This is a genomic window from Actinomadura violacea (assembly GCF_017573465.1).
Taxonomy (GTDB): Bacteria; Actinomycetota; Actinomycetes; order Streptosporangiales; family Streptosporangiaceae; genus Spirillospora; species Spirillospora violacea.
Map to the genome: position 1 here is coordinate 1 of NZ_JAGEPF010000014.1, position 225386 is coordinate 225386.

General features: G+C 72.3%; 219 protein-coding genes, 1 tRNA gene and 1 riboswitch. Of the genes, 144 read left to right on the plus strand and 76 right to left on the minus strand.

Features of this window, described 5'->3' with window-relative positions; all coding sequences use genetic code 11:
• Positions 1 to 322: 322 nt before the first annotated feature.
• Positions 323 to 2779: a VIT domain-containing protein gene (locus J4709_RS22510; protein ID WP_208243773.1), complete on the minus strand. Its 2457-nt coding sequence runs from the start codon at positions 2777 to 2779 to the stop codon at positions 323 to 325.
• Positions 2776 to 3567, minus strand: a complete 792-nt coding sequence (locus tag J4709_RS53495) for a helix-turn-helix domain-containing protein (RefSeq protein WP_232383913.1) — start codon at positions 3565 to 3567, stop codon at positions 2776 to 2778. Before J4709_RS53495 ends, J4709_RS22510 begins: the two co-directional genes overlap by 4 nt.
• Before the next feature lie 234 nt (positions 3568 to 3801).
• Here J4709_RS53495 and J4709_RS22520 point away from each other — a divergent pair, with 234 nt between their 5' ends.
• Together J4709_RS22520 and J4709_RS22525 are read left to right on the plus strand one after the other, a co-directional pair.
• The gene (locus J4709_RS22520; protein ID WP_208243774.1) at positions 3802 to 5607 is read left to right on the plus strand and encodes an RNA polymerase sigma factor; all 1806 of its coding nucleotides are present in this window, start codon (positions 3802 to 3804) and stop codon (positions 5605 to 5607) included.
• Between the two features lie 189 nt (positions 5608 to 5796).
• Entirely contained in the window at positions 5797 to 6978 is a 1182-nt protein-coding gene (locus J4709_RS22525) for a C40 family peptidase (protein ID WP_232383914.1), read from the plus strand.
• A 229-nt stretch (positions 6979 to 7207) separates the two neighbouring features.
• Here J4709_RS22525 and J4709_RS22530 read toward each other — a convergent pair whose 3' ends face one another.
• Entirely contained in the window at positions 7208 to 7699 is a 492-nt protein-coding gene (locus J4709_RS22530) for an inorganic diphosphatase (protein WP_208243776.1), read from the minus strand.
• Positions 7700 to 7837: 138 nt separating this feature from the next.
• Here J4709_RS22530 and dacB point away from each other — a divergent pair, with 138 nt between their 5' ends.
• The 11 genes from dacB to J4709_RS22585 all read left to right on the plus strand — a co-directional run bounded on the left by dacB (position 7838) and on the right by J4709_RS22585 (position 18145).
• Positions 7838 to 9226, plus strand: coding sequence for a D-alanyl-D-alanine carboxypeptidase/D-alanyl-D-alanine endopeptidase (gene dacB, locus J4709_RS22535; protein WP_307801439.1), 1389 nt, complete (start codon positions 7838 to 7840; stop codon positions 9224 to 9226).
• A 139-nt stretch (positions 9227 to 9365) separates the two neighbouring features.
• Positions 9366 to 10478 carry an Rv3626c family coenzyme F420 biosynthesis-associated protein gene (locus J4709_RS22540; protein ID WP_208244022.1) on the plus strand — a complete coding sequence of 371 codons (1113 nt, stop codon included), beginning with the start codon at positions 9366 to 9368 and terminating at the stop codon, positions 10476 to 10478.
• Positions 10479 to 10570: 92 nt separating this feature from the next.
• Positions 10571 to 11596: a tRNA lysidine(34) synthetase TilS gene (tilS, locus tag J4709_RS22545; RefSeq protein ID WP_208243777.1), complete on the plus strand. Its 1026-nt coding sequence runs from the start codon at positions 10571 to 10573 to the stop codon at positions 11594 to 11596.
• A 94-nt stretch (positions 11597 to 11690) separates the two neighbouring features.
• Positions 11691 to 12254, plus strand: coding sequence for a hypoxanthine phosphoribosyltransferase (hpt, locus tag J4709_RS22550; RefSeq protein ID WP_208243778.1), 564 nt, complete (start codon positions 11691 to 11693; stop codon positions 12252 to 12254).
• Positions 12255 to 12566: 312 nt separating this feature from the next.
• A complete protein-coding gene (gene ftsH, locus J4709_RS22555; protein ID WP_208243779.1) occupies positions 12567 to 14573 on the plus strand; it encodes an ATP-dependent zinc metalloprotease FtsH in 2007 nt (668 codons plus the stop codon).
• A 5-nt stretch (positions 14574 to 14578) separates the two neighbouring features.
• Positions 14579 to 15193 (plus strand): GTP cyclohydrolase I FolE, encoded by a 615-nt coding sequence (folE, locus tag J4709_RS22560; protein ID WP_151539301.1) that lies wholly within the window; start codon positions 14579 to 14581, stop codon positions 15191 to 15193.
• A gap of 220 nt (positions 15194 to 15413) precedes the next feature.
• The gene (gene folP / locus J4709_RS22565) at positions 15414 to 16295 is read left to right on the plus strand and encodes a dihydropteroate synthase (RefSeq protein ID WP_232383915.1); all 882 of its coding nucleotides are present in this window, start codon (positions 15414 to 15416) and stop codon (positions 16293 to 16295) included.
• Positions 16292 to 16729, plus strand: coding sequence for a nuclear transport factor 2 family protein (locus J4709_RS22570; protein ID WP_208243780.1), 438 nt, complete (start codon positions 16292 to 16294; stop codon positions 16727 to 16729). Before folP ends, J4709_RS22570 begins: the two co-directional genes overlap by 4 nt.
• On the plus strand, positions 16726 to 17091 hold the full coding sequence (gene folB, locus J4709_RS22575; RefSeq protein WP_232383916.1) for a dihydroneopterin aldolase: 366 nt from the start codon (positions 16726 to 16728) through the stop codon (positions 17089 to 17091). The genes J4709_RS22570 and folB overlap by 4 nt, the downstream gene beginning before the upstream one ends.
• Entirely contained in the window at positions 17088 to 17675 is a 588-nt protein-coding gene (folK, locus tag J4709_RS22580; protein WP_208243781.1) for a 2-amino-4-hydroxy-6-hydroxymethyldihydropteridine diphosphokinase, read from the plus strand. Before folB ends, folK begins: the two co-directional genes overlap by 4 nt.
• A complete protein-coding gene (locus J4709_RS22585; protein WP_208243782.1) occupies positions 17672 to 18145 on the plus strand; it encodes a DUF3180 domain-containing protein in 474 nt (157 codons plus the stop codon). Before folK ends, J4709_RS22585 begins: the two co-directional genes overlap by 4 nt.
• Before the next feature lie 30 nt (positions 18146 to 18175).
• Here J4709_RS22585 and J4709_RS22590 read toward each other — a convergent pair whose 3' ends face one another.
• Positions 18176 to 19324 (minus strand): NADH-quinone oxidoreductase subunit D, encoded by a 1149-nt coding sequence (locus tag J4709_RS22590; RefSeq protein ID WP_208243783.1) that lies wholly within the window; start codon positions 19322 to 19324, stop codon positions 18176 to 18178.
• Between the two features lie 79 nt (positions 19325 to 19403).
• Between J4709_RS22590 and J4709_RS22595 the strand changes: the two genes are divergently transcribed.
• Entirely contained in the window at positions 19404 to 20126 is a 723-nt protein-coding gene (locus tag J4709_RS22595) for a PH domain-containing protein (protein WP_232383917.1), read from the plus strand.
• The gene (locus tag J4709_RS22600) at positions 20123 to 21670 is read left to right on the plus strand and encodes a PH domain-containing protein (protein ID WP_208243784.1); all 1548 of its coding nucleotides are present in this window, start codon (positions 20123 to 20125) and stop codon (positions 21668 to 21670) included. Before J4709_RS22595 ends, J4709_RS22600 begins: the two co-directional genes overlap by 4 nt.
• Before the next feature lie 125 nt (positions 21671 to 21795).
• Here the strand turns inward: J4709_RS22600 and J4709_RS22605 are convergent, their stop codons facing one another.
• Positions 21796 to 22635 (minus strand): alpha/beta fold hydrolase, encoded by an 840-nt coding sequence (locus J4709_RS22605; RefSeq protein ID WP_208243785.1) that lies wholly within the window; start codon positions 22633 to 22635, stop codon positions 21796 to 21798.
• A 99-nt stretch (positions 22636 to 22734) separates the two neighbouring features.
• On the opposite strand from J4709_RS22605, the gene J4709_RS22610 reads away from it, so the two are divergent.
• Positions 22735 to 23181, plus strand: a complete 447-nt coding sequence (locus J4709_RS22610) for a MarR family transcriptional regulator (RefSeq protein WP_208243786.1) — start codon at positions 22735 to 22737, stop codon at positions 23179 to 23181.
• Between the two features lie 106 nt (positions 23182 to 23287).
• Complete coding sequence (locus J4709_RS22615) at positions 23288 to 24496, plus strand: cytochrome P450 (protein ID WP_208243787.1); 1209 nt, start codon at positions 23288 to 23290, stop codon at positions 24494 to 24496.
• A 10-nt stretch (positions 24497 to 24506) separates the two neighbouring features.
• On the opposite strand, the gene J4709_RS22620 is transcribed toward J4709_RS22615, so the two are convergent.
• The 3 genes from J4709_RS22620 to J4709_RS22630 are packed head-to-tail and all read right to left on the minus strand — an operon-like array spanning position 24507 to position 26762.
• Complete coding sequence (locus tag J4709_RS22620) at positions 24507 to 25343, minus strand: hypothetical protein (RefSeq protein WP_208243788.1); 837 nt, start codon at positions 25341 to 25343, stop codon at positions 24507 to 24509.
• On the minus strand, positions 25340 to 25684 hold the full coding sequence (locus J4709_RS22625; protein WP_232383918.1) for a PadR family transcriptional regulator: 345 nt from the start codon (positions 25682 to 25684) through the stop codon (positions 25340 to 25342). The genes J4709_RS22620 and J4709_RS22625 overlap by 4 nt, the downstream gene beginning before the upstream one ends.
• A 52-nt stretch (positions 25685 to 25736) precedes the next feature.
• Positions 25737 to 26762, minus strand: coding sequence for an SAM-dependent methyltransferase (locus tag J4709_RS22630; protein ID WP_307801440.1), 1026 nt, complete (start codon positions 26760 to 26762; stop codon positions 25737 to 25739).
• A 125-nt stretch (positions 26763 to 26887) separates the two neighbouring features.
• On the opposite strand from J4709_RS22630, the gene J4709_RS22635 reads away from it, so the two are divergent.
• From J4709_RS22635 to J4709_RS22660, 6 genes are all read left to right on the plus strand, one after another.
• Positions 26888 to 28051, plus strand: coding sequence for a sensor histidine kinase (locus tag J4709_RS22635; protein ID WP_208243790.1), 1164 nt, complete (start codon positions 26888 to 26890; stop codon positions 28049 to 28051).
• Positions 28052 to 28256: 205 nt separating this feature from the next.
• Complete coding sequence (locus tag J4709_RS22640; protein ID WP_232383919.1) at positions 28257 to 28997, plus strand: response regulator transcription factor; 741 nt, start codon at positions 28257 to 28259, stop codon at positions 28995 to 28997.
• Positions 28998 to 29152: 155 nt separating this feature from the next.
• On the plus strand, positions 29153 to 29449 hold the full coding sequence (locus J4709_RS22645) for a chaplin family protein (RefSeq protein WP_307801441.1): 297 nt from the start codon (positions 29153 to 29155) through the stop codon (positions 29447 to 29449).
• A 366-nt stretch (positions 29450 to 29815) separates the two neighbouring features.
• On the plus strand, positions 29816 to 30106 hold the full coding sequence (locus J4709_RS22650) for a chaplin family protein (RefSeq protein WP_208243791.1): 291 nt from the start codon (positions 29816 to 29818) through the stop codon (positions 30104 to 30106).
• A 330-nt stretch (positions 30107 to 30436) separates the two neighbouring features.
• Entirely contained in the window at positions 30437 to 31210 is a 774-nt protein-coding gene (locus J4709_RS22655) for an ABC transporter ATP-binding protein (RefSeq protein ID WP_208243792.1), read from the plus strand.
• 4 nt (positions 31211 to 31214) lie between these two features.
• Positions 31215 to 33746 (plus strand): ABC transporter permease, encoded by a 2532-nt coding sequence (locus J4709_RS22660; RefSeq protein WP_208243793.1) that lies wholly within the window; start codon positions 31215 to 31217, stop codon positions 33744 to 33746.
• Positions 33747 to 33952: 206 nt separating this feature from the next.
• On the opposite strand, the gene J4709_RS22665 is transcribed toward J4709_RS22660, so the two are convergent.
• Entirely contained in the window at positions 33953 to 34216 is a 264-nt protein-coding gene (locus J4709_RS22665; protein WP_173096885.1) for a hypothetical protein, read from the minus strand.
• 327 nt (positions 34217 to 34543) lie between these two features.
• Between J4709_RS22665 and J4709_RS22670 the strand changes: the two genes are divergently transcribed.
• From J4709_RS22670 to J4709_RS22695, 6 genes are all read left to right on the plus strand, one after another.
• The gene (locus J4709_RS22670) at positions 34544 to 35482 is read left to right on the plus strand and encodes a Rossmann-like and DUF2520 domain-containing protein (RefSeq protein WP_208243794.1); all 939 of its coding nucleotides are present in this window, start codon (positions 34544 to 34546) and stop codon (positions 35480 to 35482) included.
• Between the two features lie 101 nt (positions 35483 to 35583).
• On the plus strand, positions 35584 to 36450 hold the full coding sequence (panC, locus tag J4709_RS22675; protein WP_208243795.1) for a pantoate--beta-alanine ligase: 867 nt from the start codon (positions 35584 to 35586) through the stop codon (positions 36448 to 36450).
• Positions 36450 to 36866: an aspartate 1-decarboxylase gene (gene panD / locus J4709_RS22680; protein WP_208243796.1), complete on the plus strand. Its 417-nt coding sequence runs from the start codon at positions 36450 to 36452 to the stop codon at positions 36864 to 36866. The genes panC and panD overlap by 1 nt, the downstream gene beginning before the upstream one ends.
• Before the next feature lie 156 nt (positions 36867 to 37022).
• Positions 37023 to 38681, plus strand: coding sequence for an L-aspartate oxidase (locus J4709_RS22685; protein ID WP_208243797.1), 1659 nt, complete (start codon positions 37023 to 37025; stop codon positions 38679 to 38681).
• The gene (gene nadC / locus J4709_RS56160; protein ID WP_208243798.1) at positions 38678 to 39535 is read left to right on the plus strand and encodes a carboxylating nicotinate-nucleotide diphosphorylase; all 858 of its coding nucleotides are present in this window, start codon (positions 38678 to 38680) and stop codon (positions 39533 to 39535) included. Before J4709_RS22685 ends, nadC begins: the two co-directional genes overlap by 4 nt.
• A 14-nt stretch (positions 39536 to 39549) precedes the next feature.
• Positions 39550 to 40332, plus strand: coding sequence for a type III pantothenate kinase (locus J4709_RS22695; protein WP_208243799.1), 783 nt, complete (start codon positions 39550 to 39552; stop codon positions 40330 to 40332).
• On the opposite strand, the gene J4709_RS22700 is transcribed toward J4709_RS22695, so the two are convergent.
• Complete coding sequence (locus tag J4709_RS22700; RefSeq protein ID WP_208243800.1) at positions 40307 to 41557, minus strand: MFS transporter; 1251 nt, start codon at positions 41555 to 41557, stop codon at positions 40307 to 40309. The two genes, J4709_RS22695 and J4709_RS22700, sit on opposite strands and share 26 nt — an antisense overlap.
• Before the next feature lie 164 nt (positions 41558 to 41721).
• Between J4709_RS22700 and J4709_RS22705 the strand changes: the two genes are divergently transcribed.
• Positions 41722 to 42699 carry a LysR family transcriptional regulator gene (locus J4709_RS22705; protein WP_208243801.1) on the plus strand — a complete coding sequence of 326 codons (978 nt, stop codon included), beginning with the start codon at positions 41722 to 41724 and terminating at the stop codon, positions 42697 to 42699.
• Between the two features lie 32 nt (positions 42700 to 42731).
• The gene (gene lysX / locus J4709_RS22710) at positions 42732 to 44186 is read left to right on the plus strand and encodes a bifunctional lysylphosphatidylglycerol synthetase/lysine--tRNA ligase LysX (RefSeq protein WP_208244029.1); all 1455 of its coding nucleotides are present in this window, start codon (positions 42732 to 42734) and stop codon (positions 44184 to 44186) included.
• Here lysX and J4709_RS22715 read toward each other — a convergent pair.
• Positions 44173 to 45399 (minus strand): cytochrome P450, encoded by a 1227-nt coding sequence (locus tag J4709_RS22715; RefSeq protein WP_208243802.1) that lies wholly within the window; start codon positions 45397 to 45399, stop codon positions 44173 to 44175. The genes lysX and J4709_RS22715 overlap by 14 nt on opposite strands.
• A gap of 62 nt (positions 45400 to 45461) precedes the next feature.
• Complete coding sequence (locus J4709_RS22720) at positions 45462 to 46484, minus strand: LacI family DNA-binding transcriptional regulator (protein WP_232383920.1); 1023 nt, start codon at positions 46482 to 46484, stop codon at positions 45462 to 45464.
• A gap of 435 nt (positions 46485 to 46919) precedes the next feature.
• On the opposite strand from J4709_RS22720, the gene J4709_RS22725 reads away from it, so the two are divergent.
• Positions 46920 to 47192, plus strand: coding sequence for a LuxR C-terminal-related transcriptional regulator (locus J4709_RS22725; RefSeq protein ID WP_372442141.1), 273 nt, complete (start codon positions 46920 to 46922; stop codon positions 47190 to 47192).
• Positions 47193 to 47392: 200 nt separating this feature from the next.
• On the opposite strand, the gene J4709_RS55675 is transcribed toward J4709_RS22725, so the two are convergent.
• Positions 47393 to 48370, minus strand: a complete 978-nt coding sequence (locus J4709_RS55675; RefSeq protein WP_208243803.1) for an NlpC/P60 family protein — start codon at positions 48368 to 48370, stop codon at positions 47393 to 47395.
• A 3-nt stretch (positions 48371 to 48373) separates the two neighbouring features.
• Positions 48374 to 48562, minus strand: a riboswitch (cyclic di-AMP (ydaO/yuaA leader).
• Positions 48563 to 48788: 226 nt separating this feature from the next.
• On the opposite strand from J4709_RS55675, the gene J4709_RS22735 reads away from it, so the two are divergent.
• From J4709_RS22735 to J4709_RS22765, 7 genes are all read left to right on the plus strand, one after another.
• Positions 48789 to 49319 carry an amino-acid N-acetyltransferase gene (locus J4709_RS22735; RefSeq protein WP_372442131.1) on the plus strand — a complete coding sequence of 177 codons (531 nt, stop codon included), beginning with the start codon at positions 48789 to 48791 and terminating at the stop codon, positions 49317 to 49319.
• 5 nt (positions 49320 to 49324) lie between these two features.
• Positions 49325 to 50182, plus strand: coding sequence for an RDD family protein (locus J4709_RS22740; RefSeq protein WP_208243804.1), 858 nt, complete (start codon positions 49325 to 49327; stop codon positions 50180 to 50182).
• 175 nt (positions 50183 to 50357) lie between these two features.
• Entirely contained in the window at positions 50358 to 50867 is a 510-nt protein-coding gene (locus J4709_RS22745) for an RDD family protein (RefSeq protein ID WP_307801443.1), read from the plus strand.
• 962 nt (positions 50868 to 51829) lie between these two features.
• Complete coding sequence (locus J4709_RS22750) at positions 51830 to 52153, plus strand: histone-like nucleoid-structuring protein Lsr2 (protein WP_173096873.1); 324 nt, start codon at positions 51830 to 51832, stop codon at positions 52151 to 52153.
• Between the two features lie 352 nt (positions 52154 to 52505).
• A complete protein-coding gene (locus tag J4709_RS22755; protein ID WP_208243806.1) occupies positions 52506 to 55040 on the plus strand; it encodes an ATP-dependent Clp protease ATP-binding subunit in 2535 nt (844 codons plus the stop codon).
• Positions 55041 to 55158: 118 nt separating this feature from the next.
• Positions 55159 to 55560 carry a VOC family protein gene (locus tag J4709_RS22760; protein WP_307801444.1) on the plus strand — a complete coding sequence of 134 codons (402 nt, stop codon included), beginning with the start codon at positions 55159 to 55161 and terminating at the stop codon, positions 55558 to 55560.
• A gap of 40 nt (positions 55561 to 55600) precedes the next feature.
• The gene (locus J4709_RS22765) at positions 55601 to 56257 is read left to right on the plus strand and encodes a hypothetical protein (protein WP_208243807.1); all 657 of its coding nucleotides are present in this window, start codon (positions 55601 to 55603) and stop codon (positions 56255 to 56257) included.
• 22 nt (positions 56258 to 56279) lie between these two features.
• Here J4709_RS22765 and J4709_RS22770 read toward each other — a convergent pair whose 3' ends face one another.
• Together J4709_RS22770 and J4709_RS22775 are read right to left on the minus strand one after the other, a co-directional pair.
• Positions 56280 to 57212 carry a pyridoxamine 5'-phosphate oxidase family protein gene (locus J4709_RS22770; RefSeq protein ID WP_208243808.1) on the minus strand — a complete coding sequence of 311 codons (933 nt, stop codon included), beginning with the start codon at positions 57210 to 57212 and terminating at the stop codon, positions 56280 to 56282.
• Positions 57213 to 57264: 52 nt separating this feature from the next.
• Positions 57265 to 57882: a LysE family translocator gene (locus tag J4709_RS22775; RefSeq protein ID WP_208243809.1), complete on the minus strand. Its 618-nt coding sequence runs from the start codon at positions 57880 to 57882 to the stop codon at positions 57265 to 57267.
• Between the two features lie 110 nt (positions 57883 to 57992).
• Here J4709_RS22775 and J4709_RS22780 point away from each other — a divergent pair, with 110 nt between their 5' ends.
• Positions 57993 to 58445: an Lrp/AsnC family transcriptional regulator gene (locus J4709_RS22780; protein ID WP_208243810.1), complete on the plus strand. Its 453-nt coding sequence runs from the start codon at positions 57993 to 57995 to the stop codon at positions 58443 to 58445.
• Positions 58446 to 58447: 2 nt separating this feature from the next.
• Here J4709_RS22780 and add read toward each other — a convergent pair whose 3' ends face one another.
• A complete protein-coding gene (add, locus tag J4709_RS22785; protein ID WP_208243811.1) occupies positions 58448 to 59422 on the minus strand; it encodes an adenosine deaminase in 975 nt (324 codons plus the stop codon).
• 124 nt (positions 59423 to 59546) lie between these two features.
• Between add and J4709_RS22790 the strand changes: the two genes are divergently transcribed.
• Positions 59547 to 60683, plus strand: coding sequence for an NADAR family protein (locus J4709_RS22790; protein WP_208243812.1), 1137 nt, complete (start codon positions 59547 to 59549; stop codon positions 60681 to 60683).
• Here the strand turns inward: J4709_RS22790 and J4709_RS22795 are convergent.
• A complete protein-coding gene (locus J4709_RS22795; RefSeq protein ID WP_208243813.1) occupies positions 60665 to 61537 on the minus strand; it encodes an HhH-GPD family protein in 873 nt (290 codons plus the stop codon). The two genes, J4709_RS22790 and J4709_RS22795, sit on opposite strands and share 19 nt — an antisense overlap.
• Positions 61538 to 61606: 69 nt before the next feature.
• Here J4709_RS22795 and J4709_RS22800 point away from each other — a divergent pair, with 69 nt between their 5' ends.
• The gene (locus tag J4709_RS22800) at positions 61607 to 62215 is read left to right on the plus strand and encodes a hypothetical protein (RefSeq protein WP_232383921.1); all 609 of its coding nucleotides are present in this window, start codon (positions 61607 to 61609) and stop codon (positions 62213 to 62215) included.
• Between the two features lie 64 nt (positions 62216 to 62279).
• Here J4709_RS22800 and disA read toward each other — a convergent pair whose 3' ends face one another.
• The 5 genes from disA to J4709_RS22825 form a co-directional block, all read right to left on the minus strand.
• Complete coding sequence (gene disA, locus J4709_RS22805; RefSeq protein WP_208243814.1) at positions 62280 to 63362, minus strand: DNA integrity scanning diadenylate cyclase DisA; 1083 nt, start codon at positions 63360 to 63362, stop codon at positions 62280 to 62282.
• A 113-nt stretch (positions 63363 to 63475) separates the two neighbouring features.
• Positions 63476 to 64909, minus strand: coding sequence for a DNA repair protein RadA (gene radA, locus J4709_RS22810; RefSeq protein WP_208243815.1), 1434 nt, complete (start codon positions 64907 to 64909; stop codon positions 63476 to 63478).
• 33 nt (positions 64910 to 64942) lie between these two features.
• Positions 64943 to 66001, minus strand: a complete 1059-nt coding sequence (locus J4709_RS22815; RefSeq protein WP_208243816.1) for an alpha/beta fold hydrolase — start codon at positions 65999 to 66001, stop codon at positions 64943 to 64945.
• Between the two features lie 157 nt (positions 66002 to 66158).
• Complete coding sequence (locus J4709_RS22820) at positions 66159 to 66857, minus strand: class I SAM-dependent methyltransferase (protein ID WP_208243817.1); 699 nt, start codon at positions 66855 to 66857, stop codon at positions 66159 to 66161.
• A 62-nt stretch (positions 66858 to 66919) separates the two neighbouring features.
• Positions 66920 to 67474 carry a hypothetical protein gene (locus tag J4709_RS22825; RefSeq protein ID WP_208243818.1) on the minus strand — a complete coding sequence of 185 codons (555 nt, stop codon included), beginning with the start codon at positions 67472 to 67474 and terminating at the stop codon, positions 66920 to 66922.
• Positions 67475 to 67709: 235 nt separating this feature from the next.
• Here J4709_RS22825 and J4709_RS22830 point away from each other — a divergent pair, with 235 nt between their 5' ends.
• The 9 genes from J4709_RS22830 to J4709_RS54830 all read left to right on the plus strand — a co-directional run bounded on the left by J4709_RS22830 (position 67710) and on the right by J4709_RS54830 (position 74849).
• Positions 67710 to 68594 carry a sugar phosphate isomerase/epimerase family protein gene (locus J4709_RS22830; protein ID WP_208243819.1) on the plus strand — a complete coding sequence of 295 codons (885 nt, stop codon included), beginning with the start codon at positions 67710 to 67712 and terminating at the stop codon, positions 68592 to 68594.
• The gene (locus J4709_RS22835) at positions 68591 to 69187 is read left to right on the plus strand and encodes a TetR/AcrR family transcriptional regulator (protein WP_307801445.1); all 597 of its coding nucleotides are present in this window, start codon (positions 68591 to 68593) and stop codon (positions 69185 to 69187) included. The genes J4709_RS22830 and J4709_RS22835 overlap by 4 nt, the downstream gene beginning before the upstream one ends.
• 52 nt (positions 69188 to 69239) lie before the next feature.
• A complete protein-coding gene (locus J4709_RS22840; RefSeq protein WP_208243820.1) occupies positions 69240 to 69971 on the plus strand; it encodes an ABC transporter ATP-binding protein in 732 nt (243 codons plus the stop codon).
• Positions 69968 to 70702 carry an ABC transporter permease gene (locus J4709_RS22845; RefSeq protein ID WP_208243821.1) on the plus strand — a complete coding sequence of 245 codons (735 nt, stop codon included), beginning with the start codon at positions 69968 to 69970 and terminating at the stop codon, positions 70700 to 70702. The genes J4709_RS22840 and J4709_RS22845 overlap by 4 nt, the downstream gene beginning before the upstream one ends.
• Before the next feature lie 111 nt (positions 70703 to 70813).
• Positions 70814 to 72163, plus strand: coding sequence for an LCP family protein (locus J4709_RS22850; RefSeq protein WP_208243822.1), 1350 nt, complete (start codon positions 70814 to 70816; stop codon positions 72161 to 72163).
• A 116-nt stretch (positions 72164 to 72279) separates the two neighbouring features.
• Complete coding sequence (locus J4709_RS22855) at positions 72280 to 73200, plus strand: proline dehydrogenase family protein (protein WP_208243823.1); 921 nt, start codon at positions 72280 to 72282, stop codon at positions 73198 to 73200.
• Positions 73201 to 73264: 64 nt separating this feature from the next.
• A complete protein-coding gene (gene proC, locus J4709_RS22860; RefSeq protein ID WP_208243824.1) occupies positions 73265 to 74059 on the plus strand; it encodes a pyrroline-5-carboxylate reductase in 795 nt (264 codons plus the stop codon).
• A gap of 95 nt (positions 74060 to 74154) precedes the next feature.
• Complete coding sequence (locus J4709_RS22865; protein WP_208243825.1) at positions 74155 to 74592, plus strand: hypothetical protein; 438 nt, start codon at positions 74155 to 74157, stop codon at positions 74590 to 74592.
• Between the two features lie 128 nt (positions 74593 to 74720).
• Positions 74721 to 74849, plus strand: coding sequence for a hypothetical protein (locus J4709_RS54830; RefSeq protein WP_269757374.1), 129 nt, complete (start codon positions 74721 to 74723; stop codon positions 74847 to 74849).
• 28 nt (positions 74850 to 74877) lie between these two features.
• Here J4709_RS54830 and J4709_RS22870 read toward each other — a convergent pair whose 3' ends face one another.
• Entirely contained in the window at positions 74878 to 75891 is a 1014-nt protein-coding gene (locus tag J4709_RS22870) for an alpha/beta hydrolase (RefSeq protein ID WP_208243826.1), read from the minus strand.
• A gap of 143 nt (positions 75892 to 76034) precedes the next feature.
• Here J4709_RS22870 and J4709_RS22875 point away from each other — a divergent pair, with 143 nt between their 5' ends.
• The 11 genes from J4709_RS22875 (at position 76035) to J4709_RS22925 (ending at position 85954) form a co-directional block, all read left to right on the plus strand.
• Complete coding sequence (locus J4709_RS22875; RefSeq protein ID WP_208243827.1) at positions 76035 to 77249, plus strand: acetoin utilization protein AcuC; 1215 nt, start codon at positions 76035 to 76037, stop codon at positions 77247 to 77249.
• 13 nt (positions 77250 to 77262) lie between these two features.
• Positions 77263 to 78189, plus strand: coding sequence for a phosphatase (locus tag J4709_RS22880; protein WP_208243828.1), 927 nt, complete (start codon positions 77263 to 77265; stop codon positions 78187 to 78189).
• 340 nt (positions 78190 to 78529) lie between these two features.
• Positions 78530 to 78733 (plus strand): helix-turn-helix domain-containing protein, encoded by a 204-nt coding sequence (locus J4709_RS22885; RefSeq protein WP_067466901.1) that lies wholly within the window; start codon positions 78530 to 78532, stop codon positions 78731 to 78733.
• A gap of 444 nt (positions 78734 to 79177) precedes the next feature.
• Positions 79178 to 79276 (plus strand): 30S ribosomal protein bS22, encoded by a 99-nt coding sequence (locus tag J4709_RS22890; protein ID WP_018654693.1) that lies wholly within the window; start codon positions 79178 to 79180, stop codon positions 79274 to 79276.
• Between the two features lie 38 nt (positions 79277 to 79314).
• Positions 79315 to 80331, plus strand: a complete 1017-nt coding sequence (locus J4709_RS22895; RefSeq protein WP_307801448.1) for an NAD-dependent epimerase/dehydratase family protein — start codon at positions 79315 to 79317, stop codon at positions 80329 to 80331.
• 99 nt (positions 80332 to 80430) lie between these two features.
• A complete protein-coding gene (locus J4709_RS22900) occupies positions 80431 to 81402 on the plus strand; it encodes a lysophospholipid acyltransferase family protein (protein WP_208243830.1) in 972 nt (323 codons plus the stop codon).
• A gap of 32 nt (positions 81403 to 81434) precedes the next feature.
• Positions 81435 to 82610 carry a low temperature requirement protein A gene (locus tag J4709_RS22905; RefSeq protein ID WP_208243831.1) on the plus strand — a complete coding sequence of 392 codons (1176 nt, stop codon included), beginning with the start codon at positions 81435 to 81437 and terminating at the stop codon, positions 82608 to 82610.
• A 93-nt stretch (positions 82611 to 82703) separates the two neighbouring features.
• A complete protein-coding gene (locus J4709_RS22910; protein ID WP_208243832.1) occupies positions 82704 to 83168 on the plus strand; it encodes a peptidase inhibitor family I36 protein in 465 nt (154 codons plus the stop codon).
• A gap of 75 nt (positions 83169 to 83243) precedes the next feature.
• Positions 83244 to 84005: a dienelactone hydrolase family protein gene (locus tag J4709_RS22915; RefSeq protein WP_208243833.1), complete on the plus strand. Its 762-nt coding sequence runs from the start codon at positions 83244 to 83246 to the stop codon at positions 84003 to 84005.
• A 93-nt stretch (positions 84006 to 84098) separates the two neighbouring features.
• Positions 84099 to 84638, plus strand: coding sequence for an ArsR/SmtB family transcription factor (locus J4709_RS22920; RefSeq protein ID WP_208243834.1), 540 nt, complete (start codon positions 84099 to 84101; stop codon positions 84636 to 84638).
• Complete coding sequence (locus J4709_RS22925) at positions 84635 to 85954, plus strand: MFS transporter (protein WP_208243835.1); 1320 nt, start codon at positions 84635 to 84637, stop codon at positions 85952 to 85954. Before J4709_RS22920 ends, J4709_RS22925 begins: the two co-directional genes overlap by 4 nt.
• A 547-nt stretch (positions 85955 to 86501) precedes the next feature.
• Here the strand turns inward: J4709_RS22925 and J4709_RS22930 are convergent.
• The gene (locus tag J4709_RS22930; protein WP_208243836.1) at positions 86502 to 87752 is read right to left on the minus strand and encodes an HNH endonuclease signature motif containing protein; all 1251 of its coding nucleotides are present in this window, start codon (positions 87750 to 87752) and stop codon (positions 86502 to 86504) included.
• 171 nt (positions 87753 to 87923) lie between these two features.
• On the opposite strand from J4709_RS22930, the gene J4709_RS22935 reads away from it, so the two are divergent.
• From J4709_RS22935 to J4709_RS22945, 3 genes are read left to right on the plus strand one after another with little or no spacing between them, the layout of a single operon-like run.
• Positions 87924 to 88586, plus strand: coding sequence for an NUDIX hydrolase (locus tag J4709_RS22935; RefSeq protein WP_208243837.1), 663 nt, complete (start codon positions 87924 to 87926; stop codon positions 88584 to 88586).
• Between the two features lie 48 nt (positions 88587 to 88634).
• The gene (locus J4709_RS22940; RefSeq protein ID WP_208243838.1) at positions 88635 to 89603 is read left to right on the plus strand and encodes an ATP-binding cassette domain-containing protein; all 969 of its coding nucleotides are present in this window, start codon (positions 88635 to 88637) and stop codon (positions 89601 to 89603) included.
• Entirely contained in the window at positions 89600 to 90376 is a 777-nt protein-coding gene (locus J4709_RS22945) for an ABC transporter permease (protein ID WP_208243839.1), read from the plus strand. The genes J4709_RS22940 and J4709_RS22945 overlap by 4 nt, the downstream gene beginning before the upstream one ends.
• Here J4709_RS22945 and J4709_RS22950 read toward each other — a convergent pair.
• Complete coding sequence (locus tag J4709_RS22950) at positions 90354 to 93590, minus strand: ATP-binding protein (RefSeq protein WP_307801449.1); 3237 nt, start codon at positions 93588 to 93590, stop codon at positions 90354 to 90356. The two genes, J4709_RS22945 and J4709_RS22950, sit on opposite strands and share 23 nt — an antisense overlap.
• 72 nt (positions 93591 to 93662) lie before the next feature.
• The gene (locus J4709_RS22955; RefSeq protein ID WP_208243840.1) at positions 93663 to 94232 is read right to left on the minus strand and encodes a TetR/AcrR family transcriptional regulator; all 570 of its coding nucleotides are present in this window, start codon (positions 94230 to 94232) and stop codon (positions 93663 to 93665) included.
• Between the two features lie 87 nt (positions 94233 to 94319).
• Here J4709_RS22955 and J4709_RS22960 point away from each other — a divergent pair, with 87 nt between their 5' ends.
• Complete coding sequence (locus tag J4709_RS22960) at positions 94320 to 94940, plus strand: dihydrofolate reductase family protein (RefSeq protein WP_208243841.1); 621 nt, start codon at positions 94320 to 94322, stop codon at positions 94938 to 94940.
• A 52-nt stretch (positions 94941 to 94992) separates the two neighbouring features.
• Here J4709_RS22960 and J4709_RS22965 read toward each other — a convergent pair whose 3' ends face one another.
• The 3 genes from J4709_RS22965 to J4709_RS22975 form a co-directional block, all read right to left on the minus strand.
• Positions 94993 to 95868 (minus strand): HAD family hydrolase, encoded by an 876-nt coding sequence (locus tag J4709_RS22965; RefSeq protein WP_208243842.1) that lies wholly within the window; start codon positions 95866 to 95868, stop codon positions 94993 to 94995.
• Positions 95869 to 95878: 10 nt separating this feature from the next.
• The gene (locus J4709_RS22970) at positions 95879 to 96103 is read right to left on the minus strand and encodes a hypothetical protein (RefSeq protein ID WP_208243843.1); all 225 of its coding nucleotides are present in this window, start codon (positions 96101 to 96103) and stop codon (positions 95879 to 95881) included.
• Between the two features lie 88 nt (positions 96104 to 96191).
• A complete protein-coding gene (locus tag J4709_RS22975; RefSeq protein WP_208243844.1) occupies positions 96192 to 96818 on the minus strand; it encodes a sigma-70 family RNA polymerase sigma factor in 627 nt (208 codons plus the stop codon).
• 188 nt (positions 96819 to 97006) lie between these two features.
• Between J4709_RS22975 and J4709_RS22980 the strand changes: the two genes are divergently transcribed.
• From J4709_RS22980 to J4709_RS23015, 8 genes are all read left to right on the plus strand, one after another.
• A complete protein-coding gene (locus tag J4709_RS22980; protein WP_208243845.1) occupies positions 97007 to 98377 on the plus strand; it encodes a putative quinol monooxygenase in 1371 nt (456 codons plus the stop codon).
• A 2-nt stretch (positions 98378 to 98379) separates the two neighbouring features.
• Complete coding sequence (locus tag J4709_RS22985; RefSeq protein WP_208243846.1) at positions 98380 to 98646, plus strand: glutaredoxin family protein; 267 nt, start codon at positions 98380 to 98382, stop codon at positions 98644 to 98646.
• Between the two features lie 322 nt (positions 98647 to 98968).
• Positions 98969 to 99712, plus strand: a complete 744-nt coding sequence (locus J4709_RS22990; protein WP_151545943.1) for a redox-sensing transcriptional repressor Rex — start codon at positions 98969 to 98971, stop codon at positions 99710 to 99712.
• 13 nt (positions 99713 to 99725) lie between these two features.
• The gene (locus J4709_RS22995; RefSeq protein WP_208243847.1) at positions 99726 to 101342 is read left to right on the plus strand and encodes a glutamyl-tRNA reductase; all 1617 of its coding nucleotides are present in this window, start codon (positions 99726 to 99728) and stop codon (positions 101340 to 101342) included.
• Positions 101343 to 101460: 118 nt separating this feature from the next.
• Entirely contained in the window at positions 101461 to 102330 is an 870-nt protein-coding gene (hemC, locus tag J4709_RS23000; RefSeq protein WP_232383949.1) for a hydroxymethylbilane synthase, read from the plus strand.
• Positions 102327 to 103967, plus strand: coding sequence for a bifunctional uroporphyrinogen-III C-methyltransferase/uroporphyrinogen-III synthase (locus tag J4709_RS23005; protein WP_269757376.1), 1641 nt, complete (start codon positions 102327 to 102329; stop codon positions 103965 to 103967). The genes hemC and J4709_RS23005 overlap by 4 nt, the downstream gene beginning before the upstream one ends.
• Before the next feature lie 50 nt (positions 103968 to 104017).
• Entirely contained in the window at positions 104018 to 105001 is a 984-nt protein-coding gene (hemB, locus tag J4709_RS23010; RefSeq protein WP_208243849.1) for a porphobilinogen synthase, read from the plus strand.
• 142 nt (positions 105002 to 105143) lie between these two features.
• Positions 105144 to 105782, plus strand: a complete 639-nt coding sequence (locus J4709_RS23015; RefSeq protein ID WP_208243850.1) for a bifunctional DNA primase/polymerase — start codon at positions 105144 to 105146, stop codon at positions 105780 to 105782.
• A 16-nt stretch (positions 105783 to 105798) separates the two neighbouring features.
• Here J4709_RS23015 and J4709_RS23020 read toward each other — a convergent pair whose 3' ends face one another.
• The gene (locus tag J4709_RS23020; RefSeq protein ID WP_208243851.1) at positions 105799 to 107496 is read right to left on the minus strand and encodes a serine/threonine-protein kinase; all 1698 of its coding nucleotides are present in this window, start codon (positions 107494 to 107496) and stop codon (positions 105799 to 105801) included.
• Between the two features lie 136 nt (positions 107497 to 107632).
• Here J4709_RS23020 and hemL point away from each other — a divergent pair, with 136 nt between their 5' ends.
• Positions 107633 to 108925: a glutamate-1-semialdehyde 2,1-aminomutase gene (gene hemL / locus J4709_RS23025; protein WP_208243852.1), complete on the plus strand. Its 1293-nt coding sequence runs from the start codon at positions 107633 to 107635 to the stop codon at positions 108923 to 108925.
• Positions 108926 to 108997: 72 nt separating this feature from the next.
• On the opposite strand, the gene J4709_RS23030 is transcribed toward hemL, so the two are convergent.
• A complete protein-coding gene (locus J4709_RS23030; RefSeq protein WP_208243853.1) occupies positions 108998 to 109876 on the minus strand; it encodes a dihydrodipicolinate synthase family protein in 879 nt (292 codons plus the stop codon).
• Between the two features lie 20 nt (positions 109877 to 109896).
• Positions 109897 to 110826 carry an EamA family transporter gene (locus J4709_RS23035; RefSeq protein WP_208243854.1) on the minus strand — a complete coding sequence of 310 codons (930 nt, stop codon included), beginning with the start codon at positions 110824 to 110826 and terminating at the stop codon, positions 109897 to 109899.
• 73 nt (positions 110827 to 110899) lie between these two features.
• Between J4709_RS23035 and J4709_RS23040 the strand changes: the two genes are divergently transcribed.
• The 9 genes from J4709_RS23040 to J4709_RS23080 all read left to right on the plus strand — a co-directional run bounded on the left by J4709_RS23040 (position 110900) and on the right by J4709_RS23080 (position 120142).
• Positions 110900 to 111814: a LysR family transcriptional regulator gene (locus J4709_RS23040; RefSeq protein ID WP_208243855.1), complete on the plus strand. Its 915-nt coding sequence runs from the start codon at positions 110900 to 110902 to the stop codon at positions 111812 to 111814.
• Between the two features lie 88 nt (positions 111815 to 111902).
• On the plus strand, positions 111903 to 113714 hold the full coding sequence (locus tag J4709_RS23045; protein ID WP_208243856.1) for a serine/threonine-protein kinase: 1812 nt from the start codon (positions 111903 to 111905) through the stop codon (positions 113712 to 113714).
• 48 nt (positions 113715 to 113762) lie between these two features.
• Positions 113763 to 114401: a histidine phosphatase family protein gene (locus tag J4709_RS23050; protein ID WP_208243857.1), complete on the plus strand. Its 639-nt coding sequence runs from the start codon at positions 113763 to 113765 to the stop codon at positions 114399 to 114401.
• Positions 114402 to 114449: 48 nt separating this feature from the next.
• Entirely contained in the window at positions 114450 to 115040 is a 591-nt protein-coding gene (locus tag J4709_RS23055; protein ID WP_208243858.1) for a TlpA family protein disulfide reductase, read from the plus strand.
• A 10-nt stretch (positions 115041 to 115050) separates the two neighbouring features.
• Positions 115051 to 115791: a cytochrome c biogenesis CcdA family protein gene (locus J4709_RS23060; protein ID WP_208243859.1), complete on the plus strand. Its 741-nt coding sequence runs from the start codon at positions 115051 to 115053 to the stop codon at positions 115789 to 115791.
• Between the two features lie 27 nt (positions 115792 to 115818).
• Complete coding sequence (resB, locus tag J4709_RS23065; protein WP_208243860.1) at positions 115819 to 117636, plus strand: cytochrome c biogenesis protein ResB; 1818 nt, start codon at positions 115819 to 115821, stop codon at positions 117634 to 117636.
• Positions 117637 to 117640: 4 nt separating this feature from the next.
• Positions 117641 to 118627, plus strand: a complete 987-nt coding sequence (gene ccsB, locus J4709_RS23070; RefSeq protein WP_208243861.1) for a c-type cytochrome biogenesis protein CcsB — start codon at positions 117641 to 117643, stop codon at positions 118625 to 118627.
• A gap of 190 nt (positions 118628 to 118817) precedes the next feature.
• On the plus strand, positions 118818 to 119810 hold the full coding sequence (locus J4709_RS23075) for a hypothetical protein (protein ID WP_208243862.1): 993 nt from the start codon (positions 118818 to 118820) through the stop codon (positions 119808 to 119810).
• 47 nt (positions 119811 to 119857) lie between these two features.
• Positions 119858 to 120142 (plus strand): hypothetical protein, encoded by a 285-nt coding sequence (locus tag J4709_RS23080; RefSeq protein ID WP_208243863.1) that lies wholly within the window; start codon positions 119858 to 119860, stop codon positions 120140 to 120142.
• Between the two features lie 174 nt (positions 120143 to 120316).
• Here J4709_RS23080 and J4709_RS23085 read toward each other — a convergent pair whose 3' ends face one another.
• Positions 120317 to 120520 (minus strand): BldC family transcriptional regulator, encoded by a 204-nt coding sequence (locus tag J4709_RS23085; protein ID WP_151543245.1) that lies wholly within the window; start codon positions 120518 to 120520, stop codon positions 120317 to 120319.
• 291 nt (positions 120521 to 120811) lie between these two features.
• Here J4709_RS23085 and J4709_RS23090 point away from each other — a divergent pair, with 291 nt between their 5' ends.
• The 19 genes from J4709_RS23090 to J4709_RS23180 all read left to right on the plus strand — a co-directional run bounded on the left by J4709_RS23090 (position 120812) and on the right by J4709_RS23180 (position 141363).
• A complete protein-coding gene (locus J4709_RS23090; RefSeq protein ID WP_208243864.1) occupies positions 120812 to 121777 on the plus strand; it encodes a threonine ammonia-lyase in 966 nt (321 codons plus the stop codon).
• Between the two features lie 45 nt (positions 121778 to 121822).
• Positions 121823 to 122062: a DUF4229 domain-containing protein gene (locus J4709_RS23095; protein ID WP_208243865.1), complete on the plus strand. Its 240-nt coding sequence runs from the start codon at positions 121823 to 121825 to the stop codon at positions 122060 to 122062.
• 56 nt (positions 122063 to 122118) lie between these two features.
• The gene (locus J4709_RS23100) at positions 122119 to 122820 is read left to right on the plus strand and encodes a demethylmenaquinone methyltransferase (protein ID WP_208243866.1); all 702 of its coding nucleotides are present in this window, start codon (positions 122119 to 122121) and stop codon (positions 122818 to 122820) included.
• A 136-nt stretch (positions 122821 to 122956) separates the two neighbouring features.
• The gene (locus tag J4709_RS23105; RefSeq protein WP_173096815.1) at positions 122957 to 124213 is read left to right on the plus strand and encodes a geranylgeranyl reductase family protein; all 1257 of its coding nucleotides are present in this window, start codon (positions 122957 to 122959) and stop codon (positions 124211 to 124213) included.
• A 241-nt stretch (positions 124214 to 124454) separates the two neighbouring features.
• Positions 124455 to 124814, plus strand: coding sequence for an NADH-quinone oxidoreductase subunit A (locus J4709_RS23110; RefSeq protein WP_173096814.1), 360 nt, complete (start codon positions 124455 to 124457; stop codon positions 124812 to 124814).
• Position 124815: 1 nt separating this feature from the next.
• Positions 124816 to 125364, plus strand: coding sequence for a NuoB/complex I 20 kDa subunit family protein (locus J4709_RS23115; RefSeq protein ID WP_208243867.1), 549 nt, complete (start codon positions 124816 to 124818; stop codon positions 125362 to 125364).
• Entirely contained in the window at positions 125365 to 126111 is a 747-nt protein-coding gene (locus tag J4709_RS23120) for an NADH-quinone oxidoreductase subunit C (RefSeq protein WP_208243868.1), read from the plus strand.
• Positions 126108 to 127469: an NADH-quinone oxidoreductase subunit D gene (locus J4709_RS23125; RefSeq protein WP_208243869.1), complete on the plus strand. Its 1362-nt coding sequence runs from the start codon at positions 126108 to 126110 to the stop codon at positions 127467 to 127469. The genes J4709_RS23120 and J4709_RS23125 overlap by 4 nt, the downstream gene beginning before the upstream one ends.
• Entirely contained in the window at positions 127466 to 128248 is a 783-nt protein-coding gene (gene nuoE, locus J4709_RS23130; RefSeq protein ID WP_208243870.1) for an NADH-quinone oxidoreductase subunit NuoE, read from the plus strand. The genes J4709_RS23125 and nuoE overlap by 4 nt, the downstream gene beginning before the upstream one ends.
• Positions 128245 to 129543, plus strand: a complete 1299-nt coding sequence (gene nuoF / locus J4709_RS23135; protein WP_208243871.1) for an NADH-quinone oxidoreductase subunit NuoF — start codon at positions 128245 to 128247, stop codon at positions 129541 to 129543. The genes nuoE and nuoF overlap by 4 nt, the downstream gene beginning before the upstream one ends.
• Entirely contained in the window at positions 129540 to 132005 is a 2466-nt protein-coding gene (locus J4709_RS23140; protein WP_208243872.1) for an NADH-quinone oxidoreductase subunit G, read from the plus strand. The genes nuoF and J4709_RS23140 overlap by 4 nt, the downstream gene beginning before the upstream one ends.
• Entirely contained in the window at positions 132002 to 133339 is a 1338-nt protein-coding gene (gene nuoH, locus J4709_RS23145) for an NADH-quinone oxidoreductase subunit NuoH (RefSeq protein WP_208243873.1), read from the plus strand. The genes J4709_RS23140 and nuoH overlap by 4 nt, the downstream gene beginning before the upstream one ends.
• Positions 133326 to 133937 (plus strand): NADH-quinone oxidoreductase subunit NuoI, encoded by a 612-nt coding sequence (nuoI, locus tag J4709_RS23150; RefSeq protein ID WP_208243874.1) that lies wholly within the window; start codon positions 133326 to 133328, stop codon positions 133935 to 133937. The genes nuoH and nuoI overlap by 14 nt, the downstream gene beginning before the upstream one ends.
• A complete protein-coding gene (locus J4709_RS23155; protein WP_372442134.1) occupies positions 133934 to 134893 on the plus strand; it encodes an NADH-quinone oxidoreductase subunit J in 960 nt (319 codons plus the stop codon). The genes nuoI and J4709_RS23155 overlap by 4 nt, the downstream gene beginning before the upstream one ends.
• A complete protein-coding gene (gene nuoK, locus J4709_RS23160) occupies positions 134890 to 135189 on the plus strand; it encodes an NADH-quinone oxidoreductase subunit NuoK (protein WP_151543260.1) in 300 nt (99 codons plus the stop codon). The genes J4709_RS23155 and nuoK (J4709_RS23160) overlap by 4 nt, the downstream gene beginning before the upstream one ends.
• Positions 135190 to 135199: 10 nt before the next feature.
• Positions 135200 to 137116 carry an NADH-quinone oxidoreductase subunit L gene (gene nuoL, locus J4709_RS23165; RefSeq protein ID WP_208243875.1) on the plus strand — a complete coding sequence of 639 codons (1917 nt, stop codon included), beginning with the start codon at positions 135200 to 135202 and terminating at the stop codon, positions 137114 to 137116.
• Positions 137113 to 138702: an NADH-quinone oxidoreductase subunit M gene (locus J4709_RS23170; protein ID WP_208243876.1), complete on the plus strand. Its 1590-nt coding sequence runs from the start codon at positions 137113 to 137115 to the stop codon at positions 138700 to 138702. The genes nuoL and J4709_RS23170 overlap by 4 nt, the downstream gene beginning before the upstream one ends.
• A 26-nt stretch (positions 138703 to 138728) precedes the next feature.
• Entirely contained in the window at positions 138729 to 140312 is a 1584-nt protein-coding gene (gene nuoN, locus J4709_RS23175; RefSeq protein ID WP_208244038.1) for an NADH-quinone oxidoreductase subunit NuoN, read from the plus strand.
• A 10-nt stretch (positions 140313 to 140322) separates the two neighbouring features.
• Entirely contained in the window at positions 140323 to 141363 is a 1041-nt protein-coding gene (locus tag J4709_RS23180; RefSeq protein WP_372442135.1) for a polyprenyl synthetase family protein, read from the plus strand.
• Between the two features lie 110 nt (positions 141364 to 141473).
• On the opposite strand, the gene J4709_RS23185 is transcribed toward J4709_RS23180, so the two are convergent.
• From J4709_RS23185 to J4709_RS23220, 8 genes are all read right to left on the minus strand, one after another.
• On the minus strand, positions 141474 to 142100 hold the full coding sequence (locus J4709_RS23185; protein WP_208243877.1) for a GTP-binding protein: 627 nt from the start codon (positions 142098 to 142100) through the stop codon (positions 141474 to 141476).
• On the minus strand, positions 142081 to 142509 hold the full coding sequence (locus J4709_RS23190; protein WP_208243878.1) for a DUF742 domain-containing protein: 429 nt from the start codon (positions 142507 to 142509) through the stop codon (positions 142081 to 142083). Before J4709_RS23190 ends, J4709_RS23185 begins: the two co-directional genes overlap by 20 nt.
• Positions 142506 to 142931 carry a roadblock/LC7 domain-containing protein gene (locus tag J4709_RS23195; RefSeq protein WP_208243879.1) on the minus strand — a complete coding sequence of 142 codons (426 nt, stop codon included), beginning with the start codon at positions 142929 to 142931 and terminating at the stop codon, positions 142506 to 142508. Before J4709_RS23195 ends, J4709_RS23190 begins: the two co-directional genes overlap by 4 nt.
• Complete coding sequence (locus J4709_RS23200) at positions 142928 to 145417, minus strand: sensor histidine kinase (RefSeq protein ID WP_208243880.1); 2490 nt, start codon at positions 145415 to 145417, stop codon at positions 142928 to 142930. The genes J4709_RS23195 and J4709_RS23200 overlap by 4 nt, the downstream gene beginning before the upstream one ends.
• Before the next feature lie 209 nt (positions 145418 to 145626).
• Positions 145627 to 147387: a prenyltransferase/squalene oxidase repeat-containing protein gene (locus J4709_RS55680; RefSeq protein WP_208243881.1), complete on the minus strand. Its 1761-nt coding sequence runs from the start codon at positions 147385 to 147387 to the stop codon at positions 145627 to 145629.
• Positions 147384 to 148304 carry a terpene synthase family protein gene (locus J4709_RS23210; RefSeq protein ID WP_307801456.1) on the minus strand — a complete coding sequence of 307 codons (921 nt, stop codon included), beginning with the start codon at positions 148302 to 148304 and terminating at the stop codon, positions 147384 to 147386. The genes J4709_RS55680 and J4709_RS23210 overlap by 4 nt, the downstream gene beginning before the upstream one ends.
• Positions 148301 to 149674 (minus strand): cytochrome P450, encoded by a 1374-nt coding sequence (locus J4709_RS23215; RefSeq protein ID WP_208243882.1) that lies wholly within the window; start codon positions 149672 to 149674, stop codon positions 148301 to 148303. Before J4709_RS23215 ends, J4709_RS23210 begins: the two co-directional genes overlap by 4 nt.
• 334 nt (positions 149675 to 150008) lie before the next feature.
• Positions 150009 to 150383: a hypothetical protein gene (locus tag J4709_RS23220; protein WP_208243883.1), complete on the minus strand. Its 375-nt coding sequence runs from the start codon at positions 150381 to 150383 to the stop codon at positions 150009 to 150011.
• A gap of 135 nt (positions 150384 to 150518) precedes the next feature.
• On the opposite strand from J4709_RS23220, the gene msrA reads away from it, so the two are divergent.
• The 3 genes from msrA (at position 150519) to J4709_RS23235 (ending at position 152323) form a co-directional block, all read left to right on the plus strand.
• Entirely contained in the window at positions 150519 to 151172 is a 654-nt protein-coding gene (msrA, locus tag J4709_RS23225; RefSeq protein WP_208243884.1) for a peptide-methionine (S)-S-oxide reductase MsrA, read from the plus strand.
• On the plus strand, positions 151165 to 151476 hold the full coding sequence (locus tag J4709_RS23230) for a DUF6980 family protein (RefSeq protein ID WP_208243885.1): 312 nt from the start codon (positions 151165 to 151167) through the stop codon (positions 151474 to 151476). Before msrA ends, J4709_RS23230 begins: the two co-directional genes overlap by 8 nt.
• A 109-nt stretch (positions 151477 to 151585) precedes the next feature.
• Positions 151586 to 152323, plus strand: coding sequence for a phosphotransferase family protein (locus tag J4709_RS23235; protein ID WP_208243886.1), 738 nt, complete (start codon positions 151586 to 151588; stop codon positions 152321 to 152323).
• 81 nt (positions 152324 to 152404) lie between these two features.
• On the opposite strand, the gene J4709_RS23240 is transcribed toward J4709_RS23235, so the two are convergent.
• A complete protein-coding gene (locus tag J4709_RS23240; RefSeq protein ID WP_208243887.1) occupies positions 152405 to 152953 on the minus strand; it encodes a YciI family protein in 549 nt (182 codons plus the stop codon).
• A 56-nt stretch (positions 152954 to 153009) separates the two neighbouring features.
• On the minus strand, positions 153010 to 153558 hold the full coding sequence (locus J4709_RS23245; protein ID WP_208243888.1) for a TetR/AcrR family transcriptional regulator: 549 nt from the start codon (positions 153556 to 153558) through the stop codon (positions 153010 to 153012).
• Between the two features lie 101 nt (positions 153559 to 153659).
• Between J4709_RS23245 and J4709_RS23250 the strand changes: the two genes are divergently transcribed.
• Positions 153660 to 154154 (plus strand): GNAT family N-acetyltransferase, encoded by a 495-nt coding sequence (locus J4709_RS23250; protein ID WP_208243889.1) that lies wholly within the window; start codon positions 153660 to 153662, stop codon positions 154152 to 154154.
• Here the strand turns inward: J4709_RS23250 and J4709_RS23255 are convergent.
• Positions 154151 to 154816 (minus strand): LuxR C-terminal-related transcriptional regulator, encoded by a 666-nt coding sequence (locus J4709_RS23255; RefSeq protein ID WP_208243890.1) that lies wholly within the window; start codon positions 154814 to 154816, stop codon positions 154151 to 154153. The genes J4709_RS23250 and J4709_RS23255 overlap by 4 nt on opposite strands.
• Positions 154795 to 156117 (minus strand): sensor histidine kinase, encoded by a 1323-nt coding sequence (locus J4709_RS23260; protein WP_208243891.1) that lies wholly within the window; start codon positions 156115 to 156117, stop codon positions 154795 to 154797. Before J4709_RS23260 ends, J4709_RS23255 begins: the two co-directional genes overlap by 22 nt.
• A 110-nt stretch (positions 156118 to 156227) precedes the next feature.
• Between J4709_RS23260 and J4709_RS23265 the strand changes: the two genes are divergently transcribed.
• Entirely contained in the window at positions 156228 to 157013 is a 786-nt protein-coding gene (locus tag J4709_RS23265; RefSeq protein WP_208243892.1) for an ABC transporter ATP-binding protein, read from the plus strand.
• Positions 157007 to 158950, plus strand: coding sequence for an FtsX-like permease family protein (locus tag J4709_RS23270; protein ID WP_208243893.1), 1944 nt, complete (start codon positions 157007 to 157009; stop codon positions 158948 to 158950). The genes J4709_RS23265 and J4709_RS23270 overlap by 7 nt, the downstream gene beginning before the upstream one ends.
• 685 nt (positions 158951 to 159635) lie before the next feature.
• Here J4709_RS23270 and J4709_RS23275 read toward each other — a convergent pair.
• From J4709_RS23275 to J4709_RS23285, 3 genes are all read right to left on the minus strand, one after another.
• Positions 159636 to 160586: an ABC transporter permease gene (locus J4709_RS23275; RefSeq protein WP_208243894.1), complete on the minus strand. Its 951-nt coding sequence runs from the start codon at positions 160584 to 160586 to the stop codon at positions 159636 to 159638.
• A 124-nt stretch (positions 160587 to 160710) separates the two neighbouring features.
• The gene (locus J4709_RS23280; RefSeq protein ID WP_208243895.1) at positions 160711 to 163221 is read right to left on the minus strand and encodes an alpha/beta fold hydrolase; all 2511 of its coding nucleotides are present in this window, start codon (positions 163219 to 163221) and stop codon (positions 160711 to 160713) included.
• A gap of 479 nt (positions 163222 to 163700) precedes the next feature.
• Positions 163701 to 164297, minus strand: coding sequence for a TetR/AcrR family transcriptional regulator (locus J4709_RS23285; RefSeq protein ID WP_232383922.1), 597 nt, complete (start codon positions 164295 to 164297; stop codon positions 163701 to 163703).
• Between the two features lie 119 nt (positions 164298 to 164416).
• Between J4709_RS23285 and J4709_RS55685 the strand changes: the two genes are divergently transcribed.
• Entirely contained in the window at positions 164417 to 167059 is a 2643-nt protein-coding gene (locus J4709_RS55685) for an MFS transporter (RefSeq protein ID WP_208243896.1), read from the plus strand.
• A gap of 81 nt (positions 167060 to 167140) precedes the next feature.
• Positions 167141 to 167968, plus strand: a complete 828-nt coding sequence (locus J4709_RS23295; RefSeq protein ID WP_208243897.1) for a YceI family protein — start codon at positions 167141 to 167143, stop codon at positions 167966 to 167968.
• Positions 167969 to 167978: 10 nt separating this feature from the next.
• Here the strand turns inward: J4709_RS23295 and J4709_RS23300 are convergent, their stop codons facing one another.
• The 7 genes from J4709_RS23300 to J4709_RS23325 form a co-directional block, all read right to left on the minus strand.
• Positions 167979 to 168938 carry a LysR family transcriptional regulator gene (locus J4709_RS23300; RefSeq protein ID WP_208243898.1) on the minus strand — a complete coding sequence of 320 codons (960 nt, stop codon included), beginning with the start codon at positions 168936 to 168938 and terminating at the stop codon, positions 167979 to 167981.
• A gap of 52 nt (positions 168939 to 168990) precedes the next feature.
• Entirely contained in the window at positions 168991 to 169872 is an 882-nt protein-coding gene (locus tag J4709_RS23305) for a SecDF P1 head subdomain-containing protein (protein WP_208243899.1), read from the minus strand.
• 623 nt (positions 169873 to 170495) lie between these two features.
• Positions 170496 to 171599: a 2-oxoacid:ferredoxin oxidoreductase subunit beta gene (locus tag J4709_RS23310; RefSeq protein WP_372442139.1), complete on the minus strand. Its 1104-nt coding sequence runs from the start codon at positions 171597 to 171599 to the stop codon at positions 170496 to 170498.
• Positions 171592 to 173433, minus strand: a complete 1842-nt coding sequence (locus tag J4709_RS23315) for a 2-oxoacid:acceptor oxidoreductase subunit alpha (RefSeq protein ID WP_208243900.1) — start codon at positions 173431 to 173433, stop codon at positions 171592 to 171594. Before J4709_RS23315 ends, J4709_RS23310 begins: the two co-directional genes overlap by 8 nt.
• 333 nt (positions 173434 to 173766) lie before the next feature.
• Complete coding sequence (locus J4709_RS56165) at positions 173767 to 173913, minus strand: putative leader peptide (RefSeq protein ID WP_360740877.1); 147 nt, start codon at positions 173911 to 173913, stop codon at positions 173767 to 173769.
• 66 nt (positions 173914 to 173979) lie between these two features.
• The gene (locus tag J4709_RS23320; RefSeq protein ID WP_208244054.1) at positions 173980 to 175506 is read right to left on the minus strand and encodes a hypothetical protein; all 1527 of its coding nucleotides are present in this window, start codon (positions 175504 to 175506) and stop codon (positions 173980 to 173982) included.
• A 117-nt stretch (positions 175507 to 175623) separates the two neighbouring features.
• On the minus strand, positions 175624 to 176949 hold the full coding sequence (locus J4709_RS23325; RefSeq protein ID WP_208243901.1) for a hypothetical protein: 1326 nt from the start codon (positions 176947 to 176949) through the stop codon (positions 175624 to 175626).
• Positions 176950 to 177101: 152 nt separating this feature from the next.
• Between J4709_RS23325 and J4709_RS23330 the strand changes: the two genes are divergently transcribed.
• Genes J4709_RS23330 through J4709_RS23345 form a run of 4 tightly spaced genes read left to right on the plus strand, consistent with a single transcriptional unit; the run spans position 177102 to position 180089 of the window.
• Positions 177102 to 177473, plus strand: coding sequence for an NADH-quinone oxidoreductase subunit A (locus tag J4709_RS23330; RefSeq protein WP_208243902.1), 372 nt, complete (start codon positions 177102 to 177104; stop codon positions 177471 to 177473).
• Positions 177474 to 177512: 39 nt separating this feature from the next.
• A complete protein-coding gene (locus J4709_RS56370; protein WP_208243903.1) occupies positions 177513 to 178523 on the plus strand; it encodes an NADH-quinone oxidoreductase subunit B in 1011 nt (336 codons plus the stop codon).
• Positions 178520 to 179140: an NADH-quinone oxidoreductase subunit C gene (locus tag J4709_RS23340; protein WP_208243904.1), complete on the plus strand. Its 621-nt coding sequence runs from the start codon at positions 178520 to 178522 to the stop codon at positions 179138 to 179140. The genes J4709_RS56370 and J4709_RS23340 overlap by 4 nt, the downstream gene beginning before the upstream one ends.
• A complete protein-coding gene (locus J4709_RS23345) occupies positions 179133 to 180089 on the plus strand; it encodes a complex I subunit 1/NuoH family protein (RefSeq protein WP_208243905.1) in 957 nt (318 codons plus the stop codon). The genes J4709_RS23340 and J4709_RS23345 overlap by 8 nt, the downstream gene beginning before the upstream one ends.
• Positions 180090 to 180107: 18 nt before the next feature.
• Here the strand turns inward: J4709_RS23345 and J4709_RS55695 are convergent, their stop codons facing one another.
• Entirely contained in the window at positions 180108 to 181169 is a 1062-nt protein-coding gene (locus J4709_RS55695) for a ComEA family DNA-binding protein (RefSeq protein WP_208243906.1), read from the minus strand.
• Between the two features lie 117 nt (positions 181170 to 181286).
• On the opposite strand from J4709_RS55695, the gene J4709_RS23355 reads away from it, so the two are divergent.
• The 7 genes from J4709_RS23355 (at position 181287) to htpX (ending at position 188657) form a co-directional block, all read left to right on the plus strand.
• Positions 181287 to 181838 carry a NuoI/complex I 23 kDa subunit family protein gene (locus tag J4709_RS23355; RefSeq protein WP_307801457.1) on the plus strand — a complete coding sequence of 184 codons (552 nt, stop codon included), beginning with the start codon at positions 181287 to 181289 and terminating at the stop codon, positions 181836 to 181838.
• Complete coding sequence (locus tag J4709_RS23360; protein ID WP_208243907.1) at positions 181835 to 182371, plus strand: NADH-quinone oxidoreductase subunit J family protein; 537 nt, start codon at positions 181835 to 181837, stop codon at positions 182369 to 182371. The genes J4709_RS23355 and J4709_RS23360 overlap by 4 nt, the downstream gene beginning before the upstream one ends.
• Positions 182371 to 182739: an NADH-quinone oxidoreductase subunit NuoK gene (gene nuoK, locus J4709_RS23365; RefSeq protein WP_208243908.1), complete on the plus strand. Its 369-nt coding sequence runs from the start codon at positions 182371 to 182373 to the stop codon at positions 182737 to 182739. The genes J4709_RS23360 and nuoK (J4709_RS23365) overlap by 1 nt, the downstream gene beginning before the upstream one ends.
• Positions 182736 to 184709, plus strand: a complete 1974-nt coding sequence (locus J4709_RS23370; protein ID WP_208243909.1) for an NADH-quinone oxidoreductase subunit 5 family protein — start codon at positions 182736 to 182738, stop codon at positions 184707 to 184709. Before nuoK (J4709_RS23365) ends, J4709_RS23370 begins: the two co-directional genes overlap by 4 nt.
• A complete protein-coding gene (locus J4709_RS23375; protein ID WP_307801458.1) occupies positions 184706 to 186208 on the plus strand; it encodes a complex I subunit 4 family protein in 1503 nt (500 codons plus the stop codon). Before J4709_RS23370 ends, J4709_RS23375 begins: the two co-directional genes overlap by 4 nt.
• Positions 186208 to 187698 carry an NADH-quinone oxidoreductase subunit N gene (locus J4709_RS23380; RefSeq protein ID WP_208243910.1) on the plus strand — a complete coding sequence of 497 codons (1491 nt, stop codon included), beginning with the start codon at positions 186208 to 186210 and terminating at the stop codon, positions 187696 to 187698. The genes J4709_RS23375 and J4709_RS23380 overlap by 1 nt, the downstream gene beginning before the upstream one ends.
• A 101-nt stretch (positions 187699 to 187799) precedes the next feature.
• Complete coding sequence (gene htpX / locus J4709_RS23385) at positions 187800 to 188657, plus strand: zinc metalloprotease HtpX (protein WP_208243911.1); 858 nt, start codon at positions 187800 to 187802, stop codon at positions 188655 to 188657.
• Here htpX and map read toward each other — a convergent pair.
• Positions 188654 to 189421, minus strand: a complete 768-nt coding sequence (gene map / locus J4709_RS23390) for a type I methionyl aminopeptidase (RefSeq protein WP_208243912.1) — start codon at positions 189419 to 189421, stop codon at positions 188654 to 188656. The two genes, htpX and map, sit on opposite strands and share 4 nt — an antisense overlap.
• A 35-nt stretch (positions 189422 to 189456) precedes the next feature.
• On the opposite strand from map, the gene J4709_RS23395 reads away from it, so the two are divergent.
• Entirely contained in the window at positions 189457 to 189741 is a 285-nt protein-coding gene (locus J4709_RS23395) for a helix-turn-helix domain-containing protein (protein WP_208243913.1), read from the plus strand.
• Between the two features lie 60 nt (positions 189742 to 189801).
• On the opposite strand, the gene J4709_RS23400 is transcribed toward J4709_RS23395, so the two are convergent.
• Positions 189802 to 190290: a YajQ family cyclic di-GMP-binding protein gene (locus J4709_RS23400; RefSeq protein ID WP_208243914.1), complete on the minus strand. Its 489-nt coding sequence runs from the start codon at positions 190288 to 190290 to the stop codon at positions 189802 to 189804.
• Between the two features lie 85 nt (positions 190291 to 190375).
• Positions 190376 to 191065, minus strand: coding sequence for a hypothetical protein (locus J4709_RS23405; protein ID WP_208243915.1), 690 nt, complete (start codon positions 191063 to 191065; stop codon positions 190376 to 190378).
• A gap of 118 nt (positions 191066 to 191183) precedes the next feature.
• Between J4709_RS23405 and J4709_RS23410 the strand changes: the two genes are divergently transcribed.
• Positions 191184 to 191265 (plus strand) — tRNA-Tyr (locus tag J4709_RS23410).
• Positions 191266 to 191955: 690 nt separating this feature from the next.
• On the opposite strand, the gene J4709_RS23415 is transcribed toward J4709_RS23410, so the two are convergent.
• Positions 191956 to 192387, minus strand: coding sequence for a hypothetical protein (locus J4709_RS23415; protein WP_208243916.1), 432 nt, complete (start codon positions 192385 to 192387; stop codon positions 191956 to 191958).
• Positions 192388 to 193524: 1137 nt separating this feature from the next.
• On the opposite strand from J4709_RS23415, the gene J4709_RS23420 reads away from it, so the two are divergent.
• Positions 193525 to 193692 carry a hypothetical protein gene (locus tag J4709_RS23420; protein WP_208243917.1) on the plus strand — a complete coding sequence of 56 codons (168 nt, stop codon included), beginning with the start codon at positions 193525 to 193527 and terminating at the stop codon, positions 193690 to 193692.
• A gap of 180 nt (positions 193693 to 193872) precedes the next feature.
• Here J4709_RS23420 and J4709_RS23425 read toward each other — a convergent pair whose 3' ends face one another.
• Entirely contained in the window at positions 193873 to 194394 is a 522-nt protein-coding gene (locus tag J4709_RS23425) for a hypothetical protein (RefSeq protein WP_208243918.1), read from the minus strand.
• 518 nt (positions 194395 to 194912) lie between these two features.
• Positions 194913 to 195329, minus strand: coding sequence for a nuclear transport factor 2 family protein (locus J4709_RS23430; RefSeq protein ID WP_208243919.1), 417 nt, complete (start codon positions 195327 to 195329; stop codon positions 194913 to 194915).
• A gap of 179 nt (positions 195330 to 195508) precedes the next feature.
• Here J4709_RS23430 and J4709_RS23435 point away from each other — a divergent pair, with 179 nt between their 5' ends.
• The 4 genes from J4709_RS23435 (at position 195509) to J4709_RS56175 (ending at position 198205) form a co-directional block, all read left to right on the plus strand.
• Positions 195509 to 196192 (plus strand): helix-turn-helix transcriptional regulator, encoded by a 684-nt coding sequence (locus J4709_RS23435; protein WP_208243920.1) that lies wholly within the window; start codon positions 195509 to 195511, stop codon positions 196190 to 196192.
• A 431-nt stretch (positions 196193 to 196623) separates the two neighbouring features.
• The gene (locus tag J4709_RS23440; protein WP_208243921.1) at positions 196624 to 197232 is read left to right on the plus strand and encodes a hypothetical protein; all 609 of its coding nucleotides are present in this window, start codon (positions 196624 to 196626) and stop codon (positions 197230 to 197232) included.
• Positions 197233 to 197483: 251 nt separating this feature from the next.
• A complete protein-coding gene (locus J4709_RS23445; RefSeq protein WP_208243922.1) occupies positions 197484 to 197870 on the plus strand; it encodes a hypothetical protein in 387 nt (128 codons plus the stop codon).
• A 56-nt stretch (positions 197871 to 197926) separates the two neighbouring features.
• Positions 197927 to 198205, plus strand: coding sequence for a CPCC family cysteine-rich protein (locus J4709_RS56175; protein WP_372442142.1), 279 nt, complete (start codon positions 197927 to 197929; stop codon positions 198203 to 198205).
• Between the two features lie 204 nt (positions 198206 to 198409).
• Here J4709_RS56175 and J4709_RS23455 read toward each other — a convergent pair whose 3' ends face one another.
• Positions 198410 to 199495 (minus strand): amidohydrolase family protein, encoded by a 1086-nt coding sequence (locus tag J4709_RS23455; RefSeq protein WP_208243924.1) that lies wholly within the window; start codon positions 199493 to 199495, stop codon positions 198410 to 198412.
• A gap of 187 nt (positions 199496 to 199682) precedes the next feature.
• Here J4709_RS23455 and J4709_RS23460 point away from each other — a divergent pair, with 187 nt between their 5' ends.
• The 6 genes from J4709_RS23460 (at position 199683) to J4709_RS23485 (ending at position 204396) form a co-directional block, all read left to right on the plus strand.
• Positions 199683 to 200126, plus strand: coding sequence for a hypothetical protein (locus J4709_RS23460; protein ID WP_208243925.1), 444 nt, complete (start codon positions 199683 to 199685; stop codon positions 200124 to 200126).
• A 132-nt stretch (positions 200127 to 200258) separates the two neighbouring features.
• Positions 200259 to 201566: a flavin-dependent oxidoreductase gene (locus J4709_RS23465; protein WP_208243926.1), complete on the plus strand. Its 1308-nt coding sequence runs from the start codon at positions 200259 to 200261 to the stop codon at positions 201564 to 201566.
• Entirely contained in the window at positions 201563 to 202678 is a 1116-nt protein-coding gene (locus tag J4709_RS23470; protein WP_208243927.1) for a WD40/YVTN/BNR-like repeat-containing protein, read from the plus strand. Before J4709_RS23465 ends, J4709_RS23470 begins: the two co-directional genes overlap by 4 nt.
• The gene (locus tag J4709_RS23475) at positions 202675 to 202962 is read left to right on the plus strand and encodes a ubiquitin family protein (RefSeq protein ID WP_208243928.1); all 288 of its coding nucleotides are present in this window, start codon (positions 202675 to 202677) and stop codon (positions 202960 to 202962) included. The genes J4709_RS23470 and J4709_RS23475 overlap by 4 nt, the downstream gene beginning before the upstream one ends.
• A gap of 148 nt (positions 202963 to 203110) precedes the next feature.
• Positions 203111 to 203491 carry a BlaI/MecI/CopY family transcriptional regulator gene (locus tag J4709_RS23480; protein WP_173096743.1) on the plus strand — a complete coding sequence of 127 codons (381 nt, stop codon included), beginning with the start codon at positions 203111 to 203113 and terminating at the stop codon, positions 203489 to 203491.
• Positions 203488 to 204396 (plus strand): M56 family metallopeptidase, encoded by a 909-nt coding sequence (locus tag J4709_RS23485; RefSeq protein WP_208243929.1) that lies wholly within the window; start codon positions 203488 to 203490, stop codon positions 204394 to 204396. The genes J4709_RS23480 and J4709_RS23485 overlap by 4 nt, the downstream gene beginning before the upstream one ends.
• Before the next feature lie 22 nt (positions 204397 to 204418).
• Here the strand turns inward: J4709_RS23485 and J4709_RS23490 are convergent, their stop codons facing one another.
• The 3 genes from J4709_RS23490 to J4709_RS23500 form a co-directional block, all read right to left on the minus strand.
• Complete coding sequence (locus tag J4709_RS23490) at positions 204419 to 204883, minus strand: TIGR03618 family F420-dependent PPOX class oxidoreductase (protein ID WP_208243930.1); 465 nt, start codon at positions 204881 to 204883, stop codon at positions 204419 to 204421.
• Positions 204884 to 204894: 11 nt separating this feature from the next.
• Entirely contained in the window at positions 204895 to 206340 is a 1446-nt protein-coding gene (locus J4709_RS23495) for an MFS transporter (RefSeq protein WP_208243931.1), read from the minus strand.
• A gap of 74 nt (positions 206341 to 206414) precedes the next feature.
• The gene (locus J4709_RS23500; RefSeq protein WP_208243932.1) at positions 206415 to 206903 is read right to left on the minus strand and encodes a MarR family winged helix-turn-helix transcriptional regulator; all 489 of its coding nucleotides are present in this window, start codon (positions 206901 to 206903) and stop codon (positions 206415 to 206417) included.
• 220 nt (positions 206904 to 207123) lie between these two features.
• Between J4709_RS23500 and trpS the strand changes: the two genes are divergently transcribed.
• Positions 207124 to 208182 (plus strand): tryptophan--tRNA ligase, encoded by a 1059-nt coding sequence (trpS, locus tag J4709_RS23505; protein ID WP_208243933.1) that lies wholly within the window; start codon positions 207124 to 207126, stop codon positions 208180 to 208182.
• An 8-nt stretch (positions 208183 to 208190) separates the two neighbouring features.
• Here the strand turns inward: trpS and J4709_RS23510 are convergent, their stop codons facing one another.
• From J4709_RS23510 to J4709_RS23525, 4 genes are all read right to left on the minus strand, one after another.
• A complete protein-coding gene (locus J4709_RS23510; protein WP_208243934.1) occupies positions 208191 to 208808 on the minus strand; it encodes a TetR/AcrR family transcriptional regulator in 618 nt (205 codons plus the stop codon).
• The gene (locus J4709_RS23515; RefSeq protein ID WP_208243935.1) at positions 208808 to 209722 is read right to left on the minus strand and encodes a saccharopine dehydrogenase NADP-binding domain-containing protein; all 915 of its coding nucleotides are present in this window, start codon (positions 209720 to 209722) and stop codon (positions 208808 to 208810) included. The genes J4709_RS23510 and J4709_RS23515 overlap by 1 nt, the downstream gene beginning before the upstream one ends.
• Positions 209719 to 210528 carry a class I SAM-dependent methyltransferase gene (locus J4709_RS23520; RefSeq protein WP_208243936.1) on the minus strand — a complete coding sequence of 270 codons (810 nt, stop codon included), beginning with the start codon at positions 210526 to 210528 and terminating at the stop codon, positions 209719 to 209721. Before J4709_RS23520 ends, J4709_RS23515 begins: the two co-directional genes overlap by 4 nt.
• Before the next feature lie 88 nt (positions 210529 to 210616).
• Entirely contained in the window at positions 210617 to 211492 is an 876-nt protein-coding gene (locus tag J4709_RS23525) for a LysR family transcriptional regulator (protein WP_208243937.1), read from the minus strand.
• A 75-nt stretch (positions 211493 to 211567) separates the two neighbouring features.
• Between J4709_RS23525 and J4709_RS23530 the strand changes: the two genes are divergently transcribed.
• Positions 211568 to 212275 (plus strand): CTP synthase C-terminal region-related (seleno)protein, encoded by a 708-nt coding sequence (locus J4709_RS23530; protein ID WP_208243938.1) that lies wholly within the window; start codon positions 211568 to 211570, stop codon positions 212273 to 212275.
• A 26-nt stretch (positions 212276 to 212301) separates the two neighbouring features.
• Here J4709_RS23530 and J4709_RS23535 read toward each other — a convergent pair whose 3' ends face one another.
• Positions 212302 to 213756, minus strand: coding sequence for an MFS transporter (locus tag J4709_RS23535; protein ID WP_208243939.1), 1455 nt, complete (start codon positions 213754 to 213756; stop codon positions 212302 to 212304).
• Between the two features lie 103 nt (positions 213757 to 213859).
• On the opposite strand from J4709_RS23535, the gene J4709_RS55700 reads away from it, so the two are divergent.
• Together J4709_RS55700 and J4709_RS23545 are read left to right on the plus strand one after the other, a co-directional pair.
• On the plus strand, positions 213860 to 216781 hold the full coding sequence (locus tag J4709_RS55700; RefSeq protein ID WP_208243940.1) for an ATP-binding protein: 2922 nt from the start codon (positions 213860 to 213862) through the stop codon (positions 216779 to 216781).
• A gap of 90 nt (positions 216782 to 216871) precedes the next feature.
• The gene (locus tag J4709_RS23545) at positions 216872 to 217330 is read left to right on the plus strand and encodes a hypothetical protein (protein ID WP_208243941.1); all 459 of its coding nucleotides are present in this window, start codon (positions 216872 to 216874) and stop codon (positions 217328 to 217330) included.
• Here J4709_RS23545 and J4709_RS23550 read toward each other — a convergent pair.
• A complete protein-coding gene (locus tag J4709_RS23550) occupies positions 217327 to 218529 on the minus strand; it encodes an FAD-dependent monooxygenase (protein ID WP_208243942.1) in 1203 nt (400 codons plus the stop codon). The two genes, J4709_RS23545 and J4709_RS23550, sit on opposite strands and share 4 nt — an antisense overlap.
• A gap of 84 nt (positions 218530 to 218613) precedes the next feature.
• Between J4709_RS23550 and J4709_RS23555 the strand changes: the two genes are divergently transcribed.
• Genes J4709_RS23555 through J4709_RS23565 form a run of 3 tightly spaced genes read left to right on the plus strand, consistent with a single transcriptional unit; the run spans position 218614 to position 220951 of the window.
• Entirely contained in the window at positions 218614 to 219189 is a 576-nt protein-coding gene (locus tag J4709_RS23555) for a TetR/AcrR family transcriptional regulator (RefSeq protein ID WP_208243943.1), read from the plus strand.
• A 33-nt stretch (positions 219190 to 219222) separates the two neighbouring features.
• Positions 219223 to 219861 carry a TetR/AcrR family transcriptional regulator gene (locus J4709_RS23560; RefSeq protein WP_232383925.1) on the plus strand — a complete coding sequence of 213 codons (639 nt, stop codon included), beginning with the start codon at positions 219223 to 219225 and terminating at the stop codon, positions 219859 to 219861.
• 1 nt (position 219862) lies between these two features.
• A complete protein-coding gene (locus J4709_RS23565; protein ID WP_307801464.1) occupies positions 219863 to 220951 on the plus strand; it encodes a winged helix DNA-binding domain-containing protein in 1089 nt (362 codons plus the stop codon).
• A gap of 66 nt (positions 220952 to 221017) precedes the next feature.
• Here the strand turns inward: J4709_RS23565 and J4709_RS23570 are convergent, their stop codons facing one another.
• Positions 221018 to 221506: a MarR family winged helix-turn-helix transcriptional regulator gene (locus J4709_RS23570; RefSeq protein WP_208243945.1), complete on the minus strand. Its 489-nt coding sequence runs from the start codon at positions 221504 to 221506 to the stop codon at positions 221018 to 221020.
• 98 nt (positions 221507 to 221604) lie between these two features.
• On the opposite strand from J4709_RS23570, the gene J4709_RS23575 reads away from it, so the two are divergent.
• A complete protein-coding gene (locus tag J4709_RS23575; protein ID WP_307801465.1) occupies positions 221605 to 222366 on the plus strand; it encodes a dioxygenase family protein in 762 nt (253 codons plus the stop codon).
• 84 nt (positions 222367 to 222450) lie between these two features.
• Here the strand turns inward: J4709_RS23575 and J4709_RS23580 are convergent, their stop codons facing one another.
• On the minus strand, positions 222451 to 223287 hold the full coding sequence (locus J4709_RS23580; RefSeq protein ID WP_208243946.1) for an NAD-dependent epimerase/dehydratase family protein: 837 nt from the start codon (positions 223285 to 223287) through the stop codon (positions 222451 to 222453).
• A gap of 223 nt (positions 223288 to 223510) precedes the next feature.
• Between J4709_RS23580 and J4709_RS23585 the strand changes: the two genes are divergently transcribed.
• On the plus strand, positions 223511 to 224023 hold the full coding sequence (locus J4709_RS23585; RefSeq protein ID WP_208243947.1) for an O-acetyl-ADP-ribose deacetylase: 513 nt from the start codon (positions 223511 to 223513) through the stop codon (positions 224021 to 224023).
• On the opposite strand, the gene J4709_RS23590 is transcribed toward J4709_RS23585, so the two are convergent.
• Together J4709_RS23590 and J4709_RS23595 are read right to left on the minus strand one after the other, a co-directional pair.
• A complete protein-coding gene (locus tag J4709_RS23590) occupies positions 224020 to 224487 on the minus strand; it encodes a universal stress protein (protein WP_208243948.1) in 468 nt (155 codons plus the stop codon). The genes J4709_RS23585 and J4709_RS23590 overlap by 4 nt on opposite strands.
• A gap of 79 nt (positions 224488 to 224566) precedes the next feature.
• The gene (locus J4709_RS23595) at positions 224567 to 225355 is read right to left on the minus strand and encodes a TIGR03084 family metal-binding protein (protein WP_208243949.1); all 789 of its coding nucleotides are present in this window, start codon (positions 225353 to 225355) and stop codon (positions 224567 to 224569) included.
• Between the last annotated feature and the right edge of the window lie 31 nt (positions 225356 to 225386).

Below are 225386 nucleotides of genomic sequence, written 5' to 3' on the forward strand. Positions count from 1 at the left end.
CTGCGTCGGCCGTCCACTGCGTCGGCCGTCCACTGCGTCGGCCGTCCACTGCGTCGGCCGTCCACTGCGTCGGCCGTCCACTGCGTCGGCCGTCCACTGCGTCGGCCGTCCACTGCGTCGGCCGTCCGCTTCGGTCGTCCACCGCCTTCGCCGTTCAGCCCCTTCGCGGTCCAGCCTCTTCGCTCACCACCCGGCATCCCATCGCCGCGCCAGGCGGCCTGCTCTGACCAGCCGTGCTTTGAAGCCGGAGCTACCGGTCTGCGCCTTGCGTGATCACCTGGTTGCGCGTGCGGTGTGGTGAGCGGCCGTGCCGGAAGCGGGATTACTGGCTGCGCTTCCAGAACGGACGGCGGGCCGGGGACTTGGCGGCTTCGCCGGTGAAGTCGCCGAGGACTCGCAGTGTGCGAGACCAGAGTCCGCCGACCTGTTGCGCCTCGGTGCCGGGCGAGAGGCGGATCAGATCATCGCGGAGCGCCTCCAGTGCGCGGAGCGGTTCGGCGCCGGGAGCGAAGAGCGGCCGCATGCGTTCGATGACCGACATCAGGACCGGGAGGACGTCCTGCCGCAGGCAGATGACGCGGCGGGCGTGGTCGTCCGGGGTGCTCCGCATCGACTCGAGCCGCTCCGCCAGTTCCCGCTTGAGGACGCTGAGGTCGGGAGGGGGAGGCGGCGCGCCCGTTCCCAGGAAGTCGGGGACGTCGAGGTCGTCCTCCGGAGCCATGTAGCCCCCAAGCCGGCTCCTTGCCGGGGATCCGCCTGCGGGTGCCGGCGGTTGCGTGGGCAGGGCCTGCGGAGGCGGCGGGCCGGAAGGCGCGCTCGGAGTAGGCGGGGCGAAGGTCGAGGGGGGCGGACCGCTTGCGGGCTGGGCGGGAGGCGGTGCCATCAGCGGACTCGCCGCTCCGTACGACGCTGCGGGGGCGGCCCAGCCGCTCGGCACCTCCACGGGTTGGACGACCTGGTGCGGCGCCGCCGAGTCGGTGACGACCCGGCTGTCCACGGCGACGAAGGCGGTGAAGCGGCACAGGACCCCGAACCGCAGTGAGGTCTCGACGATGTGTTGTTCGAGGTCCGGGGGCCCGCCAACGGTGTAGCGGTCCTCAAGGTCGCGCAGGTGCGCGCGCGCCCAGATCGCCGTGGCGGCGGGGTTATGGGCGATCGTGCCGGACGCATGCTGCCGCCAGGCGGCGCCGTCGGCCGCGGTGCCGTGGACGGTCACCGACCCGGTGGGCTCGCCGCGGAAACGGCCCGCGATCACAAGGGGCACACCTGGGAAGAGGGCGCCCAGGCGGGCGGGGGCCACGGAGCCGGGGACGACCTCCAAGCCCTCGGCCTGCAAAGAGAGGTCGGTGGCGACGGGCGCACCGATGCGGTGGTGGATCTGGTCCATGGCCGCGTCGAGGCGGTCCTCGGACTCCACCAGCTCGCAGCGGCCCTGGCCGATCGCGGCCAGGCGGTTCAGGAAGCCGGCGTTCACGGCGCGGTCGATGCCGACGGTGTGGACGCGGACGCCCCGCAGGCGCGGAGCCAGCTGAGCGAGGATCTGGTCCTCGTTGCCGACCTGCCCGTCGGTGATGAGGACCACCACGCGGTCGCGTTCGGAGCCGGCGAACAGGCGGCACGCCTCGTTGAGCGGGGTGAGCATCTCGGTGCCGCCGCGGGCGTCGAGTGCGGCCAGGTGCTCGACGGCGCGGAACCGGTTGCGGTCCGTGCCCGGGACCAGGCCGGAGCCGAGGTCGCGGGGGCGCTCGACGACGGTGTCGAACGACAGGACGGCGAACCGGTCCTCGTCGCGGAGCGTGTCGACGATCCGCGCGGCGGCCCGCCGCGCGGCGACCATCTTCCAGCCGTGCATGCTGCCCGAGCGGTCGAGGATCAGCACCACGTCGCGTGGGCGCGGCCGGGCGTCCCCGGAGGGCAGGACGGTGAGGCTGAAGGTGCCCTCGTCGCCGCTCTCGTCCGGAACCAGGGACAGCGCCGCGCTCTCCTGAGGGGCGAAGCCCAGCCGCAGGACGAAATCGCGGTCGAGGCGCTCGCCGGGACGGAGCCGGACCGTGGTGCGGCCCGCGTCGCTCTCCTCGGTCACCACGTGCAAGGCCGACCGGATCTCGGTGAGCGGCAGGCCGGACGGGTCGATGTCGGCACTGATCGCCAGGCGCACCGGGTTGGGGAACCCCGGCAGCAGCACGGGCGGGCTGATCCGGGACGCGTCCGGCACCGCGTCGGTGTCCTCGGCCGCTCCGCCGCCCGCGGCCTCATCGTCCAGCGGCGTTCCCGGGATGTAGCGGGGCGCCACGACCAGCGGGAAGCGGAACGTCGCCGTGGAGGACGACTCGTGCGGCAGCGGCTGGGTGAGCGCGAGGCTGATCGTCACGCGTTCCCCGGGAAGGATGTTGCCCACCTGCATGGTGAACACGTCCGGCCGGTCCTCTTCGGCGAGGGCGGCGCGCTGCCCGGCCGCTATGGCGGCGCTGTAGTCCTGGCGGGCCTGGCCTCGTTCCTTCAGCGTTCCTTCGACGACCCGGTCGTCCGCCTCCATCCGCATCGCGGTCACGGCGGCGCGGTCGGGCAGCGGGAAGATGTAGGTCGCCTCCAGCGGTACGTCGAACGGGTTGCGGAAACCCTGGACGACCTCGACCCCGGCGGCCAGTCCGGTGATCGATGCGCGCACGTCGACGGAGTCGAGCGGGAGGTTGCCCCGGTCGGTGGCCAGTGCGCCGAGCCCGCCCTCGGGGGCCGCGGGCTCGTCGGTCTCGGGCAGGGGCAGTATGCGGACGGTCATTGCGGCCTCCGGGGAGGGTCGGCGGGCGTGCGAACGGAGTCTGCGGGGGAGGCGATGAGCCCGCGTGCGGCCAGTTCGTCGAGCAGCGGCCGCGCGGCGGTCTCGATGGCCTGGAGGTCATCGGCGCTGAGGGAGCCGGTCTCCAGAAGGAGGGTGAGGTCGGGGGCTAGACGGACGCCCTGTACGACGGGGAGCACGGGGCGGGGACGGTTCTCCACTACGGCGGCGCGGCCGTAGGACACGTCGGGACGAGCGCTCCAGAAACGCTCTCTAGGTCGCGTTCCGTGGTCCTCGGGCTCTGTGCCGTCGGTGAGCGGCGCGGTTCCCGCTGACTTCGCGGGAGCGGCGGCGCCGTCCTGAGAGGCGGCCTCGGGGTTCCTCGGAGGCGCTTCTCCTGCCGGAGTACCCGAGGGCGGCAGGGCGGGTGCGGTCGTGGCCGGGTCCTGCATTGCGGCGTCCGGATCCGCCGCGCCCGGCGGGAGGGCCGCGATCCCTTCGAGGGTGGCGTCGGTCGCCGCTGCGAGTTCGAGCTGGATCTCGGCGATCGAGCGGCCGGCCGCCTGGCGGCGCTTGATCGCGACGAGCTGGAGGAGGTGGCGCGGGCCGTAGAGCGCGGTGCGGCCGCGCCGACCGGCGGGCGGGTCGACCAGCCCGATCGTGGTGTACCAGCGGATCAGCCGCTCATTGGGCAGGTCGCGCACCCGGCCGTTGACCTGCGCGGATTCGCCGACGGCGAGAACCGCCGCAGCGCGCTCCGCCAGCTCGCCGATCGTCCAGGTGACGTCCATGGCTCGATGATGACACTGTCACGATGACAGTGTCAAATCCGCAAGATGACAGCGGTGGTCGGCTTCGCCCGCCGGTCGGACGGGAGGGCAGGAGGTCGGACGAACCCCGCCAAAACCTCTAAATGCAACACTAAGGAAAAGCGGCCAAAAATGCGGAAGAATTGAGTTCGACTGTCGAGTTCGATCTCTTGGAATTGCCGGTAAAGCCCTGCGGGAGGCTTTACCTTTTCCGGTATGAACGACCATCTCCTGGTCGAGGCGCTGCGCGTACGCGACGCCGGCGCCCCGGCCGACATGTACGCGGCCTACGCCGACAGGCTCTACGCCTACTGCTGGTTCCAGTTGCGGGAGCGGGACGCCGCACAGGTGGCGCTGCGGGACGCGTTCGTCGTGGCAGAGGCCCACATCGGCAAGCTGCGCGATCCCGACCGGTTCGGGCCATGGCTGTACGCCATCGCCCGGTTGGAGTGCGCTCGGCGGACGCCTGTGCGGGAGCGTCCGCCCGATCTGCCGGTCGCCAGCCACGATCAGGAGGACGTGGATCAAAGGATCACCGCATGGGAGGCCGTGGCCGCGCTTAGGGCCGTCTCCAGAGAGATCCTCGAGTTGCGCGTGCGGCACCAGATGTCCATTCCGGATCTGGCCGCCATTCTCGATGTCTCGGCCAAGGAGGCCGAGGTCGTTCTGGAGCGCGCGCACGCAGAACTCGAAGCGGCACTGACCGCGGAGATCCTCGCGCAGCAGGGGCCTTACGGGTGCGCGGAACGGGCCCGGCTTCTGCGGCAGCGGCACGGTGACCTCACCGCAGATCTGAGCGAGCAGCTCTTGGCGCACGCGCAGGAGTGCGCCGTCTGCGGCGCCTTCCGGCCGCGAAGCGTATCGGCGGCCAAGGTGTACGGGCTGCTCCCGGACGCGGACCCGCCCGAGGAGTTGAAGGTCCGGGTGATGAGCTGCTTCATGGATTCCGAGCTCGTCGGCTACCGGCTCTTCGTCGCCACTCGCGTCACCGAGTTCACGTCGGCCGGCTTCCCTGTACAGCCGGGGCAGTCCGCGGGCCAGTTGAGGGCGCCCCGTCCCAGAGGACGGTTCTCGCCGCGAAGGCGGCCGAAGGGCGACCGCGGTCTGTTACCGCCGGACGGCTTGGCCGCACAGGCCGCCCGTGCCTTCGCCGTGCTCGTGCTAGTGGCGGTCCTGTTCGGAGGCGGCATCACCGCCGTGCGCGGCCTCTTCGGCCAGTCGGAAGACGCCGGGCGGGCGGGGACTCTAGCTGGACCGCGGCCCAGCGCGGTTCTCGGCCTTTCTCAGAGCCCGACACCGGGCGGCCATCCAACAAGGGGAGGCGGGGCAGGGACCGTCGATGTCGCACCCGTCTCGGCCACTTTTCCGTTGGGCTCGTTAGGCTCCTCCGCGCCGCCCACCGCCCTGTACCCGTCGCCTCCCGCGCCGCCGATACCTGGAGGTCCTCTTCCCAGCCCGATGAGCCCATCGGGCGCCCTCGTCGTTTCTCCGCTGTATCTCGACATGGCCGGAGGCTCGGACGGCACGGTGGAGCTACAGGCAGTGGGTGCGCCCGTGTCGTGGAGTGCCAAAGCCTGGGGTGCGCTCCGATTGGACAAGACCTCGGGGCGGCTAGAGGCCGGTCAGACCGCGACCGTTGCCGTGCACGCGTCCCGCCAATCGCGCGCGCGTGGCGAAGGCGGCATCACGTTCCAGCCCGGCGGGACGCAGGTGTGCGTGACATGGCGCGCCGACACTCCGCCCCCGCCAGGGGGCGGTTCAAGCCCCACTCCTACACCGACCGGGCCCGGCACCGGCGCACCGTCCACGCCGCCGGAGACGCAGCGGCCCGGTGACCCGCCCACATCGTCCGACCCGAACCCGCCTTCGTCGTCCGCGCCGCCGCACTCGGATTCGCCGACGCCGTCCGATCCGCCGTCCTCGGGTGGGGAACCGGATCCGCCGCCGTCCTCGACACCACCCGCCTCTTCGGCGGCCCCCGGCTCACCGTCCGCGTCGGACGGAAGTGCGACGCCCGCGTGACGGACGTTCCGATTGTTGCCCGTCTCAACTACGCTTCGTAGGTGATCATTTGCGCTAAGTAAAACACGCCAGGGGGAGGACGTGTTCATGGGACCGAGCGCAGCAGAGCCTCGTCGTCGTGGACCGGCCTCCTCCGCGCGGAACGCGACCCTCCGGTTGATGGTGTTCTCCGCCGGAATGGCGGTCGGCATGAGCTGGCTTGTCCCGCCTGTGTCGGCCCGTACGGCGCCGCGTGCGGCGGGCAAGCCGGTGCCGAGCGCGCACGATGTCGAGAAGAGCCGGCAGCTGGCGAGGGACCGCGCCGCGGACGTCGGACGGACGAAGGCGGAACTCGCCCAGGCGGATGGGGAGCTGGACGGCCTGAACACCGCGGCCGAGGCTGCGGTGGAACGGTACAACGGAGAGCGGCTCAAGCTGGAACGTTCCCAGCAGGCCTACCTCGACACCCAGCAGCGACTGACCGAGGCGGCCCGCCGCGTGGGTCAGGCCCAGGACGAGCTGGCGTCGTTCGCCGCGCGCGTGTACCAGGACAACACCGGCTATGACCGGGTCTCCTCGGCGATCTCCGGCAGGGGCGGCCCGCAAGGCTTTATGGACCGGGCTGGGATGGTCGAGGTGCTGGCCGAGCAGCGCACCACGATGGTCCGCCGGGTCAAGGCGGCCAGGACCGTCGCGGACGTGTTCCGGCGGCAGGCGCAGGCCGCGCTTCAGGACCAGACCGCGGCGACCAAGAACGCCGAAGCGGCCAAGGGCCAAGCGCAGGCGGCGGTGGCGAAGCAGCAGGCGTCCATCAAGAGCATCGCGGACCGGAAACGCGTGCTGGAGAAGCGGCTGGGCCAGGCCCAAGCGCGCGCGGACCGGCTCGCACGTGAACGGGAGCGTGCCCTCGAAGCGCGCGCTGCCCGCAAGGTCCGTGCCGGCCTGGAGCATGCCGGTGCCGGCGTGGACACCGCCAATGTCGTCAGGCGCGGCGCGACCGTGGCGCAGGCGGCGCTCGACTGGCTCGGCACCCCGTACTCCTGGGGCGGAGGCACCTTCGGCGGGCCCAGTCTGGGAGTCGACCAAGGAGCGGGCACGCTCGGCTTCGACTGCTCCGGGCTGACCATGTACGCGTGGGGCAAGGTGGGCGTCCGGCTCGACCACTGGACGGGCACGCAGTGGACGTCGGGCCCGCACGTCCCCCTCGACAGGCTCCGCCCCGGCGACCTGGTGTTCTTCGCCACCGACACCTCGAACCCGGACACCATCCACCACGTGGGCGTGTACATCGGCGGCGGCAGGATGGTGGAGGCGCCCTACACGGGTGCGCGCGTTCGCATCTCCAGCATCCACCGCACCGGGCTGATCGGGGCGACCCGTCCTGCGGGCTGAGCGCAGCGCCGCAGAGCACGCACAGGCGACCGGGCATGGCCCGCACCGAAGCGAGCACAGCTCGTGCGGAAGTGAGAACCGCTCGTGCGGAAGCGAGAACCCTTCCGCACGGTCTCCCGTACGGAAGGGTTCTGCGCAAGCCCTGACGCGTATACGGCGGGGAGCGGATCTACGCCGTTGCGCGACTTCCGGCCCCGGCCCACAGCGGGCCGGCAGCGCCGGACATGGATCAGTGGCCGCTCTGGTCGACCGCGCGCTTGCGGGAACGCTCGATCTCGGCCTCGGCCTCGACGCGCCCCACCCAGCTGGCGCCCTCGACGGACTTGCCGGGCTCCAGGTCCTTGTAGACCTCGAAGAAGTGCTGGATCTCCAGCCGGTCGAACTCGGGGACGTGGTGGATGTCGCGCAGGTGCTCCATGCGCGGGTCCGTCGCCGGGACGCACAGGACCTTGTCGTCACCACCGGCCTCGTCGGTCATCCGGAACATCCCCACCGCGCGGCAGCGGATCAGGCACCCTGGGAACGTCGGCTCCTGGAGCAGCACGAGGGCGTCCAGAGGGTCCCCGTCCTCGCCCAGCGTGTCCTCGACGAACCCGTAGTCGGCCGGGTACTGCGTCGAGGTGAAGAGCATGCGGTCGAGCCGGATGCGGCCGGTCTCGTGGTCTACCTCGTACTTGTTCCGCTGGCCCTTCGGGATCTCAATGGTGACGTCGAAATCCAAGATGTCCTCCGCTCCCTGCGCGGTCGCAGTGAATAGTCTTTCGGGGTCTGCGCGGGCGAGGCCGACCCCACGGGGGTGGGTTCCCTTATATAAGGATGTCGCACGTTGGTGAGTGCTGAGTGGGAGAGGGGCGGTCACGTGCCTGCACGCGGGCGTGCCCTTGCCGTACTGTCGCTGTCCCTCCTTAACGTTTTCATCGTCGCCGCGGGGCTGGCAGTGGTGAAACTCACACCGGACAGGCACCTGTCCCCGCAGCCGCCCGGCGTCGCGGCGCGCGATCTGGTGCGTGCGTCGGCCGAGATCCCCGCGGCGGATCCCGCCGGGGGGCGCGCGCCGAGCCCCCAGGCCCTGGGCGGGCGGCTGGCGGCGCTCATCGGCGGCCCCAAGGCGAAGATCAACGCCGTGGTCGTGGACGTGAAGACCGGTCGCACGCTGTTCGCGCAGCGCGCCGACCAGCCCGCCACGCCGGCCTCCACGACCAAGCTGGCGACGACCGTCGCCGCTCTGGCCACCGTCGGCCCCGCACACCGGATCACCACTCAGGTCGTGCGCGGTACCGGCGGCGGGATCGTCCTGGTCGGAGGCGGGGATCCTACCCTGACGGCACTTCCCGCGCGCACGGACGAGGGGCACCCGCCCTACGCGTCGCTGCTGGACCTCGCCAAGCAGACCGCCACGGCCCTCAAGGCGGCCGGTGTGACGCAGGTACGCGTGGACTACGACGCATCGGCCTACCAAGGGCCGCGCACTGCGGCCGGGTGGAAGCCGAACTACCTGCCGGAAGGCGAACTGGCGCCGGTGACCGCCCTGACCGTCGACGAGGGACGCGTCTCTCCGGCTGATCCCACCAAGCGCGCGCGGGTGTCCGACCCTCCGTCCGCGGCCGCGGCCATCTTCGCCAACCTGCTGACCAGGGACGGGGTGAGGGCGAAAGCGGGCCGCAGGGCCGCCGCGCAGAAGAACGCGACCCGCCTAGGCGCGGTGCAGTCACCACCGCTGTCCGCGCTCATCGAACACCTGCTGACGGAGAGCGACAACGACGTCGCCGAGGCGATGGCCCGGCAGGTGGCCATCAAGCTGGGCCGTCCGGCGACGTTCGCGGACGCGGCGCAGGCCGTGCGGCAGACGCTGGCCAAGCTCGGTGTCACCCAGGGCGTGTCGGTCAACGACGGCAGCGGCCTGTCGCCGCGTAACCGCATCACGCCGCTCGCGCTCGCGCGCATCATCGCCCTTGCGGCGGACCCGGCGCACCCGCAGCTGCGTTCGGTCATCACCGGACTGCCCATCGCCGGGTTCTCGGGCACCTTGAGGCCGCCGCGCTACACCGTCGCGACGAGCCAGGCGGGCGCGGGCGTCGTGCGCGCGAAGACGGGCACGCTTTCCGGCGTCAGCACACTGGCGGGGCTCACCTACGACGCCGACGGACGGCTGCTGACGTTCGCGTTCATGGCCGGGGACGGGAAAGGGCCGGTGGATCCGGGCAAGCTCGACCAGCTCGCGGCGGCCGTGGCCGGGTGCGGCTGCTGATCGTCGCGGGCCGCGGTGGCCGATCGGAGTGTGGGCGGGGCCGTACGGGAGATAACCAGAACGGTTGTTCGTTGAACGATCGTGCAGGGGCGCTCCGGCGCCGTGTCCGAAAAGTACGGTGGAGCACATGAGCGCCTCAATGATCGACTGGAACGTCGCGGTCCAGGCGGGCACCCGGCTGGTGCGTCCAGGACCGCAGGTCAGCCACGAAGAGGCCCGTGCAGTGGTGGCGGAGCTGCGCGAGCTGTCCAGGGACGCGCACGGGCACGTGCGGGACTTCACCGGGATGGCCTCCGAGGTCGATCCGGCCCCGGCGACGATCGTGGACAGGCCCGGATGGATCCGCGCCAACGTCGACGGCTTCCGGGTCGTGCTCGAACCGCTCATGGAGCAGATGACCGAACGCCGCGGCCCCGGCCCGCTCGGCGGCGCCGGCAATGTGGTCGTCCAGGCGGTCGGTTCGCGTGTGACCGGAATGCAGGTCGGTGCGATCCTGGCCTACATGGCGAGCCGTGTGCTCGGCCAGTACGAGCTGTTCCTGCCGCCGGACCCGTCCGGGCAGGCGCCGACCGGACGCCTCACCTTGGTGGCGCCCAACATCGTGCATGTGGAGCAGGAACTCGGCGTGCACACGCGCGACTTCCGGCTGTGGGTGTGCCTGCACGAGGAGACGCACCGCGCCCAGTTCACCGGTGTTCCGTGGCTGCGCGAGTACGTGCAGGACCAGATGACCCAGTTCCTGCTGGCGTCCGATCTGGATCCCGGCGTGATGCTGGACCGGATCCGGGACGCGGCCGAGGCCGTGGCCGACGCGGTGCGCGGCGGGGACGCCAACCTCATCGACGCGATCCAGAGCCCCGAACAGCGCAAGATCCTGGACCGGCTCACCGCGGTGATGACCCTGGTCGAGGGGCATGGCGACTACGTCATGGACGCGGTCGGGCCGGAGGTCGTGCCGTCGGTCGAGCAGATCCGGTCCCGGTTCCAGGGGCGCCGCGACGGCGGCTCCAAGCTGGACAAGACGATCCGCCGCCTGCTGGGCATCGACCTGAAGATGAAGCAGTACGCGGAGGGCTCGCGGTTCGTCCGGCGGGTCGTCGCGGAGGCCGGCATGACCGGGTTCAACCAGGTCTGGGAGTCCCCGGAGTCCCTGCCGACGCACGACGAGATCAAGGAGCCGGCCCGCTGGATGAACCGGGTCATCGGCCCGCGCGCCATCGACGTGGCCCCGCCTGAGGCCAGCGAGGCGTGACGGGATCGCAGGAGGCGCACGCGTAGCCGTCGGCCAGAGCGGGCTGGACACCGCCTCCGCGGGGCTGTACCGCCCGGTGATAGACGTTTGCCATGGGTCCTGATCCGGCGGTGGCGGCAGTGCGGCTGGCAGTGCGGCGCGTGCTGGCCGGCCTGCCCGCGCGCGGTATGACGCTCGTCGCATGCAGCGGCGGCGCCGATTCCCTGGCGCTGGCGGGAGCCCTCGCTTTCGAGGCGCCCAGGGCAGGGCTTCAAGCGGGCGGCATAACGATCGACCATGGCCTGCAGGCAGGTTCGGGCGCGCGCGCGGACGCGGTCGTTCGCACCCTCGCGGATCTGGGGCTGGACCCGGCCGGGTCCATCGCGGTCACCGTGGACGGTGAAGGCGGCACGGAGAACGCGGCCCGCAACGCCCGCTATGCGGCGTTGGACCGTGCAGCCGGTCGGCTCGGCGCGGCAGCGGTCCTCCTAGGCCACACCCGAGACGACCAGGCGGAGACGGTCCTGCTGGGGCTGGCGCGCGGCTCCGGAGCCCGCTCCTTGGCGGGAATGCCCCCCGCCCTCAGCCGCCCGACAGCCAGTGGTGACGTTCTGTATCTCCGGCCCCTGCTGGAACTGGACCGGGCGACCATGCGCAGGGCCTGCCTCGCGATGGGACTGGAACCCTGGGACGACCCCCACAACGACGACCCCGCCTACACGCGCGTGCGCGTACGGCACCAAGCGCTGCCCGTCCTTGAGGAGACGATCGGGCCGGGCATCGCCGAGGCGCTGGCGCGAACGGCCCGGATGCTGCGCGACGACGCCGACGCCCTGGACGATCTGGCCGCGCGCGCGTACGACGACCTCCTGGACACCGGCGGCCTCGTCGACACCGACGACGAGGCGGCCATCGCCATCCGTGTGGACGGCCTCGAACAACTGCCCAGAGCCCTCCGTACGCGCGTCTTGCGGATGGCCGCGCTCAAAGCGGGCAGTCCACCGGGTACGCTCGCGGCCGTCCATGTCGATGCTATGGATCGGCTGGTCACGGCCTGGCACGGCCAGCGGCACGTCGATCTGCCCGGGGGGCTTCGAGCGTTCCGGCGGTATGGGAGGCTGCTGTTCGGCCCGGTTTGACGCCGCTCGTGTGCGACCCGTCACACGGCGTTCCCGTCGCGCAAGGCGCCCGTCCCACGAGGAGGGGCGAAGTCACAACGATGAGGGTGGGGTTGTGGACGAGAAGGACCTGGGCAACGATCTGGCGAAAGTGCTGATCCCCGAGGCCGACCTGCAGGCGAAGGTCCGCGAGCTCGCCGCGCAGATCGACGCCGACTACGAGGGCAAGGACCTGCTCCTCGTCGGCGTCCTGAAGGGCGCCGTCATGATCATGGCGGACCTCGCGCGCGCGCTGCACACGCCGGCTCAGATGGACTGGATGGCCGTCTCGTCCTACGGCTCGGGCACAAAGTCGTCCGGCGTCGTCCGCATCCTCAAGGACCTGGACACCGACATCCTCGACCGGCACGTCCTCATCGTGGAGGACATCGTCGACTCGGGCCTGACACTGTCGTGGCTGGTCAGCAACCTGCGCTCGCGCGGCCCGGCGTCCCTGGAGATCTGCGCGCTGCTGCGAAAGCCCGAGGCGGTGAAGGCCGACCTCGACGTCAGGTACATCGGGTTCGACATCCCCAACGAGTTCGTCATCGGGTACGGGCTCGACTATGCGGAGAAGTACCGGAACCTCCCCTTCGTGGGGACTCTGGCGCCGCACGTGTACGGCGGGGAGGGCGCCTGACCCCGTTTCCGCACGGCCTGCCGGGGGCCCCTGGGAACAAGGGGCCGTGACGGATCGTTGCAAAGGTCGTTGACGGGTATATGAAGAGGATCAGGAGATCGGCGCTGGCTGCGTCTCCTGTGCCCTGCGGTGTACCGTCACTATCCCGGGCCCTCGGGTCAGGGAGCCACGTGAGGGAGACCGCCTCGGTGGGTCCGGAGCCCCGGGCGACGGAGCTTTTGTTGGTCGCAGTGGCGTCCGCCCCCCGGGCGGGCGAGGATCGCACACAGACGTTGGTCAGGAGGGACGGGCCCCGTAGGGGTAACCGGATAAATGGACGTGAAGCGCTATTTTCGCGGGCCGCTGCTGTGGATCCTGCTGTTCGGCCTCTTGGTCGCCCTTGTGATGTGGGGCGTCAACCCCGGCCGTTCGTTCGAGAAGACCGACACCTCCAAGGTCGTCGAGGAGATCAACGCGGGCCAGGTGAAGTCCGCGAAGATCGTCGACAAGGACCAGCGGATCGAGGTCACGCTCAAGAACGGCAAGCAGCAGCAGGCCTCCTGGGTCGACGGCCAGGGCCTGCAGTTGCAGAACCAGTTGCAGAAGCAGGCCGACAGCAAGCAACTGCCGGGCGGCTACAACGTTGATGTCCCCAAGCAGAGCTTCTTCCTGAATCTGCTGTTCAGCCTGCTGCCGATCGTGGTCATCGTGCTGATCTTCCTGTTCATCATGAACCAGATGCAGGGCGGCGGCTCGCGGGTCATGAACTTCGGGAAGTCCAAGGCCAAGCTCATCACCAAGGACACTCCGAAGACCACCTTCGCCGACGTGGCCGGGGCCGACGAGGCCCTGGAGGAGCTGGAAGAGATCAAGGACTTCCTGCAGAACCCGGCGAAGTTCCAGTCGATCGGCGCGAAGATCCCCAAGGGCGTGCTGCTGTACGGCCCGCCCGGCACCGGCAAGACGCTCCTCGCGCGCGCCGTGGCCGGCGAGGCGGGCGTGCCGTTCTACTCGATCTCCGGTTCCGACTTCGTCGAGATGTTCGTCGGCGTCGGCGCCTCGCGTGTGCGCGACCTGTTCGAGCAGGCCAAGACCAACGCGCCGTCGATCATCTTCATCGACGAGATCGACGCCGTCGGCCGGCACCGCGGCGCGGGCCTCGGCGGCGGCCACGACGAGCGCGAGCAGACGCTGAACCAGCTGCTCGTCGAGATGGACGGCTTCGACGTCAAGGGCGGCGTGATCCTGATCGCGGCGACCAACCGTCCCGACATCCTGGACCCGGCGCTGCTGCGTCCCGGCCGGTTCGACCGGCAGGTCACCGTGGACCGCCCCGACCTGGAGGGCCGCAAGGGCATCCTGCGAGTGCACGGCCGCGGTAAGCCGTTCGCGCCGGACGTGGAGCTGGACATCATCGCGCGCCGCACCCCGGGCTTCACCGGCGCGGACCTCGCGAACGTGATCAACGAGGCGGCGCTGCTGACCGCGCGCTTCGACCGCAAGCTGATCGACATGGACACCCTCGAGGAGTCCATCGACCGCGTCATGGCCGGGCCGGAGCGCAAGACCCGGGTGATGTCGGAGAAGGAAAAGAAGATCATCGCCTACCACGAGGGCGGGCACGCGCTGGTGGCGCACGCGCTGCCGAACTCCGACCCCGTGCACAAGGTGACGATCCTCCCGCGCGGGCGCGCGCTGGGCTACACCATGACGCTGCCCATGGAGGACAAGTTCCTCACCACGCGCTCGGAGATGACCGACCAGCTGGCCATGCTGCTGGGCGGGCGCACCGCGGAGGAACTGGTCTTCCACGAGCCGACCACGGGGGCGGCCAACGACATCGAGAAGGCCAGCTCCATCGCCCGCAACATGGTGACCGAGTACGGCATGAGCGAGCGCCTCGGCGCCCGCAAGTTCGGCACCGGGCAGGGCGAGGTCTTCCTCGGCCGCGACATGGGCCACGAGCGGGACTACTCCGAGGACATCGCGTCCGCGATCGACGACGAGGTGCGCCGCTACATCGAGTCCGCGCACGACACCGCGTGGGAGATCCTCGTGGAGTACCGGGACGTCCTGGACGACCTGGTGGTCAACCTCATGGAGAAGGAGACCCTCTCCAAGGAGCAGGTGCTGCAGATCTTCGCGCCGATCCAGAAGCGGCCGCACCAGAACTCCTACACCGGCTACGGCAAGCGCCTCCCGTCGGACCGCCCGCCGGTGCTCACGCCCAAGGAGCTGGCTCTGCTCGGCCCGCAGGACGTGACCGACCTGACCAAGAACAACGGCCAGGGCGGCGGCGTCACCTCCGAGTCCGCCGACCCGGCCCCGGGCGAAAGCTGACCGCCTTGGCCATCCCGTACGACGAAGAGCCGGTGCAGGAGGACCCCCCGGGGTTCGACCACGCGCGGATCGAGAAGGCGGTGCGCGAGATCCTGTTCGCGATCGGGGAGGACCCCGAGCGCGACGGGCTCCGCGACACCCCGGCGCGGGTCGCGCGCGCGTACGCCGAGCAGTTCGCCGGCCTGCGGCAGCGGCCCGAGGACGCGCTGACGACGGTGTTCGACGCCGACCATGAGGAAATGGTCCTGGTGAAGGACATCGAGGTCTACAGCGTGTGCGAGCACCATCTGGTGCCGTTCCACGGGGTGGCGCACGTCGGCTACACGCCCAACAAGAAGGGGCAGATCACCGGTCTGTCGAAGCTGGCCCGGCTGGTCGACGTATACGCGCGTCGCCCGCAGGTGCAGGAGCGGCTGACCAGCCAGGTGGCGGATGCGCTGATGAGCGTGCTGGAGCCGCGCGGCGCGATCGTGGTGATCGAGGCGGAGCACCTGTGCATGACCATGCGCGGGGTGCGCAAGCCGGGGGCCAAGACGGTGACGTCGGCGGTGCGCGGCGACTTCCGTGATCATGCGGAGACGCGGGGTGAGGCGATGAGCCTGATCCTCGGGCGCTCCTGACCTCGAACCGCATACGGACTCACCCGAACCTCTGAACGGGCCTCAGCGTCGAGCTGAGGCCCGTTCGGCATGTGATGGGTGGGCGGCGAGGGGCGGCCGGCGGCGATCGGCGGTCGCGAGGCCAGCGCGCCGCCGGGGCCGGGATCGACGGGGCGGAATCGCCTTGGCGGCCGTAGGGCGGCGCTCTGAGGGGGTGTGGGCAAGGCATAGGGTTGGCCATATGACCAGTGCCGCCGTTCCGGGGCTGCCCCAGCCGGGGCGATGCCTCGTCATGGGCGTGGTCAACGTCACTCCGGACTCGTTCTCCGACGGGGGCTCCTGGTTCGACCCGGAGAAGGCCGTCAGCCACGGCCTGGACCTCGTCGCCGAGGGCGCCGACATCGTCGACGTCGGTGGCGAGTCCACGCGCCCAGGGGCGCAGCGGGTGTCCCTGGAGGAGGAACTGCGCCGCGTGGTGCCCGTCATCAGGGCGCTCACGGAAGAGAACGTCCCCGTCAGTGTCGACACCATGCGCGCGGAGGTGGCGGAGGCCGCCGTCGCCGTAGGCGCCCGGCTGGTGAACGATGTGAGCGGCGGACTGGCCGACCCGGACATGCCCCGTGTGGTCGCGGCCGCCAACGTGCCTTATGTGGTGATGCACTGGCGCGGCCACAGCCACGACATGCAGACCCGCTCCGTCTACGCCGACGTCGTCCGCGAAGTGCGCGAGGAACTGCTGCACCGCGTTGATGCGGTCCTCGGCGAGGGCGTCGACCCGTCCATGGTCGTCCTGGACCCGGGACTCGGATTCGCCAAGAGCCCGACAGCCGGCCACAACTGGGCCCTGCTGGCCCACCTGAACGAGCTCATCGGCACGGGCTACCCGCTCCTGGTCGGCGCTTCGCGCAAGAGCTTCTTCACGACCCTGCTGGCCGACCCGGACGGGACGCGCCGCCCGTTCGCCGAGTGCGACGACGCCACCGTCGCCGTCACGGCCCTCGCCGCGACGGCCGGTGCGTGGTGCGTGCGCGTGCACCGGGTACGTCCGAATGTGGACGCCGTACGCGTGGCGGCCGCGATCGAGGCCGCCCGTCCCATGCACCCCGGGAGCGACCAGCGATGAGCCGTGCAGTGAACCGCGCCGACCTGGAAGAGGTCCATGCCGAGTTCTACGCCGCCTTCGAAGCGGGGGACTTCGACCGCATGGCGGACGTGTGGGCCGACGGCCCCTACGCGGCGGGCGTCTCCTGCGTCCACCCCGGCTGGACGATGCTGCGCGGGCGCGAGGAGATCCTCCGCTCGTGGGCGCTCATCATGGCCAACACCGCCTACATCCAGTTCGTGCTGACCGACGTCGAGACCGACATCTACGGTGACCATGCCGTGGTCACCTGCAAGGAGAACGTCCTCACCGCGGACGAGGACTCCGAGACCGGGTTCCTCGCCGGAGGAAGCATCGTGGCCACGAAACTGTTCGTACGCGTCGACGGGCAGTGGCGCCTTCTGCTGCACCACGGCTCGCCCGTCCTCAACCCCGCGGATATAGAGGAAGAATGAGCCTGGACCGCATAGAGCTGCGCGGCCTGCGGGCCCGGGGTCGGCACGGTGTGCTGCCGGCCGAACGTGAACTCGGGCAGGAGTTCGTGGTCGACGTGTCGCTCGGCCTCGACACCCGTCCCGCCGCGGAGAACGACGACCTCTCGCGTACCGTCGACTACGGGACGCTGGCCGGCAGGCTGGTCGAGGTCGTCGAGGGGGAGCCCGTCGACCTGATCGAAACGCTGGCCGACCGGCTCGCGAAGACATGCCTGGGGGACCCGGCGGTGGTGGAGGCCGAGGTCACCGTCCACAAGCCGAGCGCCCCGGTGCCGCATCCCTTCACGGACGTCGCCGTGAAGATCAGGAGGAGTCGCCCATGACAGCGTCAGACCGCATGCCCGACCGCACCGCGACCGGCGGCCACATGCTGGTCGAGCACCGCGTCGTGTTCTCGCTCGGCAGCAACCTCGGCGACCGGCTGGACAACCTCCAGGAGGCGGTCGACGCGCTGTTCGACGCGCCCGGCCTGGAGTTCGTGGCATGCTCCCCGGTCTACGAGACCGCCCCGTTCGCCCCGCCCGGGGAGACCATCCCCGAGCAGGGGGACTACCTCAACATCGTGGTGGTGGCCGACACGCGGCTCCCACCGGAGAACCTCCTCGAACGCGTGCTGAACATCGAGAACTCCCTGCGCCGCGTCCGCGAGGTCCGCTGGGGGCCGCGCACGCTGGACATCGACATCGTGGTGTTCGGGGACATCTCGTCCGACGACCCGGCCCTGACCCTCCCGCACCCGCGCGCGCACGAGCGTGCGTTCGTGCTCGTGCCGTGGGCCGACATCGAGCCGGACGTGCTCCTGCCCGGGCATGGCCGTGTCGGCGACCTGGCCGAGGCCAAGCAGGCGGAAGGAGGCCCGTCGGCCTGCCGCCGCCGGGACGATCTGGCTCTGCAGCAGCCTGCATGAGACCGTCCCGCCCGCTGTTCCTCATCGCCCTCGTGATCGTCGTGGCAGTGATCACCTGGGCGGTGTTGCGTTCCGCGTACGTGTCGCTGCCGCCGCTGCCGTGGACGGCGGTGCCCACCCTGCTGCTGCTGGCGCTCGGTGAGGCCTTCACCGGTTTCAACCTGCTGCGCCGGATCCGCCGCAAGCCGAACACCAAGCCGGTGGAGCCGCTCGTGGTCGCGCGCATGGCGGCCTTGGGGAAGGCCAGCGCGCACACGGCCGCGATCATCGCCGGCGTCTTCGGCGGGTTCGCCGGCAACCTGGCGGACTCGCTGGACAAACCGACGCCGCGCCACGACTTCTTCGTCAGCGTCGGCACGTTCCTGGCGGCGGTGGTGCTGGTGGGCGCCGCGTTCTTCCTGGAGTACTCATGCCGTGTGCCCAAGGACCCCGACGAGGAAGAGCGCGACCGTAACGCCTCCAGGGCGTGAGCCTCCGCAGGGCTCCGCAGCGGAAGCGGCTTACTTGTCGATGTCGCCGACGACGAAGAACATCGAGCCGAGTATCGCGATCATGTCGGCGACCAGGTTGCCGGGCAGCAGCTCCGCCAGCACCTGGATGTTGTTGAACGAGGCGGACCGCAGCTTCATCCGCCACGGCGTCTTCTCGCCCCGCGACACCAGGTAGTAGCCGTTGATGCCGAGCGGGTTCTCCGTCCAGGCGTAGGTGTGCCCCTCCGGCACCTTGAGGACCTTCGGGAGCCGCTGGTTGATGGGCCCGGGAGCCAGCTCGGCGAGCCTGTCCAGGCACGCGTCGGCGAGGTCCAGGGACGCGTACACCTGGTCCAGCAGGCATTCGAAGCGGGCCAGGCAGTCGCCCTCCTGGCGGGTGACCACCGGCACGTCGAGCTCCCCGTAGGCGAGGTACGGCTCGTCCCGGCGCAGGTCGAAATCGAGCCCGGACGCCCGCGCGATGGGGCCCGACACTCCGTACTGCAGGATCTGCTCCTGCGTGAGCACTCCGACGCCGCGTGTGCGCGCGCGGAAGATCTCGTTGCCCATGATGAGGTCGGCGATGTCGCTCATCCTCGAACGGACCTCTGAGACGGCCGTCCGCGCGCGCGCCGTCCAACCGGCGGGAAGCTCCTCCTTCAGGCCGCCTACACGGTTGAACATGTAATGCATGCGGCCACCGGACACCTCCTCCATCACCCGCTGCAGCGTCTCGCGCTCACGGAACGCATAGAAGATCGGCGTGATCGCGCCGACCTCCAGCGGATACGAGCCCAGGAACATGAGGTGGTTGAGGACGCGGTTGAGTTCGGCCAGCAGCGTCCTCGCCCACACCGCGCGGACCGGGACCTCCATGCCGAGCATCCGCTCGACCGCGAGGACCACGCCGAGCTCGTTGGAGAACGCCGACAGCCAGTCATGCCGGTTGGCCAGCACGATGATCTGCCTGAAGTCCCGTACCTCGAACAGCTTCTCGGCGCCCCGGTGCATGTAGCCGACGATGGGCTCGGCCGCCGAGATGCGCTCGCCGTCAAGGGTCAGCTTCAGCCGGAGCACGCCGTGCGTGGACGGGTGCTGGGGGCCGATGTTCAGCGTCATGTCCTCGGTGGCGAGCTCCTTGGCGCCCGCACCGATCCCGACGATCCGCTCGGTGGTCATGGTCGCGTCTCCGCCGCTCCGGTCACCGCTTCATGGTCCCATGGCGGGCGGCAGGCGTTATCCGGTTGACTAGGGGGTGATGAACCCGAGCCACGGCGAACCACCGTACGAGCCCGTCGCGCAGCCTGGATACCAGGACGCGGCGCACCCTCCCGCGCCGTCCGGCCCGGGACAGGGCGGCCATCCGCACGACCCCGCGGGCATGCCGCCGGGCCGACCCGACTTCACACCCGGTGCGGCCGGACAGGTGCCGCCCGGCGGCCACCCGCTGCAACCGGGCGCGCCCGGGGCGGTGCCCCCGACGTACGAGGCGGACCAGGCGTTCGCCCCCGGCGGCGGCCTGCAGTGGTCGACCATCTCCGCGCGGCACGCACCGCACAGGCTGTTCACGGCCGTGCTGTGGGCGGTCCCCATCGGCGCCGTAGGAGCCTTCGTGGTGTGGCGCAACGGGGGCGCGGTCGCCGCCGCCATGTGGATCGCGGCGGTGGTGCTGGTGACCGTTGTCACGTGGGTGATGGCGGAGCTCGACCGCCGCTCCTTCGGGTACGTCGAGCGCTCCGACGACCTCGTCGTGACCCACGGCGTGCTGGTCAAGCGGCTCATCGTCGTCCCCTACGGACGCATGCAGTTCGTGGACGTGACCGCTGGGCTCCTGGAGCGGTGGATGGGCATCGCCACGGTGCGCATGCACACGGCGGCCGCGGCGACAGATGCGGCCATTCCCGGGCTGCCCGCCATGGAGGCCGCGCGCCTGCGCGATCGGCTTGCCCAGAAGGGCGAGGCACGGAGCATGGGCCTGTGAACGGCCCTTACGGACCGCCTCCTGGCGGCCAAGGCGGCCCCTACGGGCAACCCGGTCCTTATGGGCCGCCCCCACCGGGCCCTTATGGGCCGCATCCGCCGGGGCCTTACGGGGCGCCTCGTCCTCCGTACGGTCCGCCTCCCGGCCCGTACGGCCAGCCCAGACCGCCTTATGGGCCTCCCCACGCGTACGGTCCGCCCCCGGGCTACCGGCCTCCGCCGCCACCGATCCGGTTCTCCGAGGGCACGCACCGGCTGCACTGGGCGACGGCGCCGCTGCGGGCGTTCATCTTCCTCATCATCTACTTCGTCCTGCTCGGCTTCCCGCTGCTGCTGACGCAGACGGGCCACGGTGTCACGCTGGAGCTCACGCCCGCCGTGGTGACGCGCTTCTTCGCGGTGTCCCTCCCCATGACGGGAATCGCGGTCGGCTCCGGCCTATGGACATGGCTGGCCCTGCGGTTCCGCATCGACGGCGACGATCTCGTGGTGGAGACGGGCCTGATCCGCAAGCGCAAGCGGCGCATCCCGCTCTCCCGCATCCAGGCCATCGACGTGGTCCGGCCGCTCGTGACGCGGGTGTTCTCCCTTGCGGAGGTCCGGGTCGAGCTCGCGGGCGGGGAGCAGAGCGAGATCGCGCTGCGCTACCTCGGACGCCACTCCGCCCAGCAACTGCGGGCCGAACTCCTCGCGCGCGCGGCGGGACTCCCGGGCCACACGCCCGAGGCGCCGGAACGCCACATGTGGCGCGTCCCCTTCGGGAACCTGCTCGCCTCCCTGCTGCTCCGGCTGCCCGTGCTCGGGACCGGGATCCTCTTCTTCGCGACCCTCGTCTTCCTCGTCGTGTACGCCGAGGGCGGCATCCTCGCGGTCACGCTGCCCATCGTGCTTGGCCTCATCCGGGCCGTCGTCGCACCGCTGGTGATGTACGCCAACTTCACCGTCGCGATGTCACCGGACGGGATACGGCTGCGGTACGGGCTTCTCGAGACGCGTATGCAGACACTTCCGCCCGGCCGCATCCAGGCCGTCAGCATCATCGAGCCCGCGATCTGGCGCAGGGTCGGATGGGCTCGCGTCGAGGTCACCGTGGCCGGCTATGCGGGGGAGCGGCAGGCGCTGTCCTCGACACTGCTCCCCATCGCGCCCAGGCACGTCGCCATGCACCTGGTCTCGCAGGTCTTCCCCGGCACGCACGTCGATGCGGTGCCGCTGGTCCCCGCCTCGTCGAAGGGCGTCGCGATCGACCGAGCGGACGGCGCCGGTGCCGACGACGTGGTCTTCGTGTCCCGGCACGGGTGGCCGTGCCGCCGCACGGACGTGATCGCCCACGCGCGCGCGCAGAGCGTCCGGCTCACCGTGAACCCAGTGCAGCGCATCTTCGGGCTGGCCACCGTCCACGTCGACGCGCCGCCGGGACTGGTCCAGGTGGCCGCCGCCGACCGGGAGCCCGGCGAGGCCCGCGCGATCGTCGAGTCGACGGCCCGCCGCGCGCAGGCCGCCCGCACCGCGGGTGGCGACACCGCCCACTGGGCCGCCCGCTGACCGACCGGTTATCCACAGAACGACGTTCACCTTTCCTGGCCCTTCGCCGCCGTCGAGCATGGGTGGCGGCCGCCGAGCGCGTCTCGGCGGCCCTCCGCCCGGATCGGGCGGAGCCGATCGGCGGATCAGGAGGTCAGCGTGAAGAGTTCGTGGACGCGCGCGGCGAACCCGGTGGGGAACGAGGTGTTGCCGTTGTGGCCGCCCGGGAACTCCTCGATCGGGCGCCCGAGCAGCGCCGCCAGTTCCACGGCGCACTGGTGGTTCCAGGCGTTCTTGGAGTCCTTACCGGCGGCCGGGATGATCCGCGTGTGCGCTGCGGCGGCCTCGACCTCCGCCGCGCCCAGCACGTCCACGCGGCACTGCGGGATGTCGTTGGCCAGGTAGTAGCCGAAGTTGGCCGCTCGCTCCTCGGTCATCGGAGCGGCGATGACCCCCGCCTCGGTCTCGATCCGGGCGGGATCGAGGCCGGTCAGCGCCGCCGCCAGCGGCACCGCCGCGCGCCAGCCGTCCGCCCGGTACGCGGCCTCGACCTCGCCGAGCCGGCGTTCGATGTCGGCGCGGTCGCGGGCCGACAGCAGGCCGGGGGTGGCGGGGTCGTGGGCGATGAGGGCGGAGATCTGCCCGGGGTGGGTCGCGGCCAGGTGCAGGCCGTACAGGGCTCCCAGGCTGCAGCCGAGCATGAGGGCCGGCTCGTCGGTCAGCGCGGAGAGCAGGTGGTGGACGTCCTCGGCGTGCACGGCGGGCGTCACCGGGATCGAGGGGTCGTCCACCTTCGTCCGTGAGAGGCCGCGGCGGTCGTAGGTGACGACGGTGTAGTGGGCGACGAGCCGGTCGACGAGGTCGGCGGTCCGGCGCGCGTCCCCCTCGCCGCTCTGCCCGATGACGAGGAGCGGGCCGTCGCCGCGGACCTCGTAGTACACCTCGGCGCCGGGCACCTGCAGCATCGCGGTCTTGGTCGCGTTCATTCCACGTCCTCTGGATCGGGGGTCTCACCGGCGATCGGTAAGTACATCTCTATAGATACATCAAAATAGATGCATCTGTCCAGATGTAAGTTGGGAGGTGTGAACGGAGTCGAACTGTTCCTGCTGGGCCGGACGCTGATGAAGATCGGCGAGGAGGCCATGCCCGCGCCGCGCGGCGGACCGGCGGGCGGCACCCGTGCCATCCTGATCGTGCTGAGCGACATCGTCGGCCATCCGGGCAGTGCCATCGGCGAGATCGCCGAGCGGACCGGGCTGCCGCAGAGCCAGGTCTCCACGGCCGTCGCGCGGCTCAGGAAGACCGGATCGGTGGTCGCCGAACCCGACCCGGACGATCGCCGGCGCTCGCTGGTCCGCAAGGCCGACGAGGACTCCGACCGCGTCGCCGAGGTGCGCTCCACCACCATCGACGCCGCCCTCACGGCGGCGCTCGACGGAAGCGACCACCTCGCCGAGGTGACGGACGCGCTCGCCGTCCTGGCCCGCCACCTGGGCCCTGAAAGCCTCACCCACCTCCGCACCCCCTGACCCCGCCCCGAGACGGCTTGGCTGCCTCCGGCCCCGGGGCCACTAGGGCCCTGCACCTGTTGGTTATGGGGGTGGGTGTGGGGGGTTGGGGTCGTATTGTCGGGTGATGAGTGATTTGGGGTACGACCCGTGGTCGGCGGGGTTCGTGGCGGATCCGTATCCGGTGTTCGCGGAGCTGCGGGCGGAACGGCCGGTGTTCTTCCACGAGCCGACCGGGCAGTGGGTGATCAGCCGGTACGAGGACGTCGACGCGCTGCTGCGCGACAGGCGGCTCGGGCGGTCCTACCTGCACGTGGGCGGGCACGAGGAGTTCGGGCAGGAGCCGGAGGCGGAGTTCCTCAAGCCGTTCTGGGACCTCATCCGGGCCGGGATGCTCGACGTCGAGCCGCCCACCCACACGCGGCTGCGGCGGCTGGTGTCCAAGGCGTTCACCGCGCGGATGGTCGAGGGGCTGCGGCCGACGATCCGGCGGCTGGCGGGGGAGCTGGCCGGGGCGCTCGCCGACGAGGGCGGCGGTGACCTGCTCGCCGACGTCGCGGAGCCGCTGCCGGTCAACGTGATCGCCGAGATGCTCGGCGTGCCCGTTGAGGACCGGCCGCTGCTGCGACCCTGGTCCGCCGACATCTGCGGCATGTACGAGCTGAACCCGCCGGAGGAGGTGCAGCGGACCGCCGTCCGGGCGGCGGTGGAGTTCTCCGACTACCTGCGGGAGCTGGCCCGGTCGCGGCGGAGCGAGCCGCGCGACGACCTGATCAGTGCCCTCGCCCAGGTGGCGGACGAGGGCGACCGGCTGACCGAGGACGAGCTGATCGGCACCTGTGTCCTGCTGCTCAACGCGGGCCACGAGGCGACGGTCAACGCGACCGGCAACGGATGGTGGACGCTGTTCCGCAACCCCGGCGAGCTGGAGCGGCTCCGCAGTGACGAGCTGCTCGTCCCCACGGCCGTCGAGGAACTGCTGCGGTACGACACTCCGGCGCCGATGTTCGAGCGGTGGGTGCTTGAGGACATCACCGTGTCGGGCGTGGACATTCCGCGCGGCGCCGAGGTCGCGTTGCAGTTCGCCTCCGCCAACCGGGATCCCGAAGTGTTCGCCGATCCGGATCGGCTAGATCTCGGTCGCGACCCGAATCCGCACATCACGTTCGGCCTCGGCATCCACTACTGCCTCGGCGCCCCGCTTGCGCGGATCGAGCTGGCGGAGTCGTTGTCGGCGCTGCTTCGGATGGCTCCGGGCCTTCGGCTGGTCTCCGAGCCGGAATGGAAGCCCGGCTTCGTGCTGCGCGGGTTGCAGGCCCTTCGCGTCCAGTGCTGAGTCGTCGCGGTCAGGACCTGGCCGGTCTCCATGCGGTCGCGGTCATGGCGAGCAGGAGGGCGGTCAGGGTCAGCCAGTAGCCGGTGTCTTGGACGTTCGGCGGCGGGTCGGCCAGCGCGGACGCCGCGCCCGGCAGGACGTAGAGCGCCGCCGCCAAGGCCCAGCGCGGGCTGCGGGCGGCGGCGGTGGCCCACACGCCGATCAGTAGGAGGACGGCCTCCGTACCGGCTCGGAACAGCTGCCACGTCTCGCCGTACTCCCGGATACCGGGCGCGTGGGCAAGGACGACGGCGGCGGCCGGGATCGCCAGCCACCACCATGGGCGGCTGCGCAGCTTCGGGCGCCCTAGGAGGAGCGCTACGGCGCCGATGGCGAGCATCCCGTAGGGGGCCAGTGAGACCCAGTTGACGTAGGCCGGGCCGAGGAAGGCGGTTGTTGACGCTCCGAACAGCATGGCCCGGCCGGTTGAGAGTGCCACGAGTAGGGCCAGCGGTACTGCCAGGGGGACCCAGCCGCGTAGCAACGTGATGACGAGTGCTGTGGAAACAGCCAGCCACCAGACGGATGTGTGGTCGGCGATGCAGTACGACAGGTTCGCCAGGGACAACGTCAGGAGCCCCAGGTGGATGCCGTCCGCCCACCATGGCGAGGTACTTGCTGCGGCCTGACGGAAGCGGGCTATGAAGCCCGCCGTCATCAGGCCGGCAGTCTCCCGTGGTGAGGGGGTACGGCGCGGCGGCCCGTCCAAGAGTGTGCCAAGCATCTCGGCGCCGTACTCGTTGCGGTGGCCGGGCGGGAAGGCCCGAAGGCACAGGCGGTACCAGGTCTCGGTGAACGTCCCGCTCATGCCGGCGCGATCCCGGCCGCCGGGGAAGTCCGGTCCATGACGACTCGGGCGGCCTGCTCCATGCGCGCCGCCTCCTGTGTGACGGCCCGGCGGCCGTCCTCGGTCAGCCGGTAGTAGCGGCGCGGGCGGCCCTGGACGGTCTCCTCGCTGTCCACGGCGATCAGTGCGTCGCCGGCCAGCCGGTCGAGCGCGCCGTAGAGCGTGCCGACCGCGAGCCGGACGCGCCCGCCGGACAGCTCGTCGGCCCGCTTGATGATCCCGTAGCCGTGCGACGGCCCGTCGAGGAGCGCGGCCAGCACGAAGTACGTGGGCTCGCTCATCGACGGTGATCGTTTCGCCATGCGGGCGACCATATATCGGCCGACGAAGTATGGGAAGGGTGTTCGCCGAGGATCAGGGCGTGGTCAGGGAGGACAGGGACGGCGGCAGCGGGGTGTCCACGGCCTGCGCGAGCCACCCGAAACCGCCCAGGCCGGACGGGTCGGTGAGCTCGGCGTCCTCGCCGGCGCGGCAGAGCGCGGCGACGTATCCGCGCGGGTCGCTGTGGGCCATCGCCAGGGGCGGGCGGGCACCGGACAGGCCCAGCGCGAGGAGGGCGGCGCGCTGGGTGGTGAGGAGCGTGGACGTGGCACCGGCCCGCTCGCCCGCGGTGGTGCAGGCGTCGAGGGCCACATGCGCCGTCACGTCGCACGAGCCGTCCGGGACGGCCGGGACGGTGGCGCCGTCGCGGTAGCCGGTGAGGGTGCCGCACGGGGGCCGCGAGTCGCGGGCGTGCGAGTAGTCGACCGCGATCGCGAGGCCCCGGTCGAGACGTCCGACCACCGACGCCCATGCGGCGCAGCGCGGGTGGCCGATCTCGGCGCGGTCGCCTGGTTCGCGGAGCGGCCACCAGAGGTCCAGCCAGTCGCGGTCCTCGGCGGACGGCTCGGCGCCGGGTCGCTCGCTGCCGCTGGACGGGTCGACGAGCACGGTGCGGACGCCGTCCGCGGTGTGCTCGACGACGTCGAGGGGGACGTTGTCGAGCCATTCGTTGGCGACGGCGAGACCGGTGATGCGGTCGGGGAGGTCGGCGCGCCAGGTGACGGACGCCGGAATGTCGGAGGGGCGTGGTGCTATTTCCACGGCCGTGGGGACGAGGCGGGAGGTGATGCCGGACGGGAGGCTCGCGAGGATGTTGATCAGCAGCCGGCCCGAGCCGGCGCCGATGTCGACGAGGTCGAGCCGGGCGGGGTGGCCGAGGGCGGTGTCGACGTCGACGAGGAGCCGGGCGATCGCGGTGGCGAAGCGCGGTGAGGCGTGCACCGAGGTGCGGAAATGCGCGGCGGGGCGTTCCCCTCGCCGGTAGAACCCGCCCTCCCCGTACAGCGCCCGCTCCATCGCGGTGCGCCATGTCATCCACTCGGTAACCAACGCCGCCACGTCCGTGACGTTACCGTGCGGCGGCGCCCCGGCCGTCCCGTCCGCCGCGAGACCATCCCTGCGGCGGAGAGCGGTCCGACCTGCGGCTGATCCCGTGCTGACCTGCGCGTACGTACGCTGTGCGCATGGTCGGGAGGTTCTGGGACTGGCTGCGCGGCAGGAAACCGCTGGTCGACGCCTTTTTCGCGGCCCCGCTGGTGCTGGTGTCCCTGCCCGCGTGGCTGGGGGACGCGCAGGCGGTGCCGAGGCTGGAGTACTTCGCGCTGACGGTCGGGCTCGTCGCGCCGCTGGTGATGCGGCGGACGTTCCCGCGGACGGTCTTCGCCGTGGTGGCGCTGATCAGCTGCGTCCAGTGCCTCGTCGGTACGGTCCCCATCCCGGCGAACATGGCGGTGCTGATGGGCGTGTACACGGTCGCGGCCGGCTTCCCGTTCCGCTGGGGGCTGGCGGCGGCTTTGACGGCCGAGGTGGGCGCGGGCATGGCGGCGGTGCGGTACGCCTCGGGCACCGACGGCCAGCGGTCGACATTGCTGATGCTGTCGGTGCTGGTGGCGGGCGTGTGGATCCTCGGGCTGCACATCCGGACGCGGCGCGCCTACCTGAGTTCGCTGGAGGAGCGGGCGGCGCGGCTCGAGCAGGAGCGCGACGCCGAGGTGAAGATGGCGATGGCGGCGGAGCGGGCCCGGATCGCCCGGGAGCTGCACGACGTGGTGGCGCACAACGTCAGCGTGATCGTCGTCCAGGCGGACGGCGCGTCCTTCGCGATCGACACGGACGTCGCGCGGGCCCGGAAGGCGCTGGAAGCGATCTCGCAGACGGGCCGCCACGCGCTGGCGGAGATGCGGCGGCTGCTCGGGGTGCTGCGGGAGAGCGACGACGCGGGGGCGTACGCGCCGCAGCCGGGCGTGGCGGAGCTGGACGACCTGGTCGAGCAGGTGCGGTCCTCGGGGCTGCCGGTGACGTACGAGGTCGCGGGTTCGCCCCCGGACATGTCGGAGGGCCGGCAGCTGACGGTGTTCCGGATCGTGCAGGAGGCGCTGACCAACACCCTCAAGCACGGCGGGCCGCGCGTGGCGGCGACGGTCCGGCTTCGGTACGCGGGTGACGCGGTCGAGGTCCGGGTGCACGACGACGGTCGGGGCGCGGCGGCGGCCGGTGACGGGCGCGGTCACGGGCTCGTGGGGATGCGCGAGCGCGCGGCGGTGTACGGCGGGAGCGTGCGCGCCGCGCCGCGTCCGGGCGGCGGTTTCGAGGTGGTCGCGCGAATCCCGACCGGCGAGGCCGCGTGACCCGGCGCCGCCTCCCGGCCGCCGTGTCCGCGGCCGAGCACGCGCGAACCACGAGGCAGCGGCGGTGTTGTTTGGGGCCGGGGCGTGCGGGTGGGAGCGTAGGGCGTGGAGGGCGGGCGCCTGGTATGTCGATGGGGCCGTTCGCGGCCGGGGCCGCTGCGGGCCGGCGATCAGAGCGCCGCGGCGGAGGTTAAGAGGAGGCCTGATGGAGATGGACGACGAGCTGGACACCGGGCCGATCCGGGTCGTGCTGGTGGACGACCAGGAGCTGGTGCGGGCCGGTTTCACGATGGTGCTGGACGCGCAGCCCGACATCGAGGTGGTGGGCGAGGCGGGGGACGGGCAGCAGGCCCTCGACCTGCTGCGGACGACGGCCGCGGACGTGGTGCTGATGGACGTGCGGATGCCGCGGATGGACGGCATCGAGGCGACGCGGCGGGTGGTGTCCGGGGAGTGGGGCGGGGCCGGCGCCGGCGGGGCGGCCCCCGACGGCGGTCCCAAGGTGATCATCCTGACGACGTTCGACCTGGACGAGTACGCGTTCGCGGCGATCAAGGCGGGCGCGGGCGGCTTCCTGCTGAAGGACGCGGGGCCGGCGCAGCTGATCGAGGCGATCAAGGCGGTGCACTCGGGGGACGCGGTGGTGGCGCCGAGCACCACCAAGCGGCTGCTCGACCGGTTCGCGCTGCACCTGCCGGACAGCGAGGAGCGGGCGAGCGGGGCGCTGGACAGCCTGACCGAGCGGGAGGGCGAGGTGCTGCGGCTGGTGGCGCGGGGGATGTCGAACGCGGAGATCGCCGCGCGGCTGTTCGTGTCGGAGGCGACCGTGAAGACGCACATGGGCCGGATCCTGATGAAGCTGGGGCTCCGGGACCGGGTGCAGGCGGTCGTGTTCGCCTATGAGACAGGTCTGGTCAAAAGCGGTCAGAGCGGTGACGCTTGGTAAGTCCATGATCACCTACTGGTGATCAATTGCCGCCGAGCTGAGCCGCATCGGCGACGTAGCTGAACGTAGCGGGGTATCTACTGTACGCGACGCCCTCTGAGGGCGGCTTCGAAAAATTCGCTTTCGGGCCGTCGGCCCGGTACGGGAGGACTCTCGTGTTCAACAAGCTCGTCGCCACCGGCATCGTCGGTTTCGCGATGGTCGGTTCGGCCCTGGGCGCGGCGCCCGCGTACGCCGGTGGCTGGGACCACGGCCACCACGGCAAGGACCACGGCAAGGGCCACGGCCAGTTCAACGGCAACCACACCAGCGGGAACTTCTCGATCCTGGGTGGCAACCAGATCAACGTCCCGATCTCGGTTCCGGTCGACGTCTGCGGCAACGCGGTCGGTGCGGTTCTCGGCATCGCGGCCGCGCACTGCAAGGGCGGCGCGTCCGTTCACAACGGCTGATCCGTCCACGGCGACTGATCCGTCCACAGCGGCCGATCCGTCCGCAACGGCCGATCCGCCGCGCCGGGCGTGGGAAGCGGCCCGGTGGCGAATGCGCCGGAGGCCTCGCAGGGGGCTTCCGGCGCGTTCGCGGGGATCGCCGGTTCGCTCGCGCGCGATCCGGCGAGGAGACAGGCCGGGAAAAGCAGGCATATCGGCTACGCTTTGTAACGGCGTGATCACTTGTTGGCGACTATTTGCCGTCATGCTGGACCGCTCTATTGGCTTACCGCAGAGTAGCTGGGTAACTACCGTACGCGACGCCCTCTAGAGGGCGGCTTCCGAAATATTCGCTTCGGGCCCTCGGCCCGGTACGGGAGGACTCTCGTGTTCAAGAAGCTCGCCGCCACCGGCATCCTCGGTTTCGCGGTCGCCGGTTCTGTCCTGGCCGCAGCGCCCGCGTACGCCGGTGGCTGGGACCACGGCCACGGCAAGGACCACGGCCACGGCCACGGCCAGTTCAACGGCAACCACACCAGCGGCAACTTCTCCATCCTGGGTGGCAACCAGATCAACGCCCCGATCTCGATCCCGATCGACGTGTGCGGCAACGCCGTCGCCGTGATCGGCATCGCGGGCGCCGGCTGCAAGGGCGGCGCGTCCGTCCACAACGGCTGATCTGCCGCGCCGGGCGCGCAACGGCCCGGCACTGAGGCGCCGGAGGTCCCACGGGGGCCTCCGGCGCCTTCATGTCCGCGGTGGACGTGCCCTTGATGATCGGATGCGCTGGTCGGGGCGGACATTCCGGGGGGCCGGCGGTGGCGAGGCGGGTCGGGCGGCCGCGGCGGGTCGGCGGCCAGGCTGACGGATTCGTACGTCTCAGGTCGTACGGCGCGCGCGCCCGGGCAGCCGGAAGGCTGACCCGGAGCGGAGCCGCTCGGCCGATGGCAGCGGGGCCGCGGATTCCTAGCGTTGATCACGGTCGTATCCGTCCATGAAGGAGTCACCGTGACCAGCACGTTCACCAGCCCGTCCGGGGGAGCGCCCCATGCCGCGGCGCCGCCGGCGGTCGCCGCCACCGGGGTGTCCAAGGTGTACGGGTCGGGTGATGCGGCCGTGCGGGCGCTGCACGAGGTCAGCGTCGGGTTCGCGCGCGGCGCGTTCACCGCGATCATGGGCCCGTCCGGGTCCGGGAAGTCGACGCTGATGCACTGCCTGGCCGGGCTGGACACGGTCACCGCCGGGCGGATCGTGCTGGGCGACGCGGAGATCACCGGGATGGGCGACCGGCAGCTGACGATGCTGCGCCGCGACCGGGTCGGGTTCGTCTTCCAGGCGTTCAACCTGCTGCCGACGCTCACCGCCGAGCAGAACATCCTGCTGCCGCTGGAGCTGGCGGGACGCAAGCCGGACCGGGCCTGGCTCGACCAGGTCGTCGACGTGGTGGGGCTGCGGGACCGGCTGGGGCACCGGCCGTCGGAGCTGTCGGGCGGCCAGCAGCAGCGGGTCGCGTGCGCGCGCGCCCTCGTCGCCCGCCCCGAGGTGATCTTCGCGGACGAGCCGACCGGCAACCTGGACTCGCGGGCGGGCGCGGAGGTGCTGGGGTTCCTGCGCGCCTCGGTCCGCGAGATGGGGCGGACGATCGTGATGGTGACGCACGACCCGGTGGCGGCGTCCTACGCCGACCGGGTGGTGTTCCTGCGCGACGGCGTGATCACGTCCGAGCTGCTGCGGCCGACCCCGGACGCGGTGCTGGACCGGCTGAAGAGCCTGGGGGCCTGACCCGATGCTGAGGACGACGCTGGCGGGCCTGCGGGCCCACAAGCTGCGCCTGCTGCTGACGGCGGTGGCCATCACCCTCGGCGTGGGCTTCATCTCCGGCACGTTCGTGCTGACCGACACGATGAACCAGGGCGTCGCGCGGACGTTCGCGCGGTCGGCCGACAAGGTCGACGTCGCGGTCCAGCCCGACGGCGGGTCGGGCGCCGGCCTGAAGGACGAGCCCGGCATCCCGCTGGACGTCCTGCCCCGCGTCAAGGCGGTGCCCGGCGTGACGCAGGCGCTCGGCACGGTGCGCGGGGACGCGGCGCTGGTCGGCAAGGACGGCAAGACCGTCGGCGACCTCCCGACCGTCGGGATCTCGGTGCCGTCCGGGAGGCTGCTGCGCTACGACGTCACCAAGGGCCGGACGCCGGCGGGCGCGTCGGAGGCCGTGCTCGGCAAGGACCTCGCGGACCGGTCGGGCTACAAGGTCGGCGACGCGGTCACGGTCCTGGACCACGCGAACCGTCCGCACCGCTTCACCGTCGTGGGGCTGGTCGACTTCGGCATCGACGAGGAGGCGGGCGCCCGGGGCGGCGTTGGCTTCGACGGCGCGACCGCCCTGGCGATGACGGGCGAGAAGAAGTACAAGGAGATCGACGTCCTCGGCGGGAGCAAGCCGGCCGTGAAGGCGGCGGTCGGCGGCGAGTACGAGGTCTACACCGGCAAGGAGCTGGGGAAGCGGCTCGCGGACGCGGCGGGCGCCCAGACCGAGATCATCCAGGCCGGGCTGCTGATCTTCGGGCTGGTCGCGATGCTGGTCTCCGCGCTGGTCATCTACAACACGTTCTCGATCCTGATCGCGCAGCGGATGCGGGAGATGGCGCTGCTGCGCTGCGTCGGCGCGACCCGCCGGCAGGTGTTCGGCGGCGTGGTCGTCGAGGCGTTCGCGGTCGGGCTCGCCGGGTCGCTGCTCGGCATCCTCGCGGGGGCCGGGCTCGGCGCCGGAGCGATCGCGGTCATCTCCGGGCTGACCGACAAGGTGCGGATGGACGGGCTCGCCCTGTCGGCCCGGACGATCGCCATCGGCCTCGCGGTGGGCGTGGCCGTGACCGTGCTGTCCGCGCTGCTGCCGGCCCGGTCGGCGACGCGCGTCGCGCCGGTCGCGGCGCTGCGCTCGGAGCTGGAGCCGGGCGCCGGGCGGTTCCGGCTCGGCCCGGTCCGGACGGTCCTGGCCGCGCTGCTCGGCCTGGCCGGCCTCGGGCTCGGCGTCATGGGGTCAGTGACGATGGAGAAGGGCGAGATCGCGATGTACACGGTCGCGCTCGCCGGGGCCGTGTTCTTCCTCGCCGTGGTGACCGCGATGCCCGCGCTGGTGCGTCCGCTCGGACGGCTCGCCGGGGCCGTCCCGTCCCGGCTCGGCGGGGTCCCGGCGCGACTCGCGGTGGAGAACGCGCGCCGGTCCCCGCGCCGCACCGCCACCACGACGATCGCGCTGACCGTCGGCATCGGGCTGATGTGCCTGTTCGCCGTCGTCGCGGCGAGCAGCAAGGCGACGTCGTCGCAGAAGCTCGCCGAGCAGTACCCGGCGGAGTTCCAGGTGCAGACGCGGACCGGCGACGGCGGCGGACGGGCCCCGCAGGGGCTCACCGAGGCGCTCCAGAAGCGGCCGGAGTTCTCCGACGTGTTCGAGTTGCTGGCCAAGGACGCCAAGGTCGACGGCAAGGGGACCAACGTCGCGAGCCTGACCGGGACGGCGCTCGGGACCGTCCTCAAGCCGAAGATCGTGCACGGGCCGGCGTCCGCGCTGACGGCGGGCGGGCTGAAGCCGGGCACGGGGATCGTGGAGGAGGGGGTCGCGAAGGCGCACGGGATGAGCGTCGGGCAGACGGTGCGGGTCAGGACCGCGCACGGCACCGCCCCCGTGAAGATCACCGCGGTGTTCAGCACGCCGGCGACCACCCTCGGCGCGCTGCTCGTCCCCGAAGCCGACTTCGCCCGCTACTTCGCCTCGCCCGACGACTCGGCGATCTACATCAAGGACAAGGACGGAATCTCGGCCGACGCCGCGCGCAAGGCCGTCGAGGCGGCCGCGCGCCCCTACCCGGCCGCGAAGGTGTACTCGTCCGCCGAGTTCGAGAAGAGCGTGAGCGACGCCATCGACATGATGCTGATGATCTTCGGCGGGCTGCTCGGCCTGGCGATCGTCATCGCGCTGTTCGGCATCGCCAACACGCTGACGCTGTCGGTGGTGGAGCGGACCCGCGAGTCGGCGCTGCTGCGCGCCCTGGGCCTCACCCGCCGCCAGCTGCGCCGGATGCTCTCGGTGGAGGCGCTGGTCATGGCGGTGATCGGCGCGTTCACCGGGGTCGTGCTCGGAGTGGCGTTCGGCTGGGCGGCGACCAACGCGATGGAGGACGGCGCGAGCTTCGCGCTGCCGTACCTGCAGGTGGCGGGGTTCGTGGTGCTGGCGGGCGCGGCCGGCGTGCTCGCCGCGGTGATGCCCGCGCGCCGGGCGGCCAGGGCGTCGATCGTGGAGTCCCTCGCGCACGACTGACCCGGCCGCAGATTGTGCACGGAATGTGACGAGCGCCCGGATTCGGAGAGTCACCGAATCCGGGCGCGTCGCGTGGCGGACGATCCTCCGCCCCGCCGCGGGGACGGCGTTGCGGCGGGGCGGAGGTGCCGCGGGAATCGCCCTAGGGGCGGCCGGGCAGGGTCCGGCCCCGGGCCGCCGGGCGGCCCCGCGGTCGCGTCACCTCGTCACCAGCGGTGCCCGATCCAGCCGCCGGCGCCGCTGTGGTTGTGCCCGTTGTACACGTGGTTGCCGTTGCAGCCGGTCCCGGACTGGCTTCCGACGGAGACCGAGCCGCAGGTCACGCCGTAACCGCCGACGATCATGACGTTCGTCGTGTTGCCCACGGCGGTGTTGTGGTTGTAGGTGTCGGCGTTGGCCGGAGCGGCGGCGAAGGCCGTCCCCGCGAGGGTCGCGACGACCGCACCGGTCTTGAGGGCTGTCCTGATCAAAGTCTGCTCCATCTCGTCGGGGGCGGAGCGCCCTGGTCATTGCTTGCCATTCACCTTGCGTGACGACGTCGTCACAGACATGGTTACGCCGCGCTTCCGGGTCGCCGCAAGGGTTCACGATCCGTCACCCGCGAACTGTGACCGTCCCGCCGACACGGACGTTACGACGGGTAGCCGGACCGTCACCGATGTGTGATGGTGTTCGCGGCGCCCGTGCCGTCAGGGCGTCCGCGAATCGCCGGAAGACCCACCGGAACGCGCGCCGGCGGCCCGCGGGTACGCTGGGCGCGCACGTCCGGTACCTACCTCGAGGACTGGAACGAACAGATGGACCCATTCACGCCTGACTCCGCCGCGCCCGGAGACGGGCCGGCGGCCGGGGAGCCGCGGCCCGAGGACCGGCCCGCCCGGCTCGCGGTCGGCGTCGTCGGCGCGGGACGCGTCGGCACGGCGCTCGGCGCGGCCCTCGCCCGCGCCGGCCACCGCGTGGTCGCCGCCGCGGCGGTCTCCGACCGGTCGCGCGAGCGGGTGGCGGAGCGGCTGCCCGGCGCCGAGGTCGCCACCCCGCAGGAGGTGGTCGCGGCCGCCGACCTGGTGCTGCTGACCGTCCCCGACGACGCGCTGGCCGAACTCGCCGCCGGGCTGGTGTCGGCGGGCGTCCCCGTCACCGGCAAGCTGGTCATGCACACCAGCGGGCGGTACGGGTCCGCCGTCCTGGACCCGCTGACCCGCGCCGGGGCGCTGCCGCTCGCACTGCACCCGGTCATGACGTTCACCGGACGCCCCGACGACGTGAACCGGCTCACCGGCATCTCGTTCGGCGTCACCGCGCCCGAACCGCTGCGCCCGGTCGCCGAGGCCCTCGCCGTGGAGATGGGCGGCGAGCCGGTGTGGATCACCGAGGAGCGCCGCCCGCTGTACCACGCGGCGCTCGCCGGCGGCGCGAACCACCTGGTCACGCTGGTCGTCGAGGCGATGGACCTGCTGCGGGCGGCGGGCGTCGGCGAGCCCGGCCGGATGCTCGGCCCGCTGCTCGGCGCCTCCCTCGACAACGCGCTGCGGCTCGGCATCGACGGCCTGACCGGCCCGGTCGCGCGCGGCGACGCCGGCACGGTCGCGGGCCACGTCGCCGAACTCGGCAAGGTCTCGCCGGAGAGCCGCCGCGCCTACATCGCGCTGGCCCGCCTCACCGCCGACCGCGCGCTCGGCGCGGGACTCCTCAAACCCGAGGCCGCCGAGCGCCTCCTCGAAGCGCTGGCCGACTGACGGCCGCCGCCCACGCATGCCGATGGACCGGCCGCCGGGCCACCGGCGAGGAACCACCAGGACGACCAGGGAGGATCAGTGAGCGAGCCGGAGGACGCGTCGTGACGCCCGTCATCGCCGCGACGCGCGAGGAACTGGCCGCCGCCCGTTCCGCGGCGGAGGGCGCGCTGGCGCTCGTCCCGACGATGGGGGCGCTGCACGAGGGGCACCGGTCCCTGATCCGCGAGGCGCGGCGCCGCGCGGACGCGGTGGCGGTGAGCATCTTCGTCAACCCGCTGCAGTTCGGCCCGAACGAGGACTTCGACCGCTACCCCCGGACGTTCGAGGACGACGTCGCGGCCTGCGCGGCCGAGGGCGCGGACATCGTGTTCGCGCCGTCCCGCGAGGTCATGTACCCGGGGGAACCCGAGGTCACGGTCAAGTCGGGCCCGATGGGCGAGCGGGTGGAGGGCGCCGCGCGCCCCGGCCACTTCGACGGAATGCTCACGGTCGTCCTGAAGTTGTTGAACCTGGTGCGTCCGGACGTGGCCGTCTTCGGGCAGAAGGACGCGCAGCAGCTCGCGATGATCCGCCGGATGGTCGCGGACCTGAACGTGCCGGTCGAGATCGTCGGCGCGCCGACCGTCCGGGAGCAGGACGGGCTGGCCCTGTCGAGCCGGAACCGGTACCTGTCCGAGGACGAGCGGCGCACCGCGCTCGCCCTGTCCCGCGCGCTGTACGCGGGCGTGGACGCGGCGGACGAGGGCCCGGACGCCGTGACCGGCGCCGCGGGCGCCGTGCTCGACAAGGCGGCCGCGGCCGACCCGCCGCTCGACCTCGACTACCTCGTGCTCGTCGACCCGGCCACGTTCTTGCAGGTCACGACCGGCTACACCGGTCCGGCCGTGCTCGCCGTCGCGGGCCGCGTCGGCGCCACCCACCTGATCGACAACCTGCCCCTCCAGCTCGTCACCCCGAAGGAGCGCTGATGTTCCGGACGATGTTCAAGTCGAAGATCCACCGCGCCACGGTCACCCAGGCGGACCTGCACTACGTGGGCTCGCTCACCCTCGACCAGGACCTGATGGACGCCGCGGACCTGCTGCCCGGCGAGCAGGTCCACATCGTGGACATCGACAACGGCGCCCGCCTGGAGACCTACCTGATCGCGGGCGAGCGCGGCTCCGGCGTGATCGGGATCAACGGGGCGGCGGCCCGCCTGGTGCAGCCCGGCGACCTGGTGATCATCATCGCGTACGCGCAGATGACCGACGCCGAGGCGCGCGAGTTCGAGCCGCGCGTGGTGCACGTCGACCGGTCGAACGACATCGTCTCGCTGGGGTCGGACCCGGCCGAGCCGGTCCCCGGCGGCGACGGCGTCCGCGGCGACCTCGTGGCGCGGTAGGAGCGGCAGAAGCACGGTCAGGGCGGCCGCGCATCCCCCGGGCGGGGTGCGCGGTCGTCCTGCCATCTGGGGTTCTACCCCGAAACCGGGGGTCGGGCATTCGGGTCCGGCGGGGATAATGTCACAATGACGAGAACCGAACCCCGAGGAGGGCTCATGATCCCTTCCGTTCTCGACGCCCCCGCCCCCGGCTGGACGGCCGACGCCGACGTCGTCGTCATCGGCTCCGGCATCGCCGGCCTGGTCGCGGCGCTGCGCTGCCGCCCGCACGGGCGCGTCCTGCTCGTCACCAAGGCGCTGCTCGACGCCGGCTCCACCCGCTGGGCGCAGGGCGGCATCGCCTCCGCCCTGGACCCCGACGACACCCCCGGCGAGCACCTCGCCGACACCCTCACCGCCGGCGTCGGCCTCTGCGACGAGGCCGCCGTCCGCGTGCTCGTCACCGAGGGCCCGGACGCCGTCCGCGGCCTCATCGCGCTCGGCGCCGCGTTCGACCGCGCCGCCGACGGCGAGATCTCGCTCACCCGCGAGGGCGGCCACCACCGCCGCCGCATCGCGCACGCCGGCGGCGACGCCACCGGCGCGGAGATCAGCCGCGCGCTGCTCGCCGAGCTGAAGGACTCCGGCGTCGAGGTCATCGAGCACGCCCTCGTCCTCGACCTGCTCAAGGACGCCGCCGGGCGCGCCGCCGGCGTCACCCTGCACGTGATGGGCGAGGGGCAGCCGAACGGCGTCGGCGCCGTCCGCGCCCGCGCCGTCGTGCTCGCCACCGGCGGCCTCGGCCAGGTGTTCTCCGCCACCACCAACCCCGAGGTGTCGACCGGCGACGGCGTCGCGCTCGCGCTGCGCGCCGGCGCCGCCGTCGCCGACCTGGAGTTCGTCCAGTTCCACCCGACCCCGCTGTGGCTCGGCGAGGGCGCGCGCGGGCAGCAGCCGCTGATCTCCGAGGCCGTCCGCGGGGAGGGCGCGCACCTGGTCGACCGCTCCGGCGAGCGGTTCATGGTCGGCCGCCACGAGCTCGCCGAACTCGCCCCGCGCGACGTCGTCACCAAGGGGATCACGAACCGGATGCGGGAGACCGGCGAGCCCTGCATGCTGCTGGACGGCCGGCACTTCGGCGCGGCGATGTGGGAGAAGCGGTTCCCGACCATCCTGGCGGTGTGCCGGCACCACGGCATCGACCCGGTGACCGAGCCGATCCCGGTCCTCCCCGCGGCGCACTACTCCAGCGGCGGTGTCCGCACCGACCTGTACGGGCGCACGTCCGTCCCCGGCCTGTACGCGTGCGGCGAGGTCGCCTGCACGGGCGTGCACGGCGCGAACCGGCTGGCGTCCAACTCCCTCCTGGAGGGCCTGGTCTTCGCCGGCCGCATCGCCATCGCCCTCACCGACGACCTGGCCGCCGCCGACTTCGCCGGTACCACCGAGCCGCCTGGCCTGGCCACCTCGCCCGACGCGCTGCAGACCGGTGGGCTGGTCGATCCGGGGGCGCGCGGAGAGGTCCAGCGGATCATGACGTCCCACGTCGGTGTCCTGCGGGGCGCCGAAGGACTCGACACGGCGGCGCGGGAGCTGGCCGCGCTTCCGCACGGCGGCGCGGAGCCCGGGGTGGAGGCGTGGGAGGCCACGAACCTGCACACGGTGGCGTCCGCCATCGTCGCCGCGGCCCGGCTGCGCGAGGAGACGCGCGGCAGCCACTGGCGGCAGGACTTCCCGGAACGGTCCGACGCGGGCTGGCACGGGCATCTGGTCACGCGGCTGGCGGGGAACGTCCTGACGACGGCATACGAACCTCTGGAAGGGGACGACCAGTGACACCCGAACTGTCGCAGAAGCTCACCGAGGCGGGGCTTGATCCACAGGATGTGGAAAACCTCGTCCGGGCGGCGCTGGACGAGGACGGCCCGGTCGACGTGACCAGCGAGCCGATCTTCGCACCGGACGACGTCTCCACCGGGGACTTCCGGGCCCGCGAGGAGGGCGTCGTCGCCGGGATCCCGGTGGCAGCGGTCGTTTTCGAGCTGCTGGACGTGGCGTACGGGGCGAAGGCCGCCGACGGCGACCGGGTCGTCCCCGGCCAGGTCCTGATCTCGGTCGAGGGGCCGACGCGGGCCGTGCTGCGCGCCGAGCGGACGGCCCTGAACCTGCTCACGCACCTGTCCGGGATCGCGACCGCCGCGCGGCGCTGGACGGACGCGATGGAGGGCACCAAGGCGAAGGTCCGCGACACCCGCAAGACGCTGCCGGGCCTGCGCGCGCTGCAGAAGTACGCCGTGGCCTGCGGCGGCGGCGTCAACCACCGGATGGGCCTGCACGATTCAGCGCTCATCAAGGACAACCACGTCGCGGCGGCCGGGAGCGTCACCAAGGCCTACGAGGCGATCCGCGCGGTGTACCCGTCGCTGCACGTCCAGGTCGAGTGCGACACCCTTGACCAGGTCGAAGAGGCGCTGGCGGTGGGCGCGGAGAGCATCCTGCTGGACAACATGACCGACGCCGAGACGGCCGAGGCGGTGCGGCTCGTCGCGGGCCGGGCGGAGCTGGAGGCCAGCGGTGGGCTTACCCTGGAGCGGGCCCGAGACGTCGCCGTGACCGGGGTGGACTACCTTGCCGTCGGTGCGCTGACGCACTCGGCGCGCGTGTTCGACATCGGCCTTGACTTCTCCTGACCAGCGGGGACCGGATGCTGCTCACCATCGACGTCGGTAACACCCACACCGTCCTCGGGCTGTTCGAGGGCGATGAGGTCATCGAGCACTGGAGGATCAACACCGATCCGCGGCGCACCGCCGACGAGATCGCGGTGGTCCTGCAGGGCCTGGTCCAGCAGAGCCCGCTGCTGGCCGAGACCGACATCAGCGGCATCGCGCTGTGCTCCACGGTCCCGTCCGTCCTGCACGAGATGCGGGAGATGTGCCGCCGCTACTACGGCGACGTATCGGCGGTGATCGTGGAGCCGGGCGTCAAGACCGGCGTCCCCGTCCGGATGGACAACCCCAAGGAGGTCGGGGCCGACCGGATCGTGAACGCGCTGGCCGCCGTGCACACGCACGGCGGCCCGGCGATCGTGGTCGACTTCGGCACCGCGACGACGTTCGACGCCGTCTCGGCGAAGGGCGAGTACGTCGGCGGCGCGATCGCCCCCGGCATCGAGATCTCGATCGACGCGCTGTCCTCGCGCGGCGCCCAGCTGCACAAGATCGAGCTGGTCCGGCCGCGCAGCGTGATCGCCAAGAACACGGTGGAGGCGCTGCAGTCCGGGATCATCTTCGGCTTCGCCGGGCAGGTGGACGGCATCGTCGAGCGGATGTCGGAGGAGCTCGTCGAGGACCCCGACGAGGTGACCGTGATCGCGACCGGCGGCCTCGCGCCGCTGGTGCTGGAGGAGTCGCGCAGCATCGACGTGTTCGAGCCGTGGCTCACCCTGATCGGGCTCCGGCTCATCTACCAGCGGAACACTCCGTGACGTCGGGACGCGTCCCGACGTCCGGGCCCGCCGCGCGTGCGGCGGGCGCCTGGCGGGAGACGTAGGCGAGGCACCCGGCGGCCAGCACCGCCATGGCGGTCAGGACGGCGCCGAGCGGCACCGCCTTGGCCAGGACGGTCAGCAGCAGCGGGGCGAACATCCCGACATAGACCAGCGCGTACGCGACGGCGGTGAGGCCCGCCAGCTCCTCCGGCGCGGCGATCCGCGCGACCTCGCCGAGCCCGTAGGTCAGCACGAACCCGTACCCGGCGCCGAGCACGACGGCCGTCACCGCGTTGAGGACGGGCAGGCCGGCGGCGATGGTCAGCGCGGCGAGCAGCAGCCCGCAGGTGATCGCGCCGAGCCCGGCGCGGGCGACGAGCCGCGGATGCCGCGCCTCCAGCCGCCGGGCGACGGGTTGCGCGGCCATGCCGGACGCGAGCGTGAGGCCGGTGATGGCGCCCGCGTAGGCGATCGGCAGGTGGTGGACGGGGACGAGCGCGGGCAGCAGCGCGAACGCGCTGACGGGCGCGGCGAACGTCCAGACGGCGACCGGCGCGATCGTCCGGCGGAACGCGGGATTGCGCACGCCCGACAGGGCGAACCGCCGCCGTGCCGCGCCGCCCGCGCCGCCCGCGCCGCCCGGGGGGCTCGGGACGCGGGTCTCCGGCACGCGGAACGCGGGCGGGACGGTCAGCAGCATGATCAGCAGGTGCGGCAGGTACGCGGTGACGAGCGGGTGCGGCGCCCACTGCGCGACCAGCGCGGACGCGAGCGGGCCGGCGCCGAAGCCCGCCGAGACGGCGAGCGCGGTCATCCGGGTCCCCGAGACGGGGGTCAGCTCCTTCACCCACGCGGTGCCCGCGGCGAGGACCGCGCCCGTCACGACCCCCGCCAGCAGGCGGCCGGCGTACAGCAGCCACGGGGCGCCGACGCCCGCCATCAGCACCAGCGTGACCAGGGCGGACAGGCATGCGAACGGCAGCGCGATCCGGCGCCTGCCGTACCGGTCGGACGCGGGCCCGCCGAGGACGAGCCCGGGCACGAGGCCGAGCGCGTACACGCCGAACATGGCCTGCGCGCCGCCGGAGCCGAGGTGCAGCCGGTCGGTGTAGAGGCCGAGCAGCGACGCGAACTGGTTGGCCCCCCAGCCGACGCCGAACATGATCGATGCGACCGGGAGCCAGCGGGCGCCGCCGGGCGGGACGGGTGACGCGATTGCCATGATCCCTGTCTAGAACGTCCCAGGGCGCCGGACTTCACCGCTTCGCGAATCGTGAACGGCCTCGGCGGCGGAGGATCCGCGGCCCGTGTGATGCTGGTCGCGATGCGGGGCATCGCCCGCTTCGCCGGAGGTGACCGGGCGGGCCGCCGGTTACCGTGACGGGCATGGAACTGCGGGAGCTGGCCTCCTTCCTCGCGGTCGTCGAGGAAGGGCGGTTCGCGCGGGCCGCGGCCCGGCTGTTCCTGTCGCCGCCCGCGGTCACCGCGCACGTCCAGCGGCTCGAGCGGGAGCTCGGCGTCCGGCTGCTGGAACGGTCCCCGCTGCGGCTCACCGAGGCGGGGGAGCGGTTCGTCCCGCACGCCCGCGCGGCGCTCGCGGCCGTGAACGCCGCCGCCGACGCGGTCACCGACCTGCGCGCCGACGAGGAGCCGCCATTGCGCGTCGGCGTGATGGGGCACGGCTCGGCCGAGCTGACCCCCGCGATCGTCCGAGCGTTCCGGCAGGCCCGCCCTGGCACCCGGCTGACGATCCTGCCGCTGGACTTCACCGAGCACGTGTCCGCGCTGGTCGAACGCAAGGCGGACGTGGCGTTCGTCCGCCCGGCGCCGGACGACGACCGGATCGAGACCGACGTGCTCACCACCGAGCCGCGCATCGTCGGCGTCCCCGCGGACGGCCCGTTCGCCGAGGCCGGGGCGCTGCGCCTCGCCGACGTCCTCGACCTGCCGATCGTCGCCGTCCCCGACGTCACGCCGAGCGTGTTCACCGACTACCTCTACTTCACCGCGGCGGTGAACGGCGAGCGCGGGCGGCGCGGCCCCGACGTGGCGCGCAACCCGCAGGACGTGCTGCTGAGCATCGCCGCCGGGCGCGGCGTCGGGTCCGCGCTGCGGTCGTTCGCCCGCTTCTACCCGTGGCCGGGCGTCCGGTACGTCCCGATCCTGGACGCGCCGTGGGACAGCAGCGTGCTCGCGACGCGCCGCGGCGACCCCGACCCGCGGGTGCGCGCGTTCCGTGCGATCGCCGCCGCGCTCGCCCGCGACCTCGGCCCGGTGGTGTCCGCCGGCGCGCGGTCCGGCCTGCGCGATCATCCGGAACTCGTTCGCGGGGGCCTCGGCGGGCTGGATAGCCTTGAGCCGTGAGTGACGAGACCCTCGATGACCTTCCGGAGCAGATGCGCGTCCGCCGGGAGAAGCTCGACCGCCTCCGCGAGGCCGGTATCGACCCCTACCCGGTGACCTTCCCGCGCACGGCGACGATCGCCGGGATCCGGGAGAAACACCCGGGCCTGGAGCCGGGCACCGAGACGGGCGAGCAGGTCGGCGTCACCGGTCGCGTCATGCTGGTCCGCAACACCGGCAAGCTGTGCTTCGCCACGATCCGGGACGGCTCCGGCGACATCCAGATCATGCTCTCGCTGGCCAAGGTCGGGCAGGAGCAACTCGACTTCTGGAAGCGCGAGGTCGACCTCGGCGACCACGTCGGCGTCGAGGGCGAGGTGATCGCCTCCAAGCGCGGCGAGCTGTCGATCATGGCGGACCGGTTCGCGATCACCTCCAAGTGCCTGCGGCCGCTGCCGGAGAAGCACGCCGGCCTCACCGACCCCGAGGCCCGGGTCAGGCAGCGCTACGTCGACCTGATCGTCAACGACGAGGCCCGCAAGATGGCGCGGATCCGCAGCGCCACGGTGCGCGCCGTCCGCGACTTCTGGCACGAGGAGGGGTACCTCGAGGTCGAGACCCCGATGCTGCAGCCGATCCACGGCGGGGCGGCGGCGCGTCCGTTCAAGACGCACATCAACGCCTACGACATGGAGCTGTACCTGCGGATCGCGATCGAGCTGTACCTCAAGCGGCTCGTCGTCGGCGGCATCGAGAAGGTCTTCGAGATCAACCGGAACTTCCGGAACGAGGGCGCCGACTCGACGCACAACCCCGAGTTCACCATGCTCGAGGCGTACGGGACCTACCTCGACTACAACGACATGGCCGACCTGACCCAGCGGATGTACCAGAAGGCGGTCGTCGCCGCCCTCGGCACGTCCGTGGTCGTCCACGACGGCGTCGAGATCGACCTCGGCCTGCCCGAATGGCCGCGGATCACCCTGTACGGCTCGGTGTCGGAGGCGCTCGGCGAGGAGATCACCCCGCACACGCCGATCGAGACCGTCCGCAAGCTCGCCGACGGCCGCGGCATCACCTGGGACCCCAAGTGGGGGCAGGGCAAGCTCGTCCAGGAGATCTTCGAGGAGCTGATCGAGCACACCCTCGTCCAGCCGACGTTCGTCATGGACTACCCGGTGGAGACCTCGCCACTGACCCGCCAGCACCGGCGCGAGCCGCTGCTCACCGAGAAGTGGGACCTGATCGGGTTCGGCACCGAGCTCGGCACCGCCTACTCCGAGCTGGTCGACCCGGTCGAGCAGCGCCGCCGGCTCACCGAGCAGTCGCTGCTCGCGGCGGGCGGGGACCCCGAGGCGATGCAGCTGGACGAGGACTTCCTGCGCGCGCTGGAGTACGCGATGCCGCCGACCGGCGGGATGGGCGCCGGCATCGACCGGATGATCATGGCGTTCACCGGCAAGGGCATCCGCGACACGATCCTGTTCCCGCTGGTCAAGCCCGAATGACGACGGGCAGGTCGCGCAGCCCGCGCAGCACCAGGTTGTCGCGGTAGACCAGGTCCCCGGCGGTGAGGGCCACATCGCGCTCGAAGAGCTTCTTCAGCGCGATCTGGCCCTCCAGCCGGGCCAGGGGCGCGCCCAGGCAGAAGTGGATGCCGTGTCCGAACGACAGGTGGCGCGGCGCGTCCCGCCCCTCGGCGTACCGCAGCAGGTCGAGGCGGTCGGGGTCGGCGAACACCGACGGATCCCGGTTCGCGGCGCCCGTCAGCAGCAGGACGAGCCGCCCCTCCTCGAGCGGCGTGCCGCCGAGCTCGACGTCCTCCAGCGCGGCCCGCAGCGTCAGCTGGACGGGCGGGTCGTAGCGGAGCAGTTCCTCCACGGCCGCCGCGACGTTCCCGGGACGCTCCCGGAACAGCGCGAGCTGCTCGGGATGGCGCAGCAGCGCCAGCGCGCCGTTCCCGATCAGGTTGACGGTCGTCTCGTGGCCCGCGACGAGCAGCAGCACGCACGTCGCGAGCAGCTCCTCCTCCGACAGGACGTCGCCGCCGTCCGAGACGCCCACCAGCGCGCTCAGCAGGTCGTCGCGGGGCTCGGCACGGCGCTGCGCGGCCAGCTCGCGGAAGTAGGCGGCGAACTCCGCCCGCGCCTCGTCCCGCAACGCGATCTCCGCGTCGGGCAGCAGGAAGTCGGGGTCCAGGCCGCGGGCGAGGGCGTCCGACCAGCCCTTGAACAGGTCGCGGTCGCGCGGCGGGACGCCCAGCATCTCGCTGATCACGATGACGGGCAGCGGGTAGGCGAGCGAGGCGATCAGGTCGACCTCGCCGGACAGGCCGTCCAGCAGATCGTCCACCAGCTCCTCGACGCGCGGCCGCAGCCGCTCGACGAGCCGCGGCGTGAACGCCTTGCTGACCAGCCTGCGCAGCCGCGTGTGGTCGGGCGGGTCCATCGTCAGGAACGAGCGGTTGCGCTGCGGCGCGTCCCGCCACAGGCCGCCGCCCTGGGGCCGGTGCCCGAACCGCGGGTCGCGCAGCGCCCCCTCGCACAGCTCGTACGACGTGCTGACCCACAGGCCCACCGTCGTCTGCTGGAGCCGTCCGCCCGCGGCCAGCGCCCGGTAGTGCGCGTAGGGGTCGGCGTGGAAGGCCGGGTCGGACGGGTCGAACCCGAGGATCGCCGCCGCCTCCCCGTCCTGCACGGCCTGTGCGCTGGTGTCCGCCATAGGCCAAGTCATGCGGATCTGAGACACCATGTCAATAGCGTCCGCGGTGCGGACGGCGGAGATCAGGCCGATTCGCGCACGACCAGCTCGGGAGTGAGGACGACCTGGCGGTGCTGGTGCGACTTGCCCTCCCGGATCTCGGCCATGACCAGCTCCGCCGCCTCCCAGCCGAGCTCGCGCCGCGGCTGGCGGACCGTGGTCAGCGGCACCGCGGCGCTCGCGGCCAGCTCGATGTCGTCGTAGCCGACCACCGCCACGTCGGCCGGGACGTGCGCGCCCAGCCGCGTCAGCTCGTTGGTCAGCCCGATGGCCAGCAGGTCGTTCGCGCAGAACACCCCGTCCGGCCGCGGCGACATGTCCATGAGGCGCTGCGCCGCCAGCCGGCCCTCGGTCGGGCTCAGCGCGTCCTGCACGAGCACCGGCGGCTTGCCGAGGCCCGCCTCGACGAGCGTGCGGGCCGCGCCGTCGCGGCGCTCGACGCACGGCTGCGGTTCCGGCGATCCGGTGACGAACACGATCCGCTCGCGGCCGAGGCCGAGCAGGTGCGCCGCCGCCAGCTCCCCGCCCGCCACGTGGTCGACGTGGACGGCGCACGCGTCGGTGACGTCCCGGTCCATCAGCACGACGCTCAGCCCCGCGGCGCGCAGCCGCCGGATGCCGGCCGGGCCCAGCCCGACCGGGACGATCAGGGCGCCCGCCGCGTGCTGGTCCTCCAGCAGCTCCAGCGAGCGGGCCTCCTTGGCGGCGGAATGGTCACTGGACAGCCAGAGGGCGTCGTGGCCCGCCGCGTTGAGCGCCTCCTCGGCGCCGCGCACGACGTCGGCCGCGTACGGGTTGGCGAGGTCCTCGACGACGACGCCGAACGCGCGGCGCGGCTCGTCGCCGAACTCGCCGGCGGTGCGGTCGGGGCCCGTCCGGAGCCGGCGGGCCGACTCGTTGCGGACGAATCCGAGCTCCTCGATCGCCGCGCGGACACGGTCACGGGTAGCTTCGGCCACGAGATCTGGCCGGTTTAGGACATTCGAAACGGTCCCAACCGAGACCCCGGCACGCCTCGCGACCTCGCGAATACTGGTCTGTGGCAAGTCGCTCCTCGTCCGCCCCGGTGGTGTTTTCCCAGGTAGTTGGGCTTTCCCGTGTCAATCCCCGAAAACCCGGTCACGCATCGCGACCAGACGGGCACGGATAGCACTTAATCGGCGCTTGACGGGCCGGATCCGGCCGCCTAGCGTTCCGAGCCGAAGCGTAGCTTGAAACGATTCACGATCTTCGTCCGCGGCGAGATCCGGTGAGTCCAACGAGGAAGGACGGGTTCGGAACCGACGACCCAGACCCGGCCCTGACACGTGGCCAACGAGTGAATCGTCACCCGGAGTTCCCCCGCACGACCCAGCAATCGGCCCATCGGCCACCTCCGGCCAAGCTCGCGAGACGGAAAAGGAACCCAACCCGATGATCTAAGTCCGGAAGGCTCCGGACCCGGCAACCCAACGCATGCAGTTCGAAGGCCCAACCCGTGCCTGTGCAGCGGACGGCTGCATCCCCGCGGTCATCAAAAACCACGGACGAGGGAGGACGGAGTGGAAACAGCCACACTCGATTTCGGGCTGAGCGACGAGGAGATCAGGTTGCTCGCCCAGATCGCCAGCGGGGTCACCGCTGATGTGGCGGCACGCAAGCTGGAACTGAGCGCACGGACCTTGCGCCGCCGGTTGCGGAACATCTGCGACCGGCTGGAGGTCAACACCCCTATCGAGGCCGTGGTGTGGGCGGCCAGAAGGCAGCTCATCTAGCGCGACAGTACGACGCCCGTCAGGGGACGGCGGGCGTCACACCGGAAACCAGCCCACCGGAAGCAAGTCCAGCGATGCGAACTCGTCCGACCCCGCAGCGGCGGCGCCCCACCCCTGGCAGGTAGGTCCCTGCAAGGACCAAGGTAAGCGCCGCCGCGGACGTAGTTCACTTCGCGTACGCCCGCGCGGCATGGATCCGCCTAGGCGACCCGGACGACGCCCGCGATGGGCCGGCCGGCCAGCGATGCGATGCGCACGACGTCGCCGGTGTGGGGGGCGTGGATCATCTTGCCGCCGCCTACGTACATCCCCATGTGGTGCAGGTCGGAGTAGAAGAAGATCAGGTCGCCGGGCTGCATCTGGCTCTCCGACACGTGGGTCCCGGCGTTCCACTGGCTGCCGGTGTAGTGCGGCAGATTGATGCCGACCTGCCTGTAGGCCCACATCGTCAGCCCCGAGCAGTCGAACGTCGTCGGGCCCGCCGCGCCCCACACGTAGGGACTGCCGAGCTTGCTCATCGCGTACCGCAGCGCCTGCGCGGCCTTGCCGTCGCCGACGACCGGCAGCTTCGCCAGCAGCTTCGGGTCCTTCTTGACGGCCTTGCCGCGGACCTTCTCGTACGCGGACGTGACCTTCTTCTTCTGCGCGGTGAGCTGAGCCCTCAGCTGCGTGACCTGCTGGGCGCGGTCCTCGGCGGACTTGCGCGCGCGCTGGGCGGCCTGCATCGCCTGCATGAGGCCGAGGACCTGGGTGCTGTCCTGGGTGGCGAAGTAGTTGAGCGTGGCGGCCCGGTCGAGGATGACCTGCGGGTCCTGGGCGGAGATGAACGAGACCGTCGGGTCGGTGCCGCCCTGCATGTAGCTCGTGGCGGCCAGGCGGCCGACCTTCTCGCGCAGGCCCTCCAGGGACTTCTGCTGGCGCTCGGCGTTGCTCTTGGCGACCTTGGCCGCCCGCTGCGACTGCTCCAGCTTCACCTTCAGGCCGTTGTACTGCTCGGTGAGCTTCTCCAGCTGGTCCGCCAGCTTGAACGCCTGGTCCTTCAGCTCCTTGGCCGACGGGTCCGGGTCGGCGTGCGCCACCGGGAGCGAATGCGGGACCACCACGTTGGGCGTGATGGAAAGGGCGACGAGAGCGCCGGCGAGCGTGAGCGCCCGGACGCGGAAACGAGCCGTCCGCACCAAATCTCCTCTCCTCGTCCGCCTACCGGGTTAGCTGACGGGTTCGGGCCGGAGCAGCCCGTCCGCGGCCGCGCGGATTCTCCGTGCGGCTGTGGATTCACCCCAGACGGCATCGGCTCAGGGCGATTCCCCCGAACGCTCCGAAAGTGGGTCCCCGGCTCCGCGGGGCGCCGGATGCGGCCCGTGGACTCGGCGGTCCGGCCTCCGCTTCGCGGAAGGCCGATGTCAGCGGGACACTAACGGAAGCGCCATTGGATGCCAACCAGAACATGCGAATTCGCAGGTCGTGGCGGAAGGTACGGGGTGAACCGCCGGTTGTGGGACCGCCGTCGCGGCGGCCCGCCGGCCGGCCCGGACGGGGGCGGGACCGCAGGCGGTGGCCGGGGACGCGCGGCGCGTTCGGTAACCTCGCCTGTTTGTGGAAGTCGTGATCAGGCGTGCCCGTACCGCCGACGTTCAGGGGATCCGCAGGCTGGTCGATCTGTACGCCGGGTCGGGGCGACGCCTGCTCAAGAAGTCGACGGTGAAGCTCTACGAGGACGTCCAGGAGTTCTGGGTCGCCGAGGACGTCCAGGGCGCGGCGCCGGGCGAAGCCGGGCCCATCGTGGCGTGCGGCGCTCTGCACGTGATGTGGGAGGACCTGGCGGAGGTCCGCTCGGTCGCCGTCGACAAGGGGTACGGCGGGCGCGGGATAGGGCACCGCATCGTCGCCCGGCTCCTGGAGACCGCCCGGGAACTCGGCGTGCGGCGGGTTTTCTGCCTTACTTTCGAAGTGGAGTTCTTCGCACGCCACGGCTTCCAGCAGATCCTCGGTACACCGGTGGCGCCAGAGGTGTACGAGGAACTCCTCCGCTCCTACGACGACGGCGTGGCAGAGTTCTTGGACCTCGACAGGGTCAAGCCCAATACGTTGGGCAACACACGGATGTTGCTTCGCCTGGAGGACTGACCCACATGAGCGATTCCCCCAACCGCGGGCGGCCCTACCAGCCGTCCCAGGGGCAGGGTTCGTACGGCCCGCCGCCCCCCTACCAGGGTCCCGCGCAATGGCAGCAGCCCGAGCGGCAAGGGCAGGCTCAGCCGCCCGCGCAGCAGTGGCAGCAGCAGCCACAACAACCGCAACAGCAATGGCAGCAAGAGCAGCAGCCGCAACAGCAGTGGCAGGAGCCTCAGCAGGACCAATGGGGGCAGCCCTCGTACGAGTCCTATGAGCCGGCCTACGACCAGTACGGCAGTTCCTCGGGCGGCGGCGACATGCAGCTGGCGCCCATCATGCGGCGCGCGGGTGCACGCGTCATCGACAACGTGCTCGTCGCTGCCTTCGGCTTCGCGCTCGTGCTTCCCATCACCGTCGGTGCGTTCGGCCTAGGGAAGCCCGGTAGCAAGACGCAGGACGACGGCGGTATCTGGAACTGGCCGATCATCTTCACGCTGTTCGCCGTCCTGTCGGTACTGCCGTTCATCTACGAGGCCGTACAGCTGTCCATGTGGGGCCGGACGTTCGGCAAGCGGTTCATGGGCCTCGGCGTGGTCCAGGCCCGTCCGATGGGGAACCAGTTGACGACGACTCAGGCCGTGTGGCGGGCCGCCATCACCCACGTGGGCTACCAGCTGGGCGTGTTCTTCTTCCTCGTCCTCGCGGTGATGGTGTGGCAGTACTTCGCCTACGGGATGCTGCTCGTGTGGGCGGGCGCGCTCATGGCGTACCTGTGGGCCATCTGGGACCAGCCCCTGCACCAGGCCCTGCACGACCGCTTCGCCGACACCCTCGTCATCGACGAGCGGGCCGGATACGGCGAGTACGCGGAGTAGGGCCGCGATGGCGACTCCGCGAACACCCGCGCAGGGGTCGGACGAGCCGTCCGGGACTGGCGACGTCCTCCCGGACGGCGAGCTTACGGAAGGCGAGCTTCCAGAAGGCGAGCCTCCGGTTGGTGAGCTTCCGGAAAGTGAGCTTCCAAACGGCGAGCCTCCGGGCGGCGAGTCGGTGCTCGCCGATCCCGGGCAGCGCCTGCTGGCGCGGATCGTCGACACCCTCGTCGTCGGCCTGCCCGTCATCATCGTGGTGAAGGAATTCGTGTCCGGGCACGATCTGGACGTCGTCGCACCGCCCGCTCTAGCGGGCTGCATGTTCCTCTACGAGGCCGTGCAGCTCGCCCTCTGGGGGCAGACTCTCGGCAAGCGGTTCGCGGGGATCCAGGTCGTCCCGGACCTCTCCGGCCCTGAGGGCGCCGCCACGGACGAGGAAGGGGCGGACGCCGCCGAAACCTCCGCCGGCGCCCCGCAGGGCGGATACGGGCGTCCGAGCGTCCCGCGGGCCGTCCTGCGGGCCGCGGTGTACTCCGTGCCGATCGCGCTGCGGCCCGTCCACATTCTCGGTCTTCTGGCGAGCCTGTTCTGGGTGGCGAACGCCGGGTTCATATACGAGGGGCCGCAGCGCCGGGCCGTCCATGACAGGCTCGCCGGCACCCTGGTCGTAAAACGCCGCACGCCTTGATTCATCGGCGTTTGCGGGACTCTCGGAGTTGGTGGGGCAGCGCCCCGGGCGTGCCCGGCGACGGCCCGCACTGATCGCGTTCAGCGCCCGCGCACGGGACCGTGCGGCTTTGCCGGGCGCCTGGGGCGGGGGACTTTGGCGGAGATCCTCGCGCTGTTTCGGACACCGGAGTTCCGCGGGCCAATGCCAGCTCGTTCCGGGCAGGTTCAGGTTACGGGCCGGATTCCCGGAGGATGTGTCTCGTGCCGGAAGGTCCCTCCGGTTTGGGATCTACTTCCCGGTGTGCCGGGAGACGGCCTTCATTGGGCTTGCGCACTTACTCCGGATGGGACGCCGTCTCGCGCGGACCGGGGCACCCAGGCAGATTGTCCCGCTTATCCCCAGATTTCGGGATGGACTGGTACTGGCCGCGTTACGCTCCGCCATCCCGCATCCAGTTCCCGCGCGCCGGACGGCAACAGATTTCGTCCCGGCTTCGCTTCCCGTAATCCCTCCACATCCGCCGGTAGCGGCGCTGCGGGCCCGGTGGGACGGGGTGCGCGCCGGTCTCCGGGGTATTCCAGGAGCCTGCCCTGGTTAGTGCCGTTACGGCAGGGTTAAACGTCGGCAAGCGGTGCAGGTGTGCCCACCCTGTTAAGGTCCCGGTGGACACTTTTCCGGCCGCGGTCCCCTCGGCGGAATGCCGGACCGCCCCGATACCTGGTCCAATGCGCCTTCAGCGGCCCAGGTCAGCGGCGTGCGCCGTGACGCCGGTCACCCCGAAATCCGCTGCCGGGGCCGTCCGAGGGAATTGAACGGCACCTCCAACAGCGCGCCCGGCGACGTGCTCCGCACGCCGGTGGTCGCGCCGTTACCGGGAGCGGACGGATGTTCATCCGCGACTTGAATTGTCATCCGCAGACTTCCCGGTATATCTTTGTCAACCGAATGCATAGTTTGCTCCAGCTGAAAGGTCTGTCCCCATGGCACAGAAGGTTCAGGTGCTTCTCGTCGACGACCTCGACGGTGGCGAGGCGGACGAGACCGTAGCGTTCTCGATCGACGGCGCCTCCTACGAGATCGACCTGAGTGGCGCCAACGCTAAGAAGCTGCGGGATTCTCTGCTGCCGTTCGTGGAGAAGTCGCGCAAGGCCGGCACGGTCGGCAAGCGGCGCCGGCCGCGCGGTGCGTCCAGCCGCGAGCGCAGCGCCGAGATCCGTGCCTGGGCCAAGAACAATGGCATCAAGGTCAATGAGCGCGGCAGGATCCCGGCCACCGTGATCGAGCAGTACGAGGCGGCGAACTGATCCGCCAGCCCCGCCCCGGCGGCCCGTCTCCCTCCATGAGACGGGCCGTTCGCTTGTGGCGTAGCGGCCGGCCGGTTTCCCCTCCGCCGCGGCGAGGTACACCGGGACTTCGCCCCCATTCGGCGATGCTCGGACACCACCCCGGACCACCTGCGGAAAGCCCCCGTTCGCTTGGGGCGTAGCGGGAACATGACGCACCGATGCGGTAGTTGGATGAGACTGAACAGCGCTTAGCTGGGGAACGTCTCCTGGTGGGAGTGCACCGGGCGGCCTCCTCGGGGCGGGCTAGCATGCGGAAGGACAGTTCCGGACGTTCCGGACTCTGCCCAACCGCTCTGTGAGGAGCGACGAGATGTTCGAGAGGTTCACCGACCGCGCGCGGCGGGTTGTCGTCCTGGCCCAAGAAGAGGCCCGGATGCTCAACCACAACTACATCGGCACCGAGCACATCCTCCTGGGTCTGATCCACGAGGGCGAGGGTGTCGCTGCCAAGGCACTGGAGAGCCTGGGGATCAGCCTTGAGGCGGTGCGCCAGCAGGTCGAGGAGATCATCGGCCAGGGCCAGCAGGCGCCGTCGGGCCACATCCCGTTCACTCCGCGTGCCAAGAAGGTCCTTGAGCTGTCCCTGCGCGAGGCGCTGCAGCTGGGCCACAACTACATCGGCACGGAGCACATCCTGCTCGGGCTGATCCGCGAGGGCGAGGGCGTGGCCGCCCAGGTGCTGGTCAAGCTCGGCGCCGACCTCAACCGGGTCCGCCAGCAGGTCATCCAGTTGCTGCACGGCTACCAGGGCAAGGAGCCGGCCGCCTCCGGCGGCCCCTCGGAGACCGCGCCGTCCACCTCCCTTGTGCTCGACCAGTTCGGCCGCAACCTGACGCAGGCCGCGCGGGAGGGCAAGCTGGACCCGGTCATCGGCCGGGACAAGGAGATCGAGCGGGTCATGCAGGTGCTGTCCCGCCGCACCAAGAACAACCCGGTCCTCGTGGGCGAGCCCGGCGTCGGTAAAACGGCCGTCGTCGAGGGCCTGGCACAGAAGATCGTCAAGGGCGAGGTCCCGGAGACGCTGAAGGACAAGCAGCTCTACACCCTCGACCTCGGCGCGCTGGTCGCCGGCTCCCGGTACCGCGGCGACTTCGAAGAGCGCCTGAAGAAGGTGCTCAAGGAGATCCGCACCCGCGGCGACATCATCCTGTTCATCGACGAGCTGCACACGCTCGTCGGCGCGGGCGCCGCCGAGGGCGCGATCGACGCCGCCAGCATCCTCAAGCCGATGCTGGCCCGCGGCGAGCTGCAGACCATCGGCGCCACCACGCTCGACGAGTACCGCAAGCACCTGGAGAAGGACGCCGCCCTCGAGCGCCGCTTCCAGCCGATCCAGGTCGCCGAGCCCTCGCTCAGCCACACCATCGAGATCCTCAAGGGCCTGCGGGACCGCTACGAGGCGCACCACCGCGTGTCGATCACCGACAGCGCGCTGGTCGCGGCCGCGCAGCTCGCCGACCGCTACATCAGCGACCGGTTCCTGCCGGACAAGGCGATCGACCTCATCGACGAGGCCGGTTCGCGGATGCGCATCCGCCGGATGACCGCGCCGCCGGACCTGCGCGAGTACGACGAGAAGATCGCCGACGTGCGGCGCGAGAAGGAGTCCGCGATCGACGCGCAGGACTTCGAGAAGGCCGCCGCGCTGCGCGACTCCGAGAAGCAGCTGCTCGGCCAGAAGGCGCAGCGGGAGAAGGAGTGGAAGGCCGGCGACATGGACGTCGTCGCGGAGGTCACCGACGAGCTGATCGCCGAGGTCCTCGCCACCGCCACCGGCATCCCGGTCTTCAAGCTGACCGAGGAGGAGTCCACCCGGCTGCTGCGCATGGAGGACGAGCTCCACAAGCGCGTCATCGGCCAGGAGGACGCCATCAAGGCGCTCTCGCAGTCGATCCGCCGCACCCGCGCCGGCCTGAAGGACCCGAAGCGTCCCGGCGGCTCGTTCATCTTCGCCGGCCCGTCCGGCGTCGGTAAGACCGAGCTGTCCAAGACCCTCGCGGAGTTCCTGTTCGGCGACGAGGACGCGCTGATCCAGCTCGACATGTCCGAGTTCATGGAGAAGCACACGGTCTCGCGGCTGTTCGGCTCCCCGCCCGGCTACGTCGGGTACGAGGAGGGCGGCCAGCTGACGGAGAAGGTGCGCCGCAAGCCGTTCTCGGTCGTGCTGTTCGACGAGATCGAGAAGGCCCACCAGGACATCTTCAACTCGCTGCTGCAGATCCTGGAGGACGGCCGCCTCACCGACGCGCAGGGCCGCGTCGTGGACTTCAAGAACACCGTCATCATCATGACGACGAACCTGGGGTCCAAGGACATCTCCAAGGGCGTCTCGATGGGCTTCGCCCGTCAGAACGACGAGCAGGGCTCCTACGACCGGATGAAGGCGAAGGTGTCGGAGGAGCTCAAGCAGCACTTCCGTCCCGAGTTCCTCAACCGCGTCGACGACACGGTGGTCTTCCACCAGCTCACCCCGAAGGAGATCATCCAGATCGTCGACCTGATGATCGCGCGGGTGGACGAGCGGCTGAAGGACCGCGACATGGGCATCGAGCTGCGCCAGGAGGCCAAGGACCTGCTGGCGATCCGGGGCTACGACCCGGTCCTCGGCGCCCGGCCGCTGCGCCGCACGATCCAGCGGGAGATCGAGGACAACCTGTCCGAGAAGATCCTGTACAACGAGCTCAAGGCGGGCCAGATCGTGATCGTCGGCACCGAGGGCTTCAACCCGGAGGACAAGGACTCGGCGGAGAACGCCAAGTTCACCTTCCGGGGCGTGCCCAAGCCGTCCGCCACGGTCCCCGACGCCCCGCCCATCGAGGGCGCGGTCAACTTCAACAAGGACTGATCACCTCAGCCCTCGGCAGGGCCCGCACCGACCCGTTCGGTGCGGGCCCTTCCGCATGCCCGGGGCGTCCCCGGGGATGATCGTTGCGACGGATCAGCCCGACGCCCCTGGAGCCGACGTGAGCCACCCGCCGCGCATGTCCCTGTCCGCCCCCGTCCTCGACGCCCCTGACCCGCACGCGCTGGCCGCCTTCTACCGCGGCCTCCTGGGGTGGACGGTCGTCCAGAACGAGCCCGGCTGGGTGAAGCTGCGCCCGCCGGGCGGGGGAACGGGCCTGTCGTTCCAGAAGGAGCCTCTCCACACCCGTCCCACCTGGCCGGCGGTCGAGGGCGCGCAGCAGATCCAGACGCACCTGGACATCGAGGTGGACGACCTGGAGGCGGCGGCCCGGCACGCCGTGGACGCGGGCGCCGTCCTCGCCGCCTTCCAGCCGGACGACGACGTCCGCGTCCTCCTCGACCCGGTCGGCCACCCGTTCTGCCTGTTCCTCCGCGAGCCGGAGGCCCCGACCGACCTCTGAGGCGCCGGAGGATGTCGGAGGCGGTTCCTAGAATTCGAACATGCGATCGAATTCGGTTGGTTCGGCGATGGAGTACGGGCGGCCTCGCGGCCGCTCGCTGGACGCGGCGTTCCAGCGCGACGTGCGCGCCGCGGCGCCACCGCAACTGCCGATCTTCAGGTCCCGGCTGCAGGGGGAACTGCTCGGGAGGCTGCTGCTCGGGCCCCGGCGCGAGGCCTCGATGCTCGATCTCGCGGTGATGCTCCGCACCGACCTCGGCTCGGTGATGCGCGAGGTCGAGCGGCTGTCGCGGGCCGGCGTCCTCGCGCTGCGCCGCACGCTCGCCGGCCGCCTGGTGACCCGCGACGAGCGCAGCCCGCTGTACGAGCCGCTGGCCCGGCTGGTCATGCTGACGTTCGGGCCCGCCGCCGTGGTCGCCGAGGAGTTCGGCCGGCTGCCGGCCGTCCGCGAGGCGCACCTGTTCGGCCCCTGGGCGGCGCGCTACGCGGGCGTGCCGGGCGACCAGCCCGGCGATGTCGAAGTCCTGCTGGTCGGCGAGCTCGGCCGCGAGACGGCCTTCGACGCGGCCCAGGAGGCCGCCGCCCGGCTCGGCCTCCCCGTCCACCCGGTCGTCCGCACCGCCGCCCAGTGGGCCGACGACGCCGACCCGTTCCTCCGCGAGATCCGCGCCGGCCATGTGCACACCGTCGTCCCCTGAGCTGCGGCTCGGGGCCGCCGGGTCACTGCGCGATGACGTGGCCCGCGCTGCGGGCGCGGCGCAGGGCGACGCGCATGGCCACCCCTATCCCGAGCCGGTAGAGGAGCTTGGACGGCGGCGTCCGGTAGGCGAGTTCGGTGTGCGGGGCGTAGCGGACCTGCTCGGCGCCGTCCAGCCAGCCCGTGTGGACGCGCTGCTGCTGTCCTTGCACGAACTTGCTGAAGGAGTGGGCGGTCAGGCCGGCGCGGCGTCCGCCGTCGGGGAGGACTCCGAGCGGGACGTGGAGCAGTATCCCGTCGGCGTCCTGACCGCTGAAGCCGACGGGGACCACCATGGGGAACCCGTCGGTGCCGGTCCACCCGAGCAGCGCGTCGGGGAGGTTCGCCAGCCGGCTCGCCGCCTTGACGTGGTCGATGCGCGGACCGGTGCCCTGGCCCGGTGCCTTCTGCGGCGGCGGCGGGCCCGGCAGCGGGGGGCCGAAGACCTCCGGGCTCCCCTTGCAGGAGAGGTCCGGCCACGCGACCACCCGCTCGACCGCGATGTCGATGACCACGCGGGTGTAGTAGGGGCGCAGCCAGGGGCCCCAGAGGGGGCCGGTGGCGCGCGGTCCGTCGAAGCGCTCCCAGTCCGCGCCGAGGGAGGCCGGGTAGTCGTCGCGCGGGGCGGAGAGCGAAGCGGTGCCCTGGATCAGCACGTACTGGGGACGGTCGCTGTAGCCGTGCAGGCGGGTGTGGAAGGCCAGGGCCACGCGGGGCTCGCGCCTGATCCGTTCCAGTTTCTTCCAGCCCCCGACCGAGCTGTTCACGGTCACGGTGCCGGCGTCGCGGTCCCGCGCCCCGAAGTTCGTCACCGGGGTGAGCACGACGCCGCGGGCCGGTGTGACCGTGGCGAGCATGACGGCCTGGTCGCCGCCGATGATCTCATCGACGTCGTCGGGCCAGTGTGCGGAGCTCATCGGGCGCCTCCTCGACTCGGCGACCAACACTCTAACAGACAGACTTGTTTGTTTAGAAGAAGAGGCGGTCGATGAGCAGCCAGGCGCCGAGGCCCGCCATGGCGGTGCCGGACAGCCGGCCGATCGAGCGGGCGGCGGCCGGACGGCCCTGCAGCGCGCCGCGGGCGAAGGTGCCGAGGGTGAGGTAGAACAGCGCGCAGGTCGCCATGAAGGTCGCGCCGAGGACGCCGATCTGGCCGGCGACCGGCCAGCGATCGTCCGGGTCGGTGAACTGCGGCAGCAGCGCGACGAAGATCAGCAGGCCCTTGGGGTTGAGGCCGCTGACGCCGATTCCGCGCAGGAAGATCCGCCACTCGGTGCCCTCGGGCCGGGCGCCCTGCGGGTCGGGTGCGGCCGGGCGCATGACGGCCGTGACGCCGTGCCACATGAGGTAGGCCCCGCCGACGATCGTGAGGCCGGTGAGGAGGACCGGGGAGCCGGCGACCAGGGCGCCGACGCCGGCCGCGACGACGGCGGTCACGACGGCGTAGCCGGTCACCAGGCCGCCGACGGCGGGGAGCACGGAGCGGCCGCGCAGGCCGGCGCTGATCGTGAAGGCCCAGTCCGCGCCGGGGACGGCGATGAGCAGGAACGCGACCGACCAGAAGGCGAGGACAGAACCGGTGGCCATGGCGGGAATCCCCTCGGATGGCGGTTGATGAGGGGAGAATATGTTTGATCTACCGAAATGTGCTGCCAAGTTTCGCCTGTACACGCCGTCGCGGTGGAAGGATCTTCTGCATGGACGCCATCGACCGGAAGATCATTGCGGTGCTGCAGGAGGAAGGCCGGGCGACGATCACCGATGTGGCGGCGCGGGTCGGGCTGAGCGTCTCGCCCTGCCATCGGCGGCTGCGGGAACTGGAGCGCAGCGGGACCATCCGCGGGTACCGCGCGGTCGTGGACGCCGCTTCCCTGGGGCTGACGTTCCAGGCGCTGGTGTTCGTCACCATGCGGCAGGAGGACCGCGACACCCTGCTCGGGTTCGAGGCGGCGGTCGAGCGGGTTCCGGAGGTCGTCCAGGCGCAGCGGCTGTTCGGCGACCCCGACTACCTGCTGCGCATCGTCACCGCCGACCTGACCGCCTACCAGGAGCTGGAGGACGACGTGCTCTCAGCCCTGCCCGGCGTCCAGCGGCTGAACTCGACCCTGGTGATGAAGCACATCGTGAACGACCGCCCTCTTCCCACCTAGCGTTACGGGGCGGTCAGCCAGGTGCCGATCTCCTGGTGGAGGCGGCTCTTGGTGGACGCGGGGGCGAAGGAGGCGTCGACGCCGGCGCGGGCCAGGTCGGCCAGGGCGGCGTCGTCGTAGCCGAACGTGTCGCGGACGCGGGCGTATTCGGTGGCGAGCGGCGTGCCGATCAGGGCGGGGATGTCGGTGTTGACGGTGACGATCAGCCCCGCCTCGCGGAGCCGGGGGAAGGGGTGGTCGGCGAGGGACGGCGCGAAGCCCAGGGCGACGTTGGAGGACGGGCAGACCTCGAGCGGGATCCGCCGCTCGCGGACCTCCGCGACCAGGTCCGGGTCGTCCAGGACGCGGATGCCGTGGCCGAGGCGTTCGGTGCGGCCGTCGCCGAGCGCCTGCCGGATGCTGGCCGGGCCCTCGCCCTCGCCCGCGTGGTGGACGACGTGCAGCCCGGCGTCGCGGGCCGCCGCGAAGACCTCGGTGAACGGGTCGCCGGGGTAGGACTCGTCGCCCGCGAGGCCGACGGCGACGACGCCGTCGTGGCGGCGGGCGAGGTCCAGCGTGCGCCAGGCCCGGTCGAGGGAGCGGCGGCGGGAGTGGTCGAGGAGCAGGCCGACCTCGATGCCGAACGCGTCGCATCCGGCGGACAGGCCCTCGCGGACGGCGGTCAGCGGCATGTCCAGATCGCCGAGCCGCTCGCCGTGTGCGGCGGCGGTGAACGAGACCTCGGCGTAGCGGGTGCCCTGCGCCGCCTCGTCCTCGCAGAACTCGTAGGCGATCCGCCGGAAGTCGCCGGGGCGCCGCAGGCACGAGCGGACGAGGTCGTTCTGGGCGAAGAAGGCGGCGAAACCGCCGAAGGCCCCGTCGTGCCCGGGCACCTCGACGCCGTTCGCGGCGCCGATGTCGCGGAGGGTCTCCTGGCGGACGGTGCTCTCCAGGTGGACGTGCAGGTGGGCTTTGGGGAGGCTCAGGAGATCGCGCACCCGCCGTACGCTACGGGCGCACGTCCCCGAAGTACCAGCCATTATTCGCGTTGACGGCGCTCGGCGGCGCGGCCATGATTCGGCCGGTACCGCAGGGGCAACCCGCTAGGAGTCGATCACCGTCGTGCTGAACCGGATCCACCGCGTCGAGGACGGGCGCCGCATCGAGGGCGTCACGCGCCCGATCTTCATCCACAACTTCTCGTACCACCTGACGAACCTGCTGGTCTTCGCGGACGGGGCCATCAACTGCTGGGAATGGGTCGACCTGGACGGCCTGCGGGAGAAGCTCGAATGCGGCTGGGTGGTGACCGGGGTTCCCGAGGGCGGCGAGGTCAGCGCGTTCGAGCTGGGCCGCCTGAAGGCCGCGGAGCCGATGTTCCACCTCACCGCGGAGCAGCTGCTGGGGGAGGTCGCCGACGACATCGAGAGGTTGAACGGCCGCCCCGATTCCACGGACCGCTGCCTGGCCGCGCTGGACCGGTACCTGGAGTCGCGGGACGAGGCGGACCGTCATGCACTGCGCGCCGCGTACCTGGCGATTCCCGAGCACAAGCGGCACTACGCGCTCGGCGACATGGACCACAAGGATCGCCCGCTGGTGATCCTCTGCACCGGCATCGGGGAGTCGCCGATCGGCGGGTGGTTCGACGACGGTGAAGCCGTCACCGAAGCGATGCGCGAATGGGCACTGGACTACTTCGCCGACAGCGACCGGGCGCGGGCGGAGTACGAGTCGAAGCGGCCCGCCGACGACCCGCCGCGGCCCGCGGCCGGGACCGTCCACCTCGGCGGGCGGGTGTTCCCGAACGGGCCGCCCGAGGACGCGGGCCTCGCCGTCCTCCAGATCGAGTATCCGGCCGAGATCGAGGTCGGCGGCGCCGTCTACCCGTCGGTCAAGCACGCCTACTGGGCGCTGTCCACGGCCGACCCCGAGGTCCGTGAGCAGGTCCGCACGGCCGAGCGGTCCTACGACGCGCAGCGGATCGCCGATCCGGCGCCGCGCGTCCCGGGCTGGCCGGACGCCCGGACGGCGGTGATGGCGGGCCTGCTGCGCGCCAAGTTCGACCAGCACCCCGACCTGGCGGCGGTCCTGCTCGGGACGGGCGACGCGCCGATCGGCTACACCGGACCGGACTCCGACCACTGGGTCTCGCGCGGCGAGGCGGGCCGCAACTGGATCGGGCGCCTCCTGGAGCTCGTCCGCTCCGAGCACCAGGCCCGGGAGGCCGGCATCCCGCTTCAGGCAGGCAGGGCGTAGCGGCCGTCGTCGAGGGGGTCGACGAGGCCGTCGGCGATGAGGGCGTCGAGGGCGCGTTCGCGTTGCGGCGCGTCCGACCAGACGATGTCGAGGGCGGGCTTCTCGACGGGGCCGTCGGCGTCGCGGAGGACGGCGAGGAGCCGGCCGCGGCACTGCCGGTCGGTGCCCGCGTAGGTCTGCCCCTTGCGGGGCGGGCCGTCATAGGCGGGACGGCCGTTGCGATGCCAGGTGCACTGGGCGAGGACGGGGCAGTCGACGCAGCGGGGCGTGCGGGCGGTGCAGACGAGGGCGCCGAGCTCCATGACGGCGACGGCCCAGCGGGCGGCGGTCGGCGGGTCGGGGGGCAGCAGGCCCTCGGCGAGCGTCACCTCCGCCCTGGTCTGGGACTTCGGCGGGTACTCCGCGCCGGAGACGAGCCGGGCGAGGACGCGCCGGACGTTGGTGTCGAGGACGGCGTGCCGCTGCCGGAAGGCGAAGCTGGCGACGGCGGCGGCGGTGTAGGCGCCGATGCCCGGCAGGGCGAGCAGGTCGTCGTGGGACGAGGGGACCTCGCCGCCGTGGCGGTCGGTGATCGCGCGGGCGCTCGCGTGCAGGCGCAGCGCGCGGCGCGGGTAGCCGAGCCGGCCCCAGGCGCGGACGGCCTCGCCGGACGGTTCGGCGGCGAGCGCGGCGGGCGTCGGCCAGCGCTCCGTCCATTCCCGCCAGACGGGCAGGACACGGACGACGGGCGTCTGCTGGAGCATGATCTCGCTGACGAGAACGCCCCACGGGGTGGCGCCGGGGGCGCGCCACGGGAGGTCCCGGGCGTTCGCGGCGTACCAGTCGAGAATCGGGTCGGTATAGGTGGAGTTCATGGCGGATCGCCATTGTGGCACGCGGCGGGTCGGCCCTTCGCCCGGGTTCCGCGAATGCATACTGACCGTATGGATACGGGTACCGAGCGTGAATCATCGCTGGACCGGTATTGGCGGCGCCGCGTTGCGGTGCTGGCCGGGACGGCCGGAATGGTCGCGGCTCTGGCCTGGGCGTGCGCGGCGGGCGGCAGCGGCGGGGGCGGTGAGAAAGAGCCGGTCCGGAACGCCGGGGCGATCGATTCGAGCGTGCCCGCGGCACCGTCGGCGGCCGTGCCGACGGTCACCGTCACCACGACCGTGTCACCGTCACCACGGGACGGCGGCGGGCCCTGCAAGGCGGACGACCTGGTGTTCAACATGGTCACGTCGCAGGACTACGCGGCGGGCCGGCAGCCGCGGTTCGACGTCAGCGTGGTGAACATGAGCCCCGCGTCGTGCAGGTTCGACACCGGTTCGCTCTACGTCGTGGTCACGTCCGGCAAGGACCGGATCTGGTCGTCGGGGGAGTGCCGCAAGAGCGGGTCCGGAAAGCAGACGCTGCGCCGCGGCATCCCGTACACCGCGGCCGTCGCCTGGGACCGTCGACGCGGCTGCGGCGGCGCGCCGGCCCGTCCCGGAACCTACGTCGCGAAGCTCAAGGGCGGCAAGGCGGCCAAGCGCGTGTTCCACCTGCACTGATCTTCCACCTGCACTGATCTTCCACCTGCACTGATCTTCCGCCTGCGCCGACCGCGCGCGGGGATCACACGTAGCGTTCGAGGATCGACGACTCGGCGAGCCGCGACAGGCCCTCGCGGACGCTGCGGGCGCGGGACTCGCCGACCCCGCCGACGGCCTGGAGGTCGTCGATGCTGGCGGCGAGGAGCTTCTGCAGCCCGCCGAAGTGCTCGACGAGCCGCTCGACGACCATGCTGGGCAGCCGCGGCACCTTCGCCAGCAGCCGGAACCCCTTCGGGCTGACCGGCAGGTCGAGGGCGTCGGGCCCGGCGAACCCCATCACCTCGGCGACCGTCGACAGGTCGAGCAGCTCGTTGGCCGACAGCGTGTCCAGCGCGGACAGGATCGCCGACACGCCGCGGGCGCGGGTGTCGTCCGACGGGTAGTCGCGGACGATCAGCTCCCGGTCGACGTCGACGCCGGAGACCAGCTCGTCCAGCTGCAGCGAGAGCAGCCGGCCGTCGGTGCCGAGCTCGACGACGTAGCCCTCGATCTCGTCGGCGATGCGGCGCACCATCTCCAGGCGCTGCACGACGGCGCTGACGTCGCGGACGGTGACGAGGTCCTCGATCTCCAGCGCGGACAGCGTCCCGGACACCTCGTCGAGCCGCAGCTTGTAGCGCTCGAGGGTGGCGAGGGCCTGGTTGGCCTTGGACAGGATCGCGGCCGAGTCCTCCAGGACGTAGCGGATGCCGTCCAGGTAGAGGGCGATGATCCGCATCGACTGGCTGACCGAGATGACCGGGTGCGGCGTCTGGCGGGCGACGCGCTCGGCGGTGCGGTGCCGGGTGCCCGACTCCTCGGTGGGGATGGTGGAGTCCGGCACGAGGTGGACGGCGGCGCGCACGATGTGCGAGTGGTCGTTGTCCAGCACGATCGCGCCGTCCATCTTGGCCAGCTCGCGCAGCCGCGTGGCGGAGAACTCGACGTCGAGTTCGAAGCCGCCCGAGCACAGGTCCTCGACGGCCTTGTCGTAGCCGAGGACGATCAGCCCGCCGGTGTGCCCCCGCAGGATGCGCTCCAGGCCGTCGCGGATCTGCGTGCCCGGGGCCACCGCGGCGAGCGTGGCGCGGCGTCGTTCGTCATGAGCCTTGTCGTGTTCTGGCACCTGGCCCCCGGAGGTCGCTGGACGGCGTCAGTTTACCGAGGAGGGCGGCGGCCCGGTTCCTCCCCTGGTCGCATCCGTGCGGCGCGTGCCGTAATACTCTCGCCCTACCCGCGTCATGGCGCGGTAAAGGCGACCTGGAGCGCCTGCTGCAGGCTGTCGACCTCCATCACCTTCATGCCCTCGTAGCTGCTGAGCTGCGGGTCGGCGCGCTTGAGCGGCGATCCGTCGGCGAGCTCCAGGGACCCGCGCGGGACGACGGCGTGCTTGAACCCGAGCCGCGCCGCCTCGGCGAGGCGCCGCTGCACGCCGGGGACGACGCGGACCTCCCCGGCGAGGCCGACCTCGCCGAGCGCGATGAGGCTGCTCGACAGCGCCTGCTCGACGGTGGACCCGGCGACGGCGAGGCCGAGCGCGAGGTCGACGGAGGTCTCGGCGAGCCGGACGCCGCCGACGGTGGAGACGTAGACGTCCTGCTCGTGCATGGAGATCTTGCAGCGCTGGGCGAGGACGGCCAGCACCATCGCGACGCGGGAGGTGTCGAGGCCGGACGTGGCGCGCCGCGGCGAGGGCAGGTGCGACTTGGCGACGAGCGCCTGGACCTCCGCGACGAGCGGCCGGCGGCCCTCCAGCGTGACGGTGACGCAGGTGCCCGGGACGGGCTCCTCGCGGCGGGTGAGGAACAGGCCGCTCGGGTCTGGCAGCCCGACGATCCCGACCTCCGACAGGTCGAAGCAGCCGAGCTCGTCGGTCGGGCCATAGCGGTTCTTCACGGCGCGGATCATCCGGAGCCGGGAGTGCCGGTCGCCCTCGAAGTAGAGGACGACGTCGACGAGGTGCTCCAGCAGCCGGGGGCCCGCGATCGCGCCGTCCTTGGTGACGTGGCCGACGAGCACGACGGTGATGCCGCGCTCCTTGGCGATCCTGATCAGGTTGGCGGCGACCTCGCGGATCTGGGTGACGCCGCCGGGCGCGCCGTCGACCTCGGACGTCCCGATCGTCTGGATGGAGTCGACCACGAGCAGCGCGGGCTCGACGGTGTCGACGTGCCCGAGGACGGCCGACAGCTCCGTCTCGGCGGCCAGGTACAGGTGGTCGGTGATCGCGCCGACGCGGTCGGCGCGCAGCCTGACCTGCTCCGCGGACTCCTCCCCGGTGACGTACAGGACGCGCTTGGCGGGCGCGTTGCGGGGGATCTCCGGCGGCGTCGACGCCAGCGCCGCGACCTCCAGCAGCAGCGTGGACTTGCCGATGCCGGGCTCGCCCGCGAGCAGCAGCACGGCCCCGGGCACGATGCCGCCGCCGAGCACGCGGTCGAGCTCGTCCAGCCCGGTGGGCCTGGTCTGCGCGTTCTGGACGTCGACCTGCCCGATCGGCTTGGCCGGCGTGCTGACGGGCCCGGCGGACACGACCCGCGCGGGGGTGGCGGAGGCCGCCTCGGTGACCGTGCCCCACGTCTGGCACTCGCCGCAGCGCCCCACCCACTTCGAGGTCTGCCAGCCGCATTCGGAGCAGCGGTAGGCAGCCTTCGCCGTCTTCGCCTTCGCCATGGCCCGAGACTCTAGGGCCCGCCGCCGACAGTTCTAGGCGGTCGTGCTCTTGCGGGCGCGTTCGATGAGGTCGCCGAGGTGGTCGGAGACGACGCTGGGGCGTTCGAGCATGGCCATGTGGCCGGCGGTGGGGATGACCTCCAGGCGCGCGGACGGCACGCATCCGGCGATCTTGAGGCTGTGCTCGACGGGGGTGAGCATGTCGTTCTCCGCGCCGATGACCAGGGTGTCGGCGGCGCCGAGGGCGGCGCAGTCGCTGATCACCTCGGTCGTGATCATCGAGTGGAAGAAGTCGATGAGGGCGTCCATCCGGGTGTCGGTCATCATCTGCTCGGCGAACGCGACGGCGGCGGGGCTGGCGTCGGGGCCGTAGGCGATCAGGTCGAGGATCAGCGTGGAGCCGTCCCGGCCGAGGTGGCGGACCTTCTCGATGCCGGCGGAGCCGGCGCCGAGGGCGCGCAGGGCGCGCGGCAGGACGCGCTGGGTGGAGCGGGCGACGAGGGCCGGCATGCCGAGGGTGACCTCGCCGAGGCCGCCGGAGGAGGTGCACAGCAGCCCGGTCGCGGCGATCTTGGAGCCGATCAGGCCGGCGTTGGCGTCGGCGTACCGCATGGTGGTCATGCCGCCCATGGAGTGGCCGACGAGGACGACGGGGGTGCCGGCGGGGACGGTCGCGTCGATGACGGCGGACAGGTCGGCCGCGAGCCGGTCGAGGCTGTAGCCGTCGCGGGCGCCGCCGTCGGAGCGGCCGTGGCCGCGCTGGTCCCAGAAGACGAGCCGGCCGAGGCCGCGCAGCGCCTTGCGCTGGAAGTGCCAGGAGTCCTGGGTGAGGGTCCAGCCGTGCGAGAACACGACGGCGAGGTCGGTGCGGTCCTCGCCGTCGACCTCGGCGTACAGCCGGGTGCCGTCGTCGGCGCGGACGGGGACGGGGCGGCCGCGCAGCGAGCCGAACGGCTCGCCGGCGTAGGGGTCGGGCCGCAGCTGGAGGCGGCGGACGGCGCGGCGCTGCAGGGCCAGTCCGGCTCCGGCGCCGGCTCCGGCGAGCGCGGCGGCGGCGATCACATTGCGGCTCGTCCTGGCGGCACGGCCCATGGCCGGTTCCTCCGTTCCTCGGGGGTGGACGCCGGTCCGCGGGCGCGGGGCGGCGTCGCGGCGCGTGGCGCCGTGGTGCGTACGGCGCCAATTGTTGTACGCGGCATCCAAGAGTGGCCACAGGGGGGCGGCGACTGTGACCGACTCGTCAGTAACCTCAGGCGCAACGCCACCACAGATTGACGGCGTAGTCCACTTCCAGCCCGGAATGCCCGCGCAGGAACTCCTCGGCGAGCTCGGCGGGGAACTCGATCCGCAGCACGGCCGCCAGGTCGTCGCGGCTCCCGAACGACCACCGGATCATGAGCGGCTCGCGGGTGAAGCCGCGCCGCGTCCAGAACCGCTCGACCGCGTCCGGGTCGTACTTCGGCAGCCCGCGCCGGAACCAGCGGCCGAACGTGGACCGGGTCGCGTCGTTGTCGATGACGAAGACCGCGCCGCCGCGCCGCACGACCCGCTCCAGCTCGGCGAGGCCCGGCTCGCAGCCCGGCCCGAAGAAGTACGCCCATCGCACGTGCACGACGTCCACCGACGCGTCCGGCAGCGGGAGCGCCTGCGCCGCGCCGACGCGCACCGTGACGTTGGGCAGGTCGCGGACGCGGCGCGCCGCCGCCCCGGCGAGGCCCGCGTGCGGCTCGACGCCGATCACCCGGTCCGCCTCCGCGGCGAAATGGGGCAGGTGGAAGCCGGTGCCGCAGCCGAGGTCCAGCACGGTCGCGCCGTTCCACGGCCGGATGGCGCGCATCGCCGCGTCCAGCACGCCGTCGGGGTCCACCGCGCGGTTCTCCAGCTCGTAGACCTGCGGGGAGTTCCAGATGTTCGGGCTCGGCACGGCGCCCGGCGCGATCTCGGCCACGCGAACAGAGCGTAGCCGCGGCTTCGGACATCCGGCGCCGCGCCGGGAGGTGCGCAGGCCGGTCAGCCTTGCGGGACGCCGATGATGGCGGCGATCAGCGCTCCGGGAACGGCGGCCAGGACGAAGGCCGGGACGGCCAGGGCCGTAGGGACGGTGATGAACAGCAATGCGGGCGAGAACAGCGTCTGCCAGAAGGGCTGCAGGCCGGGACGCCTGCCGTTCGCGACCCAGAACCGGCGCTGCGGCCGCGCCTTGGAGCCCTCATAGGAGCAGAAGCGCGTGCCGGTCAGCGTCCGCCCCGCGGCGTTGACGTGGACATAGCGCTGCTGCCAGTTGGTCTCGAGCTTTCCCGCCGGCCGGTAGACCCGGACGGTCTTGCTGTACTCGGCCTTGACGAGCCCTCCGCCGAAGGCACGCAGCCGCTCCCACGCCATCACTCCCGTGACATAGGCGAGCAAGCCGCACAGCGCTCCCGCGCCGAGGGCCGCGCCTCCGGCGACCGCCAGGCTCCACCCGCCGACGATGGCCACGGCGATGAAGTACGACGCCAGCGCCGCCCAACCCGCCCATCGCGCGGTCCGCCGCCTGTCGTGCGACCGCTTGCCGACCGGGACCACCCCGACATTCTGCTCCGAAGATCGTCCTCGGACCAGGGGCGTAGCCGTGCGGACTTGGCCGGCCGCCGGGACGGCCGCCTCCCGGCGCCCCGCGCAAAGCGCGGACAGGGTGGGGGCAAAGCAGCGCGGATCACTCGGGGCGAGGGTTTCATCACCGGCGCGGGCGCATAGGCTCTCCTTTACGAACACTGCCTCTCATGGACCCAGCCGAGCGATCATTCCTGGCGAGGAAGCCTTGACCCCGCAGCACAACGGCTCCTACACACCGGCCCTGCGCGTGCCGGACGCACCGATCACGCTGTCCACCGCGTCGGTCTATCCCGAGAAGGTGCCGAGCGCCTTCGAGATCGCCGCACTGCTCGGCTACGACGGCATCGAGGTCATGGTGTCCACGGACGCCTCCTCGCAGGACCTCAACGTGCTGCGCCGCCTGTCGGACTACCACCAGGTCCCGATCAAGTCGATCCACGCGCCCTGCCTGCTGCTCACCCAGCGGGTGTGGGGCCGCGAGCCGTGGGGCAAGCTCGTCCGCTCCAAGGAGGTCGCCGAGGAGCTCGGCGCCGACGTCGTGGTCGTCCACCCGCCGTTCCGCTGGCAGCGCGACTACGCCAAGGAGTTCGTCGAGGGCATCGCCCGCATGCAGGACGAGACGGACGTGCTGTTCGCGGTCGAGAACATGTTCCCGCTCAAGGCCCGCGGCGCCGAGGCCGGCATGTACCTGCCCGACTGGAACCCCGTCGACCAGGACTACCCGTACGTCACGCTGGACCTGTCGCACACCGCCGTCTCCGGCTCCGACGCGCTCGGCATGGCCGCGGGCCTCGGCGACCGGCTCCGCCACGTCCACCTCGCCGACGGCGTCGGGATCACCAACAAGGACGAGCACCTCGTCCCCGGCCGCGGCAGCCAGCCGTGCGGGCCGATGCTGGAGACACTCGCCGAGTCGGGGTTCCGCGGGCACATCGTCCTGGAGGTCAACACGCGCCGCGCGTCGAGCCGCGCCGAGCGCATGGAGGACCTGGCCGAGGCGCTCGCGTTCGCCCGGCTGCACCTGGCCGCCGCCGACCACACCTGGCAGGTCACCTCGGGCGGGGAGGTCACCCGCCGGGGAGTCCGGTGACCGGCGCCCCGCGCGCGGGGACCGCGGGCCGGGGCCGCCGCCCCGGGCCGACCGAGACCCGCGAGGCGATCCTCGCCGAGGCGCGCGAGATGTTCGCCGACAAGGGCTACGACGGGACGTCGCTGCGCGCGATCGCCCGCGCCGCCGGCGTCGACCCGGCGCTCGTGCACCACTTCTTCGGGACGAAGGAGGGCGTGTTCGTCGAGGCCATGCGGTTCCCGGTGGACCCCTCCGTCGTGCTGCCGCGGCTGCTGTCGCTGCCGCGCGAGCGGCTCGGCGAGGCGATCGTCCGGACGTTCCTGCAGGTCTGGGGCGACGCGGACCGGCGCGCGCCGCTGCTGGCGATGCTGCGCTCGGCGATGACCAACGAGCGGGCGGCGGCGATGATGCGCGAGTTCGTGACGTCCGCGCTGCTCGGCCGGGCCGGCGCGGCGGGCGGCGACGTCCCGCACCTGAACATCCAGGCGGCGGTCGGGCAGATGATCGGCGTGATGATCCTGCGGTACGTGCTGCGGGTCGAGCCGATGGCGTCGGCGGGCGAGGAGGAGCTGGTGGCGCTGGTCGCGCCGACCCTCCAGCGCTACCTGGACTGAGGCCTTTCCCCATCCCCTTGACCGGGCCCTCGCACGGACTTAAATTCATCACATGATGAGTTCCAGTCCCGCCGTGCGCGTGCGGGACCTGCGGGTGGTGCGCGGCGGACGCGAGGTCCTGCACGGGCTGAGCTTCGACGTCCCGCGCGGCCGCGTCGTCGGGCTGCTCGGCCCGAGCGGCTGCGGCAAGACCACCGTGATGCGGGCGCTCGTCGGCGTCCAGATCGTCCGGAGCGGCCAGGTCACCGTGCTCGGCGAGGAAGCCGGGTCGCCCGGCCTGCGCGACCGCGTCGGCTACGCGACGCAGGCCCCCGCCGTCTACGGGGACCTGACCGTCGCCGAGAACCTGCGCTACTTCGCGTCCGTGCTGCGCGCGCCGCGCGGCGACGTCGACCGCGTCATCGAGGAGGTCGGCCTCACCGGCAACCGCGACCAGCCGGTCGGGACGCTGTCGGGCGGGCAGCACAGCCGCGCCAACCTCGCCGTCGCCCTGCTCGGCTCGCCCGAGCTGCTCGTCCTGGACGAGCCGACCGTCGGCCTCGACCCCGTCCTGCGCCGGGAGCTGTGGACGCTGTTCCGCGAGCTGGCCGGACGCGGCGTCACCCTGGTCGTGTCCAGCCACGTCATGGACGAGGCGGGCCGCACCGACCGGCTGCTGCTCATGCGCGAGGGCCGCATCCTCGCCGACGGCGCCCCCGCCGAGCTGCGCGAGCGCACCGGCGCCGCCGACCTCGAGGAGGCGTTCCTCCGCCTGATCGACGAGACCGCCGGGAGCCCCGCATGAACCTCGCGATCACCCTCGCCACCACCCGCCGCATCCTCGCCCAGCTCCGGCACGACCACCGCACCGTCGCGCTGCTGATCGTCGTGCCGAGCCTGCTGATGATCCTGCTGCGGTACGTGTTCCAGCGGCAGGAGGCGTTCGACCGGCTCGGCCCGATGCTGCTCGGCCTGTTCCCGTTCGTCGTCATGTTCGTCGTGACCAGCGTCGCCACGCTCCGCGAACGCACCGGCGGCACCCTCGAACGGCTGATGAGCATGCCGCTCGGCAAGCTCGACCTCCTCGTCGGCTACGCGCTGGCGTTCGGCCTGGCCGCGCTGGTGCAGGTCGGTGTCGTCCTGGTCATCTCGCTGACCTGGCTCGGCCTGGACCTGACCGGCTCGCTGGCCTCCCTGGTGCTCGTCGCGGTGCTGGACGCGCTGCTCGGCATGGCGCTCGGCCTGTTCGCCAGCGCGTTCGCCCGCACCGAGTTCCAGGCCGTCCAGTTCATGCCGGCGCTCGTCCTGCCGCAGACGCTGCTGTGCGGGCTGATCATCCCGCGCGACCAGATGGCGGGCTGGCTGGAGGCGCTGTCCCGGGTGCTGCCGCTGACCTACGCGGTGCAGGGCATGCAGGAGATCAGCACGCGGCCCCGGTTCACCGGCACGCTCGCGACCGACGTCGCCGTCATCGCCGCTTTCACCGTCGCGGCCCTGCTCCTGGGCGCCGCCACCCTGCGCAGACGAACGGTGTAAGACGAACGGCGCGGGAGGAAGGTTTACACGGAGTGCGTCACGGGACCCGTTCAGGGACGGACAGGTGAAACGGGCCTTAACCGCACTGATCGGGCTGGTAGCTTCTGCGCCATGACCCCCCGAGACCTCCCCGGCCCGTCGGCGTCGCAGCGGCCCGATGGGGCCCTGCCGCCGCACGCGGGACGCCACGCGTCCGGAGCCCCCGACGCCCCGGCGGGACCGGGCGCTCCGTCCGGCCCCGGCGCGCCGGGGGACTTCGGCGTGCAGGGGGACTTCGGCGTGCAGGGAGGCAGCGGCCGGCACGGCACGCCGGGCGGTCCGGGTGGCGGCCTGGGCGGCCCCGGCGGTCCGGGCGGCCCCGGGGACGGCGGCCCCGGCGGGCCCGGCGGCGAGGACCCCGAGAGCGCGGCGTTCTGGGGCGGGCCCGGCGACGGCGACGGCGAGCGCAGGCGCAAGAAGCGCTGGCCGCGCGTCCTCATCGCGATCGGCGTGTTCCTCGTGCTGCTCGTGGCGGGGATCGGCGGGCTGATCTGGCAGCGCCAGTCGTCCTACAACGGCAACATCCACCGGATCCAGGGCGTCATGCCGGGCGGCAAGCGGCCCGGCCCGAACAGCGCGGGCACCGAGAACTGGCTGCTGGTCGGCTCGGACTCGCGGGCCGACGTCGGCACCACCGGCGACGGCGGCAGCGACCTGTGGAAGCCGGGCCAGCAGCGCACCGACACGATCATGCTGATGCACCTGCCGGCGGACCGGAAGAAGGCGTACATCATCTCCTTCCCCCGGGACTCCTACGTGCAGATCCCCGGGTACGGCAAGCAGAAGATCAACGCGGCGTTCTCGTTCGGCGGGCCGAAGCTGCTGATCGAGACGCTGGAGAACCTCACCGGCATCCGGATCGACCACTACGGCGCGATCGACTTCGAGGGGTTCAAGTCGATGACGGACGCGCTCGGCGGCGTCACCGTCGACATCAAGCAGAGCGTGTACGACCCGGCCCGCAAGAAGCACTGGGACGCCGGCCGGCAGAAGCTGAACGGGGAGGAGGCGCTGCTGTTCGTGCGGCAGCGCTACAACCTGCCGAACGGCGACTTCGACCGGATCAAGCGGCAGCAGGCGTTCCTCGGCGCGCTCGCCAAGCAGGCCGCGGACGGCGGCACGATCAGCAACCCGCTGAAGCTCGACCGGTTCCTGTCGGCGTTCACCAAGTCGATCAGCGTGGACTCGGGGGAGTCGGCCGGGAAGCTGCGGTCGCTGGCGCTGAGCCTGCGGCACCTGCGCGTCGGCGACGTGACGTTCCTTACGGCGCCCTACAAGGGCACGGGGATGCGCAACAAGCAGAGCGTGGTGTTCCTGGACCCGGCCAAGGCGAAGACGCTGTTCGAAGCGGTGAAGACGGCCGGCATGGAGCAGTACGTCCAGAAGTACGGCGGCGGCCACGGGGTCGGCACGGTGTCGTGACGGGCGGCCCGATCGGGGCGTCGTGATCGGTGCCCCGGTCCGGGCATAACCTGGACGGTAGGGGATGGCGGCTGTGAAGGAGCGGGCCGTCCCGCCGGACAAGGGGTTGTTCACCAGTGCTTCGTCAGGCGTTGCTGTTCGCGTCGCGCAGTGGCGGCGCACGCCGGATCGTGCGGACCGCGCCGTTCACCGGCGACGTCGTCCGGCGGTTCGTCGCGGGGGAGACGGTCGAGGACGCGGCGCGCGTCACCGGGGACCTGACCGCGGAGGGGCTGCTCGTCACGCTGGACGTCCTCGGCGAGGACACCGAGGACGGCGGCCGGGCCGAGGCGAACGCCGAGCACTACGTCGCGCTGCTCGAACGGCTCGGGGCTGCCGGCCTGGGGGCGCGCGCCGAGGTGTCGGTGAAGCTGTCGGCCATCGGGTCGTCCCTCGGCGAAGAGCTCGCGTTGGAGAACGCGCGCCGTATCTGCGGTGCGGCACGGTCCGCGAGTACGACCGTCACGCTCGACATGGAGGAGCACACCACGGTCGACGCGACGCTGCGGATCGTCCACGAACTGCGCCGCGACTTCCCGGACGTGGGCGCCGTCATCCAGGCGTACCTGCGGCGCGCGGAGGAGCACTGCGCGGACCTGGCGTACGAAGGGTCCCGCGTGAGGCTGTGCAAGGGCGCCTATGCAGCGCCCGAAGCGGTCGCGTTCACCGACAAGGAAGAGATCGACAAGTCGTTCGTCCGCTGTATGAAGGTCCTGATGGCGGGCAAGGGCTACCCCATGCTCGCCACGCACGACCCGCGCCTCATCGACATCGGCGGCGCGCTGGCGGTGCTGAACGAGCGCGGCGCCGACACGTTCGAGTACCAGATGCTCTACGGGATCCGCTCGGCGGAGCAGCGCCGCCTCGCCGACAAGGGCGCGCAGGTGCGCGTTTACGTCGCCTACGGCCAGGACTGGTACGAGTACTTCATGCGGCGGCTCGCGGAGAGGCCGTCCAACCTCAAGCTGTTCGCGCGCTCTCTCGTCGGACGGGCCTGACCGGCGCCCGGAGCGGCCCCGCTAGGCTGGCCCGGTCACTGGAACCCCACGTCAAGGTATGCCGATGATCGCGATTCTGGGTGCCGGGAAGATGGGCGAGGCGCTGCTGTCCGGGGTGCTCCGGGCCGGCCGCCGCCCGTCCGAGCTGGTGGCGACCGCGCGCCGCGAGGAGCGCGCGGCGCTGCTGCGCGAGCGCTACGGCATCGAGACGGTGTCCAACGCCGACGCCGCCGCTAAGGCCGGGACGCTGATCCTCGCGGTGAAGCCGCAGGACATGGGCGCCCTGCTGGACGAGGTCCGCCCGCACGTCGGAGGCGACCGGCTGGTCATCTCGATGGCGGCGGGCATCCCGACGGCGTTCATCGAGGAGCGGCTGCCCGCGGGCGTGCCGGTGGTCCGGGTCATGTCGAACACGCCCGTCCACGTGGACGAGGCGATGAGCGTGATCTCGGCCGGGTCGCACGCGGGCGAGGAGCACCTGCGGCTCGCCGAGGAGCTGCTGACGCCGGTCGGGAAGGTGCTGCGCATCCCCGAGTCGCTGCAGGACGGCGCGACGGCCCTGTCCGGCAGCGGGCCCGCGTACTTCTACTACCTGGTCGAGGCGATGGTCGACGCCGGGATCCTGCTCGGGATGCCGCGCGCCGCCGCGCTGGAGATGGTGATCCAGTCCGCCGTCGGCGCCGCGGTGATGCTGCGCGACTCCGGCGAGCATCCGGTGCTGCTCCGCGAGGCCGTGACGTCCCCGGGCGGGACGACGATCTCGGCGATCCGGGAGCTGGAGCGGCACGGCGTCCGCGCCGCCGTGCTGGAGGCGATCGAGGCGGCCCGCAACCGGGGCCGGGAGCTCGCCGGCGGCTGACCCGGCCGCGCTCCCGGACGGCCATGTCTCCCGAAAAGTTCAATTCCGAACGATCGGGTTGAGCCGGGCGGGGGTGCGCGGACGTGTTAGGGAGTATGGGACTCATACTCCGACTGCTGGTCGCCGCGGGGCTCGCCGCCGACGCCGTCGTGCACTGGAGGTTCGCCCCCCAGATGGCGTTCGTGCAGGGCGGCTCGATCCACGGCGACGTGCTCTTCCGCGTCCAGGCCGGGGTCGCCGCCGTCGCGGCGGTGATCATTCTCACCTACGCGGCCCGCTGGTCGTACGCCGTGGCGTTCCTCGTCGCGGGGAGCGCGGTCGGCGCGCTCGTGCTCTATTACTACGTCGACGTGGGCGCACTCGGTCCGCTGCCGGACATGCACGAGCCCGTCTGGTACACGGAGAAGACCATCAGCCTGGCGGGCGAGGGGATCGCGGCGGTTGCGGCGGTGGCCGGCTTCTGCACGGTCAAGCGCAGGCGGCCGGACGACGACGAGTTCGCCCCCGAACGCGAACACGCCCGCGGTTTCTGATCCGGGGCCGTCCCCGCGCTCGACGGTGGTGTCCGGTTCCGGGGAACCGCGTGCTCTCCGGCCGCCCTCCATGTTGATCTCGGTATCGGGGAGGCGGGATGGGCGACCGCAGGAAGAGCGAGGCGGGCATGCCCGGCGCTGCGTCGCGGCTGCACCGGACGCTGCTCAGGCTCGGGGTGCCGCGCTTCATGGCCGACCACGCCGCGGCGCTGCTGGCCGCCAACCTGCGCCAGCGGCGCAAGCGCCCGGATCGCTAGCGGCCTGCGGGGCGAGCCGGGCGGCCGGCTACGCCGCCGCCTCGGCCGCGGCCCGCGCGGCCGCGCCCTCCCGCGTGCCGGTGCCGTCCGGAGCGGTGGCGGTGACGGACGAGACGAAGCGGGCGACGTCCCGCATCGCGGCGCTCGCCTCGGGGAGCACCCGGTTCAGCATCTGGAAGACGTGCATCTGGCCCTTCCAGACCTGGAGTTCGCAGTCGGCGCCCGCGGCGGTCAGCGCCTCCGCGAGCGCCTCGGCCTCCGGGCGCAGCACCTCCGCGCCGCCGACCTGGATCAGCACCGGCGGCGTGTCCGTCCACGCGCAGGTGAGCAGGGCCAGCCGCGGGTCGTCGAATCCGGCCGGCCCCACGACCAGGCGGGCGACCCGGCGCGCCGCGTAGGCGCTGATGTAGGGGTCGCGGGCGCGTTGCTGCTCCTGGGTGGAGAGTTCGCAGGTCAGGTCGACCCAGGGGGAGAACAGGACGATCCCCGCGGGCGACGGGAGCCCCGTCCGGCAGATCTCGCCGGCCAGCGCGGCGGCGAGGTGCCCGCCCGCCGAGTCGCCCGCCACGACGATCCCGGACGCGGGGACGCCGCGGTCGAGCAGCCAGCGGTACGCGGCGACGGCGTCCTCCAGCGGGGCGGGGAACGGGTGCTCGGGCGCGAGCCGGTAGCGGGGCACGAGGACGGGCAGCCCGGTGTCGACGGCGAGCCGCGCGGTGATGGGGCGGTGGGTGCGCGGCGAGCAGACCACGTAGCCGCCGCCGTGCAGGTAGAGGACCGCGCCCTCGGCGGGCGCCTCGGACGCGTCGCGGGCGACGACCCACTCGCCCCTGACCGGGCGGTCACCGCCGCTCTCGATCCGCGGGTCGTCCAGCGGGACGATCCGGACGCGGGAGCCCGTCCGCATCAGCAGGGACGCGGCGTCGACCGCGGAGCGGGCGGTGCGGATGCTCCCGGCGTGCCCGGGGACCCGGTGCATGAGCGGGTGGACGCCCAGGCGGAGCGCGCCGGAGATCGCGCGGCTGCGGACGCTCGGGTCCATCGGCACCTCACTCGCTGTTTCCGTTGTGTTATGTACATGCCCATTTATGGCGTGTAGTCAACATCACAGGTTGATCGCGAACGATGCCCGGAGCGGCGGGGTCTGTGATCCAGGCCACCGGCCTGCCGCGATACCGTGAGGTCATGAGCGTCGCGCCGCCGTCCCCGCCCGCCCCGCCGCGGGACTGCGGGCTGGAGATCTTCTGGGACGACCGGCTCGTCTCCTACGACTTCGGGCCCGGCCACCCCATGAACCCGGTCCGCGTCGAGCTGACGATGGCGCTGGCGCGCGAGCTCGGGGTGCTGGAGCGTCCCAACGTGCGGGTGTCCAAGTTCGAGCCGGCCGGCGACGAGCTGCTCCGGCTCGTCCATGAGGAGTCCTACATCGCGGCCGTCAAGCACGCGGGCGCGACCGGGCTGCCCGAGCCGCGGCACGGCCTCGGCACCGACGACAACCCTGTCTTCCTCGGCATGCACGACGCGTCCGCGCTGGTCACGGGCGCTTCGGTGGCCGCCGCGGAGGCGGTGTGGACGGGCCGCGCCGAGCACGCCGCGAACATCTCCGGCGGCCTGCACCACGCGCTGGCCGGCGCCGCGAGCGGCTTCTGCGTCTACAACGACCCGGCCGTCGCGATCGCGTGGCTGCTGGAGAACGGCGCCGAGCGCGTCGCCTACGTCGACATCGACGTGCACCACGGCGACGGCGTCCAGGCCGCCTTCTACGACGACCCGCGCGTCCTGACGATCAGCCTGCACGAGACGCCGCGCACGCTGTTCCCCGGCACCGGGTTCCCCACCGAGACCGGCGCCGACGGCACGGCGGTCAACGTGTCGCTGCCGCCCGGCACCAACGACGCGTCCTGGCTGCGCGCGTTCGACGCGGTCGTCCCGCAGCTGCTGCGCCGGTTCCGCCCGCAGGTGCTCGTCACCCAGCAGGGCGCCGACTCGCACGCGCTCGACCCGCTCGCGCATCTGATCCTCAGCGTGGACGGGCAGCGGACGGCGTACGCGGCGCTGCACCGGCTCGCGCACGAGACCGCCGGCGGGCGCTGGATCCTGACCGGCGGCGGCGGATACGAGCTGGTCCAGGTCGTCCCGCGGGCCTGGACGCACCTGCTGGCGGAGGCGTCCGGTGACCCGGTCCCGCCGGCCACCGAGACTCCGGAGAGCTGGCGCGAGTTCGTCCGGCAGCGCACCGGCGAGATCGCCCCGCGCCGGATGACGGACGGGACGGACACGGTGGACGTGCACCGGTGGGGGAACGGGTACGACCCGGCCAACCCGGTCGACCAGGCGATCCTGGCGACCCGGCGGGAGGTCTTCCCCGAGCACGGCCTCGACCCGATGACCGACGAGTAGCGACGGACGAGTGATGGCGGATTCCGGCAAGCCCCCCACGCGGGACGAACTGCGCGCGCACCTCGTCCGCACGATGATCGCGGGCGACGTGGCGACGCCGCGGCAGAACAACCTGCTGCACTACCGGCGGATGGCGGCCGGGAACCCGTATTACCAGTTCGGGCTGGAGCTCAAGCCGACGTGGACCGAGCGGTCCGTGCTGGAGATGATGGTCGAGCGCTGCGGCGTGAGCGCGGACCCGAGGCATGTGTACGGGGACGACACGATCGACCCCGACATCACCCTCGACACGCTGGAGGCGATGGGCGACCGCATCGGCCTCGCGGCGCGGCGCAAGGAGAGCGTGGTGGTCGCGACCGGGCATCCGGCCACGCTGACCCCGCTGTACCAGGCCGTCGCGCGGGCGCTGGAGGGCGCCGGCTGCCGGGTCCTGACCCCGGCGGCGGGCTGGACGTACGAGATCGACGTCGGCTACGGCGGCTCGGATCTGCGCCGGCTCGTCTACGCCGAGCCGGGCGTGGCGATGCTGGAGGGCGAGGACTTCCGCACCCACCACACGCACGATCCGCATCCGATGGAGGCGATGCTCCGCGAACTCGCCTCCGGAGCGTCCGGTTCCGCGGGCGGTTCCACAGGCGGCGATGGCGGCGGTGGTACCGCCGGTGCGTCCGCCATTAGCGGAAACGGCGAGACCATGGACGGAGAACGCGCTTCTTGGCCGGATCTGGCCATTGCCGATCACGGTTGGGCGGGCGCCGCCGGCCAGGCCGGGATCGACACCGTCGGATTCGCGGACTGTAACGACCCCGCGCTGTTCGCCGGCGCCGCGGAAGGCAAGATCGACGTCGTGGTCCCGCTGGACGACGGCATATCGCCGCACCATTACGCGCCCTTGACGGCGTATCTCCTCGCCCGCGCGGGGCTGTCCCCGAAGGATTGACCTTGCTTACCTTCCGGGGTGGCCGTCGAGCCTGTCACCGGGCGTGACGCGGCTGCCGTAACGGTGTTCGTGGGTTCGCGCATCCCCATCGCGAACCTCTGAGTCGCAGGTCATCCCTTGTTTTCGATTGACAACCGCTCGGATTGCCACACCCCGTGCCGTCATGTTCGCGCTCCGTGCGGAAGCGGTGCCATGGCCGCCCGGTCACGGCCGGATACGGAAATGTGCGGAACTCCCCTCTTGCGACTGCCGATACGCGATTTACGCTGGAGGAAGTACACGTGCGTGATCAAAGTCACCCGAAGGGCCGGTGCGCGGCACGTGTGGAAGAGGGCGTCCGATGAGCTCAGGCGAGCGACCTCTCAGCGAGGTCAGGTTCCTGACCGTGGCCGAAGTGGCCTCGGTGATGCGGGTGTCCAAGATGACCGTCTACCGCCTCGTCCACTCGGGCGAGCTTCCCGCCATCCGGGTGGGCCGCTCGTTCCGGGTCCCCGAACAGGCCGTTCACGACTACCTGCGCGACGCGTACATCGAAGCCGGATAACGGGTGAGGGCGGGGCCGCAGGGCCTCCGCCGAACCTGCCACCCGGCCGTGCAGGGGGCGCCGGGACGACCCGCGAGGACCGTCCCGGAGCTGGGGAAACAGGACGAGGACCGGCCGGCGGCCGGCAGGCCGCCGCAACCGGGGACCGGACCGGCGGGGCATGTGCGACGCCCCGCCGGGCCCGGTCCGGGAGCCGGTCCGGACACCGCCGGACGGGCGGATCCAGCACCGCCGCCCGCCCGCGCGGAACGGTGCCCGGCATCGCGGGCGGCGCCGCGGGACGGCGCACGCGGCGCGGTGCCGGTCTCCGCGCGCCATGCCGCGGCCAGATCTCCGCCTGCGCAGCGGTACCCTTGGGCAGCGGACCGTGCGCGCGTTTCGAGTGATGCTCGCTTGCGGCACGTTCGTCACCTGCACATCACCCGATATGCCGAGCGAGGTCTCGTGGGCTCTGTCATCAAGAAGCGCCGCAAGCGGATGGCCAAGAAGAAGCACCGCAAGCTGCTGAAGAAGACGCGCATCCAGCGCCGCAACAAGAAGTGAGCACGCCGGTCGCTCAGCCGTAAGGGGTGGGGCGCACAGTGCCTGCCAAGCCCGCCGCAGCCGCGGCTCGTGTCGTCCTCGTCACGGGCGTCTCCCGTTTCCTGGGGGCGCGGGTCGCGAACACCCTGCAGGCCGACCCGGGGATCGAGCGGGTCATCGGGGTGGACACCGTGCCGCCCACGATGCCGCTCGGCCGCACCGAGTTCGTGCGGGTCGACATCCGCACGCCCGGCATCGCCAAGATCATCTCATCCGCGCGGGTCGACACCGTGGTGCACCTCAACCTGGTCACCTCGGCGTCGGTGCCGCGGGCGAAGGTGAAAGAGCTCAACGTCATCGGGACGATGCAGCTGCTCGGCGCATGCCAGCGCTCGCCCGACGCGCGCAAGCTCGTCGTGCGGTCCTCGGCCGCCGTCTACGGCTCCTCGCCGATGGACCCGGCCGTGTTCACCGAACGGGACGAGCCCGTCGAGGCGCCGACGTCCGGCTACGCCAAGGACGCCGTCGAGGTCGAGGGGTACGTCCGCGGGCTGGCCCGGCGCCGCTCCGACCTGACGGTGTCGGTGCTGCGGTTCGCGAACTTCGTCGGCCCCGGCGTCGACTCGCCGCTCACCCGGTACCTGCGCATGCCGGTCGTCCCGACCGTGCTGGGCTTCGACCCGCGGCTCCAGTTCGTCCACGAGGACGACGGCGTCGAGGTGCTGCGGCGGATGACCGTCGAGGACCACCCCGGCTGCTACAACGTGGCCGGCGACGGCGTGCTCCTGCTCTCGCAGGCGCTGCGCCGCGCGGGGCGGCCCTATGTGCCCGTCCCGGCTCCGTCGATCTCGCTGTTCGGCGACATGGGACGGCGGTTCGCGGGCATGTCGGGGTTCTCGCCCGAACTGCTGCGCTGGCTCACCTACGGCAGGGTCATCGACACGGCGGCCCTGGAGGACGAGCTGGCGTGGCGTCCCAAGTACGGGTCGGAGGCGGCGTTCGCCGACTTCGTCACCGCGCAGGGCCTCGGCCGCCGCGGCCCGGCCGCCCGGCTGGCGTCGCTGCTGCGCGGCTGACCGGCCCTGCCGTCCGCGCCGCGCGCGGGCGCGTGCCGGACGGCGCGGACGAGGCAGGACACCGTGCGGCCGCCGCCGCGCGGGGAAGGAGGCAGGACGATGCACGCCCGCCACGAGGACGACGAGGGCGCGCAGGTCATCCGGCTCGCCTCGGCCCGCCAGGACGGCGGCGAGGCGGCGGGGCCCGCCGCCACAGAACCCGGCTCCGGCCCGGGCTCCGGGTCCGGCTCCGGTCCGGGGCCGCTCGAACGCGGCATCGCGTCCGGCCTGGCCTTCCTGCGCCGCCGCATCGCCGGCGAGTACGAGGTCGACGAGTTCGGCTACGACCCCGACTTCAACGAGAACGTCCTGCTCCCCGCCGCCCGCGCACTCTACGAGCGCTGGTTCCGCGTCGAGGTCGCGGGCGTGGAGAACGTCCCGGCGGAGGGCGGCGCGCTGATCGTCGCCAACCACTCCGGCACCGTCCCGCTCGACGCGCTCATGCTGTCGGTCGCGCTGCACGACAACGCCCGCCGCTGCGTCCGGCTCCTCGGCGCCGACCTCGTCTACCAGGTGCCCGTCCTCGCGCACCTGGCCCGCAAGGCCGGCCACACCCTCGCCTGCCAGGCCGACGCCGCCCGGCTGCTCGGCAAGGGCGAGCTCGTCGGGGTGTTCCCGGAGGGCTTCAAGGGCGTCGGCAAACCGTTCGCCGACCGCTACAAGCTGCAGCGCTTCGGCCGCGGCGGCTTCGTCGGCACCGCGCTGCGCGCCGGCGTCCCGATCGTCCCCGCCGCCATCGTCGGCGCCGAGGAGATCTACCCCAAGATCGGCGACCTGCGGCCGCTCGCCCGGCTGCTCGGCCTGCCCTACTTCCCGGTCACCCCCACGTTCCCGCTGCTCGGCCCCGCCGGGCTCGTCCCGCTGCCGTCCAAGTGGATGATCCAGTTCGGCGCGCCGATGACGCTGGAGGAGTACGCCGCCGAGGACGCCGACGACCCGATGACCGTCTTCAACCTCACCGACCACGTCCGCGAGAACGTCCAGCAGATGCTGTACGACACGCTGCTGCGCCGCGGCCCCGCCTTCTTCTGACGGTCCCCGCGGTCGCGCCCTAGGGTGATCGCATGGCATCGCTGCGCACCCGGATGGTCGCCCGCGACCTGGCCGAACCCCACCGCGTCTCCAGCCCGCTGGAGCTGCTGTTCGACCTGACGTTCGTCGCCGCCGTGTCGCAGATCGCCGGACGGCTCGCCACCGCCACCGAGGAGGGGCACGCCGCGGACGCCGCCGGGCCGTTCCTCGCCGTGTTCTTCGCGATCTGGTGGGCGTGGATGAACTTCACCTGGTTCGCCTCCGCCTACGACACCGACGACGTCCCGTACCGCGTCATGACGTTCGTGCAGATGGCCGGCGTCCTCGTCCTCGCCGCGGGCGTCCCGTCGGCGTTCGGCGGCGACTTCACCGCCGTCACCATCGGCTACCTCGTCATGCGCGTCGGGCTCGTGAGCCTGTGGACGCGCGCCGCCATCGCCCACCCGGATGGGCGCGCCACCGCCACCCGCTACGCGGTCGGCGTCTCCCTCGTCCAGGTGCTGTGGCTGTCCCGGCTCGCGCTGCCCGGCAACGGACCGGTGTGGGCGTTCGTCGTCTGCGCGCTCGCGGACCTGTCCGTCCCGCTGTTCGCCGAACGGCCCGGCATGACCACCTGGCACCCGCACCACATCGCCGAACGGTACGGGCTGTTCACGATCATCCTGCTGGGCGAGAGCGTCCTCGCCGCGACCAACGCCGTCCAGGGCGCCGTCGCCCACGGCCTCAGCGCCGACCTCGTCGTCATCGCCCTCGCCGGCCTGGCCGTCCTGTTCGCGATCTGGTGGATCTACTTCTCCGAACCCGCCGGCGAGGGCCTCGCCGAACGCCGCGACCGCTCGTTCGTCTGGGGATACGGCCACTACGTCATGTTCGCGGCCCTCGCCGCCCTCGGCGCCGGGCTCGAGGTCGCCGTCGCGTCCGCCGGCGAGGGCGAGCACGGCATCGAGGCGGACGCGACGGCCGTCGTCGCCGCCACCGCCGTGCCCGTCGCGATCATCCTCGCCATGCTGTGGGCGCTGCACGCCCCGCTCGGCCGCGTCACCGTCCCGCCGCCGTTCATCGCCGTCGCGGTCGTCCTCACCCTGCTGACCGTGCTCGGGGCGTCCACCATCGGCGTCGCCGCCTCGCTCACGGCGATCGCGGTCGTGCTGGTGCTGCTCCTCGCCGCCACCCTCGTCCGCAAGGCCCGCGTTCCCGCCACGCCGTGACCTTGTGCTCCTTCTTGATCACTCATGGTTATGATCTTGACGGGACGGGCCCGTCGGGCCCGTCGGGGGCGCCGACCAGGTAAGGGGACCCACATGCTTCGTCGGATCCGGCTCGCGGCCACCGCGCTGACGCTCGCGGCGGGGACCCTCGTGCCTTCGGGAACCGCCGCGCTCGCCTCCACCAGCGCGCGCACCTCCACTGCCGCGCACGCCTCCACGGCCGCGCACGCCTCCACGGCCGCGCACGCCTCCACGGCCGCGCTTGGTTCCACCGCCGCGCTCGGTTCCACCGCCGGTGACCCGCCCGACTGCCCGCAGGACGCGGCCTGCCTCTACGAGAACCCCGGTTTCACCGGCGCCGTGACCGTCCTCCGCTTCGACCGGTTCCCCTCGCAGTGCTCGTCGCTGCCGCAGACCGTCCGGTCCGGCGTCAACAACACCCCCTACTTCCTCAGCCTCTACGACGCCCCCGCCTGCTCGGGCAGCAGCCGGGTCGCGACCCTGCCCGCGCACTCGGCCAAGCCCGACTTCGAGGCCCCGCTGCGCGCGTACTTGTGACGTCCGGTCCACCGCCCGCCGAGTAAGATCACCGGGTTCGCGCCGCCGGCGCGCGACCCGACGACGGGGGCTCCCATGGTTGCCGCTATCACCACGGACGAAGTAAAGGTCGACGTCGGGGACTCGGCGCCGATGAACGTGTACCTGGCCCGCCCGGCCGGCCCGGGCGCCCATCCGGCGGTCCTCGTCTGCTCCGAGCTGTGGGGGCTGACGGACCAGGTCCGCGACATCGCCCGGCGGGTCGCCGAACTCGGCTACGTCGCCATCGCGCCGAACATCTACTACCGCTCCGGCCCCGAGACCGCCGACGGCTTCGCCGAGAGCGACGCCAACCGCACCCGCGCCTTCGAGCTCGTCGGCGGCCTCACCCGCGACGACGTCGAAGCCGACCTGCGCGCCTGCATCGACCTCGGCCGCGACCACGCCGGCGCGACCGGCAAGACCGGCGTCCTCGGCTTCAGCCTCGGCGGCCACCTCGCCTTCTTCGCCGCCACCCGGCTCGACCTCGCCGCCGCCGCGATCTACTACCCCGGCTGGGTGCCCGTCGCCGGCACCGCCCTCAGCCGCCCCGACCCGCTGCTCGACCACGCCCCCGCCATCGCGTCCCGCGACGTCCGCACGCTGATGTTCTTCGCCGAACGCGACCACGTCATCGACGCGGCCCAGCGTGACCGGATCGGCGCGGCGCTCGACTCGGCCGGCGTCCGCCACGAGGAGGTCGTCTACCCGGGCGCGCAGCACGCCTTCTTCTTCCCGGGCCGGGAGGCGCACGACCCGTCCGCGGCCGAAGACTCCTGGACCCGCGTCACCGATCTCTTCGCCGCCGAACTCACCTGACGGGAGCGTCGTCCGGGAGGTCGGTGAGGGCGCGGGGGACCGGCGGGCGGAACCCTCTTGCGCAATGGTCAAGGATCGTTGACCATTAGGGCCGTGTCCACCGATGATGTTCCCGAGACGTTTCACGTCACCACCGACGAGCAGCTGCGCGCCGTCTCCAACCTCACGCGTCACCGGATCATGGCCGTGCTCCGCTTCGAGCCGGCGACGATCACGCAGATCGCCCAGCGAGTGGGCCTGGCGAAGGGGAGCTCCAGCTACCACGTGCGGCTGCTGGAGCGGGCCGGCCTGGTCAAGGTGGTGCGGACGCGGAAGGTGAGAGGGGTCACCGAGCGGTACTACGCGATGGCCGCGCGGTCGATCGAGCTGCCGGACCCGGGGCCGGGGCAGCCGGACGTGCTGCTGCGCAATGCGGTGGCGGACCTGGAGGAGTCGCCCGCCGATGGCGAGCGGCACGTCCGGATGGCGCATCTGCGGCTCACCGATGAGCAGATCGCGGAGCTCGGGGCGCGGCTGGACGCGTTGGCGGACGAGTACCGGGCGCTGTCCGACCCGTCGATGCCCGACGCGTCGCTGGTGTTCGCACTGTTCCGGCCGGCTCAGCGCCGGCAGGTCGAGGGGGACGCCGAATGACCGATGCCGTGGTGAAGTCGCCGACCGGGTTCGGGCGGCTGTGGACCGCGCAGACGGTGTCCTCCCTCGGCGACGGGGTGACGCATGCCGCGCTGCCGCTGATCGCGTTGACCACGACGCGGGATCCGATGGCGCTGGCCGTTGTCACCGCCTCCGGGACGTTGCCCTGGGTGCTTTTCGGAGTGCTTGGCGGTGCGCTGGTGGACCGCTGGGACCGCCGCCGCACGATGTGGGTCACCGACACGGCGCGTGCGGTGCTGCTCGGGGGCCTTGCGGCTGCGGCCGCGCTCGACGTGCTGAGCGTCCCGCTGCTGTCGGCCGTCGCCTTCCTGCTCGCCCTCGGCGGGCTCTTCTTCGATACCGCCGCCACGGCCTACCTGCCGGATCTGCTCGGCCGCGACCCCGCACTCCTTGAACGTGCCAACTCCCGCCTGCGCGGCGCCCAGACCGCCGCGTCAGGCTTTGCCGGACCGCCCGCGGGCAGCGCGCTGCTGGCGCTCGGGCGGGCGGTTCCGCTGCTCGCCGACGCGGTGTCATTCGCGCTCTCCGCACTGCTCGTGCGGTCGCTGCCTGCCATGCCGCGGCCTACCGCAGGCGCTCGCGAGTCACTGCTCCGCCAAGCACGGGCCGGGGCGTCTTACGTCTTCGGTGACCGGCTGCTGCTCGGGCTCGCGCTCCGGCCCGCGGTCGGGAACGTCGCGTTCCTTGCCGTGGAAACCGTTCTGGCTCTCTTCGCCCGCGAGCGCCTCGGGATCGGAACCTTCGGGTTCGGGCTGCTCCTCACGGCGGAGGCCGCCGGTGGGCTGCTCGGCGCGGGCATCGCCTCTGTGCTCGGCCGGCTGCTCGGTACCGGAACCGCGCTGACCTGCACGGCCACGGTCGAGGGCCTGGCCATCCTGGGGCTCGCCGCCGCTCCGAACCCGTATGTGGCCGGGCTCGCGCTCGCCGTTTGCGGGGCGGGGATGGGCGCCACGATGGTGCTCGGTCCTTCACTGCGGCAGGCGATCGTCCCGGCGCACCTGATGGGCCGGGTCGCTTCCACTTCCCGGATGCTCGCCATGTGCGCCGCCCCGCTCGGCGCCTTCCTCGGCGGGTGGCTTGCCACCACCTACGACCTGCGCACCCCGCTCTACGCCGCCGCAGGTCTCCTCCTGGCGATGACCGCAGTCACGGCCACCATGACCACCAACCGCCGAGTGGAGACGGCGCTACGTCGTGCCGCCTCGAACAGCGAGCCAGGCCAGCCGGAACCCGAGAACCCCCTTTTGGAGAGTGCACCCGAACCGCAGCAAGCCAGCGAAGTGTCGGCGGGCTGAACCGCCCACGGGAATTGGGGGTTGGTGCATTGGTGCATTGGTGCATGGGCGCGTGGGCGCAGAGGCAGTGGGGGCGGCGCTGGCGTACGGGGCCGCCCCTCCAAAGTCAAGGGCGCCTTCGGCGTCGCTACGCGATGGACTTCGTCCACCCTTGACTTTGGAGCCTCTGCGGCCCCTGAGGCAGCGTTAGGGGCAGGCTCCGCCTGCCCCGCCTGGTCGCGCCGCCCCCACCGTCCGCCCACGTCAAGGATATGGGGGAGATGAGTCGCCGGCTGGGAAGTCTTGGATGGTTCCGCCCGTGCTAGGCCATGCGACTTGTTGAGGTCGGTGGGGACGGTCGGCATGTTGGTCGATGTGGTCGTCGGCTCGTCTGCTGCGGTGGAGACGACTCGTTCTTAGGCGATAGTCCCTGGCGGGTCTCGTCTGCGTCTAACTCTGGTTGATACATGTGGGCGGCATCGTCGGCTCCTTCCGGCGGGGCGCGGCGTCCGGGCATGAGTAAACGCCCGCGTGGTGGCGCGGGCGTGTGTGTATACGGGGTGGGTGGTCAGGCGGCCCAGGTTAGGTGGTCGGGTGGGTCGGTGTTGTTTAGTGGGCCGCTGTTCGGTGGCGGGAGTAGTCGGTAGACGTAGCGCCCAGTCTCGTCTTTGGTGATTTGAATTTGGCTTGGGTTGGTGTGTTTGAAGCGGTTGTGCCAGCCGCACGTGAGGGTGAGTTCGTCGATGTCGGTGGGGCTCTTGCCGAGCGCCCATCCGTGGACGTGATCCACTTCGCACAGGGTGCCGGGTATCTCGCATTCGCGCACTGCGCAGGTCGAGTAGAGCGTTTCGAGGACCTGGCGTTGGGCTGCAGTGGCGAATCGCTGCTTGTGGCCTAGGTAGAGCGGGGTGTTGCCGCGTCCGAGGAGGAGGGGTGAGACTCCGGCAGTCAGCGCGATGCGGCGGGCTTGGGTGGCCGGGATGGGGGTGCCGTCGGTGAGGCGGGCGGGGGCGTTGCCTCCGGTGAGGGTGTCCAGGTCGCAGATGACGGTGACCTTGGTGGCCTTGTGTCCGCCGGACAGGACGCTGGAGAGTGCGGCGGCGGTGCGTTCGGGGACGTCGCGGTGATCGTCGGGTCCGGCCGGCTTGGCGAGCGGGGCGAGGGTGCCGTCCCAGATCGCAGCGTCTTCGGGGTTCAGCCAGCCCTTGATGTAGCGGCCGCCGTCGAGGGAGCGGGTGGTGGTGATCCACGACTTGTCGTAGCCGTGCTTGGTGTCCTGGTCGGGTGCGTCTTCGGTGCCATTGCGTTCGGCGATGACGTCGCGGATGCGGCGGCCGAACGCGGCGACCTTTCCGGGCGAGAAGCCCTGGTCGACGAAGCCCAGGAGGCTCTTCTCGGCCTCCGCGCAATCGTGCTCGTCCAGGCGGGCCACGGCTTCGGAGATGGTGGCGGCGTATCCGTAGGACAGGTCGCCCGAGGCGAGCTGGGCCGCGACCTCGGGGAGGCGGTTTCGCTGGCGCGCGAGGGTGAGGCGTTCTTTGGCGCGGTTCTCTCGCATGCCCAGTTTTGAGCGCAGCCATGCGCGGGCGGAGGGGTATCCCCAGCGCTGCTGTTCTCCTATGGCGTCGACGCGGCCGATGAATCCGGCCAGTGCGCTTTCCTGCATGTCGGATGCCGACGCGAGGGTTTCGGTGAGTTCCAGGCATGCGGCCGCGGATTCCGGGGCCTCGCGGGCGGCGAGTTCGGTGGCGATCATTGCGGCGGCGTTCACCAATTCCATGGTGGACGCCTTGCCGAGATCGACCGTGACCGAATGCATACGTAGAGTATATCGAATGGGGGGGCTGGGTTTGGTCGGAGGGAGTGGGTTCTTTTTTGTTGCTTTGGAGATAGGTATGGCTGGGTATACCTGCCATTCGTGCGGTGTTGTCTCATTGGCCTATGCTCGGAGCAGAGAGTGCGGGCTACTCGTGGTGAGCGGGACGTTCCGGTGGAGGTCTGGCGGACGTCGAGTTTCCAGTGCTGGTATGCCGCGCAGCGGGCGGCGGGCAATGTCCTGCTGGGTGCTCGCCTTGTTTGGGCGTCTCGACTCGCTGAGGAACAGAGCGCTGTCTTCTTCTGGGCGCTGCATGTCCGGATGTATGTCGCCGCGGAGGACAGGGCTAAGGACAACGAGATCGTCATCTCTCGTCCGGACGTTTCTGTGGTGGCCCTCTATCGACCTGGTGTGTCGCTGGACGAGACGGCGGTCGTGCTCGTTCGGGAGTTCCGGAGTTCGGCTTCGACGCCTGATGGGTTCGTGCATGAGCTGCCCGGTGGGTCGTCACCGGATCAGGCTGTCGGCGCGATGCACCTGCAGGCGGTTGATGAGGTGGCGGAGGAGGTCGGGTTGCGGATCGATGCGGCGCGGTTCCGGGTGCATGGGAGTCGTCAGGTCGCCGCGACGGTGTCCGCGCATCGTGCTCATCTTTTCTCTGCCGAGATCAGCGATGGGGAGCTGACCTGGCTGCGGAAGCAGGGGGACCGTCCGCGCGGGGCCGGGCGCGACTCTGAGAGGACGTGGGTGGAGGTCGCGACGTACGGGGAGATCCGGGCGGCGCGGCTCGTCGACTGGGCGACGTTGGGGATGCTGGCCGAGGTGCTGGGCCGGTGAAACCGCGGTGAAAGCGGGTTGAAGGCGGGGGCGCGCAGAGTCTGGGGCATGACGACGGAACCGGTGCAGACGGCCATCGAGGTGGCCGGGCTGCGCAAGACGTTCGGAGACAAGGTCGTGCTCGACGGCCTGGACTTCGAGGTGCCCCGGGGGACGGTGTTCTCGCTGCTGGGGCCGAACGGGTCGGGCAAGACCACGACGGTGCAGATCCTGTCCACGCTGATCGGCGCGGACGGCGGGCGGGCGCGGGTCGCGGGGCGCGACGTGGCGCGCGACCCCGAGGGGGTGCGGCGCGCGATCGGGGTGACGGGGCAGTACTCGGCGGTGGACGGGCTGCTGACGGGGCGCGAGAACCTGATCCTGATGGCCGACCTGTACCGGCTCGGCCGGCGGGAGGGGCGGCGGCGCGCCGATGCGCTGCTGGAGCGGTTCGACCTGGTGGAGGCGGGCGGGAAGCTCGCCTCGACGTACTCCGGCGGGATGCGCCGCAAGCTCGACATCGCGATGACGCTGGTCGGCGAGCCGCAGATCATCTTTCTGGACGAGCCGACGACGGGGCTGGACCCGCGCAGCCGGCGGGCGATGTGGGATCTGGTGCGGGGGCTGGTGGCCGCCGGCGTGACGATCTTCCTGACGACCCAGTACCTGGACGAGGCGGACCGGCTGGCCGACCGGATCGGGGTGCTGGACGGCGGCCGGCTGGTCGCGGACGGCACGTCGGAGCAGCTCAAGCGGATGGTGCCGGGCGGGCACGTGGTGCTGCGGATGGCGGGCCCGGACGGGCTGGACGCGGCGGCGCGGGTGCTGCCGGCGTCGGCGCGCGACGACGAGGCGCTGACGCTGCAGGTGCCGAGCGACGGGGGCGTCCGGTCGCTGCGGGCGCTGCTCGGACGTCTGGAGGACGAGGCGATCGAGGTGACGGAGTTCTCCGTCCACACCCCGGACCTGGACGACGTCTTCCTCGCCCTGACCGGCGGGGCGCGGGACCACGACGAGCGGAAGGCGGCCGTGCGATGACGGCGATCTCCCAGGCGGCGGCGGACTCGGCGACGATGCTGCGCCGGAACCTGCGGCACGCGCTGCGCTATCCGGCGCTGTCGGTCAGTTCGATCATCACGCCGATCCTGTTCCTGCTGCTGTTCGTCGGCGTGTTCGGCAAGGCGCTCGGCAAGGGCGTCGGCGGCGGCGACTACGTCGACTACGTGACGCCGGGGATCATCCTGATGGCGGTGGCGTCGGGGTGCATGTCGCCGTCCGTGGCGGTCGCGGTGGACATGACGGAGGGCGTCATCGCGCGGTTCCGGACGATGCCGATCGCGCGGTCGTCGCTGCTCACCGGGCATGTGGTCGGGAGCATGATGCAGACGCTGGTCAGCCTGGTGCTGGCGGTGCTGGCGGCGGTCGCGATGGGCTACCGGCCGGACGCGGGGCTCGGCGGCTGGCTCGGTGCGGCGGGGCTGATGGTGCTGCTGACGTTCGCGCTGACCTGGTTCGCGGTGGCGCTGGGGCTGCTGGCGAAGGGGCCGGAGGGGGCGAGCAACTCGCCGCTGCTGATCCAGTTCCTGCCGTTCCTCGGCAGCGCGATCGTCCCGCCGGACTCGATGCCGGCGGGGGTGCGGTGGTTCGCGGAGTACCAGCCGTTCACGCCGATGATCGAGGCGCTGCGGAAGATGCTGATGGGCCAGCCCGCGGGGCATGACGCGGCGGTGTCCGTGGCGTGGTGCGTGGGGGTCGCCGTGGTCGGCTACGTGTGGTCGAAGTGGCTGTTCAACCGCGGTCCGTCGCGCTGACCCTGGCGCTCAGGGCGGCGCGGGCGGCGGCCCGCAGGCCGTCCCGGTCGAGGCCGGCGTACTCCGACACCGCGTCGGCGTACGCCGGCCCGTCGGCGTCCTGGGCGGCGCGGCGGGCGGCGTCCGGTGCCATGGTCGGCTGGAACGCCCGGATGTGGTGGAGCCGCTCGGCGAGGGCGATCATGCGGGCGGTGCGGGTCCGGTCGGCGGGGCTCATGCGGGAGCCGTCGCGTGCGAGGTCGGCCGTGGCGAGGGCCAGCAGGATGCCGCCCGCGAAGGGCAGGTCCATGAAGAACGCGGGCACCGGTAGCGGTGGTTCGGCGACGAGCATGGACAGGGTGGTGGGGAATCCGGCGACGAGGTCCTCGACGGCGTCGAGCCGGCCGTGCCGGGCGTGCGCGACGACCGCGGCGATGCGCGGTTCCAGCCGCCACGGGTCGAGCCCGGGGTCGACGCCGGGGTCCGCGTCGCGTTCCAGCAGGCCGAGGGCGTCCCGCCAGAGCCGCAGTCCCGTTGCGGTGTCGCCGCGGCCGAGCGCGAGCTCCGCGCGGGCGCCGAGGTCGAACGCGGCGGTGCCGTAGGACTCCTCGCGGCCGGTCGCCTGGGACCGGTCGAGCCAGCGCTCCGCCTCGTCGTAGTCGCCGGTGTGGAGGTGGGCGGCCGCGATCGCCCAGTGCAGCCCGAACATGTCCCGCCAGTGGTAGCGCTCCATCAGCCGCCGTGCGGCCAGCAGGTGGTCGAGGGCGGCCTGGCTCTCGTCGAGCTGCATGAGCAGTTCGCTGAGCCGGGCATGGGCGGTCAGCCGCAGCCACGGCGTGACCGGGGCGTCGGCCGCCTGCAGCAGCACGCTGGTGGCGGCGAGCGCGCCCTCCAGGTCGCCGGCCCGTTCGAGGATGTATCCGGCGACGACGTCGGCGGTGGCGGCGAGGAGCGGTTCGGGGCTCGCGCGCAACCGGTCCAGGACGGACGGGTCCCGGCCGAGGATCTCGGGCGCGGCCGCGACGACGACCGCCATGGCGCCCGCCAGCGTGGACGGCTCGGCCGGCGGGAGGCGGCGCAGCGCGACCAGCGCGCGCGTCACCTGCGGGCCGGACAGCACCAGCGAGATCATGGCGGACAGCCCGAGGGCCGTCCGGGCGGCGGCGACGTCGGCGGGCCCCGGGCGGAACATGGTCAGCACGCCCGCGGTCTCCGCGGCGAGCACCGCCATCCGGCTGAAGGACGACTCGATCGTCCACAGGGCTGCGACGACGGCGGTCACGGCCGCGACGGACGGCCCGTCGCGGCGGGCGAGCCCGTGCCGCAGCGCCTGCAGGAGGTTGTCCTGCTCGGCGCGGACGAGGTCGATGACGTCGAGCGCGTCGGTCTCGAACAGCCGCGCGTGGTGGGCCCGGCCGAACTCGAGCGCCCAGGCGAGCAGGCCGTCGACGGCCCGCGCCGTCTCGCCGGCCTCCTCGCGGCGGGCGGCGCCGAACTCGCGGACGCTCTCCAGCATCCGGAACCGGGTCCCGGCGGCGGTGTCGGTCACGACGAGCAGGGACTGGTCGGCGAGGTCCTCGAGGATCTCCAGGACGCCGTCGCCGACGAGGTGGCGGGCGGCGCCGGCGGTGAACCCGCCGGGGAGGACCGACAGCGCCCGCATCGCGGCCCGCGCGCCGGGGGTGAGCAGGGCCCAGCTCCAGTCGACGACGGCGTGCAGGGTGCGGTGCCGGGCGGGCGCGTCGCGGGCGCCGCCGCGCAGCAGCGCGAACCGGTCGTCGAGCCGGCGGGCGATCTCGGCCACGGACATGATCCGTACGCGGGCGGCGGCCAGCTCCACCGCGAGGGGCAGGCCGTCGAGGTGGCGGCACAGCTCGCGCACCTGCGCGGCGGGCAGTTCGGCGTTGGGGCGGGCGGCGCGGGCGCGCTGCGCGAACAGCTCGGCGGCGGTCGCCTCGTCCAGCTCGGGCAGCTGGTACACCGACTCCGACGACAGCCCGAGCGGCGCCCGGCCGGTGGTGAGGACGCGCAGGTCGCGGGTGGTCGCGACGAGGGCGCCGACCAGGTCGGCGGCGGCGCGCACGACGTGCTCGCAGTTGTCCAGGACGAGCAGCGCCGGGCCGGGGCCGAGGGCGTCGGCGATCTCGGCGACCGCGCTGGAGCCGGGCATGCGGGCGGGCGTGCGCGGGGTGTCGCCGGCCGCGAGGACGGACGCGACCTCGCCCGCCACGTCGCCGTCCGGTGCGACGCCGGCGAGCGGGACGACGTGCACGGTCCGCTGCTCGGCGGCGCGCGCGACGGCGTGCGCGAGGCGGGTCTTGCCGAGGCCGCCGGTGCCGACGATCGAGGTGACGCGGGAGGTGCGCAGCAGGCCGAGGACGTTCGCGACGTCGGCGGCGCGGCCGAGCAGCGGGTTCGGATCGTGCAGGACGCCGCGCCGGACGGCGGGCGCCGAGTCGGCGGTGTCGCGCAGCAGCTCGCGGTGGACGGCGCGCAGCGCCGGGCCGGGGTCGCTGCCGAGCTCGTCGCGCAGGGACCTGCGGTAGGACTCGAACCGGGCGAGCGCGGCGGGCGGCCCGGCGGTCGCGGCCTCGCTGCGCAGCAGTTCGCCGAGGATCTCCTCGTCGTGGGGATGCTCGCCGGCCAGGGCGGTGAGCGGGCCGGCGGCCTCCGCGTGCCGGCCGAGCCGCGACAGCGCCAGCGCACGGCCGCGGACGAGGTCCCGGTACGTCCGGGCGCGGTCGGCGCGCAGCAGCGACAGCGGGTCGTCGCCGGACGCGTCGGGCGGGCCGTCCCAGAGCGCGAGCCCGTCCTCGGCGTGGGCGAGCGCGGCGGCGTGGTCGCCTTCGCGGGCGCGGCGGGCGCTCTCGGACGCGGAGGCCAGCACGGCGGACGCGTCCACCGCGGACTCGGCGAGCCCGAGCCGGTAGCCGGACGGGGTGGAGACGATGACGTCCGGGCCGAGCTGCGACCGGGCGCGCGACACCACGACCTGCAGCGCCTTCGCCGGGTTCGCCGGCCGGCCGTCCGGCCAGAGGCCCTCGACGAGCCGGTTCACGCCGAGGCCGGTGCGCGGTTCGGCCGCGAGCAGCGCGAGGAGGGCGCGCAGCCGGGGGCCGGTGACGTCGCGTCCGCGGCAGGCGACGCGGGCCAGCAGCACCAGCTCGACCTTCGCGCGCGCGGATCCCGCGCCTGTAGAGCCGGCACCTGTTGCGCCGATGCGGACGGATTCCACAGGGACAGATTAGAGCGTGTCGCCACAACTCGCGATAGGTCGCGAGTTTGGATGCCATGCCCGACCGCGCGGTCAGCGCAGGAGGCGGTTCACCATCTGCTCGATGAGGTCGTCGGGCGAGTACGGCTCCAGGATGGCCGGGACGGTCAGGTCGTCCACGACCAGGCCGAGCATGGCGAAGTAGAGCAGGGCGACGCCGGTGCGGTCGCCGGGCAGTCCGGCGTTCACGTGGTAGTCGACGATCTCCCGGTTCTCCTCGGTGAGGAAGCCGCTGAGCTCGGCGTTCAGGCCCGCGCGGCGGGTCGCCTCCAGGCGCAGTTCCAGCATGGCGAGGTTGCCGGCGCGGTCGCCGCGCATGCGGGCCAGCAGCTGGCGCATCAGCTCGGCGGCCAGTTCGTGCGACGGCGCCTGCTTCATGGTCGCGGCGAGCGCCTCGGGGTCGGGGGTGAGGCGTTCGCGGGTGCGGCGCATCACCTGGGCGAGCAACTCGTCCCGGTTGGCGAAGTAGTTGGAGGCGGTGCCGGTGGGCACGCCCGCCTGCTTGTCGATCGCGCGCAGCGTCAGGCCGCGCGAGCCCTCGGCGGCCAGGACGTCGATGGCGGCGTCGAGGAGCGCGGTGCGCCGGGCCGGGTTCTGTCGCATGGGTTCTCCACGGGAGACGATTGACACCACTGCAAGTGAAGTACTAACGTTCGGAGCGTTCAAACCACTGCAACCACAGTACAACGAATGCAGTTGTCAGAAGGGCACTTCATGCGCAAGCTCGTGTACTACGTCGCCACCACCCTCGACGGCTTCATCGCGGGCCCGGACGGCGCCGACCCCAGCGGCCCCGGCGGCTTCTGGCCCATCCCCGCCGACTACATCGAGCACCTCGCCTCCCACTACCCCGAGACCCTGCCCGTACAGGCCCGCGAGGCACTGTCGATCACCGCCCAGGGCACCCGCTTCGACACCGTCGTGGAGGGCCGCCGCAGCTACGAGATCGGGCTGAAGGCCGGTATCGCCGACGCCTTCCCCCACCTGCGGCACCTGGTCTTCTCGCGGACCCTCGCGGAAAGCCCCGGCAGCGCCGTCGAGATCGTCTCCACCGATCCCGTCGCGAAGGTGCGGGAGCTCAAGCGCGCGGACGGCAAAGACATCTGGCTGGTCGGCGGTGCCGAGCTCGCCGGCGCCCTGTACGGCGAGATCGACCGGCTCATCCTCAAGGTCGGCCCGCTGACCATCGGCACCGGGATCCCGCTGTTCTCCACCAAGGCCGCGTTCGACCCGCGGGTCTGGGAGATGGCCGACCACACCGTCCTCGGCGGCGGCGCCATCTTCCTCACCTACGACCGCACCGCCGAGTGAGCGGGACGTGGGACCGCGCAGGGCGCCGGGGCGAACGGAGCCCCGGCCGGTCTCAGTTCGTCCGGTAGTGGCGGCGCAGGGCGATCCCGGCGGCGACGCCGCCCGCCAGCGCGCCCGCGCCTGCGGCGGCCGGCAGCGCGACCATGGTCACCTTCCGGCCGGTCCGGAAGTCGTGGATCGGCCAGCCGTGCTCCTTGGCGTGCTCGCGCAGGGCCGCGTCCGGGTTCACCGCGTGCGGATGCCCGACGGCCGTCAGCATCGGCAGGTCGTTGATCGAGTCGCTGTAGGCCGAGCAGCGGCCCAGGTCGAGCCCCTCCCGCGCGGCCAGCGCCCGGACGGCCTCCGCCTTCGCCGGCCCGTGCAGCAGGTTCCCGACGAGCCGCCCCGTGTAGACGCCGTCGCGGGTCTCGGCGACGGTGCCGAGCGCGCCGGTCAGCCCCAGCCGGTGCGCGATCGTCCGCGCGACCTCGACGGGCGTGGCGGTGACCAGCCACACCTGCTGGCCCGCGTCCAGGTGCTGGAGCGCGAGGGTGCGGGTGCCGTGCCAGATGCGGTCGGCCATCACCTCGTCGTAGATCTCCTCCGAGAGCCGGACGATCCCGGCGACGCGCTGCCCGGCGACGAACGTCAGCGCGGCCTCCTTGGCGCTGCCGATGTGCTCGGAGTTCTCGGTGCCGCGCAGCCGGAACGCGGCCTGGCCCCAGGCGAACATGGCCAGGTCGCGCATGGTGAACAGCTTGCGGGCGGCGAGGCCGCGCGCGAAGTAGTAGATGGACGCGCCGCGCATCATCGTGTTGTCGACGTCGAAGAACGCCGCCGCGGCGGGGTCCGGCTCGGGGAGCGGGCTCGGCTCGGCCGCCGCAGCCGCGGCGGCCTCCCCGGCGCTCACGTGGTCCGCGTCCTTGCCCCGCTGCCAGAATCGCCGCATACGCCCGAGCCTAATCAACCCGCGCGTTCCGGCCGTCGTCCCGCGCCTCATTGCGATCGGTGTCACTGGCGCGCGCACCCGCCCGTTCACCGTCGCGCCCGGCGGCGGTCACCAGGCGCTCGCGCAGCAGCGCGCGGAAGCGCGGGTCGGGGCCCGGCTCGGCGACCCCCGCCCGCTCGGGGCGCAGCCCGTCCAGCCGTCGGCCCGCCGTGGTCCTGCTCTGCCTGCTCCTCACGCCCGCAAGAACGACCGGACGGCGCGGCGGGTTACGGCCCGGCCTTAACTGACAGAACGTCCAATAGCGTTGGACGGGCGTTCGGGGGCTAATGGCGCAGGTCGTCCGGGAGCATCCGGGCGAGCGACCGGACGGCGCGGTACTGCAGCGCCTTGATCGCGCCCGACTTCTTGTCCATGATCAGCGCCGTCTCGGCGACCGACAGCCCGTGCATGAACCGCAGCACCACGCACTCCTGCTGCTCCGAGCCGAGCCGGCGGACGGCGGCGAGCAGCGTCCGGTGCGTCATCGCGTCCAGGACGGCCCGCTCCGGCCCCTCCTGCGGACGCTCCGGCTCGACCGGCTCGGCCGTGCACACCTCCAGCCGGTACCGGCCGGACTTGAAGTGGTCCGCGACGAGGTTGCGGGCGATGGTCACCAGCCACGCGCCGAAGTCCTTGCCCTGCCACCGGAAGTCGCGGATGCGCCGGAGCGCGCGCAGGAACGTCTCGCTGGTGAGGTCCTCGGTGAGGGAATGGACGCCGACGCGGTAGTAGACGTACCGGTAGACCAGTTCGACATAGTGGTCGTAGAGGGAGCCGAACGCGTCCGCGTCGCCCTCGCGGGCCCGCATCACCAGCGCCTTGAGGAACTCGGCGCGGTCGGAGCCGGGCGCGGACTCGCGGGAACGCCGAGGAAGCGGGACGAGCCGGGCTTCGAGGGCCAAGCTGCTCATGCAGATCTCCTCGGGGCGTACGCGACCTCCGACGCGATCTGCCACTCTAGATACCGATCCGTGCGGCGGGCAATGGGTCCGGCCCCCTGCCCGGCCGCGGATCCGTGCGCGGGACGGGCACCGCGCGGGCACCCGGAGAGGGCGGCGGTTACCCCTCATCGCCCGGCATCGGGCACCATGGGGTCGCCATGGTCGATGCCCTCATCGCGCTCGTTGCGACCTTCGGAGCCCTCGCGGCCACCGGGTTGCTCGTCCAGCGCGCCTACAAGGACCGGCTGCTCTACCTGATCGCCTGGTCGTTCACCCAGGTCGGACTGACGCTCGCGCTGCTGTGCATGGCCATCGGCTTCATGGCCGGCTTCAACGGCCTGTTCTTCCGCGTCATGGAACTCGGCGCAGCGCTGATCGGACCGGTGTGGCTGGCGCTCGGCATGATCGAGCTGATCGCCCGGTACGTCCAGGTCCGGTTCGGCGCCTGGCTGTTCACGATCTCCTACACGGTCGTCGCGATCGTCATCCTGCTGGTCGACCCGCTCAAGGGCTCGCTGCACAAGAGCCTGCCCAAGCCGAGCGCCACCTACGACGCGCTGCCGCTGCTGCTGATCGACGGCGCGCACCTCGTCGCGGTGATCGCGCTGGTCGGCTGCACGGGCGTCACCGCGTGGCTGGCGAGCAAGCGCGACCGCGAGGCCGGCGAGCTGCTCATCCCGGTCGCGCTCGTCGCGCTCGCCGGGGTGCTCGTGGTCAGCGGCACCCGCGGGTTCCTGCCCGCGCCGCTCGCGATCATCGCGCTCGGCGCCGCCGCCGGCCTCGTCTGGTACGGCGCGATGCGCACCATCCCGGTGTACGAGGACGACGAGGGCTACGACGAGTACGGCGAGGAGTACGCCGACGAGCCCGCCACCGGCTACGAGGAGCAGGCGTACCCCGACCGGGCGCACGCCCCCGCGCACGCCGCGCCGGCCGAGCCCGTCCCGGCGCCGACGCCGCCCGCCGACCCGCGGCGCGGCGAACTGCGCTTCCCGGAGCCGGCGCCCGCCGAGGAGCTGCGCTTCCCCGACCCGCCCGCGCTGGAGCCCGCGCCCGCGGCGTTCGACCCGTCCGCCTTCGGGGCCGACCCGGCAGGTCCGACGAGCGTGGACGGCCCGTCCGTCCCCGACCCGTCGCCGCCCGGCGGCGCCCTCGCGGGCCCGCTCGGCGCGCTCGGCCCGGCCGGCGGCGGCCTGCCCGACGGCTGCGGGCAGATCACCGTCTACACGCTGCTGGACGGCCGGGAGAGCGCCTTCGACGCGCTGGCCGCCGAGCTGGTCCGGGCCGTCCGGTCCGCCGAGCCGGACACGCTGGTCTTCGCCTGCCACGAGGTGGTGGGCGGTCCCACGCAGCGGATCTTCTACCAGCTGTTCCGGGACGAGGGCGCGTTCGCGGCGCACCGCCGGCAGCCGCACCTGCAGCGGTTCCTGGGCGAGTCGCGGACGCACGTGCTGGCCACGAACGTGATCGAGCTGCGGCTCGGCGCGGCCAAGCTGCCGCTGCCCGCGCCGGACCGGCAGGGGAGGTGACCGTGCCGTCCACCGGCGAGGTCCGCATCACGCTGCTCGGCAAGCCGGGCTGCCACCTGTGCGAGGACGCCCGCGCGGTCATCGAGCGCGTCGCGGCCGACCTGGACGTGCCGTGGGACGAGCGGGACATCACGCGGTCCGAGGCGGACACCAAGGAGTACTGGGAGCAGATCCCGGTCACTCTGATCAACGGGGTCCAGCACGACTTCTGGTGCGTCGACGAGGCCCGGCTGCGGGCCGCGATCGCGAAGGCGCGCGCCGCGAGCTGACCCCGCGTCCCGCCCCGGGGGCGCCGGATCCGGCTGGAACGCCCGCCGGGCGATGTCTCATCGGTCACACCGCGGCGCGGCGCGCCGGGCGGCCCGCGGGCGGGTGCGGTCACGAAACCCGCTGCTGGGCGGGCTTTGCGCGGCGGTGCGCGCCCCGGGCGCCGCACCCCCTGACCGGGGGGCACTTTGTGCGCGTATTCACAAAGGCTTAACCTGATGGATAGCCCTGGGGCGGTCCGGCCGCGGCCGTGCGGTCCGGCCACGAGCCGGGGTGAGGGGTTCTCGGGCCCCGCCCCCAGCGTCGAGCCCCGAAGAGCAGGCCGTGACATCTCGACAGAACCGCAACCACCGCGACCGCGCGGACCGCGGCATCCCCGAAGCCACCGTCGCGCGCCTGCCCGTCTACCTGCGGGCCCTCACCGGGCTGCAGGAGCGCGGTGTGGCGACCGTCTCGTCCGAGGAACTGGCGGCGGCGGCCGGGGTCAACTCGGCGAAGCTCCGCAAGGACCTGTCGCACCTGGGCTCCTACGGCACCCGCGGCGTCGGGTACGAGGTCGAGTACCTCGTCTACCAGATCTCACGTGAGCTCGGTCTCACCCAGGATTGGGTGGTCGCCATCATCGGGGTCGGTAACCTGGGCCGTGCATTGGCCGGTTATGGCGGATTCGCGTCCCGCGGATTCCGGGTGGCCGGCCTGCTCGACGCCGACGAGGCGATCGTCGGCCAGGAGATCTCCGGCATGACCGTGGAGCACACCGACCGGCTCGAGGACGTGATCGCCGATCACGGCGTGTCCATCGCCGTGATCGCGACCCCGGCGGCCGCCGCCCAGGGCGTCTGCGACCGCGTCGTGGCCGCGGGCGTGACGAGCGTGCTGAACTTCGCGCCCGTCGTGCTGTCGGTGCCCGACGGCGTGGACGTGCGGAAGGTCGACCTGTCCATCGAGCTGCAGATCCTCGCGTTCCACGAGCAGCGCAAGGCCGGGGGGCCGGACGACTACGCCCCCCTGGCGAGCGGCGACGCCCCTCCAGGCGCCACGCAGTACGTAGAGGCGGTTGAAGCATGAGCGAGGCCAGCGCATGAGCGTGTTGGTGGTGGGGCTGAGTCACCGGAGCGCGCCCGTGCCGGTGCTGGAGCGGACGGCGGTCACCGGGGACGACCTGGCGAAGCTGCTGCACGCGGTGCACGAGTCCGCGAACGTCGCCGAGACGGCGATCGTGTCGACGTGCAACCGCGTCGAGATCTACGCGGTGGTCGACAAGTTCCACGGCGGCGTCTCGGCGATCTCCGAGCTGCTGGCGCTGCACTCCGGCGTGCCGCTGGAGGAGCTGTCGCGGCACCTGTACGTGCACTACGAGGAGCGGGCCGTCCAGCACGTGTTCGCGGTGGCGTGCGGGCTGGAGTCGATGGTCGTCGGCGAGGGCCAGATCCTCGGCCAGCTGCGGACGGCGTTCCGGCTCGCCCAGGACGAGGGCACCCTCGGCCGCGACCTGCACGACGTGCTGCAGCAGGCGCTGCGGGTCGGCAAGCGCGCGCACGCCGAGACCGGCATCGACCAGGCGGGCGCGTCGCTGGTCAGCGTCGGCCTGGAGGTCGCCGCCGGGCACCTCGGCCCGCTGGCCGGGGTCCGGGCGCTGGTGGTCGGCGCCGGGTCGATGAGCTCGCTCGCGGCCGCGACGCTGAGCCGCGCCGGGGCCCGCGAGGTCGTGGTCGCCAACCGCACGCACGCCAACGCCGTCCGGCTGGCGGAGTCGCTGGAGGTGCCGTCGCGGGCGGTCGAGCTGGCCGACCTGGACGCGGCGATCGCCGACGCCGACCTCGTCGTGTCGTGCACCGGCGCGACCGGCCTGGTGCTGACGGCGCCGCAGGTGGCCGCGCAGGGCGTCGGCGCCGACGGCCGCGACCGCTTCTTCCTGGACCTCGCCCTCCCGCACGACGTGGACCCGGCCGTCGGCGCGCTGCCCGGGGTGCGGCTCGCCGGGCTGGACGAGCTGCGCACCGCGCAGGAGGCCGCGCGGGCGATCGGCCCGGAGGCGGTCGAGGCGGTCCGGCGGATCGTCCGCGACGAGGTCGAGGCGTTCCTCAGCGCGGCCCGCGCCGCCGCCGTCGCGCCGACCGTGGTCGCGCTGCGCACCAAGGCCGCCGCGGTCGTGGAGTCGGAGCTGGCCCGGCTCGCGGGCCGGCTGCCCGAGCTGGACGAGCGCGCCGCGCGGGAGATCCAGCAGACCGTCCGGCGGGTCGCCGACAAGCTGCTGCACGCGCCGACCGTCCGGGTGAAGGAGCTCGCGGCGGCGCCGGGCGGCGACTCCTACGCCGACGCGCTGCGCCGGCTCTTCGACCTGGACCCGAAGGCGCCGGTGGCGGTCGCCCGCGCCGACATGAGCGCCGAGACGGAACCGGCCGAGCCGGCGCCCGGGAGCGCCTCGGCCCCCTGGAGCGGTTCCGCACGTACGGTGGAAGGGACCCGTGCCGCCGGCGAGCCCGGCGGAGCGCGGGTCGCGGACGCGGCGCAGGCCGCGCGGGTCGCCCGGGTGTCGCGGGCGGAGTGCGCGGACGCCGACTGCGTGAGCGCCGCGCCCGCGGACGCAGGCGCCGCCGGTGCCGTCGACGCGGGCACCGTGAACGCGCAGGCCGCGAGCGTCCGGGCGGTCAGCGCCCGCGGCGGCGCGCCGCGCGGCGAAGGAGAACAGTCGTGAACGCGGGGGGCCGCGCGGCGGGCCGCCCGCCCTACGGTCGGAGCAGGGCAGTGAGTGGAGCAGCGCATTGAGTACCGCGGACAGGGGCCCGCTGCGGCTCGGCACCCGCAAGAGCCTGATGGCGACGACGCAGTCGCAGCTGGTCGCGGACGCATTGACCGAGGCCACCGGGCATGCCGTGCAGCTGGTCGGGGTAACGACCGAAGGTGATGTCTCCAAGGCGCTGCTCGCCCAGATCGGCGGGACGGGTGTCTTCGTCAACGCGCTGCGCGACAGGCTGCTGGCCGGTGAGGTGGACTTCGCCGTGCACTCGCTGAAGGACCTGCCGACCGGGCCCGCGGACGGGATCGCGCTCGCCGCGACCCCGGCCCGCGACGATCCGCGCGACGCCCTGTGCGGCCCGTGCAAGCTGGCCGACCTGCCGCGCGGCGCCCGCGTCGGCACCGGGTCGCCGCGCCGCGTCGCGCAGCTGCGCGCGCTGCGCCCGGACCTGGACGTCGTGGCGATCCGCGGCAACGCCGACACCCGGCTGCGCAAGGTCGCCGACGGGGAGCTGGACGCGGTGGTGCTCGCGCACGCGGGGCTGCGCCGGATCGGCCGGCTGGACGCGGTCGCCGAGGTCTTCGACCCCGACCAGATGCTGCCGGCGCCCGGGCAGGGGTCGCTCGCGCTCGAATGCCGTGCCGACCGGGACGACCTCCGCGCGCTGCTTGGAACGGTCGACGACCCGATGACCAGGGCGTGCGTCACCGCGGAGCGGACGGTCCTGGCCGTCCTGGAGGGCGGCTGCTCCGCGCCCGTGGGAACATACGCTGCCGAAGTAGAAGAAGAACTGCATCTGACCGCCGCCGTCGCCGCGATCGACGGCGGCCGGCAGATCAGGATGTCCGCAAGCGGCCACCCGGACGACGCGGAGCAGCTGGGGCGCGACCTCGCGCACCGGCTGCTCGCGCAGGGGGCCGACCAGTTGATGGGGGAGCGCGATTGAGCCCCGCTAGCCAGAGCCCCGCCCGCCCGGGGGCGGCCGACCCGGGCGCCGCCGGATCGACCACGGCCGGAAGGCCGAGCCGGACCACCGACCCCGGCACGGTCGCGATCGTCGGCATGGGCCCGGGCGACCCGGGCCTGCTGACGCTGCGCGCCGCCGCCGAGCTGGAGCGCGCCGACACCGTCGTGGTGAACCGCGCGCAGTGCCCCGCGGACGTGCTCGCGCACTGCCGCGCGGACGTGGAGATCCTCGACGTCGCCGACGGCGACCCGGTGAAGCTCGCGTCGCGCGCCGCCAAGGCGGGCCGCCGCGTCGTGCGGCTGTTCCAGGGCGACCCCGGCGTCGTGTGCGGGCTGGCCGTCGAGGGCGCCGCGCTGCACAAGGCCGGGGTGCCGTTCGAGGTCGTCCCCGGCGTGTCCGCGGTGACCGGTGTGCCCGGGTACGCGGGCATCCCGCTGACCGACCCCGAGCACCGCGAGTTCCGGTTCGTCGACGCCTCGGGCGGCGGCGTGGACTGGGAGCAGTTCGCCGGGTCGGACGCGACGCTCGTCGTGTTCGGCGCCGAGGGCGCCGTCGCGGAGGTCGCCAAGGGCCTGGTCGCGGCCGGCCGCCCCGACTCGACGCCCGCCGCGATGACCAGCCTCGGCACCACCACCGAGCAGGAGACCGTCGTCTCCACCCTGCAGAAGCTCGCCTCCGACACCAAGGGCATGGAGGCCCCCGCGATGATCATCGTGGGGGACGTGGTCTCCTGGCGCGACAAGCTGTCCTGGTTCGAGACCAAGGCGCTGTTCGGCTGGCGCGTCCTGGTGCCGCGCACCAAGGAGCAGGCCGCGTCGCTGTCGGACCAGCTCCGCGGGTACGGCGCCGTCCCCGACGAGGTCCCGACGATCTCCGTCGAGCCGCCGCGCACCCCGCAGCAGATGGACCGCGCCGTCAAGGGCCTGGTCACCGGGCGCTACGAGTGGGTGGTCTTCACCTCCACCAACGCGGTCAAGGCCGTCCGGGAGAAGTTCGTCGCCTACGGCCTGGACGCCCGCGCGTTCGCCGGCCTGAAGGTCGCCGCCGTCGGCGAGCAGACCGCCGCCGCGCTCGTCGAGTTCGGCATCCACCCCGACCTGACCCCGTCCGGGCAGCAGTCCAGCGAGGGCCTCGCCGAGGTGTGGCCGCCCTACGACGAGGACCTCGACCCGATCAACCGGGTGCTGCTGCCGCGCGCCGACATCGCCACCGACACCCTCATCGCCAAGCTCACCGAGCTCGGCTGGGAGTGCGAGGACGTCACCGCCTACCGGACGGTCCGGGCCGCGCCGCCGCCCGCCCCGATCCGCGAGGCGATCAAGGGCGGCGGGTTCGACGCGGTGCTGTTCACCTCGTCGTCCACGGTGAAGAACCTGATCGGCATCGCCGGCAAGCCGCACAACGTGACGGTGATCGCGGTGATCGGCCCGCAGACCGCCAAGACCGCCGAGGAGTACGGCCTGCGCGTCGACGTGATGGCGGACAGACCGTCGGTATCGGCGCTCGCGGAGGCGCTCGCGGAGTACGGTGCCAAGCGGCGGGCGGCCCAGGCCGAGGCCGGCGACCCGCTGCGCAAGCCCAGCCAGATGCGCCGGGGAGCCCGGCGCCGCAAGTAGAAGCCTGCTCGCCGGTGCCCGGCGCGGCCGGGCACCGGGAAAGAAGGATCATGTCTGCTCAGTTCCCCGTCGCCCGGCCGCGGCGGCTGCGCCGCACGCCCGCACTGCGCCGGATGGTCGCCGAGACCCGGCTCGCGCCCGCCGACCTGGTGCTGCCGATGTTCGTCAAGGAGGGCATCTCCGAGCCGCAGCCGGTCGCCTCGATGCCGGGCGTCGTGCAGCACACCCGCGACAGCCTGCGCAAGGCCGCGCACGAGGCCGCCGAGGCCGGCGTCGGCGGGATCATCCTGTTCGGGATCCCCGCGGTGAAGGACGGCACCGGCTCCGCCGCCGACGACCCCGCCGGGATCGTCCAGCTGGCGCTGCGCGACCTCGCGTCCGACCTCGGCGACGCCGCCGTCGTCATGACGGACCTGTGCCTGGACGAGTACACCGACCATGGGCACTGCGGCATCGTCACCCCCTCCGGCGAGATCGACAACGACGCGACGCTGGAGCGCTACGCCTCCATCGCCGTGGCGCAGGCAGCCGCCGGCGCGCAGGTGGTCGGGCCGTCCGGGATGATGGACGGCCAGGTCGGCGTGATCCGCGAGGCCCTCGACAACGCCGGCTACACCGACATCGCGATCATGGGCTACTCGGTGAAGTACGCCTCCGCCTACTTCGGCCCGTTCCGCGACGCCGCCGAGTGCGCCCCCCAGTTCGGTGACAGGTCCACCCACCAGCAGGACCCGGCCAACGCCGACGAGTCGCTCCGCGAGGTCTTCCTCGACCTCGACGAGGGCGCCGACATGGTGATGGTGAAGCCCGCGGGCGCCTACCTCGACATCGTCCGCCGCGTTCGCGACGCAGTGGACGTCCCGGTCGTCGCCTACCAGGTCAGCGGCGAGTACGCGATGATCGAGGCCGCCGCCGAGAAGGGCTGGATCGACCGCGACAGCACCATCATGGAGTCGCTGGTGTCGATCCGCCGCGCCGGCGCCGACATCGCCATCACCTACTGGGCCACCGAGGTCGCCAAGAAGCTCCGCTGACCCCCGGGGAAAAGCTCCAATGATCATGGGCGGGTAGTTACTTAGGGTCGTTTTGGTAGGGCCGCCGTGTCTGACGTGCGGGGGCACGGGCATCATCGTCTATCAAGAACCCACGTTCGACCTTGGGTATTGGGGGGCGGAGATGCTGGCGGTCTCGGGGAACAGGCGGCAGCGGGCGGCACGCGACCGGATGGCCTCGGCCGCCCTGGAGTACGCCGCGATGGGCTGGCCCTGCTTTCCGGGCGCGCATCCGCCCGCCGCCGGCGACCGGTCGTGCTCGTGCGACCGGATGGGCTGCCCCGACCCGGCGGCGCATCCGGTGTCGGCGGCGTGGGCGCACCAGGCGTCGGCCGACCCGGACCGGATCCGGCGCTGGTGGTCGCAGCGCCCGGAGGCCAACATCATCCTGCCGACCGGGCGGGTGTTCGACGTGTTCGACGTCCCGGCCGCCGCGGGCGCCGCCGCGCTGGACCGGATCGCCCGCGAGGACCTGCCGGTCGGGCCGGTCGCGAACCTCGGGGACGAGCGGCACCTGTTCTTCGTCGCGACCCGCGGCGCCCCCGCCGACGAGGACGAGTGGTGGTCGTGCCACCTCGACACCTCGCCGGAGACCGTGGCCGAGACGCCCGGCATGCGCTGGCACTGCCGCGACAGCTACGTGGTGGCGCCCCCGTCGGTGCTGGCGTCCGGCCGGGAGGCGGGGTGGCTGCGGCCGCCGGCGGGCGCGCCGCTGCCGGACCCGCTGCTGCTCCTGGAGGTCCTCGCCGACAGCTGCGAGTGACCGTCCCGGCCGGGGCTCAGCGCGGCGCCTTGATCGCCTTGCGGCCCCAGCCGGAGTAGGACGTCGTGATGATCTGGTTGCGGCCCTTCGCCGGCCCGGCCCGCAGCCACAGCTTCGCCGGACGCCCGGAGCCGTCCAGCTTCAGCGCGAAGCTGATCTCCTGGACGCCGGTGGCGCCCGCCATCTCCGCGTACAGCGCGCCCGAGCCGGGTGCCTGCGCGAGCTTGGCGACGGGCGCCTCGCCCTTGTAGATCCCGCCGGACTCGCTGAGCGACGCCGCCGCGTTCAGCAGCGTCGTCACCGCGGACACCGAGCTGCCGCGCCGCACCTGCTCGGCCAGCGCCGGGTAGCCGCGCCCGCCGGCGGCGGCGGGCCGCCACTTCTTGCCGGCCCGCAGGAACACCCGGTCGCCGACGACCACGGCCTGCGCCCGCTTGCGGACCTTGCCGGACCCCGACATCGTCATCGAGTACGACGGTTCCGCGCCCTGGACCAGGTCGAAGCTGCCCTGCGCGGCGGCGGGCGCGCCGCAGCAGCCGGTGCGGCGGTAGCTGAACCGGGCGCCGGGCGCCTGGCCGGTGGCCTGCGTGATGCGCGCGGCGAGCGGCGCGGGCGCGATCCCGCCGGGCGGCAGGGACGGCTGCGGCGTGCTGCTCTGCGCGGGCGACGGGGTCGGCGGCGTCGCGTCGCCGTCGTCGGAGTTCAGGTAGACGACGCCGCCCGCGATCGCGGCGACGACGGCGAGCGCGGCGACGCTGCCCACGAGCCGGCGGCCGCGGGACGCGCGCGGGGGCCCCTCGCCGGTGGCGATGACCTGGTGCCGGCCGCTGCTGCGGGACGGCTTGGCCTTCGGCGGTTCCGGCTGCTGCGCGGCCTGCGCGGCCAGCTCGGTGAGCCGGCCGCGGCCCTGCGCCTCCCACGACGGCCCGTACGCCGACACGGCCGCCTCCTCGAGGGCGCCGAGGAAGTCGGCGGCGGTCTTCGGGCGCTGCTCCGGGTCCTTGGCGAGGCCCTGCCCGATCAGCTCGCGCAGCGGTCCGGGGACCTCCTCGACCGGGATCGCCGCCTCGCGGTGCAGCCGGGCCATGTTCCGCCCGGCGAAGGGCGGGTGGCCGGTGAGGCACTCGAAGAAGACCGCGGCGGCCGCGTACAGGTCGGTCGCCACGGTCGCGGCCGCGCCGTCCCACAGCTCCGGCGCGGCGTAGGCGGGGGCGAGCTGCGCCTCGGTGCCCGCCGCGGCGGTGCCGAAGTCGGTGAGGCTCGCGTTGCCGTCGCCGTCGATGAGGACCGCCGACGGCCGGACGGCGCCGTGCACGACGTCGAGGCCGTGCGCGGCGGCGAGCCCGAGCAGCGTCCCGCCGAGCATCGACAGGGCCGCGAGCGGGCCGGTGGGGCCCTGCGCGGCCAGCACCCGGCGCAGCGCGACGCCGTCGACGTACTGCATGACGACCGCGGCGCCGTCCGGTGCCTCGATGAAGTCGTAGAGGTCGGCGACGTTCGGGTCCTCCAGCTGGGACAGCGTGCGAGAGGACGCGCGGAAGCGCGCCATGAAAGCCTCGTCGGCGCGCAGCGCGCCGGCGAGGTACCTGATCGCGACCTTGGTGCTGGTCATGTCGTCGACAGCCAGCACCACCCGGCCCGCGGCGCCGTCCCCCAGTTCCCGCTCATGGGTGAAGCCCGGGACCGTCCAGCCGTCAGCCACGTTGAAAGCCATCCCTCCGCTACGGCGGACGCCGGTGAAGATAACGGGCGCCTCCCGTTCGGGCGCCGATGTCGTACTTGGTGGAATATCGGCCCGTACCCGGCGAGGTCAAGCGCAGTCGCCGAACTGCAACTGAGAGACTGGAAACGTGACTGGAACCGATCGCTCCCAGCAGTTGTTCGAGCGCGCCGAGGGGCTCGTCCCCGGCGGCGTGAACTCGCCGGTCCGCGCCTTCGGGGCGGTCGGCGGCACGCCGCGGTTCATCGCGTCGGCGCGCGGCCCGTACCTGACCGACGCGGACGGCAACGATTACGTCGACCTGATCTGCTCGTGGGGCCCGATGATCCTCGGGCACGCGCACCCGGAGGTGGTGGCGGCGGTGCGGGATGCGGCGGGCCGCGGCACCTCCTACGGGGCGCCGACGCCCGGCGAGGTCGAGCTGGCCGAGGAGATCGTCGCGCGGGCGCCGGTGGAGAAGGTCCGGCTGGTCAACTCGGGGACCGAGGCGACGATGTCGGCGATCCGGCTGGCGCGCGGCTTCACCTCCCGCTCGAAGATCGTGAAGTTCGCGGGCTGCTACCACGGGCACGTCGACTCGCTGCTGGCGGCGGCGGGGTCGGGGGTGGCGACGTTCGCGCTGCCCGACACCCCGGGCGTGACGGGCGCGACGACCGCGGACACGATCGTGCTGCCGTACAACGACGTCGCCGCGGTGGAGACGGCGTTCGACGAGCACGGCCACGAGATCGCGTGCGTGATCGCGGAGGCGGTGCCGTGCAACATGGGCGTGGTCCCGCCGCTGAACGGCTTCAACGCGCTGCTGAAGCGGCTGTGTGAGCGCTACGGGGCGCTGCTGGTGCTGGACGAGGTGCTGACCGGCTTCCGGGCCTCGCGGTCCGGCTGGTTCGGCGTCGAGGGCGTCGCGGCGGACCTGGTGACGTTCGGGAAGGTGATGGGCGGCGGGCTGCCCGCCGCGGCGTTCGGCGGCCGCGCCGAGGTCATGGACCGGCTCGCGCCCGCCGGGCCCGTCTACCAGGCGGGCACCCTGTCGGGGAACCCGCTCGCGACGGCCGCCGGGCTGGCGACGCTGCGCGGCGCGACCGGCGAGGTGTACGCGGCGATCGACCGGGCCGCCGGGATCGTGTCGAAGGCGGCGTCGGAGGCGCTGGTGAAGGAGGGCGTCCCGCACTCGCTGCAGAACGCCGGCAACCTGTTCTCGATCTTCTTCACCGACGGCGCGGTCGGCGACTTCGCCGCGGCGCAGCGCCAGAACGTCAAGGCGTACGCGGCGTTCTTCCACGCGGCGCTGGACCGCGGCGTCTACCTGCCGCCGTCGGCGTACGAGGTGTGGTTCCTGTCGGCCGCGCACGACGACGAGGCGATCGGCCGCATCCTCGACGCCCTGCCGCACGCCGCCCGCGCCGCCGCCGAAGCCTCCTGACCCCTCGTCGAGTTGCGGCGTGTCGTCCTTAAGGGACACCTTTTAAGGACGACACGCCGCAAGTGAACGTGTTCAGACGGTGAGGGCGTGGAAGGCGCGCATGGCCTCGGCGACCGAGGCGGGGCCCGGCGCGTGCAGCGGGGCGCGCACCGCGGGGTCGTCGATCAGGCCGATCTCGGCCAGGCAGGCCTTCAGCACGGACGGGGACGGCTCGGCGAACAGCGCCCGCGCGAGCGGCAGCAGCGCGTTGTGCATCGCCAGGGCATCCGCGGCCTCACCGTGCCAGGTCGCGTCGAGCATCGTCGCGTAGGCGGACGGCGCGAGGCACGCGCTCGCGGCGACGCCTCCGGCCGCGCCGAGCCGCAGCATCGGGTAGATGTAGGCGTCGTCGCCGCACAGGACCGACTTCCCGGGCCCGTGTTCGGCCGCCAGCAGGTCGAGCGTCCCGGCGTCGATGCCGTCCGCGCAGTGCTTCATCCCGGCGACGCAGTCCAGCGCCATGATCTTGGCGAGCGCGCCGGCGGAGAGTTGCTTCCCCGTCCGGTACGGGACGTTGTAGGCGACGAGCGGGACGTCCACGGCGGCGCCGACCGCCGCGAAGTGGCCGATGACGCCCTCGTCGGACGGGCGCAGGTAGTACGGCACGACGACGAGCAGCGCGTCCGCGTAAGGGGCGTGATCGCGGGCCTGCCGGACGGAGTCCTCGGTGCCCATCGTCCCGGCGCCGGCGATCAGCAGCGCCCCGCTCTCCTCGGTGACGGCGCGGCACACCCGAAGGACCGTCCGCCGCTCGTCGGCGGTCAGGAGGGCGGCCTCGCCGGTGGTGCCGAGCGCGACCAGCCCGTCCAGGCCCTGCTCCAGGCAGTGGACGGCGAGCCGTTCGAGGGACTTGGCGTCCACCTCGCCGGAGCGGGTGAACGGGGTCACGATCGCCGCGTGGATTCCGTGCATGCCGGTCCCTTCCAAGAACCTCACCTCGTCTGGACGGGCTCCGCCGGAGCCACCTGGATGGGCGTGCGGGACGCGCGGGACCGCAGCCGCACGCTGCCCGCCGCGACGCCGCAGATGATGAGCGCCGCCCCGGCGAGGCGCGTCCCGTCCACGCGCTCGCCGAGGACCAGCGCGGCCGACAGCAGCCCGAACGGCGGGACGAGCAGCGAGTACATGGCGACGGTGCCGGCCTCGTAGCGGCGCATCAGCCAGCCCCACACGCCGAACCCGACGAGCGTGGAGACGTAGGCGATGAACGCCAGCGAGGCCACCCCGGCGACGGACAGGTGCCGTGCCGCGTCCGGCACCGCCCCCGGCCCCTCGAAGATCAGCGAGAGGGCGAACAGCGGGACGGGCGGGACCAGCGACATCCACACCATGAACCCGAACGCGTCGACGGGCTCGGCCGCGGTCTGGTTCATCCGCCGCATCGCGACGTTCGCCAGGCCCCAGCTCGCCGCGCCGCCGATGCACAGCAGGAACGCGCCGACCGGGCTGCCGCCCTCGGCCTGCGCGACGCCGAGCAGCGCGACGCCGGCGAACGCGACGGCCATCCCGGCGATCTGCCGGGCGCCGAGCCGCTCGCGCAGCAGCACCCCGGCGAACAGCGCGGTGAAGATCGCCTGGACCTGGAGCACCACCGACGACAGCCCGGCCGGCATGCCGAGGCGCATGCCGATGAACAGCAGCGCGAACTGGCCGACGCCCAGCGGGATCCCGACGAGCCACAGCCAGCGGACCGCGACCGGCGGGCGGCGGACGAAGAACACCGCGGGCAGCGCCGCGGCGGTGAACCGCAGCGCGGCGAGCAGCAGCGGCGGGAAGTCCTCCAGCGCCACCTTGATCGGGACGAAGTTGAACCCCCAGATCGCGGCGATCAGCGTGGCCAGCAGGACGTGGCGCGGTCTCATCCCCCGATCGTCGCCCGCCGCTTTGTTTTAGGACAAGCTAGAATCTGTCGACTTCTCGTTTTAGAATTGCTACATGCTCGATCTCGAACGGCTGCGCGCCCTGCACTCCGTCGCCACCTACGGCTCGGTCAGCGCCGCCGCCGACGTGCTGCACGTCACCACCTCCGCCGTCTCCCAGCAGCTCGCCAAGCTGGAGCGCGAGACCGGCCAGAAGCTGCTCGAGCGCAACGGCCGCGGCGTGCGGCTCACCGACGCCGCCGAGCTGCTGGTCGGGCACGCCGAGAAGATCCTCTCCCTCGTCGAGCAGGCCCAGGCCGACCTGGAGGCGCACCGCGGCTCGGTCGTCGGGCAGCTGACCCTCGCCGCGTTCCCCACCGCCGTCCGCGGGCTGATGCCGCAGGCGCTGCGGCTGCTCCGCGCCGAGCACCCCGACCTGCACGTCCTGGTCCGCGAGGAGGACCCGCTGCACAGCATGCCGCTGGTGCTGCGCGGCGACCTCGACATGGCCGTCGTGCAGGACTGGAACAACGAGCCGCTGCCGCTCCCCGAGGGCCTGCACAAGGGCACCATCTGCCACGACGTCGCCGACGTCGCGCTGCCCGCGGACCACCCGCTGGCGGGGCGCGCCAGCGTCGACCTGAAGGAGCTGGCCGGCGACCCGTGGATCAGCTCCGTGCCCGACAGCATCTGCTGCGACTGGCTGCTGCGCACCCTGCGCGCCATCGACAGCGAGCCCCGCATCGAGCACATGGCCTACGAGTTCGCGACGCAGCTCGCGCTCGTCGCCGCCGGGCTCGGCAACGCGATCCTGCCCCGCCTCGGCCGCTGCGACGTGCCGCCGGACGTCGCGGTCGTCCCGCTGGCCGAGCCGCTGACCCGCCGCGTGTACACGGTGTGGCGGGAGGAGGCCGCGCGCCGGCCCGCGATCCGCGCCGCCGTGACGGCGCTGCGCACCGGCGTCCCCGGCACCGTGCAGCGCGCCGCCTGACCGTCCCCGCCAGGACGGGAGTTCCCGGCCGGTTCGCCGCACGGCGTCCGATTCGGTACGTTCTTCGCGATCTTGGTAGGAGGACGCGATGGGCGGCTGGCGGGTCGACGGGTACACCGAGGTGCGCGAGCTGGGCGCGGGCGCCCAGGGACGCGTCGTGCTGGCCCGGCACGAGCCGTCCGGCACCCCCGTCGCGATCAAGTACCTGAACGCGTCCGCGAGTGAGGCCGACCGCGAGCGGCTCCGGCACGAGGCCCGGATGCTGGGGCAGGCCGGGAGCCCGCACGTCGCGCGCCTGTTCCAGCTCGTCGAGGGCCCCGACGGCGCCGCGATCATCATGGAGGCCGTCGACGGGGTGTCCCTCAAGGAGCTCCTCGGCCGGCGGGGGGCGCTCGGCCCCGAGGCGTCGCTGTCGGTGCTGAAGGGCTCGCTGCTGGGCCTCGCCGCCGCCCACGCCCTCGGCGTCGTGCACCGCGACTACAAGCCCGCCAACGTCGTCGTCCCGGCGGACGGCCGGAGCCGGCTCGTCGACTTCGGCATCGCGGCCCCCGCAGGGCAGGAGGCGGGCGGCGCCGGCACCCCCTTCTACATGGCGCCCGAGCAGTGGGACCGGCACACCGCCACGCCCGCGACCGACGTGTACGCCGCGACCTGCGTGTTCGTCGAGTGCGTCAGCGGGCACCGGCCGTTCGCCGGCGGCCGCGCCGAGCTGCGGCTGGCCCACACCACCGGCCCCGTGCCGGTCGGGAACGTTCCCGAACCGCTCCGCGCGCTGGTCGCGCGGGGCATGGCGAAGGACCCCGCCGACCGGCCGCCGAGCGCCGCCGCGTTCGTCGACGAGCTGGAGCGGACCGCCCTCGCGGCGTACGGGCCGGACTGGGAGTCGCGCGGCGTCCGCGCCCTCGCCGCGTCCGCCGTCGCGCTCGCCGCGCTGTTCCCGCTGGCCGCGTGGCTCGTCCCGGGCGCCGCGTCCGCCGCGTCCGCGGCCGGGTCGGCCGCCGGGTCCGCCGCCGCGCAGGGCGCCGCGCAGGCCGCGGGCCAGGCCGTCGGCCACGGCGCCGCGGGCCACGTCGCCGGGAAGATCGCCGGGACGAGCGCGATCAAGGCGTTCTTCGGCAGCGCCGGCGGCATCGCCACGGCCGCCGCCGGGACCGCCGTGGTCGTCGGCGCGGGAGCCGTCGCCGTCCAGCAGTTCACCAAGGACGACCCGGCGCCGCGGCCGAGACCGACGATCACCCGGCCCGTCGCCGCCGTCGCGTCCGTCCGCGGCTGCCCCACCACCGGGATCGACGGCGGCAAGACGACGCCGCCGCCCGGTGCCGCGCAGGTCCGCCTCCCCGAGCAGGTGAAGCTGCCGAAGGACGCGGCCGTCTACGGCCTCGGCCAGGGCCGGTACCTGGTCGGCCCGGCCGCGACGGGGTGCTCCGGATCGGTGGGCGCGAACGCCGGATACACCACGGTCGGCGACTCGAAGACCCTCCAGATCTCGCAGAACTGGCAGGGCTCCGTCGGCAACATCGCCGACCAGGTCTGCAGGTACTTCCCGGGCTCCCCGGAGGCCGCGAAGGCGAAGCGGGACTTCGGCCCCTGCACGTCCGGCGTCCACGAGCGGCAGGACGTCCCGACGGGGGATCCCGCGCTGCGCCTCGCGCTGGCGACCGACCAGCCGCAGGAGCTGCCGCCGCCGTCGCCCTACATGATGGTGACCCTGGTCACGATGGGCTCCAACGGGCTGCCGTCGCCCGTCACCTGCCTGGCGCCCGCCGCGCGGGCCGACATGTGCGATGCCGCGCTCACCTACTGGTTCGTCCAGGCGACGAGCGGTACGAAGATCGCCAAGCCCGACCTCGACCGGGTCGCCGCGCGGATCACCGCCTACGTGCGGGCCGCCGCCCGCTGACGGGCGGTGGACGGGACGGACGGGCGGCGCGGGTAGCCTGATCGGGCCATGACTGACAAGACGATCGTTCACCTGCTGCGGCACGGTGAGGTGCACAATCCCGAAGGCGTCCTGTACGGGCGGCTGCCCGGCTACCGGCTGAGCGAGGACGGCGTCCTCATGGCCAAGGCCGCCGCGAAGTGGTTCGCCGACCGGGACGTCACCGCGCTGTTCGCCTCCCCGATGCAGCGGGCGCTGGAGACGGCCGCGCCGCTGGCCGACTCGTTCGACCTGCCCGTGACGGTGGACGACCGGCTGATCGAGGCGGAGAACCACTTCGAGGGGATGACCTTCGGGGTGGGGCCGGGGTCGCTGCGCCGCCCCGAGCACTGGCGCCACCTGGTGAACCCGTTCCGCCCGTCATGGGGCGAGCCGTACAAGGACCTCGCGGCGCGGATGCGCGCGGCCGTGATCCGGGCGCGGGAGGCGGCGCGCGGGCACGAGGCGGTGTGCGTCAGCCACCAGCTGCCGATCTGGATCCTGCGGCTGCACGCCGAGCACCGCCGGCTCTGGCACCACCCGAACCGGCGCGAGTGCTCGCTGGCGAGCGTGACCAGCCTCACCTTCGAGGGCAGCCGGCTCGTGGAGGTCGGCTACCACGAGCCCGCCGAGGGGATCGCCAAGGGCCCCAGTGTCGCGGGTGCCTGACCGCACCGCTAAGTTGTGTACTACGTCCTGTAGTAGTAGGAGGGTCCGTTGAGCCCCCGAATCTCCCACGCGCGCGCGGCGGCAGCCGCCGTCGCGCTTTGCGGGCTGCTGGCGGGCTGCGCGGGAACCGGTTCCGCCAAGAGCGGCCCGGACGGCAACGACAACCGCTTCATCGCCGGCGACGGCAACGTCACGCAGTACCAGGCGGCCAAGCGCAAGAGCCTCCAAGAGGTCACCGGCCAGACCCTCGACGGGCGGTCGTTCCGGCTCGACTCCCTCAAGGGCAAGGTCGCGGTCGTCAACTTCTGGGCGTCGTGGTGCGCGCCCTGCCGCGGCGAAGCGCCGTCGCTGGAGCAGGTCTACACCGAGAACAAGGCGAAGGGCGTGGAGTTCCTCGGCGTCAACTTCAAGGACGCCAAGGACAACGCCAAGGCCTTCGAGCGCAAGTTCAAGGTCACCTACCCGAGCCTGTTCGACGGCGACGGCCAGGTCACGCTCGCGTTCCGCGAGGTGCCGCCGAGCGCCATCCCCAGCAGCCTCGTCCTGGACCGGCAGGGGAAGGTCGCGGCGCGCATCATCGGCGCCACCACCTACTCCAAGCTGAACCCGCTGGTGGCGAAGGTGCTCGCGGAGAAGTGAGCGCCGCGCAGTGAACGTCGACGAGACCGTGACGAGCGGGTCGCTGGTGGCGGCGGCGCCGCTGGCGGCGCTCGCCGGGCTCGTGTCGTTCCTGTCCCCGTGCGTGCTGCCGCTCGTCCCCGGCTACCTGTCGTACGTGACGGGCATGACGGGCGCGGACCTCGCCGAGCAGCGCCGCGGCCGGCTGCTGTCCGGCGTGCTGCTGTTCGTCGCGGGCTTCACCGTGGTGTTCGTCAGCTACGGCGTCGCCTTCGGCGGGCTCGGCCGCTGGCTGCTGGAGTACCAGGACCAGATCACCCGGGTGCTCGGCATCGTCACGATCGTCTTCGGGCTCGCGTTCATGGGCCTGATCCCGGGGCTGCAGCGGACGATGAAGTCGGGCCGGCTGCCGTCGGCGGGCCTGGCCGGGGCGCCGCTGCTCGGCGCCCTGTTCGCGCTCGGCTGGACGCCCTGCATCGGGCCGACGCTCGGCGCCGTCCAGTCGCTGGCGATCAGCGAGGCGAGCGCCACCCGCGGCGCGCTGCTCTCCCTGGCGTACTGTGTCGGGCTCGGCGTCCCGTTCGTGGTGACGGCCGTCGCCTACCGCCGCGCGCTCGGCGCGTTCGGGGCGGTGAAACGGCACTACCCCCTCGTCATGCGGATCGGCGGGGGGATGCTCGTCCTCATCGGGGTGCTGCTGGTGAGCGGCCTGTGGGGGGAACTGAACATCGAGCTGAAGTCGTGGATCAGCGGCTTCGAGCCGGTTCTGTGATGCAGACGGATCGGCAGAGGCATTGATATGAGCGACATCAAGGACATCGAGACCGGTACCGAGGCGCCCGCCGCGCGGCAGGCCCCCGAGGAGGTGCCGCGGCCCAGGGGCATCGGCCCGCTGGGCTGGCTGCGGTGGGGCTGGCGGCAGCTCACCACCATGCGCACGGCGCTGATCCTGCTGTTCCTGGTGGCGCTCGGCGCGGTGCCGGGGTCCGCGCTGCCGCAGCGGGGGCAGGCGCCGGAGAAGGTCGCGGCGTACCTGTCCGACCACAAGACGCTCGGCCCGTTCTTCGACAAGCTCTCGCTGTTCGACGTGTTCGCGGCGCCCTGGTTCGCGGCGATCTACATCCTGCTGTTCGTGTCGCTGGCGGGCTGCGTCGTCCCGCGCGCCGTCAAGCACTACCAGTCGATGCGGGCCCGCCCGCCGGCCGCGCCGCGCAACCTCGGGCGGCTGCCGCAGTCGGTGTCGTACGAGACCGACGCCGCGCCCGAGGACGTCCTCGCCGAGGCGCGCAAGGTGCTGCGCGGACGCCGCTTCCGCGTGGACGTGTCGGACGGCTCGGCCGCGGCGGAGAAGGGCTACCTGGGGGAGACCGGCAACCTCGTCTTCCACCTGGCGCTGCTCGGGCTGCTCTTCGCGCTCGGCGCCGGCAACATGTTCGGCTACCGCGGGAGCGTGCTGCTCACCGAGGGCAAGACGTTCGCGAACTCGCTCGGCCAGTACGACGACTTCACCCCCGGGCGGCTGTTCGACGACGACGACCTCGCGCCGTTCACCATCGGCCTTGACGACTTCAAGGCGAAGTACGAGATGCAGGGCGACAAGCGCGGGCAGGCGACCTCGTTCGACGCCTGGGTCCACTACCGGGACAAGCCGTCCGGCAAGGACGAGAAGTACGACCTGCGGATCAACCATCCGCTGAAGGTCGGCGGCACGAAGGTGTACCTGCTCGGCCACGGCTACGCGCCGAAGTTCACCGTGAAGGACGCCAAGGGGAACGTCGCCTTCCAGGACACCGTCCCGTTCCTGGCGATGGAGCCCCGCAACCTGACGTCCGAGGGCGTCATCAAGGTCCCGGACGCCGAGCCCGACCAGCTCGCCTTCTACGGGATCCTGTGGCCGACGGCCGTCGCCAGCGAGGACGGCAAGCAGATCGTGTCGGCGTTCCCCGGCGCGCTGCGGCCCGTCATCACCCTGTCCTCGTTCAAGGGCGACCTCGGCCTGGACTCCGGCACCCCGCAGTCGGTCTACAAGCTTGAGGGCATCGGCAAGAAGCTCCAGCCGATCAAGGGCGGGGAGAAGCTGCTGGAGCCGGGCGAGACCTTCAAGCTGCCGGGCAACGCGGGCTCGATCACCTTCGACGGCATGTCCGAGTACGTGACGATGTCGGTGAACCACGACCCCGGACGCATCCCCGCGCTGATCGCGGCGGTGCTGGCGGTGCTGGGCGTGGCGACCTCGTTCCTCGTCCGGCGGCGCAGGGTGTGGGTCCGTGCGAGCGCCGGGAAGGGCGGGCGTACGGTGGTGGAGGTCGGCGGCCTCACGCTCGGGAACCCGACCTCGGAGTTCGACGACATCGTGACCGCGCTGCGCGGACCGGACGCCCCGGAAGGCGACGACGCCTCGCGGGGCGAGGCCGGCCCGGACGGCGAGGCCGGCGCCGAGCCCGAGCACGACGGCACCGAACCGGAGAAGAACGGTGCCGCGCAGAAGGACGGCGCCGAGCCCGAGCACGACGGCACCGAGCCGGAGCAGGACGGGTCCGAGCCAGAAACGAACGGGTCCGAAGCGGAACCCGGCGCCGATCGGGGTTCCGGGTCGGCAACCGAACCGAAGGAGTGACGAGGTGAGCAACGCCGACCTCGCGAACCTGAGCGACAAGCTCATGCTGACCACCGTGGTCCTGTACATCGTCGCGCTGGTCGCCTACGCGGCCGACCTCGGCTTCGGCCGCCGCGCCGCGGCGGTCGCCGCCGCGGAGCGCGCCGAGGCCAAGGTGCTCGTCGGCGCGGCGGGCGCGGAGGCCGTCGAGGAGCCCCCGGCCGAGGGCGCCGCGGCCGCCGCCGACGACGCCGAACCGGAGCGCCAGCGGGTCGACTGGGCGCGGCTGGCGATCGTGCTGAACGTGCTCGGCTGGGCGTCGCACCTCGGCATCCTGGTCACCCGCGGGCTGGCGGAGCACCGCTGGCCGTGGGGCAACATGTACGAGTTCATGACGGCCCTGTCGTTCGCCGCCGTGACCGCGTTCATGGTCGTGGCGCTGCGGTACAAGGCGCAGTTCCTCGGCGCGTTCGTGATGGCCGCCGTGGTCGTCGCGCTCGGCGTCGACAACATCTGGCTGTACGACTCGGCGGGCCCGGTCAGCCCGGCGCTGAACTCGTACTGGATCGCGATCCACGTCACCGCCGCGATCATCGCGACCGGCTCGTTCACGGTCGCGGGCGCCGCGACCATCCTGTACCTGCTGAAGTCGCGCGCCGAGGCGAGCGAGGCCGGCGCGGGCTCGGGGTTCCTGTCCCGCGTCCCGTCCGCCGCGGACCTGGACCGGCTGTCGATGCGCGTGACGACGTTCGCGTTCCCGATCTGGACGGCCGCCATCATCATGGGCGCCATCTGGGCCGACCAGGCGTGGGGCCGCTACTGGGGCTGGGACCCCAAGGAGGTCTGGTCCTTCGTCACCTGGATCGTCTACGCCGCCTACCTGCACGCGCGCGCGACGGCCGGCTGGAAGGGCCGCAAGGCGGCGATCCTGTCGCTGATCGGCTTCGGCTGCCTGCTGTTCAACTTCTTCGGCGTCAACTACATGTTCTCGGGCATGCACTCCTACGCCTGAGCGTCCTCCCCGAGCAGGTCACCGAGGACCGCGGCCGCCGCAGCGCGCGGGGCGCCGCGGTCCTCGCCTTTCGCGCCCGTCCGATTCGTGGTGACTCGCGGGGATGACGCCGTGTCGGGTCACGGCTTACCCTGCCTCGGGGGGCCCTCTCGCTCGGCGACTCCGCGGGCCCCGCTGACAGAGGAGCCCGATGCGCTTCAAAGGCATCCACCGCAAGCCCCGGGAGCTCAGGAATCGGGAGGCGCCCCGGGGCGGCGCGGTCCGCGGGGACGGCGCGGTCCGCGGTGACGACGCCCGGTACGCGCCGTCGCCGCCGGACTCGGGGCGGCGCCCGGAGCCCGGGCACGTCCGGCCGCGCAGCAACCAGCCCCGCGACCGGTTCGGCCGGTTCCGCAAGGCCGGCCGCGACGACGACTTCGCGCTCGCCCCCGGCGCCGACCGCCCGGACGCCGCCGAGGCGCCCGCCGGCCGGTACGGGCGGCGCGGCGCGGGCCGCCCCCGCGCCGGCGACTACGCGTGGAGCGACTTCGAGCTCGACGACGCGCTGCGCGTCGAGCCGTACCCGCCGGGCATGCCGCACGCGTCCGACGGGCGGCGGCACTGCGGCGTGCTGGAGAGCGTGCTGCACCGGCAGTGGGACGCGCGGCAGGGCCCGCCGACGCCCGAGGTGATCCGGGCCGTCGACAGCCTCGCGTCGCTGCCGGAACCGCTCAAGGAGAGGCTCGCGGGCGGCCTCGACGGCATCTACGTCGGGCCCGGCGGCGTCCCGCAGCTCGACGACATGGGCCACCTGCGCGACCGGCCGCTGCCGTCCGGCCGCGCCACCTGGGACATCTGCGCCGGCGCCTACGGCGACCGCAAGATCATCGTGGGGGACCGGCCGTCGCCGACCCCGGACGTGATGCTGCACGAGGTCGGGCACGCGCTCGACGACATCGACGGCGAGTCCGGCGGCTGGACCTCCGACAGCCCCGCCTTCCGGGAGCTGTACGAGCTGTGCCGCCCGCACCTGGCCAGCGACTTCCACAGGCAGCCCGACGCGCTCGGCCGGCGCGAGTTCTTCGCCGACGCGTTCGCCGCGATCTCGTCGCGGCAGCGGCCCGCGCTGGTCGATATGCTCGCCGGCAACATCAGGACGGCACTGGAAGTCATGCTCTTCTTCAACCGCAGATACGGCATCTAGGACAGCCCGGTGCCGGCGAAGGCGATGGACTCCGAAGGTGATCGACGATGTACGTGATCCGGCTCCCCGACGGCACGCTCCGGGTGCCGCACAGCGTCCTCGCCGAGCAGGGCGACGACGCGGGTCACGACGGGGCGGGGCGGGAGCGGGGCGGGCGGATCATCGCCGACGCCTACGTGGAGATCGGCCCCGGTGATCCCGGCTACGACCGGCTGCTCGGCCAGTCGCTGACCGAGCAGGAGCTGGAGGACAGGCGGCGGCGCTGGCGGGACGAGGACGCCGAGCTGGCGCGCAGGTTCGAGGAGTGGCGGGACGCCGAGGCGGAGGAGTAGCCGTGCCGGCGCGGTGGCCGTGCCGGGTCTTCTCGGCGGGCCGGGTCTTCGGGCGGGCCCCGGTGGCCGCCCGGGCTGGTGGACCGGCCGCGCGGGGGCGGGCGGTCCGGGCGGTTCCGAGGCTTCGCCGGGCTCAGGGCACCCCGGCAGGGACCCGGGGGCGCTTCACCCGGATCAGTGGACCGAGTGCTCGGCGACCGGCTCTTCCCCGCGCAGCAGCGCGTGGACCTCGGACTCCCGGAAGCGGCGGTGCCCGCCGGGAGTCCGGATGCTGCTGATCCGGCCGGCCGCGGCCCACCGGGTGACCGTCTTCGGATCGACCCGGAAGAGGGCGGCGACTTCCCCTGGGGTCAGCAGGCGCTCGCTCGTGCTCTCCACGTTTTCTCTCCCCCTTTGTCCCGCTCTCGGCGCGGGTGGACTGTTTAACAGTGTGGCGGGTCAAGACCGATTTCTCCCTTGTTTTCGGAAAAGATCACGCTCCGTAGTTCGCCGAGCAGCGGGGATGACGGTCGGTGCTCGCCACCTGCACCACCGGGGCCTCTCGCACCACACTTGACCTGCCGAGTCACGCCGGTGACCCGCCCCTGACAGCCCCCCGGCGCGATGCGGCGGGCGTGCCGCCGCGCCCGCGTTGACGTCCCGTGCGGACCACCCCATACCCTCGTGACCATGTCCGATCTTGTTTCGCTGCCGGAGATCGAGAGCGCCGCCGAACGCCTCGCCGGCGTCACCGTGCGCACGCCGCTCGTCCCCTTCCCCGGCGCCGGCGACGAGGCGACGCTGCTGGTGAAGGCCGAGTCCCTGCAGCCGATCGGAGCGTTCAAGCTGCGCGGCGCCTACGCCACCATCTCCGGGCTCCCCGCGGAGCAGCGCGAGCGCGGCGTCGTCACGCACTCCAGCGGCAACCACGCCCAGGCCGTCGCCTACACCGCCCGCGCGCTCGGCATCCCCGCCGTCCTGGTCATGCCGCACACCACCCCCGGCGTGAAGGTCGACGCCTGCATCGCGCTCGGCGCCGAGATCGTCTACGTCGAGCCGAACGCCGAGGCCCGCGAGGAGACCGCGGCCAAGCTCGCCGCCGCGCACGGCTTCACGCTCGTCCCGCCCTACGACGACGCCCGCGTCATCGCCGGCCAGGGCACCACCGGGCTGGAGATCGTCCAGGACCGCCCGGACGTGGACGTCGTGCTCGTCCCGGTCAGCGGCGGCGGCCTGATCGCCGGCGTCGCCACCGCCGTGAAGGCGCTGCGCCCCGCGGCGAAGGTGATCGGCGTCGAGCCCGAGCTCGCCGCCGACGCCCGCGACTCGATGCGCGCGGGACGCCCCGTCACCTGGGACGCCGAGAAGACCGGCCGCACCATCGCCGACGGCCTGCGCGTCCAGCGCGTCGGCGACCTGCCGTTCGCGCACATGCGGGAGTACGTCGACGGCATGGTCACCGTCACCGACGACGAGATCCGCCGCACCATGCGCCGCCTGGCCCGCGAGGCCCGGCTCGTCGCCGAGCCCTCCGGCGCCGTCGCCACCGCCGCCTACCTCCACCACCGCGACGAGCTCCCGCCCGGCCGCACCTATGTCTCCGTCCTGTCCGGCGGCAACGTCGACCCCGCCCTCTTCCTGGACGTCCTGCGGTAGGGCCGCTGCGAGACCGCTCGGGACCGGGGGTACCCTCGAAGGGTCATGCGTTCCGTACTGCTTTACACCTCAGGCCGGCTGGCGATCTTCGCGGCGACGGTCGGTGTGCTCGCGCTGTTCGGGGCCCGCGGGTTCCTGCTCCTGCTGCTGTCGCTGCTGATCAGCGGCATCATCAGCTTCGTCCTGCTGTCGGCCCAGCGCGACCGGATGTCGGCCGCGGTGACCACCGGCCTGAGCGCGCAGCGCGACAGGTTCCAGCGCTCGAAGACCCGCGAGGACGCGTAGCCCGTAGCGCACGGGCGCGTCGATGGGGCGTGCGGGGCGGGCAATAGGCTGGCCCCATGACCCGCGCCTCCTTGGATAAGAAGCCCGCCGACGTCGCGGCGATGTTCGACGGCACCGCAGAGCGGTACGACCTGATGAACACGCTGATGACGGGCGGGCAGGACCGGCGCTGGCGGCGGGAGGTCGTCCGGGCGGTCGACGCGCGGCCGGGTGAGCGGATCCTCGACCTCGCGGCCGGGACCGGGACGTCCTCGGTGCCGTTCGCGGAGGCGGGCGCGCAGACCGTCGCCTGCGACTTCTCCCTCGGCATGCTCCGGGTGGGGGTGCGCCGGCAGGCGGGCGTGCCGCGGCTGAGCTTCGCGGCCGGCGACGCGCTGCGGCTGCCATTCGCCGACGGCTCCTTCGACGCCGTGACGATCTCCTTTGGGCTGCGCAACGTCGCCGACACCGTCCGGGCGCTGCGCGAGCTGCGGCGCGTCGCCAAGCCCGGCGGGCGGCTGCTGGTCTGCGAGGTCAGCCATCCGCCGAACGCGCTGCTGGCGGTCGGGCACAAGGCGCACCTGAAGTACGGGCTGCCGCTGCTGGCGCGGGTCAGCTCCAATCCCGACTCCTACCGCTACCTCGCCGAGTCGACGCTCGCCTGGCCCGACCAGGCCGGGCTGGCGCGGCTCGTGCAGGACGCGGGCTGGACCGACGTGCGCTGGCGCGACCTCACCTTCGGGGTCGCGGCGATGCATCATGCGATCAACCCCGGCTGATCGGCCGCCGGCGGGTTCTGGGACCGGTCCAAAACTGAACCGGCCCAGAAGTACCCACCGGTCGTGATAAAGGAATAGACTCCCCACCGGATCCTTGTGAAGTACTTCACAAGCGAACGAGCTAAAGAGGAACGCCGTGACCGACTCCACCCGACACGCGGACGTGATCGTCGTCGGGGCAGGCCCCGCCGGATCGTCGACCGCCTACTGGCTCGCGCAGGCCGGGCTGGACGTGCTGCTGCTGGAGAAGGCCACCTTCCCGCGCGACAAGATCTGCGGCGACGGACTCACCCCGCGCGCGGTGCGCGCGCTCATCGGGATGGGCGTCGACATCAACGACCCCGGCTGGGGGCGCAACAAGGGGCTGCGCATCTACGGCGGCGGCGTCAAGGTCGAGCTGCCCTGGCCGGAGCTCGCGAGCTTCCCCGACTTCGGGCTCGTCCGCAAGCGCACCGACCTCGACCAGCTGCTCGCCGAGCACGCCGCGAAGGCCGGCGCCCAGCTGCTGCAGGGCTGCAACGTGACCGGCCCGATCGTCGACGACCGCACCGACCGGATCAAGGGCGTCACCGCCACCTACGAGGGCGAGGAGATCGAGTTCCACGCGCCGCTGGTCGTCGCGGCCGACGGCAACTCGACCCGGCTGTCGCTGGCGATGGGCCTGCGCCGCCGCGAGGACCGGCCGATGGGCGTCGCCGTCCGGCGCTACTTCCAGACGCCGCGCCACGACGACGAGTACATGGAGGCGTGGCTCGAACTGTGGGACGGCGAGCGCCTGCTGCCCGGCTACGGCTGGGTGTTCGGCGTCGGCGACGGCACCTCCAACGTCGGGCTCGGCCTGCTCAACACCAGCAAGGCGTTCCAGAACGTCGACTACCGCGGCATGATGAAGCGCTGGTGCGCGCAGATGCCGGAGGACTGGCAGTTCGACGAGGAGCACGCGACCTCGAAGATCCGCGGCGCGGCGCTGCCGATGGGCTTCAACCGGCAGCCGCACTACACCCGCGGGATGCTGCTGGTCGGCGACGCCGGCGGCATGATCAACCCGTTCAACGGCGAGGGCATCGACTACGCGCTGGAGTCCGGCCGGCTCGCCGCCGACATCATGGTGCAGGCGCTCGCCCGGCGCACCCCGGCGCAGCGCGAGCGGACCCTGTACGAGTACCCGCGCATCCTGAAGGACGAGCACGGCGGCTACTTCACGCTGGCCCGGGTGTTCGTGCAGGCCATCGGCGACCCGCGGATCATGAAGTTCCTGACCGCGCACGGCCTGCCGCACCCCACCCTGATGCGGTTCACCCTCAAGCTGCTCGCGAACCTCACCGACCCCAAGGGCGGCGACGCCATGGACCGGGTCATCAACGCGATGCAGAAGGTGGCGCCGGCGGCATGAGCGAGTTCCGGATGCTCCCGCAGATATCGCTGTTCGCCGCGAAGGCGCAGGTGAGCGGACTACAGTGCATTACCCGACCCCCTGAGGGGAGTGCTATTGATCACCTTGGCTAGGGTGGCGACCCGTGCTCGTGAGAATTTTCACGAGCGTGTGAAGGGTCACGCCGCCGAGGCGCGCCGGTCCGGCCCCGGACCCCGCGCCCCGTACAGCGTCGTACGTACCGAGGAGGGGCGGTAGAGACATGGATCTCTATGTTCCGATCATCGTGCTGGGAGCGCTCGCCGCCGTCTTCGCCGTCGGCTCGGTGGCGATGGCCTCGCTCACCGGCCCGAAGCGGTGGAACCGCGCACGGCTGGACGCCTACGAATGCGGCATCGAGCCGACCCCGCAGCCGGTCGGCGGCGGGCGGTTCCCCGTCAAGTACTACCTGACGGCGATGCTGTTCATCGTCTTCGACATCGAGATCATCTTCCTTTACCCGTGGGCCGTCGCCTTCGACCACATGGGCATGTTCGGCCTTGTGGAGATGGTCCTTTTCATCGTCACCGTGCTCGTCGCGTACGCCTACATCTGGCGCCGCGGCGGTCTGGAGTGGGACTGACATGGGTCTTGAGGAGAAACTTCCGAGCGGGTTCCTGCTGACGACGGTCGAGCAGGTCGCGGGCTGGGCGCGCAAGAGCTCGGTCTGGCCGGCGACGTTCGGCCTGGCGTGCTGCGCGATCGAGATGATGGCGACCGGCGACCCGCGGCACGACTTCTCCCGGTTCGGGATGGAGCGTGCCTCGGCGACGCCGCGGCAGGCCGACCTGATGATCGTCGCGGGCCGGGTGAGCCAGAAGATGGCCCCGGTGCTGCGGCAGATCTACGACCAGATGACCGAGCCCAAGTGGGTCATCGCGATGGGCGTGTGCGCCTCGTCCGGCGGCATGTTCAACAACTACGCGATCGTGCAGGGCGTCGACCACATCGTGCCGGTGGACATCTACCTGCCCGGCTGCCCGCCGCGGCCGGAGATGCTGCTCGACGCGATCGTCAAGCTGCACGACAAGATCCAGAACACCAAGCTCGGCCCGCAGCGCAAGAAGCAGATCGTCGAGCTGGAAGAGGCCAAGCGCCGTCAGCTGCCGCTGCTGGGACAAGGAACGGTTTAGATGTCTTCGCAGAACCCTGAGCAGAGGGCCGAGCAGGGCGCCGACCAGCTCCCCGCGCAGGCCGAGGAGGAGCGCCGGGAGCAGCCGGTCGCCCGCACGGGCATGTTCGGCGCCAAGACGACCGGCGACACCTCCGGATACGGCCGCCTGGTCGTCCGGCAGAGCCCGAAGGTCACCGCGCCGCGCCCCTACGGCGGGCCCGGCGGCGCCGCCGAGCCCGGCGAGTTCGACGAGATCGCCGACGAGCTCGAGCGCGCGCTCCCCGACTTCGGCGACGCCATCGAGCGCGTCGTCGTGCACCGCGGCGAGCTGACGTTCTTCGTCAGGCGCGAGCGGCTGCTGGACGTCGCGCGCACCATGCGGGACGAGCCGTCGCTGCGCTTCGAGCTGTGCTCGGGCGTGTCCGGCGTGCACTACCCGAAGGACGAGGGCGCCGAGCTGCACTCGGTCGTGCACCTGCTGTCGATCACCCACAACCGGCGCGTCCGGCTCGAGGTGACCTGCCCGGACGCCGACCCGCACGTCCCGTCGCTGGTGCCGGTGTACCCGACCAACGACTGGCACGAGCGCGAGACCTACGACTTCTTCGGGATCGTCTACGACGGTCATCCGGCGCTCACCCGCATCGAGATGCCCGACGACTGGGTCGGCCATCCGCAGCGCAAGGACTACCCGCTCGGCGGCATCCCCGTCGAGTACCGAGGCGCGGAGATCCCCCCGCCGGACGAGAGGCGGTCGTACGTATGAGCTCAACGAAGTACACCGAGTACGACGCCTACGCCGCCGAGGAGGCGGCCGCGTCGGGTGAGAAGCAGGGCCGCGTGTTCGACGTCGGCGGCCAGGACTGGGACCAGGTCGTCTCCGGTGCCGAGGACCTCGGGGACGAGCGGCTCGTGGTCAACATGGGCCCGCAGCACCCGTCCACGCACGGCGTCCTGCGGCTGGTCCTCACGCTCGACGGCGAGACCGTCGACGACTGCCGGGTGGGCATCGGCTACCTGCACACCGGCATCGAGAAGAACATGGAGTACCGCACCTGGACGCAGGGCACCACGTTCTGCACGCGCATGGACTACCTCGCGCCGATCTTCAACGAGACGGCGTACTGCCTGGGCGTGGAGAAGCTGCTGGACGTCACCGACCAGGTGCCGGAGCGGGCCCAGATCATCCGCGTGATGATGATGGAGCTGAACCGGATCTCCTCCCATCTGGTCGCCATCGCCACGTTCGGCCTCGAACTGGGCGCGACGACGGTCATGCTGAACGGCTTCATCGAGCGCGAGTACACCCTTGACCTCTTCGAGGAGATCACGGGTCTGCGGATGAACATGGCCTATGTCCGTCCGGGCGGCGTTGCCCAGGACCTGCCGAGCGGTGCGCTCAGCAAGATCCGCGACTATCTCGACCGGATGCCCAAGCGGATCCTGGCGCTGCGCAAGCTGCTGGACGAGAACCCCGTCTATCTGGCCAGGACCAGGGACATCGCGTATCTCGACCTTACCGGGTGCATGTCGCTGGGCATCACCGGCCCCATGCTTCGCGCGACCGGGCTGCCGTGGGATCTGCGCAAGTCGCAGCCCTACTGCGGCTACGAGACCTACGACTTCGAGGTCGCGACGCAGGACACCTGCGACGTGTACGGCCGCTATCTCGTGCGGATGCAGGAGATGGAGGAGTCGCTGAAGATCGTCGAGCAGTGCGTGGAGCGGCTGCAGCGGGTCAAGGGCCCGGTGATGATCGAGGACAAGAAGATCGGCTGGCCGGCGCAGCTGGCGATCGGCGCGGACGGGATGGGCAACTCGCCCCGGCACATCGCGCACATCATGGGCACCTCGATGGAGGCGCTGATCCACCACTTCAAGCTGGTGACGGAGGGCTTCCGGGTGCCGGCGGGGCAGGCGTACTCGCACATCGAGTCGCCGCGCGGCGAGCTCGGCGCGCACGTGGTCAGCGATGGCGGGACGCGCCCGTACCGGGTGCACTTCCGCGAGCCGTCCTTCGTCAACCTGCAGGCCACGCCGGCGATGGCCGAAGGCGGCATGGTCGCCGACGTGATCGCCGCGGTGGCCAGCATCGACCCGGTCATGGGGGGAGTGGACCGATGACGTTCGAACCGGAGGTGCGCGAGCGCCTCGAACGCGACGCCAAGCAGATCATCGGCCGGTATCCGAAGCCGCGGTCGGCGCTGCTCCCGCTGCTGCACCTGGTGCAGTCGGAGGAGGGACACGTCTCGCAGGACGGCATCGAGTTCTGCGCCGAGCAGCTCGGCATCACGCCGGCGCAGGTCACGGGCGTGTCGACGTTCTACACGCAGTACAAGCACGAGCCGGTCGGCGAGTTCCACGTGGGCGTGTGCATCAACACGCTGTGCGCGGTGATGGGCGGCGACCAGATCTGGAACGAGCTGACCGAGCACACCGGGGTCGGGCACGACGAGGCCACCGCGGACGGCAAGGTCAGCCTGGAGCGGATCGAGTGCAACGCGGCCTGCGACTTCGCGCCGGTGATGATGGTCAACTGGGAGTTCTTCGACAACATGACTCCCGAGAAGGCCAAGCGGCTGGTCGACGACCTGCGCTCGGGTAAGCAAGTGCTTCCTTCGCGCGGGCCGGACAGGCTGTGCAGCTGGAAGGACGCCTCCCGCGTCCTCGCCGGGTTCCCCGACGGCCGCGCCCACGAGGGCGTCCAGGCCGGGCCGGAGTCGCTGCGCGGGCTGGAGCTCGCGAAGCAGCGCGGCTGGCAGGCGCCGTCCTCCGACACCGGCAAGGCGGCGCCGGACGAACCGGTGCAGCCGCGGGAGATCACCGACCCGCCGCCCAACGAGCCGGGCAAGCCGATCGGCGGCGACGTGAAGCCGGGCAGCCAGGAGGGTCGTAACCAGTGACCACGCTCACCCCGATCCTCACCAAGAACTGGGACCAGGCCGACTCGTTCACCCTCGCGGGCTACGAGCGCGAGGGCGGCTACCGGGCGCTGCGCAAGGCGCTCGGCATGGCGCCGGACGACATCGTCCAGCTGGTGAAGGACTCCGGCCTGCGCGGCCGCGGCGGCGCCGGGTTCCCCACCGGCATGAAGTGGGGCTTCCTGCCGCCGACGAGCCCGAACCCGCGCTACCTCGTCGTCAACGCCGACGAGTCCGAGCCGGGGACCTGCAAGGACATCCCGCTGATGATGGCCAACCCGCACGTCCTCGTCGAGGGCGTGATCATCAGCTCGTACGCCATCAAGTCCAACCAGGCGTTCATCTACGTGCGCGGCGAGGTGCTGCACGTCATCCGCCGGCTGCAGCAGGCGGTCGCCGAGGCGCGCGAGGCCGGGTACATCGGCACGGACGTCCTCGGCTCCGGCTACGACCTGGACGTGGTCGTGCACACCGGCGCCGGCGCCTACATCTGCGGCGAGGAGACGGCGCTGCTGGACTCCCTCGAAGGGTTCCGCGGTCAGCCCAGGCTCAAGCCCCCCTTCCCGGCGGTCTCGGGCCTGTACGGCGGCCCCACCGTCATCAACAACGTCGAGTCGATCTCGTCCGTTCCCTCGATCGTGGAGAACGGCGCCGACTGGTTCACCTCGATGGGCACCGAGAAGTCCGCGGGCTACGGGATCTTCTCGCTGTCCGGGCACGTCACCCGGCCCGGGCAGTACGAGGCGCCGCTCGGCATCACGCTGCGGGAACTGCTCGACATGGCGGGCGGGATCCGCGAGGGGCACCGGCTGAAGTTCTGGACGCCCGGCGGGTCGTCCACCCCGATCTTCACCGAGGAGCACCTGGACGTGCCGCTGGACTTCGAGTCCGTCGGCGCCGCCGGGTCGATGCTCGGCACCCGCGCCCTGCAGATCTTCGACGAGACGACGTGCGTCGTCCGCGCCGTGCTGCGCTGGTCGGAGTTCTACGCGCACGAGTCGTGCGGCAAGTGCACGCCGTGCCGCGAGGGCACCTACTGGTACAAGCAGATGCTCAAGCGGCTGGAGGCGGGCCAGGGCGAGGACGAGGACCTCAACACGCTCCTCGACCTGTCCGACAACATCCTCGGCCGCTCGTTCTGCGCCCTCGGCGACGGCGCGACGAGCCCGGTGGTCTCGTCGATCAAGCTGTTCCGGGACGAGTACCTCCGGCACTTCGAGCTGGGCGGCTGCCCGTTCGACCCGGCCAAGTCCACCCTCTGGGGAGGTGCGAAGTGACCGTCACCGACGACAAGTCGGCGGTGGAGAAGCCGGTCGAGATGGTCTCGTGCACCATCGACGGCTTCGAGATCGAGGTGCCGAAGGGCACGCTGATCATCCGGGCCGCCGAGCTGCTCGGCATCCAGATCCCGCGGTTCTGCGACCATCCGCTGCTGGACCCGGTCGGGGCCTGCCGGCAGTGCCTGGTGGAGATCCCCGACGCCGGCAACGGCCGCGGGATGCCGAAGCCGCAGGCGTCGTGCACCACCACGGTGATGCCGGGGATGGTGGTCAAGACCCAGCTGACCTCGCCGGTCGCCGACAAGGCGCAGCACGGCGTGATGGAGCTGCTGCTGATCAACCACCCGCTGGACTGCCCGATCTGCGACAAGGGCGGCGAGTGCCCGCTGCAGAACCAGGCGATGTCCAACGGGCGCGGCGAGTCCCGGTTCACCGAGACCAAGCGGACGTTCCCCAAGCCGATCCCGCTGTCCAGCCAGGTGCTGCTCGACCGCGAGCGCTGCATCCAGTGCGCCCGCTGCACCCGGTTCTCCGACCAGATCGCCGGCGACGCGTTCATCGACCTGTTCGAGCGCGGCGCCAAGGAGCAGGTCGGCGCGGCCGACGGCAAGCCGTTCCAGTCCTACTTCTCCGGCAACACGGTGCAGATCTGCCCGGTCGGCGCGCTGACCGGCGCGGCGTACCGGTTCCGGTCCCGGCCGTTCGACCTGGTGTCGCAGCCGAGCGTCTGCGAGCACTGCGCGTCCGGGTGCGCGCTGCGCACCGACCACCGGCGCGGGAAGATCACCCGCCGGCTGGCCGGGGACGACCCGCAGGTCAACGAGGAGTGGAACTGCGACAAGGGCCGCTGGGCGTTCACCTACGGGACGCATCCGGAGCGGCTCACGCACCCGCTGATCCGGAACGAGAGCGGCGAGCTGGAAGTGGCGTCGTGGCCGGAGGCGCTGACCGTCGCCGCCCGCGGCCTCGCGGCGGCGCGCGGCTCGGCCGGCGTGCTGACCGGCGGCCGCGTCACCCTTGAGGACGCCTACGCCTACGCCAAGTTCGCGCGGATCGCGCTGCACACCAACGACGTCGACTTCCGCGCCCGGCCGCTGTCGGACGAGGAGTCGCGGTTCCTCGCCTCGTCGGTCGCGGGCCGCCCGATCGAGGTGTCCTACGCCGACCTGGAGAAGGCGCCCGTGGTCGTCCTCGCCGGCTTCGAGCCGGAGGAGGAGTCCCCGATCGTGTTCCTGCGGCTGCGCAAGGCGTTCCGCAAGAACGGGCTGAAGGTGTTCGGGATCGCCCCGTTCGCGACCCGCGGCCTGAGCAAGGTCGGCGGGACGCTGCTGGCGACGGCGCCCGGCTCGGAGTCGGAGACGCTCGGCTCGCTGATCGGCGACCCGTCCCGCGCCGGCGTCCGCACGCTGCTGGAGACGCCCGGCGCCGTCGTCCTGCTGGGCGAGCGGCTCGCGACCAGCCCGGGGGCGCTGACCTCGGCGGTCCGGCTGGCGCAGGTGACCGGGGCCCGGCTGGCGTGGGTGCCGCGCCGGGCCGGGGAGCGCGGCGCGATCGAGGCCGGGGCGCTGCCCGGGCTGCTGCCGATCGGCCGCCCCGTCGCGGACCCGGAGGCGCGGGCCGAGGTCGCGCGCGCCTGGGGCGTCGCGGACCTGCCCGCCGGTCCCGGCGAGGACACCGCCGGCATCATCGCGGCGGCGGCGGAGGGACGGCTCGGCGCGCTGCTCGTCGGCGGCGTCGACCCCTACGACCTGCCCGACCCGGACGCGGCGCTGCGGGCCCTGGACGCCGCGCCCTTCGTGGTGAGCCTGGAGCAGCGGCCGAGCGCGGTCACCGACCGCGCCGACGTGGTGCTGCCCGTCGCGGCGGTCGCCGAGAAGGCCGGCACGTTCGTCGACTGGGAGGGCCGCGGCCGCCCGTTCGACGTCGTGCTGAAGTCCGCCGGGAGGATGTCGGACCTGCGGGTCCTGCAGTCCCTCGCCGACGAGATGGACGTCCACCTCGGGCTCCCGGGCCCGGAGGCGGCGCGCCGGGAGCTCGCGCAGCTCGGCGCCCACCGCGGCGAGCGGCCCGAGCCGCCGGACGTCGCGCAGGCGCTGCCGCCGCACCCCGAGCAGGGCGAGGCGCTGCTCGCGACCTGGCGGCTGCTGCTCGACCGGGGCAGGCTGCAGGACGGCGAGCCGTTCCTCGCGGGCACCGCCAAGGCCGCGGTGGCCCGGCTGTCGCCCGCGACCGCGGCGGAGATCGGCGCGACCGCGGCGGTCACGGTGTCGGGGCCGCGCGGCGAGGTGACGCTCCCGCTGGAGATCACCGCCGACCTGCCGGACCGGGTGGTGTGGCTGCCGGCGAACTCGGCGGGCTGCGCCCTCCACCGGGACCTGGGCGCGGCGGCGGGCGGCGTCGTCAAGATCGCGAGCGGCGTGCTCGCCCGCCCGACCGAGAACGCGGGAGGTACCCGATGAGTCCGCTTGCGGCGCCCGCCGCCGATCCCACGCTCGCCACGTTCGGCAAGGACCCGTGGTGGCTGATCGGCGGCAAGGTGCTGGTCATCTTCGTCTTCCTGGTGCTGACCGTCCTGCTGTCGATGTGGGTCGAGCGGCGGGTCATCGGCCGGATGCAGCTGCGCGTCGGCCCGAACCGCTGCGGCCCGTTCGGGCTGCTGCAGGGCCTCGCCGACGGCGTGAAGCTGGCGCTGAAGGAGGACATCGTCCCCCGCCAGGTCGACAAGGTCGTGTTCGTCCTCGCGCCGGTCATGTCGGCGGTGCCGGCGTTCATCTCGTTCATCATCATCCCGTTCGGACCGACCGTGTCGGTCTTCGGGCACCACACCGCGCTGCAGGGCACCGACCTGCCGGTCGCGGTGCTGCTCGTGCTGGCGATGTCGTCGATGGGCATCTACGGGGTCGTGCTGGCCGGCTGGTCGTCGATGTCGCCGTACTCGCTGCTCGGCGGGCTCCGCTCGTCCGCGCAGATGATCTCCTACGAGATCGCGATGGGGCTGTCGTTCGTCGCGGTGTTCATGTTCGCCGGGTCGATGTCCACCTCGCAGATCGTCGCCAAGCAGGACCACATCTGGTTCGCGGTGCTGCTCGCCCCGTCGTTCGTGGTCTACGTGATCACGATGATGGGCGAGTCGAACCGCATCCCGTTCGACCTGCCCGAGGGCGAGGGCGAGCTGGTCGGCGGCTTCCACACCGAGTACTCGTCGCTGAAGTTCGCGATGTTCTTCCTCGCCGAGTACATCAACCTGGCGACGCTGTCGGCCCTGGCCACCACGCTGTTCCTCGGCGGCTGGCGCGCGCCCGCGCCGATCTCCACGGTCTGGTCGGGCGCCAACTCCGGCTGGTGGCCGGTGCTGTGGTTCATGATCAAGCTCTGGCTGTTCATCTTCTTCTTCATCTGGCTGCGCGGCTCGCTGCCGCGGGTGCGCTACGACCAGCTGATGAAGCTCGGCTGGAAGATCCTGATGCCGGTGTCGCTGGCCTGGATCCTGCTGGTGTCCACCATCAAGGCGTTCAAGAACGACGGCTACGACATCCAGCAGATCCTGTGGATCACCGCCGGGGTCATCGCCGTGGTGCTGGTCGTCACGGTGGTCTGGGAGATGGTCCGCGGCGGCGAGGGCGGCGAGATCGTCCCGGGCGCCGAGACGCCCGTTCCCCGGGACCCGGCCGCCGGCGGGTTCCCGGTGCCGCCGATGGACGCCCCCCACTACCACGGCCGGGCCCGCGAGGAGCCGGCCCGCCCGGCCACGATCGAATCCGCCTCTGAGGAGGTCACCAGTGGGACTCACTGATTTCCTGAATCCGGTCAAGGGGTTCGGGGTCTCGTTCCACCAGATGTTCATGAAGAGCGAGACCGTTCAGTACCCCGAGGTGAAGAAGCCGACCGCCCCGCGCTTCCACGGGCGGCACCAGCTGAACCGGTGGCCGGACGGGCTGGAGAAGTGCGTCGGCTGCGAGCTGTGCGCCTGGGCCTGCCCCGCGGACGCGATCTTCGTCGAGGGCGCCGACAACACCGCGGACGAGCGGTACTCGCCCGGCGAGCGGTACGGCCGCACCTACCAGATCAACTATCTGCGGTGCATCCTGTGCGGCCTGTGCATCGAGGCGTGCCCGACGCGGGCGCTGACGATGACCAACGAGTACGAGCTCGCCGACGACAGCCGCGAGAGCCTGATCTACACCAAGGACATGCTGCTCGCGCCGCTGCGCGAGGGCATGGAGCCGCCGCCGCACGAGATGCGGCTCGGTGACACCGAGGAGGACTACTACCGCCTCGGCCTCCAGCCGGAGGACACCGCGCCGAACATCTCCGCCGAGGGCGGCGGGCGCGCGAGCGCCGACAACGCGGCGAAGCGGGAGAAGGCGGGCAAGGGCGGTGAGGGCAAGTGAGCGCCCCGCTCTCCGCCGACCACCTGGCCGCCGCGCAGGTGCTGGCCGGGCACGTCGCCGACAAGCAGTCGGGCGAGCCGTTCTTCTTCTGGCTGCTCGCCGTCGTGTCGGTCTGCGCCGCGCTCGGCATGATCCTGGTGCGCAAGGCGGTGCACTCGGCGCTGCTGCTGGCGACCGTGATGCTCTGCCTCGCCGCGATGTACGCGATCCAGAACGCGCCGTTCCTGGCGTTCGTCCAGGTGATCGTCTACACCGGCGCCGTGCTGATGCTGTTCCTGTTCGTGCTGATGCTCGTCGGCGTCACCTCCACCGACTCGCTGGTGGAGACGATCAAGGGCCAGCGGTTCTGGGCGGTCATCGTCGCGATCGGGTTCATCGTGCTGCTCGGCACCGGGCTCGGGAACGCCGCGCTCGGCGACTCCGCCGGGCTCAAGGCCGCCAACTCGGGCGGCAACGTCCTCGGCCTCGCGCGGCTGCTGTTCACCAAGTACGTGTTCGCGTTCGAGGCGACCAGCGCGCTGCTGATCACCGCGGCGCTGGGCGCGATGGTGCTGGCGCACCGCGAGCGCACCGAGCCGAAGCCGACGCAGAAGGACCTGTCCAAGCGGCGGTTCGCCTCCGGTGAGCACCCCGGGCCGCTGCCCGGCCCCGGCACCTACGCCCGGCACAACGCCGTCGACATGCCGGCGCTGCTGCCGGACGGGACGCCGTCGGAGCTGTCGATCAACCCGGTCATCGCGGCGCGCACCGACACCGCCGAGCGGCACGCCGACCTGTACGGCGGGACCGAGCAGGGCGCGATGGACGAGGACATCGCCGCGGTCAAGGCGGCCACCGAAGAGGCGAAGGACGCGGGCGCCGAGTCGCGCGTCGTCAGGGCCGGCACGCCGGCCGCCGGCGGGGACGCGGGCGGCGGCGCGGCCGGCAACGAGCGCGAAGGCGAGGCTGGTCAATGAGTCCGGGGCACTACCTGGCGCTCTCGGCGATCCTGTTCACCATCGGAGCCCTCGGCGTCCTCGTGCGCCGCAACGCGATCGTGGTGTTCATGTGCGTCGAGCTGATGCTGAACGCCACGAACCTGGCGTTCGTCACGTTCTCCCGCATGCACGGCACCCTCGACGGCCAGATCATCGCGTTCTTCGTGATGGTGGTGGCGGCGGCGGAGGTCGTGGTCGGCCTGGCGATCATCATGACCATCTTCCGGACCCGCAGGTCCTCGTCGGTGGACGACGCGAACCTGCTGAAGTACTGAGAGGCCAGGGATGAAAGCGGAAGGCATCCAGGCCGCGTCCTGGCTTCTCATCGCGCTGCCCCTGGCGGGCGCCGCGATCCTGCTGCTCGGAGGCCGGCGCACCGACAAGTGGGGGCACCTGCTCGGGGTGGCGGCGCCGGTGGCGTCGTTCGCCATCGGCATCGCGATGCTCGTCCAGATGCTCGGGTACGACGACGCCGCGCGGCGCCGGACCCTGCACCTGTGGGACTTCATCAACGTCGGCGGGTTCAGGATCGGCATGGACCTGCTGGTGGACCCGCTGTCCATCAGCTTCGTGCTGCTGATCACCGGGGTGGGCTCGCTCATCCACATCTACTCCGTCGGCTACATGGCCGAGGACCCCGACCGGCGCCGGTTCTTCGCCTACCTGAACCTGTTCGTCGCGGCGATGCTGCTGCTGGTCCTCGGCGGCAACTTCCTCGTGCTGTTCCTCGGCTGGGAGGGCGTGGGCCTCGCCTCGTACCTGCTGATCGGGTTCTGGCAGCACAAGCCGACCGCGGCGACCGCGGCGAAGAAGGCGTTCGTCGTCAACCGCGTCGGCGACATGGGGCTGATCATCGCGATCGCGCTGATGTTCTCCACCTTCGGCACGGTCGACTTCGGGCCGATCCTCGGCGCGGGCGCCGAGCACGCCGGGCTCGCCGCCAAGCTGAGCACCGGCACCGCGACCGCGATCGGGCTGCTGCTCCTGCTCGGCGCGTGCGGCAAGTCGGCGCAGCTCCCGCTGCAGTCCTGGCTGCTGGACGCGATGGAGGGCCCGACCCCGGTGTCGGCGCTCATCCACGCGGCGACGATGGTGACCGCGGGCGTCTACCTGATCGTCCGGTCCGGGCCGATCTTCGAGATGTCCGACACCGCGCAGCTGGTGGTGACGATCGTCGGCGCGGCCACGCTGCTCGCCGGTGCGATCATCGGTTGCGGGAAGGACGACATCAAGAAGGCCCTCGCCGGGTCGACGATGTCGCAGATCGGCTACATGACGCTCGCCGCCGGCCTCGGCCGGCCCGGCTACGTGTTCGCCATCGCGCACCTCATCGCGCACGGCTTCTTCAAGGCGGGCCTGTTCCTCGGCGCCGGCTCGGTCATGCACGGCACCAACGACGACGTGAACATGCGCCACTACGGCGCGCTGCGCGGCGTGATGATGGCGACCTACGTGACCTTCGGGCTCGGGTTCCTCGCCATCATCGGGTTCCCGTTCCTGTCCGGCTGGTTCACCAAGGACGCCATCATCGAGGCGGCGTTCGACAAGGGCGGCACGTCCGGCGCGATCCTCGGCGCCTGCGCGGTCATCGGCGCGGGCATCACCGCGTACTACATGTCGCGCGTGATGATCATGACCTTCTTCGGCGAGAAGCGCTGGGAGGAGGGCGTGCACCCGCACGAGTCGCCCAAGGTGATGACCGTCCCGCTGATGCTGCTGGCGGTCGGCTCGGTCGCCGCGGGCGGGCTGCTGATCCTCGGCGGGTTCGCCGACTTCCTGGAGCCCGTCACCGGCAAGCCGGAGCACGCCGAGTCGTTCAAGTGGGTCACGCTCCCGGGCATCGTGGTCCTCGTCCTGATGGTCATCGGTTTCGCGATCGCGTGGATGCAGTACGGGCGCCGGCCGGTGCCGCGCGAGGCGCCCGCCGGCTCGTTCGTCACCGTCGCGGCCCGTAAGGACCTGTACGGCGACGCCATCAACGAGTCGCTGCTGATGCGGCCCGGCCAGTGGCTGACCCGGCTCGCCGTCTGGTTCGACGGACGCGGCGTCGACGGCGCCGTCAACGGGCTCGCCGCCCTCATCGGCGGCACGTCCGGCCGGTTCCGCCGCATCCAGACCGGCTTCGCCCGCTCCTACGCACTCTCGATGTTCTTCGGCGCCGCCCTCGTGGTGGCGGCCCTCCTGGTGGTGAACGTGTCATGAGTGACTTTCCCTGGCTGAGCGTCCTCATCGCGCTGCCACTGCTGGGCGCCGTCGCGGTCAGCGTGCTGCCGCGCGACAACGAGCCGCTGGTCAAGTGGTTCTCGTTCGGCGTCTCCACGCTCGTGGGCGTCCTCGCCCTCGCCATGGCGGCCGGCTTCGACGCCGGCGGCGACCGGTTCCAGTTCACCGAGAAGTACTGGTGGATCAAGGAGTTCGGGATCCACTGGGCGCTCGGCGTCGACGGCGTCGCGCTGGTGCTGATCCTGCTGTCGGTCATCCTCGTCCCGCTCGTCATGCTGGCGTCCTGGAACGAGGACGAGCGCTCCGGCGGCGTGGACGTCCCGGCGAAGCGGTCGGTGAAGACCTACTTCGCGCTGCTGCTGTCCCTCGAGGCCGCGATGATCGGCGTGTTCGCGGCGACCGACGTGTTCCTGTTCTACGTCTTCTTCGAGGCGATGCTCATCCCGGTGTACTTCATCATCGGGCACTACGGCGGCGGCGCCGCCCGCGAGCGCTCCTACGCCGCGGTGAAGTTCCTGCTGTACTCGCTGTTCGGCGGGCTGCTGATGCTCGTCTCGGTCATCTGGCTGTACCCGCTGTCGAACAAGCCGGTCGGCGAGGGCGGCCTCGGCCACGGCACCTTCATGTTCCAGGAGCTGCGCGGGCTGCACGTCGACCCGACCACCGCCAAGTGGCTGTTCCTCGGCTTCTTCATCGCGTTCGCGATCAAGGCGCCGATGGTGCCGGTGCACACCTGGCTGCCGACCGCGGCGCAGCAGTCGCCGCCCGGCGCGCTCGTCCTGATCGTCGGCGTGCTCGACAAGGTCGGCACCTACGGGATGCTCCGGTTCTGCCTGGAGCTGTTCCCCGGCGCGTCCAAGTGGGCCACGCCCGCGGTGCTCGTCTTCGCGGTGATCAGCATCATCTACGGCGCGATCCTCGCGATCGGGCAGGTCGACCTGAAGCGGCTCATCGCCTACACCTCGGTGTCGCACTTCGGGTTCATCGTGCTCGGCATCTTCGCGATGACCTCGCAGGGCCAGTCCGGCGCCGCGCTGTACATGGTGAACCACGGCTTCTCCACCGCCGCGCTGTTCCTGCTCGTCGGCTTCATGATCGTCCGCCGCCGGTCGGCGAAGATCACCGACTTCGGCGGGGTGCAGAAGGCCGCGCCCGTGCTCGCCGGGACGTTCCTCATCGCCGGCCTGTCCGGGCTGTCGCTGCCCGGCCTGTCGCCGTTCGTGTCGGAGTTCCTGGTGCTGGTCGGCACGTTCAGCCGCTACAAGGTGGCCGCCTGCTTCGCCGTCACCGGCGTCGTGCTCGCCGCCATCTACGTCCTGTGGATGTACCAGCGGACGATGGGCGGCCCGAAGGTCCCGGCCGTCGAGGGCATGAAGGACCTCACGGCCCGCGAGAAGTGGGCCGTCGCCCCGATCATCGCGATCATCGTGGCGATGGGCTTCTTCCCGCAGCCGGTGCTGCATGTGATCAACCCGTCGGTGAAGGAGACGCTCGCCCGTGTCGACCGGCACGACCCGGCGCCGACGCTCACCGGTAACGTCGCCGAGAACGGAGCCCGTCCATGAGCCCTGCCAGTCACGTGAGCCCGGTGATGGCTCATGGGGTGCTCGCCCAGGGGGGTGACATCCCGGCGCCGCACATCGAGTACGGCCAGATCGGCCCGCTGCTCCTCGTCCTCGGCGTCGCCGTCATGGGCGTCCTCGTCGAGGCGTTCGTCGGCCGCACCTGGCGGTACGCGGTGCAGGTCCCGGTCGCCTTCCTCGGCCTCGCCGGCGCGTTCGTGTGGACGGCCCTGCTCGGCTGGCGCGACGACCCGCACCACGTCGCCGCGCAGGGCGCCCTCGGCGTCGACGGCCCCACCCTGTTCATCCAGGGCACCGTCCTCATCCTCGCCCTCGTCAGCCTGCTGCTGATCGCCGAGCGCGGCAACGGCCGCAGCGGCGGGATCGTCGGCGGCCACTTCGCCGCGCAGGCGTCCGCGCTGCCGGGCAGCGAGGACGAGCAGCGCACCACCGCGGCCGGGATCACCCAGACCGAGGTGTTCCCGCTGATGCTGTTCGCGGTCGCGGGCATGATGATGTTCCCCGCCGCCAACGACCTGCTCACCATGTTCGTGGCGCTGGAGGTCATGTCCCTGCCGCTGTACCTGCTGTGCGGGCTCGCCCGCCGGCGGCGGCTGCTCTCCCAGGAGGCGGCCGTCAAGTACTTCCTGCTCGGCGCGTTCTCCTCGGCGTTCTTCCTGTACGGGACGGCGCTGCTGTACGGCTACGCCGGCTCGGTCCGGCTGTCGGACATCTCCGCGCAGGTCAGCAAGGACGCCGGCAGCGAGACCCTGCTGCTGGCGGGCGTCGCGCTGCTGTCGGTCGGGCTGCTGTTCAAGCTCGGCGGCGTCCCCTTCCACATGTGGAAGCCGGACGTCTACCAGGGCGCCCCGACCCCCATCACCGCGCTGATGGCCTCGTGCACGGTCGTCGCCGCGTTCGGCGGGATCCTGCGCGTCTACTACGTCGGGTTCGAGACGCTGAAGTGGGACTGGCGGCCCTACATGTGGGGCGTGGCGATCCTCACGATGGTGGTCGGCGCGATCATCGCGATCACGCAGTCCGACATCAAGCGGATGCTGGCGTACTCGTCGATCGCGCACGCGGGCTTCCTGCTCATGGGCGTCGTCGCGACGTCGCGCGACGGCCTGTCCAGCACGATGTTCTACCTCGTCGCCTACGGCTTCACCTCCATCGGCGCCTTCGCGGTCGTCACGATGGTGCGCGACGCCGGCGGCGAGGCCGGGCACCTGTCGCGCTGGGCGGGGCTCGGCAAGCGCTCCCCGGTCGTCGCCGGGGTGTTCTCCTTCTTCCTGCTCGCCTTCGCCGGAATCCCGCTGACCAGCGGGTTCACCGGCAAGTTCGCGGTGTTCAAGGCCGCCGTCGAAAGCGGCGCGACCCCGCTGGTCGTGGTCGGCGTCGTCTCCTCCGCGGTGGCCGCCTTCTTCTACGTGAAGGTGATCGTCGTGATGTTCTTCAGCGAGCCGGAGGCGGACGGCCCGGTCGTCGTCGCCGGGCCGGCGACCGCGGCTGCGGTGGCGCTCGGGGCGACGGCTACTGTGGTACTCGGCGTGATCCCGCAGCCCGTTCTGGACCTGGCGGGCCACGCCACGACCCACATGTTCGTCCGGTAGGGAGTCTTGGGTGAGCGACCCAATCGCTGAGAAGTCCGGCGGGCCGGCTCGACAGGAGCCCGGCCCGTTCGGGCTTCCCGTCGACTCGGCCCTCGCGGCCGACGCCAGGGAGCGCCTGGCCGCAGTCGAGGAACTGCTACTGGAGTCGGTGCGGGGCGAGGACCCGCTGCTCAGCCAGGCGTCCAAGCACCTCGTCGAGGCCGGCGGCAAGCGCTTCCGGCCGATGCTGGTGCTGCTCGCCTCGCACTTCGGGGACCCCGCCGCGGCCGGGGTGGTGCCCGCCGCCGTCGTCGTCGAGCTGACCCACCTCGGCACCCTGTACCACGACGACGTCATGGACGAGGCGACCGTCCGGCGGGGCCAGGCGTCGGCGAACTCGCGGTGGACCAACACCGTCGCGATCCTCACCGGCGACTACCTGTTCGCCCGCGCGTCCGACCTGCTCGCCGACCTCGGCCCGGAGGCCGTCCGGATCCAGGCGCGGGCGTTCGCCCGGCTGGTGCGCGGCCAGATCCAGGAGACCGTCGGGCCCGCCGAGGGCGCCGACCCCCTCAAGCACTACCTGCAGGTGGCCGCGGACAAGACGGCCTCGCTGATCGCGGTGTCCGGCCAGTTCGGCTCGCTGCTGTCGGGCGCCCCCGCGCACGTCGTCGACACCATCACCTCCGCCTGCGAGAGGATCGGCGTCGCGTTCCAGCTGTCGGACGACATCCTCGACATCGACTCCGAGACCGAGGAGTCCGGCAAGACCCCCGGCACCGACCTGCGCGAGGGCATCCGCACCCTCCCGATGCACCACGTCCTCGCGGGCGTCGGCTCCGGCCCGGACGACGCCCGGCTGCGCGAGCTGCTCGTCCAGGACCTGTCCGGCGACGAGCCGCACGCCGAGGCGCTCGCGCTGCTGCGCGCCCACCCCGCCATGGACCTCGCCCGCGCCGACCTGCGCCAGTGCGCGGAGGACGCCCGGGCGGAGCTGCTGACCCTCCCCGCCATCCCCGCCCGCGACGCCTTCACCGGCCTCTGCGACTTCGTCGTCTCGCGGACCGGCTGACCCCCTGCACGAACCGGAAAGCCCCCGCCGCGGCGGGGGCTTACTCGTGTCCGGGGGTCCTTTGGGGCCGCGGGGGCGCCGCACCGGCGGCGCCCCCGCGTTCCGCGCGGCTAGGCGCCCTGCGTCTCCAGCGCCGGGAGGCCGCGGTACTTCATCGCGTGCAGCACGAGGTCGATGAGCACCTGCTTGCAGGAGTCGAGGCGGCGCGCGTCGCAGAGCATCACCGGGACCTTCGGGCCCAGGTTCAGCGCCAGCTGGATCTCCGCGAGGTCGTACTGCTTGGCGCCCTCGAAGCAGTTGACGGCCACGACGAACGGCGTGCCGCGCCGCTCGAAGTAGTCGACGGACGGGAAGCAGTCCGACAGCCGGCGCGTGTCGGCGAGGACCACGGCGCCGAGCGCGCCGAGCGACACCTCGTCCCACATGAACCAGAACCGCTCCTGCCCGGGCGTGCCGAACAGGTAGAGGACGTACTCGTCGCGGAAGGTGAGCCGGCCGAAGTCCATCGCGACCGTGGTCGTCTTCTTGCGCTCGACCCCGGAGATGTCGTCGACGCCGACGCTCTCGTCGGTGAGGATCTCCTCGGTGCGCAGCGGCCGCGTCTCGGAGACGGTGCCGACCATCGTCGTCTTGCCGACCCCGAAACCGCCCGCGATCACGATCTTGACCGCGGTGGGCATCCGGCGGGCGCGCGCGTCGTGCCGCGCGCCCACGGCGTTAGAGGGCCCGGAGTCCATCGATCACCGCCTTGTAGAGCCTGATGTCGTGCATGTCCGCCTCCGGTTCGGGCTCCTGCAACGTGACGAGCCCCTTGCCGAGCAGGTCGCCGAGCAGCACCCGCACGGTCGCCACCGGGAGGTCGAGGTGGCCGGTCACTTCGGCGACCGACATCACCTGCCGGCAGAGCTGGATGATCGCCAGGTGCTCGGGGCCGAGGCCGATCGCGCCCTCCGGCTCCGGTCCGGCCGCCACCACCAGGGTGATGAGGTCGAACCTGCCGTGGACGGGTTCGATGCGGCCGCTCGTCATCACGTACGGGCGCACCATCGGCCCGGCGCTCTCGTCGTAGACGCGCTCGTGGCCGGGGGTGTGCAGCGCGGGATCCTGCGGCCAGGGTTCCTGTCCCGGTTCCTCGGGCGGCATCATGCCGGGCGCCCCTCCTCCGCGGCCTCCGACCGCGACGGCGTGGTGAGGTGGTGGCCCATGCTGGTGACGAGCATCGCCATCTCGTAGGCGATGAGGCCGACGTCGGCCTCCTCGCCGGCGAGCACCGCCAGGCAGGCGCCCTTCCCGGCGACGGTCACCAGCAGGAACGCCGACTGCATCTCGACGATCGTCTGCCGGACGGGGCCGCCGCCGAACCGGGTGCCCGCGCCCTTGGCGAGGCTCTGGATGCCCGCCGCGACCGCGGACAGGTGCTCGCCGTCGTCCTGGCTCATGCCCGCCGACGAGGCCATCAGCAGGCCGTCGGCCGACAGCACCACCGCGTTGCGCGCGTGCGGCAACCGGTGCACCAGGTCGTCCAGCAAGAAACCGAGATCCGATGAAGAACCGGTCTTCTGCGTCACTGACCTTCCTCGCCTTCCGCTGCTTCGTTGCCGAGGGCCTCGGCCGCTTCCGACCGTCCGCGCCGGGTGCCGCGCTGGTAGGAGCCCATGATCCGCTGGATCTCCTCGGGAGAGCGGCCCGGGTCGTCCGTTTCGTCCGGTTCATCCGCCACGATCGGCTCGTCCGTGCGCAGCGGTTCGGCGAGGTTCGCCTGCGGCACGCGGACGGGCAGGCCGGACGGGGTGGTGGAGATGTCGGGCACGGGGGGCAGGTCCTCCGGCTGGGTCGGTTCGGGATGCCCGCCGCCGGCGCCGGTGTGACCGGGCGGTGTGGACGGGGCGCCGCCGTGGGAGCGCGCTCCGCCCGCGGGGGGCTCGTCCTGCCGTCGGGGCAGGCCGCGTTCAGGGGTGCCGCCCGGGGCCTGCCCGGACGGGAGGGCCGGCGTCTCGCCCGGTTCCGGCGCGGGCGGCGGAACCGCCACCAGCGCGGGCGCGGACGGCGCCGGCTGCGGCCCGGTGCCGCCGGTGGTGAGGGTCGCGGCGCCGCCGGAACGGGCGCCGACCGCGGTCGGCTGCCGCACCTCCAGGCCGTTCTGCGTGGTCGTGGCCGCCGACACCCGCACCCGGTCGCTCTCCTCGACGACGAGCTCGGTCGGGACGACGACGACCGCGGTGGTGCCGCCGTAGGCGGACCGCTTCAGCGAGACCCGCAGCCCGTACCGCTCGGCGAGCTTGCTGACCACGAACAGGCCGAGCTGCACCGAGCTCTGCAGGTTGAAGTCCGGCGGGTCCTCGATCCGCGCGTTGATCTCGGCGAGCTTCTCGTCGGTCATGCCGAGCCCGCGGTCCTCGATGTCGATGGCGAAGCCGTTGGCGACCAGGTGCCCGCCGACCTGCACGACCGTGTCCGGCGGGGAGAACGACACGGCGTTCTCGATCAGCTCGGCGAGCAGGTGGGTGACGTCGCCGACCGCCCGTCCGGCCAGCTCGACCGGGCCGAACGGCAGCACGGTGACGCGGGTGTAGTCCTCGACCTCGCCGACCGCGGCGCGGACGACGTCGATCATCGGCACCGAGCTGCGCCAGCCGCGGGCGGGCAGCGCGCCCGACAGCACGATGAGGTTCTCGGCGTTGCGCCGCATCCGGGTGGCGAGGTGGTCGAGCCGGAACAGCTCCTCCAGCTCCTTCACCTCGATGTCGCGGCGGCGCTCCATGGTGTCCAGCATGGTCAGCTGCCGGTGCACGAGGGTCTGGGTGCGGCGGGCCAGGCTGAGCAGGACGTCGCGGATGCCGCGGCGCAGTTCCGCCTGCTCGACGGCGGTGCGGATCGCGGTCTCCTGGACGGCGTTGAACGCGCGTCCCACCTGCCCGATCTCGTCGGTGCCGAACTGCAGCGGCGGGGCCTCCACCGAGACGTCCACCTGCTCGCCGTGGCCGAGCCGTTCGACGACGCCGGGCAGCCGCTGCTCGGCCAGCTCCCACGCGGCGGTGCGCAGCCGTTCCAGCTGGCGCACCAGGGCGCGGGCGGTGGTGATGGACACGACGATCGAGGCGATGACCGCCAGGAGGCCGAGACCGCCGGCCAGGACCAGCCGGACGATGACCCAGGTCGCGATCGGGGTGGCCCGCTTGACGAGCCGGTCACCGGCGTCCTGGATGGTCGTGCGCATCTGCGCCAGCGCCGGCGTGGTGGCGGCGCGCCACTGGTCGGCGTTGATCCGCGGGCGCATCGTCCTGGACCGCTGCTGGAGGAGGACGTCCTCCATGGCGCGGACGGTGGCGAGCCGCTTGTCGGTGTTCAGCTCGCTCCACGCCTGGCGGTCGGCGGGCTCCATGTCGATCATGGCGCGCGAGTAGTTGAGCCGGCGCGCGCCGATGGCCTGCGCGATGTCGAGCCGGTCGCCGACGGTGATGCGCCCGGTCGCCAGCACGCCGGCGACGATCGCGTCCTCCTGGGAGAGCAGCTCCCACGACCGGTTGACGGCGATCTCCGCGCGCAGGGCGGTGGTGAAGCCCCGGTCGTCGAGCGTGGTCGTCCCGTCGTACATGTGGAAGATCGACTCGATGACGTCCGAGTAGGCCTGGACGGTGCGGTGCCGGTCGAAGGCGCCGGCGTCGATCGAGCGGCGCTCCTGGTCGAGGGAGGCGAGCTGGGCGACCATCTGGTCCAGCCGCTTGTCCATGCTGCCGTCGGCCGCGCGCCGGACCGCGCCGCTGCGGGCCTTCCGCACGACGATCTCCCGGTCCTTGTCGGTCCGGGCGCGCGCGGCGGAGAGCTGGTCGGGACTGAGCCGGCCGGTGGCGAGCATGGTCACCGTGAGGCGGCGCTCCTGCTGCAGGTCGACGAGCAGGGGGTCGCTCGGCGCCACCACGCTGTCCAGCGTGTTGACGAAGAGCAGGTTCACGCCTTCGCGCAACGTCACCCAGGCCGCGAAGACCCACAGCGCCGTCAGCGAGAGCAGCAGGGCCGCAATCTTGGTCCGCAGTCGGGAGTTGCGGAAACGCATTCTGATCGCCCCAACAATTGTCAAGGTGCCTGCAATGCGAGGTGCTGGGCCTGGCTGCGGGACACCCGGTGGCGGTTTGTGCGGTCGGCGCTATGCCGGGTATCGGTCAGCGCACCGGTGAACCTTACCAACGCCACCAAACCTGCTCAAGGTGAATGGTTTACCCTGTGACTTCTCGCCAGGTCGGGATGGGTGGGGTGTGGGGAAATTCACCGGGTTGAAACAGGGACGTCGCTTCGGGCGAGGTGAAGGGCGCCCAGGACCGCCGCGCGCACGATCGTAATTGGGCGATATAGGTCTTTATCATGCCAAAGCGGATGCTTGTCGGAGTCGATGTCGGCCACCAGCCCGCGCACGCCCTCCGGCACCAGCCCGCGTACGCCCTCTGACCTGCGCCGGACCGCCGCGCGGAGGTAGGCGTCACCGCGCCTGACCGCCGCGGCCGCGTCCCCAGACGGCACTCCTCGCCGCCCGCCGGCGGCCGCCCGGGTCAGGGTCAGGATCTGGACGGCGTACGCGGTCTCCTCCGCGGTCCCGTCCCAGCGGCCCCACGAACCGTCCGCGCGCTGTTCCCGGATCACCCACCCGATGGCGCGGTCCACGGCCGGTACGGCGTCCGGGCCGCCGAACGCGTCCAGCGCCAGCGCGCAGCAGGCGGTCGCGTACAGCGGCGACGCGTGCCACCGGTCCGTCCAGCGGCCGGCGTCGTCCTGCCGACCGACCAGCCAGGACGCCACTTTCCGGGCGGTCGCCGCGTAACGGCCGGACGGGCCCGCCCCGGCCGATCGCGCATAATGGCCGAACGCCTCAAGGACGTGCGCGTTCGTCGTCACCGACCGGCCGTCCTCGCCGGGCCAGCTGGAGAAATGCGCGCCCGCTTCGTACCGCCAGAGCAGATCGGGCGGAACCGGCTCGTTCAGCAGCGACAACGCGTACAGCACACCCGAACTCGTATCGGCGTCCGGAGGAAGTCCCGGGCCGCCGGGCGCACCGTCCTCGCCCAGCGAGGCTTGCATCTCCGCGATGAGCCGGGACGGCACCGCGAGCGGAATTCCGGCGCGCGCGAGCCAGCCGAGCACCCAGCCCCGCTCGAAATTGGTGATCGGCGTCGCCACCGGGACGGGACCGCCCCACTGCCGGGCGGCCGCCTCCAGGTAACGGCGCGCGCCGCCGTCGAGGTCATCGCCGCCGTCGGCGCCGCGCGTCCCCAGCCAGGCCGCCGTCGCCGCGGCCGATGCGCCGACCGTCGCGAAGGTCGCGCGGGCGGTGCGACCGGGAGGCGCGGGCACGTCCACGGGACGCACCGAGGTCGCGCCGTACGCGGAAGGCCCGGCGATCTCCAGCGCGTGCAGCAGCTTCACGGGCACGGCGCCGCCCTCGGCGAGATGCTTGCGGACGGACGGCAGGAGCGAGCCGTCCATCCCCGCGGGCGGGCGCAACCGCCCGGACCAGCCGAAGGAGGAGTCACCGGACGGCGCCGGGCGCAGCCGGTCCAGCCGTCCGTTGATCGCCTCGATGAGGGACGGGGTGATGTGCTCGATCGCCGGCATGTCCGGGAAGTCGGGAGTGTTGCCGTCGTCCAGCCAGTCCCCGAGGAGGCGCAGGGCCCGCTCGGCGGCGGCGGCCACCTCGGCGCGGCCGGCGCCGTCCGCCCACGGCCGTCCCTCCGGGACCAGCGTGGAGAGCAGGGCGTCGGTGGCGCTCAACGTGGGGACCAGCGCGTACCCCGCGTCGGGCGGGCCCCAGCCGCCGTCCGCCCGCTGCTGGTCGAGCAGGAACCGCAGCCGCCGGACGTGCCCGGTCAGCCACGGCGCGAGGCCCACCACCCGGCCCGTCTCGTACACCGACGCGGACGCCGTGCCCCAGGGGGCCTGGACCAGGCCGCCGACGAGCGCGTTCGCGGCCTCGGCGACCTCGTCCGGGGGAGGTTCACCGCTGGCCGTACTGGGTTCCGCCTCCTCGACGGTCACAGCGACCCCCAGTAGTCGCTCAGCTCGTAGAAACCGGTGCTGTAGCCGATCTGCCGTTCGAGATAGGCCACCGCCTCCGGGCAGTCCGCGCGCAGCGGCGCGAGGAGCTCACCGCACCGCTCGACGATCCGGCCGATCCGCTCGGTGATCGTGGCGCGGTCCACCCCGAGCATCTGCGGGTTCAGGTCGCCCCACGTGACGTCGCGCTCGTAGGTGGCGAGGTCGTTGAGCAGCCGGAGGATGCGCTGCACCTCGCGGCTCACCGCCTGCAGCTCGCCGGCGTGGGCGAGCACGCCGGCGTCCGCGTGCACGATCCAGTGGGAGACGTTGACCCACGCCGAGCCGTAGTTGTCGGCGTTGTCGAGGTACTCGTCGAACGTCGGCCACGCCGCCCGGTCGCCGCTCTTCCAGTCCCATTCGCGGGCCCCGCACTCCAGCAGCCTGCGCAGCTGCGCCCGCCAGTCGTCGCGCAGGCTCGCGAAGGCGGGCGACTGCGCGACCTCGTCCCTGATCTCGGCGAGGAACAGGGTGAGGCCGTCGCCCGGCACCGGCGGGGCGCCGTCGGCGACCGCGAGGCACCGCCGGTTGATGTCCTCGATCTCGGCGCGCTCCGCCGCGACATGGTCCACCAGCCAGTCCAGGCCGAAGATCCACAGCGAGGTGCGCGCCGCCATCCGGATGCCCGCCGCGTCCAGCCACGGGGAGCCGAACGCGTTCGCGCAGGCCACCGCGTTGAACAGGGTCTCGTCGATCGGCTTGGCGTCGAACAGGCCGGGGTGGTCGGCGGCGCACGCCGCGAGGTCACGGGCGCACTTGACGGCCTGGGCCATGACGGCCCCGGTGCCGCGCGCCTCCGCGAGGGCGTCCGGGCGCGCGAGGCCGGACGGCCGCGAGGCCGCCCCGTCCGCCGCGGTCACGCTCCGTGTCCGGCGACGGGCGTCAGCGTCATCTCCAGCGACTGCCGCGGCCGCAGCGTCGCGCCGATCTTGGGCATCGCCGGAACCGCCTCCGACAGCGTCGGCCGGAACCGGCTGAGGATGCTCGTCAGGATCATCTGCGCCTCCACGTTGAACACGTGCCGGCCGATGCATTGGTGCGGTCCACCGCCGAACGGGAAATAGGCGTAGCGGTGCCGCTTGCGGACGTTCTCCGGGGTGAAGCGCTCGGGGTCGAACTCCAGCGGCCGCTCCCACACCGACGCCAGCCGGTGGGTGAGGAACGGGCTGATCAGCACCGGGTCGCCCGGCTTGATCGGGACGCCGCCGATGGTCGTCGCCTCGGTGGCCATGCGCGGGAACATCCACCCGACGGGGTAGAGCCGCAGCAGTTCCTGGACGACCTGCGTGACGTACGGCAGCCGGTGCAGGTGCTCGGGACGGACCGGCTCGCCGCCGACGACCGCGTCGATCTCCTCGACCAGCCGCGCCTCCACGTCCGGGTGGTCGTGCAGCAGCGGCCACAGCCACGTCAGGGCCAGCGTCGTGGTCTCGGTGCTCGTGGCGAACATGGCGAGCAGGTTGTCGCGGATCCACCGGTCGTCCGGCGGCGCGCCGTCCTCGGCCCGGGCCTGGCACAGCGCGGTGAAGATGTCGCTGCCGTCGCCCGGGTCGTCGCGGTACCGCTCCACCAGCTCGAACAGCACCTCGTCCATCACCTGGACGGCGTCCTTGAACGCCCGGTCGCCGGGCATCGGGAGCACGCGCGGCACGAACGGCAGCAGGAACCGGACCGAGATCGAGGTGGCGATCTGGTCGAACGTCGGGATCAGCCGGTTCGCCTCGACCGGGGAGATCTTGTCGCCGAACAGGACCTTGATGACGGTCTCGTTGACGATCCGGCTCATCTCGGGCAGCACGTCGATGGGCCGGCCCTCGCGGGCCGGCTCGTCCAGTTTCCCGACGGCCGTATTGATGGCCTCCGCCATCAGCCCGGTGAGGCGGTTCACATTACGTGTGGTGAAGACGGGCTGCAGAACCCGTTTGCTGTGCTCCCATTCCCCGCCCTCGGAAAGGATGCTGTCGCCCATCAGTTCGCGGAGGGGACGCCAGAAGATGCCATCGCGCAGAAAGTTCTGCGATTCGCGCCGCAATACCTGCTGCACATGGTCGGGATGTGTGGCGAGGTAAGGATGGGAAGCGCCGAGGTCCAGCCGGATGAGCCGGCCGTCCGACTCCCTGCTGATCCGCTCCAGTTCCCGTAGCGGGTCGCGGACGAAGCCGCTGACCGTCCGGTAAAGGGGGAAGTTCTTCGCTTTGGCGGCGGGAACGCTGGCGACGTCAACGGACATTCTCGGCTGCCCCTAGGTCAGGAGTTAAGCGGCGAGTGCCCTGCGGCTCGCTCGCGCCGTGCCGCATGGCGAGGAGTAATGTGCAGTTATGGGTGTCTGTTCATCTTTGTGAGACTTGTGCTTTTTGCTCGCTTCTGTGGAAGTATCACATGATCATTTGCCGCGCTCAAGGGGTGGACCGGTAGAAATCTCAACCTGTGAAGCGTGACGTATGTCACTTGCTGGACGCCTTGTCTCATTTGTCGAGACGGCTTGACAGGCCCCCGCGGTCGGGGGTCTCGGGCGTGCATCGCACGACGGACGGAGTGGCCGTCCGAACTGGGGGAATGCTCGCTTACCGGCTGTTGCGGAGGTCGGGCAGGAGGGCCGGCCAGGCGAGCCGCCCGGCGACCCGCACCTTTCCGGTCACCGTCCGCCCGCCGCAGTCCACCGAGACCCGGTACGTGTCCGGCCGCGCGCCGTCCTTGATCTCCGCGGTGCCGCCGGTGCCGTCCAGCAGGGCCCGCTCGTCGAACGCGTCCGACGAGGCCCGGTGCCGTCCCGGCCCGCAGCCCGGAACCGACAACTCGACCTTCTGCCCCGCGCGGACCGTCCCCGGCCGCACCGTCAGCCCGTCCTTCCCGGACGTCGTCGCCTGACCCGCCGCCGGCGCCAGCAGGCCCGCCGCGACGAGCGCGGTCCCCAGCACGGTGACGCTCAGCAGACGCAACGGGGCTCCTCGTGTCCGGAATGTGACGTGCGGCACTCTAGTGCCTCCACCGGAGCGCCTTCAATCCATCGCTCCCACCGGACCAATGACCCAACCGATCGAACGCTCATGACGCCCCGGGCTAGCCTGGAGGACATGTTCGGCTTTGCGAAGACCCAGATGGTCTCTCCGGAGAAGGCGCTCCCCGGCAGGGACGAGCCCATCCCGGTACCGCCGCGCCACGAGGTCCTCGACACGCCCCTCGCGCCCCCGTTCCCCGACGGCACCGAGATCGCCGAGTTCGCCCTCGGCTGCTTCTGGGGCGCCGAACGCAAGTTCTGGCAGACGCCCGGCGTCGTCTCGACCTCCGCCGGCTATGAGGGCGGCTACACCCCGAACCCCACCTACGAAGAGGTCTGCAGCGGCCTCACCGGCCACACCGAGACCGTCCGCGTCGTCTACGACCCGTCCCGGGTCTCCTACGACGACCTCCTGCGCGTCTTCTGGGAGTCCCACGACCCCACCCAGGGCATGCGCCAGGGCAACGACGTCGGCTCCCAGTACCGCTCCGCGATCTTCGCCCGCACCGACGACCAACTCAAGGCCGCCGAAGCGTCCCGCGACGCCTACCAGCACGTCCTCACCGCCGCCCGCTACGGCCCCATCACCACCGGCATAACCCCGGCCACCGACTTCTACTACGCCGAGGACTACCACCAGCAGTACCTCCGGAAGAACCCGAACGGCTACTGCGGCATAGGCGGCACCGGCCTCACCTGCCCAATCGGCGTAGCCCCAGCTGATGGGTGAGGGGCGGCACTGCTGCGAGGACATGGCGCGGCAGGTCGGCCATTCGTGCGAACTGCACGAGGATCGGTTCGACTGCCCGGATGCGCTCGTCAACTACAGCGCGAAGTTCGACGAGTACGGCCTGATCGTCCATGACGGTGGCGGCAGCGTCATCTCGATCGCTTTCTGCCCGTGGTGCGGCACCCGGCTGCCACCTTCCCAGCGCGATGCCTGGTTCGACGCCCTCGAACACCGAGGGATAGACCCGGGAGAGGACGAAGTTCCGCCGGAGTTCCAGACCAGTGCCTGGAGAACCGCCCTGTAAGGGGGCGCCCCGAGGTAGAAAGTGCTCTCTTTTTGGTCGCTTGCCGGGGTAGTGCTCACTTCGCCTCGACGGTTTCGGTGCGGTGATCGCGTGAGGGATACTGGCCGCCGTGGATGAGGTCCAGGTCGTCGTCGCCCATTCTGAACGCGCGACCTTGCGCGTCGGCGATGTGTTCCTGAAGGTGGACGCTGACCAGGCGCGTCTCGACGTCGAGGTCGAGGCGATGGCCCTGGCGCCGGTCCCGACCCCGGAGGTCCTGTGGCGCAAGCCGCCCGCGCTCGCGATCGCCGCCGTCCCGGGGACGGCGCTCGGCCTTCTCGGCGAGCCGTCGACCGCGTCGCCGGCGGCGTGGGCCGCGGCAGGGGCGGCCATCCGGAAGTTGCACGACGCGCCGTTGCCCCCGTGGCGCAGCCGAGGCCCTGGCAAGCTGGCGGCGGATCTCGACGCCGAGTGCGAGTGGCTCCTGGCGAACGACGTCCTTCCGTCCGACCTGGTCACGCGCAACCGCCAGGTCGCCGAGGCCGCGCTCCGGCCGTGGGATCCGGTGTTCACGCACGGCGATCTGCAGATCTCGCACGTGTTCGTGGACGGTGACGAGGTCACCGGCGTCATCGACTGGTCCGAGGCGAGTCAGGGCGACGCCCTGTTCGACCTCGCCATCCTGACGCTCGGGCACGAGGAGCACCTCGGCGACGTCATCGCCGGCTATGGCACCGACGTCGATGTCGACGTGATCCGCGCGTGGTGGTCGTTGCGAAGCCTGCTGGCGATGCGCTGGCTGGCCGAGCACGGCTTCGACCCGTCCGCGCCTGGCTGCGAGGTCGACGTGCTGAGAGCCCGGATGTGAGGCTGCGCGGGTGCGATTGCTAGGTACGCCTAGCAAGGCGGTGCTGGTGATGGGCTCGGCGGGTTCGCGCTTGTCCGTGCTCTAGCGTCGGCCTCCGAAGGTCCAGTCATGGACTTCGATTTCCGCGTAGCGGTCCGCGGCAAGGACGGTGCGGGCGACCTCCGGGGACGATGCGTGGACCAGTGCGGCGGTGCCCAGCCAGGTGCTGCCGTCGTCGGACAGCAGGGGGCCGTAGGCGATCAGCGCGTGGTGGTCGGGTGGCAGGTCGCGGTCGGCGGTGTGGCCCGCACCGAGGCCGAGCACCAGGTAGTGGGTGCCCTCGGTCCGGTCGCCGGTGAACTCCCACATCGTGCGGCCGAGCGTGTTGTGCCACCGCCGCAGCATGACGTCGCGGTAGGCGCCGGCCTGGTAGCCGGGCTCGTCGAAGGCGAATGCGCGCGCCGCGGACGAGTCGGGCAGGTCGACGATGTGGACGCTGCCCGTGGGCGTTTCGCCGTCTTCGGCCAAGGTCGGACCACGGGCGATCATCTCGGCCGCGTACCCGTCCATGTAGGACCAGTGCTCTTCCAAGAGTTCATAGCGCAGTTCCAGAGAGTCGCGCCTGTCACGGTGGTAGCAGAAGAACTCCATGCCGGACAGTCTTCACCATCCTGGCCAGGACATGATCGTCCGCCCAGGCAGCGGGGTCAGTTCGGGTTCTGCACGGGGGTGGCGATGCCCTCTCGTACAAGGCGGAGTAGGCGGTCGGTCTGAGCGGCGCCGGATCCGGCGGTGGCTACAGCGCCGGCCAGTGCCAGGAGGTCCGGTCCGTCGAGGTCGCGGCGGACGGCACCGGTCTCCTGGGCTCTCGCCAGGAGAGGGGCCAGGGCCGCGCGCATGGCCGCATGCCATTCGTCGAAGAGGGGAGAGCGTCCATCCTCCGGAATGGCGCGGGCCAGGTCGCCCTTGTCGGCGACGTGGGTGATGAAGGCCCGCAGCCAGGTGAAGAGCGCGTCCGCAGGCGGCTCATGGTGCAGGAGGTCCCGCCCCTTGGTGGTGAGGTCGGTGACCTCGTCCGAGTAGACGGCGACGAGCAGGTCGCGGCGTGTAGGGAAATGCCGGTACAGGGTGGCGTTGCCCACGCCCGCGTGACGGGCGATGTCGTCGAGGGGCGCGCTGGGGCCGCGCTCAGTGAAGACCTTCTTGGCCACCGTGAGGATGAGGTCGCGGTTGCGCTGCGCGTCCGCCCTGGGCATGGCTCTCCTGACCGTGAACTCCCTGGTCAGTCTACGGCGCCGGTCCACGCGCGGGTGCCTGGAGGGCGGAGCGGGCCGGTCGGGGAGGATGGGGAAGCCAGATGCATCCACGGCGGAAGGACGCAGCGGTGGGGAACATCCGACGAGCGCGAGTGGAAGACCACGAGGCGGTCGTGCGGACGATGCCGGAGTGGTGGGCCGACTCCCGCACTCCGGAGCAGGCACGCCAACTGACGCTGCTGCTGCCCCGGCTGTTCTTTGAGCACTTCTCAGGGACGAGCCTCGTCATGAACGGTGACGACGGCATGGACGGTTTCCTCGTGGGATTTCATTCCGCGGACCACCCGGACGAGGCCTACATCCATTTCGTGGGGGTCGACCCGAAGCGGCGTAAGGACGGCGTCGCGCGGGCGCTGTACGAAAGGTTCTTCGAGGAGGCCGCGGCGGCCGGCCGTACGAAGGTCAAGGCGATCACGTCGCCCGCCAATACCGGCTCCATCGCCTTCCACCGGGCCATGGGCTTCGACGTCCACGAACCAAGCCCCGGACACGACGGCCCTGGGCAGGACCGTGTGCGGTTCGAGAAGACGCTCTAGGCGGCCGCGCGGCTACGGAGGTAGGTGAGGACGGCGAGCACGCGGCGGTTCTTGTCGTCGGTCAACGGCAGGTCGAGCTTGGTGAGGATGTTGCCGACATGCTTGCCCACCGTCACCTCGGCGACGGTGAGGATCTGCGCGATGGCTGTGTTGGAGTGCCCTTCCGCTATGAGGGCGAGCACCTCGCGCTCGCGCGCGGACAGCCGTGACAGCGGATCCCGGCTGCGGCGCAGAAGCTGCCGGACGACCGTGGGGTCGACGACCGTACCGCCGCCCACGACCCGGCGCAGCGCGGCGACGAACTCCTCGACGTCGACGATCCGGTCCTTGAGTAGGTAGCCGACGCTCGTACCGCCGTTGGAGTCGAGCAGGTCGGCGGAGTAGCTCAGCTCGACGTACTGGCTGAGCGCGACGACTGCCAGGCCGGGGTGCGCCTTGCGCAGTTCCACCGCGGCGCGGAGCCCTTCGTCGCTGAATCCGGGCGGCATGCGGATGTCGGTCACCACGAGGTCGGGGGAGTGCTCCTCTACCGCGGCCTTGAGGGCGTCGGCGTCCTCCACTGCGGCGACCACGTCGAAACCGAACTTGCCGAGCAGGCCGACGAGCCCTTCCCGCAGGAGCACGCCGTCTTCGGCGAGGACTACTCGGACGGTCGGCTGCAAGGGAACTCCACGCGTAGGACGGTCGGCCCGCCGGCCGGACTGGACAGGAGCATTCTTCCGTCGATCACCGCTACACGGTCGGCCAGTCCGGTAAGTCCGCTCCCTAGGGCGGGGTTCGCGCCGCCCTTGCCGTCGTCCTCCACCTCCAGGGCCAGGGTTCCGTCGCGCAGGTGGGCCCTTATCCGGCCGTTCTGTGCGCTGCTGTGCTTGGCGATGTTGGACAGGGCCTCCGCGGCGACGAAGTAGGCGGTGCCCTCCTCGTGCGGGGGAAGCCGTTCGGGCAGGTCCGTCTCGACCGTCACGGGTACGGGGGAGCGGTCGGCGAGTTCGCGCAGCGCCGCGGGCAGCCCTCTGTCGGTCAGCACGCGCGGATGGATGCCGCGGATGAGCTCGCGCAACTCGTCCATGAGGAGCTTGGCCTGCTCATGGGCCTCCGACACGTTGCGGCCGGCATCGGAGTCTGAAGGGAGTTCCACCCGGGCCATGCCGAGTTTGAGCGTGAGGCCGATCAGGCGTTGCTGGGCGCCGTCGTGCAGGTCCCGTTCGATGCGCCGCCGCTCTGCCTCGAACGCGTCCACCAGCCGTGCCCTGGAGCGGGACACCTCCACGAGTTCGGCGCGGAGCCGCTCACCGGAGCCTCGTCCGAGAAGGCTTCTGGCCACGGCTCCGTGCGCGCCCGCGAGGACCGCTGCAAGGTAGGGAATGGAGGGCAGCAGAGCCAGCCCGGCTATCGCGTACGGGACGGCGTCCGCCGGAGTCGCCACCTTGGCCAGGCCAAGAGCCACCGGCTCGCCGTCGCCTTGAGCGAGAAGCGGACTGAAGACGAGGCCGGCGACCGCGAACACGTACAACAGCAGCGCGGCGTACAGGACGGGAACCACGGTCACCAGCAGGGATGCGTAGCCCATCTCACGCCAGATGGCGGATTCCCCGTAACGGACCAGCGACCATGTGCGCGGCTCGGAGCCGTTCACGCGAGAGTGGGCCGAGACGATGGGACGGACGTCCACCAACCGGAGCCTGCGGCGTTCCACCTCGGCGACGGGGAGAGCCACCAGCGGGCCCAGACCGGCGACGAACAGGACGCCCAACGCCACGAGCAGCAGGCGCGCGCCGACCCCGTACCCGGACGAGAGGGCGGCGGCCCACGGCAGCACCAGCATCCCGAACGGGACGGCCGCCGCGAGCATCGGGACGGACGTCGACAGCAGGTAGCCCGCGCATCGCCAGGGCCAGGCCGAGATCAGGAACCGCCGCCCGGCCGCGGCCTCCAGCGCGGTGCGGGGCTCGGAGACGGTCATGGAACCCAAGCTAGCCAAGCTCGCGCGGCCGGACGGTATGGCTGGCCATACTTCAAAGATCCTGGTTGGGCGTCATGCGGAGGCTTCGGTCCGGATGGTTCCGTGAACGCATGACCAGCACACCGACGTCCGCCCTCCCGATCGCGGCCCGCGTTCCACCGGGGCTCCCCGCGGCCGAGCTGCTGGACGCGACCCGCGAGTACGGCAGCGGCAACGCGCTGGTCCGTGCCCTCGACGGCGTCTCCATCGCCTTCCCCGCCGGATCGTGGACGGCCGTGATGGGCCCGTCGGGCTCCGGGAAGTCCACCCTGCTGCACTGCGCCGCCGGGCTCGACCGGGTGACGCGGGGCCGGGTCCTGCTCGCCGGGCAGGAGATCACCGGCGCGCCCGACCGGGTGCTGACCGGGCTGCGGCGGCGCACCATGGGCTTCGTCTTCCAGAGCTTCAACCTCATCGGCTCGCTCACCGCCGAGCAGAACGTCGCGCTCCCGCTCAAGCTCGCCGGCGCCCGCGTCCGCCGCGCCGACGTGCGCGCGGTGCTGGCCTCGGTCGGGCTGGGCGACCGGCTGAGACACCGCCCGCGTGAACTGTCCGGCGGGCAGCAGCAGCGCGTCGCGATCGCCCGCGCCATGGTCACCCGGCCCGCCGTCCTGTTCGCCGACGAGCCGACCGGCGCGCTCGACTCCGCGTCCGCCCGCACCGTGCTCGGCCTGCTGCGGACCATGGTCGACCGGGAGGGGCAGAGCATCGCCATGGTCACCCACGACCCGGCCGCCGCGGCGCACGCCGACGCCGTCGTGTTCATGTCCGACGGGCGCCTCGTCGACCGGCTCGTCCGCCCCACGGCCCGCGAGGTGGCCGACCGGCTCGCCCGGCTGGAGGCCGCCCCGTGCTGACCCTCGCCCTCAACACCTTCCGGGAACGCTGGCGGCTGTTCGCCGGCGCCATCACCGCCGTGGCGCTCGGCGTGGCGCTCGTGCAGTCGTCGCTGCTGGTCATGGTGGCCACGGACCGGGCACCGATTCCCGCCGGCGTCACCGGCCGGGCCAGGGAAGAGCTCCGCGAGGGCTACGCCGGGGCGGCCACGCTGCTCGGCATGACGGTGATGCTGTCGGCCTTCCTGACCGTCTTCATCGTCAGCTCGACCTTCGCCTTCACCGTCGCCCAGCGCCGCCGCGATTTGGCCCTGCTCCGCCTCGTCGGCGGCGGCCGCGGCCAGCTCGTCCTGCTGCTGCTCGGCGAGGCGCTGCTGCTCGGCCTCACCGGCACGGCGGCGGGCGTGCTCGTCGGCCTCCCCGCGACCTGGCTGCAGGCCCGGCTGCTGATCGCGCTCGGCTTCCTGCCGGGCGGGTTCCCGCTCGTCTGGGACGGCGGTGTCCTCATCGCCTCCGGCTGCGTCGGGATCACCGTCGCCCTCGTGGGCGTGCTCGCCGCGGCGCGCCGCGCCGCGAAGGTCCGCCCGCTGGACGCGCTGCGCGACACCGGAGGCGCCGCCCGCGTGATGACCCCGATGCGCTGGCTGGCGGGCCTGTCCTGCCTCGCGTTCACGATCTGGATGGTGTCGCTCGCCCAGTCCGCCGACCTGCTCGGCGCCATGCTCATGGGGCTCGGCATCTCCATCATGGGCGCCGTCTCGCTCAGCGCGCTGAGCCCCCTCGTCGTCCCGCTCGCCGGACGCGTCGTGGGCGCCGTCCTGCGGACGAGCACCCTCGGCGAACTGGCCCAGGCCAACCTCCGCGACGGCGTGCGGCGCAGCGCGTCCACCGCCGCCCCGCTCATCGTCCTGGTCGCCCTGCTCCTCGGCCTGACCGGCACCCTCGGGTCCCTGGCGCTGATGTCCGGGGAGGAGCAACGCCACCTCGTCCGCGGCGACCTGGTCGTGACCTCGACCGGTGCCGACCTGGACCGCATCGAGTCCGTCCCCGGCGTCGCGGCCGCATCACCGCAGATCTCCCTGTCCATGAGCGTGACCGCCCGGCACCACGAGGCGAACCGCACATGGCGCCAGACCCACTACTCGGGCATCGTCGCGATCGACGCGGCGGCCTACGCGCGCACCCACGACCTCCACGTCCGCGCGGGCTCGCTCGCCCGGCTCCGCGGCCGGACGATCGCCCTCGGCCCCGGCATGGCGGAGTCGGGAATCCGGGTCGGCTCCACCGTGACCGCCGCCATCAGCGGCCACAAGACGCGACTGAAGGTCGTCGCTGCACTCCGCGCAACGCTGGAGAACTACTCCGAGACGTTCCTCGTGCCACGCGACCTCGTCCCCGCCTCGACCATCGCCACGGCGAAGGCCGAGACCGTGATCCGCCTCGCCCCCGGCACGAGCCGGTCGACGGCTCGGACGGCGATGCGCGCGGCCGGCGCGGACAAGGTCCAGACCGTCCCGCAATGGGCGGACACCAGGACCGCCGCGCAGCAGCGCGGCAACATGGGGATCCTCGCCGTCCTCATGGGCATGGCGGGCGGCTACGCGGTGGTCGCGGTCATCAACGCCGTCATGATCGCCGGTACCGAACGGCGCACCGAGTTCGCCGCCGCCCGGGTCACAGGCCTGACCCGCCCGCAGGTGATCCGTGCCGCACTGATCGAGTCGTGGGCGGTCACCGCGATCGGCCTCGTCCTCGGCTGCACGGTGGCGGCCGGTGCCCTCGCCGGCATGCTCGCCGCCTCGCTGCGCGCCGCGGGCCGCCCCCTGGTCGACGTCCCCTGGACTCTCCTCGGCATCACCACGCTCGCGGCCTTCGCCGTCACGGGAGCCGCCAGCATCTGGACGACCTTCTCCGCGACCAAGCCCCGCCCCGTCGCCCTCCTGGCCGCCCGCGAATGACCCGAACCCGAAGGGAGGCGGCCCCAGGAGGAAGCCCGGCCCACACCACGATGAAGGAACTCAGACGACGCCAGGTGACGGAGGCCAGATCCCGAGTGGTGAGACCAGGTGGTGTCCGGCATGACGCAGGTCAGGCCGCGAGTGACGAAGACCCGGCGGACGTGGCTTGAGCGGAGGCGGAACGAGTGTGTCCGGCTTGGTGGTCGGCGGCGGATTGGGTGGTTCTTGCCGGTGGAGTCGCTGCCGCGGGGCGGAGCGGGTCTCGCTCATTGTGGTCGGGGTGCGGGTTCGGTGCTCGGGGTGGGAGTCGGTGTTGCGGGGCTGTGAAGTGAGCGTGTCAGTACGGCAGGAGGCGGCCCGAGGGGGTCCTCAGGTCCGGCGGGCTCGGTTGACGTGGGGGCTTGGGGCGCTTGATGAGCTGCTGCCGTGCCATGTTGATCATCTCCCCCGTCGGGCCGGGTTTAACCCGTCGATCGAGCCGATGTCACCTGCACCTCGTACGACGCGGGCGCCGCAGGCGAGGTTCAGCGAGCTTATGCGACATCCTCTGCCGGTTCGACCGTTTTTCAGGAAGGACGGTCGACCGAACGTGGTCATGCGGTCACATGTGGTGGCGGCCGAAAGTGGTCGGGGAAGCCCGTTCCGCGGCGCCGGCGCCGGGCGGTATGGACGGTGGTCGTGCGGGTCAGGACACGATGTCGCGGTTGTGGAAGCGGCGGAACGCGAGCGCGAACAGGACCGCGGCGTAGGTGACGGAGATGGCCGCGCCCTTGGCCATGCCGGTCCACTGGATCTGCGGTTGGAGGGCGTCCATCCACGAGTACATCCAGTGCGTCGGCAGGAAGTCGCGCCAGGAGCCGAGGGCGGTGACCGCGTCCAGGATGTTGCTGACGATGACGAGCCCTACGGCGCCGCCGACCGCGCCGAGCGGGGAGTCGGTGACGACCGAGAGAAGGAACGCCAGGGCGGCGACGACGAGCTGGGCCGTGAGGGAGTAGGCGATGACGATCCCCATGCGGCCGATCGCGGTGGACGCGGGGACGGTGCCGCCGGTCGGTAGCTCCACGTCCGCCCAGCCGAAGCCGACGGTGCCCGCGACCAGGGACATCAGCGGCAGCGTGACGACCGCGGCGACCGAGTAGGAGAGGGCGACGATCAGCTTCTGCCGGAGGAGGCGGGCACGCGGGACGGGGGCGGCGAGCAGGTAGCGCAGCGACGACCAGCCGGCCTCGCTGGCCACGGTGTCGCCGCAGAACAGGGCGACGGCGACGACGAGCAGGAAACCGGTCGAGACGAACAGGGCGAACAGCGTGAAGTTCAGAGCGCCGGCGGTGGCGACGTCCACCAGGCTCGGGACACCGTTGCCGGACGGCGAGCCACCGATCTTGAAAGCGCCGACCAGGACCCAAGGCAGGACGAGGAGGATGCTGAAGGCGATGAGGGTGCGCCGGCGCCGGAACTGCCGGATCGCCTCGACGCGCAGCGGGAGCGTGCGCCGCACGCTGTACCCGGCCGGTGACGTCTCCGTCAGATGCGTCTCGGCCGCATCGGGTTCTTCGGAGACCGCCGGTGAGGCGGCCTCGGGCTCTCCGGGGCCGGCCGCGTCGCCCGCCTTCGGCTCTCTGGAAGTGGTCATGGCGTGTGCCCCGGCGTCGTGTCGGTCACCGTCGGACCTCCGGAGGCGGCGGCGCGCATCCCGGGCGCGGCCGTGCTGGCCGGGTCCGTCCTCGGGCTGTTCGTCTCGGGTTCTCTGGGCGCGGTCATGGGGTCTCTCCGATGATCTCCAAAAACGCGTCCTCGAGGCGGCGGCCCGAGCCGACGATGTCGGCGACGGGCCCGGCGGCGACGCGGCGGCCGCCGGCCATCACGACGGCGTGCGTGCAGGTCTGCTCGACCTCGGCGAGCAGGTGGCTGGAGACGATCACGGTGCGGCCGGCGGCGGCGTACCGGACGAGGACCTCGCGCATCTCGCGGATCTGCGGCGGATCGAGCCCGTTGGTCGGTTCGTCGAGGACGAGCAGGTCCGGCAGCCCGAGCATCGCCTGCGCGATGGCGAGCCGCTGCCGCATGCCCTGCGAATACGTCCGGACGGCGCGGTCGAGGGCCGAGCCGAGGCCGGCGATCGCGAGGGCCTCCTCCAGGTGCGCCTCGGCCGCGGGACGGCCGGTGGCGCGCCAGTACAGGTCGAGGTTGTCGCGTCCGGACAGGTGCGGCAGGAACCCGGGGCCCTCGACGAACGAGCCGAGGCGGGCGAGGACGGGCGCGCCGGGGGTGACGCGGTGCCCGAAGATGCGGATCTCGCCGGAGTCGGGACGGATGAGGCCCATCAGCATGCGCAGTGTGGTGGTCTTGCCCGCGCCGTTCGGGCCGAGGAGGCCGAGCACCTGGCCCTTCTCGACGCGGAACGACAGGTCGGCGACGGCGAGGTGGCCGTTCTTGTACGCCTTCGTGAGCCCGATGATCTCCAGCGGGACGTCGGTGCCGCGTTCGCGGGGGCGGCCGCGGCGGACCCCGACGAGCAGCGCGGCGGCGACCGCGAGGCCGGCCAGCGGCAGGATCCACACCCAGCGCGGGATCGGCGCGGGCGCGGTGACCAGGGACGGGTCGGTCGGGACCGTCAGCCCGGACACCGCGCGCACCTGGTACGCGGCGGGCTGCGGCGGCGTCGCGAAGCCCATGTCGGTGGTGGCGATGACGAGCCGGAGGCGGTGGCCGCGGTCGAAACGGTGGTCCATCGCGGGCAGCGTGACGGTGACCTCGCCGCCGGCCGCGCGGAAGGGAGCGGCGATGCGCCGGGCCGGGGTGGCGCCGCCGTCCGGCGACACGTCGTAGAGCTTGGCGAAAAGCGGCCCGCCCTCCGCCGGCTCCTTACCGGCGGCCCCGTTCTCCAGCGGATCTCCGGTGGAGGTGTTCCTCATTGCGCTGAGGCGGACGGTGGCGGCACCGGTGATGCGGAGGGGGTGATCGAGCGGAGGCGTGTCGAACGTGGCGGTCTGTCCGGGCATGTCGGAGGGGAGCGCGCCGGCGGCGCCGCCGAGGGAGCCGAGCGCGCCGAGCCCGGGCAGCGCGGAGACGGCCGCAGGCGTGCCGCCGGCCGGGTTGTGGATCGTCTGCTCGGCGCCGTCCAGGCGAAGCCGCCGCGGGTCGCCGGACAGGCCCGGGTACGCGCCCGCCCTCGCCTCCTGCACGACGACCTGCTGGGTGGAGGAGTCGAGGCCGCCCGCGCGGGTCACCGTGAACCGGGTGCCGGACGTCCCGGCGTGCTTGAGCCGCGCGTCGAAGAAGTCCCGGACGAGCCCGCGCACACGGCCGGTCTCGGGGTCGCCGCCGTCATGCCCGCCCTGGTACCAGACGACCGACACGGGCGCGCCGTTGCGCGCGATGGCTCGCGCGTTCGCGTCCGCCTGGTCGAGCGGGAACAGCGAGTCGGACTGCCCTTGGACGAGCAGGGTCGGCACCTTGATGCTGTCCGCGACGGAGGCCGGGCTCGACCGGCGCAGCGTCGCGATCGCGTCGGCGGTGGGCGCGCCCTCCTCGGCGACCTTCCGGTACATCGTGCACAGGGACGGCAGGAACCGCCCGCAGCCCGCCCCGTTGGACCCGCTGGTGAAGAAGACGCCGGCCCACAGCTTCTTGAACACGCCGTTCTCGGGGCCCGCACCGGCGGCGTTGGGGAACAGCACGTCCGGCAGGCTGTTCCAGGTGATCTCCGGTGCGATCGCGTCGACGCGCCGGTCGTAGGCGGCGGTCATCAGCGCGATCGCGCCGCCGTAGGACTCGCCGGCCATCCCGAGGCGCGGGTCGCCGGGCCCGTCCAGCTGCACCTCCGGCCGCTTCGCCAGCCAGTCGATGAGCTGCCGGGTGTCCTTGACCTCGTAGTCGGGGGAGTCGAGCGCGATCTGGCCCGTGGACGTGCCGAACCCGCGGGCCGTCCAGGTCAGGACGGCGTAACCGGCGCGGGCCAGCGTGCGCGCCTCGCTCGCGACGCCGTACTTGTCGCCGCCGAACCCGTGCCCGAGCATGATCGCCGGTGCCTTCGCGCGCCCGACCGGCTTGTAGAAGGTGGTGTCGAGCGTCACGCGCTGGTCGTCGTGCGGGCCGTCGACGACCTGGACCCGCTGGTCGACGCTGTGCACGCGGGCGGGCCCGTCGGCGCTCGCTCCCCAGGCGGCGCCACCGGCGGCGAGCGCCACGGCGGCCCCGGCGGCGGTCCAGCGCGCCGTCCGGCCCGTCCTGCCCCATCGCGCCCGGATCGCGCCGCCCACCGTCATGCCAGCAGCCTATGCGCGCCCCTGCCGCCCGCCGCTCCGCCCTCGCGCCGATCCTCCCTGCGCCCACCGCCGTACACTCCGCCCCACCCCTACACCCCCCGACGTACCCGAGCCCCGCCCCAACCCGGCGCGCTCCGTCCCAGCCCCTGACCACGCCTCACTGCCCCCCGCTGACCTTCCCCGGCCCGCGCCCTCGGCCCAGCCTTACGCTGCCCGCGCCCGGCCCAGCTCAGCCGCGCCCCGCGCCCGGCCCGGCTTTGCCCTGCCCAGGCGTCGGGCTCGGCGTAGCCGCCCGCGTCCGTCCGTCCGCTTCGCCGCGCCGCGCGTAAGGCCGTGCTCCTGCTGTGCTTCGGGCTTGTGTCGGGGCTTGGTCGTGCCTCGTGTCTGGCTGGCCTTTGCCGCGTCCCGTGCTTGTGGTGCCGGGCTGTGTGGTGCCGGGCCGGGGGCGGGGGCGGGTGTGTGCGGGCTTGGTTGCGGGGTTATTGGGGGGAGTAGGGGGAGAGGGCGGCGGTGAACATGGCGGTGAGGCGGTCGGTGAGTTCGGCCGGGTCGGCGCTGCGCAGGTCGTTGAGGCCGAGCAGGCGGCGGACGGGGCCGCCGCCCATGATGATCGTGGACGCGAGCAGCGCGCGGGCGCGCGGGTTCGGGCCGTCCAGCTGCGCGACGAGCGGTTCGACGATCACGTCCTCGAGGTAGCCGAGCAGGATCTGCTTCACCTCGGGGCTGCCGGCGGAGCGGTCGATCAGCCGGGCCATGGGCGTGACGCGGTGCAGGGTCGCCTGCCGGACGAAGTGCTCGGCGAGCCGGCGGGGCAGCCCGGCGGGGTCGCCGGCGATGACGCCGCGCAGCGCGGACTCGCCGGCGAGGACCTCGCCGAACAGCGCGGCCTTGGAACCGAAGTAGCGGTTGACCAGGGCGGTGTTGGCGTCGGCGGCGGCGGCGATCATGCGGACGGTGACGCCGTCGTAGCCGTGCTCGTGGAATAGGTCGCGCGCGGCGTCCAGGATGCGGCGCCGGGTCGCCTCCCGGTCGCGTTTGCGGTGCTCGCGCTGCTCGGCCTGCTCGATGCTCATCATCGATCCCGATCCGTCCCCGTATGGATCACCCGAATCGCCCCAGTATCCCCCGAGTTGCAAGTAAACAAGCGTGTACATAGCATATATGCAAAACACAGGTAATTACGTTCCATGGGGGCATGGTGGCTCAAGCGAGCGTGGCGCCGGCGGCAGGGCCGGCGGCGCCAGAGCAAGCGAGACCGCAGTACACGCACCGCCAGATCCTGGAGATCCTCTCCGGCCTGATGATGGCGATGCTGACGTCGATGATCTCGTCCACGGTGGTCAGCACGGCCCTGCCGACCATCGTCGGAGACCTCGGCGGTCAGGACCAGCTGTCCTGGGTGGCCAGCGCGACCCTGCTGACGATGACGGCCTCGACCCCGCTGTGGGGCAAGGTCTCCGACATCATCGGCCGCAAGCTCTCCTTCCAGACCGCGCTGCTGATCTTCGTGGTCGCGTCCGTGGCGGGCGGGCTCTCGCAGAACATCGGCATGCTGATCGCGGCGCGCGCCGTCCAGGGCCTCGGCGCCGGCGGGCTGTCCGCGCTGGCGCAGGTCATCCTCGGCGACGTGGTCGAGCCCCGGCAGCGCGGCCGCTACTCCGGCTACATGGGCGCGGTGTTCGGCGTGGCCACCGTCGCCGGGCCGCTGCTCGGCGGGTTCCTCGTGGACGCCGACGGCCTCGGCTGGCGCTGGTGCTTCTACGTCTGCGTGCCGCTGGCCATCATCGCCTTCCTGGTGATCCAGAAGGTGCTGAAGCTGCCGAAGGTGAAGCGCGACACCCGGATCGACGTGTTCGGCGCGTTCACGATCACCGGTGCCGCCACCGCGGTGATGCTGCTGCTGTCGATGGGCGGCAACCAGTTCGAGTGGGCCTCCACCTGGACGTACGCGCTCGGCGGGATCGCGGTGCTGCTGGTGCTCGGGGCGGTGTTCGCCGAGCGCGCCGCGCGGCAGCCGATCCTGCCGCCGCGGCTGTTCCGCAATCCGACGTTCGTGCTGACCTCGCTCGGCTCGCTCTGCGTCGGCATGGCGATGTTCGGCGTCATGATCTACATGCCGCAGTACCTGCAGATCGTCAAGGGACTGAGCCCCACCGCGTCCGGCCTGATGACGCTGCCGCTGGTGGTCGGCATGCTGATCGCCTCGATCGCCTCCGGGCAGCTCGTCACCCGGACCGGCAAGTACAAGATCTTCCCGGTGCTCGGCATGCTGTTCGTCGGCGGCGGGCTGTTCCTGCTGTCCCGGCTGCACGTCGACTCGTCCAGGGTGGAGATCGGCGGCGACATCGCCCTGCTCGGCATCGGTCTCGGCCTCACCATGCAGGTCCTGATCCTCGCCGCGCAGAACGCCGCGAAGATGGAGGACCTGGCGTCGACGACGTCCGGTGTGTCGTTCTTCCGCAACCTCGGCGGTGCGATCGGCGTCGCCGCGTTCGGCGCGATCCTCAACAACCAGCTGCCCGGCGAGATCGCCAAGGGCCTGAGCAAGGCGCACATCCCGATGCCCAAGGGCGGCGGGTCCCTCGGCACGCCGGCGCAGGTGCACGCACTGCCCGAGCCGTTCAAGTCGATCGTGCTCACCGCGTTCACCGAGTCGCTGGAGAAGGTGTTCATCTTCGGTGTGCCGATCGCGGCCATCGGCCTCGTCACGGTGCTGGCCATGAAGGAGCTACCGTTGCGCGGTAAGGCCGGCACGGGCAAGGGGGCGGCACAGGCCCCCGCCGCCACGCCGGTCGACGCGCGGCCGTCCACGCCGATGCCCCCCAACGGCGCCTCGGGGGTCGGCCGGCACGCCCGCGGCCACGAGCAGGCCGCCGCGGAGCAGCAGCTGGCGTCGGTCGGGGCAGGTGCGGTTCCGAAGGAGACGACGATGAACGAGATGCCCGCGAACGGCCTGTCGCCCAACGGTATGGGCGCCGCTCCCGGCGGGTCCCCGGCCGCCGACCCGGCCGCGCAGGCGCGGCTGCTCGCCCAGCAGAACGCCTACGTGCAGGACGGTCTCATGCCGCAGGGTCCCGGCGGTGTCCCCGTCCGCGGGGTGGTCCGCGCGGGCGACGGCGCGCCCGTCCCGTCCGCGGCGCTGACGCTGATCGGCGTGGACGGCCACCAGCTCGGCCGTGCGATCACCCAGGACGACGGCCGGTACGCGCTGCCGACGCCCGGCCCCGGCACCTACGTGCTGATCGCCGCGACGGGCGAGCACGAGCCGCAGGCCGCGACCCTCGTCGTCGGCGACCGCCCGGTCGACTTCGACCTGATGCTGGCGGGCAACGGCGGCCTCGGCGGAACGGTCCGCAGCGCCGGCGGCAGCCCGATCGCGAACGCGATGGTCGTCGTCACCGACGTGCGCGGCGAGGTCGTCGGCACCGGACGGACCGACGCGTCCGGCCAGTACGCCTTCAAGGACGTCGTGACCGGCTCGTACACGCTCGCGGTCAGCGCCGCGGCGCACCGCCCGGTCGCGCTGCCGGTGGAGGTGGCGGGCGGCGGGCAGACCCGGCTGGACGTCGAGCTGCCCGCGGGCGCCCGGGTCCGCGGGACGGTCCGCAACGAGACGGGCGAACCGGTCGGCGACGCCCGCGTCACCCTGGTGGACGCGGCCGGCAACGTCGTCGCGATGGCGATCACCGGCCCGGACGGGGAGTACGCCTTCACCGACCTGACCGGCGGCCAGTACACCGTCATCGCGTCCGGCTACCCGCCGGTGGCGAGCGGGCTGTCGCTGGCCGGCGGCGGCCTGGACGACCACGACCTGAAGCTCGGCTACCCGGACGAGTAAGGCCGATCCCGGGGCCGCCCGAGCGGGACGGCCCCGGCCGACGCAATCACACGAGCCACGAAACTGGAGTGCGGGTCGTTGATGGATGACAGGCGCGGTCTGCGCGGATCGGTGCGGACCAAGGACGGCTGGGCGGTGCGGCACGCCATCGTCACGGTCACGGACCTGGCGGGCCGGCAGGTGACGCGGGAGCAGACCGGGGAGGACGGCGTGCTCGCCGCCGGTCCGCTGCCCGCCGGCACCTACACGGTGATCGTCACGGCGATGGGGTTCCAGCCGGCGGCGTCGACGCTGATCGTGCACGGGTCCGGTGACGCGGACCTCGGCACGCTGGTGCTGGCCCGCGCGGGTGGCACCGAGCTGCCGCCGCCCGGCCCGTGGACGATCGACCCGGCGCACTCGAACGTCGGGGCGGTCGCGCAGCACCTCGGCTTGTCCAGCGTGCGGGGCCGGTTCGCCGCGTTCGAGGGGAGCGTCGAGATCGCCGAGCCGGTGGAGGCGTCCCGGGTGACGGCCCGGATCGAGGCGGCGTCCATCGACACCGGCAACAAGCTGCGCGACGACCACCTGCGCTCGGCGGACTTCCTGAACGTCGACGAGCACCCGGTGATCACCTACGCGGGGACGGGGCTGACCGCCGCAGGTCCGGACCGCTGGACGGTGCACGGCCATCTCACCCTGAACGGGATCACCCAGCCCGTCGACCTGGACATGCTGTTCCTCGGCAGCGGCGGCGACCCGTGGGGCGGGACGCGTGCGGCGTTCCGCGCGACGGCGGAGCTGCGCCGCACCGACTTCGCGATCCGCTACAACCAGATCCTGGAGGCGGGGATCGCGATGGTCGGCGAGAGCCTGAAGGTCGAGCTGGAGATCCAGGCCGTCCAGGGGACCGAACTTCCGCAGGGCTGACCCGCGGCGGTCAGCGAGGGGCCCGTCCGGCGGGGCGGGTGTCCAGTTCGGTGGCGGGGAGCCAGTGGACGGCGGGGTCGTAGTCCAGCCAGCCGTGCTCCCGCGCCGCCGCGGCGAACTCCGCGAGCAGCGACCGCAGCACCGGGTGCTGCTCGCGGGCCCGCCAGATCACCGACCACGAGTACAGCGGGACGGGTCCGGTCAGCGGCACCGACCGGACGTCCGCGGGCACGGCCACGTCCGCCGGCAGCAGCGACACGTGGCCGGGCTCGTCGCGCAGGTGGTCGAGGAAGTAGTCCAGTCCCAGGTTGACCCCGCCGAACTCGCCGGACAACCCGAACTCGGCCAGGAACCGGTCGAGGAAGTCGAGCTTGCCGATCTCGGCGGGGAACCACACCGTCGTACCGGCCAGGTCGGCGGGGCGCAGCGTCGCCGCGTCCGCCAGCGGATGCGCCTCGCCCATCACCGCCGCCATCGGCGCGAGCCGCACCAGCCGGTGCGCCAGGCCGTCCGGCAGCGGCTCGTCCAGCGCGTGGACGCGGCCGAAGCCCGCGTCGCCGTCGCCGCGCCGCAGCGCCGTGACGACCTCCTGCAGACCCCGCTTCAGGTTCGGCTCGATCGGCAGGTCGGGACGGCGCGCCACGACCCGCCGGATCGTCCGCATCGGGTCGAACAGGTGCCCCCACACGTCCAGGCGCAGCGGCCGGTCGTCGCGCCGGGCCGCGACGATCGCGTCGTCCGCCGCCGCGAGCGCGCGCCGCGCCGGCTCCAGGAACCGCTCGCCCGCCGCCGTCAGCCGCACCGAATGCCCGGTGCGGTCGAACAGCCGCACGCCGAGGACGTCCTCCAGCCGTGCGACCCGCTTCGACAGCGCCTGCTGGGTGAGGAAAAGCTCACCCGCCGCGCGTCCGAAATGCAGGTGCTCGGCGGTCGCGACGAACGCCCGCACCTGCGCGAGATCCAGGTCCACGCCGTCCAGCCTGCCCGACGACCGCCGGACGGGCCAACAGCGCCGGCGCCGCTCAGCGTCCCTTCAGTTCGTGGACGAGCGTGTTCGCGGCCGCCCGCGTCGGCGAGCCGGTCACGACGACCTTCCCGTCCCGGATCGGCATGTCGACGCGCGGCAGCGTGATCAGCCGGTCGCGGACCACGAACGCCAGGTCGCGGCCCACGGTCGCGCCGGTCAGCCGCGCGAACGCGTGCCGGTCCACGGGCCGCAGCGTGAGCGCTACGTCGTAGCCGGTGGACGCTCCGCGCGACTTCTGCACCCGCAGGTCGGCGACCTTGTGGATCGCGATGCCCTGCGCGAGCCGGTAGCAGGTCACGCCGGTGGAGGACTGCCCGGTGATCCCCGGCGTCCCGGCGGGGCACTGCCCCGGCATGGCCTGCGTCACCGGGTAGACGTGCAGCGGGGCGGCCAGCGTCACCGGCTGCGTCCGCATGGACGAGGCGATCATGCCGCCGGTCACCGCGACCGCGGCGATCAGCAGCCCGAGCGTCAACACCATGATCACCAGCGCGGACCGGTGCTGGTCGGCGGCCTGCACCGGCGCCGGCACGGGCCGCTCCCGGTACGCCAGGCCCTGGCGGCGTGCGGCGCGGCTGCGCTTGGTCTCGGCCGCCGCCCGCCGCCGCTGCTCGGCACGCGCGCGGCGCCGCCGGTCGGCGTCCGGGATGTCGGGCACCGGCAGCACCGCCGTCGACCGCTCCGGGACCGGCGCGGGTTCACGACGTTCATCGGACAGCACGGGCCCCGCCGGCCGCGCCGGCCCGGCCGGCGGCCCCTTCGGCTCCGGAATCAGCGTCGGCCCGGGCACCGGCTCGGTGGCCGCCCGCCCGGCCAGATCGTCCTGCCCCAACGCCTGCGCGGGTGAGGGTTCCGTCCCCTGCCGAGGCACCCGCACCTGCTCAGCGGACGGAGTCTGCTCCGCCGGCCTCGCGTCTGCCGCGGGTGCGCCTGGTCCAGGCTGCGGCGGCTGCGCCTGTACGACCGGCAATGGCTGCGTAGGCGGTGCGACTTGCTCAGCCTGCGGCGTCTGCGCGGGCGACGGCGCCTGTGCCGGCGGCGAGGGCTGCTCAGCGGAAGGGGCATGCTCCGCCGGCGCGGCGTCCTCGGGTCGCGCGGACGGTCCGGGCGCCGGGGACGGCTCCGGCTGGTCGGACTCGGGGAGGAGCGGGGTGGGCGGCGGCGGCCAGGCCAAAGGACGGTCCGGGGTGGCCGCCGGGGGCGGAGGAGGCGGCGGGGGCGAGGGCTCTTCTGCCTGCCGACGACCCTTGCTGCGGCGCGGAACGACCCGCATCGTCACCTCCCCGGGCTGACAAGATCTCGACAGTCTTTCAGGATGAGACGGTGTCCCGCATCGGGTCACGACCGAACCCGGCCAACGATCGCGGATTGCTCATCACGTGATGAACACTGCCCCGTCCGTGCGGTTCCGAAGCGCGCGAAGCCCGTCCCCGCGAGCATGCGGGGACGGGCTTTGCGGAACGCGGAGACGCGTCGGTATCCGGCCTGGGGAACGACCCGTCAGTCGATGCGCCAGGTGTCGCCGCTGCCGAGCAGCGCGGCGAGGTCGCCCGCGCCCTGCGTCTCGACGGCCTCCTCGACCTGCGCGCGCATCAGCTCGTCGTAGGACGGGCGGTCGACGTTGCGGAAGATGCCGATCGGGGTGTGCTCGAACGCCGGCTGGTCCAGGCGCGACAGCGCGAACGCCATCGACGGGTCCGGGTTCGAGGCGTCGTGCACGGCGATCTCCGAGGCGGCGACGTCGGCGACGTTCACCACCTCGAACGAGCCGGTCGGCGTCCGGCGCAGGGCCTTCTGCCGGTCGGCGCCGAACACGATCGGCTCGCCGTCCTCCAGGCGGATGGTGATGTCGTCGCGGACGGCGGCGTCCTTCAGCGGCTCGAACGCGCCGTCGTTGAAGATGTTGCAGTTCTGGTAGATCTCGACGAGCGCGGTGCCGCGGTGCTCGGCGGCGGCGCGCAGCACCGACTGCAGGTGCTTGCGGTCGGAGTCGATGGTGCGGGCGACGAAGGTGCCCTCGGCGCCGATCGCGAGCGACAGCGGGTTGAACGGGGCGTCCAGCGAGCCCATCGGCGTCGACTTGGTGATCTTGCCGGTCTCGGAGGTGGGCGAGTACTGGCCCTTGGTCAGCCCGTAGATCCGGTTGTTGAACAGCAGGATCTTCAGGTTGACGTTGCGGCGCAGCGCGTGGATGAGGTGGTTGCCGCCGATGGACAGCGAGTCGCCGTCGCCGGTGACGACCCACACCGACAGGTCGGGCCGGGACGTGGCGAGGCCCGTCGCGATCGCGGGCGCGCGGCCGTGGATCGAGTGGAACCCGTAGGTGTTCATGTAGTACGGGAACCGGGACGAGCAGCCGATGCCGGAGATGAACGTGATGTTCTCGCGGCGCAGCCCGAGCTCGGGCAGGAAGGACTGGACGGCCGCGAGGATCGCGTAGTCACCGCACCCGGGGCACCAGCGCACCTCCTGGTCGGTCTTGAAGTCCTTCATCGTCTGCTTCACGTCGGTCTTGGGGACCAGGGAGAGCAGGCTGCGGCCGTTCCCGCCGGCGGAACCGTTCCCGCCGCCGTTCAGGGCGCCGTTTCCGTTGGTGTCACTCACTGTCGATCACTTCCTGGATGACGTCCTGCAGCTCTTCCGACTTGAAGGGCAGGCCCCGGACCTGGTTGTAGCCGATCACGTCGATCAGCAGCCGGCCGCGCAGCAGCATCGACAGCTGGCCGAGGTTGATCTCGGGGACGACGACCTTGTCGTAGGAGCGCAGCACCTCCGGCAGGTTCGCGGGGAACGGGTTGAGGTGCCGCAGGTGCGCCTGCGCCACGTCGCGGCCCTCGGCGCGGACGCGCCGGACGGCGGCGGAGATCGCGCCGTAGGTGCCGCCCCAGCCCATGACCAGGACGCGCGCCTTGCCGGACGGGTCGTCGACCGCGAGCGGCGCGACGTCGTTCGCGATGCCGTCGACCTTGGCCTGGCGGAGCCGGACCATCGTGTCGTGGTTGGCCGGGTCGTAGGAGATGTTGCCGGTGACGTCGGCCTTCTCCAGGCCGCCGATCCGGTGCTCCAGGCCGGGGGTGCCCGGGACCGCCCACGGGCGGGCCAGGGTCTCGGGGTCGCGCCGGAACGGCTCGAACGCCTCCTCGGACGGGGCCGCGAAGTTCGGTTCGATCTTCGGCAGCGCCGCCACGTCCGGCAGCTTCCACGGCTCGGAGCCGTTCGCGAGGTAGCCGTCGGACAGCAGGATGACGGGGGTGCGGTACTTCACCGCGATGCGGGCCGCCTCCAGCGCCGCGTCGAAGCAGTCGGAGGGGGACTGCGGCGCGATGACCGGGACGGGCGCCTCGCCGTTGCGGCCGTACATGGCCTGCATCAGGTCGGCCTGCTCGGTCTTGGTCGGCAGGCCGGTGGACGGTCCGGCCCGCTGCACGTCGATGACCAGCAGCGGGAGTTCCGTCGCGACGGCGAGGCCGATCGTCTCGCTCTTCAGCGCGATGCCGGGCCCGGAGGTGGTGGTGACGCCGAGCGACCCGCCGAACGAGGCGCCGAGCGCCGCGCCGACGGCGGCGATCTCGTCCTCGGCCTGGAACGTCCGGACGCCGAACCGCTTGTGCTTGGACAGCTCGTGCAGGATGTCGGAGGCCGGGGTGATCGGGTAGGAGCCGAGGTAGACGGGCAGGCCGCTCTGCACGCCCGCGGCGACGATGCCGAGGGACAGCGCGGCGTTGCCGGTGATGTTGCGGTACAGGCCCGCGTCGTGCTCGGCCGGCTTGACCTCGTACTGCACCGAGAACGCCTCGGTGGTCTCGCCGTAGCTCCAGCCCGCCTGGAACGCGGCGATGTTCGCCTTCATGATCTCGGGCTTCTTGGCGAACTTGCGCTCGAGGAAGCCGACCGTCCCCTCGGTGGGACGGTGGTACAGCCACGACAGCAGCCCGAGCGCGAACATGTTCTTCGCGCGCTCGGCGTCCTTCTTGGAGATGTCGTAGCCCTCGAGCGCGGTGACCGTCATCGAGGTGAGCGGCAGCGCGTGCACCCGGTACTCGGCGAGCGAGCCGTCGGTGACCGGGTCGGCGGCGTAGCCGACCTTGGCGAGGTTGCGCTTGCTGAACTCGTCGGTGTTGACGATCAGGTCCGCCCCGCGGGGCAGGTCCCCGAGGTTGGCCTTGAGGGCGGCCGGGTTCATCGCGACCAGCACGTCGGGCGCGTCGCCCGGCGTGAGGATGTCGTGGTCGGCGAAGTGGAGCTGGAAACTGGACACGCCGGGGAGGGTCCCGGCGGGGGCGCGGATCTCGGCCGGGAAGTTCGGCAGGGTCGACAAGTCGTTGCCGAACGCCGCCGTCTCCTGGGTGAAGCGATCGCCGGTCAACTGCATTCCGTCACCGGAGTCCCCGGCGAAGCGGATGATGACGCGGTCGAGCTGCTGGACCTGTTTGGTCACAGAGGAAGACCTCCTCGACGCGCAGCACCCGTCCTGGGGGAGGCACCCAGGATCGTGATGCTACTAAGGCTTACCTTCATGGTATGTCCGGGATGGAATGCTGGTCTCGGGGATCGGTCCGCTCAGCGCCACGGCGGCGCCGGGCGTGCGGCCCGGTTCCGGGCGCCCGTGCGGGCTCCGCTGATCGTGACCGCGGTCCGAGAGGCGCGGACCGCGGCCGTCGCTCCGCCCGTCGTTCGCGACATCCCGCCGCCTTGGAGGTCATGACCCCGTACCACCAGGGTTATCACCTCGGGCGGGGGAGCACGCGTCCCGGCCGGATCCGGGCAGGTCCTAACCGGTGCTACGAGCCGGACGGGTCCCCGGGTTCACCGCTGAACACAGGGCGCTGGCCAGCCGGCACAGGTCGACGTGCAGCCGCCTCACCAGCCGGGCGGGATGGGCCGGGGAGCCGTCGCTCCCCGAGGGCACGGAGTTCACAGCCCGCAGTGTAGACAGGCTGAATTTCGTTCTGCTCAACCGGCCCCCGGGCGCCTGGCAAGGGTTTCAGGGCCTGCCGGCGCCGCCCGTGCCCGCCGCGCGCGGCCCGGTGGGGGCGCCGGCCGCGCCGCCGGACGCGCCGCCGCCCGTGCCGGAGGTGGCGCCGGGGGACGGGGCGCCGGTCGCGCCGCCGGGCGAGCCCGACAGTGTGCTCTTCACCACGGCGCTGCGCTCCTTGTCCAGCTTGGCGAGGAGTGCCCTGACGTCCGCGCTGGTCAGCGCCTCGCCGATCACCTTGGCCTGGGCGGAGTACGGGTAGGAGCCGGGGTGGTCGAGCGCCGACTTCACCCAGGTCCGCCAGGCCCGTCCCTTGACGGTGCAGGTCAGCACGAGCGAGCGGTTCTCCGGGACGGGCGCGGACGCGGTGCAGGCGCCGAGCGGCGTGCCGCGCGACGTGATCGCCGCGTGCAGTGCCGCGCGCGCGTTGTCCGGCACCGTGTCCGGGGACGACAGTGTCGCCGGGACGCGCACCGTGCATCCCGCCGTGTTCTGGTCGCAGTTGACGAAGGTGAGCTTGCCCGGGGCGAAGTGCAGGTCCGGGTCGGCGGCGCCGACGAGGGCCTTGACCTGGGGCCGCAGCCGCGCGAACAGCGAGGCGGGGTTCTGCAGGTCGGCGACGGTGAACCGGGCGCCGTCGGCCCCGGCCGCCTGCACGGCCAGCAGCCGGTACGGCGCCGCTGCCGACACCAGGTAGTTCGCGCCGGACGTCTTGATCTTGTAGGCGCGGACGCCGTTCATGGTCTCCGTGGGCGGCTTGGCGGGCGCCTTGGTCAGCGACTTCGCGATCGCCTGCGTGCTCAGCACGTCCGGGACGTCGAAGCCGGGGACCGAGGCGGGCGCCTTCGACCAGTGGCCCGCGTAGTTGTCGGGGTGGGCGCTCTCGCCCGCGTACTCGCGCCAGAACTGCGTGCCGGCCTTGAGGTAGGTGCCGCCGCCGACCGCGACGACCTCGGCGGTCAGCGCGCCCGCCGTCAGCGTGCCGATCGCCGATCCCGCCGCCGTGACCTGCAGGTCCGCCTGGACGGGACGGCCGTTCGCGGTGGTGAGCGTGCCCTGGTAGCGCAGGCCGGGCCCGGAGGTGAGCTGCCGGCCCGCCTCCAGCGACCACGTCGAGGGCGCCGCGGCCGACGGCTTCGGGTGCGCCTTGCCGGCCCCGTCGTCGTCGGAGATGAACACGACCGCGACCGTCGCGGCCGCCGCGACGATCACGGCGGCGCCCGCGCCGGTCGCCAGGCGCTTCTTGAGCTTGCCGCCGCGCGGCGGTGGCCCGCCGATCCCGTGCGGCAGCGGCATCCCGGGGCCCTGCGGCATTCCAGGACCTTGCGGCATCCCCGGCGCGCCGGGCTCCTGCGGCGGCACGCCCGCGCCGGGCGCCGCCGGGCCGTTGTACGGGAAGCCGTCCGGTGCGGTGGCCCCCGATGGCGGCGGCGAGGCGGGGGCGGGCCGGGGCGGGCCGCCCGCGACGAGGACGTCGTCCGGTGCGGGCCGGGCAGGTCTGGACTCCGGAAGCGGGTCGTCCTGATCAGCGCTCACAAGCCATAAGGATGCCCGACGATGCGAGCGGCCGGACCGGAAACCGTGCATCGCCGGGCATATCACCACATCAGCCGGGGCGGCCGGCTTACCCGCCGCTCGCCCCGGCCCGCGGGCTCACTCGCTGTCGAGGCCGCTCTGCAGCGCGGCGACCTCCGACGGCGTCGCGCCGACCACCTTGAACTGCGCGTGCTTGTAGAACGTGCCGCCGGTGGACTTCGCCCAGCTCTGCCACGCGGAGGTGGACACCCGGCAGCTCGCCCACACCGGGTTGCTGTCGTTGATCGTGATCGTGTCGGTGCAGTTGCCGAGGTCCCGGCCGGTCAGCGTGCCGGCCGTGATGTTGAACCGGACGTCGACCGTCATCGGCGTGGACGCGCCGTACGGCGGGCGGATCTTCGCCTCGACGGTGCAGCCGGAGTTGCTGTTGCAGCCGCCCTTCTTCCACTCGTTGACCGAGGGGCGCGCCGACGCGTCGAAGGCGTCCTTCAGCTCGCCCATGCTGGTGCGCATGGTGGAGATGGCGGTCGACGCCTCGGACGAGGACTGCGGCGTGACGTCCACCGCGACGCGCGGCGTGGTCGCCTCGTAGCGCAGCAGCTGCGCGTCGTCGGCGTCGGTGATGTAGAGCGTCGAGGTGAACGTGGTGAACTTCAGCGCCTTCTTGCCGGCCCACGTCGTCTTCAGCGGCTTGACCTTGGCGGTCGCCGCGGCCCGCAGCTTGGTCGCCAGGGCGCCCGGCGCCAGCTCCTGCTTGAAGTCGATGTCGAGCTTGTCGGCGCTCAGCCGGCCCCACTGCTGCCCGCTGTCGAGGTAGAACGGCGAGCCCTCGCTGGTGTCGACCTGGTCGCGCCAGTACGAGGAGTCGGCCTTCAGGAACAGCTTGCCGTCCGCCGACAGCAGCGTGACGTTGTCGGAGTTCCAGGTGACCGGGCCGGTCGCGCGGCCGCCCTTGGTGACGTCGAGCCGGCCGTTGATGTTGTCGGCGCCGCCGCCGAAGTCGCCCTTCAGCTCGACGACGCGGTCGGCCGCCATGGAGTCGGCCGCGGACTTCAGCTTGTCCTCGGGCGACTTGCCGCCGCCCTTGGCCACCACCAGGAACACCACCGCGCCGATGATCAGGACCACCACGAGGCCGCCGCCGACCAGCGCCGCGATCAGCGGGCCGCTGCTGCGCTTGGGCGGCGGGGGCATGCCCGGGCCGCCCATCGGCGCGCCGGGCGGCGGCGGGAAGAAGGGCGGCGGCGTGCCCGGGCCGCCGCCGTAACCGCCGGGCGGCGGCGGGGCGCCGGGACCGCCCGGGGCACCCGGAACGCCCTGTCCGCCCGGGTAGCCGGGGCCGCCCGGGCCCGGCGCGCCGCCGGGGCCCGCGGGCGGTGGCGGGGGCGGCCAGGAGGCACCGCCCGGGTTCTCCCAGCCCGGATTCGGCGGGGGGTTGCTCATCCGGTCACGTCCTTCCAGGTCAACTGACCCCAATGCATCCTCTAGTGTGCAGCAAAACCATGACATTGTGATCCTCCGCGGTGGAGGTACGACGTCACACTCGCGCACGCCCTTTCAGGGGATACTGCTTGGACGCAGGCGGGAGGGCAGCGGTGCATAACTATTTCGACTCATATGTCGGTCTTGCGGCGCTGCTGATCGCCGGCGTCGGCATCGTCGGCGGCGGCCTCGCCGCCAACCGGATGCTCCGCCCGCACAGCCCGACCGCGGAGAAGCTCACCACCTACGAGTGCGGCGTCGACCCCGTCGGCGACGGCTGGGCGCACTCCTACATCCGCTATTACGTCTTCGCCTACCTGTACGTGGTCTTCGCGGTGGACGCGGTGTTCCTCTTCCCGTGGGCGACGGTCTTCGCCGCCCCCGGCTACGGCGCCACCACGCTCGGCGAGATGTTCGTCTTCCTGGCGTTCCTCGCCGTCGGGCTCTTCTACGCGGGCCGCAAGGGCGTCCTGTCCTGGACCTGAGCCCGCGGCGCGGCCCGTCCGGGCTGTAACAATGCTTGCGTGGGCACCATCGATCTCCCGCCGCCGAGCGTCGGACCCCTGTCGCGGCTCGCGCCCAAGCCGGTCAAGTTCGTCCTCAACTGGGGCCGCCGCTACTCCCTCTGGGTCTTCAACTTCGGCCTGGCCTGCTGCGCGATCGAGTTCATCGCCACCTCGATGAGCAGGCACGACTTCATCCGGCTCGGCGTCATCCCGTTCGCGCCCGGCCCCCGGCAGGCCGACCTGATGGTCGTGTCCGGCACGGTCAGCGACAAGATGGCGCCCGCCGTCCGCCGGCTGTACGAGCAGATGCCCGAGCCGAAGTACGTGATCTCGTTCGGCGCCTGCTCCAACTGCGGCGGCCCCTACTGGGACTCCTACTGCGTGACGAAGGGCGTCGACCAGATCATCCCGGTGGACGTGTACGTGCCGGGCTGCCCGCCCCGTCCCGAGGCGCTGCTGCAGGGCATCGTCCACCTGCAGGAGAAGATCGCCGCCGAGTCGCTCGGCGACCGCTACGACGGCGGCGACCCGTCGAGCCCGCCGCCCGCGCCCCGGCCGTTCTCGGCCACCGTCCTGCGCCGCCCCCTCCAGCCCCCGCCCGCCGAGGGACCGGTGCTGGATGAGCCATCGCCCTCGGACGCGACGCGCCCCGTCCCGCCGCCCGAACACCAGGAGGCGGAGGAGCCCGCGCCGGAGGCAGGACCCCCGGCCGCGCGCCCGGACGACGAGACGCGTCCCGTGCCGCCCGTCGAACCGCGGGCCGAGGGCCCCGGCGACGCGCCCGCCGCCGAGGACGAGACCAGGCCGCTGCCCGCCGCCGCACCAGAACCCGAACCCGAACCCGGCACGGTCCGGCCCGACGACGAGACGCGGCCGATCCCGGCCATCGCGCCCGAACCCGAGGACGCCGGCGCCGAGCCGGAGCCCGCCGCCGAACCGCCGCGGCGGCCCCCGCACGAGCACGACCCGTCGATCATCCCGGGCCTCGCCGACGACGGGAACGACGACGAGATCGGGCGGAGCCGGTGAGCGCCCCCGCCGAGCCGGCCGCCGCCTGGACCGGCCGGTTCGGCGACGACGTGACGACCGAGGAGACGGCCGGCGGCCTGTCGGTCGGCGTGCCCGCCGACCGCTGGATCGAGGCCCTCACTTTCGCCCGCGACGACCTGGCCTGCGCCTTCTTCGACTGGCTGACCGGCGTCGACGAGCTCGACGAGGGCTTCGCCATCGTCGTCCACGCGTACTCGCCGGAGCGCCGCCACCATCTGCTCGTCCGGACGCGGGTGCCGCGGGACGCGCCGTCCCTGCCTACCGCCACCGGCGTCTACCGGGGCGCGGCGTGGCACGAGCGGGAGACGGCCGAGATGTTCGGCGTCGTGTTCGAGGGGCACCCGAACCCCGTCCCGCTGCTGCTCCCGGACGGGTTCGAGGGGCACCCGCTGCGCAAGGACTTCGTGCTGGCCGCGCGGGTCGCCAAGCCGTGGCCGGGCGCGAAGGAGCCGGGCGAGTCGGGGCACGGCGCGCCGAGCCGCCGCCGCGTCCGCCCGCCGGGCGTGCCCGACGAGGGCCCGTGGGCCGAGGCCGCGGAGCGCCGCCGGGCCGCCGGCCGCCCCGCGCGGCCGCAGGAGCGGGGCCCGGATGCTTGAGATCATCGGGAAGCTGGTGCTGGTCGCGGCGGCGTTCGCGCTGCTGCCGCTGCTGGTCGGGCAGGCCGAGCACAAGGTGATGGCGCACATGCAGGGCCGTCTCGGCCCCATGTACGCGGGCGGTTTCCACGGCTGGGCGCAGCTCGTCGCCGACGGCGTGAAGTTCGCGCAGAAGGAGGACGTGGTCCCGCGCGACGCCGACCGGTGGGTGTTCAAGCTGGCGCCGGGCGTCGCGCTCGTCCCGTACCTGCTGGTCCTGACCGTGGTGCCGATCGGGCCGGGCGGGCAGGTCGCGCTGGACCTCGGCGCCGGGGTGTTCTTCGCGCTCGCGGTGATGGGCGTCGGGGTGATCGGCGCGATCATGGCGGGCTGGGCGAGCGCGAACAAGTACGCGCTGCTCGGCGGGATCCGGGTCGCGGCGCAGCTGATGTCCTACGAGCTGCCGATGGTGTTCGCGGCGTCGTCGGCGGCGATGGCGGCGGGCACGCTGTCGCTGCAGGGCATCGTCGGTGAGTGGCGCTGGTGGTGGCTGCCGTGGCAGGCGGTCGGCGCCGTGGTGTTCTTCGTCGCGGGCCTGGCGGAACTGCGCCGACCGCCGTTCGACATGCCGGTCGCCGACTCGGAGATCATCTTCGGTCCGTACACCGAGTACGGCGGGCTGCGGTTCGCGCTGTTCATCCTGGCCGAGTACGCCGGGATCGTGGTGCTCTGTGCGCTGACGACCGTGCTGTTCCTCGGCGGCTGGAAAGGCCCGTTCCTGAACACCGAGCTGGGCTGGCTCTGGACGCTGATCAAGGTCGCGGTGCTGGCGTTCTGCGTGATCTGGCTGCGGGTCAGCTACCCGCGGATGCGCGAGGACCAGCTCCAGAAGCTCGCCTGGACATGGCTCGTCCCGCTGTCGCTGGCGCAGCTCGCGCTCACCGGCGTCCTCAAGGTCGCGTTCGCCTAGCTTCCCGCCGCCGTCCGGTCAGGGTAGGAAGATCGTGTACTCGGCGAGCTGCGGCATGATCGCGGGCGGCAGGTCGCAGTCCACGGCCATCTCCTCGACGGAGACGAACGTGCCGTGCTCGTCGCGGTGCGCGACGACCCGCTCGGCCAGCTCCTCGGTCATCCCGGGCAGCGCGGCGATGATCTCGGCCGGGGCGTGGTTGGCGTCGACGAGGCCGCCGTCGTCGTAGGCGCGGGGCACGTCCGGGCGGCCGATCCGCAGCTCGTGCGCGAGCGCCGGGTCGTCGGCGACGATCGCGCGGGCGTCGGCGCGCAGGCCCCGCCGGTACTTGGCGTACTCGACGGCGTTCTCGTTGTGGTGGCTGCGCGGCGCCTCGCGCGGATACACCCTGCGGCGCACCGCGAACGCGTGCGCGGTGCCGGCGGGCCACATCGTCAGCAGCAGGATCGTGCCGAGCACGATCAGAAACGCGTTGTCGGTGTTCAGCGCGGCCATCATCGCCGCCAGGCCGAGCCCGTAGCCGGTGGCGGCGACCCCGTAGTTCCACGAGCCGCGCTTGACGGCGGCGTAGAGGAACGTGGCGGGCGTCGCGAACCCGAACGTGAGGAAGGGCAGGATCGCCCATAGCACGCCGTTCGGCTGCGGGGGCGGCGGCGGAAGCGGCGGCACCGGGCGCAGCGGCGGGAGCGGATACCCGCCGGACCCCCAGGTCGGAGACCGGTCCGGCCGTCCCGCCGGCGGGACGGGACGCGACGGCGACGGGGGCGTCGCCGGGCGCGGTGCGGCCGGACCCGGCGGCGACGCGGGGCCGGGCGGGGAGGCGGCCGGCCGCGGCGGAGCGGGCGAGGCGGGCGGAACGGGCGGGACGAGCGGGCGGCGCGGCGGCTGCGGCGGTGGCTGCTGCGTGCCGCCCGGCGGCGTGAACCCGTCCGGCTTGGTGGTGCGGTGCATCGGCAGGCCGCCCGGCGGCGTCTCCCGGGAGGGCGTGCCCTTCGGCGGTGTCGCGCCCGAGGACGCGGCGGGCTGCGGGCGGGCAGGGTCGGGTTCGTGGTCGTACTGTCCGTCCGCATGGTGGCTCACAGGTCCTCCTTGCCCGCAGGCGTACAGGAGCGTGGGCCGCGGGTGCCCACGTATCGTCCGACGAACGCGGAACCCGCCGCGTTCCACCGCGGCGTTTCGTACGCAATCATGTTGCGCGTGGGACGGCTACCGGGAGGCGGGCTGGCCAAGGGGCTGGCCGTCACGTTGCGGACTATGACGCGGCGCTCCATCACGCGTCAATACCCCGAGGTGCAGCCGGATCTGCCCCCGCGCAGCCGGGGGGTGATCGCGCTCTTCGAGGAGAACTGCACCGTCTGCATGCTCTGCGCGCGCGAGTGCCCCGACTGGTGCATCTACATCGACTCGCACAAGGAGACCGTCCCCGCCGAGGGCGGCGGGCGGCCGCGCGTCCACAACGTCCTCGACCGGTTCGCGATCGACTTCGCGCTGTGCATGTACTGCGGCATCTGCATCGAGGTCTGCCCGTTCGACGCGCTGTTCTGGTCGCCGGAGTTCGAGTACGCCGAGTACGACATCGCGGAGCTGACCCACGAGAAGGAGCGGCTGCGCGAGTGGATGTGGACGGTGCCGCCGCCGCAGGTGCACGACCCGGCCGCCGAGCCGCCGAAGGAGATCGCGGCGGCGGAGAAGGCGGCGGCGCGGGCCGCGCGGCGCCCGCCGCCCGGTCCGCCGGGGGACCGCCGATGAGCGGCCAGGAGATCGTCTTCACGCTGCTCGGGGTGGTGGCCGTCGGGTCCGGGATCATGGTCGTGACGACGCGGCGGCTCGTCCACGCGGCGCTGTGGCTGGTGCTGTCGTTCGGCGCGCTCGCGGGCGGCTACGTGGTGCTGACCGCGGAGTTCGTCGCGTGGGTGCAGGTGCTGATCTACGTCGGCGCGGTCGTCGTGCTGCTGCTGTTCGGGATCATGCTGACGCGGGCGCCGATCGGCGACTCCGCCGACCTCGACTCCGGCAACCGGTGGGCGGCCGCGGCCGTCGCCGCCGCCACCGCCGCGGTGCTGGTCACCGTCATGGTCATGGGGTTCCGGGACGAGCGGATGCCGCTGCGCGCGGGCGGCGGCTCGGCGGGCGAGCTCGGCGCGAGCGTGTTCCGGACGTGGGTGCTGCCGTTCGAGGTGCTGTCGGTGCTGCTGCTGGCCTCGCTGGTCGGCGCGATCGTCCTGTCCCGGACCGGCATCGGCCCGGGCCGCGGACCGGGCTCCGGGGAAGGGGACGGCTGATGCATCTGGCCTACCCGACGGTCGTCGCCGCGCTGCTGTTCTCCGTCGGCGTGTACGGGGTGCTGGCGCGGCGCAACGCGATCCTCGTCCTGATGTCGGTCGAGCTGATGCTGAACGCGGTGAACCTGAACCTCGTCACGTTCGACATGTGGTTCCGCGACCGGCTGCACGGCGGGCAGGTGCTCACCCTGTTCACGATCGTGATCGCGGCGGCGGAGGTCGGGCTCGGCCTCGCGATCGTCCTGCTGGTGTACCGGAACCGGGAGATGGTGGACGTCGACCGGCTCCGCTCGCTGGCCGAGTCCGACGACGCGGCCGAAGCCGGCGAAGTCGGAGAGGTCGGAGAGGTCGAGGAGGCGGCGCCGTGATCTGGCTCGCGTCCCTGACGATCCTGCTGCCGTTCCTCGCCGCGTTCGCCGGGATGCTGGGCGGCCCGTCGCTCGGCCGCCTGCTCGGCTCCGGCGGCCCGCTGCGCAACGGCCCGGCGCTGATCGCCTGCGCGCCGGCCGCGGTGTCGCTCGTGCTGTCGGCGATCGTCGCGTTCGTCGTCTGGCAGGACCCCGGCGCGCGGACCGGTGCGCTGACCGTGATCGACACCGGCTCGGTGCCGATCCGCGTCGGGCTGCAGGTGGACGGCCTGTCCGCGGTCGTCGCGCTGATGGTCTGCTGCGTCGCGCTCGCCGTCCAGGTGTACTCGGTCGCCTACATGGACGGCGACCGGCGCTACTCGTCCTACGCCGCGTTCGTCTCGCTGTTCACCGCCGCGATGCTGCTGGTGGTGTTCGCCGGCGACCTCCTCGTCCTGTACGTGGGCTGGGAGGTCATGGGCATCTGCTCGTACTTCCTGATCGGCCACCACTGGGAGGAGCGCGCCAACTCCCGCGCGGCCGTCAAGGCGTTCCTGGTGACGCGCCTCGGCGACGTCGGCTTCCTCATCGGGATCATCGTGCTCGGCCTGAGCGCCCGCACGTTCGAGATCCACGGCGTCCTGACCCGGGTCTGGACGATGCCGGGGAGCACCCTCACCATCGTCGCGCTGCTGCTCCTCGCGGGGGTCGCGGGCAAGAGCGCCCAGTTCCCGCTGCACACCTGGCTCCCGGACGCGATGGCGGGCCCGACGCCGATCAGCGCGCTGATCCACGCCGCCACGATGGTCGCGGCCGGCATCTACGTCGTCGCCCGGCTGTACGGGGTGTTCGCCGCCGCGCCGGGCGCGCCGGCCGTGCTCGGCGTCATCGCGGTGATCTCGATGGTCGGCGCGGCGCTCGCGGCCCTCGCGCAGGACGACCTGAAACGCGTGCTCGCCTACTCGACGATCAGCCAGCTCGCCGTGATGGGCGTCGCGCTCGCGGTCGGCGCGAAGTCCGCGGCGATCTTCCACCTGCTGACGCACGGCGCGTTCAAGGCGCTGCTGTTCCTCGCCGCAGGCTGCGTCATCGCGACCACCGGGTCCACGCTCCTCGCGAAGCACGGCGGGCTGCGGCGCGGCATGCCGATCACCTTCTGGTCGATGACCGTCGGGTTCGCGGCGCTCGCGGGCGTCCCGCCGTTCAGCGGCTGGTTCAGCAAGGACTCCGTCATCGAGGCCGCCCAGCACGCCGCCTTCCCCACCCACCCCACCGCCGAGGCGAGCTGGTTCGCCTACGCCCCGCTCGACAACGGTCCTGCGGCCGATACCGGTGTGGACAGACTGGTGCGGCTCCATGGCGGCCCGGTCTGGACCTACTCCTCCACCCCCGACCTGCCGCACTGGACCGCGTGGCTGATCTACCTGGGGTTGCTGTTGACGGTCGCGCTGACGGCGGCGTATGCGATGCGGGCCTGGCTGATGGTGTTCTTCGGCGAGCAGCGCGGGACGTACGAGGTCCGCGAGCCGTCGAAGATCATGACGTGGACGGCGGCGGCGGTGGCCGTCCCGGCGGCGATCCTCGGGTTCTTCGGGCTCGGGGCGGGCGAGCTGCGCCCGCACCTCGGTCCGGCGCTGATCGGCGTCGGGCTCCTGATCGTCGGGGCGGGCGCGGTGTTCCTGCTGTGGAACCGGGATCCGGCGGCCGATCCGGCGAAGGCCCTCGGGGCCCTGCGCAGGGTGTTCGCGCGGGGCTTCTACGTGGACGAGCTGTACGCGATGGCGATCGTCCGGCCCGTCCAGGCCCTCGCGCGCGGGGTCGTGTGGTTCGACCGGCGCGGCGTGGACGCGGCCGTCGTCGGGTCCGGACGGGGCGCGCGGCGGCTCGGCGGGCTGCTGCGGATCCCGCAGAACGGCAACGCGCAGGCGTACCTGACGGGCCTGCTCGCGGGGGTCGCCGTCATCACGGCCCTGGTGGTGATCTTCCGGTGATCTTCCTGTGGATGATGGCGATCCCGCTGTTCGGGGCGCTGGCGATGCTCGTCCCGGCGGACCGGTTCCTGCGCACCGGGTTCGCGGTCCGGGCGTTCGGGACGGGCGTGTCCGCGGCGACGCTGCTCGTCGCGGTCTCGGCGCTGACCGCGTTCGACTTCGGCGACACCTCGCGGACGCAGCTGCAGGCGAACTGGGCGTGGGCGCCCGCGATCGGGCTGCGGTTCCACCTCGGCGCCGACGGGATCTCGCTGCCGCTGGTCGTGCTGACCGCGCTGCTGACGTTCCTGTGCTTCCTCTACACGCTGCGGCATCCCCCCGAAGGCGGGATGATCCGGCTGCTGACCGCGCTGCTGCTCGTCCTGGAGGTCGGGCTGATCGGCACGTTCACCGCCCTGGACCTCGTGCTGTTCTTCGTGTTCTTCGAGACCGTCCTGATCCCGATGTACGTGGTGATCATGCTGTGGGGCGGGGCCGGGCGCCGCGCCGCCGCGACCAAGTTCATCCTGTACACGCTGCTCGGCTCGGGCCTGCTGCTCGCGGGGATGCTGCTCGTCGCCGTCAACGCGGGCACGCTCGACATGGTCCAGCTCGCCGCGCGGCACGGCGCCGGCGTCTCCCGCGGCGTCCAGATCACCGCGTTCGCGCTGATGGGGATCGGGTTCGCGGTGAAGGCGCCGATGTGGCCGCTGCACACCTGGCTGCCGGACGCGCACACCGAGGCGCCGACCGTCGGGTCCGTGCTGCTGGCCGGGGTGCTGCTGAAGATGGGCACCTACGGGCTCGTGCGGGTGGCGCTGCCGCTCGCCCCGGACGGCGCGCAGGTGTGGGCGCCGTGGCTCGGGCTCCTCGCCGTGATCGGGATCGTCTACGGCGCGCTCGCCTGCCTCGCCCAGCGCGACCTCAAGCGGATGATCGCCTACTCGTCCGTCGGGCACATGGGGTTCGTGCTGCTCGGCATCGCGTCGCTCACCCCGGTCGGGGTCAACGCGGCGCTGTTCGGCAACATCGCGCACGGCCTGATCACCGGGCTGCTGTTCTTCCTGGCCGGAGCCGTGAAGGACCGCTGGGGCAGCACCGACATGGACGCGCTCGGCGGCGGGATGCTCGGCCGGGCGCCGCGCCTGGCGTCCGTGCTGACGTTCGCGTCCGTCGCCTCGCTCGGCCTGCCGGGACTCGCCGGATTCTGGGGCGAGATGCTCGCGATGGTGGGCGCGTACCGCCCGCACGCCGACCTGCCGCGCACCGCGTTCGTCGTGTTCATGGCGGTCGCGGGGATCGGCGCGCTGCTCACCGCCGGCTACTTCCTGCGGATGCTCGCCAAGATCACGCACGGGCCCGCGCCGGAACCCGCCGGGCCCGCCCCCGCCGCGGTGACCGCCCAGGAGTACGCCGCCTGGGTCCCGCTGATCGCGCTGACCCTGCTCGTCGGGCTGTGGCCGAAGACCCTGCTGGACGTGACCGCCGCGCCGGTCCGCGCGCTGTTCGGAGGCGGCTGATGATCCAGGGCATCGACTACGCGGCGATCGCGCCGCCGCTGATCGTCGCCGCCGCCGCGCTCGGGCTGCTGCTCGCCGACGCGTTCGACGCGCCGCGCCGCGTCCTCGGCCTGGCCTGCGGCGGGTCCCTCGGCGCGGCGCTGATCGCGGTGATCGTGCTGGCGGCCGGCGACCGGCGCGCCACGTTCTGCGTGCCGTCCTCGCTGCGCGGCGGCGGGCCCCGCTCCTGCTCCTACGTCGCCGACGACTTCACGCTGCTGTTCCAGGGCATCGTCCTCGCCGCGGCGCTGGTCGTCGTGCTGCTGTCGCTCCAGGAGATCACCGACTCGAGGATCCCGGCGGGGGAGTACCACTTCCTGCTGCTGTGCGCGGTGACCGGCGCCCTCGCGCTCGTCGCCGCCCGCGACCTGATCCTGCTGCTCGTCGCGCTGGAGACGCTGTCGCTGCCGGTGTTCGCGCTGGTCGGGCTGCGCCGCTACGACGGGCGGGCGTCCGAGGCGGCGCTCAAGCTGTTCCTCGTCTCCGTCGTCTCCACCGCGGTGATGCTGTTCGGTATCTCGCTGGTGTACGGGACGACCGGCGCCATGCACCTCGACCGGATCGCCCCCGCCCTCGCCCGCGTCCCCTCCGACCTGGACCCGGTCGCGGCCGCCGGGGTCGTCCTCGTCCTCGCCGGGTTCGCGTTCAAGGTCGCCGCCGTCCCGTTCCACTTCTGGGCCCCGGACGTCTACCAGGGCGCGCCGCTGCCCGTCGCCGCGTTCCTGTCCGTCGTGTCGAAGGCCGCCGGATTCGCCGGGCTCGCGATCGTCCTCGCCCTCGGACTCCCCGCCTACGGGCACGTGTGGGGGCCGGTGATCGCCGTCCTCGCCGCGATCACCATGACCCTCGGCAACCTCGTCGCGCTCCGCCAGCGCACCGCGATCAGGCTGCTGGCCTGGTCCTCCGTCGCCCAGTCCGGCTACATGCTCGCGCCCCTGTCGGTCGGCGCCCACCGCCTCCACGAGGCCGTCGCCGCGACCACCGCCTACGTCGCCCTCTACGCCGTCATGAACCTCGGCGCGTTCACCGTCGTCACCGGCTTCGCCAGGCGCGTCCTGCGCGGCGCCCGCCCCCGCTGGGACGAGCTGGACGACTACCGCGGCCTCGCCCACCGCAGCCCCGCCACCGCGACCGCCCTCGCGTTCTTCCTCATCTGCCTCGCCGGCCTCCCGCCGGGCGTCATGGGGCTGTTCGCGAAGGTCGTGGTGTTCCGCTCCACCGTCGCCGGCGGCGTCACCTGGCTCGCCGCGATCATGGCGGTCAACACCGCGATCGGCCTGTACTACTACCTCGCCTGGGCCGTCCGGCTGTTCACCCCGCCCGCCCGGCCCTTCGCCGACCCCGTCCCCGGATGGCCCGTCCGCGCCGCCCTCGCCGCCACCGCCGCCGGCGCGGTCGTGCTGTCGATCGCCCCCCAGATCGTCCTGCAGACCGTCTCCGCCGCGACCTGACCCGGCGCCGCCCCCGCCGGACCGCCGCCCGTATTGGGAACGTTGAGGCAGGTCACACCGTTGTTGTTCATGGCGGGCAACGGACCGGAAGGCGGTGCAGAGTGCGGTTCAACGGCGTCAAGACGGCGGCACTGATCGCTGCGCTGTCGGCGTTGATGCTCGCGATCGGCTGGGCGTTCGGCGGCACCACCGGACTCGCCATCGCGCTGGTCATCGCCCTCGGCACCAACGGCGTCGCCTACCTCTTCTCCGACCGGATCGCCCTGCGCTCCATGCGCGCCCACCCCGTCGGCGAGGTCGAGGCACCGGTGCTCTACCGGCTCGTCCGCGAACTGTCCACCGCCGCCCGCCAGCCCATGCCGCGGCTGTACGTCTCCGAGACCCGCCAGCCGAACGCGTTCGCCACCGGCCGCAACCCGCGCAACGCCGCCGTCTGCTGCACCCGCGGCATCCTGCGGATGCTGGACGAGCGGGAACTGCGCGCCGTTCTCGGCCACGAGCTCTCGCACGTCTACAACCGCGACATCCTGATCTCCTCCGTCGCCGCCGCCATCGCCACCGTGATCACCTACCTGTCGCACCTGGCGATCTTCCTGCCGATCGGCCGCGAGGACGACGACGACGGACCCGGCCTGCTCGGCGCCCTGCTCATGCTGGTCCTCGGCCCTGTCGCCGCCGCCGTCGTGCAGATGGCGATCAGCCGCACCCGCGAGTTCGCCGCCGACGCCGCCGGCGCCCGCCTCACCGGCGACCCCCTCGCCCTCGCCTCCGCCCTCCACAAGATCGAGGCGGGCACCCAGGCGATGCCGCTGCCGCAGGACCCCGAGCTCGCCACCACCAGCGCCCTGATGATCGCCAACCCGTTCCGCGGCGCCGGCATCGGCAAGCTGTTCTCCACCCACCCGCCGACCGCAGAGCGCATCGCCCGCCTCGAACGCATGGCGGGCCCGCCGCGCTAGAGCGCCGTCAGGATCATCGGGCCGTCCCCGGTGATCGCGATCGTGTGCTCGAAGTGCGCGGCCCGGCTGCCGTCCGTCGTCGCGATCGACCACCCGTCCGCCAGCGTCCGTGAGTCGTCCGACCCGCCCTCGTGGAACATCGGCTCGATCGCGATCGTCAGCCCCTCGCGCAGCGGCATCCCCTTGCCCGCCTTGCCCACGTTCGGCACCGGCGGGTCCTCGTGCATCTCCGTGCCGATGCCGTGCCCGCCGCAGCCCCGCATGATCCCGAAACCCGCCTTGCGCGCCGTCCGCTCCACCGCGCTCGCGATGTCGCCCATCCGGTTCCCCGGCACTGCCGCCGCGATCGCCCGCCGCAACGCCTGCTCGGTCACGTCCAAGAGCGTCCGTCCGGCCTCGTCCTCCGTGCCCACGAAGAACGACACCGCCGCGTCCCCGCAGTACCCGTCCACCGTCGCGCCGCAGTCGACCGAGACCAGGTCCCCGTCCTTCAGCACCCGCCCGTCCGGGATGCCGTGCACCACCACGTCGTTGACCGACACGCAGATGTTCGCCGGATACGGCACGGGCGCCCAGCTCGGCTTGTAGTGCAGGAACGGCGACGTCGCGCCGTTCTCCTTCAGGATCCGCCCGGCCACCGCGTCCAGCTCCGCCAGCGGCAGGCCCGGCTCCGCCGCCTCCCGCGTCCCCGCCAGGATCCGGGCCACGACCCGTCCCGCCTCCCGCATGCGCTCCCACTCCCGTGGGCTTCGGTAAGTCACCATGGCGAAGATAGTAATACCAGTATTAGAATGCTTCCATGGTTCGCACGCCACTCACCGACGAGCAGCGCGACCGGGGCCGGGCCCTCGGCCAGGTCCTCCGCGCCGCCCGCGGCCCCCGCAGCGCCGCCGCCGTCGCCCACGACGCCGGCCTCTCCCTCGACACCCTCCGCAAGATCGAGCGCGGCGCCATCGCCGCCCCCGCCTTCTTCACCGTCGCGTCCCTGGCCCGCGTCCTGGACCTCGACCTGACCGCCCTCGCCGCCCGCCTCGAACCCTTCTGCGAAACGGGTCGAACCGACGAGCCCGCCGCCGCGTCATAACCCACGAGAGCGCGCCGGCCGCCTCTGCGGGGGAGGCGGCCGGCGCGCTCTCGCTCTGCCCTACCGGTAGTTGACGAACTGCAGCGCGACGTCCAGGTCCTTGCCCTTCAGCAACGCGATGACCTGCTGCAGATCGTCCTTCTTCTTCGAGCTCACGCGCAGCTCGTCCCCCTGGACCTGGGCCTTGATCCCCTTCGGCCCCTCGTCCCGGACGATCTTGCCGATCTTCTTGGCGTCCTCCTGGGAGATGCCCTCCTTCAGCCCGACGCCCAGCTTGTACACCTTCCCCGACAGCCGCGGCTCGCCCGGGTCGATCGCCTTCAGCGAGATCCCCCGCTTGACCAGCTTGTCCTTCAGCACGTCGAGCACGGCGTTCGCCCGCTCCTCGGTGTTCGCCTGGATCTCGATGCTCTCCCCGGACCACTTGATCCCCGCGTCCACGTTCCGGAAGTCGAACCGGTTGGCCACCTCCCTGACGGCCTGGTTCAGAGCGTTGTCGACCTCCTGCCGGTCGAGCTTCGAGACGATGTCAAACGAGCTGTCGGCCATCGCGCACACTTCCCCTCAGCAGCAACTTCGCGGTCCTGAGAGCGTAGCGACTCGCGCCCCGCCCCCTGAACCGCGGCGGGCCGCCTCACCACCGATTCCGCCGGGAGACCGCCGCCCGCCGGCCGAGCAGGGCCGAGACCAGCACCGGCGGGACGCCCCACACCGCCCACCGCCACTCGCCGAAGGCGAGGAGCACATGGAAGAGGACCGCACCCCCCACCCAGCAGAAGAAGACGGAGCCCCACCACTCGCCCCGGACCTTCCACGGCAGGCCGACGAGCGCAACCAGGCCGGTCCAGGCGAGCGACCACGGCCAGAACAGGCTCTCCCGCGGCGTCAGGTCCTCGCTCTCCCGGCCGAAGGAGACCCGCACGATCTTCCCGTTCCACACCTGCGTGCGCACCACCGTCCCGACCCTGACCTGCTCATAGAAGCGCTTGTCCACGTCGAAGTCGGCCTTCCCGCCGTCCGCTCCCCGCACGACGACGGCGTAGTGCGTGGTCGTGGACGCCGCCACGACCCCGAACGGCTGCGGCGGTGGCGGTGGCTGCGGCGGCGGTGCCGGCGGCTCCGGGGGCGTCGGCGGATCATCATTGGTCTCGTAGGTGTACCGCTTCGTCACCGTCGCGGTCGAAGCCAGAAGGCAGTCCCGCCGCTCCTGCCCCGCACACGAGCGGGCATGCTCCAGCCTGCCCAGGTTCCGGTACGGTCCCATCGCCAGCGTCACTCCGAGCACCACCAGCACCGCCCCGAGTGCCATCCCCGCCCAGCGCATGCGTCCAGCATGACCTTGCACTGACCACAGGGGAACAGGGTTTCGGGCCGCCCTCCGATGTCACGACCACTCGCCGCGTCCGCTATTCTTTCCAGTGCCGTCGCGAGAGCGACGCCACGGCGGGTTGCCCGAGTGGCCAATGGGAGCGGACTGTAAATCCGTCGGCTTAGCCTACGCAGGTTCGAACCCTGCACCCGCCACAGCACGCGAAACGGCCTCTGACCAGTGCAAACAGTCAGGGGCCGTTCGCATATCCAAGATCCCCCAGGTGCAGCGAGACGCCACCGAACGCCCCCGGATGTCACTGCCCCGGAATATAGGCGGAATGACTCCGAGCCCGTTCCCGCAGGTCGCACCGGGAATGCCGAAGGGGCTCCGGCGCGAACCAGAGCCCCCACAGCGTAGGCGTGATCAGTCATCAAGGGGCGGCGGCGCTCAGGCCGCTGCGCGTCCCCGCGCCAGGCCGCCCGGAGCGTGCGGCGTGGGCGCCGGTCACCGGGCGGCCGCGCCGGGCCGCGCGCCGCGCCACGCCCGCCGGCCCCGCCACGAACGCTCACCGCAGGGGCGCGCCGCCGCCCTGACGAGCCGACGCCAGAGCGTCTAAACCCATTCGGCGACGAGCACGAGGGCGTGACCCTGGTCGAGCGCCGTTGGAGTCCTCGGGGAGATTGCCGGAAGATCGGTCGAGCGTGCGCTACTGGGGAACCCCGTGGTTCCCCAGACCCCTCCGGACAGGTTCGTTCGTCCGTCGAGGCCCGCCCCAGTTCGGGGTTGTCGGGTTCGCAGGCCGATCATTTCGCCAGGAACAGATGAGGCCCCGTAGTTCCGGTGAAGGAACACGGGGCCACAAGCTGAGCGGTATCAGGCTCTTGTCCGGAGCCTGACTGGTATCAGCCCTCGGTGACGTCCTCAGGAACGCCAACGACGGCCAACTCGGCGCCGAAGTGGACGGAACCGCCCTCGACGACCTCGATACCGAAAGCCGCCCACTCGACGATGGTCGCGGAGGCGGACTCGCCGAACTCCTCCTTGACCGTCCGCGTGACGGCTTCCTCCTTGGTCTCGCCCGGCCGGACGTGAACGTCGCGCGTGATGAACACGGCGTCCTCGGGGATCGAGTCGGAGTCCTCCGAGATCCCTTCGGCCTCCAGCAGGACGTCGAAGTAGGCCACGCCGGTCTCCGTCTCGAAGCCCAGGCCGGGCCACTCGACGATGGTCGCGGAGGCGGACTCGCCGTACTCCTCCTTGACCGCTCGCGTGGCAGCGGCCTCCTGGGTCTCGCCGGACAGGACGTGGATGTTCATGGCGATCTGCATCGTCATATCCCCTAGGTTGTGGTTTGGCGGGCGTGGTTCCACGAGCTCGAACCAGCCAGTCGGACTCCTGCCTTACAGCCCGAACACAAAGGACAGTTCCAAGGAAGAGGAAGCCCGCAACCTCGCATACGGACGATCTCGGGATGCGACGCACGGACCCGGGGCGAGCGGAGGGCACGCGTCCGAGCGTGTGAACCGATTCGGACGGGTGCGGTGATCGTTTGGGAATCTACCGATCAGAAGGTGGACTTCAAGATCCGGAAAATACGCGGAACGACCCGGCGGGGCGAGGCGGCCGGAATGGGCTCACGTGCAGGTCGGCGGGGCAGAGCCGCCAAGATCCACGACGAACCCTGCGCCCGCCACACCCAGCGAAACGGCCCCTGACCAGGCGCAACGGTCAGGGGCCGTTCGCATGGCCAAGAGCCTCGCATGCAGCGGGACTGCCACCGGATGTCACCGGTCCCGGAATATAACGCGGAGTGGCCCCGAGCGCGTTCGAACAGGTCGCGCTGGAAAGTCGAAGGGGCTCCGGTGTGAGCCAGCGCCCCACAGCGTGGGCGCGATCAGTATCAAGGGGCGGCGCTCAAGCCGCTGGCCTGGCCACGTGCCTGGCTGCCCGAAGTGCGACGTCGGGCGCCGGTCACCAGGCGGCCGCGCCGGGCCACGCATCGTCGGCCCAGGCCTGTCCGGTCGTCATGGAAACCGCGCTGCCGCTGCGGACACCAGCGGCCTTGTGTTCATCACTGCCCGCTGAGATCGTTTGGAAGGTGTCCCGGGAAGGTCGCCGAAGCCGAGTGCAGAAGCAGCGCGAGGCCGGAGGAGAGACGTTCACTGACGTTCTCCGGCGCACACCCGTGCTGATCCCAGTCGTGCTCATCGCCCTGGTCAGCGCCGTGATCGGTGTGGCCGTCCTTGGGCCGGCCTACCGGATGCTCCCAGCGGTCATCGCCGTTCCTCTGATCGCATGGGTGATCCGCCGAGGGCAGACCCCCAGGTGAACATGTGAGCCCGGGTGGACCCTACGACCATCCCCAGGACAGCGACGTTGCAAGCTGGGCGGAAAAGGGTGCGAGGCTCACGCCCGGACTCCGAGTTGTCCAGGACGGTGCCAGCCGCTGGCCCGAGATCGATGGGCACATCGTGAGACACCGCATCTTTCCAGCCCTGACGACCTTGCGGCAGGTGTCCGGCTACAGCATTCCCGAGGCGATCGAGAAGTTCGATGCTCGGTACAACTACCTCCGTGAGACCAGGCCAGACGGGTTCACCGTGGGTCCGGAGGAGTACGGCAGGCACTTCTACAGTTGACGACCAACGCGGAAATATCGGTACGGGTGATCCGGCTACCGCTTTGCCACAGGTCAGAGAGTGTCGGCCAAGGGGCTGCGGTGCTCAGGCCGTTGCGCGGCCAGGCAGACGGTCCCGCCTGCACCCGGGTCCCGCCCTCTACCGTGCGGACGACCCCGCCGCGTGGCGGAGAGTAGACGCTCAGTCGGTAATGGGGCTAATCGAACTCGAACTAAGTCGCTTCGCAGCCCCTGGGCAGCCGCGACCGGAGGGCGCTTCGGCACGAATCTGTCTGTCATGGGGTGGGCGTCGTTCGCGCGGGAGATCCGCGCAGGGCAGGTTCGTTGCCCCCAGGGGATGCCAGTCCGCCAAGAGCCGCTCCAGCTCGGCCGCCGCCTCTCTTGCCGAATGCGTTACCAGGGTGGGGTGAACGTCATCGGCGTCGTCCCGGGGATGCCGCGGAAAGACCAGGTAGCCCTCGGCGCGGCTGCGTGCCACGAAGGCGGGCGACCACTCCGCATCGAACCTGAGTCCGGCGCACAGGTGAAAATGCGCATGGCTGGTGCCGGGTGCCCAACGACAGAGGGGCGTTTGCCGAACTGCCTGAACCAGGGCAGCAAGGTTCGGCGGGACCCACGTCTTTGTTTCGTCCACGTGGGCGGCGTCGTCCTCGGCGGCGTACACCTCCCAGGAATCCCACTCCTCCTTGATGACCGTGTCCATGCGTCGATTGTGTTCCGGCGCCCAGATCGCGGCAAATGGCGTCGGCTACGTGTTGGCGGTGTCCTGCTCGATGCGGGTGCCGGTCGGGTCGGCCCGGCTGCGCGAGGACGGCCTGGCAGGACTGCTCGGCCGGCGACGACGCGAAGGGGCCCATCTATCAGTGGTGTATCCGCACATGGACGAGCCGACGCCGCAGGCGGGCCGCGCTACCTGCTCATCCGGCGTAACACCGACACCGGCGAGCCGGGCATCTACCGGTGCTGGGCTCGGGCCCCCGACATCCCTCGCAGCACTTGCCCACGCGGTGCTTGCCGCCGCCGCGGCCGAGCGGCCCGACCTGCCCGAAGACACCGACCTCATCCCATTGACCCGCACCTGGCCGCCCTCGCCCCGCTCGCGAGGCTCTACCCGGCAGGACACCACCACCACTGGCCGATCTGGCGACGACGCCATTAGCGCCGCGTCAAACGATGCCACTACCAGCGGCGATGGGTCCCGATAGGTCGTGGGTCCGAGCGCTATTGCCCCACAACGAACACCGGCTCGACGTTCAGCTCACTGATCCGCCAGCCGTCGGGCGTCCGGACGGCCTTGATGCGCGACAGGCCGTACCCCCGGGAGGCCGGGACGAGACTGTCGGCGTGGCCGGACAGGGCGGTGATGTAGGCGCGGATCGTCGCGGTGTCGCCATCGACCTCGGTCAGCACGTTGCTGAACCGGTGGAGCAGGCGGGCGTAGTCCTTGTTGCCGGCCTCGATCTGTGCGATCAGGACGTCGCGGCTGGACCCGGTCCCGTTGCGGGTCGTGCCGGAGGCGTCCTGAGTCAGAACAGCGGTCAGGTCGTTGAAGCGGTGCTCGTCCAGGGCCCGTCCCAAACGCAGCAGCAGGTCGTGCAGCTCGGCCCGGTCGGCCAGGGTCGGCAGGTCGTAGTTCATGAGGTGTCCTTTCGAGGTTGGTGGATGAAAGGAACCATGGAGGGCGCAGCGGGGGGCGCGCATCACTCCTGCCGCGTTCTTGCGCAAAGTCGCAACGGCGCCCGCCCTGCGTTGCCGCCGCTCGGTTTTCTGGGGCAGGATGCGGATTCACCGGGTGGGACACCAGGGGGTGGCCGGCGATGTCTGAGGTGGCGTGGCTGAAGTCGCTGCGGGCCGGACGCGGTGTGTACCCGCTGTTCGGGGCCGATGCCGTGGTGGCCCGGTTCGCCGAGATCGTCTCCGTCGACCGCAGCGAGCGGCTGGTCATGATTCCCGCGTCGTCCCAGCGCCCGCTGCTGGGGACGCTGCCGATGCCGCCGGATGTGCGTACGCGCTGGCTGGGGGCGGCCCCGTCGGACCATGACGTGCGCCTGATCGCCACCGGCGCCGAACATCGGATCCTGCCGGCACTGCCGGCCAAGATGGTCATCATCGACCGGACGGTCGTCATGACGCCCATCGACCCGGAGGATCCGCTGAAAGGGGTCTGGCAGATCACCGCCAAGCCGCTGGTGCGCGCCCTGGTCGAGATGTACCAGCGACTGTGGGGGCAGGCGGCCGAGCCGGTGCGGTGGCCGGCGGGGCTGTCGGCCAGGGAGCGCGCGGTGGTGACGCTGCTCGCCGAGGGCTGCACCGACCAGAAAGTCGCCGAACATCTGGGCCTGAGCCGGCGCACCATCACCTACACGGTCGCGGACCTGATGGAGAAGTACGGGGCGCGCAGCCGGTTCCATCTGGCACTGCTGCTGTCCGGTGCCGACGCCGGGATTCGTTCGACACGACCGGGGACTACGCCGGGCCACGCGACAACCGCAGGATCGTGAGTCGACGTCACGATCACCGTGATCAGCAGTGCCGCTTCGTCTCTTCAGCGCTCCAGGCACACCAGTTCTGCGAGTTGACGGTGGGATCGCAGATCCGTCGGATCAGCCTCGCAGGTTCTGGTCGTTTGCTGTCCTCCATGGCTTCTCCTTCCAACCGGCAACGCATTTTGCCTAGGCGCGGAGCAGGGCGGTCGCGCTGTGGCTGCCGTACTCAGCGACTTGCGCGGGAGGGGCACCGCTCAACCACGGGGTCACGGCGGCGTGTTGGAGTGCATGGGGCGCTGTGCCTTCGATCGTCCGGCGGGAGAGGGGCGGGATTCTCGCGCTTGAGGTCCCCCGTGGGAGGGAGAGCGATCAATCGCTCAGGGGAGCCGTGGCCATGCGTCGGTCGACAGGCTTGGAGGGCAAGCGACACCATGTCCTCGATCGGAGTGAGCGCGATGATCAACGGCACGCGCCGTGCGTCTCTGCTGGGGTTGACGGCCATGCTCGGCCTCGCCACGACCCTCACGGTTGGGATCACCACGGCGTCCGGGGCGGAGTCCAAGGCCGGGCCCGCTGGCAATACCGTCGCCAAGACCTCCCATCTCAGGGGCTGGGCCAGGATGTATTTCCCGGCACCCGACAACGACATCCAGGTCACCGTCGATGCTCACGCCACGTTCGATCCCCGTGGTGCCTGGCGGCCTACGAGGTCGTGGGGAACGTTCCGGATCTCGCACCGGCTCAAATTGCCTGACGGAACATGGTTCACCAACTGGGGCGATCTGAAGGTCGACTGCTTGACTACCGGCGGGCCTACGGCGACCGTCACCGGCACGCTGACGCGGGTCACGCCCGGCGGCCCCTGGGAGGAGATGCTGAAGGAGCACGCACGCATGGGCATCAGCTTCTACATCGCCCAGCGGGGCGCCGGTCCCAGTCGGATCGGGCTCAGCGGAGGCCCGCAACCCGGCGAGGGTCAACTGAGCACGTGCATGGCCCCCGCAGCCGACGCACCGTTGATCGCAGGCGGCTACACGCTCATCGATAAGCGATGACGCGCTGCACTGGTCCCGTCAGTCAATCTGGCTGGTCGCGTGATGAGCGGCCCCAGCCCGCGTGACGGACGATGACCTCGTCGGCTGTCGAGTCCGGCTTGGAGTTGTGAGCCCAGCGAGGTCGCGGTGCTTGGCCTCTAACGGGTCGCTACAGGGCAGCAGGGATGTACCTGCCCGTTGATAGCAGACAGTGATTACCTGCTGACACTATGAACTCGTTGTGTCCAAACGCGACTGAAGGGATGCGAGCGTTGAGCGATACCCCAGGAGGCAACGCGGTTCGCACCGGTAGCCCGGACTCGGCCGTGGACAGGGCCGCCGACTTTTACGGGGCCTACATCGACGCGGTCTCTGACGGCACGGACGACCTGGGCGAAGAATTGCGCGCCCACTACCTCACCGAAGATCTCCGGCAGAGGCTCGCCGCTTGGGAAGAGGTCAACCATGCCGACGGTGTCCTGAGAGCCCAGGACGTCCCCATCGCCTGGGAGGTGCGCTACCACGACTCGGGTGCGGGCCACCTGTTCACCACCATCACCCTGACCTGGGGCAGTGGTCCCGATGCCGGCCACACCCGTCTGGCGGTGCAGAGCGACCTCAGCACCAAGCTGATCTCCGACATCGAGGATGGGGCGTAGGGAACAAATTGTGGGAGTGCGCTCCGAACACGACAATCACCTGTGTGTTCGTCAATGTGCATCGGCCGTCGAGAGGCGAGCCTTACGCATGTCCGTGTTGCGGGTACCTGACGCTTGAGCGGCGCGGCTATTTCGAGATCTGCCCCGTGTGCTTCTGGGAAGACGATGGTCAGGACGACCACGACGCCGACGAGAGCCGCGGCGGTCCTAACCGTGGGCTCAGCCTCGCTGAGGCCAGGCGAAACTTCGCCGCCTACGGAGCGAGCGACCGCCAAAGGCTCCGCCACGTCCGCGCTCCCCGCCCGTCCGAGCACCCCTCGCGTCGCCAGGGCTAGAGGGCTCCAGGTGATCTCGTAGCTGGTTGATCAACATCCGGAGAAAGCGCGGAATGCTTTCGACCTCGACATCGATGATGAGGGACGTTCGGAAAGGAAGGAGGTTGCTGGCTCTTCCTTGGCAGGTGTGAAACGGGGTCGGGCGGTTGGCGTCGCTACCAGGGTGGTCTGCTGGAATCCGACCATTTTGAGCTCGGGGATTGGTCAGTGGATTCGGCGGCCGGCGGCGAAGGTTGCGGCGGGGTGTTGGAGGACGTCGGGGTCGTCGCGGGGGTCGTGGTGGTAGGTGACCAGGTTCGCGAGTTGGCCCGGGGCGAAGTCGTTCGTGTGGTTAGTGAGCAGGTATCGGCGTGCGTTGGTGCTGGCGGCGGCGAGCGCGTCTTGTGGGGTGAGGCCCAGTTCGGTCAGCAGGCGAACCTCACGGGGCAGGTTGCCTACGACGTCGGTGCCGGCCAGGACCGTGACTCGATGGCGGACGGCCTCGGCCAGCAGGTGGGTGAGGCGTTCGCGGCGTTCGGCGCGGCGTCGCCGGCGTCCTGGGTCGTCGACGGGAGCGGGGGCCAGGGTCGCGCAGAGGGTGGGTGTCCAGGCGCCGCCTCGGCCGCCCAGGATGTGCAGATCGTCGCTGGTGAGGACGTCGCCGTGCTCGATGGAGTCGACGCCGGCCGCGACGAGTTCGCCGGCCCAGGCCGTGGTCGTGTGCGCGGCGACGCGAGCGCCTGCGGCGTGTGCGGCTTGCACAAGCCGCTGGACGGTTTCGATCGGATAGGTGGGCGTCGCCTGGTCTGGGCGCGTCACGCCCTGGTCGATGGCGGGGAAGTCGCCGATCAGTTTCACCCAACGTGCTCCTGCGGCGATCTGGGAGCGGGCGGCTTGGACGACGTCGTCGGCGGTCACGGCCTCGAACAAGGTGGGGAAGTAGCCGCCGGGTGGGGCCAGGAATCGTCCAGCCGCCAGTAGGCCCGCACCGTTCCGCGCGGTGGGCAACTGCAGGGTGAGCGCGTCGGGACTTCCCATATCGCGTACCAGCGTGATTCCTGCCTGCTGGACGGTCTGCAGATTTCGTTGGGTTTGAGGCAGGTCGAGCGGGCGCGATCCGGCGGGGGCTTTGTCGTCTACGGCGATGCTCAGGTGGCAGTGCGCGTCTACCAGCCCGGCAAGCGCGTAACGGCCGGGCAGTCGTTCGGCGGCTGCGGACGGGGCGTCGGTCCACCGCCCGTTCTGGTCGATGCCGCCGTCGAGGGGGCGGCCGTCGGGTAGGCCGATCGCTGTCACTCGCCATTGCTCCATGGGCGCCAAAGTAGCCGGAGTGTGGTTCTCAAAGTGGGGCGAACGGCATGTAGGTGTTCGGTGAAATTTCGTTGGATTGGTTCAAATGGGTAATTATGTGGCGTTGGGAGGATGGCGAGACGTGTACTGGACGTGTACCGCCGGCGTTTAAGTTCCTCATGTTCGACCGAACCAAAAGGAGGCAACAGTGAGGACAGTCGGAATCGCGGCCGCAATGACGGGGTTCGCTCTCGCCAGTGGCGTGCTGACGTTGAACGCCGTGTCGGCGTCGGCGAGCGCGCCCGCTGCTCCGGCGGCGCACTGCAAGGCGCACTGGAAGAGGACGGGAACGCTGATGACCGACAAGTACTCCAAGTGGTACACCACGCGGCCGGACATCGCGGGAGGCGGCCGCAACATCCAGTTCCATGTGCTGAGCGGGTACACCGCGAGATACCAGCACGCGAACTGCCACTGGGGTCCGGCGCACAACTTCCCGACGGCCTCGAAGTACCGCCTGTCGGGCGCGCACATCGGGGGCCACACCAAGTGGTACAACATCACGAGCGGGCCGAGGCGAAACTACAAGTACGTGGGCAAGTGCGCCGGATGGGACGAGGTGGCCGGCTGGTGGCGCGCCTGGAAGTGCTGAGGCGGCGTCCCCCCGCGCGAACGGCCCCTCTTGGCGAGGGGCCGTTCGTCATCGTCGGGTAGTTGCTGTTGCTCTGCGGCCGGGTATGCCTTTCGGTGTCGTCAGGTGGAATTCTGAAGCACGGGAAGTGCTATGCGAGTCGTCATCGCAGGTGCCGGGATCGGTGGTTTGGCGGCGGCATTGAGGCTGCACGATAAAGGGATCGACTGCCGGATATACGAGCAGAGCGGGCAGATCCGCGAGCTGGGCGTCGGGCTCAACCTGCTGCCGAACGCGGTGAAGCAGCTGGCCGAGGTGGGGCTCCTCGAACGGCTTGAGGACGTGGGGAGCCTGCCCGATGAGCTGATCTACGCCCATCGGCTGGGCCAGGAGATCATGCGCAAGCCCTGCGGGCGGAACGCCGGGCTTGCCTATCCGCAGGTCAGCATTCATCGGGGGCGCCTCCAAAGCGAGTTGCTCCGGGCGGTGCGCGAGCGGCTCGGCCCCGGCGCGGTCAGGACCGGGCGCCGGCTGGTCGGGTTCGAGCAGGACGAGAACGGCGTACGTGCGCATTTCAGGAGCGGTGAGGGCACGGCATCGGCGACCGGTGACGTGCTGGTGGCGGCCGACGGAATCCATTCGACGGTCCGGTCCGTCCTCTTTCCCGATGAGGGGCCGCCGATCTGGAACGGCGTGATGATGTGGCGGGGCGCCGCGGAATGGCCGGAGTCGGGCATCGGACGGTCCATGCTCATCGCCGGTGGTACCGACGCCAAGCTGGTCGTCTACCCGATAGCCCCGGGGCGGCGGGCGGGCACCAGGCTCATCAACTGGGTGATCTGCCGGCGGACCGGCCGTCCCGGAGACCCGGCACCGCAGCGCCAGGAGTGGTCACGCCGTGCCGCGACGGCTGGGCTCGGTGACCAGACCTCCCGTTTCCGCACCTCGTTCCTCGATCACGCGGCCCTCGTCAAGGCCGTCCCCGAGTGCTTCGAGTTCCCGATGTGCGACCGCGATCCGCTCCCCGGCTGGACGCGGGGACGCGTGACCCTGCTCGGCGACGCGGCCCACCCGATGTATCCGATGGGCTCCAACGGCGCAGGTCAGGCGATCACGGACGCGGCCTGCCTCGCGGACCACCTGGCCGCCCGTCCCGGCGAGCCCGCCGAAGCCCTGCGCGCCTACCAGGACGAGCGCCTGCCCGTCACCGGCGAGCTCGTCCTCCGCAACCGGGCCGGCGGCCCCGAGAACGTGATCGACGAGGTCGAACGCCGGGCGCCCGACGGCTTCACCCGCTTGGCGGACGTCATGGACCCGGCGGAACTCGAGGCCGTCGTCACCGGATACGCCCGGCTCACCGGCTCCGCCAGGGACCAGGTGAACCGCTCCGGCCGGTCCGATGAGTTCCGGGGGCGGGGGCGGTCTAACGGGGATCGGCGCATGGAAGGAGGACCGGCATGAGCGGTGTTCGGGTTCTGGTCGGGACGCGCAAGGGCGCGTTCGTGCTGACCGCGGACGGGAAGCGGGAGAAGTGGGAGGTCAGCGGGCCGCACTTCGGCGGGTGGGAGATGTACCACGTCGCCGGGTCGCCGGCGGATCCGCAGCGGTTGTACGCGTCGCAGTCGACCGGCTGGTTCGGGCAGCTGATCCAGCGGTCGGACGACGGGGGCGCGACGTGGCGGCCGATGGGGAACGGGTTCGCGTACGAGGGGGAGACCGGGACGCACAAGTGGTACGACGGGACGCCGCGTCCGTGGGAGTTCAAGCGGGTGTGGCATCTGGAGCCGTCGCCGCTGGACCCGGACGTGGTGTACGCGGGGGTCGAGGACGCGGCGCTGTTCCGGACGGGTGACGGCGGGCAGACGTGGGAGGAGCTGCCGGGCCTGAGGAACCACGGGTCGGGGCCGGACTGGCAGCCAGGCGCGGGCGGGATGTGCCTGCACACGGTGATGCTCGACCCGGTGGACGCGTCGCGGATGTACGTGGCGATCTCGGCCGCGGGCGTGTTCCGTACCGATGATGGGGGCAAGTCGTGGCGGCCCGCGAACCGGGGGCTGCGGTCGGAGGGGATTCCGGATCAGGAGGCGGAGGTCGGGCACTGCGTGCATCGGCTCGCCATGCATCCGTCGCGTCCGGAGGTGCTGTTCATGCAGAAGCACTGGGACGTGATGCGCAGCGACGACGCGGGGGAGTCGTGGCACGAGATCAGCGGTGACCTGCCGAGCGACTTCGGGTTCCCGATCGCGGTGCACGCCCACGAGCCCGACACCGTCTACGTGGTGCCGATCAAGAGCGACTCGGAGCACTACCCGCCGGAGGGGAAGCTGCGGGTGTACCGGAGCCGGACCGGCGGGAACGAGTGGGAGCCGCTGACGAAGGGGCTGCCGCAGAGCCACTGCTACGTGAACGTCCTGCGGGACGCGATGGCCGTCGACTCGCTGGACCCGTGCGGGGTCTACTTCGGGACGACCGGCGGGCAGGTGTACGCGTCGTCCGACGAGGGGGACGGCTGGACGCCGATCGTCCGCGACCTGCCGGCGGTGCTCTCGGTGGAAGTGCAGGCGCTGCCGTGACGAGGGTGGTGCTGCCCGCGCATCTGCGGGCGCTCGTGCAGGTGGACGGGGAGGTGGAGGTCGAGGGGACGACCATCGCGGCGGTGCTGGACGCGTTGGAGGCCCGGTATCCGGTGCTGCGGGGGACGATCCGGGACCGGGGGACGGGGCGGCGCCGGGCGTTCGTGCGCTTCTACGCGTGCGCCGAGGACCTGTCCCATGAGCCGGCGGACGCGCCGCTGCCGGGGCCGGTCTTGGCGGGCGCGGAGCCGTTCATGGTGGTCGGCGCCATGGCGGGCGGTTAGGGGATCGGCGTGCCGGGGGTGTGGTTGCCGACCGTGACGCCCGGCACGCCGTTCATACGACCGAACGTAGTACTACGAGACGTAGTACGGAAGCCCGTAGTACTACCCGCCGTGGTGACCTCGCTCTCAGTCGGATAATCTGGACGTCGTGAAGGGTCTTGGAGAGCTTGAACGCACGGTCATGGAGGTTCTGTGGGCGCGGGAGGACGCCGGCGCCGGGGCCGCCACCGCCCGGGACGTGAGCCGTGCGCTGGCCCATGACCGCGACCTCGCCCACACCACGGTGATGACGGTGCTGGACAGGCTCGCCAAGAAGGACTTCCTCGAGCGCGAGCGGGACGGCCGCGCGTGGCGGTACCGGCCGGTCGAGAGCCGGGAGGGCTACGTCACCGAGCTGATGCTGGGCGCCCTGGACGAGACGGGCGACCGCGACGCCGCGCTGGCGCACTTCGTCCGGACGATCTCCAGCGACGAGATCGACGTGATCCGCCAGGCCCTGGCCGGCCTCACGAAGGAACCACCCGCATGACCGGCACCGCCCTGCTCGCATTGATCTCCCTGGGGACCGTCGGCGGGGCGCACCTGCTGTCCCGGGCCAGGTGGACGTGGCGCACCCCGCGCCTCGGCATAGCCCTCTGGCAGTCGCTCGGCCTGTGCTGGGGCGTCGCCACGATAGGGGCGCTGCTCGGCGTCGCGATGGCGCCGTACCGCAAGGGGGTCCTCGGCGGCATCCCCGGCCTGTACGCCGACCAGGCGGCCCGGCTCGACACGGTGCACATGGCCGCGCTGCTGTCCGCGGTGAGCCTCGCCGCCGTGCTGCTGGTGATGCTGATGTACGCGGTCGTCCGCGTGGTCCGCGCCAGACACCGGCATCGAGTACTCCTCGCCCTCGTCTCCCGCCGCGATTCGGCCGTGCCCGGCACGCTGGTCCTCGACCACCCGGGCGCGGCCGCTTACTGCGTTCCGGGCGTCCGCTCGTCCAAGGTGGTGGTGAGCGCCGGGACGCTGGAGCTGCTGGACCGCGCCGAGCTGGCCGCGGTCCTCGCGCACGAGCGCGCGCACGCGCGCGAGCGGCACGACCTGGTGCTGCTGCCGTTCGCGTCGCTGCGCCAGGTGTTCCCGCAGTTCGGGCTGGTCGGACGGTGCCTGGACGCGGTGGAGCTGCTGATCGAGATGGCCGCCGACGACCGGGCCCGGTCGGGGCGCCCGCCGCGGGAGCTGGCGACGGCGCTGCTGCGCTTCGCCGCCGCCCGCCCGGCCGCCGCGCCGTCCGGGACGCTCGGCGTCGCGTCCCCCGACGACATCCCGGTGATGGCGCGGGTCAACCGGCTGCTGGAGCCGAAGCCGCTGCCGCGCCGGGCGCGCCTCGCGGCGGCGGCGGCCGTGCCGGTGCTGGCGGGCCTCCCGCTGATCCTGATGGTGCTGCCCAGCTGAGCCGGGCGGCCGGCACCGTCCTTCATCGCAGGACGGTGCCGTAGAGCCGGTCGACGTACAGGCGGATCACGAGCCGCTCGTCCTTGACCATCTGCTCCAGGAACGCCCGCTCGTCGGCGGGGTCGGGGAAGCCGGGCGTCATCGCGAGGAGCTCGCGTCCGGTGGCGTCGCCGGGCTCCGTGCTGGTCTCCGACAGTTCGGCGGTGCCCTCGGCGACCGCGAACGACAGGTGGTCCGGGCCGGACGCGTGGAGCGCGGCCCGCGGGTCGTTGCGGATCTGCTTGACCTTGGCGCGTCCGGCGGTGGTGGAGATCCGCACGATGCGCTCCGCCGGGTCCCAGGCGTAGACGACGGTCGACAGGTGCGGGTGGCCGTTCTTGCGGTTGGTGGCGAGGACCGCGAACTGCTGCTCGCCGAGGAGGCGGGCGAGGCCGTCGTCGTCGATGGGCTTCGGGCCGGGTCCCTGTCCGGGGCCGTACTCGGTCATGGTGATCTCCTTCAGGCGTTCGCGGGGACGGATTCGGCGGGCGCGGAGGCGTCCGCGGCGGGCTTCGGGCTGCGCAGGACGACGAGGCCGACCACGAAGGCGGCGACCAGCAGGCCCGCCGAGACGGTGAAGGCCAGGTGGTACCCGCCGGTCAGCGCGGCGGCCTCGGAGCGTCCGCCGGCGCGCAGGTGCCCGGTGCGGGACGCGGCGAGCGTCGACAGGACGGCCACGCCGAGCGCCATCCCGATCTGCTGGACGGTGTTGAACAGCCCGGACACCAGGCCCGCGTCGTCCGGGCGGGCGCCGGCCATCCCGAGGCCCGTCAGCGCGGGCAGGACGAGCCCGCCGCCGGAGACCAGCACCATGACGGGCAGCAGGTCGGTGGCGTAGCCGGCGTCCGTGGGGATCCGGGTCAGCCATCCCATCGCGCCCATCAGCAGGACGAGCCCGGCGAGCAGCACGGTGCGCTCGCCGAAGCGGCGGCTCAGCCGCGCCGAGACGAACAGCGAGATCGTGCCGATGGCGACGGCGGCGGGCAGCATCGCGAGGCCGGTCTGCAGGGCGTCGTAGCCGAGGACCTTCTGCATGTAGAGCGCCACGATGATCTGGAAGGAGAACATCGCCGACAGCGAGAGCATCTGCGCGAGGTAGGAGCCGGACGCGTTGCGGGAGCGCAGCAGGCGCAGCGGCATCAGCGGGGCGGCGGCCTTGGCCTGCCGGACGAAGAACCCGGCGAGCAGGGCCAGCGACACCGCGCCGAGCCCGAGCGTGCGGGCCGACGTCCAGCCGTCGTCCGCGGCCTTGACGACGGTGAAGATGCCGAGCATCAGCCCGGACGTGACCAGCAGCGCGCCCGCGACGTCGGCGCCGGCGCGCAGCCCGATGCCGCGGTCGCGGGGCAGGGCGGGGATCGCCAGCGCGATCGTGAGCAGCCCGATCGGCAGGTTGATCAGGAAGATCCAGTGCCAGCTCAGCGCGTCGGTGAGGACGCCGCCGAGCACCTGGCCGATGGACGCGCCGGCGGCACCGGTGAAGCTGAAGACGCCGATGGCCTTCGCGCGCTCGCCGGGCTCGGTGAACAGCGTCACGAGGATGCCGAGGACGACGGCGGAGGCCATCGCGCTGCCGACGCCCTGCAGGAACCGCGCGGCGATCAGCAGGCCGGGGGTGGTGGCGGCGCCCGCCAGCAGGGACGCGCCGGTGAACACCGCGTTCCCGGCGAGGAACATCGTCTTGCGGCCGATGAGGTCGCCGAGCCGGCCGGCGAGCAGCAGCAGGCCGCCGAAGGCGATCAGGTAGGCGTTGACGGTCCAGCTCAGCGCCGCGGCGGAGAAGCCGAGGTCGCGCTGGATGGACGGCATCGCGACGGTGACGATGCTGCCGTCGAGGATCGTCATCAGCGCGGCGGCGGACAGCACGCCGAGGGCGGTCCCGCGGGACCGTGCGGACAGGTTCATGGGGTCATCTCCCGTTCGAGGCGAACAGGAGAGACGTTAGCAGATAGTTTTGTTAGAGACGATCTCTTGTAGACCTACTTGTTGCGCTCGCGCTTGCGGCGCACCGGCTGCGGGCTCTGCACCGGCCGCGCCAGATGCCCCTCGGCCAGCCGCCGCAGCGCCCCGACCAGGGCCTCCCGCTCGGCCTCCGGAAGCGAATCGAGCGCCGCGCCGTGCACCCGGTCGACGATCTGCTGTCCCCGCCGGGCCGTCTCGGCGCCCTTCTCGCTGACGGCGATGATCCGCGCGCGCCGGTCCGTCGAGGACGGGCGCCGCTCCGCGAGGCCCGCCTTCTCCAGGGCGTCCACGGTCACGACCATCGTGGTCTTGTCCATGTCCCCGATCTCGGCCAGCTGGATCTGGGTGCGCTCCTCCTCCAGTGCGTGCACCAGGACGCAGTGCATGCGCGGCGTCAGCCCGATCTCGGCCAGCGCCGCCGTCATCTGCGACTTCAGCGCGAGGCCGGTGTGGTCGAGCAGGAACGACAGGTCGGTCACGGTGTTCCGGGGCGCCAGTGCGGTCATGGGTGCCAGCCTACCCATTTGGTTCCGAAGCGGATTATCCAGTGGCGTCGGTCAGGCGTTCCGGGATACTCTGGATCCGTGAACCGCACCGCGTGCCAGAGCTGGCGGCCGTCCTAGGACGGCCGACACCCACGCACGCCTCGGGCCGTCCGCTGGACGGCCCGCTCTCTTCTCCGCACCCGGGCCCGTCCGGCGGGCCCCGGAACCAGGAGGAGAGACCATGCAGACCACCGACACCCCGCAGACCGCCGACGCCGCGGCCCCCGCCGACGACCTCGAGGCGCGCATCGCCGCCGACCCCGGCGCGTTCCGGATCCTGACCGGCGACCGGCCGACCGGCGCCCTGCACCTCGGCCACTACTTCGGCACCCTCGCCAACCGCGTCCGGCTCCAGCGCGCCGGCGTCGACCTGTTCGTGCTGGTCGCCGACTACCAGGTGCTCACCGACCGGGACGTCGCCGACCGGCTCGGCGAGCACGTCGAGGGCCTCGTCGCCGACTACCTCGCCGCCGGCATCGACCCGTCCACCGCGACGATCTTCCGGCACAGCGCGGTGCCCGCGCTGAACCAGCTGATGCTGCCGTTCCTGTCCCTGGTCACGGTCGGCGAGCTGGGCCGCAACCCCACGGTGAAGGACGAGATCGCCGCGTCCAAGCAGTCCTCGGTCAGCGGGCTGATGTTCACCTACCCCGTCCACCAGGCCGCCGACATCCTGTTCTGCAAGTCCAACCTCGTCCCCGTGGGCGCCGACCAGCTCCCGCACCTGGAGGTCACCCGGACGATCGCGCGCCGCTTCAACGACCGGTACGCCCCGGTCTTCCCGGTTCCGGACGCCCTGCTGTCGGCCGCGCCGACCCTGCTCGGCACCGACGGCCGCAAGATGAGCAAGAGCCGCGGCAACGCGATCGCGCTGTCGGCGTCCCCGGACGAGACGGCCCGGCTGATCAAGCGGGCGGTGACCGACGCCGACCGGCACATCGAGTACGCGCCCGACACCCGTCCCGAGGTGTCCAACCTGGTGCTGCTCGCCGCGCTCTGCCAGGGCCGCGACCCGCGCGAGGTCGCCGCGGAGATCGGCGACGGCGGCGGCGCCGCGCTCAAGCGGGTGGTCACGGAGTCGGTGAACGAGTTCCTGCGCCCGATGCGGGCCCGCCGCGCCGAGGTGATGGCCGACCGCGGCCACCTGCGCCGCGTCCTCGCCGAGGGCAACGAGCGCGCCGCCGCGATCGCCGACCAGACCCTCGACGAGGTCCGCGCCGCGATGTCCATGACGACCTGAAAGCGGGGTCAGCGGGGGGTGAGGCCGTGCAGGACCGTGGTGACCAGGTCGTCGGCGGCCTCGGGCGGGACCTCGCGGGCGAGGCCCTCGCCCTGGAACAGCGCCGACAGGACGGTCTCGTGGGAGACGCCGACGAGCATCGACGCTGCCGCCTCCACCCGGGCGTCCGGGGCGAGGCGGCCGAGGTCGCGCTCCGCGCGCAGGTAGCGGGCCAGGCGCTCCTTCCAGTCCTCGTCGCGGTCGCTCAGCGCCGCGAAGCGGGCGAGGACCTTCGGCTGGGCCAGCAGCCCGGTGAGCGCGGGCAGCAGCCGGGCGTGCAGGGCCAGCCCGTGGACGACGTAGGCGCGCAGGTTGGCCTCGACCGTCCCGGTGCCCGGCTCGGGCAGCGCGCCCAGCCCGCGCATGATCGCCGTGGCGTGGGCGCGCAGGGCGAGGGCGATCAGCTCTTCCTTGTCGGCGAAGTGGTTGTAGAGCACTCCGCTCGCGACGCCCGACTCCCCGGCGATGGCCCGGACGGTCAGCCCCGCCGTCCCGTGCTCGGCGATCATCCGCTCGGCGGTCGCGATCAGGTGCTCGCGCAGGGTCCGGTCGCCGCCGCGCAGCGCGGCCGCCTTTCGAGGAGACATCACCCCGCATCGTAATGACCGAGCCGGAAGCCCTGCGCGGCGAGTTCGGCCAGGAAGTCAGGGCCGGCCGCGTCGTGGAGGTGCCGGACGCCGGGCGGCGTCTCCGCCAGCCGCTGGACGGCGAGCGCGGCGGCCAGGCCCGTCGCCCGGCTCTGCCGCCTCCCCGAGAACGACCGCACCGCGCCGCCCGACGCGGCCACCACCGCGAACCGGTCGCCGCCCGCGTGGACGTGCCGGAACGCCGCCCGCAGCGCGGCGGCGCCGCGGAACGGCGCGAGCCGCGGGAGCAGGGCGGTCAGCACCCGCGAGTCGAGGGCCAGGCCCGTCCGTACCCGGCCCGGGAGGGTGCGCTGATCGGAGAACGGGAAGCGGTGCACCGTCCGGGTCCCGAACGGTTCGGGGAACCGCATCCGCCATGATTCGCCCAGGTCGCCGAGCGAGGCCAGGGTCCACTCCACCGCCGACGGCCCGTGCCGCTCGCCCGCGCCGAGCAGGACGCCGATGTCCACGTCCGCGCCGCCGAACTCGCGCGCGAGCAGGTTCGTGACGCCGGGGGCGAGGCCCACGCTCAGCACCGCCGACGCGTTCCGTGCGGCCGCCAGCCCGTCCAGCCTCTCGATCGGGGCGACCATCTCGTAGGACGCGGACACGTCGACGTAGTGGACGCCGCGCGCCAGGCATGCCTCGGCCACGCGCGCGTTGTCCACCTCCGCGCACATGACCACCGCGTCGGCGTCGATGCGTCCGAGGTCGCCGGTGCGCAGGTCGATCCGCATCGGGACAGCGCCGTCCACGGGCCGCGCCCCGGCGGGGTCCCTGCCCGCCACGACAAGTTCGGGGACGTGCCCGCGCAGGCCCGCGACGACCTCGCGCCCCACCGCCCCATAACCGCCGAGGACCACGACCCGTCTCATGAGCGGGCCTGCACCAGCAGTGCGGTGCCGCGGAGCCGGACGGCGCCGTCGTGCTCGAACGGGCGCATCGCGTCGGTGATCGTGGTCCGGAGCTCCGGGCCGTCGCCGAGGTTGTGGCGGACGGGGCCCCAGCCGGCGAGGAACTCCGCGGCGTCGGCGGCGTCGCGTCCCCAGACCTGGTCGGCGTGCACCGTGCGGCAGGAGACGTCGCGGAATCCGGCCGCGCCGAGGACCTCCTGGACGTGGTCCGGGTCGGACAGCGACAGGGGGCCGCTGTGCCCGGTCACCGCCGCGGGCCGCGGCGCGATCGCGGCGAACACGGTGCCGAGGTCGGTTCCGGCCAGCAACGCCATGGACAGGAACGCGAGGCGCCCGCCGTCGCGCAGCGCGCGCCGGACGTTGCCGAACGCGGCGACGGGGTCGGCGAAGAACATGATCCCGAACCGGCTGATCGCGGCGTCGAAGGCGCTGTCCGGGAAGGGGTGCACCTGGGCGTCGCCCTGCTCGAACGCGACGTTCGGGACACCTTCCTGCCCGGCGAGCGAGCGGGCGCGGGCGAGCATCGGCGCGGACAGGTCGACGCCGAGCGCGTCGCCGAGCGGTGCTCGCCGTGCGGCGAGGCGGGTGACATGGCCGTTCCCGCAGCCGAGGTCGAGGACGCGGTCGCGCGGGCCGATCGCGGCGGCCCCCAGGAGCGCTTCGTTGAAGCCGTTGTTGACGGCGTCGTACCGGTCGTGGTGCCCGGCCCAGTGCTCGCCCTCGTAGCCGTTCCATGCCTCGGCCTGGCTTGTGTTGACGACGTCCATCGGGGCCTCCTCGTTGTGAACGCATGTTCATGAACGTATGTTCATAATGAGCGCAGGCTGAGGGAAAGGTCAAGCGGGATGCGTTCGCTCAGCTCAGCGCGGCGACGAACGCGGCGGTCGCCGGGTCGGTGGCGCGGGAGTGCAGCAGTTCCGTCCGGTGGACGATCCGGGGCGCGCGCACGGGCACCTCCGCGAGGCCCGCGCCGCCCGCCAGGCCCGCGGGGAGGACAGCAAGGCCATGACCTGCGGCGATGAGCGCGAGCAGGAACGGCAGGTCCCCGCCTTCGCAGGTCAGCGACGGGCGGAAGCCGTCGCGCGAGCCGGTGGCCTGGCGGAGCGCGGGCAGCGGAACGGCGACGTCCGGGACGTCCAGCCAGAGCGCGTCGACCAGGTCGTTCAGGTCGGCGCCGGGACGCGACGCCAGCGGATGCGCGGCCGGCAGGACCAGCGCGAGCGCCCGTTCCGCGACGGCGACGGCCGCCAGCGGGACGGTGTCGGCCAGCCGGAGCGGGTCGCTTGGCGCGGCGATCCCGTCGACGAGGCCGATGTCGAGGTCGCCCGCCGCGACCGCCGCGCCGATCCCGGCGCGTCCCATCACCCAGAGCGTGGCCTCGACGCGCGGGTGGGCGGCGCGCGCGCGAGCGAGCGGCGCCGCGACGTGGACGGAGGCCAGCGGCGACGCCCCGATCCGCAACCGGGCCCGCGACGTCCCCGACATGCGGACGATCTCCGCGCGCGCCGCCTGGAGCCGCAGCAGGATCGGGCCGGCGTGCTCCAGGAGCCGCGCCCCCGCCTCGGTGGTGCCGACCGGCCGGCGGTGCAGCAGTGTGGCCTTGAGGTCGTTCTCCAGCGACGCGATCTGCTGCGACACGGCGGCCTGCGTGTAGCCGAGCTCCGCCGCGGCGGCGGAGAACGAGCCAGTGCGCACGACGGTGACGAACGTCCGGAGAAGGTGCGGGTCCACGAGATAAGTGTTGCTTATCGAGGCATCGGAAATCATCGTTGGCGCTTAACCAGGGCGCGGCGCAAGGATCGGGGTATGACCTTCACTGCACGCATCGCCCTGGTGGGGGAGCGGTCCCCGAACGTCCAGTCGCACGTCCGCATCCCGCGGCTGCTGGAGGCCGTCCGGGAGCGCGACGGCCTCCTCGCCGAGGCGTACTGGATCCCGACCGACGAGGTCGGCGGCGGCCTGGACGGCTTCGACGGCGTCTGGCTGCTGCCCGGCAGCCCGTACCGCAGCGAGGCGGGCGCCCTCGCCGCGATCCGGTCGGCGAGGGAGGGCGGGATCCCGCTGCTCGGGACGTGCGGCGGTTTCCAGCACATGGTGCTGGAGTACGCGCGGAACGTGTGCGGGATCGCCCGCGCCACGCATGCCGAGAACGAGGACGCCGGCGGCGACGCGGTGATCACGCCGCTGGCCTGCTCGCTCGCGGGCCACGAGGGCGAGGTGAACGTGGCGCCGGGCTCGTCCGCCGAGCGGATCATGGGGGTGTCCCGCAGCATCGAGCGCTTCAACTGCACGTTCGGGCCGAACCCCGCCTACGCCGAGCCGCTGGAGGCGGGCGGGCTGCGCTTCACCGGCCACGACGACGAGGGCCAGGTGCGCATCGCCGAACTGCCCGGCCACCCGTTCTACTTCGCGACACTGTTCCAGCCGGAGCTGGCGGGGGACGGGAGCCGGCCGCATCCCGTGGTCGCCGCGTTCGTCGCCGCCGCCTGCGCCGCGCTCGCCGGCCGGACCTGACACGCGGGCCCGGCCGGCGCCGTCCGTCAGACGCGCTTGTCGAGGAGCCGCTCCCGCACCGGGGCGGCGGCGGCCGGGGCCGAGGACGCGGGCCGCAGGAACAGCGCGGCGAGGACGACGGTCGCGACCGTCAGCCCGAAGTCGGCCCAGATCGCGGCCTCGGCGGCGGACGCGAACGCGGCCCGGCCGGGGTGCGCGCCGAGCGCGGCGAAGAAGATCGCGCCGAGCACCGCGACGCCGGTCGCGCCGGAGAACTGCTGCGCGGTGCTCAGCACCCCGGACGCGGCGCCCGCCTGCGCGGGCCGGATCCCGGCCATCACCGCGCCGATCACCGACGGCAGCGTCAGCCCGCCGCCGAGCCCGAGCAGGCCGAGCGGCGCGAGCAGCCACCCGGCGGTGACGCCGCCGCCGAGGGCGTGCAGCTCGACGGCGAACGCGAGCACGCCGAGCGCGCTGACGACCGTCCCGCAGACGAGCACCTTCAGCCCGAACCGGGCGACGAGCGGGCGGCCGAACAGGGAGGCGACCATGGTCAGCACCGCCATCGGCCCGAACTCCAGGCCCGCTTCGAGCGGCGTCAGGTGCAGCCCGCCCTGCAGCAGCATCGTCAGGACGACGTTCATGCTGCCGAACGAGGCGAGGAACGCGACGTTGAGCGCCAGCCCGAGGTCGAACGAGCGGGAGCGGAACAGAGCGAGGTCGAGCAGCGGTTCGCCGCCGGTCCGGGCGAGCCGCCGCTCCCACAGCAGCGTCGCGGCGAGGACCGGGCCGGACGCGGCGAGCGAGATCCACGTCCAGGCCGGCCAGCCCTGCTCGCGGCCCATCGCGAGCGGGACGAGCGCGAGCGCGAGGGCGGCGGAGATCCCGATCGCGCCGGCCGGGTCGAGGCGGGGCCGCCGGTCCGACCGGGCCCCGGGCAGCGACCGGGCGGCGAGCACGAGCGCGACGGCGCCGACCGGCACGTTCACCAGGAAGATCGTCCGCCAGCCGAGCCCGAGCAGGTCCGCCTGGAGCAGCAGCCCGCCGCCGATCTGCCCGGCGACGCCCCCGCCGCCGAGGACGACGCCGTACCAGGCCATGGCGCGCGGCCGGTCCCCGGCGGGGAGCGCGGCGGTGATCAGCGCGAGCACCTGCGGGACCATCGCCGCCCCGGTCAGGCCCTGGAGCAGCCGCGCCGCGACGAGCTGGACGGGCGACTGCGCGAGCCCGCACAGCAGCGACGCGGCGGTGAACGCGGCCATGCCGAGGACGAACAGCCGCCGGTGGCCGAACAGGTCGCCGAGGCGCCCGCCGGTCACCATGCCGCTCGCGTAGGTGAAGGCGTAGCCGGCGATGACGAGTTCGAGCGCGACCGGCCCGGCGTGCAGGTCGCGCTGCAGCGACGGCGTCGCGACGTTCACCACCATGTAGTCGAACGACACCATGAAGGTCGCTGAGAGGATGACCGGCAGGCCCAGCCGGCTGTGCTTTTCGGATGCCATGACCTCTACGGTCGTGACAGGCGGCTCATGCCGCATTGAGAGGAATACGTAGTCCGGCGGGCCGGGTTCTTCAGATTCCCGGACCGGGTGCTCAGGAGGTGCGGTGGCGTCCGTTCTCGTCGCCCGTACGGCCGAGCTGGCCGCACTGTCGGACGCGTACGCGCGCGCGTGCGAGGCCGGCCCGGTGACCGTGCTGGTCGGCGGCGAGGCGGGCATCGGCAAGAGCCGGCTGGTCGCGGAGTTCGCGGCCCGGCTGCCGTCCCGGACGCGCGTGGTGCGCGGCGACTGCCTCGAGGCCGCCGGCGGATTCGCCTACGCGCCGTTCATCGCCGCGATGCGCGCGCTCGTCCGCGACCTCGGCGCCGAGCGCGCCGCCGCACTGCTGCCGGGCGGCGGACGGCTCGGACTCGCGCACTGGCTGCCGGTCCTCGGCGCCGCTCCGGACGACCCCGACCCGGTGTACGGGCGTGCCCGGCTGTTCGAGGACGTCCTGACGCTGGTCGAGGGCGCGGCCCGGGAACGCCCGCTCGCCGTCGTCCTGGAGGATCTGCACTGGGCGGACCCGTCGAGCCGCGAACTGCTGGCGTTCCTCGTCCACAACCTGTCCGGGCCCGGGGTGCTGCTGGTCGGCACGTACCGGTCGACGGACCTGGACGAACGGCATCCGCTGCGTCCGGTGCTGACCGCGCTGGCGCGGTCGCCGCGCGTCCGCCTGCTGGAGCCCGCACCGCTGACCTGCGACGAGGTCGGCGGGCTGGTCGCCGGCCGGCTCGGGTACCGGCCGGACCGCGACACCGTCGAGGAGATCGCGCGGCGCAGCGAGGGCAACCCGCTGTTCGTGGAGGCGCTGGCGGACGCGGGCGCGCAGGGCGGGACGCCGCGCCGGCTTCGGGACCTGCTGCTCGCCGGGTTCCGTCCGCTGCCGGAGGAGTCCCGTAGCGTGCTGCACGCCGCGTCCGTGGCGTCGGCATGGGGAGGTGGTCTGGCGCACCGGTTCCTCACGGCCGTGACGAGCCTGGACGACCTGTCCCTAGAGGACGCGATACGTCCTGCCGTGGACCGCGGTCTCCTCTTGGCGGACGGCGACGGCTACGCGTTCCGGCATGCGCTCCTACGCCAGGCCGTGTACGAGGACGCGCTGCCGAGCGCGCGCGCCCGCCTGCACAAGCGTTCAGGCGCCGCCCTGCAAGCCGACCCCGGCCTCGTCCCGGACGGGCGCGCCGCAGCGGAGGAGGCCGCGCACTGGTGCGCGGCGGGCGAGAAGGAGCAGGCGTTCGACGCGCTGTGGCGCGCCGCCGCCTCCGCGCGCGCCGTCCACGCCCACCCCGAGCAGCTGCGCATCCTCGAACGCGTGCTCCGCCAGTGGGACGGCATGGCCGAGCCGGAACGCGTCCTCGGCGTCGACCGCGTGGACGTCCTGCACCGGGCGGCGGAGGCATGCCTGTCGGCGGGCGAGGCGGCGCGGGGCGCCGACCTGGCGTCCGAGGCCCTCGCCGCGCTCGACCGCGACCGCGATCCGCGCCGCGCCGCGCTGCTCCTCGAACTGCGCAGCATGCTCCGCCACCGGCTCGGCGACCCGGCCCTCGACGACCTACGCGCGGCCGTCGCGCTGCTGCCGGACGGGGCGCCCGCGGCGGTCCGGGGGCGCCCGCTGTCGACGCTGGCCAACCGGCTGTTCCTGATGTCGCGGCCGGACGAGGCGCGGGCGCTGGCGGACGAGGCGCTCGCGGCCGGGCGCGAGTCCGGGGACGCGCGGGTGCGGGCGTGGGCGCTGCTGACGCTCGGGTCGCTCGACGGCGCCGCCGGGGACCTCGACGCGGCGCTGCCCCGGATCGCCGCTGCGGCCGAGGTCGCCCGGGCCGCGGGGGAGTCGGCGGTCCCGCTGGTCATCGCCGCGATGGCGGAGGCGGACGCGCTGCACGGCATGGGCCTGGACGAGCGGGCCGCCGCCGTCGCCGCGGCCGGGATGGAGACCGCGCGCCGCGCCGGACTCGACCGCGACCAGGGCGCGGGCCTGGCCGCGAAGGGCGCCGAGCCGCTGTGGGAGCTCGGCCGCTGGGACGAGGCCGCCGCCCTGCTCCGGGACGTCCTGGACCTCGACCCGCCGCCGCTGTTCCGTGCGCTCGCGCAGGTCAACCTGGGGTTCGTCGTGCTCGCGCAGGGAGAGGCCGCGGCGGCCGGAGCGGCGGCGGACGCCGCGTACGCGATCATGGGCGAGCACTACGGCGGCAAGGCGTTCCGGCTGCCGCTGCAGGATCTGCGCTGCCGGGTCGCGATGGCCCGCGGCGACCTCGCCGCCGCCGACGCGATCCTCGTCCGGGCCCTGGAGGGCCCCGGCCTGCCCGAGACGTCCCGCTTCGCGTGGCCGCTGCTGCTGACCGGCGCGCGGCTGTGCGGAGAGCGGCTCGCCTGGTCGGCCACCGACCCGGACCCGGACGCGGAGTGCGGCGCCCGCGAACGCCTGGCCGGGCTGCGCGACCTGGCCGGGCGGCTGCCGGTGATCGGGCCCGTCCAGCACGCGTACCGGGCCTCGTTCCGCGCGGAGGCCGGCGACCAGGGCTGGGACGAGGCGGTCGCGGCCTGGCGCGCGCTCGGCCGGCCGTATCCGCTCGCTCAGGCGCTCATGCGGGCGGCCGAGGCGCCCGGTGCACCGCCCGGGGAGGCGGCCGGGCGGTGCCGCGAGGCCGCCGCGATCGCCGCGCGGCTCGGCGCGAAACCGCTGCTCAAGGCCGTCGAGCAGCTCGCTGCGCGCGCCCGCCTCTCCCTGAGGGAACCGGAACCGGAGCCGGTTCCGAGGCTGCCGGACCCGGCGCGGCGGCTTGGCCTGACGCGCCGCGAGGCCGAGGTGCTGCGGCTGGTCGCGGAGGGGCGGAGCAACCGGCAGATCGCGGAGGAGCTGTTCATCTCCGCCCGGACGGCGGGCGTCCACGTGTCCAACATCCTGGCGAAGCTGCGGGTCGCGTCGCGGACGGAGGCGGCGGCGCTGGCGCACCGGCTGCGCCTGTTCGAGCCGCCGGGCGGCTGACCGCACCGACGCTCCACATTCCATAGTTGACATGTCGTGGTTGGAGGTTCTACTTTTGACATGTCGCCACCGGAATAAAGGAGCCCCCCGATGATGTACCTGCTGCTCGCCGCCCTCGTCGCCTGGTCGGTCCAGCGTCAGATGACCGTCCAGGCCGTCGGCCGGCTCGCGAACGACCTGCGCAAGCCGCTGATCTTCGCCGCCATCGGGATCGCGACCTTCGCCGACTGGCGGCCCGCCGACACCTCGCACTGGGAGCTGCTCGCCGGGTCGCTCGCGCTCAGCGCGGCCATGGGCCTCGCGCGCGGCGTCCTCATGCCGGTGTGGCGGGAGGCCGACGGCGGCGTCCGGCGCAAGGGCAACGCCCTGACGCTCGGCCTGTGGGGCGCCATGATCGCCGGCAAGGTCGCCCTCGGCGTCCTGGTCGTGCAGGAGCCCCCGCACGTCGGCGAGGTGCTCTGCTTCCTCGGCGTCTCGATCGCGGTCCAGCTCGCCGTCATCGCCGCCCGGGCCGAGGCGCTGCGCGCCCCTCGCCCGGTCGCGGCCTAGTACTCCTTCAGGGCGATCGCCGTGGCGGCGGCGTGGATGGGGGCGATGACCTTCGCCATCAGCCGCTCCCGCCCCGGCATCCGGTTCATCAGCCCGAGCATCGCCATCGACATGCGGACCGCGCCCGCGGTCCGCATCACCATGCGCTTGAGGTTCGCGGGCCCGAGCTTCTGGTTCCGCTCCACGAACGGCTGCATCTCCCGCTCGTACGCGGCGAACCCGGCCCGGTGGTCGCCGCCTGCCGCGGCCAGCTCCCCGGCCAGCACGTACGCGCCGACCATCGCCAGGCTCGTGCCCTGGCCGGACGCCGGGGACGCGCAGTACGCGGCGTCGCCGAGCAGCGCGACGCGCCCGCTCGACCAGCGGTCCATGTGGACCTGCGCGACCGCGTCGAAGTAGAAGTCCGGTGCGGCGGACATCGCGTCCAGCAGCCGCGGCACCTCCCAGCCCTCGCCCTCGTAGGCGGCGGCCAGTGCCCGCTCCTGCGCTTCCCGGCCGCGCGGCACCGCGGTCCCGTCGGACTCGCCGGACCGGAACAGGAACATCGCCTTGGCGTCCGCGCCGTCGCCGGTGCTGTAGGCGAGGGCCGTGCGGCCGGGGCCGATGAAGGTGACCTCCTCGCGGTCCAGGCCCAGGTGGTTCGGCACGCCGAAGATCGCGATGCGGTGGCCGAGGTCGCGCAGGAACTCCTCCTCGGGTCCGAACGCCAGCGCCCGGGTGGCCGAGTGCAGGCCGTCCGAGCCCACCACCAGGTCGAACGTCCGGACCAGGCCGCTTTCGAAGGCGACCTCGACGCCGGTGTCGGTCTGCGTCAGCCCGACGATCGAGTCGCCGAACAGGTACTCGGCGTCGGTGTTCTTGTAGAGCAGCTGGTGCAGGTCGCCGCGCAGGAGCTCGGCGTCGCCGTGGACCCGGCCGCCGAAGGTGTCGCCGTCCATGCTCGCGACCTGCCGGCCCGCCGCGTTGACGACCGTCCCGCTGCGGACGCCGGTGACCCGTGCGCGGATCTCGTCCATCAGGCCCATGCGCTCGGCGACGGTCAGGGCCGCGCCGCGGATGTCCACCTTGTAGCCGCCCGCTCGGATGGCGGGCGCGCGCTCCACGACGGTCGGTTCGAAGCCGTGGCGGCGCAGCCAGTAGGCGAGGGTGAGGCCCGCGATGCCGGCGCCGGAGATCAGGACGGTCGTGTTCTCGTTCATGCCGTGAACAGTACAGCCGTGTAAGACGATTGTGCAAGACGTTCGTTTAAGACGAACGTCTAAGTCTTCGGGTAGGGTCTGCCCATGGGCAATCGCGAGGACCTGCTGGACGGCGCGAAGCGCTGCCTGCTGAGCAAGGGCTACACGCGCACGACCGCGCGCGACATCGCCACCGAGTCGGGCGTCAGCCTGGCGGCGATCGGCTACCACTTCGGGTCGAAGGACGAGCTGCTGCGCGCGGCGCTGCGCCGGGCGATCGAGGAGTGGGGGGAGGAGATCGCCGGGATCCTGGCCGCCGAGACGGAGCCGGGGCTGTCCGGCGCGGCGCGGTTCGAGGCGACGTGGCAGCGGATCATCGCCTCGTTCGCGCGGACGCGCCCGCTGTGGGCGATCCAGTTCGAGGTGATCGCGCAGATCGAGCGGACGCCGGAGCTGCGCGCCGCGTTCCCCGACGCGAACCGGGAGGCGCGGCTCGCGCTGGCCGAGCTGTTCGGCGCGGGCGCGGCGGCGCTCGGGGAGCGGCGCGCCGAGGTGGTCGGCGCCTGCTACCAGGCCCTGCTGGCCGGCCTCGCCGCGCAGGCGCTCGTCGACCCGGACGGCGTGCCGGCCGCGTCCGACCTGGCGGACGCGGTGCGGGCGATCGCCGCCGCGATACAGTAGAACGGAATTCTTCGTTCCCTTAGTATGGACGGCATGGAGACCACGACGCCGGCGCCGATGAGCGGCCGCAAGGCCCAGGCGGCGCGCAACGACGAACTGATCAGGGAGGCGGCCCGGGCGGTGTTCACCGCGGACCCGGGCGCGCCCATCGCGGCCGTCGCCGAGCACGCGGGCGTGGGCATCAGCGCCCTCTACCGCCGCTACAAGAGCAAGGAGGATCTGCTCCAGAAGCTCGCCGACGACGGCATGGACCGCTACCTCGCCGAGGTCGAGGCGGCGCTCGCCGACGAGGGCGACCCCTGGGAGGCGTTCGCCGCGTTCATGCGCCGCTGCCTGGACATCGGCGCCGGCTCCCTGACGATGCGGCTCGCCGGCAGCTTCCCCGTCACCGACGCCATGAGCGCGAAGGGCCGCGAGATCCACCTCGCCACGACTCGGCTGCTGGACCGGGTGAAGGACGCCGGCGCGCTCCGCCGCGACATCGAGGTCGGCGACGTGTCGGTGCTGCTGGAGTACCTGCACGGCATCCGGATCGGCGGCGACGAGCGGATGAACCGGCTGCAGCACCGCTACCTGGCGCTGATGCTCGACTCCCTGCACCTCGCCGGCGCCGGGGAACTCCCCGGCCCGGCCCCCGCCTGGCAGGAGCTGCGTGGACGGTATGACGACTAGCGTGGACCGAAGGTCCCTCAACCGGGCGCTGCTCGCGCGGCAGATGCTGCTGCGGCGGCACGCGATGCCGGCGGTCGAGGCGGTCGAGCATCTCGTCGGGATGCAGTCGCAGGCGCCGAACCCGCCGCACATCGGGCTGTGGAGCAGGCTCGACGGGTTCGGCTTCGACGACCTCGCCGCGCCCATGACCGACCGGCGCCTCCTGCGGATCGTGCTGATGCGCGGCACGCTGCACCTGGTCACCGCCCGCGACGCGCTGATGCTGCGGCCCCTGACGCAGCCGATCCTCGACAACCACCTCAGGAGCCCGCGCGGCGCGGCCCTCACCGGCGTGCCGGCCGCCGCCGCGTACGCGCGCAAGATCCTCGAGGAGCGGCCGCGCTCGGACAAGGAGCTGCGCGAGATCCTCGCCGAGCACCGGCCGGACGCCGACCCCAACGACCTGGTCTGGGCCGTCCGGCTCTCGCTGCCGCTGGCGCAGGTCCCGCCGCGCGGGATCTGGGGCGCGTCCGGCCTCGCCAGGCACACCACGCTGGAGGCCTGGCTGGAGGGGGTCGAGGTCCCGGAGCCGTCCGTGGACGAGATGGTGCTGCGCTACCTCAAGGCGTTCGGGCCGGCGAGCGTCCAGGACGTCCAGCAGTGGTCGGGGCTGACCCGGCTCGGCGAGGTCGTCGAGCGGAACCGGTCCGGCCTGCGGGTGTTCCGGGACGAGGACGGCCGGACGCTCTACGACCTGCCGGACGCGCCGCGCCCCGGCCCGGACGTCCCGGCGCCCGTCCGGTTCGTCCCGGACTTCGACAACCTGCTGCTCTCGCACGCCGACCGGACGCGGATCATCGGCGAGGAGCACCGCCGGCGGGTGTTCACCGTCAACGGCATCGTCCGGGCGACGTACCTGGTGGACGGGTTCGTCCACGGCATGTGGAAGATCGAGAAGGCGCGCGGCGCGGCGACGCTGCGGATCAGCCCGTTCGCGCCGGTCCCCGGGCCGGAGCGCGACGCGCTGGCCGAGGAGGGCGCGCGCCTGCTCGCCGCCGCGCACCCAAACGCGAAGTCCCGCGCGGTGGAGTTCGAGCCGCCCTCCCGTTGACTTGCGGCGTGTCGTCCTTGAGGACCGTTCCATAAGGACGACACGCCGCAAGTCAACGAAGGCGCGTCAGGGGCGCTTCTCGGCGCAGGGCGCCTCACGGTGCGGGTCGAGGGAGGCCAGCAGCGCGTGCAGGCTCCGCCGGAACTCGGTCATCTGCTCGCGGCTGAGCGGGTCGAACAGGTGCCGGCGGACCTCGGCGACGTGGCCGGGGGCGGCCTCCTCCAGCGCGGCGAAGCCCGCGTCGGTCAGCTCGGCGATGGTGGTGCGGCGGTCCTCGGCGTCCTTGGACCGGCGCACCCAGCCGGCCTCCTCCAGCCGGTTGACCGCGTGCGAGAGCCGGCTCGGCGACGAGTGGACGATCGCGGCGAGCTCGGTCATCGTCAGCGCGCGGCCGGGCGACTCCGACAGCATCGCCAGGATCATGTAGTAGGCGTGCGGCATCCCGGAGTCGCGCTGGAGCTGGCGGTCGAGGGCCTCGCTCAGCAGCCGCGAGGTCCACAGGAAGGCGCGCCAGGTCTCCTGCTCGTCCGCGTCGAGCCACCGCGTGTCGGTCATGTCGACATTTTACGCGAGTACTTGAACCCTCAAGACTTGAATGTTCAACTAACCGGGGATATGGTTCAGATCTGAACTTTTTTCCGTGGGGGGATGCCATGACCCGGATGCCGGTGCTCTACCTCAGCCACGGCGCGCCGCCGCTGGCCGACGACGCCGTCTGGACCGCCGAACTCGCCCGCTGGTCGGCCGGCCTGCCGAAGCCGGAGGCGATCCTCATGGTGTCCGCGCACTGGGAGGAGGCGCCGCTGTCGATCGGCGCGACCCGTCCCGTGCCGCTCGTCTACGACTTCTGGGGCTTCCCCGAGCACTACTACGGCGTCCGCTACGACGCGCCCGGCGCCCCGGAACTGGCCGATGACGTGCGTAAACTCATCCCCGGCGTGCACCAGGACGAGGAGCGCGGCCTCGACCACGGCGCCTACGTCCCGCTCGTGGAGATGTACCCCGACGCCGACGTCCCGGTGCTGCAGATGTCCATGCCGACCCTGGACCCCGAACGGCTCTTCGAGGTCGGCCGGACCCTCGCGCCGCTGCGCGACCAGGGCGTCCTGATCGTCGGCAGCGGCTTCACCACGCACAACCTGCGCGCCATGAGCCCCGCCCCGGACGCCCCGCCGCCCGCCTGGTCCGCCGAGTTCGACGCCTGGACGGACGCCGCCGTCGAGGGCGGCGACGTCGACGCGCTGCTCGACTTCCGCGCCAAGGCGCCCGCCGCCCGCCTCGCCCACCCGCGCACCGAGCACTTCGCGCCGCTGTTCGTGGCGCTCGGCGCCGACGCCGACGCCCCGTCCGGGCGCCGGTCGGTGATCGACGGCTACTGGTTCGGGATGGCGAAGCGCTCGTTCCAGTTCGGCTGACCGCGAGCCCGGCGGTTCGGTCGATCGCGGGCACGGCGAAGGCCCCGGCGGTGTGTCGCATCCCGCCGGGGCCGCTCCGTCAGGTCACTTCGTGTCGGCGAAGCCGGTGCGCCACGACGGGGTCTGCGGCTTCCAGCCGAGCCCGAGCGCCTTGGCGTTGGACACCGGACGGCCCGTCGTGGCCGCGTGCTTGCCCGCGCTGCCCGGGGTGGGCGCGCCGAGCGCCGCGCTGTACACCGGCAGCCACTCCGCGGTCGTCGCCGGCTCGTCGTCGACGATGTTGACCGGCCCCGCCGGCCAGTCCAGCGCCGCCAGCGCCGCCGCGGCCGCGTCGTCGGCGTGCACGAACGACGTCCACGCCGGCGCCAGCCGCAGGCTGCCCGCCTTCACCCGCTGCGCGATCGCGCCGTCCGGCGCGTACCAGGTCCCGGGCCCGTACAGCGCCCCGTACCGCAGCACCACGCCGCGCGGCATCTCGGCCACCGCGTCCTCCAGCGCCGCGATCCCCGCGTAGGGGGGAAGCGAGGAGTCCAGCGGGTCGGCCTCGGTCGCCGGCGTCTCGCCCGCCACGTACAGCCAGGCGATGCTCTGAGCGATCATGGCCTCGACGCCGGCCTCCTTCGCCGCGCCGACCAGGTTGCGGGTGCCCTCGATGCGCAGCTGCGAGTTGGCCTCGAAGTCCTCACCGCTCAGGTCGGTGAGCTGGTGGACGACCACGTCCGGACGCGCCCGCGCGACGGCCGCCCGGATCGCGGCGGCGTCCAGGACGTCCACGACGACCGGCGCGGCCCCGAGCGCGGAGATGGAGCCGGTGCGCTCCTCGCGGCGCGTCGTCCCTGCGACCTCGTGGCCCGCCTGGACGAGCAGCGGGATCAGCCGGCGGCCGATGACTCCGGCCGCTCCGGCGAGGAAGATCTTCAAGGGGGTAACCTCCACGACTGTCACGCCTTTGTGGTCGTTCGACGGCAGGATAGGCAGAGTCCTGATCCAGGTCACGCGCGGCCCCGGCGCGGGCCGCCCCCCGTGGCCGCCGGACGACGGGCGGACGAGCCGCACCGCCCCGTGGAGGCCCGTCCAGCCACGAGCGTACCGCCGGAGACCGTCCGTGTGCGTTTCGTGCCCGCCGCGGGGGACAATTCTGTGCATGGACATCACTCTCGTCCGGGGCGACATCACCGAGCAGGACGTGGACGCCGTGGTCAACGCGGCGAACTCGTCGCTGCTCGGTGGCGGCGGGGTGGACGGCGCCATCCACCGCAAGGGCGGCCCGGAGATCCTGGACGACTGCCGCAAACTGCGCGCTTCGCACTACGGCGGCGGGCTGCCGACGGGGCAGGCGGTCGCGACGACGGCGGGCCGACTGCCCGCCCGCTGGGTGATCCACACCGTCGGGCCGGTCCACGCCGCGTCGGAGGACCGCTCCGGCCTGCTGGCCTCCTGCTACCGGGAGTCGCTCCGCGTCGCCGACGAGCTGGGCGCGGCGTCGGTCGCGTTCCCGGCCGTGTCGGCGGGCATCTACGGCTGGCCGATGGACGACGCCGCCCGGATCGCGGTCGGCACGGTGCGGGCGGCGCAGACGAAGGTCGCGGACGTGCGGTTCGTGCTGTTCACCGCGGACGCGTACGCGGCGTTCGAGCGCGCCGTCGGGGAGCCCTAGTCCTCCTCCTTCGGCGGCGGCACGACCAGGACGGGGCGTCCCGCGTGGTGCAGCACCCGCGTCGACACGCTGCCGAGGATCATCGACCGGGCGCCCGCCAGGCCGCGTGAACCCGTCACGACCAGCGAGGCGTTCACCTCCTCCGCCACGTCGACGATCGCGGCCCACACCGGCCCACCGCCGCGCTCGGCGCGCGGGGCCACCTCGGCCGCTCCGGCGGCCTCGGCCAGTTCGGCGCCCTTGCGGGCGAGCGCCTCGGCCTGCTTCTCCTCCTCGAACTTGCCGTCCTCGCCCTGCTCGGCGGCGACCGGCACGCCCGCGGCGAGCGGCGCCCACGTCAGCTGGGTGAGCAGCGGCTCCCACACGCTGAGGATCACGATCGGCTCGGGCTTGAGGTGCCGGGCGGCGTACTCGATCGCGGTCTTGGAGTCGTCAGAACCGTCGAACGCAATGAGAACTGTCATACCGGAGATATCTCCAAGATCGGCTCGCGCGAACGCGGGCCGCCCCGGTAGTGGTCAAGCTCTCACCCTGCCGGCCGTCTCACCTGGTCGCGGGCGTCCGGCCGGGGCCGGGCGGTCCCGCGAACGCCTGCGCGACGTCCAGCCACCGGCTCGCGTCCGCGCCCGCCGCGACGACGGCGAGATCGGCGCGGTGGCGCCGCTGGGTGACCAGGTGGCAGAAGTCGAGCGCGGGCCCGGTGACCGACTGCGCCGCGCCGTCCGGACCCCACGTCCACGTCTCGCCGTCCGGGCCGGTCAGCTCGACGCGGAACTCCTCGGCGGGCGGCTCCAGGCCCCGGTTGCGGAACGCGAAGTCGCGGGTCCGGACGCCGATGTGCGCCACGTGCCGCAGCCGCGCCGACGGCTCGCGCCGCACGCCGAGCGCGTCGGCGACGTCCTCGCCGTGCGCCCACGTCTCCATCAGCCGCGCGGTCGCCATCGACGCGACGCTCATCGGCGGCCCGAACCACGGCAGCCGGGTGCCGGGCGGGACGTCGGCGAGCGCCTCGACCATGCCGCGGCGCGCGTCCCGCCACCGGGCGAGCAGGGCCGCCGGGTCCCCGGCCGCGCCCTCGCGCGCGCCCCGCTCGACATAGCCGGCCGGGTCCGCGATGGCCTCCTCCAGATGGTGGGCGAACGCGTCGGCGTCGGTCGCCGCGTCGACCGCCTGCCCGTCCGTCCAGGCCAGGTGGGCGATCTGGTGCGCGATCGTCCAGCCCTCGGCGGGCGTCGGGTCCGCCCAGCGGGCGGCGGGCAGCGGCGCCACCAGGGCGTCGAGGGAGTCGCCTTCGGCGGCGAGGTCGGCGAGCAGGCCGTGCAGGTCGGGCATCCGACCAGGATCGCGTGCCGGACGCCGCCGC

Bases quoted from the DNA above. Each gene is read 5' to 3' on its own strand.
- J4709_RS22510 (WP_208243773.1), bottom strand. From the start codon at position 2,779: ATGACCGTCCGCATACTGCCCCTGCCCGAGACCGACGAGCCCGCGGCC.
- J4709_RS53495 (WP_232383913.1), bottom strand. From the start codon at position 3,567: ATGGACGTCACCTGGACGATCGGCGAGCTGGCGGAGCGCGCTGCGGCG.
- J4709_RS22520 (WP_208243774.1), top strand. From the start codon at position 3,802: ATGAACGACCATCTCCTGGTCGAGGCGCTGCGCGTACGCGACGCCGGC.
- J4709_RS22525 (WP_232383914.1), top strand. From the start codon at position 5,797: ATGAGCTGGCTTGTCCCGCCTGTGTCGGCCCGTACGGCGCCGCGTGCG.
- J4709_RS22540 (WP_208244022.1), top strand. From the start codon at position 9,366: ATGATCGACTGGAACGTCGCGGTCCAGGCGGGCACCCGGCTGGTGCGT.
- tilS (WP_208243777.1), top strand. From the start codon at position 10,571: ATGGGTCCTGATCCGGCGGTGGCGGCAGTGCGGCTGGCAGTGCGGCGC.
- ftsH (WP_208243779.1), top strand. From the start codon at position 12,567: ATGGACGTGAAGCGCTATTTTCGCGGGCCGCTGCTGTGGATCCTGCTG.
- folP (WP_232383915.1), top strand. From the start codon at position 15,414: ATGACCAGTGCCGCCGTTCCGGGGCTGCCCCAGCCGGGGCGATGCCTC.
- J4709_RS22570 (WP_208243780.1), top strand. From the start codon at position 16,292: ATGAGCCGTGCAGTGAACCGCGCCGACCTGGAAGAGGTCCATGCCGAG.
- folB (WP_232383916.1), top strand. From the start codon at position 16,726: ATGAGCCTGGACCGCATAGAGCTGCGCGGCCTGCGGGCCCGGGGTCGG.
- folK (WP_208243781.1), top strand. From the start codon at position 17,088: ATGACAGCGTCAGACCGCATGCCCGACCGCACCGCGACCGGCGGCCAC.
- J4709_RS22585 (WP_208243782.1), top strand. From the start codon at position 17,672: ATGAGACCGTCCCGCCCGCTGTTCCTCATCGCCCTCGTGATCGTCGTG.
- J4709_RS22590 (WP_208243783.1), bottom strand. From the start codon at position 19,324: ATGACCACCGAGCGGATCGTCGGGATCGGTGCGGGCGCCAAGGAGCTC.
- J4709_RS22595 (WP_232383917.1), top strand. From the start codon at position 19,404: ATGAACCCGAGCCACGGCGAACCACCGTACGAGCCCGTCGCGCAGCCT.
- J4709_RS22605 (WP_208243785.1), bottom strand. From the start codon at position 22,635: ATGAACGCGACCAAGACCGCGATGCTGCAGGTGCCCGGCGCCGAGGTG.
- J4709_RS22615 (WP_208243787.1), top strand. From the start codon at position 23,288: ATGAGTGATTTGGGGTACGACCCGTGGTCGGCGGGGTTCGTGGCGGAT.
- J4709_RS22620 (WP_208243788.1), bottom strand. From the start codon at position 25,343: ATGAGCGGGACGTTCACCGAGACCTGGTACCGCCTGTGCCTTCGGGCC.
- J4709_RS22625 (WP_232383918.1), bottom strand. From the start codon at position 25,684: ATGGCGAAACGATCACCGTCGATGAGCGAGCCCACGTACTTCGTGCTG.
- J4709_RS22635 (WP_208243790.1), top strand. From the start codon at position 26,888: ATGGTCGGGAGGTTCTGGGACTGGCTGCGCGGCAGGAAACCGCTGGTC.
- J4709_RS22640 (WP_232383919.1), top strand. From the start codon at position 28,257: ATGGAGATGGACGACGAGCTGGACACCGGGCCGATCCGGGTCGTGCTG.
- J4709_RS22660 (WP_208243793.1), top strand. From the start codon at position 31,215: ATGCTGAGGACGACGCTGGCGGGCCTGCGGGCCCACAAGCTGCGCCTG.
- J4709_RS22670 (WP_208243794.1), top strand. From the start codon at position 34,544: ATGGACCCATTCACGCCTGACTCCGCCGCGCCCGGAGACGGGCCGGCG.
- panD (WP_208243796.1), top strand. From the start codon at position 36,450: ATGTTCCGGACGATGTTCAAGTCGAAGATCCACCGCGCCACGGTCACC.
- J4709_RS22685 (WP_208243797.1), top strand. From the start codon at position 37,023: ATGATCCCTTCCGTTCTCGACGCCCCCGCCCCCGGCTGGACGGCCGAC.
- J4709_RS22695 (WP_208243799.1), top strand. From the start codon at position 39,550: ATGCTGCTCACCATCGACGTCGGTAACACCCACACCGTCCTCGGGCTG.
- J4709_RS22700 (WP_208243800.1), bottom strand. From the start codon at position 41,557: ATGGCAATCGCGTCACCCGTCCCGCCCGGCGGCGCCCGCTGGCTCCCG.
- J4709_RS22705 (WP_208243801.1), top strand. From the start codon at position 41,722: ATGGAACTGCGGGAGCTGGCCTCCTTCCTCGCGGTCGTCGAGGAAGGG.
- lysX (WP_208244029.1), top strand. From the start codon at position 42,732: ATGCGCGTCCGCCGGGAGAAGCTCGACCGCCTCCGCGAGGCCGGTATC.
- J4709_RS22715 (WP_208243802.1), bottom strand. From the start codon at position 45,399: ATGGCGGACACCAGCGCACAGGCCGTGCAGGACGGGGAGGCGGCGGCG.
- J4709_RS22740 (WP_208243804.1), top strand. From the start codon at position 49,325: ATGAGCGATTCCCCCAACCGCGGGCGGCCCTACCAGCCGTCCCAGGGG.
- J4709_RS22750 (WP_173096873.1), top strand. From the start codon at position 51,830: ATGGCACAGAAGGTTCAGGTGCTTCTCGTCGACGACCTCGACGGTGGC.
- J4709_RS22755 (WP_208243806.1), top strand. From the start codon at position 52,506: ATGTTCGAGAGGTTCACCGACCGCGCGCGGCGGGTTGTCGTCCTGGCC.
- J4709_RS22765 (WP_208243807.1), top strand. From the start codon at position 55,601: ATGCGATCGAATTCGGTTGGTTCGGCGATGGAGTACGGGCGGCCTCGC.
- J4709_RS22770 (WP_208243808.1), bottom strand. From the start codon at position 57,212: ATGAGCTCCGCACACTGGCCCGACGACGTCGATGAGATCATCGGCGGC.
- J4709_RS22775 (WP_208243809.1), bottom strand. From the start codon at position 57,882: ATGGCCACCGGTTCTGTCCTCGCCTTCTGGTCGGTCGCGTTCCTGCTC.
- J4709_RS22780 (WP_208243810.1), top strand. From the start codon at position 57,993: ATGGACGCCATCGACCGGAAGATCATTGCGGTGCTGCAGGAGGAAGGC.
- J4709_RS22795 (WP_208243813.1), bottom strand. From the start codon at position 61,537: ATGAACTCCACCTATACCGACCCGATTCTCGACTGGTACGCCGCGAAC.
- J4709_RS22800 (WP_232383921.1), top strand. From the start codon at position 61,607: ATGGATACGGGTACCGAGCGTGAATCATCGCTGGACCGGTATTGGCGG.
- radA (WP_208243815.1), bottom strand. From the start codon at position 64,909: ATGGCGAAGGCGAAGACGGCGAAGGCTGCCTACCGCTGCTCCGAATGC.
- J4709_RS22815 (WP_208243816.1), bottom strand. From the start codon at position 66,001: ATGGGCCGTGCCGCCAGGACGAGCCGCAATGTGATCGCCGCCGCCGCG.
- J4709_RS22840 (WP_208243820.1), top strand. From the start codon at position 69,240: ATGATGAGTTCCAGTCCCGCCGTGCGCGTGCGGGACCTGCGGGTGGTG.
- J4709_RS22845 (WP_208243821.1), top strand. From the start codon at position 69,968: ATGAACCTCGCGATCACCCTCGCCACCACCCGCCGCATCCTCGCCCAG.
- J4709_RS22850 (WP_208243822.1), top strand. From the start codon at position 70,814: ATGACCCCCCGAGACCTCCCCGGCCCGTCGGCGTCGCAGCGGCCCGAT.
- proC (WP_208243824.1), top strand. From the start codon at position 73,265: ATGATCGCGATTCTGGGTGCCGGGAAGATGGGCGAGGCGCTGCTGTCC.
- J4709_RS22865 (WP_208243825.1), top strand. From the start codon at position 74,155: ATGGGACTCATACTCCGACTGCTGGTCGCCGCGGGGCTCGCCGCCGAC.
- J4709_RS54830 (WP_269757374.1), top strand. From the start codon at position 74,721: ATGCCCGGCGCTGCGTCGCGGCTGCACCGGACGCTGCTCAGGCTCGGG.
- J4709_RS22870 (WP_208243826.1), bottom strand. From the start codon at position 75,891: ATGGACCCGAGCGTCCGCAGCCGCGCGATCTCCGGCGCGCTCCGCCTG.
- J4709_RS22875 (WP_208243827.1), top strand. From the start codon at position 76,035: ATGAGCGTCGCGCCGCCGTCCCCGCCCGCCCCGCCGCGGGACTGCGGG.
- J4709_RS22880 (WP_208243828.1), top strand. From the start codon at position 77,263: ATGGCGGATTCCGGCAAGCCCCCCACGCGGGACGAACTGCGCGCGCAC.
- J4709_RS22885 (WP_067466901.1), top strand. From the start codon at position 78,530: ATGAGCTCAGGCGAGCGACCTCTCAGCGAGGTCAGGTTCCTGACCGTG.
- J4709_RS22900 (WP_208243830.1), top strand. From the start codon at position 80,431: ATGCACGCCCGCCACGAGGACGACGAGGGCGCGCAGGTCATCCGGCTC.
- J4709_RS22905 (WP_208243831.1), top strand. From the start codon at position 81,435: ATGGCATCGCTGCGCACCCGGATGGTCGCCCGCGACCTGGCCGAACCC.
- J4709_RS22910 (WP_208243832.1), top strand. From the start codon at position 82,704: ATGCTTCGTCGGATCCGGCTCGCGGCCACCGCGCTGACGCTCGCGGCG.
- J4709_RS22915 (WP_208243833.1), top strand. From the start codon at position 83,244: ATGGTTGCCGCTATCACCACGGACGAAGTAAAGGTCGACGTCGGGGAC.
- J4709_RS22925 (WP_208243835.1), top strand. From the start codon at position 84,635: ATGACCGATGCCGTGGTGAAGTCGCCGACCGGGTTCGGGCGGCTGTGG.
- J4709_RS22930 (WP_208243836.1), bottom strand. From the start codon at position 87,752: ATGCATTCGGTCACGGTCGATCTCGGCAAGGCGTCCACCATGGAATTG.
- J4709_RS22940 (WP_208243838.1), top strand. From the start codon at position 88,635: ATGACGACGGAACCGGTGCAGACGGCCATCGAGGTGGCCGGGCTGCGC.
- J4709_RS22945 (WP_208243839.1), top strand. From the start codon at position 89,600: ATGACGGCGATCTCCCAGGCGGCGGCGGACTCGGCGACGATGCTGCGC.
- J4709_RS22955 (WP_208243840.1), bottom strand. From the start codon at position 94,232: ATGCGACAGAACCCGGCCCGGCGCACCGCGCTCCTCGACGCCGCCATC.
- J4709_RS22960 (WP_208243841.1), top strand. From the start codon at position 94,320: ATGCAGTTGTCAGAAGGGCACTTCATGCGCAAGCTCGTGTACTACGTC.
- J4709_RS22965 (WP_208243842.1), bottom strand. From the start codon at position 95,868: ATGCGGCGATTCTGGCAGCGGGGCAAGGACGCGGACCACGTGAGCGCC.
- J4709_RS22975 (WP_208243844.1), bottom strand. From the start codon at position 96,818: ATGAGCAGCTTGGCCCTCGAAGCCCGGCTCGTCCCGCTTCCTCGGCGT.
- J4709_RS22980 (WP_208243845.1), top strand. From the start codon at position 97,007: ATGGTCGATGCCCTCATCGCGCTCGTTGCGACCTTCGGAGCCCTCGCG.
- J4709_RS22995 (WP_208243847.1), top strand. From the start codon at position 99,726: ATGAGCGTGTTGGTGGTGGGGCTGAGTCACCGGAGCGCGCCCGTGCCG.
- hemC (WP_232383949.1), top strand. From the start codon at position 101,461: ATGGCGACGACGCAGTCGCAGCTGGTCGCGGACGCATTGACCGAGGCC.
- hemB (WP_208243849.1), top strand. From the start codon at position 104,018: ATGTCTGCTCAGTTCCCCGTCGCCCGGCCGCGGCGGCTGCGCCGCACG.
- J4709_RS23015 (WP_208243850.1), top strand. From the start codon at position 105,144: ATGCTGGCGGTCTCGGGGAACAGGCGGCAGCGGGCGGCACGCGACCGG.
- J4709_RS23020 (WP_208243851.1), bottom strand. From the start codon at position 107,496: ATGGCTTTCAACGTGGCTGACGGCTGGACGGTCCCGGGCTTCACCCAT.
- J4709_RS23030 (WP_208243853.1), bottom strand. From the start codon at position 109,876: ATGCACGGAATCCACGCGGCGATCGTGACCCCGTTCACCCGCTCCGGC.
- J4709_RS23035 (WP_208243854.1), bottom strand. From the start codon at position 110,826: ATGAGACCGCGCCACGTCCTGCTGGCCACGCTGATCGCCGCGATCTGG.
- J4709_RS23040 (WP_208243855.1), top strand. From the start codon at position 110,900: ATGCTCGATCTCGAACGGCTGCGCGCCCTGCACTCCGTCGCCACCTAC.
- J4709_RS23045 (WP_208243856.1), top strand. From the start codon at position 111,903: ATGGGCGGCTGGCGGGTCGACGGGTACACCGAGGTGCGCGAGCTGGGC.
- J4709_RS23050 (WP_208243857.1), top strand. From the start codon at position 113,763: ATGACTGACAAGACGATCGTTCACCTGCTGCGGCACGGTGAGGTGCAC.
- resB (WP_208243860.1), top strand. From the start codon at position 115,819: ATGAGCGACATCAAGGACATCGAGACCGGTACCGAGGCGCCCGCCGCG.
- J4709_RS23075 (WP_208243862.1), top strand. From the start codon at position 118,818: ATGCGCTTCAAAGGCATCCACCGCAAGCCCCGGGAGCTCAGGAATCGG.
- J4709_RS23080 (WP_208243863.1), top strand. From the start codon at position 119,858: ATGTACGTGATCCGGCTCCCCGACGGCACGCTCCGGGTGCCGCACAGC.
- J4709_RS23090 (WP_208243864.1), top strand. From the start codon at position 120,812: ATGTCCGATCTTGTTTCGCTGCCGGAGATCGAGAGCGCCGCCGAACGC.
- J4709_RS23095 (WP_208243865.1), top strand. From the start codon at position 121,823: ATGCGTTCCGTACTGCTTTACACCTCAGGCCGGCTGGCGATCTTCGCG.
- J4709_RS23100 (WP_208243866.1), top strand. From the start codon at position 122,119: ATGACCCGCGCCTCCTTGGATAAGAAGCCCGCCGACGTCGCGGCGATG.
- J4709_RS23110 (WP_173096814.1), top strand. From the start codon at position 124,455: ATGGATCTCTATGTTCCGATCATCGTGCTGGGAGCGCTCGCCGCCGTC.
- J4709_RS23115 (WP_208243867.1), top strand. From the start codon at position 124,816: ATGGGTCTTGAGGAGAAACTTCCGAGCGGGTTCCTGCTGACGACGGTC.
- J4709_RS23120 (WP_208243868.1), top strand. From the start codon at position 125,365: ATGTCTTCGCAGAACCCTGAGCAGAGGGCCGAGCAGGGCGCCGACCAG.
- J4709_RS23125 (WP_208243869.1), top strand. From the start codon at position 126,108: ATGAGCTCAACGAAGTACACCGAGTACGACGCCTACGCCGCCGAGGAG.
- nuoE (WP_208243870.1), top strand. From the start codon at position 127,466: ATGACGTTCGAACCGGAGGTGCGCGAGCGCCTCGAACGCGACGCCAAG.
- nuoH (WP_208243873.1), top strand. From the start codon at position 132,002: ATGAGTCCGCTTGCGGCGCCCGCCGCCGATCCCACGCTCGCCACGTTC.
- nuoK (WP_151543260.1), top strand. From the start codon at position 134,890: ATGAGTCCGGGGCACTACCTGGCGCTCTCGGCGATCCTGTTCACCATC.
- nuoL (WP_208243875.1), top strand. From the start codon at position 135,200: ATGAAAGCGGAAGGCATCCAGGCCGCGTCCTGGCTTCTCATCGCGCTG.
- J4709_RS23170 (WP_208243876.1), top strand. From the start codon at position 137,113: ATGAGTGACTTTCCCTGGCTGAGCGTCCTCATCGCGCTGCCACTGCTG.
- nuoN (WP_208244038.1), top strand. From the start codon at position 138,729: ATGGCTCATGGGGTGCTCGCCCAGGGGGGTGACATCCCGGCGCCGCAC.
- J4709_RS23185 (WP_208243877.1), bottom strand. From the start codon at position 142,100: ATGGACTCCGGGCCCTCTAACGCCGTGGGCGCGCGGCACGACGCGCGC.
- J4709_RS23190 (WP_208243878.1), bottom strand. From the start codon at position 142,509: ATGATGCCGCCCGAGGAACCGGGACAGGAACCCTGGCCGCAGGATCCC.
- J4709_RS23200 (WP_208243880.1), bottom strand. From the start codon at position 145,417: ATGCGTTTCCGCAACTCCCGACTGCGGACCAAGATTGCGGCCCTGCTG.
- J4709_RS23215 (WP_208243882.1), bottom strand. From the start codon at position 149,674: ATGTCCGTTGACGTCGCCAGCGTTCCCGCCGCCAAAGCGAAGAACTTC.
- msrA (WP_208243884.1), top strand. From the start codon at position 150,519: ATGTTCGGCTTTGCGAAGACCCAGATGGTCTCTCCGGAGAAGGCGCTC.
- J4709_RS23230 (WP_208243885.1), top strand. From the start codon at position 151,165: ATGGGTGAGGGGCGGCACTGCTGCGAGGACATGGCGCGGCAGGTCGGC.
- J4709_RS23240 (WP_208243887.1), bottom strand. From the start codon at position 152,953: ATGGAGTTCTTCTGCTACCACCGTGACAGGCGCGACTCTCTGGAACTG.
- J4709_RS23245 (WP_208243888.1), bottom strand. From the start codon at position 153,558: ATGCCCAGGGCGGACGCGCAGCGCAACCGCGACCTCATCCTCACGGTG.
- J4709_RS23250 (WP_208243889.1), top strand. From the start codon at position 153,660: ATGCATCCACGGCGGAAGGACGCAGCGGTGGGGAACATCCGACGAGCG.
- J4709_RS23260 (WP_208243891.1), bottom strand. From the start codon at position 156,117: ATGACCGTCTCCGAGCCCCGCACCGCGCTGGAGGCCGCGGCCGGGCGG.
- J4709_RS23265 (WP_208243892.1), top strand. From the start codon at position 156,228: ATGACCAGCACACCGACGTCCGCCCTCCCGATCGCGGCCCGCGTTCCA.
- J4709_RS23275 (WP_208243894.1), bottom strand. From the start codon at position 160,586: ATGACCACTTCCAGAGAGCCGAAGGCGGGCGACGCGGCCGGCCCCGGA.
- J4709_RS23280 (WP_208243895.1), bottom strand. From the start codon at position 163,221: ATGACGGTGGGCGGCGCGATCCGGGCGCGATGGGGCAGGACGGGCCGG.
- J4709_RS23285 (WP_232383922.1), bottom strand. From the start codon at position 164,297: ATGATGAGCATCGAGCAGGCCGAGCAGCGCGAGCACCGCAAACGCGAC.
- J4709_RS55685 (WP_208243896.1), top strand. From the start codon at position 164,417: ATGGTGGCTCAAGCGAGCGTGGCGCCGGCGGCAGGGCCGGCGGCGCCA.
- J4709_RS23295 (WP_208243897.1), top strand. From the start codon at position 167,141: ATGGATGACAGGCGCGGTCTGCGCGGATCGGTGCGGACCAAGGACGGC.
- J4709_RS23325 (WP_208243901.1), bottom strand. From the start codon at position 176,949: ATGAGCAACCCCCCGCCGAATCCGGGCTGGGAGAACCCGGGCGGTGCC.
- J4709_RS23345 (WP_208243905.1), top strand. From the start codon at position 179,133: ATGCTTGAGATCATCGGGAAGCTGGTGCTGGTCGCGGCGGCGTTCGCG.
- J4709_RS23360 (WP_208243907.1), top strand. From the start codon at position 181,835: ATGAGCGGCCAGGAGATCGTCTTCACGCTGCTCGGGGTGGTGGCCGTC.
- nuoK (WP_208243908.1), top strand. From the start codon at position 182,371: ATGCATCTGGCCTACCCGACGGTCGTCGCCGCGCTGCTGTTCTCCGTC.
- J4709_RS23380 (WP_208243910.1), top strand. From the start codon at position 186,208: ATGATCCAGGGCATCGACTACGCGGCGATCGCGCCGCCGCTGATCGTC.
- map (WP_208243912.1), bottom strand. From the start codon at position 189,421: ATGGTGACTTACCGAAGCCCACGGGAGTGGGAGCGCATGCGGGAGGCG.
- J4709_RS23395 (WP_208243913.1), top strand. From the start codon at position 189,457: ATGGTTCGCACGCCACTCACCGACGAGCAGCGCGACCGGGGCCGGGCC.
- J4709_RS23400 (WP_208243914.1), bottom strand. From the start codon at position 190,290: ATGGCCGACAGCTCGTTTGACATCGTCTCGAAGCTCGACCGGCAGGAG.
- J4709_RS23405 (WP_208243915.1), bottom strand. From the start codon at position 191,065: ATGCGCTGGGCGGGGATGGCACTCGGGGCGGTGCTGGTGGTGCTCGGA.
- J4709_RS23415 (WP_208243916.1), bottom strand. From the start codon at position 192,387: ATGACGATGCAGATCGCCATGAACATCCACGTCCTGTCCGGCGAGACC.
- J4709_RS23425 (WP_208243918.1), bottom strand. From the start codon at position 194,394: ATGGACACGGTCATCAAGGAGGAGTGGGATTCCTGGGAGGTGTACGCC.
- J4709_RS23430 (WP_208243919.1), bottom strand. From the start codon at position 195,329: ATGAACTACGACCTGCCGACCCTGGCCGACCGGGCCGAGCTGCACGAC.
- J4709_RS23435 (WP_208243920.1), top strand. From the start codon at position 195,509: ATGTCTGAGGTGGCGTGGCTGAAGTCGCTGCGGGCCGGACGCGGTGTG.
- J4709_RS23455 (WP_208243924.1), bottom strand. From the start codon at position 199,495: ATGGAGCAATGGCGAGTGACAGCGATCGGCCTACCCGACGGCCGCCCC.
- J4709_RS23465 (WP_208243926.1), top strand. From the start codon at position 200,259: ATGCGAGTCGTCATCGCAGGTGCCGGGATCGGTGGTTTGGCGGCGGCA.
- J4709_RS23470 (WP_208243927.1), top strand. From the start codon at position 201,563: ATGAGCGGTGTTCGGGTTCTGGTCGGGACGCGCAAGGGCGCGTTCGTG.
- J4709_RS23485 (WP_208243929.1), top strand. From the start codon at position 203,488: ATGACCGGCACCGCCCTGCTCGCATTGATCTCCCTGGGGACCGTCGGC.
- J4709_RS23490 (WP_208243930.1), bottom strand. From the start codon at position 204,883: ATGACCGAGTACGGCCCCGGACAGGGACCCGGCCCGAAGCCCATCGAC.
- J4709_RS23495 (WP_208243931.1), bottom strand. From the start codon at position 206,340: ATGAACCTGTCCGCACGGTCCCGCGGGACCGCCCTCGGCGTGCTGTCC.
- J4709_RS23500 (WP_208243932.1), bottom strand. From the start codon at position 206,903: ATGACCGCACTGGCGCCCCGGAACACCGTGACCGACCTGTCGTTCCTG.
- trpS (WP_208243933.1), top strand. From the start codon at position 207,124: ATGCAGACCACCGACACCCCGCAGACCGCCGACGCCGCGGCCCCCGCC.
- J4709_RS23510 (WP_208243934.1), bottom strand. From the start codon at position 208,808: ATGTCTCCTCGAAAGGCGGCCGCGCTGCGCGGCGGCGACCGGACCCTG.
- J4709_RS23515 (WP_208243935.1), bottom strand. From the start codon at position 209,722: ATGAGACGGGTCGTGGTCCTCGGCGGTTATGGGGCGGTGGGGCGCGAG.
- J4709_RS23520 (WP_208243936.1), bottom strand. From the start codon at position 210,528: ATGGACGTCGTCAACACAAGCCAGGCCGAGGCATGGAACGGCTACGAG.
- J4709_RS23530 (WP_208243938.1), top strand. From the start codon at position 211,568: ATGACCTTCACTGCACGCATCGCCCTGGTGGGGGAGCGGTCCCCGAAC.
- J4709_RS23535 (WP_208243939.1), bottom strand. From the start codon at position 213,756: ATGGCATCCGAAAAGCACAGCCGGCTGGGCCTGCCGGTCATCCTCTCA.
- J4709_RS23545 (WP_208243941.1), top strand. From the start codon at position 216,872: ATGATGTACCTGCTGCTCGCCGCCCTCGTCGCCTGGTCGGTCCAGCGT.
- J4709_RS23550 (WP_208243942.1), bottom strand. From the start codon at position 218,529: ATGAACGAGAACACGACCGTCCTGATCTCCGGCGCCGGCATCGCGGGC.
- J4709_RS23555 (WP_208243943.1), top strand. From the start codon at position 218,614: ATGGGCAATCGCGAGGACCTGCTGGACGGCGCGAAGCGCTGCCTGCTG.
- J4709_RS23560 (WP_232383925.1), top strand. From the start codon at position 219,223: ATGGAGACCACGACGCCGGCGCCGATGAGCGGCCGCAAGGCCCAGGCG.
- J4709_RS23570 (WP_208243945.1), bottom strand. From the start codon at position 221,506: ATGACCGACACGCGGTGGCTCGACGCGGACGAGCAGGAGACCTGGCGC.
- J4709_RS23575 (WP_307801465.1), top strand. From the start codon at position 221,605: ATGACCCGGATGCCGGTGCTCTACCTCAGCCACGGCGCGCCGCCGCTG.
- J4709_RS23585 (WP_208243947.1), top strand. From the start codon at position 223,511: ATGGACATCACTCTCGTCCGGGGCGACATCACCGAGCAGGACGTGGAC.
- J4709_RS23590 (WP_208243948.1), bottom strand. From the start codon at position 224,487: ATGACAGTTCTCATTGCGTTCGACGGTTCTGACGACTCCAAGACCGCG.
- J4709_RS23595 (WP_208243949.1), bottom strand. From the start codon at position 225,355: ATGCCCGACCTGCACGGCCTGCTCGCCGACCTCGCCGCCGAAGGCGAC.